Source organism: Hoyosella sp. YIM 151337 (assembly GCF_026041215.1).
In the GTDB taxonomy this organism is placed as follows: domain Bacteria; phylum Actinomycetota; class Actinomycetes; order Mycobacteriales; family Mycobacteriaceae; genus Hoyosella.
In genome coordinates this window covers 1-203021 of the sequence record NZ_JAPEIQ010000022.1, presented here as the reverse complement: position 1 = coordinate 203021, position 203021 = coordinate 1, and the positions used below count along the sequence as shown (strand labels likewise).

Sequence of the window (203021 nt, the reverse complement as noted above, 5' to 3'; positions counted from 1 at the left end):
GAGTGCGGGAGAGTAGGACACCGCCGGACACCAACCACAAAAAAAAGGGGGACCACCACGGTCCCCCTTTTTCGGCGTAAATAAACAAGGAAAGGTTGATCACGTGACTGATCGTGGCGAACGAGAGAATCAATCGAGAGGCCATGCACGTGACGACCGCCCGTTTCGCAAACGCCCGGCGGGTGGTTCCGGGCAGCGGGATGGCCAGCGGCGTTTCTCGCGAGAAGGTCGTTCTGAGCGCCCCGGTACTGATAGTGCGCGACGGGATCGTGGCGGTCAGCCCCGCTTTCAGGACCGCCGGCCACCGCGTGACCGTGATGCAGCAGACGATCGCCCGCGTGATCCGCGGCTTCCCGACGAAGTTGAACCAACCGACCTCCCTGACGAGGCGCGCCGGGACCTGCTAGCGCTCGACAAAACATCCTCAGATCTGGTGGCCCGGCATCTGGTCATGGCGACCCAGCTCCTCGATGAGGACCCGATGCTCGCGCTCGAGCACGCGCGAGCAGCACGCAGGCGCGCGTCACGAATCGCAGTCGTTCGTGAAACAGGGGGAATCGCAGCGTATTACGCCGGTGAATGGGCCGAAGCCCTCAATGAACTGCGCACCGCCCGGCGTATCGGCGGCGGTCCAGGAATGATCGCAGTCATGGCAGACTGCGAACGCGGATTAGGGCGACCCGAAAAGGCGCTTGAAATGGCACGTTCAGCGGAAGCGCGCGCGCTGACAGGTGAAGCAGCCATAGAACTGCGTATCGTCGCTGCGGGCGCACGCATGGACCTCGAGCAGTTCGACGCGGCCGTCGTGACCCTGCAAGGACCAGACCTCGATAATGCACGGGAAGGCGACGCCGCGGCGCGCCTGTGCTACGCGTATGCAGAAGCGCTGTTGGCGGCTGGCCGCCGTGACGAAGCGCTGGAATGGTTCTTCCGGTCTTCACAAGCAGATCCGGAAGCGACAGACGCTGAAGAGCGAGCCATCGAACTTTCCGAGGCACACACGGACTAATGACGGCGCTGCGGGACGAATACGACGGACTGCTTCTCGACCTGGACGGAACGCTATACCGCGGTCGCGATGCGGTGCCGCATGCCGTTGAATCAATCCGCAATGCGCCAAAGACGCGCCCCCTCTACATCACCAACAACGCGAGCCGGAGTGTGAGTGACGTTGCCGAGCACCTCTCCGAACTCGGTTTCCCAGTGTGCCCGGCCAATGTGGTCACGAGCGCTCAAGCCGCGGCCGCACTCGTGGCGGAGTTGGTGCCAGCAGGAGCCCGCGTTCTTGTCGTCGGGACCGAAGCCTTAGCTGCCGAAATTACGGACGCGGGTCTGAAGCCAGTGCGGGAGGTTACCGACGCGCCAGAGGCTGTAGTGCAAGGCCATTCGCCGTATACGGACTGGTCGGTGCTCGCGGAAGCGGCGCTGGCAATTCGTGCTGGCGCGGTCTGGGTAGCGGCGAACTTGGACGCTACACTGCCGACCGAGCGCGGTTTGCTGCCGGGTAACGGCTCAATGGTGGCTGCACTGCGCACGGCAACCGACCGCACACCCCACGTCGCTGGTAAGCCGGGCGCGCAAATCTTTCACAGTGCGGTCACGCGAGCGGGGCTCAGTGCCCCGCTGGTAGTGGGTGACCGCCTCGACACCGATATCGCGGGTGCTCACGCCGCGGGCCTGCCCAGCCTTTACGTGATGACGGGTGTGTCCCAGCCACTGGACGTGCTCCTCGCTGCCCCAGCGCAGCGGCCAGATTTTCTCGCCGAAGACTTGCGCTGTTTGGCGCAGTCAGCGGCCGAACTGCGACCCCGGCCGCAAGCGGACTGGAAAGTGACGCGAACGCTGACGACCGTGACCGTGGAAGCCCTGGCGAACACCGCATGTGAGATTGGCGCGCTGCGCGCTATTGCCGCGGAAGTGTGGATTCAGGCTGAGCCTGACTGGAAGAAGCTCGTCATTCGGGGTACCGCTGCCCACCATGTGTTGCAGACATGGCCTGGGCATGTCGGTGTTTCACGTGGTGAAGGGGCGTCACCGTCAGTTAGCGTTGAGTTCGATGACTAATTCAGTACCGCTTCCAGGCCCGCGCGGGTCAGACGCGACGCTTCAACAGGTACCGAATGAGGTACGCGCGGCCGTGAGCGCGATTATCGGCACTCTTGAGAAGCTGGAGCCGGAAGACCTCGCCTCGCAGACCGCGGTCGGACTCTTCGAGTCCGCCCACGCCGCGCTGCTTAGGGCGCTTGAATCGGTGGATACTGTCTGATGGCGCGCCCTCGCGCCCGCGCAGATGCGGAACTCGTGCGGCGTGGTCTCGCGCGATCGCGCGAACATGCAGTGGAATTGATTGCCGCCGGCCGTGTGCAGTCAGCCGGTGCCACGATCGCGAAACCTGCGACAGCGATCGAACGTGCAGCGCCGCTGCACGTTATCGAGAGCACCGCTGATGACGAATGGGCCTCCCGCGGCGCTCATAAGCTGCTCGGCGCACTGACACGCTTCGGTGCGGATGGCCTTTCTATCGAAGGACGCCGCTGTCTGGACGCGGGTGCGTCAACGGGCGGTTTCACTGACGTGTTGCTGCGTGAAGGTGCACGTGAGGTCGTCGCGGCCGACGTCGGGTATGGCCAGCTGGTCTGGCGATTGCAGAACGACCCCCGCGTGACAGTGCTTGACCGCACGAACGTTAGGCACTTGACGCCTGAGCAAACCGGCGGACCTGTCGACCTCGTGGTATCAGACCTGTCGTTCATCTCGTTGCGGCTGGTCCTGCCTGCCCTTATGGCGTGCACGCACCCGGGTGCCGACATTGTGCCGATGGTGAAGCCGCAATTTGAGGTAGGCAAGGAACGCCTCGGCTCGGGCGGGGTAGTCCGGGATCCAGAACTTCGCGCGGAAGCGGTGCGTGAGGTCGCAGAATTCGCGCACACTCTTGGGTTGCGCACCGTCGGCGCAGTCGCGAGCCCATTGCCAGGGCCGTCGGGCAACGTCGAGTACTTCCTGTGGCTCAAAGCCGATGGTCAGGGGCAGCCGCAGAGTGAGCTTGCTGCGATGATCACCCGTGCGGTTGAAGAGGGGCCACAGTGACGCAAACCCGCCGTCCCGAGCAGCCTGGGGCGCAAGGCCTTCCGTCAGCCCCAACAGGGCAGAACCGCGAGATACTTCTCGTCGCTCATACCGGCCGTGCTGAGATCGTGCGCACGGTCACGCAGGTATCGCATATTCTCCGGCATCACGGGATCGCCCTCCGCGTATTGGCGCACGAAGCCGCGAGCACCCACGCAACCGATGGTGCGCTGTCAACCTACGAAACAGTGATCGAAGCCGGTCCCGACGCGGCGATGGGATGTGAACTCGTACTGGTCCTCGGCGGTGACGGTTCGATGTTGCGCGCCGCAGACTTGGCGCGTGCCGCCGCGATCCCAGTGCTAGGCATCAACTTGGGACGGATCGGGTTCCTCGCTGAAACCGAGGCCGAACACCTTGAGGATGCGCTCGGTCAAGTCGTGAGGCGCGAGTACCGGATCGAAAACCGCATGACCATCGACATGGAAATGTGGTCGGCGGGAGAATCTCTGGCGCGCGGCTGGGCGCTGAACGAAGCCAGCATAGAGAAAGCACCGCGCCTGGGTGTGCTCGAAGTGGTGCTGGAAGTGGACGGTCGTCCCGTGTCGGCGTTCGGTTGCGACGGGGTTCTCGTCGCAACCCCCACTGGCTCAACGGCATACGCGTTTTCGGCGGGCGGGCCGATCGTGTGGCCTGAACTGGAAGCGCTGCTGGTTGTGCCGAGTAATGCGCATGCGCTCTTCGCACGCCCGATGGTGACCAGCCCGGAATCCGTCGTCGCAGTGGAGATAGACCCCGCCGGGCATGACGCGCTGGTGTTCTGTGACGGCCGCCGAATCGTGCCGGTGCCCGCGGGGGGCCGGATCGAATTCCGCCGGGGAGCCACCCCTGTCCTGTGGGCACGCCTCAATTCCGCGCCGTTCACGGACCGGCTTGTGCGGAAATTCGAGCTTCCAGTGCAAGGATGGCGAGGCAGGCCCGTCACTGGAATCGGGGAGGAGTAGCGATGCTAGCCGAGTTGCGCATCAGTGGATTGGGTGTCATCGACGAGGCAAGTGCAGAGCTCGATCCGGGTTTCACGGTGCTCACCGGTGAGACAGGCGCCGGAAAAACGATGGTGGTCACTAGCCTCCATTTGCTTGGTGGCGCGCGCGCGGACGCGAAAAGGGTACGTGCGGGCACGGAACGCGCCACTGTCGAAGGCCGCTTCAGCTTCGACGGTGCGTCAGACAGCCTTCGCAGCGAAGTCACCGAGCTGCTGGAAACCAGTGGCGCCGAGGAAGACTCCGATGGGTCCGTGATCGCCGTGCGCACGGTGGCGCGGGACGGCCGCTCGCGCGCGTATCTGGGCGGGCGAAGTGTGCCAGCCGGCGTGCTCGGGCGCTTCACTGGGTCTTTACTCACCGTTCACGGCCAGAACGATCAGCTTCGTCTACTGAAGTCTGACCAGCAGCGGGCCGCGCTCGACCGTTTCGCAGGTGATTCGATCACGCCGCTCCTGGCCGCATACCGGAACGCGCGGGCGGAGTGGCGCCGCCTGTCGCAAGAACTGTATGAGCGAACAACTCGCTCCCGCGAATTGGCTCAGGAAGTCGACAGGCTGAAGTTCGGGCTCAATGAGATTGACGCCGTCGACCCGCAGCCCGCTGAGGATGAGGCGATCGCGGCGGAGGTTCGCCGTTTGAGCGACCTTGACTCGTTGCGCGGCGCCGCGATCGAGGCTCTTGCGGCGGTGGCGGGTACAGATGAGCTGTCGGGCGGCACGGAAGGTCCGGCGAGCGCGCTAGAACTGCTGGGTCGCGCACGCAACAGTCTTGAAGGTGCCGAAGACCCGGTGTTGCGTGAACTCGGCCCGCGCCTGCGCGATGCGCTCGCGCTTGTGGGGGATCTCGGCGCCGAACTGAGCGCCTATCTGGATGACTTGCCTTCTGATCCGGGCGCGCTTGAAGGCCTGCTGAACCGGCAGGCTGACCTGAAGCTTCTGACCCGCAAGTACGCCGCCGACGTGGACGGTGTCATCGAGTGGGCGCGCAATGCACGTGAGCGGCTTGACAGCATCGATGTTTCCGCGGAGGCACTGACTGAGCTCGGACGCGCGGTGACGACAGCGGCGGGGGAACTCGCGGAACGCTCAGTGAAACTGTCTGCTGCCCGTCGGCGGGCCGCCGTCGCGCTGAGCAAGGCGGTCTCTGCGGAACTCGCGGGACTCGCCATGGGGCGCGCGAAACTCGATGTTTCCGTCGGCGCGGTGGCTGCGGATCCGCAGGCTGAGGGTGCGATCGAGATCGAGAGCGGCTGGTATGTGCCGGGGCCGTACGGTATCGACGACGTCGAGTTCCGGCTCGCAGCGCACCCGGGCGCGGAGCCGATGCCGCTGGCGAAAAGCGCGTCAGGCGGCGAGCTTTCGCGTGTCATGCTTGCCCTCGAGGTTGTCCTGGCAGGCGGCGACGGTGCCGCCACCATGGTGTTTGATGAGGTCGACGCCGGGGTGGGCGGACGCGCCGCGATTGAGATCGGGCGACGGCTGGCGCGGCTCGCCCGCACGCACCAAGTCATAGTGGTCACACATTTGCCGCAGGTCGCAGCCTTCGCGGACACGCATCTTGTGGTTGACAAGACAGATCAACCGGGGGGTTCGATCGTCAGTGGCGTGCGAACGCTCAGTCCGGATGACCGAGTTGCGGAACTTGCCCGCATGCTAGCTGGCATGGGAGATTCGGATACGGGCCGCGCGCACGCGGAGGAACTGCTTGCGGTCGCGGAGCAGGAACGTCAATCGCTCGCTGCCTAGCGCATTCTCAGCATTCCGTAACTATTTGATATCGGCGCGCCTCCCGCGCTTGCGGTGTCAATAGGTTCATCATCGGGACATGAAGATGCCGTCCCTGCTGTCGCGCAATAGCACGTCGCTACCAGGTATCAGTGGCACCGCCCGGATCGATCGGGATACCGCGAAGGTCCTTCGCCGCGCCGGACGGGGCGATGTCGTGATCCTCGACGAGATCGATATCGATCGCAAGACCGCTGATGCGCTGATACGGGCGCAGGTGCTCGCCGTGGTGAACGCCTCGCCGTCGATATCTGGCCGCTATCCGAACCTTGGTCCGCAGCAGCTGGTTGATGCGGGCATCATTCTCGTCGACGAAGTCGGAACCGACGTTTTCAGTGAAGTCAAAGACGGTGCGAAGGTGCGCCTCTACGAGGGCGAAGTATTCCTCGGTGAGAAGCGCGTCGCGCAGGGTCTGCAGCTGTTCGAGGAGGAGATCCGTGACCTCCTCACCACTGCGAAACAGTCGCTGGCCGACCATCTCGAAGCCTTTTCCGGGAACACGGTCGAGTTCATTCGCACCGAGAGCCCGCTCCTGATTGATGGCATCGGCATTCCAGATATCGATGTCGACCTCTCTGACCGTCAGGTGCTCGTGGTCGGTGATGGGCCGGACAACAAAAAGGATCTCAAGCACGTCAAGCCGTTCATCAAGGAGTATCAGCCGATCCTGATCGGTGTGAACGGTGGTGCGGATGCTCTGTTCAAGGCAGGATTCAAGCCTGATCTCATCGTTGGTGACCCCGAAGCGATGAGCTCCGAAACTCTCCGCTGCGGCGCGCAGGTGGTTCTGCCCGCTGATCCGGATGGGCACGCCCGCGGCCTTGAGCGGATTCAGGACCTCGGTGTCGGTGCCATGACATTCCCGGCCGCCGGCACACCTGCCGATCTTGCCCTGCTGCTCGCGTATCACCATGGAGCGTCGCTGATCGCGACAGTGGGTGTGAGCGCGTCGCTCAATGAGTTCTTCGACCGGGACAAGACAGAGTCGGCACCGTCGATGTTCCTCACCCGGCTCCGAGTGGGTGAGCGTCTCGTCGATGGACGTGCCCTCGCCACGCTGTACCGTAGCCGCGTCTCGATCACTGCGATCGCGATGTTCGTACTTGCGCTGATGGCGGCGGCGCTGGTAGTTCTGCTCATCGTGAACGGCGTCGAGGATCCGCTGGGCTGGGCAATTGATACCTGGAACAGGTTTGCGCTCTGGGTACAGGGCCTCATCCAAGATCTCAGGGGCTGATGCGTGATTCCGCTGCGTTACCACGCAGTGTCGCTGGTCGCGGTGTTCCTGGCTCTCGCGTTAGGGCTGGTGCTGGGGTCAACGGCGCTAGCTGATCGAGTGGTCTCCAACCTGCGCTCAGATAGTTCAGAACTCTCCGGCCAGGCCAAGGCGCTTGCCGCCGAGCGTGACAGCGTGCAGCAAGACCTCGACGCACTCGAGGCCCTCGCCGATGTGCATGCAGATCAAATCCTCGCCGGGGAGCTGCGCGAACAGCCCGTGATTGTCATGGCAGCACCCGGTGCGAACCCCGAGATTGTCGCCGGAGTGCGCGACACGCTCGCGCGTGCGGGCGCACCCGTGCACGGAACAGTCAGTCTGACTCCCGCCTTCACCGATGTCAGCGAAGCGGAGCGCCTCCGGGGCCTCATCACCAACTCGCTGCCCGCAGGTGCCGAACTAAACACCGGTGCCACCGATCAGGGCAGCATGACAGGTGACCTGCTGGGCGCTGCGTTCCTACATGCACCGGGCGAAGAGGCTCTCGGCAACGATGATGAGCGCAACGTGATCGTGGACGTGCTGAGCACCGGGGGGTTCCTCTCCGTCGAAGGTAGCCTCAGTCCGGCCGTCTCCGCAGTCGTCGTCACGAGCGTGGTACCAGACAGTGACGGCAACGACGGCGCGTTCGTCGCCCGCTTCGCTGCCGGTCTTGCTGGTCACGGGGCAGTCGTCGCCGCGGGGGAGGCGGGCACCGCCGAAGGAAATAGCGCAGTCGCTGTAATCCGTGCGGAGAACTCGCTTACTAGTGCTGTCAGCACTGTCGATAACGCGGACGCTGCCGCTGGGCGAATCACCGTGGCGCTCGCACTCGCGGAACGTGTGCGCGGGACAGTCGGCCACTACGGGATGGGCCCCAAGGCCTCCGCGCCGACGAGGGGAGCGTGAAACAAGGTGTTTTTCGCTGCATTCCGCTGCGTCGGTGCGTCAGTGCGCGCACAAAAGTGTTACCGTGAAGTCCCGTGGGTCAGCAGGCACCACAGTTGGTCGTAGTTCGTCTGCTCGAGTTGTCACGGGAGTCTCTTTGCCATTCTCACGTCATCACGCGAAGACCGAGACGAAGCACATCTTCGTCAGCGGAGGCGTTGCCTCGTCGCTCGGCAAGGGGTTAACAGCCTCGAGCCTCGGGCAGCTTCTCACCGCACGCGGTTTGCGTGTCACGATGCAGAAGCTCGACCCTTATCTGAACGTTGACCCCGGAACGATGAACCCGTTCCAGCACGGCGAGGTGTTTGTCACCGAGGACGGCGCTGAAACCGACCTTGACATCGGTCATTACGAGCGTTTCCTCGACCGCGACCTCCCCGGCTCCGCCAACGTCACCACCGGCCAGATCTATTCGTCGGTGATCGCGAAGGAACGCCGCGGTGAGTATCTCGGGGATACCGTGCAGGTCATTCCGCACATCACCGACGAAATAAAGGCGCGCATCCTCGCAATGTCTGGCCCTGACCTGCAGGGGCACGTGCCGGACGTGGTGATCACCGAGATCGGCGGCACGGTCGGCGACATCGAGTCGCAGCCGTTCCTTGAGGCGGCCCGCCAGGTTCGTCACGACGTCGGCCGCGAAAACGTCTTCTTCCTGCACGTTTCGCTCGTTCCATTCCTAGCGCCCTCAGGTGAACTGAAAACCAAGCCGACGCAGCACTCCGTGGCGGCGCTGCGTAACATCGGTATCCAGCCGGATGCGCTGATTCTGCGCGCTGACCGTGACGTACCGGAAGGCCTCAAAAACAAGATCGCACTCATGTGCGACGTTGAGGTTGAGGGTGTGATTTCCACCGCGGATGCCCCGTCGATTTACGACATTCCCAAGGTGCTCCACCGGGAGGGACTTGATGCCTACGTGGTGCGCAAACTTGGGCTCCCGTTCCGGGATGTGGATTGGACGGTGTGGGGTGACCTTCTCGAGCGCGTGCACAATTCGCGCGAAACCGTCCGTATCGCACTTGTCGGCAAGTACGTCGATCTGCCCGACGCTTATCTGTCAGTCACCGAAGCGCTGCGCGCTGGCGGCTTTCACCACCGGGCGAAGGTGAAAATCGATTGGGTGCCCTCGGACGAGTGCGCGACCGAACACGGTGCACAGGCGGCGCTCGGTGAGGCTGACGGGATACTCATTCCAGGTGGGTTCGGAATACGCGGCATCGAAGGCAAACTCGGTGCCATCCGCTTCGCCCGCACACGCAAGATACCGCTGCTGGGGTTATGCCTGGGTCTGCAATGTGTCGTCATCGAAGCGGCTCGTTCAGTTGGTCTCGAGGAAGCGAACTCGTCCGAGTTCGAGGCGGATACACCGCACCCTGTCATTTCGACGATGGCTGACCAGCGAGACATCGTCGCGGGCAACGCCGACATGGGCGGCACGATGCGTCTGGGAGCGTATCCGGCAGCCCTGACTAAGGGTTCCGTGGTGGCGTCCGCGTACGGTGCGACGCAAATCTCGGAACGGCACCGCCACCGCTACGAAGTCAACAACGCCTATCGCGACAGGATTGCGAAGAGTGGGCTCCAGTTCAGCGGTACATCACCGGACGGAAGGCTTGTCGAGTTTGTCGAGTACCCGCGCAAGCAGCACCCGTTCTTCGTCGCAACGCAGGCGCACCCAGAGCTGAAGAGCCGGCCCACGCGGCCGCACCCGCTGTTCGCCGCTTTCATTAAGGCGGCAATGCGGTACTCCGCTGAGCAGCGCCTGCCCGTAGATCTCGATGGCACTGCCGACAGCACTGAAAACAGTGACAACAACGGCGGCAAGTCGGGATTAGTCGCGAGTGAGGCTGAATCGAAATGACCGAACCGGGCAGCCACGAGTTCCGAACGTCAGCGTCACGTGTCGCTTACGACGGAGCAGTCATCGCGCTGCGCGTCGACGACGTGGTGATGCCCGGCGGCCGGACCGCAGTGCGCGAGGTGGTCGAGCACTATGGCGCCGTCGCGATCGTTGCTGTCGATGACGACGACCGGATCGTGTTCGTCGAGCAGTACCGGCATCCCGTTGGGGCGCGGCTGCTCGAACTGCCTGCCGGGTTGCTCGACGAGCCCGGCGAATCGCCGCTCGAAGCGGCGCAGCGTGAGCTGGTGGAGGAAGCGGGAGTCACCGCAGCTACATGGCATCTGCTTGTCGATGTCGCCGTGTCACCCGGAATGACGGATGAATCCGTGCGGGTGTTCCTCGCTGAGGGGCTCGAAGTGACTGAGCGCCCCGAAGCGGAGCACGAGGAGGCCGACATGAAGGTCATCCGCATTTCCCTGGCGGAGGCAGTAGTCAAAGCACTCCGCGGTGAGATCACCAACGCCACGGCGGTAGCCGGCGTGCTGGCTTTGTCCGCTGCCCGGTCTGACGGCACCGAACTCCGGCCAGCCGGAGCGCCGTGGCCCAACCAGCCGGCCGCACTAGCGCAGCGGCGGCATGGCGATGGCAGATGATGGCATCGCACCCGAGCCACTGAGCGGGCAAATCACCGCGTACCTCGACCACCTCGCCGTCGAACGCGGCGCATCGCGCAACACGCTGAGTTCTTACCGGCGCGATTTGCGGCGCTACGCTGCTCACTTGCAGAGCCGGTCCGTCGCTGATCTCGCGGAGGTATCCGAGCGGGACGTGGAAGAGTTCGTCCTGACGCTGCGGAAGGGCGAACCGGATAAGAAGCTGCCCGCCCTGTCGGCGAGTTCTGTTGCACGTGCACTCATTGCGGCGCGCGGGCTGCACCGATTCGCACACGCAGAAGGGATGGCGAGCTTTGACGCGGCCCGCAACGTCAAACCGCCGAGCCCCGGAAAAAGACTGCCCAAAGCTCTGCCACTAGATGATGTCCTCGCGATACTTGAAGCCGTCGGGACGGAAGCGGAGGGCCCGCGCGGGCTGCGCGACCGCGCTCTGCTCGAACTTCTCTATTCGAGTGGCGCACGAATCAGCGAGGCTATCAGCCTTGACGTCGACGACATCGATCTCGCAGCGCGAGCGGTGCTGCTGCGCGGTAAGGGCGGCAAGCAGCGGCTCGTCCCGCTGGGCCGGCCGGCGATCGGCGCGCTCGAAGCCTATATGGTGCGGGGACGACCAGCGTTGGTGCGGCGGGCGATGCCGGCGGTGTTCCTCAACAACCGCGGCGGCCGTCTGTCCCGGCAAAGTGCCTGGCAGGTACTCCAAGACGCAGCGAAGCGTGCCGGGGTGACTGCGGCGGTCTCGCCGCACACACTGCGTCACTCATTCGCGACGCATCTGCTCGAAGGCGGTGCCGACGTACGGGTGCTGCAGGAGTTGCTCGGTCATGCGTCAGTGACGACAACCCAGGTGTACACAGCGGTCACGGTGACCGCATTACGCGAAGTTTGGGCGGAAGCGCACCCGCGCGCCCGCTAAATCGTCGAGTGCTTCGTGTCGTGAACACCGATAACAGCAGCAAACGGTAGCGTTAGCACAGTCACAGCACCGTCACGGGAATGTCTGTGGGCGGTAACACCCAGAGAAGGAGTACCAGGAACCGTGAAGACACCGCAGCAATTCGCAGCGGAGTCCGAGCGAGCAGCCGCGCCGAGCGGTGTCGCTGGTGGGGACGACGCGGCAGGTGCTCTCGGGAGTGAACCCGGTGAGCCAATTGGGCCAACGGGGCGCCCCGTCCCGCTGATTCCGGAACCGGAGCCACTGCACAGCCACGGCCCCGCGCGCGTCATATCGATGTGCAACCAGAAAGGCGGCGTTGGCAAGACGACGTCGACCATCAATCTGGGTGCCGCGCTCGCCGAATTCGGCCGCCGGGTGTTGCTCGTTGACCTCGATCCGCAAGGAGCCCTCTCAGCCGGGCTCGGTGTCGCGCATCATGAACTCGACAGCACCGTGTACAACCTCCTCGTTGAGCCACGCGTGTCGATTGAGCAGGTTCTGATGCGCACCCGCGTCGACAACATGGATCTGCTGCCGAGCAACATCGACCTTTCCGCTGCGGAAATTCAGCTCGTCAACGAAGTCGGCCGCGAGCAGACGCTGCACCGCGCGCTTCATCCGGTGCTCGACCGGTATGACTATGTGCTGATCGACTGCCAGCCATCCCTGGGTCTCCTGACGGTTAACGCGCTGGCTTGCTCGGACGGCGTGATGATCCCGATGGAGTGCGAGTACTTCAGTCTGCGCGGCCTGGCGCTGCTCAATGACACGGTGGGGAAGGTGCGGGACCGGCTCAATCCGAAACTCTCAATGGCGGGCATCCTGGTGACGATGTTCGACTCACGCACGCTGCACGCGCGCGACGTGATGACGCGTGTCGTCGAAGTGTTCGGCGACCTTGTCTACCACACGACGATCAATCGGACGGTCCGGTTCCCGGAGACCAGTGTCGCGGGTGAACCGATCACGAGCTGGGCACCTAAATCGGCCGGCGCCGATGCCTATCGTGCGCTCGCGCGGGAAGTCATAGCGGGCTTTGGCCGGGGCCGGTGAGAGAGCAGCGCACCCCAGACGTCCCAGCTAGTAGTCCCCCGGAAGACGCCGGGGACACGTTCAGGGTGACGCTGCGCAACTTCGAAGGCCCATTCGATCTTTTGCTTTCGCTGATCTCACAGCAGCGCCTGGACGTGACGGAAGTGGCGCTGCACAAGGTCACCGATGATTTCATCGCTTACACACGGCGGCTGGGGGATCAGCTCGGCCTCGATGAGACCACCGAATTCCTCGTTGTCGCCGCCACGTTGCTCGACCTCAAAGCAGCCCGGCTGCTCCCCGCCGCGGAAGTGGAGGACAGCGACGACCTCGCGCTGCTCGACGCACGTGACCTGCTGTTCGCTCGGCTGCTGCAGTACCGCGCGTTCATGCAACTCGCGCAAGTGTTCGCCGAAATGGAAGGGCGCGCGCAACACCGCTACGCGCGCGCTGTGTCGCTTGACGAGCGATTTACGAGCCTGCTCCCGGACGTCGTCCTAGGTGTGACGCCGGAGCGTTTCGCTGAAATCGCGGCAGCCGCGTTCCGGCCGCGGCCCGTGCCTGAAGTGAGCGTCGGTCACATGCACGCCGACTACGTGTCAGTGCCTGCCGAGGCGAAAAAGCTGCTCGACGCGTTGCGAACCAAAGGCGCGGGGGAGTGGATGCCCTTCCCAGCGCTGGTTGCTGATTGTGAATCGGTGATGCGGATCGTTGCGCGCTTCCTGAGCATGCTTGAGCTGTACCGGGAGAAGGCGCTGGACATCAGCCAGCCCGAAGCCCTCGGCGCGCTGCACGTGAGCTGGACCGGGATCGAGCCCCAGCTATCCTGGACGGGAGAAGACTATGCAGGATGATCACCCGTTCGACCCTGAAGAGTGGACTGAACAGCGCCTCGAAGCCGCGCTCGAAGCCCTTTTGCTTGTCGTTGACACCCCCGCCAGCCCCGAATCGCTCGCCGCTGCGCTCGAGCTGCCCACCGAGCGGGTCCGGCGCGCGCTGGTGCGTTTAGCCGCCGGGTACGAGTCCCGTCGCAGCGGCATCGACCTCCGTTACGCAGGCGACGGTTGGCGTATGTACACGCGCAGCGAATACTCTGGGTACGTTGAACGTCTGATACGGGACGGCGCGCGGTCAAAGCTCACCAGGGCAGCCCTGGAAACACTGGCCGTGATCGCGTACCGCCAGCCGGTCAGCCGTGCCCGCGTCAGCGCGGTGCGCGGTGTCAACGTCGATGGTGTGGTGCGGACTCTGCTCGCGCGGGGGCTGATCGCCGAAACCGTGCCTGACCCTGAGTCAGGTGCGACACGATATGTGACAACCGAGTTGTTCCTCGAGCGGCTCGGGATCGCGTCACTTGCCGAACTGCCGCCGCTCGCGCCGCTGCTGCCGGACGTGGACATCATCGACGAACTGGGCATGGAATTCGAAGACGACCTCGATGCCCGCGTGGCGAAAAGCCGCGCACGGCCCGTCAGCAGTGCTGGCGGGCGAACAGCTGAACAACAGGAATGAGAAATGAAGAAACCCGCTCGCCGAGATGGCACACCGGACCGAAACAAAAAGCCCGCGCAGAGCGCGCGGCGCGGCCAAGCACCCCGCACGCAGCAGACGCGCTCATCGAAATCGGGATCGCGCACTACCGGCAGCGGCCGTCCCGCGTTCCAGAAGAAAAGCCAATCGTCCGCCCCGCGCATCAGCAACGCCCGCCCCGCCCCAGAAGGCGCGCCGCTTAAAGGCGCAGCGCTGCCCGACACCAGTGCATACGGCACCGAAGGGGTGCGGTTGCAGAAAGTCCTCGCCCAGGCTGGTGTCGCGTCGCGGCGCGTGTGTGAGCAGATGATCGATCAGCGCCGCGTCGAAGTGAACGGGAAAGTCGTCACGACTCAGGGGATGCGCATCGACCCGCGTACCGCAATCGTGAAGGTCGACGGCATGCGCGTCATGATCACCGAAGACCTCGTGCACCTCGCCCTGAACAAACCGCGCGGCTGGCAGTCCACCATGGCCGACGAGCTTGGCAGGCCGTGCGTCGGCGATCTTGTCGCCAACCGCGTGGAAGCGGGCCAGCGCCTCTTTCACGTCGGACGACTCGACGCCGAAACCGAGGGGCTGCTTCTGCTCACCAATGACGGTGAACTCGCGCATCGGCTCATGCACCCGTCATACAGAGTGAAGAAGACCTACCTCGCGGAAGTCGATGGTGTTGTGCGCCGCACCGTCGACCGGAGCCTTCTGAAAGGTGTCGAACTCGACGACGGGCCAGTCGAGGTGGACGAGTTCGCAGTCGTCGATGCGTCGGCGAAAACCACACTGGTCAAGGTTGTTCTGCACGAAGGCCGCAAACACATCGTGCGGCGTTTGCTTGAGCACGTCGGACACCCCGTGACCAAGCTTGTGCGCACCCAGATCGGCTCTGTACACCTTGGCGATCAGCGACCTGGAACAATCAGGGTTTTGAACCGGCAAGAAGTCGGTGCCCTGTACAAGGAGGTCGGGCTGTGAGCACATTTACGATCGCGATCGATGGACCAGCAGGAACTGGAAAATCGAGTGTGTCGCGACGCGTTGCTCAGAAGCTCGCGGCCCGCTACCTCGACACCGGCGCGATGTACCGCATCGCGACCCTGCACGCGCTGCGCAACGGCGTGGACGTAAACGACCCTGTTGCGCTCGCCGCGATCACCGCGAACCTGCCATTCTCCATTGGGTCTGATCCGCAGAGCGAACAGGTTCTTCTCGACGGCGCGGACGTGGCCGACGACATCCGGAGTGCGGATGTGACCGCCAACGTGTCCGCGGTGTCCGCCGTCCCACAAGTTCGCGAACACATGGTGCAACTGCAGCGCAGCCTCGCCGCAGCCGCAGACCGCATCGTCGTGGAAGGACGCGACATCGGCTCCGTGGTTCTTCCTGACGCGACAGTGAAGATCTTCCTCACTGCGACACCTGAAGCCCGCGCGAAACGGCGCAATGACCAAAACATCGCCGAAGGCCGCGGTGACGACTACGAGACCGTACTCGCGGGCGTCATACGGCGCGACGAACTCGACTCGAACCGCCCAGTCTCGCCGCTCCGGCCAGCTGAGGATGCGCTGATCGTGGACACCAGCGACCTGACCCTCGAAGGCGTTGTCGAGCACCTTCTCTCGCTCATAGAAGAGCGGATCGGAGCACTCAAGTGACAGACAGCGAAATCAGCACTGGCTGGTCGGGTGACGGCACCTGGAGCGACGAAACTGACTGGGAACTCAGCGAACTCGAAGGTGACATTGCCGACGAATTCGTCCCCGTGCCCGTCGTTGCCGTGGTCGGCCGTCCCAACGTCGGCAAATCAACGCTCGTCAACCGCATCATCGGTCGGCGCGAGGCTGTCGTCGAAGACGTTCCCGGAGTCACCCGTGACCGCGTCTCGTATGACGCCGAATGGGTCGGGCGCCGCTTCACCATTCAGGACACTGGCGGCTGGGAACCCTCCGCGAAAGGTTTGCAGCAGTCCGTCGCGCGGCAGGCCGAACTTGCCATGCAAACCGCGGACGCCATCGTCGTCGTTGTCGATGCCACAGTAGGTGCCACGGCCACTGACGAAGCAGTCGCGCGTGTGCTGCGGCGATCTAAAACACCCGTGATCCTCGTGGCGAACAAGGTCGATGATCAGAAGATCGAGGCTGAAGCAGCGGCGCTGTGGTCGCTGGGGCTCGGCGAACCGTTCGCTGTCAGCGCCACACATGGCCGCGGCACAGGTGACCTGCTCGACAAAATCCTCGAAGTGCTGCCCGAAACGCCACGCGAGGTGCTCGCTGCGACCGCGGGCGGGCCTCGTCGCGTCGCGCTGGTGGGTAAGCCAAACGTCGGCAAATCGAGCCTGCTCAACAAGCTCGCGGGCGATGAGCGGTCCGTTGTCCACAACGTCGCCGGCACCACTGTCGACCCCGTCGATTCGCTCGTCGAACTCGGCGGCAAAACGTGGCGCTTCGTTGACACCGCGGGCCTGCGTAAACGCGTCATCACCGCAAGCGGAGCCGAATACTACGCCTCCCTGCGCACCCGCTCCGCGATCGAAGCCGCGGAAGTGGTGGTCCTGCTGATCGACGCCTCCGAACCCCTCAGCGAACAAGACCTGCGCATCATCACCTCCGTCGAGGAAGCCGGGCGGGCGCTAGTCATCGCATTCAACAAGTGGGACCTCGTCGACGAAGACCGGCGACTGCAGCTCGACAAGGAAATCGACCGGGAACTCGTTCGGGTGCGGTGGGCGCAGCGCGTCAACATCTCCGCCCACACTGGCCGGGCCGTGCAGAAACTCGTACCCGCAATGGAAACCGCGCTCGAATCGTGGGACACACGCGTGCCCACGGGACGGCTCAACACGTGGCTGCGCGAAACCGTCGCCGCGACGCCACCGCCGATGCGCGGCGGGCGGCTGCCACGCATCCTGTTCGCCACCCAGGCAGCGACCCGGCCGCCGACGTTCATCCTGTTCACCACTGCGTTCCTCGAAGCCGGATACCGGCGCTTCCTCGAACGGCGGCTGCGGGAAACGTTCGGATTCGAAGGCACACCCATCCGCGTCGGCGTGCGAGTCCGCGAGAAGCGCGGCAAACCCCGGCGCTGACCGCGTGGGCGATTGGCAACAGGCGCGGCGCCTGTTGTAATCTAGCTGAGCTGACAACGGCGCCCCGGCGCCCGAGGGCAGCGGCGGGCTGTGGCGCAGCTTGGTAGCGCACTTGACTGGGGGTCAAGTGGTCGCAGGTTCAAATCCTGTCAGCCCGACACAGGAAACCCCAGGTGAGACACTGTTTCACTTGGGGTTTTGTGCTGTTTAGGGGCAGTTGTCAGGGGACGCGAAACGCCAGGTGGGGAAACGTTTGACCGAACGCAAACCGAACAAGTCACGTACGGGCTCCGCAAGCCGATAACGGGCATCTTCAGCGCGGTCGCCGCGCCGCTCGATCTGGACTCGTCCACCGGCTCCGTAGTGTCAGTGGTCGGGATCGAATCGTCCATACGCCTTGGCGAGTTCGGTGGCCACGACTGCGTGCCCCGCCGTGGTGAGGTGCACTCGGTCGGCGCTGAGCCAGTCCGGGCGCAGCCGCGCCGGGTGCTCCCAGAGGTCGACCAGGATGGCGTCATGCCGGGCCGCCAGGGTGCGGACGAGGTCGTTGAACGCGGCGAACTGGTCGCGCAGTGGGGCGAGCCGGCCGGTGAAGGCGTCGGCGAGGGTGAACAGCGACAGTTGTGCGCCGTCGGCGCGGACTTCGGTGAGCAGGGTGTCCAGACGGTGTTCGATGGTGTCCAGGTCCGCCCCGGCGAGCCAGAGGTCGTTGCTGCCACAGCTCACGTGAACCAGGTCGGGATGAAAGGCCTGGATCTTCGGCAGCTGGTTGTCGCGCACCTGCTCGATGGTGGCGTTCGTCCGGCCGGTATTGAGGTACGTCACGTCCGGGTGTGCCGCGCGCAGCCACCCGGCGAGCCGATCGGCCCAGCCGAGGTCAGCGTAGCCGTCGCGCGTATCGCCGTTACCTTCGGCGATCGAATCGCCGACGACGGCGAACCGTCGCCACGGCGTCGCGGCCAGCACGTGCGCGGCCTTCTCGGCGGAAAGGACCATCCGATCGGTGGATTCGGTGGTGTCAATGGGGTGGTGGGTGGTGCTGACATCGGTCATCGGACTGTCTCCCTGGTTGAGGTGGATGCCGCCAGAACAGCGGCAGCGACGGTGGCGATCGCCGCGCAGGCGGCGAAGAGAATGTGGAATGCGGCCGCTGACCACCCGGATGAGCGTGCTGGCCGTGGTGTGGTGAGGTCGCGACCGAGGGCGGGGAAGGCGATATTGACAACGGACAGATCGAGAAAGGCAATGAAGGCTGCACCGCAGGCGATGAGCAGGGTGGGGCGGGTGTTCCGCGACGCCCTTGTTGCGGCCGGCTAAGGGGGCATATCGGTCATGGAAGTGCTTTCTGCAGGGATCGAAACAAAACGAACGATCGGTCGTACACTTTAGACAGTACGATCGGTCGTTCGTTTATGCAAGGATGGATTCCGAGATGATGGACATGCCGGGTGCGAGAGGCACCACCGACCAGCGACTGCTCAAGGGTGCACGGGCGCGTGCCGAGATCGCCCGGCGCGCCGCGGAAGTGGCGTCGATCGAGGGGTTGACCGGGCTCAGTCTCGGCCGACTGGCCGCCGATCTCGGTATCAGCAAGAGCGGTGTGGCCACCCTGTTCGGGAGTAAGGAGAAACTACAACTCGCTGCGGTGTCCAGTGCTCGCGAGGTATTTCTCGAAAGGGTGGTGCGGCCCGCGCTACGCGAACCGGCGGGTATTCCTCGCTTGCGAGCGCTGGTCGACCGGTGGTTCGGCTATATCGCCGAGTCGCCGTTCCCTGGCGGATGTTTCCGGTGTGCCGTGCTCACCGAGTTCGACAGCCGTCCAGGGCCGGTGCGCGATGCACTCTCGAAGGATCGGGCGGATCTGCTCGACCTGCTCTGCACGGTGATCCGGCGGGCGCAGGAACGCGATGGGGCTCTGCCCGGGCGTGATCCGTACGCGGTCGCGTTCGAGTTGGATGCCGTTGTTGGTGCGGCCAATACCGGCCTGCGCCTCGGCGATGATCGAGCACTTCCCGCGGCCCGCGAACTGGTCGACAGTCTTCTCACGGAACAGTTCTGACCTGGTCGGCGGACGAGCGAGCCGCCTGGCTCCGGCAGGGCCGTCTCATTGCGGAGGCCGCGCCGGAGACCGGCCTCACACACTCACAGATCGCGAAGTTCGCGGAGGAGCGCGGCATCTGTAGGTCGCAATCCACAGCGTACAAAGCGATGAAGCGGCTCCGTGAGTGCCCGTGGGGAGCCAAAACTCCGGAGCGGTACACCCAAACTGAGGGTGTGAAACCGAGACGCCGATTCAACTCCAGTTTGGCGCAAAAATAGCCACTGACCTGGTTATGTATCGCAGATGGTGTCCCTTGCGAACACGGTGAACACAAACCGTCTGAGACGTCGGGTATGGCTGGAAAGTCTGTCAACCAGACCGGGAACCTACTCCAGAGAGACGCAAACCATGGCAATCTCCGAGCCTCACGAACACCTTCGCGACTACTGCCCGGGCTGTGGCGACAGGCTGCGCCATCACAGCCCTACTGGGTCACCGAAACGGATCGATGGTGTCTGACCACCCCACGCAGCGATGCCCCTGAAAGTAGGGGCGTGTCGGGATCGATCCTCGCTGCGAGCATCGTGGGTGTGGACGATGATCTCACGGAAATGACCCGCGAAGAACTAATCGCTGAGATCCGGCAGCTGCGTCGGGGAATCCGGGAGCACCGCGATGCGAGCGGCCACGGCCTTTGCTGGCACCATCCGGCGCTGTGGGGCCTGCTCCCAGAAGTCACCGATCCTGTTCCTGTGATCCCGCCATGGCCCGATTTCATGGAAGGGTGCGTGCGGTACCGGCGGTCACTCGACGAGCAATCACCGCACGCGCCGCGCCGTCATGAGCGTTATCAGTAACCATCCACGCGCTGAGCAGTCGACGCTCAGGCATCAACACAGGAGGCCTGGCTGCACATGCGGACACTCATTATTATCTCCGCCGGAATCCTGCTTGCGCTGGTTGCACTCGCAATGGGGAAGCGGAGTCGATTAGGTTCGCGGGGAGCAGCGATTGCTTTCATTGCGCTGTGGACTGTTGCGATGATCGCGAACCTGGGCCTCGGTCTCAGTCATGGCTACAGCCTCGCTGAAGAGTTGCCTATCCTGCTGGTCAACATTCTGCCCGCCGGACTTGTCGCAGTGGGTGGCGCATACCTCGCCAGCCGGCGTTCCTCACCCGTACACCCAGGGCAGGCGCCGCAATGATCGCAGGTTTCGGGGTAGCCTGCCTATTGGGAAGGTCTCATTCGAGACCCGGTGGCAGCTCGGCTGCCGCCGCTGCCGCGGGTTGCGGCAGCGCTGACGCTGGCGTGTCGCGCCAGGCCAGGGTGATTCCTTCAGTTCAACGTCGTTGGAGAGTGAATCTATGAGTGAACTTCCCGCACCTATCCAGTCCCTGGTCGACGCCATCAACAATGGTGACAAAGAGGCATTTGTCGCCGCGTTTACGGCCGACGGTGTGGTCAACGACTGGGGCCGAGTTCTGAATGGCGCCGACGGCGTCGCCAGCTGGGCGGATACGGATGCCATTGGGCAGAACGCCAGTATTCAGATAACGAATGCCACTACAGCGGGCAACGTCACCGAAATCCAATTCGAGTGGCGCAGCAACCGATTCAATGGGTCGAGCCACGCATACGTCACGGTCGCTGACGGCAAGGTCAGCGAGTTTCGGATCCCGAGCGGGTGAGCCACTAGCGCCTCCGCTGTGACACCTCGCCCCGGCTAGGAGGTATAGAACGCCACTCTTCGGGTATTTCCAATGTTGGTTACATACTGTTGCTAAGTGGTGGCCGTGTGCGTCCAACAGAGTGGGGTGGGAGGGGCACAAATGCCGAAGCAGAGAAAAGTCGCTGTGAGCTGGGAGCAGTGCACCACCGAGTCCGGTGAACTCGTCGTTGTGGAAGGTACTGACGTCTCTAATGTGGCAACGCTGCTGCATTTGCTGTCGAGTCAGTTCGGTGTGGAACCGGACACGGTGCGCAACATCACTATTGAGCGGCTCGGTGCGCTCGAGGAGGGCACGTCAGCGAAAGCGCTGAAGCAGGACGCGACAATTGAGCCTAGGGCGCTGCGCGAACCGCGCGTCTTCGGCGGCGTGCAGTCACTGAAAGCCGGGTTGACGGTCGTGTTGTCGTGGGTCGCGGTAGCAACGTCGTTCGCACGCAAACGATAGCCCCGATCGCCTTCAGCGTGAACCACGGGAAAGGTACTCCTCGACGATCACGCCCGACTCGAAGGTGCGTGCCTTCGTCAGAGTGAACGCCCGGGGTTCGTATGGCGCATCACCGAAAAGCGGGATGCCTGAGCCGAAAGCGACCGGATTCCGCTTCAGGACGAGACGGTCGATCTCAGGCAACAACGCACCGGCGAGGTGGCCTCCGCCGCAGAGCCAAATGTCTAAGCCTTTTTGCTTCTTCAAGTCGCGAACGGTGGTCAGGGGGTCGCTGGTGGGTGTGATATCCGGGTCGAGGTCGCGCGGGCGCCGGCTCGCGACGATTTGTCGAAGATGCGGGTAGGGGCTGGTGATGCCGATGTCGAGCGCGGGAGTGAGCGTGTTCCACCCCATGATCACGGTGTCGAATCGAGACTGCGGCCGGTCGATGCCGAGTGCGGTGCGCGCGTGCACGGGGAGCGCGTCAGCGTACTCCCCGAAGACCACAGAGGCGTGGTCGCCTTCGATGAGGAACGCGTCGAATCCGCCATCCGGATCTGCAATGTAGCCGTCGAGACTGACGGCGACGTAGTAGACGAGTTCTCGCATTGCCACCCCGATCACGATACTTGTCGGGTTAGCCGGGTGACACCCTAGCCACGGGCTGCCGCAGGATCGTGCGTTGTTTCTCGGGTGGGACCTTGCGGAAATCACTGAAGTAGATCTCGTGGTGCTTACCGGTCATCCTCAGTCCCTGCGACGGAATGAATTCATTGTGCAGGCGCTCGAGCACCGCTGTTTCGTCGTCAAACGCGCCGACATGGAGTGTCTGCACACAGAGCCCTTCCGACAGGCTCTGGAGGTACACCTCGTCGAAACGTGCTGGCGCATTCTTCACCCGGACCTTGTCCATGGCGTCGGCGACCGCAGCGGGGGTGATCCATTCCGGGACCATCAGCATCAGGGTCCAGTCCCATTGCGACTTGTCTCGGGCAGCCGTGAACGTCTCCATATCCGCTGCCCACCACAGGCCCTCCAGCGGTGGCACCACATAGTCGCGCCCGGCGTCCCGTTTGCTCGCAAACTTCAGCTTGTACGCCACCGGATATAGGGCTTCGATGGCATCAGCGAACTCTGCGGAGGTGTTGGGGTCGCCGTGGCCGTCGGTCATCAGATACCGCATGGTGGGTACGTCGGTGATACGGAACTGGCCACGCGGTGCCTGATACGTGTCGAGCGTCTTCTTGAAGTCGACCTTTTCCATTCGCCCTCACTGTCTTGCGACGATGGCTCGCAAAAGCATTCCTAATTGAACGAGCACCGCTATCGCGCTTCCTGCGACTGCCACGGCGAGCACGCCGTGCGCGATGATGCTCCAGTCGATGGTGCTTTCCCGAAAATCGAAGGGGAAGACCTGCCACATCCGTATTGCCGCGACAAGCCCCACCGCCGTGGTTATTACACCACCAAACGCGGTAATCCAGCGTGGACTGTAGGCGATGTACAGTACGTTCGCGACGAGGGAAGCTGCCAACGTCGTGTTAACCGGTCCCAGCACCTGCGGGGTGGCTTCGGTGAGGAACGGTACTGCCTCCCACCCGGGCCTCACATTGATCAGCACCATCAGAAGCCCGTTGATCAGCGCGGCGACACCATAACCAAATCGGCGCGAAGCCACATGCGTCTGCGCCGGAGCGGTGACGGCAGACATTGCTATGTCCCGCTACTTCTTGCTGGCCCGGGAGCCAATGTAGGTCGTCAGGACGATCATGGCTGAGATGATCGCGGCGATAATCACGAGGGCAGTTGGCCAGTCCATGTCTTTCCTCCCAGCGTTTTGTGTGAACACACGGAACGTATCGAGCTTTGGCGTGCATATCGGGAGGCGTAAGTACACAGGTGAGTAGGCCAAAGTCCCTAAACTGACCTGCGCAAGATCATTTCGTACCATGTACGTATGACCCAACCGGATCGGCGAAGCATGCGCGCGTCGGACAGCGACCGCGAAGTTGCGGTGAAAATTCTCAATCAGGCGCACTCGGAGGGGCGCATCACGCTGAGTGAGCTCGATGAACGCTTGGCGGCGGCGTACGCTGCAGTGACGTATGCGGATCTTGACGTTGTGGTAGCAGACTTGCCGGTGCCGAGGATGCCTGGCGCGGTGCCTGCGCCGTCGTCGGCGCAGCCGCTGCGGCTGAACGCAGGGTTTTCCGACATCAAACGTGATGGGTTCTGGAAGGTGCCGAACCATATTGTCGCGAGCACTGCGATGGGCACCCTCAAACTCGATTTCACCGAGGCTGAGTTTCCCTACGGCCAAGTGCTGGTCGAAGCGTCGGCAAATATGGGTGACATTGTGCTAATCGTCCCGGAAGGTGTCACGGTTAGTACCGATGAGGTGAAAACATCCATGGGCTCGGTCAAAAACAAGCTCGGTTATGCGGCCTCACCGGCCGAGGCGACGATCCGGGTGACGGGGTCTGCAGGGATGGGCAACGTTGTCGCCCGCTACCCGCGCAAGTGGCGCTTCATGCGCTGATGGGAAAATGGCGGGGGTGAGCCTGTCTGGCGTGCCTGGGAGGGCGCTCGCTCTGCAGCCTCACCCCCGCGCCCGAAAATCGACTGTGTGCGCGGTTCCTCGTCGATCTGGGACTTCCCTCGGTGAATCGGGGGTCCCGACTCCCCCTTCCGGTGAGGGTCATCACAATGTATGGCTCGCTGTGACGCGGGTCAACCAATTGAGATATATGTAACTTGCGAGTTTAGACCGGTTCGGGCCGGGTAATTCTCTCTGTTTGCCCGGACGCTGGGAATTCGCCCTCGCCACGGACCGGGCAGATTCTCAACAGGCGGGCAACCCCGACAGTCGCTGCGCCAAAATGATCTTCTCGCACAATTGTGGCAACCTGTGACGTGTGCGAGTGCGCTGGCGCGAGAGTGGATGGGCGAGAGCCCTGTCCATGTCCGGGGCAACCCCGGGCTGTGAATTTCGAGTTGGGCACACCGTCCGGCGCACCACGGCATGCTCCGCGTGCGACAGCGCGCCGCTGACAAAAGGTTCTGGTCGCGCCGCGCCTCGCACCCCACTCGCTGGATCCCGATGAGGAAAGATGCTCGGCCGCCCCGCGCGGTGACACAAGAACAGGCAGACAGCCTCGCCGCCGCCGCTATCGCTGGTTCGTGGACCTTGAGTGGACTTGCCGAGCGGTTCAGTAACGCGGGTGCTGCCGACGCGGAACTGCTCGCGCGCCGCGTTCTTGACCTCATGCCAAGCGAGCCCATAGGTGGGGAAACCTCGGTCCGCAACATGCTCGCGGAGCTTCCGCACCTGCCTAAAGCTGATGTCGACGTCAGCGTCACCGAGTCAACCGTGTGGAGATTCGGAGTTCCGCGCTGGCAGACCCCGGCCGCACTCTGTCACACATTCACTCTCACGATGCCCGAACTCGAATGGTTCGCCGATGTGCAGGGGAGGCTGCGCAATAAGCCAGGACCCTTGCACCACTACCGGTACCGCAACGGCCCGCGACTGATTGAGGCGCCAAAGCAACGGTTGCGGGAGATTCAGCGGCGCATCCTCCACAATGTCCTCGGCAAGGTGCCCGTGCACAGCGCGGCGCATGGTTTCACGCGGGGTCGCAGTGTGTATACGTTCGCGAGTGGGCACGCAGGCGCTGCCATCGTAGTGAAAATGGATTTGCGCTGGTTCTTCAGCACGATCGGCGCCTCGCGTGTTCGTGCGCTTTTCAGTTCGTTCGGGTATCCGCCGACCGTGTCTGCATTGCTCACGGGGTTGTGCACCACGGCTACTCCAGTCGCGGTAGTGCGGGGCATGCCATACGAACAGGCGTCGTTTCTGCGTGCGCGACACTTACCGCAGGGCGCGCCGACCTCGCCTGCACTGGCGAATCTAGCTGCGCGGAACCTGGATCGCCGCCTCGCTGCTCTGTCACGTTCGCGCGGGCTGCACTACTCGCGCTACGCCGACGACCTTGCATTTTCGGGGGACTGGGTAAACGTTGAGCAACTGCTGTGGACGGTGCGTGAGATCGTGCGTGACGAGGGCTTCTTTGTGCATCACTCGAAAACGAAAGTGATGCGGGAGCACCGGCAGCAGCGACTCACCGGGCTGATCGTCAACCAGCAGCCACAAGCGAGCCGCATGGATTTCGACTCCCTCAAAGCGCTGCTATTCAACTGCATCCGTTATGGCGCCGCATCTCAGAACCGTGATGGCCTGCCGCACTTTCGTGAGTACGTTCGCGGCCGCATTGCCTGGGTTGGCGAGTCGAATCCGCGCAGGCTCGGCAAGTTGCGCGCGCTGGAGCGCCGAATCGTGTGGGAATAGGAGCGAAATGCCCTGGTCCCCAGGGACTTTGGTCCCTCGGTAAGGTCTTTGGTCACCCGTTCCGGTGAGCCAGCGCACATAATCCGCATTGTGGATTCCAATTAACTTACGCTCCCCGTATGCAGCTCACGCAGTTCACTGACCTGGGGTTACGCGCGGTCATGCGGCTGGCTGTCGCGGCTGCAGACGAGACGATCACTACCGCTGCGCTAGCGGACCAGGTGGCCGTGTCGTACACGCACATGTCGAAGGTCGTGACCCGCCTTCGCGAACTCGGCGTCGTGGATGCGCGCCGGGGCAAAGGGGGAGGGCTGTCGATCACGGATCGGGGGCGGGGCGTCTCCATTGGGTGGCTGGCCCGGCAACTCGAAGGGGACGGGGAAATAGTCACCTGCGAAGGCGACCATCCGTGTCCGTTGCGGCACAACTGCCGCCTCCGCGGCGCCCTGCGTAAAGCGCAAGACGCGTTCTACAGCTCACTTGACGCGATGACCGTCAGCGACGTTACTACCGCACCCATCAAGACGGTGCTACTCGCGCTGCATTAGCTGGCCACACGGCTAGCGCCTCACCACACTCAGGAGGAACCGTGCTGTCACACAAAGCAACAGAAGTCGTGCGCGCGACGCTGCCGGCCGTTGGCGCCGCGATCGGAGACATCACTCCGCTCTTCTACAAGAAGATGTTCGCAGCCCACCCGGAGCTCGAGCGCGACCTATTCAACCGCGGCAACCAAGCCAGCGGCGAGCAGCAGAAAGCGCTCGCAGGTTCGATCGCCACGTACGCAACGCTGCTCGTCACTCCAGGAGCTCCTCAGCCTCGGGAACTGATCAGCCGGATCGCGCACAAACACGCGTCACTTGGTGTGACGGCGGAGCAGTACCTGATCGTCTACGAGCACCTATTCGCGGCAATCGCTGAAGTCCTTGGTGCTGCCGCGACGCCCGAGGTCGCGCGGGCCTGGACGGAAGTGTATTGGGACATGGCTAATACGCTCATCGAAGCGGAGCGCGGGCTCTATAACGCTGCCGGGGTCGAGGATGGCGATGTGTGGCGCACAGTCGAGGTCGTGGGTCGGCGCCACGAATCAGGGGACGCGGTTTCCTTCGTGCTCGCTGCCGCTGGGGGCGCGGCGCTTCCACAGTTCCGCCCCGGCCAGTACATCTCGGTTGGTGTGCATTTGCCCGACGGTGCGCGGCAAATTCGCCAGTACAGCCTTTCCGCCGCACCGCGCACGGATCGCTGGCGCATCACGGTCAAACGGATCACCGAACTGGCAAACGATGGAGTGAGCCAGCCTGCCGGGGAGGTGTCGAACTATCTGTACGACAACATCTTCGAGGGTGATCGGCTGCAGGTTTCACTGCCATTCGGCGACATCACGCTGCCTGGTGCGGGCACTGATCCGCTCGTCTTCATCACCGCGGGCATCGGCTGCACCCCCGTGATGAGCATGCTGGGACATCTCGTTGAGTCGGGTTCAGAGCGGCAGGTTACCGTCGTGCACGCCGACCGGAACAAGGCTGCGCACGCTTTCCGGAATGAGCTCAAGACCGCTGTTGACCGCATGCCTACAGCGGCTTTGTATCGGTGGTACGAAGACCTCGGACACCGGAACGAAACTGACATGATCCGGGCCGGATTTGTTGATCTCAGTACTGTGGCCATTCCCGCTGACGCACACGTGTATCTGTGCGGACCGCTGCCATTCATGCAGGCAGTTCGTGCTGAGCTGCGTGCACGTCACATTCCTGCGGACCGCGTGCACTACGAAGTTTTTGGTCCTGACGCATGGCTCGCGTCATAGGCTGAATGCTTCCCGTGTGCTGCGGGCGGTCTCGAGATCACGCCATATTCGCATAACGCACACTGCGTGAAAAATGCGTTGCGGAGGTCGCGCACCGGGCGTACTTTTGTGCGGTACACGCCGCCCCGGCACAGTATTTCTGCCGGGGCGATCGCGTGAATCCCGCCATCAACGAAAGGTCGCCGCGTGCGCAATTCGACTGTGGAGACATACGCTCCCCCTGCCGCCGCGCTGACCCGTACGCCGCGAGTACTGCACTGGCTGGTGGCAGCCACATTCATCGTTATCCTCAACGAGACAATCCTGGTTAACGCGCTGCCGACGCTCATGGAGGCCTTCGCCATCACAGAGCGCACCGCACAGTGGCTGTCGACGGCCTTCATGCTCACCATGGCCGTGGTTATTCCGACCACAGGCTGGTTCCTGCAGCGCGTCACGACCCGCGCGGCCTTCGGTGCCTCGATGTCTGTGTTCTGCCTCGGCACACTGGTCGCTGCGGCGGCACCTACCTTCGGAATTCTGCTCGCGGGCCGCATCATTCAGGCTGTTGGTACCGCCGTCATGCTGCCGCTGCTGATGACGACGCTGATGACGCTAGTCGACGAAAGGCACCGCGGACGTGTGATGGGCAACGTGATGCTCGCGATCTCGGTCGCTCCGGCGATGGGGCCCGCGGTGTCCGGCCTTCTCCTCGAACTCGGCTCGTGGCGCCTCGTGTTCATCGCGGTGCTACCCTTCGCGGTGGCGATAACCGGGGTGGGCTTGCGCTTCCTCACCAACGTCGGTGAAACGGGCGGAGCCCCTCTTGACGTACTCAGCGTGGTGCTCGCTGCGCTCGGTTTCGGCGTGCTCGTATATGGGCTTAGCGAGATCGGTGCGCCTGCCCCCATCGTGTCACCGGTCTTCACGATCGCCCTCGGCGCTTTTGGCGTTGCGGCGTTCGTGCTGCGGCAGCGGTGGCTGCAGCGCGGCAAAGGACCGCTGCTTGACCTCCGCACTCTGAGGCATCGGACGTACGCGCTCGCTTTGGTGCTGATGGCTGTGGGATTCATGGCGATGATGGGTGCAATGGTGCTGTTCCCGCTGTACCTGCAGAACGTCCGCGACCTGTCTGCGCTCCAAGCCGGGATGCTGATGATGCCGGGCGGGCTGGCTATGGGCTTGCTCGGTCCGACGGTCGGCAAGTGCTTCGATCGTTACGGCGGCCGATTGCTCGTGATACCGGGTGCTATCGGGGTGCTGGGTGCGCTGATCATTCTGACCCGGGTAAGCCTGATTATGCCCATGTGGGTGTTGCTTGCGGCCCACATTGTGGTCATGGTGGGCCTCGCGTGCGTGTTCACCCCGGTGTTTACGCTCGGCCTCAGCGCCGTGCCGCGCGAGCTCTACTCGCACGGCAGCTCACTGCTGGCGACATTGCAGCAGGTTGCAGCCGCGATGGGGACTGCCATTGTGATAACCGTGCTCGCTGCACGGTCTGCCACACTTACTGATTCCGGAATGGATGCGCACGATGCTGCGGTCGGTGGATATCAGTGGGCGTTCGGCGTCGGTGCAGTTCTTGGTGTGCTGGTCGTCGTTGTTGCAGTGCTGATGCCGAACCGGCCAGACGGCTACCACAGCGAGCCGAGCGATACGCCGCGAAGCCAGTCCGCGCATTAGCCCGCACGAACGCGGCGACATTGAGCACCGTAGGCGGCATCGGACAGCGATGCCGCCTACGGTAGGTTCAAAGTGAGACTGGCGGCAGGCGCACGGCCTAGGGGGTGAACCTAGATCGACAAGGTTCTGATCGCGGCGGCGATCGTCCTACTGCTGAACATCGCTGTCGCGTCACTGCGCATCGGGCTGGGGCCGGACGCCCGAAACCGCCTCACCGGCCTCCTTCTGTTATCGACCTCAGGGACGGCGGTACTCATTCTGCTGGCCCAGGCGACAGCTATGCCCGCGCTGCGGGACGCCGCCCTCGCGCTCGTGGCGCTTGCAGCGCTGATTGTGATCGTCCGCATCGTCGGAGAGCGTGCGCGCACATGATCCTCGACATCGCGTCCGTTCTCCTCATCGGAGCCGGCTGTGTTTTCTTCACAGCAGGGACGATCGGACTCCTGCGCTTTCCTGACTTGCGGACCCGCGTGCATGCCCTAGCGAAAGCAGACAATCTAGGGCTCGGGCTGATTGTTCTCGGGTTAATCGTGCAATCTGATTCCGTCGCGACCGCCCTAAAACTGGTTGTGATCTGGTTTCTCGCGCTTGCGGCTGCAGGCACAAGCGCGTTCCTTCTCGCGCGCCGCAACACCGGCGAGGAGCCGGCTCAATGATGACAGGGTTTGACACCCTGCTCGGGGTGGTGGTGCTCGCGGGTGCGGCCGCGGCGCTCTATGCCGGGCGCCGGGTCGTCGCGATCATGTCATTTCTGGTACTCGGACTCCTGTTGATGCTGCTGTGGGCCCGCCTGGGTGCACCCGACATTGCAATCGCGGAGGCGGCCATCGCATCAGGCGTGACCGGGGCGCTGCTTCTGGCGGCCGCGACCGAGCATTCGGAACCAGCGTCGCGTGGCAGTTCAGGCCGGGCGCGGCTGACCCTGGCCGCGCTCGAAGGGGGGATCGCGCTCACCACATTGGTCCTCGTTGGGTGGGTTGCGGTTGTGGCAGCGCGTACGGTGCCCAGCGAACCGCTGCAATTTCAGGCCGGGGAGGCGCTCAGCGACGCGGTGGTGGAACACCCGATCACTGCGGTGCTGCTCGATTTCCGCGCCTACGACACGTTGCTCGAGATCGCAGTGCTCGCTGCAGCCGTTGTGGCTGCGCTCTCACTACTGACGGACAGCACGCTGCGGAGCGTGGAATGGACGCGCGAAACAAGTCCAGTGGTCATCGGGTTCGCTAAAGTGGTCGCCCCGATCGTTGTCATGCTCGCCGGCTGGATTCTTGTGGCGGGCTCCACACAGCCGGGTGGCGCCTTTCAGGCAGGAGCGGTCCTCACGGGCGGTTTGCTGCTCCTCTATCTTTCCGGGCAGACACGAGCGATGATCACCGGACGCTGGGCCGTGCCAGCCGCACTTGCGGGTCTTGCGCTGTTCATCGCCGCCGGTGCCGCGACATTCGCAGCGGGACGCGAATGGCTGGACTTCGCCCAAGGCTGGGGCGGCAGCGTCGTGGTTGTGATCGAGGGTGCCCTCGCGATCAGCATCGGTGCAGGACTAGCCGCGCTGTTCATCGCCGGCGGGCCAGAGCGGAGGCGAGGTGACTAAGGCTGAATGGTTCATCCTGGTGGGTGCCGCGCTGTTTGTGTTCGGGGCAGCGCGTGTACTTGTCACCGCGGATTTGCTGCGCCGCGTCATCGCCCTCAACGTCGCTGGAGCGGGCGTCCTGCTCATCCTCATGGCGCTGGCGACTGTGCTCGATGAACACAACCCGGACCCAGTAGTCCACGCACTCGTGCTCACTGGGATCGTCATCACGGTGAGCGTCACCGGATTCGCGCTTGTTCTCGTGCGACGCATCGAAAGAGCCGCGGACGCTGATGACGCGGCTACCGACGGGACTCCTGACCCTGCACGGGAGTCCGATGTCTAACCTACTCCCAGCGCTTGTGCTGCTGCCGCTCGCTGGCGCGGTACTGACAGCGCTCACCACGCGCGCGTCCGCCGCCTGGTCAGCGCGGCTGGGCACAGTAGTGACAGCAGTTCTGATGATTGGTGCCGCAGCTGTGGCGTACGGCGTGTGGGCTGGCGGTACCCTCGTGTATCCACTTGGCGGCTGGGAGACTCCCGTAGCAATCGCGCTCGTCAGTGATGGTTTCAGCGCCGTCATGCTTGTGCTGACGGCGGCGGTGGGGTTCGCGGTATGCGTTTACGCCGGTGGTTCCGAGAATGTCACTGGTGGCCCGTGGTTCTGGCCACTCTGGCTGTTTCTGCTCGCCGGGCTGAACGCTGTCTACGTATCAGGGGACCTGTTCAACACGTATGTGGCGCTCGAGTTGCTTACCGTCGCCGCGGTTGCGATGGTAGCGCTTGGGGGGCGTGACGCACTGCTTCCCGCACTGCGGTACTTGCTCATCGCGGTCCTCGGTTCGTTCCTCTTTCTGCTCGGTGTCGCATTCCTGTACGCCGAGACCGGGACTCTAGAAACGGCTGGTGCCGCCCGCGAAACGGCTGGCGGCACGGTGATGCTCATTGCCGTGGGGGCAATGACGCTTGGCCTGGCGATCAAGGCCGCGCTGTTTCCGTTGCACGCGTGGCTGCCGCCAGCCCATGCCGGCGCCCCAGCGGCGGTCAGTCCGTTGATGTCGGCCTTAGTGATCAAAGCCGCGTTTTTCATCCTCGTTCGGATCTGGACGATGCTTTCGGGTGACGCAGCACCAGTTGTGCTCGCGTACGCGCTGGGAATCGTGGGCGCAATCGCAACGGTGTGGGGCGGCGTGCTCGCGTTGCGCCAGAAGAAACTCAAGCGTGTGGTCGCGTATTCGACCGTCGCGCAAGTGGGCTACTTCTTCCTGTTGTTCCCACTGGTTGTCGCGGGCGGAGAGGACGCAGCCGCACTGGCGTGGGAGGGCGCGCTGTTGTTCCTCTTCGCGCACGGCCTGGCGAAAGCTGCGATGTTCATGGCAGCGGGCAGTTTTGCACATGCGCACGGTTCAGACGAGCTCGACCGGCTTCGGGGCACAGCCACGCGGATGCCGGTGGCCTCAACCTCCCTGGCGATCGCGGGAGTGAGCCTGGCCGGTCTGCCCCCGACGCTCGCTTTCGTCGGCAAGTGGCAGCTTCTGCACGCGTCCCTTGCAGCTGGACAATGGTGGTGGCTGCCGGTGCTGCTGCTCGGCGGATTGCTGACCTTCGCCTACACCGCCCGGGTGCTTGCGATTCTGCTCGACAATAGCGACGGAGCTGCGCACCCTGTCCGGGCAGAACAGGGTAAGTTTCCGCGGGTCCGCGGTGATCAGCGCGCGATTCCGCCGCGGATGCAGTACTCGGCCCTCGCGCTCGCTGTGCTGACCATCCTGCTGGGGCTTCGCTCCGTGGAACTCACGGAGCTGCTGCAGATCGTAGCGGTGGTGCACTGACATGAGTGTTGCCTGGATGCCGCTGCTGATCCTCAGCCTGTCGCTCGTGCCCGCTATGGTGATCTTCTTTCTTCGGGACGACCAGCATCGCACTCGGACTACCGTCAACTTGACTGGTGCCGCGCTGAAGGTGGGTGTCGTTCTCGCTTTGATCGCGCCGGTGGTGGCGGGGGACCGGCTGGAGTGGCGCGCTCCGTTTGTCCCGGGCATTGATTTCGTACTACGTGTCGATCCATTCGCACTTTACTTTCTGGCGCTCTCGTCCGTGCTATGGCTGCTGACGACGATCTACGCGATTGGGTATTTGGAGAATGCGCCGCATAACAGCAGATTCTTCGCGTTCTTCAGCTTGTGTGTCACGGCTACCTCAGGAATCGCGCTGTCAGGCAATCTGGTGACATTCCTGGTGTTCTACGAGCTTTTGACGATCGCTACCTATCCGCTCGTGGCGCATCGGCAAACTCCTGACGCGCTTGACGGCGCCCGCACGTACCTGCGTTTCACGCTTGCGGGCGGCGTTGTCCTGCTCCTGGGCACTGTGTGGCTGACTGCCCTCGTCGGGCCCGTGGAGTTCACTGCCGGAGGCAGCGCCGAGGTTGCCGAACTCGCACAAACACGGCCTCGGACCGCCATGGTGATCTTCGGATTGCTGATCGCGGGACTCGCGGTAAAAGCGGCGATCGTTCCGCTGCACACGTGGCTGCCAAAGGCAATGGTGGCGCCCACGCCGGTGAGTGCGCTGCTGCATGCGGTCGCGGTGGTGAAGGCGGGCGTCTTCGGGATCGCGCTGGTTGTCAACGGTGTGTACGGGATCGACATCGCGAGCGAGCTTGGGGTGCTCACTCCGCTGCTGGCTTTAGCGTGCGTCACGATTATCTACGGTTCGGTACAGGCGCTCCGGCAGGACGGTTTGAAAGCCCGGCTCGCGTATTCAACGGTGAGTCAACTCTCATACATCGCGCTCGGGTTGTCGATTCCCGCGGTGCTCGCGGCAACGGGGGCGGTTGCGCATATCGTCAACCAGGGTCTGATGAAGATCACGCTATTCTTCTGCGTCGGTGTGCTCGCAGAAACGCTGGGCATCAAGAAGGTGAGTGAACTCGCCGGGGTGGGACGGCGCCTCCCGCTCACCTGCACAGCTTTCACGATCGGTGCGCTCGGCATGATCGGTATTCCGCCGGTCGCGGGATTCGTATCGAAGTGGTACCTCGGCTTAGGGGCCCTCGACGCGGACCAGGCGTGGATACTCGCGATCCTTGTGACCAGCAGCCTCCTTAACGCCGCCTACTTCCTTCCCGCGGTGTATGCGATGTGGTGGCGGGAACCAGAGCCAGGCACCGAATGGAACGTCCACCCAAGCAAAGTGCGCATCAGAATGGAGGCCCCTCCCGCCCTGCTCGTCCCCACAGTGATCACTGCTGTCCTTGCGCTCGGTGTCGGTGTGTTCGCTGGACTTGACATCTCGACCGTGGAACTGGCGCGTGTCATTGCGGAAGGGTTCTACGGCCCATGACTCTCGCTAACCTGCTGTGGATATCCGCGTTCCTGTTGCCTACGCTGGCGGTGGCTGGCCTCGGTATTACGCATGTCGCCGATTTGGGCGGATGGGCGCTGCGCCTCAGGGACACGATCACCAAATACGCCGCCGCCACACTTATCCCCGGCGGGATTCTCGCAGTGCAAGGCCCCGCGGCTGGAACCGCCGAGTTGCCGTGGCTGCTACTCGGCACCAACGTTGCGGTGGACGACATAGCACGTCCACTTCTGCTCGTCGCTGTGCTCCTCTACGCGGCAGCACTCATCGCAACCTACAGCTCACGAACCGAGCGGGCGCACGTGCTGTCGTCCTTCTTGCTGGTGAGCTTCGTGGGCAATGCGCTGGTGTTCGTCGCCGCGGATGCCGTCACCTTCTATCTCGGCTTCGCTGCGATGAGTCTGGCTGCCTATGGGCTTGTCATTCACGAGCGCACCGGCACGGCAATCCGCGCTGGCCGCGTCTATATCGTCCTGACGCTCGTGGGGGAGATGGCGACGCTCGCCGCACTCCTGATGATCGTCAGCGCAGGCGGATTGATGCTGGCCGACGCGCCAGCGGCGGTCGCCGAGTCCGGCCATGCCGAACCGATCGTCTTGCTTCTGCTCATCGGATTCGGCGTTAAAGCCGGAACCGTTCCGCTGCACGTGTGGCTTCCACTGGCGCACCCCGCGGCTCCACCTCCAGCGAGTGCCGTGCTCAGCGGAACGATGATCAAAGCGGGCCTCGTTGGCTGGCTGCGGTTCCTTCCACTAGGCGAGATTGCTATGCCCGTGTGGGGAACAGTGCTCGTCATCGTCGCGTTAGTGGGAGCGTTTGCCGCATTGATACCGGGCGTCATGCAGGACAATGCAAAGGTGGCGCTCGCGTACAGCAGCATCAGCCAGATGGGATTCCTCACCGTGCTGGTCGGGGCCGCGCTCGCCGAACCAGTCTTGGCGCCGGCATGTGTGCTCGCCGCTGTCGTGTACGCGGTACATCACGGCATGGCGAAGGGCGGACTGTTCCTCGGAGTGACGGTGTGGCGCACCCACGGTGACGGCTGGATCCGATATTGGGTGATCGGCGGACTTTGCCTGCTTGCGCTCGCCGTGGCGGGAGCGCCATTCGGCTCAGGGGCCGTTGCGAAGTACGCCGCGAAAGAAGCCATCGCACCGGCTGGATTCCTCGGAGTGGAACTCGCGGACTTATTGCCGCTCGTAGGCACGATTTCCACGCTGCTGTTACTGCGCGCTGGCTGGCTGCTGCTCAGCGGTCCTCGCGACCACGCGTGGGGCGTTGACGGCGCGATCGTGAGCTGGTCCATTCTGATTATCGGTGGGACTGTCCTGACGTGGCTGCTGGCATTCCAATGGTCTCCGCTCCTCAGCGTTCCAGGTCTAGCGCCTGCGCCGATGTGGGACGCGGCGTGGCCGATTCTCACGGGGCTGTTGCTGGCCGGTGCGGGAGTGCTGCTGTCACGGTCCGAACGAACAAGCAGCATCGTCCGATCCTTCTGGAGTCACACGGTGCCTGCCGGAGACTTGCTGATACCGGAAGAACGCATGGCGCACCGGACCGGGGTCGCGCTTCAGCGCGGAGCGAACGCACTGAGCGACCAGCGTGCGGCGTCGCTGAGCAAAGCTCAGGCGGCGCTGCACCGGACGGCGCGGGGAGCGCGCCGCGTGGAACGTCTCGAGCACCGTCTTGCCGGGTGGGTGGGCTCTGGTGCCGTCACACTTGTGTGTGCCGGCGCGCTGGCGCTGGGCACGCTGATCGCGGTGGTGATCCTCACATGACACGGTGGAGAGCGGTGGCGCTGCGGATAGTGCTGTTCGGTCTTCTGTGGTGGGTGATCACCGAGGGAGAGTGGGGCGTGCTCCACTATGCGCTGCTCGTTGTCCCCATTTCGGCAGCCCTGTCGCTGTGGCTCCTGCCACCACGGGAGCGCCGTGGCGCGGTGATGAGGCGCACGGCATCCGTTATTGGACTGCTCGGCTGGTTTCTGTGGCAGTCCGTCCGCGGTGGTGCTGATGTAGCCGTTCGGGCGTTGCGACGGCCTGTGGATCTGGATCCGTCTGTCTTCACCTACCGTACCGGCCTACCGGATGGGTTAGGCCGGGTTGCGCTCGTGGTTCTCTGCAGTTTGATGCCTGGAACGCTCAGCGTTGGTCTCGACGATGCGGAGGTGCGAATTCACACGCTCGACCAAGAGATGGGTTCGCGGGATCAGCTCGCTGAACTGGAGCAGCGGCTCGGGGCGGTGCTGGGAAAGTCTGGGTAACCAGGGCTCGTTATCGTCCCAGCCCGTATTCGCGTGCATGAACGATCGCAGCTGAGCGGTCCGGCAACCGCAGTTTCGCGAGCACAGTGGAGACGTTGTTGCGGACCGTTTTGGGACTCAGCCCAAGCCGGCGCGAGATGCTGGTGTTGTCGAGTCCTCTTGCGACAAGGTCGAGCACCTCGCGCTCGCGGTCGGTCAGGTCAGGGAAAACCGCGGGCACAGATGGTGCCCGGCTCAGCGTCGAGAGAGCTCGAGCCGCGACCCGTGCGCTAAGGATCAAGTCGCCGTTAGCGACTGTCCGGATCGCACGCTCGATTTCGGCGGGGCTTGCCCCTTTGAGCACGTAGCCGCGCGCACCGGCGCGAACCGCCGCGACGATGGAATCCTCGTCCTCAAGCATCGTGATCACGAGCACGCGCAGGTTCGGATAACGCGTAGTCAAATCGCGTGTGAGCGCGATACCGGACGCGGAACCGAGATGCAGGTCCATGAGCACCACGTCGACAGTGCCGTCGATAATTGTGGCGGACTCGGGGCTGTCAGCTTCACCGACGACGTCGATGTCGTCCATGGTCCGCAACAGTGCCGTCATGCCGAGACGGAAGACCGGGTGGTCATCCACAACGACAATCCGGATCATGCGAACACTCCGATCGGTAAGCGGGCGGTCACCCGCGTGCCGGGTTCAGCCGATTCTATGACCAGCATGCCGCCCTGTTCTTCCGCACGCTCGCGCATTGTGCGGAGCCCGACTCCGCGCGGCTGGTCGCCTGCAATCCCGGCACCGTTATCGGTCACGGTGACGAGCACGTGGCTGCCTGGTCTGTCGTCGAAGGTCACTGCGATTTCACACCGATCAGCACCGCTATGCCGCGACACATTGTGCAGCGCCTCCGCGCAAATCCCGTAAATAGCGCTCGCAGTGGCGTCCGGAAGCTGGTCACCCGCAAGTACGCCGTCGACAACGACAGCGATCGTGAGTCCCGGTTGCTGCTGGCGCTCGGCAAGATCATCGAGCGCAGCGGCGAGTCCAAGGTCCTCCAGGATCGGCGGCAGCAGACTTCTCGACAACGTGCGAGCATCCTCCGCGAGGCGATCAACCTCCTGGACGAGTGAGTTCGCGAGTTCTGCGGCGGCCTCCGGGTTGTTGCTGATGTGGGACCGGAGCGCGTGCAGAGCCAATCGTATACCCGCGAGTGAAGGCCCAAGCCCATCATGGATCTCCCGGCGGATGACGCGGCGCTCGTGGAGCCGGGCTGCTGTCAGCCGATTGCGCGACTGGCTGAGTTCCCGCTGCGCGCGAGCCAGTGCCACCGCTGCGGCAACTACGGCCGACAACTCGTCGAGCAGCGCACGCGATCGGGTGTCGAGCGACTCACCTGGGGGTGGCGCGACCTGTATCTGTCCGATGGTGCTCCCGGCATGGCTGAGCTCGAGAGTGAGCGAATTCAGTTCGCTGCGCACTCCGAAACTCACCGTTGGGAGGCCGTGTGCGGAGACCTCCACGAAGCGAAGCCGCAGCGCTGAAGCAAGCGTCGCGACCAGCCCCCTGAGCGTGTCAATGTGTCCGTCACCTAGCGAGAGCCCGCGCCCGATGGCTCGCGCCGCCAGCCCAGGCTCGCCGGAGTAGCCATACACTAGCCGGTGCACCCGGCGCTGCACCCAGAGGCGTGACGGCTGGACCGCGACCGCTACTACAGCTGCCGCGAGTATTTGTGCGTACCCCTCACCAGGCACAAACCTCGTAACAACTACGGTGACGGCCACGTAGACAAACACCAGAAAAAAGGTGAGCACGGCAGCCACCGTCCCCCGACTGATCGCGAGATTGAGGCCCCACATGCGCTGCCGCAACACCGAGACGAGTATTGCCGCCGGGTAGAACGCCTGGGCGGTGAGATGCAGTGCCGGGATCACCCAGATTGGCAGCTCAGCACCCGCTGGCAAGGCGAGTGGTACGAATGAACCTGTCATGGTCGCGGTTCCGATGGCCAGCCAGCCGAGGCCTGCGCGCTCGGCGATCGGCCCGCGCATCCAGCGGCGGATCACGTCGGCCGTGGTCAGCGCTCCGAAGGCGACAGCGCTTGCTGCGAGTGCCGTCATCCGCATCGGCAGATCGAAAACCGACACAACTGTGAAAACAACAGCGACTGTGCCGCCAATGCCTGCACCAGCGAGCGCAGCTGACGTCAGAGGCGAGTTTCGCACGAGCCACGGCACCACGAGGAAGAGCGCCAGCGTGCCGGGAACCCAGGCCGTCGAGCTCAGCATGACGACCGCGTCGTAAGACGGCAGCGGTCCAGTCCGTTCGCCCAGCGAGCCATAGGCGAACCCCAGGGCGGCGAGGCCGCCGCCAAGTGCGGTGAGTGCGAGGATGACGGGTACTGGGTGCGTTTTGCGCTGGAGTATGACCGCGCTCACCGTTCCGTAGACACACGCGACAGTAATGTCCACCAGGAAGAACCAGAGGTCTTGCGTCACGGCTGGTCGGGCCGCGAGCAAGGTGACGACAGCGACGGCTGACAGCCCCCAGGCCGCGAGTCCAACCCCTGCCGCCCAGCGTCTCCGCGCCGCGTCACCGGCCATTCACAACTCCTGGGTTAAGAGAGTCACGAGGGTCTTGCACTCGTGCGCGTGCCGCTACTGAGCCAGAGTCCGAGCGCGGCGAGCACAAGCCACACCGGGCCAGTGAATCCGGCCATGTACTGCAACGGCGATAGGCCGAACAACAGCGTGACACCGCCCAGCAGCGCGCTGGCCCACCCGATCCAGCGAGGAGCTGCGCCATGTTTCAGCGCAGCGATGGCTAGTGTAATCGCGCTCACGCCAGCGCCGAGCCACAGCCACGGAATTGTGGCGATCCAATGCGCGTAAAAGACACCAGCCTCCGGGACTAGCTGGCCCGCACCCGGATCGGCCGATGCCAAAGCGCCAAAAATGAACTCCGTGTTGAGTCCGCTGCCCAGCAGCAGCGCGGTAGCGACAAGTATGAGCCCGTACGCAGAAACTTGCGGCAGAATGCTGTCGGTCAACCCGCGGCTGCGGAGCCGCTGAGACAGGCCAGCCGCGAACACGATGATCGAGACAGCCGCTATAACCGTCGCGGTATGAAAGGTAAGCAGGGCCGGGATCTGGCTGTGAAGCTGGGCAGCGACGTCTCTCGTGTCATCGGCGGCGTACACGGCATCAATTTTCATGCTGGTGCCGATGCTGACGGTACCCGCCACGCCTGCTGCGAGCCCGGCGAACTGCCAGCCACGACCGCTGGGCCGCGCTGAAATTGTGGTGGCATCGGGGGCGTAAGGGGAACTGAATTCCCGAATAGTCGTCACGGTCGCTCCTGCGTTGTGTGTCGGTTAGGTGGACTGGGCCAAGACTCCGGCTCAGGCGCTGGCGAGAAACTTATGTGTGGGCGTGTCCCGGCCAACAGAGTCGGATGTCCCGGGCCAAGGGGAGTTTGCGGAGGGGACACCGGCCTTGCGGTGGGTTTGCAACGCATGCGACAGACCTGCCGCAGGTTTGGAATACTCTCCCGGGTGACCACCGAACTCTGGATTGTCGTCGCGGTAGTAGCCGCCCTTATTCTCATCGCGCTGGTTGCTGGTGCCATTCTGTACCGGCGCCGGCAGATCACGCTGACGAAGCCGCCGGAGGTCGAGAAGGACAAATCCGGCGGTTATCAGGCGGCAGGAGGGTTCAGCTTCGCGCAAGGGCCCTCCGGATCGACCGCGCTGAAGCCGCCACCTGAGACCCCGGCAGAACCGCCGCGTGACACCACGCCGCCCACTATCGAACGAACCGATACTGAAGGTCAGCCGCACGTCGGTGACGATGCGGCGATTCCTCGAGATGCGCCGAAACGTCCGATACGTGACGTTCCCATTCCGGAAGCGCCGACACCGCGTGTCACCGCCGAACCGTCGGTGGTAGAAGAAGCCGAACCGGTAGCTCCCGAAGCGCCTGCTGAGGCCGAAGCCGAACCGGTAGCTCCCGAAGTGCCTGTCGAGCGCGAGCCGGAAACGGTCCCCCCCGAAACAGCCGCGACCGCCGAAGCACCCGCACCCGTAGAAGCCGTGCCCGAGATCGAGGAAATCGCACCCACCGAGGGACGTCTCAACCGGCTGCGCGGACGGCTTTCGCGATCACAGAACGCCGTCGGCAAGAGCCTGCTCGGCCTGCTCGGCGGAGGCGACCTCGACGAAGATTCGTGGGAAGAAGTCGAAGACACGCTGCTGATCGCTGATTTGGGCGCCGCGACCACCACCGCGATCGTGGATCGCTTGCGCGAAGAGATGGCGAGCCGCACCGTCCGTAACGAAGAGCAGGCGCGTGGGGTCCTCAAAGACGTCCTCGTCGCGGCGCTGCGTCCAGACCTGGATCGCTCGATCCGGGTGCTCCCGCACGGCGACCGGCCCTCGGTCGCACTAGTCGTTGGTGTCAACGGCACAGGCAAGACGACCACCACCGGCAAGCTTGCCCGCGTGCTCGTCGCTGATGGCCGCCGCGTACTGCTCGGTGCTGCAGACACCTTCCGTGCCGCGGCGGCGGATCAGCTGCAGACGTGGGCAGAGCGCGTGGGCGCCGAAGTGGTTCGCGGCCGTGAAGGGGCCGACCCAGCCTCGGTTGCGTTCGACGCCGTCAGCCGGGGCATCGAGACAGGGGTCGATTGCGTCTTGATCGACACCGCTGGCCGCCTCCACACCAAAACCGGCCTGATGGATGAGTTGGGCAAAGTGAAGCGAGTTGTGGAAAAGAAGGCACCAGTGGACGAGGTGCTGCTTGTCCTCGACGCGACGATCGGCCAGAACGGACTAGCGCAAGCGCGCGTGTTCGCAGAAGTGGTCGACATCACCGGCGTCGTGCTGACGAAACTTGATGGCACCGCGAAGGGCGGCATCGTGTTCCAGGTGCAGCACGAACTCGGAGTTCCGGTGAAACTCGTCGGGCTGGGCGAAGGCGCGGACCATTTGGCACCTTTCGAGCCTGGCGCGTTTGTCGACGCCTTGCTGTGAGCGCAGCGTTTTAGATGAAGGACCGATCACAATAAGAGGACGAACCGGATGCGTGCGGCGTCGTGCAATGGCACACGCGGCGGCACCTGGTGCGATAAGAGGCACCGTCAGGAACCTCGACTCGCCCCACCAGGAGGCTGGCCATGCGCATCCGGTTTCGTCGTTTTCTGGTATGCCTCGCAGTAGCGTCGTGTGCGGCGATGAGCCCCGCGCTTGGGCTCGCGGCACCACCTGACGCGCGCGCGTTGTTCGCCGAAGCTCTCGACGCGGCCGGGGGACACGTCGTCGCATATCAGGCGGGCACGGACTACCCCGCGCCAATGCAATCCGTCAGCCTCGAGTGGTACTCGACGCAGCGTGACGTTCGGATCGTGGTGATACCGAACGCCTCACAGTCGATCACGGGACGACTGCTCCTCGACGCACACGGCGGCGCCGCGCGCTGCGCTGACAATCCCAATGCGCGCACGGCAGACGGCACACCGCAACAGTCGGCGCTGTTCAGCGCACGCGAGGCGTGGGAAGCGCTGGAGCGCCCGGCGATTCTCATCAATACCAATTTCTTTGATGTCCGGCCACAACTCGGCGGGTACGGCTGGCGTGACACCAACTGCAGCACGCCGTTCGGGGTGTATTACGACAACTACGGTGATCCGGGACGGGAACGGCTCAGCGAGGGCGTGCGTTCGGACGGGACAGGCCGTTTCTATCAAGGGCCTATGGGGCTCACGGGCGAGCTAGAAAACGGCTGGGGTCGCCTGGCTACCTTCATCATCAGCGGGGATGGTACGGGCGAGAGCACGATCGACATGCTGGTGGCTCCCCGGCCGTTCGAGAACCCCGCTGCGGAACAGCGTCTTGACGAGCTTGAAGAGCAAGGCCGGGCCTTCGTCGCGTTCGCTGGTCTGTCGCTTCTGCACCCGTCAGGGGATGTGGACATCCCCGACGACGCACGCACCGGCCGCAGCGCGATCGGTTACAGCCCGAAGTACGATCGGCTGTACCTCGTGCAGGCGGGCTCGAATATGGACGCCGAGTCCGGGCTAACGCAAGCGGAACTCGGTGATCTGTTCCGGGGACTCGGCGCCACGATGGCTGTCCAGCTCGACAGCGGTGGGTCATCGGCGCTCGTTGTCCACCGTGGCAGCGGTGTTCATTGGGCTGGACAGGGCGTTGCCGACGGTGTCGCGCCTGCGGGCGCGTGCCCAGAGCTTGCGGAGGCCGTGTGCAGCCCGGGAATCAGCCCAGACGGTGAAAGTCGCAGCGTCCCCGCGTGGCTCGGGATCGGTTCGCCGGTATTCACACCGGATCCTGAGGGTGTTCCTGAGGCCGTTCCGGACAACCTGCCCGGGGAGCCCACGTCCGGTGCCGCGGCGGACGACGCGGAAAATGGAGCCGCTGAGAACCCGGCGGGAGATCTGACGATTGACGCGAATCACACAATTCTGAGTGATGTGAGTGTTGACGATGCCCATTAATCCGGACGAATACCCACAGGTGCAATGTCGAAGTAACACATTTCGGGCTTTCGTTCACGCTGTCGAAACACTGGAGCGTCACCACTGAAACATCCGATTAGCAGTCTTTCCTCAAAGCGGCGAGCGGACCGGCGCGCGCCGGGAGGAGGATTTAAGTGGAAGAGGTTAATTACGGCTTGACGGCGTGGATGCTGATGTCCGCGTCTCTTGTCTTGCTGATGACACCTGGCCTCGCGTTGTTCTACGGTGGCATGTCACGGCAGAAGTCAGTGCTGAACATGATGATGATGTCGTTCAGCGCGATGGGCGTCATCGGCGTGACTTACGTGCTGTGGGGCTGGTCGATGTCGTATGCGGACCAGAGCATCGGCGGCATCTTCGGTAACCCGTTCGAGCAGTTCGGCCTCCAAAACGCGATTTACGACGGGAACGGCGAGTTCCTGGTCGCCGATGGTCTGCCGATCATCGTTGACGTCGGCTTCCAGGCAACCTTCGCGATCATCACCGTCGCGCTCATCAGCGGTGCACTCGCAGAACGCGTAAAGTTCGGTACCTGGGTAGCGTTCTCCATCCTGTGGGCAACGTTTGCCTTCTACCCCATGGCGCACATGGTGTGGGGTGGCGGTCTCCTCGGCGACGATGGCCCGTTTGCCGAGATGTTCGACGGTATTGCCCCCATCGACTTCGCTGGTGGCACAGTTGTACACATCAACGCCGGTGTTGCCGCGCTTGTTCTTGCACTGATTATTGGCAAGCGGCAGGGCTTCGGCAAGACAGCGTTCCGGCCGCATAACCTCCCGTTCGTCATGCTCGGTGCCGCGCTGCTGTGGTTCGGCTGGTTCGGCTTCAACGCAGGCTCCGCGTATTCTGCCGATGGCCTCACAGGTCTCGCCTGGGTGAACACAAGCACGGCAACCGCTGCCGCGATCCTGGGCTGGCTCGTGGTTGAACGTATCCGCGACGGCAAAGCCACCAGCCTCGGTGCGGCCTCCGGTATCGTCGCTGGTCTCGTCGCTGTGACCCCCGCAGCGGGCTCGATTAGCCCGGTCGGTGCAATCGCGCTCGGCGCTATCGCCGGTGCGCTCTCCGCGTGGGCTGTGGGCCTCAAGTTCAAGCTCGGTTACGACGACTCACTCGATGTTGTGGGTGTGCACCTCGTCGCTGGTCTCTGGGGCACGGTCGCGATCGGTGCGCTCGCGACGGAAACCGGCTTCCTCTACGGCGGTGGCATCGGACAGCTCGTCGTTCAGACCCTCATCGCGCTTGTGGCAGTAGTGTTCACCGCAGTGGTTACGGTCATCATCGCGCTCATCCTGAAGCCATTCGGCTGGCGTGTCACCACGGAGGAAGAGCACGGTGGCATTGATGAGGCCGAACACGCTGAAACGGCATACGACCTCGTCTGATTGACTATCTGGTGGAATCGAACTATGGCTGACAGGCATCCGGCACATGGCTCCGCGAGTCCGCGGAGCCGGGATGCCTGTCAGTGTCACACGAACTACTCGCCACAAACCGCCCGGAGGAAAAGAACATGAAGCTGGTTACGGCAATTGTTAAGCCGTTCACCTTAGAAGACGTCAAGTCGGGACTCGAGCAGGCGGGCGTGCTCGGCATGACGGTCAGTGAAGTTCAGGGTTATGGCCGCCAGAAGGGCCACACCGAAGTCTACCGGGGAGCGGAGTACTCGGTGGATTTTGTCCCGAAGGTCAAGGTCGAGGTCGTTGTTGACGACGCAGCTGTCGACAAGGTCGTCGAGGTGATCCTCGAGGCGTCCCGCACCGGCAAGATTGGTGATGGAAAGGTCTGGGTAACGGCTGTCGACTCGGTCATCCGGGTGCGGACAGGAGAACGTGGCACGGATGCCATCTGACCCAGCCAGATCGAAGTTCAGGGGTGGCCCTGTACCAGCGGCACCAGCCGCAGGTGCGGGGCCACGCCCTTCCGCAGGCCCTTCAGGGGTATCGACCGGAGCGGCTGACCTCGCACGAGCACGACAGCAGTTGCTCGCGGCAGGCACGAGACTCGACGCGCCCGCGTTACGCGATGTCCTCGTCGATCTATTCGAGGTGTGGCTGCACACTAAAGGCGCCGAACTCGGCATCAAACCGGACAGCGGATTCGCGATCGTCGCGGTCGGCGGACTGGGCCGCCGGGAGATGCTGCCCTACTCTGATCTCGATCTCATCCTGCTTCACGACGACGCGAACCCCAAGATGCTGTCGCACATCGCCGATAGTCTGTGGTATCCGCTGTGGGACGCTCACATCAAGCTTGACCACAGCGTGCGGACAGTGCGACAGGCGCTCGACGTAGCTGCCGGTGATATGACAGCGGCATTGGGCATGCTGGAAGCGCGCCACATCGTCGGTGACAGTGAACTATCAGCGCAGCTGCTGAGCGGTGTCCGGCAAGGATGGCGCGATTCGATCAGAGACCGGTTTACGGAACTGGTGCAGCAGGCGGAGCAGCGCTGGGAACGAAACGGCGAGATCGCGCATCGTTCCGAGCCGGATCTGAAAAACGGTCGCGGCGGTCTCCGCGACATACAGTTGCTCAATGCGCTTGCCGTCGCGCAGCTTACGGATCCGGCCCCGGGTTTCCGAAGCGACGGCAACTCAGGGCGGCTGCAGGCGGCGCACCGCCGGCTCCTCGACATCCGCACTCAGCAGCACCGTGTTGCAGGACGTGCTCGCGACCAGTTGCGCGCTCAGGACGCGGACGAGGTCGCAGCGGCGCTGCATATCGGTGACCGTTTCGACCTGGCGCGCACACTGAGTGACTGCGCACGAACCATCAGCTTTTCGGTTGAAGTCGGTGTTCGGACCGCTCGCAACGCGCTGCCGCGCGGAATCCTCGGCAGCCTTCGCAAGCTGCCTGCGCGCCGTCCCCTCGATGAGGGTGTTGTCGAGCAGGGCGGAGAAGTGGTGCTGGCACGTGACGCGCGTCCGCAGCGTGATCCAGCGCTCGTCGTCCGCGCTGCGGCCGCGGCGGCCGTCAGTGGACTGCCGATGAGCGCGGGGACACTGGGGAAACTTGCCGACACTGCGCCCGAGCTGAAAGCGCCGTGGCCGCGTGAAGCCGTTCACGATCTGCTCGTGTTGCTCGGGTCTGGCAGGCAACTTATACCCGTCGTCGAAGCTCTTGACCGTACCGGGCTGTGGGGCCGCATTCTCCCTGAATGGGGAGCGGTGCGTGACCTGCCGCCGCGGGACGCCATTCATACGTGGACGGTGGATCGGCACCTCGTAGAGACGGTCGCGTATGCGGTCGCGCTGAGCACGCGGGTGTCCCGGCCCGACCTGCTACTACTCGGGGCGCTTCTGCACGACATCGGAAAGGGCCGCGGTGGCGATCACAGCGTCGTCGGCGCCGAACTCGCCGTCCAGATCGGGCGCCGCATGGGACTATCGGCGGAAGATACCGAGACCCTGAGCGATGTTGTACGGCATCATCTTCTGCTGCCGCACACCGCGACGCGGCGGGACATCGAAAACCCTGATGTCGTTCACGATGTGGTCGCCAGGCTCGGCGGCTCGCGGGTACTGCTTGAGCTGTTGCACGCCCTCGCCGAAGCGGATTCCCACGCGACCGGCCCGGGCGTGTGGGGTGAATGGAAAGCCACGTTGATCGCGGAGCTCGTCAGCCGGTGTGAACTCGTCATGGCGGGGGAGGACCTGCCGCAACAGGATCCGGTGCCCGCAGAGCTGCTGCCGCACCTGAAACCCGGCGCCGGGGGTGAGATCCCGGTGCGCGTACGGCTTGTGCCTGCTGATGGCCACCACATGTACGAACTGACTATCAGCGGGCCCGACAAGCCGGGTTTGCTCGCGAAGGCCGCGGGCCTGCTGTCACTGCACTCGCTGCGAGTTCACGCGGCGTCCGTATCCGGGGTCGAGGGCGCGGTCCTCAACGTGTTCATGGTGTCCCCCAGGTTCGGGTCACCGCCTGATCCCGGGTTTCTGCGGCAAGAACTCGTCCGGGCCATCAGCGGAAGCATTGACGTGATCAGGATGCTCGACGAACGCCAGGATCTCGCCGTGCGTGTGCTTGCGGATGAACTTGCGGCAGATCCGGCGGCGTCAGGAGTCACGGTTCCCGGTTCGACGGTCCTGGGCACGTTGCCTGCGGCGGTGCCGATTCAGTATCCGGACGCGCCACCGATTGTCCGGTGGCTTCCAGGCTCGCGCGAGGACGAGGGCATCCTCGAAGTCCGCTCTGCTGACCGGCTGGGTTTGCTGTGCCGGGTGGCGCTGGCGCTGGAGGGCGCCGGGGCCGACATCACATGGGCGAAGGTGGCTACGATGGGGGCGTACGTCGACGACGTGTTCTGCGTGCGGTTCGCACGCGGGGCCGGGAACGAGGGGCGCGCGCGTGCGGACGCAGCGGTGCGGATGGTGCTGCCGAAGCCCGCGCCACCGAAACCGCCCACGCCCGGGGTGGGGGAGAACTAGCCCGAAGTGTGCAGTTCCGGCCTGGCGCGTTGCGGGCCGGGCCGGAACTGCCGCTACCCTGGTACAGGTCGTTGGCATGCTGATGGCACAGCATCGCTGACAGACGTTCGGCGAGAACCGCGTTGAAGGAGTGCACTCGGTGTTCGATTCCCTTTCTGACAGACTGAACAGCGCGCTGAAAGGCCTGCGCGGAAAGGGTCGGCTGACTGATGCGGACATCGACGTCACGTGCCGGGAAATCCGGCTCGCGCTGCTCGAAGCCGACGTCGCGCTGCCGGTGGTTCGCGAGTTTATCAAGCAGATAAAGACGCGGGCGAAGGGTGCCGAGGTCCACGCGGCCCTCAATCCGGCACAGCAGGTCATCAAGATTGTTAATGAGGAGCTTGTCGGGATTCTCGGCGGCGAGACGCGGCGGCTTACGTTTGCTAAGACACCCCCGACCGTGATCATGCTCGCGGGTTTGCAGGGCTCGGGTAAGACCACGCTGGCGGGAAAACTCGCGAAGTACCTGAAAGGGCAGGGCCACACACCGCTGCTCGTAGCGTGTGACTTGCAGCGCCCTGGTGCGGTGACGCAGCTGCAGATCGTCGGCGAGAAAGCTGGCGTGCCGGTCTTCGCGCCGCACCCGGGCACGTCGATCGGTGGCGGCGCGAATCTGCTTGGTATCACCGCCTCTGACCCGGTCAATGTGGCGCGTGACGGTGTGAGCGAAGCACGCGCAAAGCAATACGACGTCGTGATCGTCGATACCGCGGGCCGCCTCGGCATCGACGAAGAGCTGATGCGACAGGCAGCGAACATCCGGGACGCGGTCGTACCGGACGAGACGCTCTTCGTCCTCGACGCGATGGTCGGCCAGGATGCCGTGAGTACCGCGAATGCGTTCGCTGAAGGTGTCGGCTTCACCGGCGTTGTGCTTACCAAGCTCGACGGCGACGCGCGCGGCGGTGCCGCGCTGAGCGTTCGGCAGGTGACTGGCCGCCCGATCATGTTCGCCTCAAACGGCGAAAAGCTCGAAGACTTCGATGTCTTCCATCCTGACCGGATGGCCAGCCGGATTCTCGGGATGGGCGATCTGCTGACCCTCATCGAGCAGGCTGAGCAGGTTTTCGATGCCCAGCAGGCGGAGGCAACTGCACAGAAGATCGGTTCGGGTGAACTCACCCTTGAAGACTTTCTTGATCAGCTGATGGCCATCCGCAAGATGGGTCCGCTCGCCAACCTCATGGGTATGCTGCCGGGCGCCGGTCAGATGAAGGATGCTCTCGAGCAGGTCGACGAGAAGCAGCTCGACCGCATCCAGGCGATCATCCGGGGCATGACGCCAGCGGAACGTGACAATCCGAAGATCATCAACGCGTCACGGCGTCTGCGCATCGCCAACGGTTCGGGCGTCAAAGTGTCAGACGTCAACCAGCTCGTCGACCGATTCTTCGAAGCCCGGAAGATGATGTCCGCGATGGCGGGACGCATGGGCTTGCCGGGCTCGCAGCGCCGTCGCACCAAGAAGGGCAAGAAGGGCAAGGGACGCGGCCGTGGTCCGACACCGCCCAAGGTGCGTGGCGGAATGCCCGCCGGTTTCCCCGACCTCGCGGGCATGCCGAAGGGGCTCGATCAGCTGCCTCCCGGCCTTGAGGGGATCGACTTGTCGCAGCTGAACCTGCCGAAGCAGGGCAAGAACAACTAACGACTGCGGCTGATCAGATGAACGCGAACCAGCCCATCCATGTCCGCGGTGTGCTTCTGCCTTCTGAACAGACCAGGGACCTCTGGGTGAGTGAGGGCGTCTTTCACGACGGTCCGATCGCTGGCGCTGAAACAGTCAGCGTAAACGGCTGGATCTTGCCAGGCCTCGTCGATGCGCACTGCCATGTTGGAATCCGGTATGGCGGCGGGCATGAGGATTCAGACGGCGCGCGCCGCCAAGCGGTCCTGGAGGCCAAGACGGGCGTGCTGCTCGCACGTGACGCTGGCGCCCCCGTGCCCACACGATTCCTGGACAATGAGCGCGGCATGCCCCGCATCATCCGGGCTGGACGCCACATCGCCGCTCCTAAACGGTATATCCGCGACCTCGGTATCGACCTGGACAATGAGGCTGACTTGCCAGCCGAGGTACGCAGGCAAGCGCGTGCGGGGGACGGCTGGGTCAAAATCGTCGCGGACTGGATCGACCGGGATGCTGGTGACCTCACGCCGCTGTGGAGCGACGGAGTGCTGAAAGAAGCCATCACAGCCGCCCACGACGAGGGTGCCCGGGTTACCGCGCATGTCTTCGGAGAAGATGCGCTGCCCGGGCTGCTCGAAGCCGGAATCGATTGCATCGAGCACGGCACGGGGCTCACCGCGGACACCATCGACTGCATGGCACGAAATCAGGTCGCACTAGTTCCGACGCTGATCAATATCGAGAACTTTCCCGGTATCGCGGAAAACGCGACCCGCTTTCCGCGATATGCGCAGCACATGCGCGACCTTCACGCCCGCGGCGACGCGACGGTCCGCTCGGCGATTGAGGCCGGCGTCCCCGTGTACACAGGGACCGATGCGGGCGGAATGATCAAGCATGGCCGGGTCGTCGACGAGATTGTGTCGCTGCTGCGTGTCGGAATGACACCAGCGGACGCGCTGGGCGCTGGTTCGTGGGAGGCGCGTGAGTGGCTGGGCGTTCCGCAGCGCTATGCACCGGGGGACCGTGCGGACTTCACGGTGTACAGCGAGGATCCGCGGCGCAACCTTGACACGCTCCGCGCACCCGCGCGTGTGGTGTGCGACGGCAGGGTGATTGCATGACACCTGCGAGTCCCGGCGGTGGCAGTAGCCGGGACGACGCTGACCCGCCTCCCGATTGGTGGTACCCGACGGGTATTGGCGGGTCACCGCGCGAGGGCGCGCAAACACCGCATATCTCCCCGTACGGGGCTGAGCCGGCCTTCGGAAACGAGCCACCTGAGCGGCGTGACCTCAGCGCCAGCCGAAGCCGGAGCGTCTGGTGGCGCTCCGAGGAGGCCGCCGTGCGGCGTCAGCCCGGACAGCGCTGGGGCATGGGGGCGTTCGCGCTCGTTCTGGCCATCAACTTCTTCGGGTTCGCCGCCGCGGCAGTTCTGGTGGAGGATACGGCCTCGCCGCTGCTCGTGCCGGCCATTATCCTGCCAACACTTCTCGCAGCCACCGCGGCGTTCGCGATCTCGTGGCTGCGAGGCAACGGCCCGGTCATCGACTTCGGTCTGCCAGCCACGATGCGCGAACTCCTGCGCCAGGCCGGGGTCGGGCTAGCCTGTGGCTCCGCCGCGGTCATCGGTGGAATCATCCTGGCGCTCATTCTTTTCCAGATGATTGACGAGATTCCCGACTCGGTGCTGGAAGAGGCGGCCGGACTGTCGCTGAACGCGCGAATCGCGCTAGCGATGTGGGTATGGATCGGGGCGCCGTTCGCGGAGGAGATCATCTTCCGCGGCATGCTTTGGGGCGCCCTCGAGCGCTACCGGTTCTTTCGTCAGCGTGGACGCGTGGTGCGCTACCTCAGCACCAATTGGGCCATCCTCGGCATCACCACAGTGGTCTTCGCCCTCGTGCACGCGGAGTTCTGGCGCCTGCCGATTCTCCTGTTCGCGGGTTCGATGTTCGGCCTCGCACGGCTCTACACCGGGTCGGCGTTCAGCGCCACTGTCGCGCACGTTGTCAACAACACGCTGCCCGCATTGGGTGTGCTGCTCATGCCCGAACTCATTACGTGACGGCTTCCGCGGGGATTTCCCCATGAGCGTAGTTATCTGGCAGAATGATGCGCTGTTCGCCGTAGCGCACTGCGACCCCGTTGGTGCGTCGCTTCGCGCTGCATCGCGAACCACGAAACCGCAAAACCGGGTGCACTAATCCGTGTGCATCGCTGAATTGCACCGTGACCAAGAACAAGGAGCGCTACACCCGTGGCTGTCAAGATTCGCCTTCAGCGGCTCGGCAAGATCCGCAACCCTCAGTACCGTATCGTCGTCGCTGATTCACGCACCCGTCGCGATGGCCGCGCCATCGAAACCATTGGCAAGTACCGCCCGAAGGAAGAGCCGAGCTTCATCGAACTCGACTCGGAGCGTGCTCAGTACTGGCTTGGCGTTGGTGCTCAGCCCACCGAACCTGTGCTCGCGCTCATGAAGATCACCGGTGACTGGCAGAAGTTCAAGGGTCTCCCCGGTGCTGAAGGCACCCTCAAGACCGCACCTCCTAAGCCGACGAAGCTTGAACTGTTCCAGGCTGCTCTCGCAGAAGCTGACGGCGCTGGATCTGCTGCACCGGCGCCCGCGGCGAAGAAGAAAGCTGCCAAGCAGGACGAGGCTGAAGAAGCGCCCGCCACAGCAGCGCAGTCGGATGAGGCTGCACAGCAGTGAGTTCTGTACTCATTGATGCGGTCGAGCACCTCGTCCGCGGCATTGTGTCGAACCCGGATGATGTGCGGGTCGGCATGATCACCACGCGCCGGGGGCGCACAATCGAGGTTCACGTCCACCCCGATGATCTCGGCAAGGTCATCGGGCGTGGCGGCCGCACCGCGACCGCGCTGCGGACACTCGTCTCGGGCATCGGTGGCCGCGGCATTCGTGTTGACGTCGTCGACACTGATCACTGATCACATCGGGGTGTTCGCATGGAACTCGTGATCGGCCGTGTCGCGAAGTCACATGGCGTGCGCGGCGAAATCGTCGTCGAAGTCCGCACCGATGAGCCCGAGGAGCGATTCGCGGCCGGTACCGTGCTGCATGCGCGTGCGCCGCGCTCGTCAGCACTTACTCACCACACAATCGACGCCGCCCGGGAGCACTCCGGGCGGCTCCTTGTGCGTTTGGCCGGAGTAAACACTCGCGAAGCGGCCGATGCGCTGCGCGGAATGCTCTTCGTCGTTGACTCATCGGATCTTCCTGAGAGCGGTGCTGACGAGTTCTACGATCACGAACTCGAAGGCCTCCAGGTGCGCGGCGCGGCAGGAGAGAATCTCGGTGTGGTCCGTGAAGTCCTCCACACCGCCGCCGGTGAAACGCTTTCGATTGCCACCCCAGAAGGCCGGGAAGTACTGATTCCTTTTGTCATGGAGTTCGTACCAGTCGTTGATGTGACGGGCGGCGTCATCGAGGTGACCCTGCCAGACGGTCTGCTGGAGCTCTGAAGACACCGGTGCGGATCGATGTCATCACCATCTTCCCTGAGTACCTCGAGCCGCTGCGGGTCTCGCTGCTAGGCAAAGCCCGCGAACGGAACCTCATCGAAGTGGGGGTCCACGACCTGCGAAACTGGACGCACGACGTCCATCGATCGGTTGACGACACGCCCTACGGGGGTGGACCCGGAATGGTGATGAAACCCGCGGTGTGGGGTCCAGCTCTCGACGACGTGTGTCCCGATGACGCACTGCTGGTCTTTCCGGCGCCAAGTGGCGCGCCATTCACCCAGCGAACTGCTGAGCGCTGGTCCCGGGAGTCGCACCTCGTCTTCGCGTGTGGGCGGTACGAGGGTATCGATCAGCGCGTGATCGATGATGCCAGTCGGCGGGTCCGGGTCGAAGAAGTATCGCTGGGCGACTACGTACTCATCGGCGGTGAGGTCGCCGTGCTCGTCATGGCGGAAGCAGTTGTGCGGCTGTTACCTGGGGTGCTGGGCAACCAGCAGTCCCACCAGGAGGATTCCTTTTCTGACGGTTTGCTGGAGGGCCCGTCTTACACCCGCCCCGCGTCGTGGCGCGGCATCGATGTGCCGCCGGTCCTTCTCTCCGGTGACCACGCCAAGATTGCACGGTGGCGTCGTGATCAGGCTCTGCGCCGCACTGCCAAGCGCAGGCCGGATCTGCTCGCGCGTACGGACCTTTCCAGCGCGGACCGGTCGGTTATCGCAGCCATTTCTGGTGAGGAAGAACTGGACGACTGCGACGCCGGAAATCAATTCGGCGGCTAACGGACGCCGCGCGTGATTGTGTCGGTGGGAGGGAGTACGCTGCCCGCCGTGAGTATCGCTGTGAAGTCCGTAACCGATCGCATCGCTGCAGAGCTGAATGTCGCCCCGTGGCAGGTTGATGCCGCCATAGCGCTGCTCGACGGCGGTGCCACAGTGCCGTTTGTTGCGCGATACCGGAAGGAAGCGACGGGTGGTCTGGATGACACGGCGCTGCGTCAGCTCGAGGAACGCTTGCGGTACTTGCGGGAACTCGACGAGCGGCGCGCGGCGATTATGGACTCGATCCGGCAGCAGGGAAAGCTTGACGAGGCACTCGAAACGCAGCTCCTGAGCGCTGAAACGAAGGCACGCCTCGAAGACATTTATCTGCCGTACAAGCCGCGCCGCCGCACGAAAGCGCAGATCGCGCGGGAAGCTGGGCTCGAGCCGTTGGCGCATCGGTTATTGTCCGATCCCTCGCAAGACCCATCATCTGTCGCTGCCGCATTTGTCGACACGGAAAAGGGCGTCGCTGACGTCGCAGCAGCGCTCGATGGTGCCCGCGCGATCGTGATCGAACGCGTGTCTGAAGACGCGGATCTCGTAGGTGAGGTTCGTGAACTCATGTGGCAGCGCGGGCGTCTCACTGCCGCAGCACGCCCAGGCAAAGACGCTGAGGCAGCGAAGTTCGCCGATTACTTCGGATTCTCGGAGGCATTCACTTCTCTGCCCTCACACCGGATTCTTGCGTTATTGCGTGGCGAGAAAGAAGAATGCCTGTCCCTCACGTTCGATCCGGAGCCAGATCCGGACGGCGGCACGGAGGGGCAGTCGGTGTATGAACAGCGAATCGCTGGCGCACTGGGAGTCCGGAATGAAGGACGGCCGGGTGATAGATGGCTGCTCGATACGGTTCGCTGGGCGTGGAAAACCAAACTGCAGGTCAGTTCGAGCATCGATGTGCGCTCCCGGCTGCGCCACGCTGCCGAAGCCGACGCAGTCGAGGTGTTCGCGCGCAACGTGCGTGACTTGCTGCTTTCCGCGCCAGCGGGGCAGCGGATCACTATGGGCTTAGATCCGGCCTACCGCACTGGCGTAAAGGTCGCCGTCGTTGACGGCACCGGAAAACTACTCGAAACCACCACCGTGTACCCGCACAAACCGCAGTCACGGTGGGATGCGGCTCTGGCTGTGCTTGGCGAACTCGTAGGCCGTCACAGCGTTGATCTCATCGCGATAGGTAACGGGACGGCGTCGCGGGAAACCGATGCCCTCGCGGCGGACCTCATCAAACGCATGCCGGACACGAAGCTGACGAAGCTTGTCGTCTCCGAAGCTGGCGCGTCCGTGTACTCGGCATCGGAATACGCTGCCCGCGAACTGCCTCAGCTTGACGTGTCGCTGCGCGGGGCGGTGTCAATCGCCCGGCGTCTGCAGGACCCCCTTGCGGAACTGGTGAAGATCGACCCGAAATCACTGGGTGTCGGCCAGTATCAGCATGACGTTTCCGAAGGCCTGCTCGCCCGGTCGCTGGACGCGATCGTCGAGGACGCGGTGAACGCGGTAGGTGTCGACGTGAACACTGCCTCAGTGCCGCTGCTAGTGCGGGTGTCCGGCATCTCTCCCTCCATTGCGGAGAACATCGTCAGCCATCGCGACAGCTGTGGCCGTTTCGCGTCACGTTCAGCTCTAAAAGATGTCCCCAGGCTGGGGCCTAAAGCGTACGAGCAGTGCGCCGGGTTCCTCCGGATCACGGACGGGGACGATCCGCTAGACGCCAGCGCGGTACATCCCGAGGCGTACCCCGTTGTGCGTCGGATCGTGAGTACATGTGGAATGCCGGTCCGAGAGCTTATCGGCAATTCTGACGCACTACGCACCCTGCGTCCGAGTGACTTCACCGACGAGAAGTTCGGTGTGCCGACCGTGACAGATATTCTCAACGAACTCGATAAGCCAGGCCGTGACCCGCGCCCCGAGTTCAAAGCCGCAACGTTCGCGGAGGGCGTGGACAGTATCAGTGACCTCAAACCGGGCATGGTGCTCGAGGGTGTGGTCACCAATGTTGCGGCGTTCGGTGCGTTCGTCGACATCGGTGTGCACCAGGACGGGCTCGTGCACGTCTCCGCGATGTCGTCGCGTTTCGTTTCTGACCCGCGTGACGTCGTCAAGAGCGGTGACATTGTCAAAGTGAAGGTGACAAGTGTCGACGCAGACCGGAAACGGATCGGTCTCACGCTGCGCCTAGATGACGACACCACCACTCGTGGCCAAAGCGCGCCGCGGCCCGAGGACCGTAAACCGAAAGGACAGGGGCACGAGCAGCGCGGGGGACGCGGCGGACAAGGTGCTGGCCAAAAAAGCAAGCAGGGCCGGCGAGACCGGCACGGAAAGCAGGGAACGCGCGAAACGACGGGTTCGATTGCGGAAGCATTGCGCCGCGCGGGCTACACGCGCTAGCTCCCCGATTTCTTTCACGCCCTGTGATCTGGCATGATGGCAGGGTTGCCTGCGCCATAATGGGTCGCGGGTGCAGCCAAAGGAGTACGAACCAGACGAGTCCGCGTGACCACTCGGTTCCTCTGCTCGACACGCAAAACGCGAGGAATTAACAGCAATGAACACCCTGGACGCACTTGACGCCAAGTCACTCCGCGACGACATCCCTGAGTTCCGTCCCGGTGACACGGTGAACGTGCACGTGAAGGTTATCGAAGGCCAGAAAGAACGTATCCAGCAGTTCAAAGGCGTGGTTATCCGTCGCCAGAACGGTGGCATCCGCGAGACCTTCACCGTTCGCAAGGTGTCGTTCGGCGTCGGTGTCGAGCGCACCTTCCCCGTCCACAGCCCGAACGTCGCGAAGGTTGAAATTGTGACGCGCGGCGATGTTCGGCGTGCGAAGCTCTACTACCTGCGCGATCTCCGCGGCAAGGCAGCAAAGATCAAAGAAAAGCGCTGAGGGCTACCGCGCTTTGCGTCGCAACGTGACTAACCTAGTCTCGTGACCGATCCGCAAGGGGCAACTGAAAGCCATGGCGACGAGCCCGCAAACACAGATATGACGGATCGGCAGGACGCGGCCGCGAAGGAATCCGGAAAGAAAGACAGTGGTTCCTTCTGGCGCGAACTGCCGATCCTCATTCTTGTTGCGCTAGTTCTCAGTTTCGTCATCCAGACGTTCATTGCCCGCGTCTACCTGATTCCTTCCGAATCCATGCAGCCCACACTTCACGGCTGCCCTGGATGTACCGGGGATCGCATTCTTGTCGAGAAACTGAGCTACCGGTTCACTGATCCGCGGCCAGGTGATGTGCTCGTATTCCGCGGCACCGGTCCGTGGGCTGAAGACTTCGTCTCGACACGCTCGGACAACGTAGTGGTCAGAGGACTCCAGGAATTGGGTTCTGCCGTCGGAATTGTCCCCCCGGATGAGAACGATCTTGTCAAGCGTGTCATTGCGGTGGGCGGGCAGACAGTCGAGTGCTGTGACGAAGAGGGCCAGGTTGTCGTCGACGGGCGCCCGCTCGACGAGCCCTACATCCGATCAGACTTTCCGTTCGTTCCCGGGCAGATTGACTGCGACACCGACGTTCGGTCCGGCCGCTGCTTCGGTCCCGTCCGAATCCCGGAAGAACATTTGTGGATGATGGGGGACAACCGCAATCAGTCGAAGGATTCACGCTGGTACGTTGGTGATGAAAGCGACGGAGCAGTGCCCGTCGAAAACGTTGTCGGGAAAGCGCGATGGATCATTCTTCCGCCGTCACGATGGGGATCGATCCCAGCGCCGGAGATCCAGCAGCAGGCAGCTTCTCGAGAATGATGCAATGGCCGCCGCGAGCGCTAATCCGGCGTGATACTGGATTGCGCGCGCTTGAATCAGCACTTAACCGCCGAGGGCTGGGACCTGTCGCCGGGGTCGACGAGGCGGGTCGTGGCGCATGTGCGGGTCCGCTTGTCGTCGCATCATGTGTTCTCGGGTCTAAACCTCATCGCAGTCTCGCCGGGCTCGACGATTCCAAGCGGTTGACACCGCGTGCCCGCGAAGAGTTGTACGCGCTGATCCTCCAGTACGCAGAGGATTACGCTGTGATTGCGATCCCTGCAGGTGAAGTTGATGCCCGAGGCGTCCACGTCGCGAACATCGAAGGAATGCGGCGGTCGGTTGCCGGGCTGCGTCGCCGCCCGGGATATGTTCTCACGGACGGTTTTCGTGTCCCCGGGATGCCGTGTCCCTCGCTGCCAGTCATCGGCGGGGATGCATCAGCCGCATGTATCGCTGCAGCGAGCATCTTGGCCAAAGTAACGCGTGACCGCTTCATGGTCGAACTCGATGCACAATTACCGGGGTACGGATTTGCTGTTCACAAGGGCTACTCCACGACGGCCCATACGGACGCGCTTGCTGTGCTCGGCCCTTGCGCCGAACATCGCTTTTCGTTTGCGAATGTCGCTTGCGTCGCCGCGAAGCGGGACGCGCGTGATGCGGTTCTGCTCAGCTGAGCCGGATCGCAGATTAGAAAGGAAGGACTTCCCCATGAGTGCCGAGGATCTCGAGAAGTACGACACCGAGATGGAGCTGTCGCTTTATCGGGAATACCGCGACGTTGTGGGGCAGTTCGCGTACGTGGTGGAAACTGAGCGGCGCTTCTATCTGGCCAACGCGGTGGAATTGCTCCCCCGCAACGCGGAAGGCGAAGTCTATTTCGAGGTGCGAATGTCCGACGCCTGGGTGTGGGACATGTACCGCCCCGCCCGGTTTGTCAGTCATGTTCGCGTCTTCACCTTTAAAGACGTGAACATTGAGGAACTCGAGAAACCGGATCTCAACCTGCCGCCCGGCGGCGGACAATTCGGGTGACCTAATGAACTTTCGGCGAAGAATTCTTGGTCTGGTTGATCTGCGAGTGTCTCTGGGTGGCCGACGGGGGCTAAGTACGATCAGCATGAACTGGGCGGCGCCTGCTGTCCCGCAAGCGCCGCGTGCTGCGCAGGAAAAAAGCAGGCAGAACCGTTCGGACAATGGCTGACTTCACGGGTGGCATCTGCCGCAAGCCCAGAGCATAAGTGCGCTTTCCACAGGATGCTCAGTTATCCACATTCGCCGATTTGAGGCTGTTTGATCGCTCTCTGAATCCGCATTGTTGATGGTGTCGACGCGATTAGCGTGATCGCGGCTGTTACATGCGGAGGACGTCATCAGCGTGCGTATTGAGCTCGGCCGGTGTGGTGAACGGGCCGCAGCAGAGTTCCTGTGTGCCAAGGGGTACACCGTGGTTGCCCAGAATTGGCGTTGCCGCCACGGTGAGGTTGATCTGGTATGTCGCGACCCCACGGACGTGATGGTATTCGTGGAAGTGAAGACGCGCCGCGGCCTCGGTTTTGGTGAGCCTGTCGAGGCGGTCACGCGCCGAAAATTGCACCGAATGCGCCTCGTTGCGGCCGAATACCTCAGTCAGTGCTCATATTTCGTCGCGGATGTCCGGTTTGATGTCGTCGGCGTGTTGTGGAAACCGGACGGACCACTCATTGAGCATGTCGAGCGAGTACTGTGATGCCGCTCGGACGCGCGTACGCAGTAGCCGTAACGGGCATCACGGGGGCGATAGTCGAGATCGAGGCGGATGTCGGCCGCGGACTGCCTGGTGTTCATCTTGTCGGGCTGCCCGATACAACGCTGCAGGAAGCACGCGACAGGGTGCGTGCGGCTGTTGTGAATTCGGGTTTTACGTGGCCGACGGGGCGGACGACACTATCGCTGTCACCCGCGAGCCTGCCCAAAGTGGGTTCGCTTTATGACGCTGGGCTGGCCTGTGCCGTACTCAACGCGGGCAGACTCATCCGTGGCGAACGGGTGCGCGAGACTGTACTGCTCGGCGAGCTCGCTCTCGATGGGCGGCTGCGCGCGGTAAACGGCGTGCTTCCCGCAGTGCTTGCGGCGCGCGAACAGGGTTTCACTGACGTCGCGGTCCCGGTCGAGAATCTGGCTGAAGCCGCACTGGTCACTGGCGTATCAGTGCACGGCGCCCGATCTCTGCAAGAGCTCACCGACTGGCTCAATGGGGCAGCAGAACTCGCAGCGCCTGTTGTTTTTCCCACCCCCTCGCCGCGCACGCTGCCGGATCTGCGCGATGTGGAAGGGCAAGAGGAGGCACGCCAGGCGGTTGAAATCGCAGCCGCCGGGGCCCACCATCTGTTGCTGAAGGGGCCGCCGGGTATCGGCAAAACCATGCTCGCACATCGTCTTCCTGGTTTGTTGCCGCCGCTCACCGAACGTGAATCTCTCGAGGTGACAGCGATTCACTCGATCTCCGGGCAACTGCCGCGCGACACACCGCTCATCGTTGATCCGCCTTTCGTTGCGCCGCATCACTCTGCGACTGCGGTGTCCCTCATCGGCGGTGGCTCAGGCTACGCCAAGCCGGGTGCGGTGAGCCTGGCGCATAGGGGAGTGCTGTTCCTCGACGAGTGCACCGAGATGCAGCCGCGCGTACTGAACGCGCTGCGGACGCCGATTGAGGAAGGCGAGGTGAGAATTAGCCGCAAATGCGGCGTGGCGACGTACCCGGCGCGATTCCTGATGGTCCTCGCGACAAACCCCTGCCCCTGCGCTGCACGCCGTGAAGTGGACTGCGAGTGTCTGCCACCGACCCGCCGTCACTACCGCACGAGGTTATCTAGGCCGCTTGTCGATCGAGTCGACCTCAACGTCGAAATGCGGGCAGAGTATGCGGCGATCGGCGCGTCCGGCCGCCGTCCCGAGACCACAAGAATCGTTAGGAAACGTGTTCTGGAAGCGCGGCAGGCAGCCCACGCCCGGTGGGGTGCCCTCGGGTTCGGCACGAACGGTGAGGTACCAGGCCCGGTCATACGCACCACCTTAGGGCCAGGGGCTGCGGCGCTGCAGCCGGTGAATAAGGCGATGGAGCGGGGCTCGATCAGTGCGCGTGGTGCAGATCGAGCACTGCGGGTTGCGTGGACGATCGCAGACCTCGACGGAAAATCCGCGCCCGGACAAACCGAGACAGAGGCGGCGCTCCTGTTTCGCCTGCCGCGCCACTTGTGACCCTGACCCCAGAAGGAACTCAGTCATGACAAATCGACAAGACTCACGAGACCCGCGGCTGCGCGCATGGGCGTACCTGTCGCGTGTCGTCGAGGGGCCGTCGTACGCACTCAGCGCGCTTATCGCTCAAATCGGTCCCGAGGACGCGGCAGCAGCCGTGCGCACCGCTGCCCTGCCGGAGGTCCTCGATCGGCAGACTGCCGCCCGCCGCCAGCACGACAACTCGGCCCGCGATCTCGAAATACTGCGCGAACTAGGCGGAACCCTCGTGACGCCGGATAGCAGTGAGTGGCCACATTGGCGAATGCTGGCCCTGGACCAGCCACAGTGCCGCGAGGTGGCAAGTGCGGCGCCGCCGATAGCGCTGTGGAAGCGAGGCCCGCTACCGCTGGACGAGCTGACATCCACAGCGGTGAGCGTCGTCGGGACAAGAGCACCGAGCAGCTACGGCGAACACAGCGCACTGACACTGTCCGCGGACCTCGCTGCCGCAGGATGCACCATCATCTCGGGAGCCGCACACGGTATCGATGGATGCGCCCACCGCGCCGCGCTCTCAAGGGATGCCCCGACAGTCGCCGTGCTCGCATGCGGAATCGACATGCCCTACCCGAGCACGCACGCCGCCCTGATTAACGAGATCGCACGGCGATCAGCCGTGGTGACGGAGTATCCGCCAGGAACGTCACCAGCACGATTTCGGTTTCTCGCAAGGAATCGCCTTGTGGCCGCATTTTCGGATGCGGTCGTCGTGGTGGAGGCTGGCAAGCGCAGCGGCGCGCGCAACACTGCGAAGTGGGGCAGGCTGTACGGTCGCCGCGTGTTCGCCGTGCCCGGTCCTATCACATCAGTGAGTTCTGTGGGATGCCATCAAATGATCCGCCTCGACGAGGCTGTGATCGCCACCAGCGCTGCTGACGTCCTCACTGATTCGGGGTTGCGCGAACGGGACCTGCAGCGAGCACTTGTGGCGGCTGACGAAACAGACTCGAGCGCCGAGCGCACAACAGACGGACTCACGCCGCCACAACTGCAAGTCTTCGACAGCTTGCCACTGAGCGGAGGAGCGGACGTTTCCTCCATCGCCGGATGCGCGGGCTTGCCGCCGACTACCGTACGAGCGGCGATCGCGGTGCTCGAAATGAGCGGATTCGCGATACGAACGGACGGGGGTTGGAGGCGAAAGAAGCTGCGAGAGTCGCGCGCCGGCCGGTGAACCGTTGCTGTGCGGTCACTGATTGGTGACTTTGCTTGCGCCCCGCGCTGGTCCTGGGCAGTCTGGTCGTGTGGCTGCCCAGGATGAGACCACGCAGCTCCCAGACCAATTCGCGCGGGCGCTGTCCACCTTCACGGACTTCTTACGGCTGCAGCAAGGCCGGTCCGAGCACACTGTGCGGGCGTACCGCACCGACATTGAATCACTGCTCACTCACCTGGCCGAGCACGGCGCACGGCACCTCGATGACTTGGACTTGCGCACTCTGCGCTCGTGGCAAGCGAAACAATCGGCTAACGGACTTGCGCGTTCCACCCTTGCGCGCCGCGCCTCGTCAGTGAAGACATTCACAGCGTGGGCTCAGCGGCGGGGACTTATGGCGAACGACCCTGCGGTTCGGCTGCAAAGCCCGCGTCCGCACAGAAAGCTCCCGGCAGTGTTGCGCCAGGAGCAAGCTGCTCTAGCGCTCGACGGCGCCAAGCAGCGCACCGAAAGCACGGGGCACGGCGATCAGGCCGGGCAGGACCCAATTGAGCTTCGCGATCGGCTGATCGTCGAACTGCTGTACTCGTGCGGCATCCGTGTGAGTGAGCTGTGCGGACTGAACACGTCCCACATCGACCAGCACAACCAGGTGCTCCGGGTGCTCGGTAAAGGAAACAAGGAACGAGTTGTCCCGTATGGAGGGCCCGCTCGGGAAGCGCTGCAACAGTGGCTGCGCTCGGGTCGGCCATCACTCGCAGACTCCGGCTCGGGCGAGGCCCTGCTGCTCGGGAAACGAGGCCGTCGCCTCAACCCGAGGCAGGCCCGCCAGGCTGTGCACCGAGTGCTGCAGGCAGTCGCTGATCTGCCCGACATGGGGCCGCACGGTTTGCGGCACTCCGCCGCGACGCACCTGCTTGAAGGTGGCGCTGATCTGCGCGTGGTCCAGGAACTGCTCGGGCACGCGAGCCTCGCCACAACGCAGCTCTACACCCACGTTTCAATCGGGCGGCTGCGAGCAGTGCACGAACAAGCACACCCACGGGCCTAGCCGGTAACTCAACCGGCTAGGTGCTCCGCGGTCACCGGCTTCAGCACGATCCGCAAAAGGCCCAGCAGTAACCGTGGATCGATGTACTCTTTGCCGCGTCGTGCGCCCCAATGCAGGCAAGCGGCATCGCGGCAGCCTCGGTGCGCTCCGTCGATCACGGCGATCGGCGTGCCCTTGAGGACGCGGTCGCCGCGCATGACGAGTGGCCGCACCGGTTCGTACGTCGTTCGCACGCCATTGGCGTGATCGATCGACATGACCCCCCGGTCCGCTACCTGCCCCGCGAATGCGACGACACCGTCGTGGGACGCCAGAATCTCCGCGCCGGGCGCCGCACCGAGGTCGATACCGCGGTGGCCCGGCCCGTAGGGATGGGGTGGGCGCTCGAAGGTCCGGGTGATCGGGGGCGGTGGCTGCAGCGGCCAATCATGATGGCGGGAGTTTTCGCTCAGTCGCGCTGTGCCACTCTGCGCGCTGGCCGCCTGCAAGCTCAGAGGACCAGCGAATAGCATGAGCACACACAGGACCGCGAGCGTGAGCCGAGTCTGTCGGGTAGCGGGCATACAGCGACAGTGCCGCATGTATGGACTGCGGCGGACGTGCAAGCGTCAATTGTGGAAAACGCGCGGGGCGCGCTGACGCTATCCACAGGGTCGTGCGCGGAGTTTGTTGGTGCGGTATGCCCCGGTTACCCAGTTACGCCGATCTCGGCGTACACTGCTTGGCGGTGTGTTGTGTACACACCAGCAATTCGCGTTCCCGCATGCGGTCATCATTGCGCATAGGGTGCGGTCAGGATCGTGTGCCAAGCTCCCGGTTCTGGCGGTGCTCGAGCCGAGTGTGACGGCCAGGAGCCCTTCGGTCCTTCCGAGTTCGGAGGGTTGGGTCTTCTGGCGGGGACCAGGGCGAGGGCCACGAGGCTCATCGCAGCAACCGGAACACAGAGTGAGGAGCGAAGGCCCCACAGAACGGGCCGACAATCGCTATGGCTGTAGTAACCATGAAGCAGCTGCTTGACAGCGGCGTGCACTTCGGACACCAGACCCGTCGGTGGAACCCCAAGATGAAGCGTTTCATCTTCACCGACCGCAATGGCATCTATATCATCGACCTGCGTCAGACCCTGTCGTACATCGACAAGGCGTACGAGTTCGTCAAGGAGACGGTCGCACACGGCGGCACGATCCTGTTCGTGGGAACCAAGAAGCAGGCTCAGGAATCGATCGCGGCTGAAGCCACGCGCGTGGGTATGCCCTACGTGAATCAGCGCTGGCTCGGCGGCATGCTGACCAACTTCTCGACCGTTCACAAGCGCCTCCAGCGCCTCAAGGAACTCGAGAACATGGAGCAGACCGGCGGCTTCGAGGGACGCACCAAGAAGGAAATCTTGATGCTCACCCGTGAGAAGACCAAGCTCGAGCGCACACTCGGCGGTATCCGCGACATGGCCAAGGTCCCGAGCGCGGTATGGATTGTCGACACCAACAAGGAGCACATCGCCGTTGGTGAGGCGCGGAAACTCAACATTCCCGTTGTGGCGATCCTTGACACCAACTGCGACCCTGACCTCGTCGATTACCCGATTCCGGGCAACGACGACGCAATTCGCTCAGCTGCACTGCTGACCCGCGTCATCGCGGCATCGGTTGCTGACGGCCTTCAGGCGCGTGCCGGGCTGAACACCTCCGGCGACGAGAAGGGCGAAGGGGAGCCGCTCGCCGACTGGGAGAAGGAGCTTCTCGAATCGGCGTCACCCGCTGCAGAAGGCGCGGAAGCCCCTGCTGCCGAAGCGGCTACCGAGAACTGAACGTCACGAAAGCCCCGGATGATCCCCGGGGCTTTCCACTCGCATCAACGTGAGAAGCAACTAGAGGAGGCTCGCCCCACCATGGCGAATTTCACCGCCGCAGATGTCAAGCGGCTGCGGGAGCTCACCGGCTCCGGAATGCTCGACTGCAAGAACGCTCTCGCCGAGACTGACGGTGACTTCGACAAGGCCGTCGAGATCCTTCGCATCAAGGGTGCGAAGGATGTTGGCAAGCGTGCTGAGCGTGCTACCGCTGAAGGACTCGTCGCGGCCCAGGGCGGCGTGATGATCGAGCTCAACAGCGAGACGGACTTCGTGGCGAAGAACGCAGATTTCCAGGCACTCGCCGACGAGATCGCTGCTGCCGCTGCAGCTACACAGCCCGCAGACCTCGAAGGTCTCAAGGCTCTCGACCTAAATGGCCGCACGGTTGACGCTGCGGTTCAGGAACTCGCCGCCCGGATCGGTGAGAAGCTCGAACTGCGCCGCGTCGTGGCGTTCGACGGCCAGGTTGCTACCTACCTGCACAAGCGAAGCGGAGACCTGCCTCCCGGTGTCGGCGTGCTTGTCGAATACACCGGCGAGGGTGAAGCCGCTGCCAATGCCGCACGCGAGGCGGCAATGCAGGTTGCTGCGCTAAAGGCACGATATGTCACGCGTGACGATGTCCCCGCTGACGTCGTCGAAAACGAGCGGCGCATCGCTGAGCAGACCGCGCGTGAAGAAGGTAAGCCTGAGCAGGCGCTCCCCAAGATCACCGAGGGTCGCGTTAACGGCTTCTTCAAGGACACGGTGCTCGTCGAGCAGGCGTACGTGAAAGACAACAAGAAGACAATCAAGTCGCTCCTCGAGGAGGCCGGTGCCACGATCACGCGCTTCGCGCGGTTCGAAGTCGGCCAGTCCTGACCGGAGTGCCTCTTCCGTCTACGAATGAACGATGAGGCAAAATAATGCGGGGTTGTTTGATGGCGAAGCACCATCAGACAGCCCCGCATTTGCCTGTATAGCGCAATAGTGAACGTGGCGACGAGCAAGGAGAGAAATGGCGGAAGACACACCCTCGGATCGGCGCAAATACAAGCGGGTCTTGCTCAAGCTCGGTGGCGAGATGTTTGGTGGCGGCAAGATCGGTGTCGACCCGGATGTCGTCCACATGGTCGCAGAACAGGTCGGTGAGGTCGTTCGCGGCGGTGTCGAGGTTGCCATCGTTATCGGTGGCGGCAACTTCTTTCGCGGTGCTGAACTGCAGCAGCGAGGTCTCGACCGATCGCGTGCCGACTACATGGGCATGCTCGGCACTGTGATGAACTGCCTCGCGCTGCAGGATTTCCTCCAGCAGGTGGGTGTTGACACACGCGTGCAGACGGCTATCACGATGGGCCAGGTGGCAGAGCCGTACATCCCGCTGCGCGCGATCCGGCACCTCGAAAAGGGACGCGTAGTCATCTTTGGCGCCGGCATGGGAATGCCGTACTTCTCTACGGACACGACAGCCGCTCAGCGGGCTCTCGAGATCGGCGCTGAGGTGGTCCTGATGGCGAAAGCGGTTGACGGTGTGTACACAGCGGACCCCAAGCTCGACCCCACTGCCACCATGTTCGACGAGCTGACTCATCGGGAGGCCCTGGAACAGGGCCTCAAAGTCGCTGACGCTACTGCATTCAGTTTGTGCATGGACAACAACATGCCGATCATCGTGTTCAATCTCCTCAAGCACGGCAATATCGCTCGTGCCGTATCGGGTGAGCACGTCGGTACGCTCGTCAGGCCCTAGCAGGCCGCGCCATGATCACGCCGGGTAGGTTAGTAGTTCCGGCGTGATGAGATAGTGGATAGACGCAAAGGACCAGGAGAAGGTGCCGTGATTGATGAAGCGCTCTTCGACGCCGAAGAGAAGATGGAAAAAGCCGTATCGGTAGCGAAGGACGAACTCGGTTCCATTCGCACCGGCCGGGCAAACCCCGGAATGTTCTCGCGCATCGCAATCGAATACTACGGTTCGATGACTCCGATCACGCAGCTCGCAAGTATCAATGTGCCCGAAGCGAGGCTTGTGGTGATCAAGCCATATGAAGCATCACAACTTCCTGCCATCGAAACCGCGATCCGTAATTCGGATCTCGGCGTGAACCCCAACAATGATGGAACTCTGATCCGTATCGCAGTTCCTCAATTGACTGAGGAACGCCGCCGCGAGCTGGCCAAGCAGGCTCGCTCAAAAGGGGAAGACGCGAAAGTCGCGGTGCGCAATGTGCGTCGCAAGGCGATGGACGAACTCTCCCGAATCCAGAAGGACGGTGAAGCGGGCGAGGACGAGGTTGGGCGCGCGGAAAAGGAGATCGACAAGCTCACCGCGAAGTACACGGCACAAGTGGACGAACTGGTGAAACACAAAGAAACGGAACTCATGGAGGTCTAGCCTCATTCGCGAGTAAAGTCCGTTAACAAATGTGTGCTTGAGGGGAGTAACTGTGGCTGAGGACCGGGAACCTAGTCAATCGATGACAGGCTCAGGCCAACCCGGAAATACAGCCCCGGATCAGCCGAAGACTTCCCGCGCTGGCCGCAATCTGCCCGCGGCGATTGGTGTCGGCGTCGGCCTTGGCGCGCTGATTATTGCGATCCTCATCATCGACGCGCGTGGTTGGGTGTTTCTCGTTGCGGCCGCACTTACGCTCGCAATTTGGGAGCTTTACAAGAGGCTTCGTCAAGAAGGCTACTGGCTGCCGCTCATCCCGCTCATAATCGGTGCGCCGCTGACGACGCTGTCGGCGCTGCCCTTTGGTGTACGCGGCGTACTTACCGGCTACGCCGTCACGGCTGTGGTTTCGATGGTGTGGCGCCTCCTTCATAACGGTCTCGGCGGTAAGCCGGAAAACTTTGTTCGCGACATCGCGATCACCATCTTCATAGCCACCTGGGTCATACTGTTCGGCGGCATCGGTGCCTTGCTCGTACTCACTGATCAGGGTGCCGGTCCGCTCTGGGTGCTCATGATCACGGTCGTGTGTTCAGACATCGGTGGATACACCGCTGGCGTCCTTTTCGGGAAGCACCCGATGGTGCCGCAGATCAGCCCGAAGAAGTCGTGGGAAGGCCTGGCGGGCTCGATGCTCGCCGGCATCGTCGGCTGTGTCATCACCGTGTGGATTACACTAGACGCGTCACCAGTCCTCGGTATTTTCATTGGTGCCGCGCTCGTGATCTCGGGAACGCTTGGTGATCTCATTGAATCCCAGTTCAAGCGTGACCTCAGCCTGAAGGACATGGGTACGCTGCTTCCCGGGCACGGTGGCCTGATGGACCGGCTGGACTCGCTGCTGATATCTGCGGTCGTGATGTGGAGCATCATCGCGTTGTTCGGGTATCAGGTGACGGTCTGACAATTGGGCTGGTGGCGCGGTAGGCCTGGTAATCGGGCGCGTGGCGGTCCGGTCATCGCCAGCCCGAACATCTGGAATTGGCCTGACGTCTACGAGATCGAGAATCATGCGCAGGATGCGCACGACGCTGTCTGGCGCGTGATCGAAGGTGTTGCGCCCTGGTCTGGCAGCGACGTTGTGGATGTCGGCTGCGGGGCAGGGTTCCATTTACCGAAGTTCGCCCACGAAGCCCGGTCGGTAATTGGGGTGGAGCCGCACGAACCGCTAGCTGAGCGAGCGCGTGCGCGAGTGACCTCCCTCGACAATGTGATGGTGATGAAAGGTAGCGCCGGCCACTTGCCTTTGGAGGCAGCTTCCGCGGACATCGTCCACGCCCGCACCGCGTACTTCTTCGGTCCTGGCTGCGAGCCTGGGATCCGCGAATCGCTCCGGGTGCTGCGTCCGGGGGGCACACTCGTCATCGTGGATCTCGATGCGACTGCGCACCCTTACGGCGCGTGGATGCGCGCCGACCTGCCGAAATATCGGCCCGACGTGGTTGAGGAGTTCTTCCGCAAACAAGGCTTCGCATTACAGCGGGCTGACACCGAGTGGGTGTTCGAGCGGCGCGAAGATCTTGACGCGGTTCTCGGGATTGAATTCAGTCCGCGCATCGCGGCCCGGGCACGCGGGGAAACCTCCGGATTGAGCATCACTGTGCGCTATCGGATTCACTCGCTGCGCCGCGAAATAGCTGCACTGTGACCCGGCCCCGTGCCAGCTTGCGCAGTTTGTCTACTGCAGGCCTTTGCGTGCGGCTCGGCGCAGTTGCAGAATGCGCACACCCCCGATACAGGCAGCGATCAGGATGCCGAGGATTGCTGCCGCGAGCAGTGCGACACCGAGCGGGATATTCCATTCCCAGAACAACACCAGAATCCGTGTTGTGTCCTGGTTCTGGATGATGAAAATGAGCAGCAGAACGAGGAGCAGCGCCCCGGCAATCAGCGCTGTCCACCACCCTCCAGCGCGGGTATGCGGCAAGCTTGTCGCGGTGGCTTTGCCTTTTCCCGCCGGAGCAGGCGTACTGGAAACAGGGACCTGGGTGGCGCCTGCGGGCTCAAGTGAGCCCTCGGAAGCCGCGTCGTAGTCACCTGTGACTGGTAGGTCGGCTTCCGCCTTCTTCTCCGGCTCGTCCGCTTTCGATGCCATGAAACGATCATGACGCATTCCGCCCGTATGCGCACGGATTCTTGAATGTGGAGTATCCGTGGGAGACTGGTTGCACCATGACTGTCGATCTCCCTCTTGTTTTCACCGCGCCGAAACGCGGGATGCCGCCGCGGCACTTCGCTGATCTCACGCGTGAGGAGCGTCGCGAAGCCGTTGTCGAACTGGGCATTAAGCCGTTTCGAGCCGACCAGATTGCGCGCCACTACTACGGCAGGCTCGAAGCGGATGCCGCAGCAATGACGGACCTCCCCGCAGGTATTCGCGCGCAGGTGGCGGGGGCGCTGTTTCCTGCGCTACTCACTCCCGTCCGGCATCTTGCGTGTGACGCGGGGGAGACGAGAAAGACGCTGTGGAAGGCCCACGACGGGACTCTGCTCGAAAGCGTGCTGATGCGTTATGCCGATCGCGCCACGGTGTGCATTTCGAGCCAGGCTGGCTGCGGTATGGCATGCCCGTTTTGCGCGACCGGTCAGGCTGGTTTGACGCGGAATCTGTCGACCGCAGAAATCGTCGACCAGGTGCGGGCTGCCGCGGCCGCGATGCGTGACGGGGAAGTAGGCGGTGAACCTGGCCGCCTCTCCAACGTTGTATTCATGGGGATGGGGGAGCCGCTCGCGAACTATAAACGCGTCGTTGCTGCTGTGCGAAGGATCACTGATCCAGCCCCGGACGGGCTTGGGCTCTCGCAGCGCAGCGTCACGGTTTCAACCGTGGGCCTCGCGCCAGCCATCCGCAAGCTTGCCGACGAGAAACTGAACGTCACACTCGCAGTGTCGCTGCACACGCCGGACGATGAGCTGCGTGACACGCTAGTTCCGGTCAACAACCGCTGGCCTGTCGCGGAGGTTCTTCAAGCTGCCCGATATTACGCTGACACGTCTGGCCGCAGGGTGTCGATCGAGTACGCGCTGATTCGCGACATCAATGATCAGGGCTGGCGTGCGGATATGCTCGGAAAAAAGCTGCGCAAGGCCCTCGGCCACCTCGTTCACGTCAACGTGATCCCGCTTAATCCCACCCCGGGCAGCAAGTGGGACGCGAGTCCGAAGGCGGTCGAGGCAGAGTTTGTGCGCCGCGTCCAGGAACAAGGAGTGCCGTGCACAGTGCGGGATACCCGCGGCCAGGAGATCGCGGCTGCCTGTGGGCAGCTCGCGGCGGAGAACTAGCAGGTACGTTACGCCGGCGCGGCGAGCCTTGCTCGGCCACGCCGGTAAACGAACGTCAGATCCGGCGTTTACGCTCTTTACGAGTGTCGATGTTGTATCTGACGAGAAGGAAGACCAAGGTCAGTCCGATGCCCAGAATCCAGAGGTTCTCGACATTGCCCTCGTGGTTACCGATCAGATAGGCGAACACCAGGACCGTGAAAAACCAGCCTGCTGCCTGGAAAACAGCGGGGGCCTCACCATGCCAGCCCCATCCCACTGAAGGCTCGTCAGCAGGGTCGACCTTCGAGCGCGCGATAGCACGGTGCAAACCTGGATCCACATTCGTGTCGGCCACTGTGATCCCTCCTGATCAGTTCAAATATGCCTCTGCGCAGGCTGCTGGTGAACCAGATTCCCGCGCCACACGCAGTTCACTGCGCTCATCCTGTCATACTGACCGCCACCGGGCGCACTTGGGTTCGTGTTGAGTGTCGGACGGCCCGTTTGTGTCCGGCGCGCGGTTGTCTGCACCACCCTTGCGTGATGCCGGCCGGGACATCAGTGACAATGTCCCGGTGACGACCACTCCGCAGCGCGTTCTCATACTCGGCAGCACAGGTTCAATCGGGACCCAGGCGCTCGAGGTCATCCGCGCGAACCCAGACAAATTTACCGTTGCTGGGCTCGCAGCCGGCGGAGCGAACGTCAGCCTGCTGGAAGCGCAGATCGCGCAGACGGGCCTATCCGCCGACGCCATCGCGGTCGCTGATCCCAGCGGTGCCGCCCGGTTAAACATGCCCGGTGTCCGAAGCGGCGGGGATGCAGCTAGCGCACTAGTCGAATCGTGCGAAGCTGACGTTGTTCTCAATGCGCTCGTTGGATCGCTCGGCTTGCAGCCGACGCTGGCTGCCTTGAAGACCGGTGCACGGCTGGCGCTGGCCAACAAAGAGTCCCTTGTTGCAGGCGGGCCCCTCGTCACCGCAGCGGCGCAGCCAGGACAGATCGTCCCTGTTGACTCAGAGCACTCAGCGCTCGCGCAATGCTTGCGTTCAGGGCGGGCGAGCGAGGTAGCGCGGCTCGTCCTCACTGCGTCCGGCGGGCCCTTTCGCGGCTGGAAATCAGGCGATCTCGAAGCGGTGACACCCGAGCAGGCGGGTGCTCATCCCACCTGGTCAATGGGACCGATGAACACACTTAACTCCGCGACGCTCGTCAACAAGGGACTTGAACTGATCGAGACACATCTGCTCTTCGGTGTCCCGTACGATCAGATCGACGTGGTGGTGCATCCGCAGTCGATCGTCCATTCGATGGTGACCTTCACCGATGGATCCACGATCGCGCAGGCCAGTCCGCCGGATATGCGACTGCCAATTGCGCTAGCCCTTGACTGGCCCGATCGGGTCGCGGGGGCCGCGCAAGCACTCGACTTCACCCAAGCGATGCGCTGGGACTTCGAACCGCTTGACGACGAAGTGTTTCCCGCAGTCCAGCTAGCCCGTGCCGCCGGCACGGGCGGCGGGTGTCTGCCCGCCGCGTACAACGCAGCGAATGAGGAGGCGGCAGCCGCCTTTCTGCGGCGAGCCATACCTTTCCCTAGCATCGTCCGTATTGTGGAAGCGGTTCTTTCCAGCGCGGACGAATGGTCAGCCGTGCCGGGTACCGTGGACGACGTACTCGCCGCTGAGGGCTGGGCGCGTGCGCGTGCCCGTGAGCTTGTCAAACAGGAGGACGCACCCCGCTCATGATGTTCACCGTTGGTGTGATCCTCTTCGCGCTCGGCATCGGGATCTCTATCGCAATTCACGAATACGGCCACCTCGCGATGGCGAAGGCGTTCGGGATGAAAGTCCGCCGCTATTACATCGGCTTCGGGCCGCGGATCTTCTCCTTCAAACGGGGCGAGACCGAGTACGGGCTCAAAGCGATCCCCGCAGGTGGCTTTTGCGACATTGCCGGCATGACGGCCCTTGATGAACTTGAACCGGACGAGCACGACCGTGCCATGTACAAGCAGGCAACGTGGAAGCGCCTGCTTGTGATGCTTGGTGGGCCGATCAGCCATGCGATCATCGCCCTTGCCCTCGTATTCGTGCTCGCTGTCGGGTGGGGGTTGCCGCGGCTTGCCGCAGACGCGGTTGTGGGGCAAACGACCTGTGTTCCGGCTACCCAGGCGCCCGTCGAGCGCGGTGCAGATGGTCTGCTCACCGGTGGCGAACTTGCTGAATGTTCTGGAGTTGGCCCGGCAGAGGCGGCTGGTGTCCGGGCGGGTGACGTCATCGTTGCCGTCAACGGCGTGGAGACGGAAACGTTCAGCGACGTTGTCCAGGAAGTTCAGCCCGCGACGACCAGCGTCGCGCTTACGCTCGACCGGGCTGGTGAGCGGATTGAAATCACTGTTCCTGTGGAACGCGTTCAGCGGTACGTGGTGCAGTCGCCGGTTGACGATCCGCGAGAAGCGACGGTCGGTGCGATCGGTGTGACGAGCGCCCCGAACGTCACCGAGTACGGGGTTCTTGCTGCAGTTCCAGCCACGTTCGGGTTTATGGGCGATCTGACGGTCCAAACCTGGGAAGCGCTGCTGCGGTTCCCGGAGCGCCTCCCTGCGGTCGCACGTTCGATCGTCGGTGAAGACCGCGACCCGGACACCCCAATCAGCGTGGTGGGGGCCAGCCGGCTCGGTGGTGAGGTCGCCGACATGGGCCTGTGGGAGGTGTTTATTCTCCTGCTTGCGGTCCTCAATCTGTTCGTCGGACTGTTCAATCTGTTGCCACTGCTTCCGCTAGACGGCGGCCACATGGCTGTGACGATTTATGAGGCGATCCGTAACCGTCTGCGCCGTTTGATGGGGAAGCCGAACGGCCCGCCGGTGGATTACACCAAGTTGATGCCCGTCACGTTCGTTGTGATGGTCATTGGCGCCGGGATTATGCTGTTGACTATCACCGCTGACATCGTCAATCCGATTACGTTCCGGTGAGCAGGCGCTCGCCCACGGCGCGTTGACAGCGCATCGTGTGAGTCCGCAACAAGGAAGGTTTCCGTGACTGGCCCAAGCTCCGCCGAGCAGACAACCCCCACTGTCCCGTCAACTGGATCCGTGGGCCTGGGGATGCCGGCAGGTCCAGCGCCGACCCTCGCGCCGCGCCGCAAAACGCGTCAGCTGATGGTCGGCGATGTTGGCGTCGGAAGTGACTATCCGGTGTCCGTCCAGTCGATGACCACAACGAAGACGCACGACGTCAACGCGACCCTGCAGCAGATCGCTGAACTCACAGCTTCCGGTTGCGACATTGTGCGCGTCGCGTGCCCTAGACAGGAAGACGCCGACGCGCTCGCCACGATCGCTAAGAAGAGCCAGATTCCCGTGATCGCGGACATCCATTTCCAGCCGCGTTACATCTTCGCTGCGATCGAGGCTGGCTGTGCTGCGGTGCGCGTGAACCCGGGCAACATCAAAGAATTCGACGGCAGAGTGCAAGAGGTCGCGAAGGCGGCGGCAGACGCGAACACGCCGATCCGCATTGGGGTTAACGCCGGTTCGCTCGACCCCAGGTTGCTCGCCAAATATGGCAAGCCCACCGCCGAGGCGCTCGTCGAGTCAGCGCTGTGGGAAGCCAGTCTCTTCGAGGAACACGGGTTCGGTGACTTCAAGATATCTGTTAAGCACAACGATCCCGTGGTGATGGTCCGAGCCTACGAGATGCTCGCAGAGCAGTGCGACTATCCGCTGCATCTGGGTGTGACCGAGGCAGGCCCGGCGTTTCAGGGCACAATCAAATCAGCCGTCGCGTTTGGTGCGCTGCTGGCGAAGGGAATCGGTGACACAATTCGTGTCTCGCTCTCCGCGCCGCCCGCGGAGGAAGTGAAGGTCGGCCACCAGATACTTCAGTCGCTTAACCTGAGGCCGCGCAAACTTGAGATCGTGTCGTGCCCGTCGTGCGGCCGCGCCCAGGTGGATGTTTACACGCTGGCGAACGAGGTGACCGCAGGTCTCGAAGGCATGGAGGTGCCGTTGCGCGTCGCTGTGATGGGCTGCGTCGTCAATGGCCCAGGTGAGGCGCGCGAGGCAGACCTCGGTGTCGCGTCCGGCAACGGTAAGGGGCAGATTTTCGTGAAGGGCAAGGTCATCAAGACAGTGCCCGAAGCGAAGATTGTGGAAACGCTGATCGAGGAAGCCATGCGCATCGCAGACGAGATGGAGTCGGACGGGGAGGGCGCCGGCGCCCCGGTCGTCACTGTCAGCTGAGGCCGCCTCAGGTTGCTGCGGGTCGGTTTCGCGCCGAATGCAGTATTTCTTCACGGGTTCAGCCGTGAAGAAATTACGTACGGGTTGAGACGTGCAATACGGAGGGCTACCGCTTCTCGGGCGGCGCGTGGCAATCTGGTGTAGTGCTGAAGTTGCTGGGTGCGAGGTCGCTGGGGCTGCGGGATACCCCAGCGGTACTGCGCGCTCTGGACACGGATCCAGTGGCTGCATGCATGGTCGTTTCACGCGTCGAGGAATTCGGTGTGGACCCGCGATTTCTGCGGGGCGAGTTGTGGAGCCGCGGTAAGCCAGCGGAGTCACTGTGTTTTTCCGGGGTCAATCTCATCCCGCTGCGGGGTGGGGACGACGATTTGCGTTCCTTTGCTGACCGGGCGTGTCGCAGCCCACGACTGTGCTCGTCGCTGGTGGGGCGGGCGGAGCTGGTGCTGCCGTTGTGGGACTTGCTGGCGGCTGACTGGGGGCCGCCCCGGGAAGTGCGTGCGGAGCAGCCCATGCTCGTTTTGCGGGGTCCATCGGCGTGCAAACCGGATCCGCTGACGCGTCGCGTGCGGATCGATGAGTTCGAGATGTACGTGGACGCTGCAGTCAAGATGTTCATCGAAGAGGTTGGCGTCGATCCGTGTGCGCACGACGGTGGGCGTTCGTACCGGTACCGGGTGCGCAGTCTTATCGAATCGGGGCGCGCGTGGGCGCGGTTCGAGGATGGAAAGGTTGCGTTCAAAGCTGAGGTCGGCTCGATGTCGAGCCGGGTTGGGCAAATCCACGGAGTTTGGGTGGCTCCTGAGTTTCGGGGCTGCGGCATCGGTGCCGGCGGGACGGCGACGATCGCTGAGTCAATTTCCCGGGCAGGCCGGCTGCCAAGCCTGTACGTCAACAGCTACAACGTTGCAGCGCGCACCATGTACGACAAGGTCGGTTTCAGCCAGGTGGCGACATTCGCGACCGTCCTTGTGGACTGAGGCGTTTTAGCGCTGCGCCTTTCCGCCCATTACTCTCGTATTCATGCCTACGCGTTCGTTGTTGAGTCCCGGTGTCGTGTCGCCTGCGCGCAGTGTTCCTGCATCGATAGAGCATCCCGAATACGCATGGAAGAAGACGGCGAAAGAGGGCAGCGAGCCGTGGGTGCAGACGCCGGAAACCATCGAGGCGATGCGCGTCGCGGGCGGCATCGCCGCGCGGGCCATTCAGGAGGCGGGTAAGGCTGTCGAACCGGGGGTCACAACGGATCACCTCGACGCCATTGTCCATGAGTATCTGCTGGATCACGGCGCTTATCCGTCGACGCTCGGCTACAAGGGCTTCCCAAAGTCGTGCTGCACATCGCTCAACGAAGTGATTTGTCATGGAATTCCGGATTCAACGGTGATCGAGGACGGTGACATCGTCAAGATCGACGTCACCGCCTATATCGGTGGCGTGCACGGTGACACGTGTGTCACGTTCGGTGCTGGCAACGTGTCCGAAGAGCACCAGCTGCTGGTCGAACGCACTAAGGCCGCACTCGACCGCGCAATCAAGGCTGTGCGGCCGGGCAGGCAACTCAACGTGATCGGCCGTGTGATCGAGTCCTACGCCAACCGCTTCGGATACGGCACGGTCCGGGCTTTCACTGGTCACGGCGTGGGTCCGACCTTTCACAACGGGCTGGTCATTCTGCACTATGACGATCCGGATGTTGACACGGTGATCGAGCCCGGCATGACGTTCACGATCGAACCGATGATCAACCTCGGCGGCATCGACTACGAGATTTGGGACGATGGCTGGACGGTAGTGACCAAGGATCGCAGCTGGTCGGCCCAGTTCGAGCACTCCCTCGTTGTCACGGAGACGGGTGCTGAAGTCCTCACCCTGCCCTGACCCGGTACAGGACCGGGGATGAAGGGGGCGTTGCTCGTCGCGGGCACCACATCGGATGCTGGCAAGAGCTTCGTTGTGGCCGGCCTGTGCCGGCTGCTGGCGCGGCAAGGCGTGCGTGTTGCGCCGTTCAAGGCGCAGAACATGTCGAACAACTCGGCGGTCACACTCGACGGCGGTGAGATTGGCCGTGCGCAAGCACTGCAGGCTGAGGCGTGCGGTCTGGCGCCGAGTGTGCGCTTCAACCCGATTCTCTTGAAACCGGGCAGCGACCGCACTTCACAACTTGTTGTGCGCGGCAAGGTTCAGGGCTCACTGCACGCGGGTGATTACCAGACGAATCGGACCGCACTGCGTGACGTAGCTCTGAGCACGCTCAATGAACTCCGCGACGAGTTCGACGTCGTGCTGTGCGAGGGTGCGGGGTCACCGGCTGAAATCAATTTGCGTTCCTCTGACGTCGCTAACCTGGGTCTCGCGTCCGCCGCCCGGCTGCCCGTGGTCGTAGTTGGCGACATCGATCGTGGTGGTGTGCTCGCACACCTTTTTGGCACGCTCGCGGTGCTTTCGCCGGAAGACCAAGGGCTCATCTGTGGTTTTCTCATCAATAAGTTCCGCGGCGACCCCGCCTTGCTCCAGCCGGGTCTCGATGAGATCAGCGCACGCACGGGCAGACCAGTACTGGGCACAATCCCGTACTTGGACAGCCTGTGGATTGACGCCGAAGATTCACTGTCGAGTGCGGTGGGCAGAGTGGTCGGAAAGCCGAAGGCGCCACGCGGTGCTCAGTGGCTCAGGGTGGCTGCGATCCGGTTGCCGCGCGTGTCGAATGCGACGGATGTTGAGGCGCTCGCCTGCGAGCCGGGCGTGATAGTGCGCTGGGTGGATGATCCCGGTTCGGTGCACGACGCCGATCTCGTGGTGCTGCCTGGCTCCAAGTCGACGGTGGCCGACCTTACGTGGTTGCGCCGGACGGGCCTGTCGGACGTGCTGCAGGCGCGCGCCCGGGCGGGCCGCCCGCTTCTAGCGGTGTGTGGCGGGTTTCAGATGCTCGGTAAGTCGATCACTGATGGTGTCGAATCGAAGCAGGGGTGCATCGATGGGCTCGGCGTTTTCGACCTCGACATCGCCTTCTCACCAGCGAAGACCCTGACGGTGCCAGCCGGGACGGGAACGGGGTTCGCTGATGCGATTCCGGTCGGGGGCTACGAGATTCACCATGGGCAGGTTGTCCGCAGCGCGGAGGAGCCACTGCTGTTGTCCGGAGGCCGCCCAGAGGGTGCTTACAAGGCAGGTCTATACGGTACGCACTGGCACGGTTTGCTCGAAAACGACGGGTACCGCCGCGCGTTTCTGGCTGAGGTCGCGCAGTGTGCAGGAGCAAGAGGGTTCGCTGTCGCCGATGATGTCAGCGTCGCGGCTGAGCGCACCGCACAGCTCGACCTGATAGCGGACGCGCTTGAGCACCACCTTGACGTGGACCGCGTGTCCGGGTTGCTCGAAGGTGGCGTCCCGAATGCGCAGCCGCGCCTCGAGTCACACTTGCGCGGCTGAATCCTCGGCGAGTTCGAAAGCACGCGCGGCGGCAGATTCCGCCTCCGATCGGTCCTGCGCAACCAGGCCGATCCGGGTTCGCCGATCAAGGAGGTCGCTCACGTCTAGGGCGCCCTCATGCGTCACCCCGAAGACGAGTTCAGCCATGGTGACGGGCACACTTGTGCTGATGGGCTGCAGAAGTTCCGGGTTGCGGGCTAAGAGCGGTGCTTCCCGCCCGTAACGGCGGACGAGCCGCCGCGGTGCGGTGGATTGAGCGAGCGCATGCCGGGTCGCCGCGCCCACGATGGGCAAATGATGGGTTTCGCAGGGCCCGGCGCTCAGGCTGCCGTGTGCAGCTGCGGCATCGACGGCATCTTCGGCCATCTGCCGGTATGTGGTGAGTTTCCCGCCCACGACGGTGATGATGCCCGCCCGGGAGACAAGGATTGCGTGCCTGCGCGAAAGGTCGGCGGTGCGGCCGCCAGAGGCAAGCAGAGGCCGCAGCCCGGCGAACGCGCCGACGACATCCGCGCGGTCGGGCCGTGCCGCGAACGCGGGGCCGATCACATCAAGAAGGAAATCGATGTCCGCAGCTGGCGCCTCAGGAACGTCCGGCACGGCGCCGTCAGCTGGTTCATCAGTAAGCCCCACGTACACGAGTCCATCCGGCTGTGGCAGGGCGAAGACGAAGCGATTGGTTTCGCCCGGTACGGGCATAGTGATCGCGGCGGTGGGATAACCGAGTGTTTCGCCGCGCAGCACGATGTGGGTTCCGCGGGACGGACGGAGCGAGACGTCCGGGTCGATGGTGCTCGCCCACACGCCGGTCGCGTTGATGACGGTGCGCGCCTTGATGCTGTGCCGCGTGCCTGTGAGTTCGTCACGAACCTCGGCGCCGTCGCCGCTCGCGTTCAGGACACGCGTGCGGGTGAGGATGCGTGCACCCAGTGCTGCCGCAGTGCGGGCCAGCCCCACGACGAGCCGCGCGTCATCCTCAAGCTGGCCATCCCAGGACAGCAGGCCGCCACGCAGGCCGGTTCGCTCGATTCCGGGTGCGAATGCGGCGGTTTGAGCAGGGGAGAGCCGCCGGGGTGGGGGAAGCACGGCCGATGGCGTTCGCGCGGCGCGGCGCAGGACGTCGCCCGCCATGAAGCCGGTTCCGGCAAGAGTGCCCTGTGACCGCGCCACTGTTGGCAGCAAGGGCAGCAGCATGGGTAGCGGCCGCACCAGATGAGGAGCAGTGCGCGTCATGAGAATGCCACGCTCGAGCGCACTTTCGTACGCGACACCGACTTGGCCTTTCGCGAGGTAGCGCAAGCCGCCGTGGATGAGCTTGGAACTCCACCGCGACGTGCCCCACGCGAAATCGAACGCGTCGACTGCTACGACATTCAGGCCTCGCGCTGCTGCGTCGAGAGCGGCGCCTGCCCCGGTCACGCCGAGGCCGATAATGAGAACATCGCAGACGCGGCCGTCGGTGGCCTCTGCGAGTTCCCTTTCTCTCCGGTGCGCGGACAGAGCGCTGTCGAGGATAGTCATGGCGTGAGGTACCTCTCGATGAGTTCTTGGTACTGGGCGCAAAGCTCGTGCGGTGCGAGTGAGTCGGTCATTGTTGTGCCGGAGAAAACGTATCCCTGCATCGCTGTGAGGATTGTGCGAGCGATGACGCGTGGATCGCCGGGGCGAATGCCGCCAGCTTCCTGACCGGTCTTTAGCGCGAGCTCTAGTACGGCCAGCAGTGAATTCTGGGCGCGGCCGCGCCGGCGCAGGATGTAGGGGAGCAGCAGTTCGGGATCGACTTCAACGACCTTCTGGAAGAGAAGGTTGTCGCGCACCGCGGCGGCTACGTCGAGGACCGCGGTGCTGACGGTGCCTGGTGTGATCACGGCTGGATCGCTCGGCGCGAGTGCGTGCATCCCGGCGAGTGACGACCATTCGCGGGCCATGACGTCGCTCATCAGCTTCGTCATGTCTTGCCATTTGCGGTAGATAGACATCCTCGAAATGCCCGCGCGTCGCGCGACGTCGGTGAGGGTGGTGCGGCGCCACCCGACCGCGATGACGCAGTCTCGCGCTGCATCAAGGACGGCATCTTCATCAATTGTCTTGTGACGTTCAGGCGCCATATGTAACACTGTAACACATGGCTGAACAAATGCACTGGGCCCGGTGGGGCAATCCAGACCACCGCGCCGACCTTCCCGAGTCCGCCTGGAAGCTGCTTGAATTCGCGTTTGGGCCACGGCAAGACACACCCGGCGTAGCACTCAGCGAAGTGCGGGTCGCCGCGCCCGCGCTGAATCTTGCGGTGCTCGATGCGTTCCGCGGAGTGCTTGGTCCGGACGGCGTCAGCGTGGACCGTGATGCGCGCATCCAGCACACCCGCGGCAAGTCCACGCCTGACCTGCTTCGAATCCGCAGCGGGGACGTGTCTGACGCGCCGGACGCGGTTCTGCGCCCGCGGAGTCACAGTGACGTTGTAAAGCTCCTCGAACTGTGCTCCGAACATCGCGTCGCAGTGGTGCCGTACGGCGGCGGGACGTCGGTCGTGGGCGGCCTCGCGGCACGGAGGGACGGCTATGCGGGGGTCGTCGCGCTCGATATGGCAGGTCTTAACGCTCTCGCCGACCTCGACACGGTCTCCGGCGTGGCGACGCTCGGTGCTGGACTCTTGGGTCCGCAGGCAGAAGCCCTGCTCGCTGAGCACGGCTACACGCTCGGGCATTTCCCGCAATCCTTCGAGTACGCCAGCATCGGCGGTTTCGCCGCGACTCGCTCGAGCGGTCAGGCGTCATCCGGGTATGGGCGTTTCGACGCGATGGTTGTCGGGCTCACGGTGGCAACACCCGTCGGCACCCTCACCCTCGGTTCGTCGCCGTCGAGCGCGGCGGGCCCGGACTTGCGCGAGCTCGTTCTTGGGTCTGAGGGCGCTTTCGGTGTCATCACTGAAGTTGCGCTCCGGGTGCGGCCGCTGCCGGAGGAACGAATTTATGAAACGTGGCGGTTCCCCACGTTCACTGCGGGGCGTGATGCGATGCGGGCACTCGTTCAGGCAGGACTGCGCCCGACTGTCCTGCGGCTGTCCGACGAAGCGGAAACTGCGATCAACCTGGCTAAGCCGTCGGATGTCGGCGGCAGGTCAGGTGGTGGCTGCCTCATGGTCACCGGCTATGAGGGCGAGGTGGCGCAGAACAGCCGGACACGCACTGCCGTCACAGGCGCCCTGAGCGCCGCCGGAGGCGATTGTCTCGGGGCTGAGGACGGAGAGCAGTGGGCTGAAGGCCGGTTTCACGGTCCCTACCTGCGAGACATCCTTCTTGACCACGGTGTTCTCGTCGAGACGCTGGAGACGGCGACGTTCTGGTCAAACGTCGGCGAACTGTACTCGAGCGTGAAGCACGCCCTTGAGTCCGCACTCGCGGAGCAGGACACACCCGCGATCGTTCTCTGCCACATTTCCCATGTGTACGAGACGGGCGCGTCACTGTATTTCACAGTAGCTGCGCGACAGCTTGAGGATCCGATCGCGCAGTGGGATGCGGCAAAGAAAGCCGCCTCGGATGCGATGATCAGCTCGGGCGCGACGATCACGCATCACCATGCCGTGGGGCGCGACCACAAACCGTGGTTCGCTCAGGAAATCGGTCCGGTTGGGGTCGAGATTCTCCGTGCGGTCAAAGAACGCATAGACCCTAACGGCATCATGAACCCGGGAGTGCTGATCCCATGAGATCATTCCACCTGCTGGTGAACCCTGCTTCTGGCGGTGGAAGCGCGATCGAAGCCGTGAAGCCAGTGGCGCAGCGGCTTCGCGATGCTGGTGCGAACGTCACGATCACCTACAGCACGGGCAAACTTCGGTCGCAGGAAATGATCCCGGATTCAGTAGCCCGAGGCGAGATTATCGTCGCGGTCGGGGGTGACGGGATGGTCGGTTCGGTTGCGGGTGCGGTCGCGAACGCAGGCGGGACGCTTGGCATCGTGCCCACCGGGCGCGGCAACGACTTCGCGCGTCAACTGGGACTGTCAAAGGATGCCGACAGCGTCGCCAAAGTGCTTTTGGACGGTGTGCCGCGTCCAGTCGACGTGATCGAAGCGGCAGGCGTCACCGTCGTCGGCAGCGTGTATGCGGGTGTTGATTCGCTCGCTTCAGCGCTCGTTGACAAGGCGCACTGGCTCCCGAAGGCGTTGCAATACCCATACGCCGCTGTGCGGGCGCTTGCCGCTTTTCCGCCGCAGAACTACGTCGTGACGGTCGACGGCAATCGCCACCGCTTCACGGGCTGTACTGTCGTGGTCGCGAATTCGGGTTTCTACGGCAGCGGCATGCACGTGGCGCCTGAAGCCGATCCGGCTGATGGACTGCTCGACGTGGTGATGATCGCAGCGTCGTCGCGCTGGCGGCTGATCGCTGCGATGCCCACCGTGTACAAAGGCACACATCTGGCGCGTCCCGAGGTCATCTGGGTGCGGGGGAGGGAGGTGACCGTCGAGTGTGCCGGGGAAGTCGACGCGTACGGTGACGGCGACTGGCTCGCTCCGCTTCCCGTGACAGCGACCGTGCGCCCTGGCGCATTGCGTGTCGTTCAGTGAACAGCCTCGCTCATATCGGCCTCGCGCACCTTGGCGATGAGCTGCTCGAGCAGGGGCTCGGGCAATGCTCCTGGCTGCGAGTACAGAACGACACCGTCACGGACGGCCATCAGGGTCGGGATCGAGCGGATCTGGAATGAGCGGGCGAGTTCCTGCTCCGCCTCGGTGTCGACCTTGGCGAAGACGATGTCGGGATGCTTCGCGGAGACCCGCTCGAAAATCGGGCCAAACATTCGGCATGGTCCGCACCATGAGGCCCAGAAGTCGATGAGGACGATGCCTTGCTGGCTGGCTACGTCGCTGAAGTTCTTGCTTGTGAGGCTGACTGTTGCCATGGGTTGCTCCTTGCGGCTGATCGATGGAATATACCCCCCGGGGTAAATAATCCATCGATCAGCCGCATTATTCCCGCCCGGCGGTCAGACGGGGGAGCGGCGCGCCACCACGAACGCGGTGAGGCCCGCGCCGAGCGCGAGCAGCGCAGGCGCACCCAGGATGATCAGTTCGAGCGGGAGTTCGGTAATCGCGTCCCAGATGGCCGGCCACCAGCCCTGCCAGATGTTCACTACTGTGACTGAGCCGAGCACGATGAGCAGCGTGAGAATGACACTCCACACGCCTGTCGTGCCCCAGCGCTGATATACGGCACCGTAGAAAGCGCCGAGGACGCAGCCGGCGAATATCACTAGCGGCCACATCGCCCACTGCGCTACCGGTGCTGCAGGGATCTGGGTGGTCACCCGGAAGAATATGAAATCCACGCCCCAGCCTCCTGTCGCCTCCTCGATCAGCGCGAATACCCCTGCGGCCAGCGAAAGGCCGAACGCCAGCGCTGCCCCGTACAGCATGGTGCTCGCGAAAAAGGCGCGTCGCGTGAGGCCCAGACTGAGGGCAAAGGGCAGCGTCTGGGCGAAGGACTGCACGCCGAATACAAAAAGGAAAATGGCGAGCACGATGGGGGATGAGCTGTTCATCTGCTCACTAGTGCCGGAGATCGCAAGAATGATCGCGAACTGAACGGCGAAGATCGCGGCGAGAATGGCTGCGATCCAGGCCAGCATTTGTGGCAGCGTGGCGGTATGCAGCCGCATCGCGCTCAGAGTGTGCGTGGCGGCCGATGGCCGTGTCATCACCGATGTCATCACTAATTCCTCACGAGAGAACGGGTCGTTCGTACGACTGGCCGGGCCGCCACTCACGCGGCGCCCCTCGTTGTCGTGTGGACGACAAGCTGCTGCAGGGAGACTGGTTCGACAGTCAGGCCGCCGCGCTGCGCGTCAGCCTTGCGGAGTTCGCTATATGGCAGCTCTGCGGTCACACGAGCCTGACTGCCGAGCGTCTCGCGTGCGAGCACGGGTGCGGCCCCGACGAAGCTGTCGACTGTGGCGGCTTCACCCGTAATCACAGACGCGCGAGAGCGGAGACTATCGGCTGAATCGTCGAGCAAGATGCGGCCCTTATCGATCACGAGCACATGCTCGATGAGGTTGCTGACTTCGTCGATAAGGTGGGTCGACAGGACGATCGTGCGGGGATGTTCGCCATAGTCAGCGAGCAGCCGATCGTAGAACATCTGCCTGGCCACCGCGTCAAGGCCCAGGTACGGCTCGTCGAAAAAAGTGAGCGGAGCGCGGGATGCGAGGCCTACGATCACGCCGAGGGCGGACAGCATGCCGCGTGAGAGTTTCTTTACCTTGCGCTTGAGCGGGAGCTGAAAATCGGCGAGGAGTTCCTCGGCGAGATCGGCGTGCCAATGGGGGAGCAGGTGGCCTGCAGTCGACAAGACGTGCTTGACCAGGTAATCGTCGGGATACTTCTGACTTTCCCGGATGAAGCTCACCTGCGAGAGGACTTTCGCATTCTCGAGGGGCGGTTCCCCCAGAATGTTGATCGTGCCGCTCGTTGCGAACTCTTGGCCGGTCATTACGCGCATGAGCGTGGTCTTGCCGGCACCGTTGCGGCCCAGCAGCCCGTGAATCGTGTTGGGCTTGAGCTCGAAACTCACATCGTCGAGCGCGAGCACCGAGCCGAACTTCTTTGTGACGCCCTGGCAGCGCGCGGCAGCGACTGCGGTCATCGTTGTACCTCCTGCTGGTCGAGCATTCTTTTCAAGTCGGTCAGGGAAATGCCGAGTTTGTCTGCCTCGGCGACAAGGGGCTCGATGTACTGACGCGCGAATCGCTCCTGCCGCCGACGGCGCAGCTCCGCACGCGCCCCCGGCGCGACGAACATGCCAATTCCCCGTCTCTTGTAGAGCACTCCGTCAGAAACGAGCTGGTTGAGCCCTTTTGCCGCGGTTGCGGGGTTGATTCGATGAAACGCGGCGAGCTCGTTCGTCGAGGGTGCCTGTGCTTCCTCCTCGAGAGTGCCGTCAATGATCGAGTTCTCGATGATCTCGGCAATCTGGACGAAGAGCGGACGTCCGTCATCCATGCGCCCGCCTCATGCTGGAGAACTGGTTGACCGCTTCAGTGGTTCATTACTCATGTAACTAACCATAGAAGAGATGCGCCCATTCGGCAACCAAACTGGGGCTGTGTGCTGCGTCCTAGCGGCCAATCTTCGTGATATCGCACAACTGCGCAGGTAGAGCGAGGGCAAGTCGCGTAACGTTCACTGCATGGAACTCGTCTCGGTCTCAGTCGGAGATGCGGAGTATGAGGTGCGGTGCGATGGGGATCACCGAAGTGGTGCCGTGCTGATCATCGGATCGGCGGGGACAGCCGCGGAGGAGTATGGCGACCTCTGCGCGCGCCTGCACAACTCAGGCCTTCGCACCATCACTCTTCCGTACCGGCCAGGTATGGACTATAAAGCGGCGCTCGCCGCAGTCGACGCCGCGAAAGCTGCGTGGGTCCACGTAGCTGGCCACAAAGAGGGTGCGGAAGTCGCCTGGCAATTCGCTGCCCGTCACTTCAATCGGGTCTCAAGCCTCGTTGTGCTGGGCGGTGGCCATCCAGCGGCTGCAACCGCGCATGCACCGGCATCTGACACGGATTGCCCTGCCGTCGAGGTGGGGACGACGATTATCGCGACCGATGCCGCGGAACTCACCCAGGCCAAGGCAAGCGGCCCGTTCGTTCGCGGCGATCTCCGGATTGTTTCGGCAAACGCAAATGGTGGCAACGACGCATCTGCGATTGTTGCCACCGAGGTAGTTCTGCGTTCTAACCCGTGGTGAGGTGCAAGTTCTTCGCCGTCGGGGAGGTCTGAACGGACTTCGGGTCGGGAAATGTTCCAAGGACGCGGTCGGCAGTCCCGGATGTTGTCACCGTGAACCAGTAGTGCTCGTTTTTGAAATGATGGTTGCGGTGATTGCGCCAGATGGCCCGGTAGACGCGTGACCGCGGCCGGTAATTGCTGTGAATCAGGTAGTGCATCCACTCGTACACAAGTCCAATGATGCTCATGGTGAGCAGGAACGTCAGTGCGAGTCCCAAGCGAGGGAACGCTAGCAGCGAAAGCACTGCAAGTGCCGGTATGACCATGCTCAGCGTCTGCCATGGGATAAAAATCAGCGCAACGTTTTTCGGGTCCGCGTGATGTGCCCGATGGCTTCGGGCGAGCCGCGAATCAAGCGTCACGCCGCGGACGCTGCGGGGGCGCCAATGCAGTACGCAGACGTGGATCACCCATTCCACGAAGGGAAAAACCGCAAGCACCGCTACCGGGACCAGCGCGTCGCTGAGTCGCCAGTCGCCAGCGAGCAGTCGGGCCGCGGCCGTCACAACGATCATCGCCGCGAGCATCCACGGTGTGGGCTGCCGCCAGAAGGCACGCGCCGCGGCGGGGAGCGAAAGAAGTGAGCGTGCCGGTCCGTTAACCGCATCGAACGGCCGCTGCTGAGGTTTCTGTGCTTTCATCGAGCATCCTTGATCGAATTGAGTACGGCGGTAAGGGATGTGGTGCCAGCCATAAGAAGGCTCCGGGCCCGCTCACGGGCCTGCTCTGCGTCCGCGTTCGCAATTGCTTCGGCAAGATCGAGGTAGGCCTGGCTATTGCTGACCTCCGCCTCGAGTGCAGCGGCGAGGACTGTGATCATCGGCTCATACGCCCGGCGCAGGCTGTTGAAAATGAGCCGGAATGCGATGGAGTCGGCGGTATCGACCACCGCATCCCAGAAGTGCAGTGCGCGGTACTGCAGCTCCACCGCATCTGCCGAATCTGCCGCCAATGCATCGGCTGCGGCGCGTACCCGTGCAGCCTGTTGCCCGGTCGTGCGCGCCGCAGCGAGAGCTGCGACCTCGGTGCCCACGAGTTGCCGTGCCTCAACCACGCTGAGCGCCACGGATACCTGGGGCAATCCGGACTCGCCCGCACCAAGAAGGAGCTGCGGCAACAACTCTGGCCCCGCATGTGCGCGATAGTCACGAACAGACGTCGCATCACCCTGGCGAACTTCGACAAGCCCCGCCTGGGAGAGCTTCTGAATGGCCTCGCGGATTGCCGGGCGAGAGACCCCGAACGCCTCGGCAAGGCGCCGTTCGCTCGGCAGATCATCACCCGGCGCGAGCTCCCCACTCAAGACTCGCGCCGAGATTTGGTCAAACACCGCCGTTGACGCTGAAGTCCGGGAGATTGCCTCAAACATACGGTGAGCTTAGCCATCAGGTGGCTAGGGGTCAAGTGGTCAGACCAATGCTATTTAGATTCCCAGATCTGGACCAAATACGACTCATCGGTGACGTTCTCTGCCCAGCCGCGATTGGCTAAGCGGCCCTTGATGTGGATCCTGACGTGGTACGTACCAGGGCGGGGGCAAAGTGGCTGGGTGATGCCGGGTAGCAAATCTGCGGTTCCTGTCCAGAGGTAAAGCTCACCGGTCACAGAAGAAACATACGTATCAAAGACCTCGTCCCAGCCTTCACTGCAGGGAGCGGGTTCGCCGGTGAGGGTTTCTGCTCGAATCGAAACTAAACCGTTCTGGGCCCCGGTGCAGACAAAGATTATTTTCCCATCGGCAGCGGGCTCGATGCAGTCATCTGGGAGAATAGGAAACAATGGCGGACCGCTGGGTCTGTCCATTATCGTAAAACATCCCCAGGGGTCGCCGGAGTCTTCCTGAACAATACTCTCAGCCATAATCTCTCCACGGAATTAGTCTTCTGAACTGGTCTTACTTGCGCGACGGATCCGCACTCTTACATCTCGCCGAATGTGATCTCGCAGAATTCTGCATCGGCATCGATCGCGTCACCTGAGAAACGTGATCCCCTTCGAATAAAGAAAATCACGCCGAGCTCTGCAGTGTTACCCGCAGTGCGTTCCAGACAATGCCATGTGTGCCCGACGACGGTGGGGCGTCTCTCAGCAGCATCGTCGGACCTTGGTAATCCATGACACTCCATCCCCTCTCAGGCATGGGTGCTTCTATGCGGCGGTACAGCGTCGCGCGCTCGAGTACTAAGGCCCGGCCGACGGGCGTCGAGCGATAGTCCATCCACAAGTACCGATCCCACACCAGGCATCCCGTCAGGGTCGTTTCCCCGATCACATCGACGTATGGCGGGATCATCGTTTGGAATCCATCGGCGAGGTGTGCGATTCGTTCTTGCTGTCCAGCGATCGTTGTTTCCTCGACTCGAGCCCCGATCTCGCACACGATGTCTGCAGGCAGATCCATCATGGTGGGAGTCGCCCAGTACGTCGCTGGTTCGCACACGTCTCCCACACTGGGAACGTCCGGGAACGGCTCGAGATCCTCAAGCATCCACAGCGTCGTCACAGCACCGCCCTCGATTGCTATAGGCGCAGCCCTAGCAGCGCGTTCTCCACGACCTCAGCGATCGCGGGGTGAATCCACAGTTGCTTCCGCGCGATCTCGCGCGGCGGGGTACCAAAAACCATGCCCTGGATCAGTGGCTGAATCGCAGTTGTCGCGTGCGTACCAATGAGGTGCGCACCAACCAGGCGTCCAGTGGCGCGATCAGCGAGCACCTTGCAGAAACCCGGTGCATCCTCTGTCGCCCAGCCGAAAGCCGTGTCCTTGTAATGGAAAACTGATTCAACGACATCGATACCGGCCTCCGAGGCTTGCTCCGTGGTCAGGCCGACAGTTGCGATCTGCGGTCGCGTGAAAACGCCCGAGGGAATGAAGCGGTGTTCCGCCGACATGGGAGAGTCCGGATTGAGCACATTGTGGGACACGACGCGGGCCTCGTAGTTCGCGAGATGTTTCAACTGCAGTGACGCGCACACGTCACCCAGTGCCCAGACGCCGCGCACTGACGTCTGCTGATAGTCATCCACCACGATCCGGCCATCAAGATGGGTCGAGATACCTGCGTCGTCGAGACCAAGGTTGTCCGAGTTCGGCCGGCGGCCGAGTGCGACGAGGACGGCATCCGCCGCGACGGTGTCCCCGCTATCAAGCACGACATCCACCGCGTTACTGTCGTTTTCTGGCGGGCAGACGGCATGGACAGTGGTGTTCAGCCGCACGTCCCAGCTTTTCTGCGCCACCTCGGTAAACAGCTGGGAGATCGCGGAATCGTGATGACGCAGCAGGCGCTCACCCCGCGCGATCATCGTGACTGAACTGCCGAGCGCGGAGAAAATGTGTGCAAACTCGGCGGCGATGAATCCACCACCGACGATGACAAGCCGTTGCGGAAACCGCTCGGCCCGCATGATGGTGTCCGATGTGTAGATGTGATCACCAGCGAACACTTCCGGCACGACGGGCCGCGCGCCCGTGGCGATGACGATCTGATCCGCGGTGATCCGGTGACCGCTGTCCAGTTCGAGCGCCTTCGGTCCGGTGAATCGGGCGCGCTCCGAAAAAACCGTGACGTTGGAGTTGTCGCGGCGAAACTGCTCGGCAGCTTCGGAATTGCTGTCGATACGGGTGAAAACGCGCTTCACGATCGCGGGCCAGTCCGCTCCGCGCATCTCGGCCTCGATACCGAAGCGCGCGGCGTCCTGAATCGCGGCTGCAATGTCAGCCGTGTAAGTGAACATCTTTGTCGGCACGCACCCGACGTTGAGGCATGTCCCGCCAAACTTGCCGGACTCGATGATCGCGACCGACTTGCCGGAGAATTTGCGGTTCGCGATCATGTTTCCCGAGCCAGCGCCGATGATGGCGATATCGAAGTTGCTGCGATGGTGCTCCATGCCAACCTCCTATCTGGGGCCGCGGGGTTCTCGGTGTCAGGACACGGTTACGGCAGCGGGTTCGTCGCTGGAAAGCCATGCCAAGAAAAGGTCGAGTTCCCGCAGGGCTGCATCTCGCGGGGCGGTCTTCGACAAGAAGACGTCGTGCCGGGCCTCAGGAATCGGCACGATCACTGTGCGGTTGCCCAGGCAGCCTGACCACCGCGCGATCTGTTTCACGTCGAGTACGCAGTCGGCCGCGTCGATCTCCGGCACATAATGCGGTGAGAACCACGTTCTGGCGGATCGCAGAACCAGTGACGGCACTCCCGTATCGAGCCCGCGCTGCAGCGTGAAATGACCGCGCCTAATTGCGCGCAGCCACCCGAACCGGGCCGCGTAGCCGCCGAGCGGCTTCCAGTCGAGGTTGTACTCCCACTCGCCGCTGCGGTCAGCATGCAGGCTCGTACCGTATCCGTCGAATTTCGCGTCCTGCGCGATTCGCATTGGCTGCACCCGCCCCACGGCTTCGATCGCGGCCGTGCCGATGCTGCGCAACCACCACGAACCCTGCATATCGAACCAGGGACTGTTGAGCGCCAAGCCGCGCACGCCCGCGCCCACCACCCCGCCCGGCTGCCTGTTGAGCCGGTCGAGCCACAGCGGCACGATCAGACCGCCCGTCGAGTGCGCAGACAACACAATGCGTTCGCCTGCCCGGCCGGGTGACTCCTTGCGAATGATGCGCAGCGCCTCGTTCAGTTCTTCGTCGTAAAACGCGAGATCAGTCACAAAGTGCGGGGTCAGCCCCGCCCGTTGTGACCGACCACACTTGCGCAGATCGAGCGCATAGAATTGATACCCCCGCGCTGCGAATGCTGCGGCGAGGTGGCGCTGGAAGAAATAGTCCGAATAGCCGTGAACATATAGTGCAGCGCCGTGAGGTGCGGGAACGCTCCCGGTGGGCGGTTTGTACCGAACCAGCGTCGCTACGATGTCACCTTCGCCGTCCGGGTCGGACCCAAGGTCGATCGTGTGCTGTTCGAAAGAATCCCCAAGGACATCAGCACGCCATGTCGTCACTCCCACACCCTATCGCGCATACTTCAGGGGAACATCCGGGGCAGGATGGTATGGCTGCGAGGGGTTACTCTGCGGTAGTACACAATGTCAGGGCAGGGGCCGACGGGCACCGAACGACCGGACAAGAAAGTTGAGTCCAGTGGCAAAACATGACGGGCGGAAGCGCGACGACTCTACAGGTCGCGCAGCGAACGGGACCGAGCAATCGGTGGACGTCGCGCTGATCGGTGCTGGAATTATGAGCGCCACGCTAGGCGCTCTTCTGAGCGAGCTCGAACCCAGCTGGTCGATATCTTTGTTTGAGCGACTCAACGCGGCCGCCGCGGAGAGCAGCGATCCCTGGAACAACGCCGGTACCGGACATTCCGCCCTGTGCGAGCTTAACTACACTCCCCAGCAGCCAGACGGCAGTGTATCCGTCGAAAAAGCCATCGATATCAACGAGCGCTTCCAGGTGTCCCGCCAGTACTGGGCGTACGCGGTGGACAAGGGGATCCTGGGCAAGCCGAAAGACTTCATCAACCCGATCCCGCACATGAGCTTTGTGCACGGCGAAGACAACGTGAAGTATCTTCGCGCGCGGTACGACGCGCTGGCGAGCCAGACCCTTTTCGAGGGGATGGAATACACCGAAGACAAGGATGAATTCGCACAGTGGGTGCCGCTGATGGCGAAGGGCCGCGACTACAGCGATCCGGTGGCGCTCAACAGATTTGACCTCGGCACCGACGTCGACTTCGGTGCCCTCACACGCCAGCTCCTTACCTACCTGGGGTCTGCGGGCTGCGACATCCGGTTCGGGCATGAGGTCCGCGATCTGACGAAGGAAAGCGACGGGCGCTGGAAGCTGTCGCTCGTTAATGTCCGCACCGGCGACAAGCGCATCGTGCGAGCCCGCTTCGTCTTCGTAGGAGCTGGTGGCGGTGCCCTTCCGTTGCTGCAGAAGTCTGGGATCAAGGAGATCCGCGGCTTCGGTGGGTTCCCGGTGAGCGGACAATTCCTGCGGTGCGTCAACCCCGACCTGATTGCCGGCCACAATGCGAAGGTGTACGGCAAGGCGCCGGCGGGCGCGCCGCCCATGTCTGTGCCTCACCTTGATACCCGCGTTATCAGCGGCGAGCGCGGCCTGCTGTTCGGCCCATACGCAGGCTGGACCCCGAAGTTCCTGAAGGAGGGTCATCTCACTGACCTCTTCACATCAGTAAAGCCGAACAATGTCTTCCAGATGATGAGTGTGGGTATTCACGAGATGGGACTCACCAAGTACCTCGTGCAGCAGGTCCTGCAATCTGAAGATGCGCGCACCGGTGCACTAGCCGAGTTCCTGCCGCAAGCAGACTCGGATGACTGGGAACTCATCACCGCCGGACAGCGCGTGCAGATGATCCGGCCGGGTAAAGAAACGAAGGGCACCCTCGAACTGGGCACGGCGATCGTTGCGGCTGAGGACGGGACTATCGCAGGTTTGCTCGGCGCTTCACCTGGCGCGTCGACCTGTGTTTCGGCAATGCTCGAGGTTTTGGAGCGGTGCTTCGCTGACCGCTACGCGAAATGGGAGCAAGACCTCCAAGGTGCTATCCCGTCGCTGGGCCGCTCCCTGAATGAACACCCGGACCTGTACAAGGAAGTCTGGGACTACAGCAACAAGGTGCTCAAGCTCACCGTGCAGGAGGACGACATCCCAGAGGCCCCGGAGGAGTCCGAGCCTGCGCTATGAGCAGCGAACCCCTCACTCACACCGCGCTGGCCGAGCCTCCAGGTTTTCCGTTCAGCGCGGTCGTCGGCCAGGATGAGTTGCGGCTCGCTCTCATACTGTGCGCTGTGCATCCCGGTATCGGTGGAGTGCTCGTCCGAGGTGAAAAGGGGACTGCGAAATCGACCGTGGTGCGGGCCCTCGCGAGACTGTTGCCGCCCGTCGCGGGTCCACAGGGAATGCGGCGGGCAACGCTCGTCGAACTGCCGGTGGGTGCCACGGAAGACCGGGTTGTCGGATCGATCGACCTTGAACGGGTTCTGCGTGACGGTGAACGCGCTTTTCAGCCAGGTCTATTAGCGCAGGCCCATGAAGGTGTCCTCTACGTCGATGAAGTGAATCTGCTGCATGATCACCTCGTTGACGTCCTGCTCGACGCGGCTGCGATGGGCCGCGTCCACGTCGAGCGCGACGGCTTCTCGCACACGCACGAGGCGCGCTTCGTCCTCGTGGGAACGATGAATCCGGAAGAAGGCGAACTCCGGCCGCAACTCCTCGACCGATTCGGGCTCACCGTCGACGTCGCTGCGTCCCGTGATGTCGGCGTGCGCGCTGAAGTGATCCGGCGGCGCCTCGACTACGAGCGTGACCCCGATGCGTTCGCTGTGCGTTTCGACTCAGAAGACATCGCGCTCGCAGAACGCATTGCAGCCGCAAAAAACGCACTCCACCAGGTGGAATTGCCCGACCGCGAGGTTCGGCGGATCGCGTCACTGTGCGCGGCGTTCGGTGTCGACGGCATGCGTGCCGACCTGGTTATGGCACGAACCGCCATGGCGCACGCGGCGTGGCGCGGTGATCGTGAGGTCACCGAAGAAGACGTTCGCGCGGCTGCCGAACTGGCGCTGCCGCACCGGCGCCGCCGGGATCCCTTCGATGAACCAGGCCTGGATCAGGAACAGCTCGACGAGGCGATGACGAACGCCGCAGCGGAAGCCGGCGACGACGACCCGGATCCTGACGATCCGCCGCCGGGTGGTAGCCACGACCACGGCACCGAGCCTGGTTTGGAACACACCACTGGCTCGGAAGAGGACAGCGGTGCCACAGATTCTCCCGCCGCGCAGGGGCCGTCCCGTGAGCGCGACGCGGCACCGCCGGCGTCGGCGTTTCGCGCTCGGCTGCTCGAGGTGCCAGGCACAGGTGAGGGCGCCCCGGGCCGCAGATCGCGTGCCCGCGCACAGCGAGGCCGCATCGTCCGGGCAACCCCGTTCGCGGGGAGTTCGCTGCACCTGCCCGCCACCGTCCTCGAGGCGGCGGCGAAACTTCCGGCGCGTGGTGGTTTCGCCGTGCGCCCGTCAGACCTCCGAGGGGCGGAGCATGAGGGGCGCGAAGGCAACCTTGTGATTTTCGCCGTCGACGCATCAGGCTCTATGGCCGCACGTGACCGCCTGGCTGCCGTGACAGGCGCTGTTGTGTCCCTGCTGCGCGACGCGTACCAGCGGCGCGACAAGGTAGCCGTGATCACTCTGCGTGGGCAGGCGGCAGAACTCGTATTGCCGCCGACGTCGTCGGTCGACATCGCCGTGCGCCGCCTAGGATCCTTGCGAACCGGTGGCCGCACCCCCCTCGCGGAAGGCCTGCTCAAGGCATGGGAGGTCGTGCGGCGCGAACGTATCCGTGATCCGCAGCGCCGGGCACTCATCGTGCTGCTCACCGACGGGCGCGCCACAGCCGGGACGGACCCTGTGCGCCGCGCCCAGCAGGCAGCGAGTGTGCTCGCGCGGGCAGGAATCGCGTCGGTGACGGTGGATTGCGAGCATGGCATGATCCGATTGGGGCTCGCGAGCGAACTTGCGGGTCATCTCCGGGGTGGTTACGTGCGACTCACGGAACTTTCTGCCGATGCGGTCACAGGCGTGGTCCGTGCGGCCGCGTAGCGCCCGCAGGTAATCCAGCTGGACGACGCTGATGAAAGGACGCTGATGCCGAAGGGGATGCCTGAAGCCGGCACGATCCCTGACGACGGGCTCACCACTCGCGAACGACGCAACCTGCCCGTGCTCGCCGTCCACACCGGTCCCGGCAAGGGCAAGTCCACCGCTGCTTTCGGGATGGCGCTGCGCGCCTGGAATCAGGGATTCAGCGTGGGCGTCTTCCAGTTCGTCAAAAGTGCGAAATGGCGCGTAGGTGAGGAAGCTGCGTTGCGCGCGCTAGGTGACGTGCACCAGACGACAGGCCAGGGTGGCCCCGTCGAGTGGCACAAAATGGGTGAAGGCTGGTCGTGGATCCGGAAACACGGCGATGAGATCGACCACGCCAGCGCGGCCCAGGAAGGGTGGCGCGAGATCCAGCGCAGGCTCGGCGCCGAAACCCACCGGTTCTACGTACTCGATGAGTTCACCTATCCGCTCAAATGGGGCTGGATCGACACCGCTGAAGTCGTCTCCACACTGCACGACCGCCCCGGCAAACAGCATGTCATCATCACGGGCCGTGACGCGCCGCAAGAACTCATTGACGCCGCCGACCTCGTCACCGAAATGACGAAAATCAAACACCCCATGGATGCCGGGCGCAAAGGCCAGCGGGGCATCGAGTGGTAACTCCTCCCGCAGTCGTTTTTGCTGCCCCCGCCTCCGGGAGCGGCAAGACGACGCTCACAACCGGGATCATGGCCGCGCTGCGCGACAGCGGCTACCAGGTGGCCCCCTTCAAAGTGGGGCCCGACTACATCGATCCTGGGTACCATTCCGCGGCCACCGGCAGGCCTGGGCGGAACCTCGATCCGGTGCTCACCAGCCCGGACCTCATCGGACCTCTCTTTCGGCACGGTGCACACGAGTGTGACATCGCGGTCATTGAGGGTGTGATGGGGCTCTTCGACGGGCGGATCGGGTCGGGTGACCTCGCCGAGGGGTCGACCGCCCAGATCGCAGCGCTGCTCGGTGCGCCGGTCGTGCTGATCGTCGATGTCCGGGGCCACAGTCAGTCTCTCGCGGCGCTGCTGCACGGATTCGCGACATTCGATAACCGCGTCCGAATCGCCGGCGTGATCCTGAACCAAGTCGGAAGCGACCGGCATGAGCAGGTTCTGCGCGAAGCATGTGACCGGGCCGGAATGGTGGTTCTCGGGGTGGTCCCGCGCAGCGACGACGTTTCGCTGCCGTCGCGTCATCTCGGGCTCGTCACAGCCACTGAGCACGGGGGGCGTGCGGACGCGGCGGTAGCTGCCATGAGTGCGCTCGCGCAGCGCTGTATCGATCTGGGTGCAGTGTGTCGGCTCGCCCGGTCCTCGGTGTCCGCTCAGCCGTGGGAGCCTGAGACAGCTCTTGCGGGCGGATACCATACGGGCGGCTTGCGTCCTTTGATCGCGGTCGCGGGCGGTCCAGCTTTCACCTTTCGCTACGCCGAACACGACGAACTGCTCCGCACAGCAGGCGGTGATATCGAGGTTTTCGACCCGCTGACCGACGAGTTGCCCCGCGGCACTGCCGGGATCATCATGCCGGGCGGTTTCCCCGAGTTGTACGCGGACGCACTCGCCGCAAACGCCCCTTTGCTGCGGCAGGTGCGCAGCGCGGCCGCGGCTGGTATTCCGATCATTGCCGAATGCGCGGGATTGCTTTACCTGTCCAGGATGGTCGAGGATTATCAGATGGCGGGCGTCATCGACTGTACGGCTGTGTTCGGAAAGCGGCTGGTACTTGGGTATCGCGATGCCGTCGCGCTGGCTGACTCCCTGATCTTCCGCGCAGGGGAACGCGTCACCGGGCATGAGTTTCACCGCACGTATCTCCGGGAGATCCCGGCAGCGCCCGCGTGGGGCTGGCGCGGTCACGGCGGGGACATGACGCGGGAGGGCTTCCTCAGCGAGTCGATTCACGCGTCGTACCTCCACCTGCATCCGGCGGGATTCCCTGAATCCGTCGGACGTTTCGTGGCTGCCGCACGTGCTGCGGCGGCACGCGCGACCGAATCAGGGAACGCGGCAGCGCGATGAACGTGCCGGCCGTTATCGCAGCGGCAGGCCTCGGGCTGTCGGCGCGGGCGCGAGCGGCGGATATCACAGCGATGCTGCGCGAGCTCGCCGGGCGGTCCGGAGTTGTGACATTCGACGCGGTAGCGACACTCGATCAGAGGCTGCACCTGCATGCGCTCAGCCAAGGAGTCCAGAGCTTCGGGCTGACCGCTGTCCAGGGATTCTCAGCGGCGGAACTCGATGACATCGCACTGCCAGGGGGGAGCGAGCGGATTGCGTCTCTCGTGGGAACCGCGAGCGTAGCTGAGGCCGCCGCGGTGCTCGCTGCGCTGCGCTGCGCCGAAACAGTAGCGCACACGCCGTTTGTTCTTGGCGCTGAATGCCAGCGGGAACGATGCTGGGATTCACCATGGGCGCATGCGGGGCAGCGCACGACCAGCGGTTCTGAGACAGCGGTGCGGACGTCTGAGCGAACCGGTGCACGAGCAGCGGCGCATTTTTGCGTGCACGTACGAGTACCCAAAATTATCGGCAATTTGGTTACCGGAGCCGTCGCGGTCGCGACGTGGCGCGCGGACGGCCCCGGCTAAGGCTTTGAGTGAGGCTGGCCGAGCCTGACGGTGACCGCCCGATTACTGTCTATAGGCGGCCAGTGGGGCGGACATTGAAGGAGCGCACGCATGACCGGAGACAATCCTGTGTATCTAGCGGGCCTTGGGCTCGCCGGTCGGCGGGTCGTTGTCGTAGGTGGTGGCTCCGTCGCCCAGCGCCGGGTGCCGTTGCTCGTGTCAGCTGGGGCCCACGTCGAGGTCATCACGCCGCAGGCGACCGCAGCAGTTGAAGGCATGGCGACGGCAGGTCACCTGAAGCTGACAATGCGCGCGTACGAACCGGGTGACCTTTCGGATGCGTGGTACGCGATTGCCTGTACGAACGACCCGGAAGTCAACGCCGCAGTCGTCGCGGAGGCGGACCGCAACAGAATCTTCTGCGTCCGTGCGGACAGCGCGCGCGACGGCACGGCTGTCACACCTGCCTCCACAACATACGAAGGGCTCACCGTCGGTGTCGTCGCGGGCGGTGACCACCGGCGGTCCGCGAACGTGCGCTCGGCGATTCTCGAAGCCCTGCAGTCGGGGGCGGTCCGCGACGACGACCCGGACCAGCGTCCGATCGGGGTCGCGCTGGTGGGCGGCGGACCGGGGGATCCTGACCTCATCACGGTGCGGGGCCGCAGGCTGCTCGCGCACGCAGACGTTGTAGTCGCTGACCGACTCGCACCCCCAGAACTCCTCGCTGAGCTCGGGCCGCACGTCGAGGTAATTGACGCGTCAAAGATCCCGTACGGGCGGGCGATGGCGCAGGAAGCGATCAACGAAACACTCATTTCCCGGGCACAAGCGGGGAAGTTCGTGGTGCGCCTGAAGGGTGGAGACCCCTATGTGTTCGGCCGCGGCTTCGAAGAGCTTCTCGCCTGCGCCGAAGCAGGGATCCCCGTCACCGTAGTGCCGGGGGTCACCAGCGCCATCGCGGTGCCCGCCGCTGCTGGTGTGCCGGTGACGCACCGCGGGGTTTCACATGAGTTCATCGTCGTCAGCGGCCACGTCCCGCCGGGCCATCCCCAATCGCTGACGGACTGGGACGCTCTCGGACGGCTGAAAGGCACCATCGTGCTCCTGATGGGGGTGGAGCGTATCGAGCAGTTCGCGGCCGCCCTGATGGCAGGGGGGCGTGCCCAGGACACCCCGGTAACTGTTGTGCAGGAGGGCACGACCCGCGGCCAGCGAGTTGTGCGAACGGTGCTTGATCGTGTCGCCGATGCGGTCAAACACGCGGATATACGGCCGCCCGCGATCACGGTGATCGGTCCTGTGGCGGGCCTCGCACCCGAAAACTGAAACGAATTACGGTTCAATGAACGATTGGTCAAGGAGAAGCCGTTTACCAACACGAAGGAGCCCGAAGCGTGGATGCTTCCACCGAAGCGAAGTATCGGCATGACGGGCGTGATGGGTCGGGTCCCGCGGATCGCTCCGGGCCTTCGGGTTCGGCTACTCTGGGGACTGATCCGGCGGAGGCCAGCGTGGGCGGAGGCAGTGACCTAGTGGTTCAGAAGGCTGCTGCGACTCAAGTCTTGGGCTGGGCAATCATCGTGCTCAGCGCATTGCAGCTGATGGTTGTCCTCGATGGCACTGTCGTGAATCTCGCACTCGCCCGGCTTCAGGACGACCTCGGGCTTTCGGACAGTGGCCGTACCTGGGTAGTAACGAGCTATGCCCTGGCCTTCGGCGGCCTGATGCTCCTCGGCGGCCGCCTCGGCGACACCTTCGGCCGCAAACGGATGTTCATCTTCGGCGTCGCGGTCTTCACATTCGCCTCGCTCATCGCCGGCCTCGCGACGACTGACCTCACGCTGATCGCCGCTCGTGTTCTGCAAGGCGCTGGCGCAGCAGTCGCCTCACCGACGGCTTTCGCACTCGTGGCAACGTCATTCGCGCCCGGGCCGGTCCGCAACCAGGCGTTCGCGATTTTCGCCATGATGACCGGTCTGGGGTCGGTATCAGGATTGCTGCTCGGCGGGGCGCTTACTGAGATCTCCTGGCGCTGGATCTTCCTTGTCAATATCCCGGTTGGCCTGCTCATTGTGTACAAGGCGCGGACCGCGCTGCCGGAATCACAGGGGCCGCGGCGCAGCCTCGATGTGCCGGGCGCGATTCTGGCGACGGCGGGCTGCACGGCAGTGGTGTACGGACTGCAGCACGGCGCCGAGTCGGGCTGGGATTCCGTCGCGGTCACTGTGGCTCTCGCACTGGGTGCCGTGTTGCTCGTCGCGTTCTTGTTTGCGGAACGAAATGCCAAGAATCCGCTGCTCCCGTTCATCTTGTTCCGCAACCGTGACCGGGTGGCGACCTTTGCCGCGATCATGATTGCCGGTGCGATCACGATGTGCATGGCTGTGTTCATTGCGCTGTTCGTGCAAGATGTGCTTCTGTTCAGCCCGCTGCAGGCAGGGCTGTCTTTTGTGCCGTTCGCGTTTGCGCTGGGGATCAGTGCGCAGATCGCGTCGAAACTTGCCGTGCGCTATCAGCCCCGCTGGCTCATCGCAACGGGCGGTCTGCTCGTCGCCGCCGGCCTCGGCTATGCCTCGACGATGACGGAATCGTCCACGTACTTCCCGGATCTGTTTATCCCGATTCTCGTCGTCGGGTCCGGCATCGGCATGAGCGTCGTCCCACTGACGCTTTGCGCGGTTGCGGGCGTGCGATCAAGCGAAATCGGCCCGCTCACCGCGATTGCACTTGTGGCGCAAACGCTTGGCGGTGCGCTCGGCCTCGGTGCGGTGGGCGCGCTGGCGACAGCACGCACGCTGTCACTGGGTGGGTCGACAGGCCCCGCGAGTGCGATGAACAGCGCCGAGCTGCAGGCCCTCGGACAGGGATACATGTTCGCGCTGTTCGTTGCCGCGATGCTTGCCGTGTTGCTTGCCGTCATTGTCGCGGTCTGGATGCGCTTTACGCCGGCGCAAGTGGCGCAAGGACGCGTCGCGCAAGATTCCGCACACAACGACGCAGCCGCCTAAGCCTCACCCCGTGAGGATGAGCAGTTCCCGGTCGCTAGCGATTTCCACTTTGAGCCCGGCGCGTGACGCGACCCGAGCCACCGCTGTGAGGTTCTGCGGTTCTGCGCGGGTAGTCGCGAGCGCGCGGGCGAGCAAGCCCTTGTGATGTTTGTTGAAGTGACTGACAACCTTGCGCGTACCATCGGCTTGCTCGGTCAGGACGGTGGCTGTGATCGCTCCGTCGACTGGGCCGAGTGCGGAGTACCCGCCTGAGCGCAGATCAACGACAAGTCCGGAATCCGCGCCGTGCAGCGCGTCGCTGAGAAGCGGTCGCCACATCGAGCGCAGAGATCCGAGCCCAGGTAGCTTCGACCCCGCTGACAGGCGATAGCAGGGGATGAGGTCGTCGGCACCAACAACCCCAAACAGTGCTGAGCCGATTGCGATGCGCTCGTCCGCGCGTCCGCGCTGGGAGAGCGTCATAGCTCCCGCGTCGAGCGCGTCATACAACACGCCGGTGTAGCGGTCTAGCGCGGGCATGGTGGGGGCAGTGCGCAGAACGACGTTGCGTTCCGCCTCGCCGAGCTGCTTCGGGCCTAGCTTGAGAGCGGCAGCCGCAGCCTGGGGCGATGCGGACACTGACATCAGCGCGTCGAGCACCATCTCACGCACTCTCGTAAGGGACGGCAGGAACAGATGGTCGAGCCGAAGGGGTGGACCATCACCACCAGTTGCTTTGGTTTCGGAGGGAGGCAGCAGGATCAGCACGGCGAACCAGCTTAGCGTTCTTTGCGCTGCAGTCGTGGCCAGTCGTGTTTCAACGGGCAAACACGATAGTCTTGCTCCCCGTGATCACCCGTTTGTCTCAGCTGTTCCTCCGCACGCTCCGCGACGACCCTGCCGACGCCGAGGTGCCAAGTCACAAGTTGCTCGTACGCGCCGGGTATATCCGGCGCGTCGCGCCGGGTGTGTATTCGTGGCTCCCGCTTGGCTTGCGCGTGCTGCGCGAAGTCGAGCGTGTGGTGCGTGAGGAAATGGACGCGATGGGCGGGCAGGAAATCTCGCTGCCCGCACTGCTGCCGCGCGAGCCGTATGAGGCGACGAACCGGTGGACCGAGTACGGTGACGCACTGTTTAGGCTCAAGGACCGGAAAAAGACCGATTATCTGCTCGGCCCGACGCACGAAGAGATTTTCGCTCTCACGGTCAAAGGGGAGTACTCGTCGTACAAGGATTTGCCTGTCATCCTCTACCAGATCCAGACGAAGTACCGCGACGAAGAACGTCCCCGCGCCGGCATCCTTCGCGGCCGGGAATTCGTGATGAAGGATTCGTACTCGTTCGATGTGACCGATGCGGGCCTCGCTGAGTCCTATGCGCGGCATCGCGCCGCCTACCAGCGGATCTTCGACCGGCTCGGGCTGAAGTACGTTATCGTCGCGGCAACGTCAGGTGCGATGGGCGGGAGCGCTTCCGAGGAGTTTCTCGCGGAGAGTCCAGTGGGCGAAGACACTTTTGTGCGCTGTTTGGAATCCGGCTACGCGGCCAACGTGGAAGCCGTCACCACACCGCCACCATCGGCGCAGCCTTTTGGCGATGTTCCGGCGGCGAAGGTATTCGATACGCCCGGCACGCCGACTATCGCCACGCTCGTTGAGTGGGCTAACGGCCAGCCCGAGGTGACGGAGCGGCTCGGTCGTGCCGCCACTGCCGCCGATACGCTGAAGAACGTCATGGTGCGCGTGCGGGAGCCGGGCGGTAAGTGGGAGTTGCTCGCGATCGGTGTCCCGGGTGACCGCGCGGTTGACGAGAAACGACTCGAGGCTGCGATCGCACCGGCAGAATTCGAGGTCCTCGATGATTTCGCCGCCTACCCCTTCTTGGTAAAGGGGTACATCGGGCCGAGGGCTCTGATCGCGAACAAGGTGCGGTATCTCGTCGACCCGCGCATCGTGACAGGCACGCGCTGGATCACGGGCGCGGACGAGCACGGCAAACACATCGTCGATCTCGTCATGGGGCGTGATTTCACCGCTGACGGCACGATCGAGGCCGCAGAGGTCCGCGACGGTGATCCATCCCCGGATGGCAAGGGCGAGCTCGTGTCGGCGCGCGGAATTGAGATCGGCCATATCTTCCAGCTCGGGCGTAAGTACACCAACGCGTTCGATCTCGATGTCCTCGACGAGAACGGGAAACCCGCAAGGGTCACCATGGGGTCGTACGGCATCGGCGTGTCTCGCCTCGTCGCGGTGCTAGCTGAGCAAATGCATGACGACAAAGGTCTTCGGTGGCCACGGGAAGCGGCGCCTGCGGACGTGCACGTTGTGATCGCGAACAAAGACGCCGCGGCGTGGGAGGGCGCTGAGAAAATCGCTGCCGAACTCGATTCGGCGGGGTTGCGCGTAATCCTGGATGACCGCAAAGCCTCACCGGGCGTGAAGTTCAAAGACGCCGAACTGCTCGGTATTCCCCGCATCGCAGTCGTCGGCCGAGGATGGGCGAACGGTGTGGTCGAGTTGCGGGACCGAAACGCCGGCGAGAGCCGCGAAGTGTCGGCAGACGACGTGGTGTCTGCGCTGACGCAGAGCCGCTGAGCCAGAGAGCCCACCGCCCACCGCCGATTCGGGGCATGATCGGTATATGGCCAGAAACGATCATCCCCCGGGCACGCCAGCGGAGTTCGACGCAGTCGAGGAGTTTCTTACCGCCACGCTCGTGCCGGGGTGCCGACATGCGGGGCGTCATCGAGCGAGCTGATGCGGCGGGTCTCCCCAGGATCGAGGTGATGCCGAATCACGGCAAATTCCTGCAATTGCTCGCTCAGCTCAAGGGCGCGCGCCGGGTTCTCGAAATCGGAACTCTCGGTGGCTACAGCACGATCTGGCTGGCGCGCGGCATCGAAGCGGGCGGGAAGGTGGTTTCACTCGAACTCGATCCAAGGCACGCGGAAGTGGCACGCGAGAGCATTGCCGCAGCGGGTGTAGCGAATCGGGTCGAAGTGTGTGTCGGCCCCGCGAGTGAACTCCTCGCAGAGTTGACGGAATCGGGAGTTGAACCCTTCGACCTCGTGTTCATCGATGCGGACAAGGAGAACATCGGCGTATACGTTGACGCGGCGGTCACGCTGGCCCGGCCGGGCACGGTAATTGTCCTGGACAACGCCGTGTGGCACGGCGCGATCCTCGATCCCCAGGATGACGCTGCGCGCGGGGTGCGGAGCGGACTGGAAGCGATTGGAGCGCATCCGCGGCTGCAGGCGACAGCGCTGCAAACTGTCGGGTCTAAAGGGTGGGACGGGTTCGCGCTTGCGGTGGTCACCGAATAACCGATGTCCGGCTCAGTCGGGCTGACCCGGGAACACGTCGACACGTGGCGTAATGCTCAACACGTCGCGCCACCCGGCGATTCGGAGCGTGCACTCAGCGAGCGCGGCTACCGCGAGTTCACGCAGTGCTGGCGACTCGGCGCGTTCAGCGACTGACCTCCATGCTGCCGAGCATTCGCCCTCCGCAACCAGGGCGAGCTCAGCTGCAGTGGCTGGCGAATCGACAGTGAGCGGCAGCGTGTATGCCGCAGCGGCGACTGGCGCCGGGCCGCCCGCCGCGGTGAGAAGCGTGATTAGCAGGTCGCGACGGAAACGGTGCTCCTCCGCTCCAGCCGCGGCGAACGCGCGGCGTTCAGGCAGGCTGAAGGCGGTGGTAACGCCGTAGCTGAAGATGGCGGCGTGCTCGCGTTCAAGTGCTGCGGCCAGCGCGGCGACGTCTGCGTCGCTGGTTTCGGCGGCGCCGGCCGGTGCGCGAACCGGCGGCGGTGGAGTCTCGGTGAGGAGCGCGACGTGGGTGGCGCAATTCGCGCTGATTGCGGCGAGGAGTCCGGCGCGGTAGCCGGACAGGACGGCAGTGGCGCTGGCGCTCGCTTCTGCGCTTTCGCTGAGTTCGGATGCCAGAACGGTGACGCTCACCGGGGCTGGCTGTAGCGTGCCGCGAGGGTCGCTGGTGTCTGCAGCCGGTTCTTCGGCCGTCGCCGTTGCGTCGGGGCCGGCTACTCGCTGAACTTCCGCGTCGAGGGCACGCGCATGCGCGCCGCGCTGAGCTGCGATGGCAGTAAGCAGCGCAGCGTCTTCCGGGTGTCCCGGAATCGCCGCGAGCGCGCTTTGCGCGTCACGCGCGGCGAGGTCGCGAAGCTTGATCAGTGGGTCCGGAGTGGACTCCTCGGTCCTGGCCACCGTGCATCCCGATATTCCTGGCAGCGCTGTGCTCAGGGCGGTCAGCGCCGCGAGCTGGAAAACCCGGCGCCGAGAGACGGCGGGGGATTGATTCGGGACACGCACACGATCATCCTGCCATCAGTGGCACGTTAAGCTTGTTCACCAACGGTACGACGGGTCGCTGTTAGTGACATAGCGAACACAAGGAACACGAAAACAGACGCGAAGGGTGCATTCATGCCAGTGCCGTCCCGGGAAGACCTGGCCGGAATCGTGGCGCCATACGTGGAGCGGCGCGGGTTCGATCTTGAAGAGGTGCGAGTCGCTCCGGCTGGGAAGCGAAGCCTGATCGCGGTGGTTGTGGACGCGGACCCGGCGCCGGATATTGATGCGCTTGCGACTCTCAGCCACGAGCTCTCCGAAGTGCTGGACTCGGCGAACACGTTCGGCCAGGCCCCGTACGTTCTGGAGGTGACGTCGCCGGGCGTCGATCGGCCGCTGACCGCACCGCGCCACTGGCGGCGTGCCAGGGGCCGGAAGGTGTTGATGACAGTCGGCGGCGAGGCGATGCGCGGACGTGTCGGTGCTCTCATTCCTGACGCTGATCCGCACGCCGTTGAGGTTGTTGTGCCTGGTAAACCCGGCCCGGAAGTCAAGCAGATCCCGCTGGCGGACATTGCGAAAGCCGTGGTGCAGGTAGAGTTCTCGGAGCCAGATCCCAGGGAAGTCGCTCTCGCGCGCGGGACGCGGGACGCAGGCGGGGCTGGCGGCGGACATAAGGAGCAGTACAAGTGAACATTGATATCTCGGCTCTGCGCGCGATCGAGGACGACAAGGGCATCCCTGTTGACACAGTGATCGAGGCAATCCAGTCGGCGCTGCTGACGGCCTATCGGCACACTGCAGGGCACCAGCCGCACGCGCGCATCGACATCGACCGAAAAACCGGTGTCGTCACTGTGGTCGCATGCGAATTTGACGACGATGGCAACCTGGTCGCCGAGTGGGATGACACTCCAGAGGGTTTCGGGCGGATCGCGGCGACCACGGCTCGCCAGGTCATCTTGCAGCGCTTGCGGGACGCTGAAAATGACCGTACCTACGGCGAGGTTGCCACGCATGAGGGCGAAATTGTGGGCGGTGTTGTGCAGCGCGACGCGCGCGCTAACGCACGCGGTCTCGTGGTGGTGCGAATCGGAAGCGAAGTGAGCACCACCGAAGGGGTGATTCCCTCTGCCGAGCAGGTGCCGGGCGAAAGCTACGAGCACGGCGACCGCCTCAAGTGCTATGTGGTGGGGGTTTCGCGGACGCCGCGGGGCACGCAAATCACGCTGTCTCGCACCCATCCCAACCTGGTACGCAAGCTTTTCGCTCTTGAGGTGCCGGAGATCGCGGACGGTTCGGTGGAGATAGTGGCGGTGGCTCGGGAGGCCGGTCACCGGTCGAAGATCGCAGTTCGCTCCCATGTTTCGGGGCTCAATGCGAAGGGGGCGTGTATTGGGCCGATGGGACAGCGCGTCCGCAACGTGATGAGTGAGCTTGCGGGTGAGAAGATCGACATCATTGATTACGACGAGGACCCGGCCAAGTTTGTGGCGAATGCGCTGTCGCCGTCGCGCGTGGTATCGGTGTCAATCGTCGATCTTGCGGCTCGCGCGGCCCGGGTAGTCGTTCCGGACTTTCAGCTTTCGCTCGCTATTGGCAAGGAAGGCCAGAACGCGCGACTCGCGGCACGGCTTACCGGGTGGCGAATCGATATTCGCAGCGACGCGAGCGATTCCTCGACCTCAGCGGGGGCGCAGCGGTAACCGGGACGCGGCACGCCATCGCAGTTCAGAGTTTCCCTGGCGCGCCGCGACCAGGCCAGTTAACGCCAGGTGTGAATTCGCGGTAGAGTGTTTGGTGGTTCAACGTGAGTTTCCGCTCGATTTCCAAATCGAATCCGCAGCCGGCTGCGCCGGTCCGGACTTGTGTGGGGTGTCGGCGCCGAGCGTTAGCCGCTGATCTGCTAAGGGTCGTGGCGCAGCAGAGCGATTCGTCGCGCATCACTCTCCTTCCCGATCCGCGCCGGCGGATGCCGGGCCGGGGTGCGTGGCTGCACCGTGATCCAGCCTGTTTGGCTCAAGCAGAGAAACGGCGAGCGTTCGCGAGGGCACTGCGGGTGTCGGGTGAGGTAGATGCGAGTGCGGTAGCTAGCATCGTCTCGGCTGGTGGCGATAAGGCACGAGCGGGAATGCCCACGGGGTGCGCATGAGTTAGGCTGTCTGGGCTATCAGTGCAGCCGGGCTGTCGCGCGAAACCACTGTAAGCATGACCTGCGAGAAGGGTAGGCACGAGCACTTATGAGCAGACCATGAAGTACCCGCGATGAGCATCCATCCGCGATAACCCGAGGTCGTGCGGGCCTGACGCCGCTCGACCTCACTAGTGAGGAGAGCAGTGCCAGGCAAGATCCGCGTGCACGAGCTTGCAAAAGAGCTCAGCACATCAGGACGAACGGTCACAAGCAAAGAACTTCTGGCCAAACTTAAAGAGCAAGGCGAATTCGTCAAGTCCGCGTCGTCAACCGTCGAAGCCCCAGTAGCGCGCCGGTTGCGTGAAGCGTACTCAACGGGCGGTGCCGCGAAAGACAGCGGCGCACCATCTGCTGCGCCAAGCCGCGCTGCAAAGCCGGCTGCGCCGTCTGCCCGGCCTGGGCCACGGCCCGGCGACGCGCCCAGCGCTCCCGCAGCGCCACCCTCGCCCCGGCCGGCCGCGCCGCGACCTGCCCCGGAGGCGGCAGAAACAGCCAAGCCCGCAGCAGATCGACCCGCACCGAAGCCGGGAGCTCCCCGGCCAGCTCAGCGCCGTCCGGCAGCACCGGGCCCCGTCGCGCCAGCCGCGAGCGCTGATGCCGGTACCCCAGCCGCTCCCGCAGCTGACGCGCCGCGTCCAGCAGCGCCGAAGCCTGGCGGTCAGCGGTCGCCCCGCGTCGGCAACAATCCATTCAGTGCACCAAGTGAGGCACCAGCTCCGCGTCCGGCACCCCGGCCTGGCCGGCCTGCGCCAGGCACTGAGCGCCCAGGTGGCGGTGCTCACGGTGCCCCTCGGCCCGCGCCCGGACAGGGCGGCCCACGGCCCACGCCCGGCCAGATGCCGCCGCGTCCAGGTTCCCGTCCTGCGCCCGGCGGTCCCCGCCAGGGCGGTGGCGCCGGAACTGGCCGTGCACCGGCCGGACAGGGCGGACCGCGTCCGTCGCCCGGCCAGATGTCTTCACGCCCAAGCCCAGGATCGATGCCACCCCGCCCGACGCCGGGCCAGATGCCTTCCCGTGCGCCGCGCCCCGGTGGCGGGCCGGGCGGCGGGGCCCGTCCCGGACGTCCGGGCGGCGGCAGTGGCGGTGGCGGTGGCCGCGGCGGTTTCCGTGGCGGCGGCGCACCAGCTGGAGCACCGGGTGGTGCACCCGGTGGTGCTCCAGGCGGCGCTCCCGGTGGTGGCTTCCGGGGACGCCCCGGCGGTGGTGGCCGCGGTCGCGGCGGCGCTGCTGGCGCGTTCGGGCGTCCAGGCGGAGCTCCCCGTAAGGGCCGTAAGTCGAAGCGCCAGAAGCGCCAAGAATACGATTCGATGCAGGCCCCTTCGGTTGGCGGTGTTCGCCTGCCGCGCGGCGGCGGCGAGACCATTCGCCTGGCGCGTGGCGCATCGCTCGCCGACTTCGCCGAGAAGATCGACGCGAACCCGTCAGCACTGGTTCAGGCGCTCTTCCACCTCGGTGAGATGGTGACTGCCACGCAGTCAGTGAGCGACGAGATCCTCGAGCTGCTCGGCAGCGAAATGAACTACAACGTTCAGGTCGTCAGCCCGGAAGACGAGGACCGTGAACTCCTCGAGTCGTTCGACCTCTCCTACGGCGAGGACGAAGGCGAGGAGGAAGACCTCGAGCAGCGTCCACCGGTGGTCACCGTCATGGGTCACGTCGACCACGGTAAGACGCGGTTGCTGGACACGATTCGCAAGACGAACGTCCGGGAGGGCGAGGCCGGCGGCATCACCCAGCACATCGGTGCGTATCAGGTGCCGACCGAGCTCGAGGGTGTTGAACGACTCATCACCTTCATCGATACCCCTGGTCACGAAGCGTTTACCGCGATGCGTGCCCGTGGTGCGAAGGCGACCGACATCGCGATTCTGGTCGTCGCTGCGGACGATGGCGTGATGCCCCAGACTGTCGAGGCCATTAACCACGCGCAAGCAGCGGACGTGCCGATTGTCGTGGCAGTCAACAAGATTGACGTCGAAGGTGCCAATCCGGACAAGATTCGTCAGCAGCTGACCGAATACAATCTGGTGGCTGAGGAGTACGGCGGCGAGACGATGTTCGTTGAGATCTCTGCGAAGCAGGGCATCAACATCGAATCGTTGCTTGAGGCCGTCCTGTTGACCGCGGACGCGACGCTGGACCTCCGCGCGAATCCCGACATGCCTGCGCAGGGTGTCGCTATCGAGGCACACCTCGACCGGGGCCGCGGCCCCGTGGCAACTGTGCTCATTCAGCGCGGTACCCTCCGCGTCGGCGACTCGATCGTCGCTGGGGACGCGTATGGCCGTGTGCGCCGGATGCTCGATGAGAACGGGCACGATGTCGATGAGGCACTGCCGTCGCGGCCCGTCCAGGTCATCGGGTTCACCTCGGTGCCTGGTGCTGGTGACAACTTGCTGGTTGTTGACGAAGACCGGATCGCACGTCAGATCGCGGACCGGCGCAACGCGCGTAAACGCAATGCGCTCGCAGCGAAGACCCGCAAGCGGATCAGCCTGGAAGATCTCGACTCGGCTCTGAAAGAGACCCACCAGCTCAACCTCATCCTCAAGGGCGACAACTCGGGAACAGTGGAGGCGCTGGAAGAGGCGCTGCTGGGCATCGATGTCGGTGACGAAGTCGAACTGCGGGTGATTGACCGTGGTGTCGGTGGTGTGACCGAAACGAACGTGAACCTCGCTTCGGCGTCGAACGCGATCATCATCGGGTTCAACGTTCGCGCGGAAGGCAAAGCGACCGAACTCGCCAACCGCGAAGGCGTGGAGATCCGGTACTACTCGGTTATCTACCAGGCGATCGACGAGATCGAGAAGGCCCTCAAGGGCATGCTCAAGCCGGTCTACGAGGAAGTCGAGCTCGGCCGCGCAGAGATCCGGGCGATCTTCAAGTCCTCGAAGGTTGGTCTCATCGCGGGCTGTATGGTCCAGTCGGGCATCGTGCGCCGCAATGCCAAGGCGCGTTTGCTGCGTGACAACGCGGTGGTTACCGAGTCGATGACCGTCCAGACGCTGCGCCGGGAGAAGGACGATGTCACTGAAGTCCGTGAGGGCTTCGAGTGCGGTCTTACCGTTTCCTACGCGGACATCAAAGTCGACGATGTCATCGAGGTCTACGAGATGCGGGAGAAGCCGCGCGATTGATGCACACCGTTGAGGGGGCGCCGCTGGCGCCCCCTCTCGCACCTCACGGAGAGTGTGATAGGGGACATATGTACGTCGGTGCATTGGAGATCGATGTGCTTTTCGGCGACATCCGATCCCTCAAAGAGAAGCGCTCTTACGTCAAACCCATTGTCGCCGAGCTGAAGAAGTTTGGCGTAGCGGTGAGCGAGGTCGGCGATGCCGACCGGCTGCGCCGTGCGCTGTTCGGGGTCGCTGCGGTGAGCGGCGAAATCGGCCATGTACACGAAGTGCTGAACCGTTGCGAGCGTCACGTTGCAGGCAAACCCGAACTTGAACTGTTGTCGGTCCGTCGTCGTATCCTCGGACCGGAGGACTGAACCACATCTCGCGCCGATGCTCACCAGCAGTGGCGCGTCAGGTCCCGATGAAGCAAGGAAGGATGGACGCCATGGCTGACCCAGCCCGTGCGCGCCGTCTCGCGAAGCGGATTATGGCCATCGTCGCCACCGCTATCGAGCACGAAGTCAAAGATCCACGTTTAGAGTTCGTCACCATCACTGATGCGCGAGTGACGAACGATTTGCGCGAGGCGACGGTGTACTACACGGTGCGCGGTCCGCGTATCGACGCTGAACCTGACCTTGAAGGCGCAGCAATAGCGCTTGAGCGAGCACGCGGGCAGCTCCGGACCCGAGTAGGTGCGGGAACGGGTGTGCGCTTCACCCCGTCTCTCGCCTTCGAACTCGACTCGATCCCGGATGCCGCGCGGCACATGGAGGACCTGCTCGCGAAGGCGCGTGCCGCGGACGCGGAACTCGCCCGCGTCCGGGAGAACGCCACTTACGCCGGCGATCCCGATCCCTACAAGACGCTTGAAGACGGCTCCGGGGATGACGAAGCAGAAGAGTATGGTGACGACTCACCAGGCGATGGCGCCGGTGGAGAACGGCAGGCTTAAGTGGCAGAGGCGGCGGTCGGAAGCCATGCCCAGTGCATAACGGACGGGCAGGAGGAACTGGAACACGTCGCCGCACTGCTTCGCAGTGCGGAATCGGCGACGGTTCTGTGCCATGTTTTCCCGGATGCTGACACATTGGGCAGTGGCCTCGCGGTGGCAATAGCGCTCTCGAGATGGGGCGTTCCTGTCCAGGTTTCGTTTGCTGAACCGCTGACGCTTCCCGATGTGTTCGCGGGACTGCCGCACTCCAGCATGATCGTCTCGCCGGATGAGGTAGCCGCGGACACGGACATCGTGATCGCCGTGGATTGCGGCAGTGCGGACAGGCTTGGCGCCCTCGCCGACCGGCTGGCCGCTGCTCGCGCGTCGATCGTTATCGACCACCATCGTTCGAACACACGCTTCGGCACCGTCAACTACATTGACCCGTCGGCGGATTCGACCAGCATGCTCATCGCCAGGCTTTATGACTGTCTCGGCGAAACCATCGACGAAGATGTCGCGCATTGCCTGTACGCGGGCCTCGTCACCGACACGGGCTCGTTCCGCTGGTGCGGGCCCGCTGCGCATCTGCTCGCCGCGCGGCTGATCGGCACCGGCATAAACGCGCCCGTAATCACGCGGGACCTTCTCGATACGCATCCATTCGGCCGGCTAGCGATGCTTTCGGCAGTCCTGGGGGACGCACAGTTGCTGCCTGACGCCGCTGGCGGTCAGGGCCTTGTGTACACGACTGTCCGCGTCGAGGACATGGACGGCCTCCCTGAAGATGAGCGTGAGACTGTCGTCGACATTGTGCGAACCACCGGGGAGGCCGAGGTGGCCGCGGTGCTGAAACAGCTGGGGCCTGGCCGCTGGTCGGTTTCGCTGCGGTCAAAGCAATCTGTCGACGTCGCTCGCGTCGCGAAAGCGCTCGGTGGTGGCGGCCATGCCCGGTCCGCCGGTTTCACTGCCGACGACTCCGCCGATGCGATCGTCGCCGCTATCGTCCGTGAACTCGGATAGCGCCGCGCTGGAGGCATCGCCGCGCGCGGTGATGCGACTCGCGCTCCCGGCCCTTCCAGTACTCGCTGCTGAACCGTTGTACCTTTTGTACGACTTCGCGGTGGTTGGCAGACTTGGTGGGCTGGCGCTCGCGGGGCTCGCAGTCGGAGGACTCATCCTGGCCCAGGTGACCACACAGCTCACCTTTCTCACGTACGGAACGACGGCGCGGGCAGCGCGCCATCACGGAGCGGGGGACCGGCCGGCAGCAGTCAGGGAAGGTATTCAAGCGACGTGGCTTGCGATTGTGGCGGGCACTGTTGTTGTCGCGCTCACGTACCTGCTCGCGCGTCCCGTCCTCGGCGTGCTCACCGGTGACTCTGATATCGCTGCGGCCGCTGCCTCGTGGCTGTACATCGCGATATTCGGCGCACCCCTCATTCTGATCGCGATGGCGGGCAACGGCTGGCTCCGCGGCATCCACGACACTATGCGTCCGCTGCGTTTCGTTCTTGCAGGTCTCGTCACATCCGCTGTTTTGTGCCCCGCACTCGTGTACGGCCTTGCGGGTTTCCCCGAATTGGGCTTACCAGGCTCGGCGCTCGCGAACGTGATCGGACAATCCGTGACGGCGATGTTCTTCGTCGCAGCGCTGGCCAGTGAACGCCGCCGGGCGCCAGCGGCGACCTCAGTTCGGCCGGATGCTCGCGTGATTCGCGCCCAGGCCGTACTCGGCAGGGATCTCATTCTGCGCAGCCTTGCTTTCCAGGCATGCTTCCTCTCCGCGGCCGCGGTCGCTGCCCGCTTCGGTGCTGCGGCAGTCGGTGCTCATCAGGCTGTCCTGCATCTGTGGAACCTGGTTGCCCTGACGCTCGACTCACTTGCGATCGCCGCTCAAGCCATTATCGGCGCACTGCTGGGGTCTGGGCTGCGCGCCGCCGCGACAGCAGGCGCGTGGCGCATCATGCGCTGGTCGATCGGTTTCGCGGTGGCGCTCGCAGCACTGTTCGCGGGTGGCGCGGCGGTGATACCGGGGATCCTCACCACTGACGTTGCCGTACTGGGGCACATGCGTGAAATCTGGTGGTTCTTTGTGCTGATGATTCCGATTGCAGGTGTTGTGTTTGCCCTTGATGGTGTGCTGCTCGGCTCCGGTGATGCCGCGTTTCTGCGGACCGCAACGCTGCTCGCTGCACTGGTCGGCTTTCTGCCGCTGATCTGGCTCTCCCTGCTGGCTGGCTGGGGACTGCCGGGAATCTGGTCGGGGCTCGCCGCGTTCATAGTGCTGCGCGCGGGTGCGGTCGTCTGGCGGACACGGTCGGCGAAGTGGGCGCTTGTGGGTGCGGAGCGCCGCGCCGCATGATCGCGCCACCAGCGCGTGGCGCAAGCAAACAGTGTGTGGCCGGACGAGGCCGGTTAGGGTCACCCCAGGCTCGGGGCAGTCATCGAGAGGAGGGCAGCTGGTGGCGAAGGTCTTCGCGGTGAGCGACATCCATGTCGGCCATCGCGGTAACACGCATGTGCTGGACGAGATCAGGCCGGAAACCAGTGCGGACTGGATTATCGTCGCCGGGGACGTCGCAGAGCGCACCGACGACATCCGGCAAGCGCTAGCTACGATCCGGAAGCGCTTCGCTCACGTGATTTGGGTGCCCGGCAACCACGAACTGTGGACGACCGCCCGTGACCCAAGCCAGCTGAAAGGCGTTGCCCGATACAACTATCTGGTGCGCATGTGTCGCGAACTCGGCGTCCTCACCCCGGAAGACCCTTTTCCAGTGTGGGAAGGCGACGGTGGACCGATCACCATCGCCCCTATGTTCCTGCTCTACGACTACACGTGGCGCCCCGAAGGAACGTTCACCCGCAGCGCTGCGCTCAGCGTCGCCCGAGACCGGGGCGTCATGGCGACCGACGAGTTCCTCCTAAGCCCGGAACCGTACCTGACGCGTGACGCGTGGTGCGCGGCACGCGTCGCGTACACGCAGCGCCGGCTCGACGACATCCCCCGGGATATGCCGACGGTGCTCGTCAACCACTGGCCACTGCTGCGTGCTGCCACCCGCCTGCTGATGTACCCAGAGTTCGCGCTCTGGTGCGGGACCGACCTCACCGCGGACTGGCACATACGGTACAACGCTGCGTGCGTGGTATACGGGCACCTGCATATTCCGCGCCGGACGTTCTACGATGGTGTTCGCTTCGAGGAGGTTTCTGTGGGTTATCCACCGGAGTGGAAGCGACGCGGCATGCCGAAACCGCTTCTCCGCCAGATTCTGCCAGCACCGCAGAACCCGCCTCCGCCCTTGATGCTGCCCGCGACTTTCCGGCGTGAGGAGACCCTGTGATCGACCAGATCGTTGCCGCTCCACTTGTCACTGCTGAGGCGTTCACCGATCATGACAGCGCGTTCATCCCCGAATCAGAGCGGGCCGCAGTGGCTCGAGCGGTGCCGACCCGTCAGAGAGAGTTTTTCACCGTTCGTCACCTCGCGCGGCGAGCGATGGTGCAGCTGGGGGTACCGGGCGCGGCTCGGGTCCCGATTCTGAAGGGGGATCGCGGAGCCCCAGTGTGGCCGGGCGGCGTTATCGGCAGCTTGACGCATTGCAGCGGATATCGCGGTGCGGTCGTCGGGTACACCTCGGAGGTCCGTTCCGCGGGTATCGATGCGGAACCGCACAGCGAGTTGCCCTCCGGTGTGCTGCCGAGCGTCAGTCTTGCGGAGGAACGGAACTGGCTTGCCTCCGCTGTGCGTGAGTACGGGCCGGGTCTGCACTTAGACAAGCTGCTTTTCTGCGCGAAAGAGACCACCTACAAAGCGTGGTTCCCCATTACGAAGCGCTGGCTCGGCTTCGAGGACGCGCACATTACGTTCGGTGTCAGTGACGCACAGACCGGCTGTGCTTCAGGTGACTTCACCGCGACCATCCTTATCGACGGGGCCGCTATCTCCGGCACACCCGTCACGCAACTGCATGGCAAGTGGCTGATTAGTGAGGGACTCGTTCTCGCGTCGATTGTGGTTCCGCGTGAGTGAGGACACGGACGCCCTGGGCGGTCTGGTGGTCGTCGACAAGCCCGGCGGTGTGACGAGCCATGACGTTGTTGGCCGATGCCGGCGCATATTCCGCACCCGGCGGATAGGTCATGCCGGAACCCTCGATCCAATGGCTACGGGCGTGCTCGTCCTCGGCGTCAACCGTGCGACGAAGATGCTGGGTTTGCTCAGTCTCACAACGAAGGCCTATGCGGCGACCATCCGGCTGGGCGCGTCGACCACGACCGACGATGCTGAGGGTGACATCACCGCGACGTCGGACGCGTCGCAAGTCGGTGCACGGGAGTACGCTCCGGCACTGGAGGCACTGACGGGGACGATCAGCCAGGTGCCATCGTCGGTGAGCGCGATCAAGGTGGCGGGCAAACGCGCCTACGAAATCGTGCGTTCCGGCGCCGAGGTGCAGCTCGCTGCCCGCGAAGTGACGGTCAGTTCGTTCACCGTCGAGGGCGAACGGCGCGAAGGCCAGTTTCTGGACCTCGATGTGTCGGTGGAATGCTCAAGTGGGACATATGTCCGCGCGCTCGCGCGTGATCTCGGATCGGCGCTGGGGACAGGCGGACATCTGACGCGACTGCGCCGCACCCGCGTGGGGGAGTTGACGCTCGCGGACGCGGTGACGCTAGAGAGTCTCGCTGAGGCTGCGCATCTCAGTCTCTCGCTCGATGAGGCTGCCGCACGGCTGTTCCCGGTTCGCAACGTGACGGGGCCGGAAGCAGCAATCCTCACCAACGGCCGATGGCTCGAACCTGTGGGTTTGACGGGACCGTATGCCGCGATCGACCCCGACGGGCGCGCGATAGCACTGCTTGAGGAGAAAGGGCGCCGGGCAAGTCCCGTTTTCGTGATCCGTCCCGCCGGGTTGCTGTGACTAGGAGGCGGTCGCCTCACGGGTTGTGGTGTCGTGGTGTGGTGCAGTGAGCCAGATCGCGTCGGTTGCGATGCTCCCCAGTTCAAGCGTCGAACTTGCCTGATTGACGCGAACAGCGACTGTGCCCGCGTAGTCCCGGCGCTCGACGATTTCGATGAAGCTGTCCAGACTGATGCCTACCGAATCGAAGTAACGGAGCATCTGCGGATCGTCGTCCGAGATGCGTGCGACTCTGCCGCCTTCCCCGTTTTGGTACATGCTGAGCGGGCGCGCGTCCGGAGCGAGCAGTGCGCCGTCAGCGGTCGGAATCGGATCGCCGTGCGGATCGCGCTCCGGGTGCCCCAGCTTGGCGTCCATGCGTGAAACGAGCCGTTCCGAAACCGCGTGTTCGAGCACCTCGGCCTCGTCGTGGACCTCATCCCAGCTGTAGCCGAGTTCCCGCACCAAATACGTTTCGATCAGCCGGTGGCGGCGAACCATGGAGAGCGCAACCGCTTTGCCCTTCTCGGTCAGCGCAATTGACCCGTATCGGGCGTGGTCGACGAGCCCCTGTTCGGCGAGTTTCTTGATCGCTTCGGACACGGTGGATGCGGAGACACCGATTTTTTCCGCAAGCATCTTGGTACTGACACGTTCATCCGACCATTCGCAGAATGACCAGATTGTCTTCAAATAGTCCTGTGCCACGGGAGTCAGTGAGGGCAGGGCACTGGAGATCGCATGGCCGGGCGAGCCCGATCTGGCGATTCGCGTTCTGTCTTGGGGCACGCCTTCGAGCTTAGGCAATCCAACTCTGTACGTCATGCGTGCCGCCAGGGTGTTGACCTAGCTGCTGCCAGTCGACCGGTGTTCCGGAATGCGGCATTCGAAACGCTGTGCTGAGTGCAGCTACTGTGGTCATGGGCACAGTGAGGACAGGATTCACGGATGGCACACACGAACACGCCGGTACACCTAGGCAACGACGTTTATCTCATTGACACGCTGATGGCGGGACTTCCGGGCATCAACGCGGCTTACGCGATCCTGAGTGAGGCGCCCTGCCTGGTGGAAACGGGAACCAGCCTCACCGCCGATACGGTGCGCGACGGGCTAGCAGCGCTCGGTGTTGGCCGTGCTGATCTTGCGGCAATTGTTGTCACGCACATTCATCTCGACCATGCGGGTGCGGTGGGCCATCTGGCTGAGCAGTTCCCGAACGCCCAGATCTGGGTGCACGAGCGCGGGGCACGGCACCTTGCGGACCCCAGCAGGCTGATGGTGGGGGCGCAGCACGTGTACGGCGACGTGCTTGCGCGGGTCTTCGGATTTATGCGCCCGGCCGATCACACCCGTGTCCATGTGCTCGGAGACGGTGAGAAGGTGGATCTTGGCGGTGGTCGGTATCTCACGGGGCACCACACGCCTGGCCATGCGAAGCATCACCTCGGCTTGCAGGATTCGCTGACCGGTGACGTGTTCGCCGGCGACGCGGCGGGAATCTACATTCCCGAGATCGACCTGCTGAAGCCGGCCACTCCGCCATCGGATTTCGATCTCGACAGCGCGCTGGAGTCGCTCCGCCTGCTCGTTTCGCTCCGTCCGCAGCGGCTTCTGTACACGCATTTCGGTCCGGCTGACGGTGTGGCGGACAAGCTCGCTGTCGCCGCAGAGGAGCTGCAGATTTGGGTGGAGGTCGCGCGCCGTGCGCACGCCGAGCAGCAGAGCGTCGACCACGCGGTGGCGATGGTGATGGAGGCGACCAGGCAGCGGTACGCGCGGCTCCACGCCGCACCGAGTGTCGAGGAGAAGTTTGACCGCCTGTTGCCGCCCGCTATGAACGTCGAGGGTATATATCAATGGCTCGATAAAGCCGAGCGCGGTTAGGGCCCGGCCAGCCACTCAACAATTCTGCCCCTCGACCAGCAGCGGCCCACCGCCTCGGCGCTGAAGTCCGAGTTCTCGGCGAATGCTACGCCGATGATGCTATGCCCAGAAGCGCGACGGTCACCGAGCGTTGGCACTGTGGGCGCGACTCCAACACCTTCCGCCGATACCCACGCCACCGGCCGGTCGCGGGCCGCGTCGCGGAGTTGGTGCACAAAACGCAGGCGGCTTTCGTGCGGCAGTTGAGAGAGCGACCAGGTGGTGAGCACGACGGGCAAGGCACCCGCTGGCACGTGGGCGAAAGCGCTGGCGAGCACGCTGACAGGGTCGCCCCGGAGGTGCTCCGCGTGCGCCGCTGCCGCAAGCGTTCGCATCGCTTCGAGCTGAGCCGCCCGCTCCGGCTGATCCGGTGGGATGCAGGCTCGCAACCATCGGGCATCGTCCGCATCGGTCACGTCAATCGGATCAGGCACAATGCCGATCCGGACGGTGACCGCAGGCGCGGATCGCGCGGGTACCGGGTGCGCGCCCTTAATCGATGATCGGACCTTTAGCGGTGATGCTGGGTCTCCCAGTGATAGCACGCCACTGTAGGTAATTTCGGCGAGATCTGCAGTGAGATTGACGCCGGCGGAGCACCCGGCGTCGATCAAGCCTATCGAGTCGGCACCCGCCCACTGTGCTGCAGCGGTGATAGCCGGATACAGCACGGCACAGTGCTCGAACGCAATTGTTTGCATGCGCCTGCGCGCGGCGATGGCGGCGACTGAGTCGCCCATGTGCAGCAGCGTGGCGATCGCCGCGGCCGCGGCGGCTTCGCTGTCCGCGTTGGCGTAGGCTTCGGCCAGCGCGGGCGCATGACCTGCGAGAGCAAGGTCATGCAGTGCGGCGAGTATCAGAGCGGGCTGCCGCCTGCGGGCTGGTGCTGCTTCGATGGCCCGCAGCGCCGCACTGGATTCGCTGAATGCAATGCTGACGTGCTCGTAGAGCGGCGACGCCGCGGCGCCAGTCTGAGCGAAGTACCGGTACTGCTGAGATGGAGTTCTGCCCCTGCTCATGGGTGCGGCTGCCTCTCGAGACCGGCTTCGGCGTCGCTTTGATTTTAGGTGGTGTGCTGGCTGCTGCTGGGTACTGCAGCGGTGTTGTCGCGGTGTGGTGCGGCGTTGCGGTGCTGGAACAGGCCTGTCACAAGGCCCTGGCTCGGGCTGAACAGGTAGGCGAGCGCGAAGGCGGCGGATTGCGCAAGCACGATCATGCCGCCTGTCGATGCGTCGTAGTAGTACGACGCGTAAATGCCGATGACTGAACAGGTGACCGCTATTGACGGTGCGAGCACGAGCATCCGGGAAAACCGGTCGGTCAGCAAGTACGCCGTCGCGCCGGGGGTGATTAGCAGCGCGACCACCAGGATGACACCAACCGCCTGCAGGGCGACGACGATGGTCACAGCGAGTAGCGCAAGCAGCAGCGCGCCAAGTCGGCTCGCTGAGATACCTATGGCCTGAGCGTGGGTCTTGTCGAATGCGTACAGCGTCAGGTCTCGGCGTTTTGCGATGAGAACCAACACGGTCACCGCACCGAGGATCACGACCTGCCACAGATCGGCGGACGGAATGCCGAGGAGATTCCCGAACAAAATGTGCATGAGGTCGACTTGCGCGGGATTGCGGGAGATCAGCACGAGACCTAGCGCGAAAAGCGCCGTGAAAACGATGCCCATCGCGGCGTCTTCCTTGACCCGGCTGGTGTTGCGGATCGTGCCGATCAGTGCGACCGCACCCATGGCGAAGACCAGTGCGCCGATTGCGAACGGCACGCCGAAGAGGTACGCGAGCGCGACCCCCGGGAGGACCGCATGTGATATCGCGTCACCCATCAGCGACCAGCCGATGAGTACCAACCAGCAGCTGAGCAGCGCGCACACCACCGAGGCGACAGTCGCGACGATGATGGCGCGGCGCATGAATTCGAAGTTCAGCGGGTCGAGGATGAGGTCGAGCACGCTCATGGCAGACCCACAACGGAGAGAGACGGCTTCTGCGGGCGTGCTAGGGGGGCGGGCGCCGAACCGAAAGCCAGCGCAAGGTTCTCAGGCTCGAGCACGTCGGCAGGCGTGCCTTCGAGCAGCACCGTCCTGTTGATCAGCGCGGCCGCGTCGCACAGCTGGGGCAGGGAGTTGAGATCGTGTGTGGAAACGAGGACGGTGTTCCCCTCACGCGCGAGGTCGCGAAGCAATGCGGAAATGGTCGCTTCACTGTTCTTGTCGACCCCGGTGAAGGGTTCGTCGAGCAGGATGATGGAAGCCTGCTGCGCGAGCGCGCGTGCGAGAAAGACGCGCTTGCGCTGCCCACCAGAGAGCTGACCAATCTGCCTGTCAGCGAATTCGGCCATGCCAACTTGGGCAAGCGCCTTGTCAACGAGAGTCCGGTCCCTGCGGCGCGGTATGCGAAGCCAGTTCATTGCGCCGTATCTGCCCATGGTGACGACGTCACGGACACTCAGCGGAAATGACCAGTCAACGTCTTCGCTCTGCGGAACATAACTGATCACACTGCGCCGCCGTGCCGTGGCCGCGGAGCCGCCATCGATGCAAATGGACCCGCTGCGTGGGCGCAGCATGCCCATAATGGCTTTGAAGAGCGTTGATTTGCCCGATCCGTTGGTGCCGATCAGCCCATATACCTGACCCCAGGGCACTATGAGTGACGCTGACTGCAGAGCGATCAGTGAGCGGTAGGCGACCGTAAGGTCACGGACCTCGATGGCAGGAGGCCGGTCGGTGTGTGCAGTCATCCCGTCAGTCCTTCCACGATGACGTCAGCGGTGTGACGCAGCAGATCCAGATAGGTCGGTACGGGTCCGTCCGCGTCAGACAGCGAGTCCACGTACAAGACGCCGGCGAACTGTGCACCTGTCTCGCGCGCAACCTGGCGTTGTGCACGGTCCGAGACAGTCGACTCGCAGAACAGTGCGGGGACGTTGTGTTCGCGGACGAATGCCACGAGGTCAGCGACCTGCCGTGGAGTGCCTTCTTGCTCCTGGTTCACTGCCCAGAGATACCCCTCGCGGAGTCCGGTATCACGCGTCAGGTAGGAAAATGCTCCCTCGCAGGTGGCGAGCACGCGCTGGCCTTCTGGCAACTGTGCGAGCGCGGTGGTCAGTTCGTCACCGATCGCGGCGATTTCCTGCTTGTACGCCTCCGCGTTGCTGAGATACTCGCCGCTGTTGGCAGGGTCCAGGTCGGCGAACGCGGCTGCAATGTTGTCGACATAAACCTGCGCCTCGACCGGGGACATCCAGGCGTGCGGGTTAGCGCGACCAGTGTATTCACCGCCGCGGATAGCGATCGGCTCGATTCCTTCGGAGACGACCGCGTGCGGGGCGTTGATTGTGGTAACGAACCGTTCGAACCAGCTCTCCAGCCCGAGACCGTTGTCGAGGATAAGCGCGGCGCCTTCGGCGGTGCGCAGGTCGGACGGGGTTGGTTCGTATCCATGGATCTCCGCACCAGGCTTGGTGATCGACTCGACGCGCAGATGGTCGCCAGCGACGTTCTGGGCCATGTCAGCTAGCACCGTGAAGGTCGTGAGCACGAGAGGGCGATCGTCTTCACTTCCCGAGGCGGTGGGGGAACTGCAGGCGGTGAGCGCTACTGCCAGAGCGATAAGCACGCTCAAAACTCCTGGTTTCCATACACGAAGAGAAGAGTTCGCCATACCGAAACTTATACTCCTCGATCCGGACAATGTCCAGCACTAGGGTGCTTTTTCGCAACTCTTGCCGAGCGTGGCGTGACGCCGGATTGTGCGAGCTGCGGACCGCGTGTGCTTGTGAGCCGCTGCCGTCGTAGGCTTTTCACCGTGCAGCAGAAGTGGTCTTCGGATGCTCAGGGTGGACAGCGCTGGCGGGGCTTGGCCTCTATCCCCGCGGACTGGGGGCGATGCGTGCTCACCATCGGCGTATTCGATGGAGTGCACCGGGGGCACGCCAGGCTCATCACCAAAGCCGTGCAGGAGGCGAAGCGTCTCGGCGTGCCCAGCGTCCTGATGACGTTCGACCCGCACCCCTCGGAAGTGGTGCGCCCCGGCTCACATCCCGCTCAGCTATCGACTCTCACGCGCCGCGCTGAACTCGTCGAGGAACTCGGCATCGATGTTTTTTGTGTGATGCCTTTTACGGTCGAGCTATCGCGACTCTCCCCGGAAGCATTCGTGCACGAGGTTCTGGTGGAGCGTTTGCACGTCGCCGAAGTTGTCGTCGGCGACAACTTCACCTTCGGCAGGAAGGCGGCCGGCACAGTCGAAACCCTAGAGGCGCTGGGCCACAGATTCGGGTTCAACGTGCATGGCGTGGGACTGCTCACCGAGCACGACGTCACCTACTCCTCGACCTATATCCGTGCTTGCGTAGACGCAGGTGACATGGATGCGGCAACCGAGGCGCTCGGCCGCCCGCACCGAATTGAGGGCGTCGTCGTTCGGGGTGATGGACGCGGCAAAACACTTGGTTTTCCCACGGCCAACGTCGCCCCGCCGATGTACACTGCGATACCCGCTGACGGCGTGTATGCAGGCTGGTTCACTGTTGTCGGGCCAGGCGCGGTAAGCGGCTCGATCGCGCCGGGCGAGCGCGGCATGGCTGCTATCTCGGTGGGTACCAACCCCACCTTCTCTGGCACCGCCAGGACAGTCGAGGCATATGCGCTCGGTGTCGACGCCGATCTCTACGGGCAGCATGTCGCTGTAGATTTCGTCAAGCGACTCCGGGGCATGCGCCGGTTCGGCTCAGTCGAGGAACTTATTCAGGCAATGAATAACGACGTAGCCGAAACAGAATCCGTGCTCAGGACTGTCTGACGCGCATCTTCATCTCTGCGAGGAAGCCGTCGCGGAGCGCGATCCGCGCCTCCTCAGGGACGAACTCAACGTCCATCGCGGCGCAGGCCAGGTGGAGCATATCTGAATCAACTCGTTGCGGGACTTGCGGCGTTCCGGCAAGGAACTGGATGATTCGGGCGCGCTGCTCTTTCGATGACGCGTCCCACCAGCGCTGCGCGTACCGTTCGCCGATCCGGCGTGCCTCACCCTGCGTATCGACCACGAGTTGAGCACCCACCCGGCTCAGCACCGACAGCGGAATGAGATCCGTCTCTTTAACGGCGCGTTTGCGGGGAATGAAGCGTGGCATTGCCACCGGTGACGGGATAGGGCTCGAAACAGCTTCCGCTTCGGCATCGGCCGGTGCCTGGCCCGGCGGCGAGGCGGGTGCTGTGTGATGCGCCGCGGAGTTTGCTTCTTCCGGCTGCACCTCCGGTGCTGGTTCGGCGGATTCCACGGTCTCATCAGGCCGTTCCGTGGCAGCTGCTGCGTGGTGCACGGCGCGAGTGGCGTTCGGGGCCGGGGTGTGCTCGGCATGATCACCCGGGGGGTGCTCGCTTACCGAGAAGTCGATCGCTGCGCCTTCCGCGGGACGCCCGCGGTACTGCAGGTCCAGGAAGATCTGTGGGTCGAGCGCGAGGACGTGGTCGGCGGCGCCTTTGAGTCTTCGCGACACAGTGTCGCCGCCATCGAGGTACCACAGTCCGGTCCGTACCCCTTCTGTACCTGCCGCTTCGAGGGCAGGTATGAGGTCCGCATCTCCGGCGAAGAGGATCACCTCTGCCGCGGCACCTTTGAGGGCCGCGGTCACAATGTCGGCGACGAGTCGCGTATCAACGCCTTTCTGCCGCGGCAAGCCGTCTACGAAATACAGTGTCCCCGTGCGCAGACATGCGCCAGGCGTGTCCCGGATGAGCTGGTGGTGCATGATGGGTGTGCCGTTGTCCGGCTCCGCGTCGTACCACATTTGGCGAAGGACACGAACTTCCGGGTGGTGGCGCTGAGCAAGCTCACCGATCAGCCTGATCAGCGCGACCTGGTCGATGCCGAGTTGCTGCCGGTTGGCTTTTCCGGTCAATTCCTGCAGCGTAAGCCACAGGTATCCCGCATCGATGTACATGATGGCGTTGGCTGGGCGGAACGCAGGCATCAGGTGGTTCACCCTCACTGTCAGTGCTGACGATTACTGATTCGCACTCCATCATCCACGGCCATCCCGCCGCTGGTGCGCGACTATTAGAATCGCTTCGAAACCACCCGGGGTCGCTGTGAGTCAGCCCGGTGCAGCAACCAGCTGCCCAGCGCGGCGCTCACTGCACCTGCGAGCGTAAGAACCACGAGCGGCACGGCGGCGGCGAGGCTTAGTGTCTTCCGCGGGGGGAATGACCGCGCAGGTAATTGCCCGAATCGGTCCGCCGCTCATGTCTGTTATGCTAATGCGCTGGTGCGGCTGCGGTTCGCGGTGGCTGCACCAATGCGGTGCATGAGCACCGCAAAATGATCATCACGCGGACGTGACCCAGGAGATTTTCCGTGGCACTGGATACCCAGACCAAAAAGGACGTTCTCAAGGAGTATGGCCTCCACGAGACGGACACCGGATCGCCCGAAGCGCAGGTCGCTCTGCTGACCACGCGCATCATCGGCCTTACGGAGCACCTCAAGCAGCACAAGCATGATCACCACTCGCGTCGCGGTCTGCTTCTGCTCGTCGGCCGTCGCCGTCGTCTGCTGAAGTACCTTCAGCAGGTCGACATTCAGCGCTATCGTTCGCTGATCGAGCGCCTTGGCCTGCGCCGCTGATCTGGTTTCTGTCGCGACGACGGAATCTGATGGGCCCGGTCACTTGCCCTACGGGGCTGTGACCGGGCCCATTGCGGTTACTGCCAGCACCACGCTGGCGATCTTGCCCGACAGTGCCGGTACTGACTGGTACTCTGCGGGTGGTTCACTGCCAGCAGTGAACGACGCTCTGCCTGGCGGAGTTACCTCCACACGTCGGTCCTCGGTAGTGGCCGCCGGATGACGATCATCCGGCTGCTTCGATCGATGGCCGCGGTAGCGGAGGTGAGCTGCACGACCTTCGTGCGCAGCACACATTGCTGTGCTCTCTTGTCTGGCTGAGGCGGATGAGCGCGCCGTACCGCGTATGGCTGCGCCAGGCCGGCGCCCTGCTGGGCGCGAAAGACAAATCGAGAGTGAGAAACACTGAATGACTGAACAAAACGATCACGAACCGCGCATTTTCGAGAGCTCGGTTGTGCTCGATAACGGCAGTTTCGGCAAGCGCACGATCCGGTTCGAGACCGGTCACCTCGCGCGCCAGGCCGCCGGTGCCGTGGTCGCGTACCTCGACGAAGAAACGATGGTGCTCTCCGCAACAACCTCGTCGAAGCAGCCGAAGGAGCACTTTGACTTCTTCCCGCTGACAGTTGATGTCGAGGAGCGTATGTACGCTGCGGGCCGCATCCCGGGATCGTTCTTCCGGCGCGAAGGCCGGCCGTCCACCGACGCCATCCTCACCTGCCGGCTGATTGACCGGCCACTGCGCCCCTCCTTCGTGGACGGGCTCCGCAATGAGGTGCAGGTCGTCGTCACCGTAATGAGCTTGGACCCAGACCACCTTTACGACGTGGTCGCAATCAATGGTGCGTCGGCATCGACGCAGCTTGCTGGGCTACCGTTCTCAGGTCCGGTGGGCGCAGTGCGGGTCGCGCTTATCGAAGGGCAGTGGGTGGCCTTCCCAACTGTCAAGCAGCTCGAAGATGCAGTCTTCGACATGGTGGTGGCGGGCCGCATCGTGTCGGGAAGCGGCGAGAACGCTGACGTCGCGATCATGATGGTGGAAGCAGAGGCCACCGAGAATGTCATTGCGCTGATTGATGGTGGTGCACAGGCTCCCACTGAAGAGATCGTGGCGGAGGGTCTTGAGGCGGCGAAGCCGTCTATCGCGAAACTGTGTGAGGCGCAGCAGGCGCTCGCACGCGGTGCTGCGAAGGCCACCGGTGACTTCCCGCTGTACCCGCCGTACGAGCCCGACGTTTTCGAAGCAGTCGACAAGATCGCTGGGACGCCACTCGCTGACGCGCTGAGCATTGCGGGCAAGCAGGAGCGCGAGAACCGGCTCGACGAAATCAAGGGCGAAGTTCTCGAGCAGCTTGCTCCCACTTTCGAGGGTCGCGAGAAGGAAATCGGGGCCGCTTTCCGTTCGCTGACCAAGCAGCAGGTTCGCCGCCGGATCATCTCAGACCACTTCCGTATCGACGGTCGCGGCATCACAGATATCCGCTCGCTGGCCGCGGAGGTCGCGGTGGTCCCGCGTGCGCATGGCAGCGCGCTGTTCGAGCGCGGGGAAACTCAAATTCTTGGTGTCACCACGCTTGACATGGTCAAGATGGCGCAGCAAGTCGACTCGCTCGGGCCCGAGACGTCCAAGCGGTACATGCATCACTACAACTTCCCGCCTTACTCCACCGGCGAAACCGGCCGCGTGGGTACGCCGAAGCGCCGCGAGATCGGTCACGGTGCGCTCGCAGAGCGTGCTCTCGTTCCGGTCTTGCCCACTGTCGAAGAGTTCCCTTATGCGATCCGTCAGGTATCGGAAGCGCTCGGGTCCAATGGTTCGACATCAATGGGTTCGGTCTGTGCGTCGACACTGTCGATGCTCAACGCCGGTGTTCCGCTGAAGGCTCCCGTCGCGGGCATCGCAATGGGCCTCGTGTCCGAAGAGGTCGACGGCGAGATGAAGTACGTCGCGCTGACCGACATCCTCGGGGCAGAGGACGCGTTCGGTGACATGGACTTCAAGGTGGCCGGGACGAAGGACTTCGTTACCGCGCTGCAGCTCGACACCAAACTTGATGGCATCCCGTCGAAGGTTCTCGCGGGCGCGCTGAGCCAGGCCCGTGACGCGCGACTGACAATTCTCGACGTGATGGCTGAGGCGATCGACCGTCCCGATGAGATGAGTCCATATGCGCCGCGGATTACGACCATCAAGGTGCCGGTCGACAAGATCGGTGAGGTGATCGGACCCAAGGGCAAGGTCATCAACCAGATCACCGAGGAAACTGGCGCCTCCATCTCCATCGAGGACGACGGCACGATCTTCATCGGCGCCACCGATGGGCCGTCCGCGCAGGCCGCGATTGACCGCATCAATGAAATCGCGAACCCGCAGCAGCCGCAGATAGGCGACAGATTCCTCGGCACCGTGGTCAAGACCACCGCCTTCGGCGCTTTCGTATCGCTTCTGCCAGGTCGCGATGGCCTCGTCCACATCTCGAAGCTCGGCGGGGGCAAACGCATCGCTAAAGTGGAGGACGTGGTGAACGTCGGCACGAAGCTGCGTGTCGAGATCACCGACATCGACAACCGCGGCAAGATCAGTCTGGTACCCGTCGACGATGAGTCCGACGCTCAGGCTGGAGAGACGGCAGAATCCACCACTGATGGTCAGAGTGAATCAGGTGGCAGCGAATCCGGTACTTCCGAGTAGCGGAACGCCACTGAATAACAGTTCCCGGGGTACCAGTTTCCGGGGTAACGATTATCGGGTGCAGGCGGCACAGGACTCAGGAGAGGGTCCTGGCCACCTGCTTTTCCCGGACGGGGAGCCCGGGCCGGTCGAGCGATCCGTCCTTCCCGGCGGGTTGCGCGTTGTATCCCAGTACCTGCCAGGGGTCCGCTCCGCATCGGTAGGGCTCTGGATCGGCGTAGGCTCCCGTGACGAGCATCCAGGCCACGCCGGCGCGGCGCATTTTCTCGAACACTTACTGTTCAAAGCGACGCCGACACGTTCCGCGCTCGATATCGCGGAGTCGATGGACGCAGTTGGCGGCGAGTTCAACGCGTTCACCGCGCGTGAGCACACCTGCTTCTATGCGCACGTCCTTGACGACGACTTGCCGCTCGCTCTTGACCTCGTCTCGGACGTCGTGCTGCGGGGGCGCTGCCGTGGTGACGATGTCGAAATCGAGCGCAGCGTCGTGCTCGAAGAAATCGCGATGCGTGACGACGATCCGGAGGATCTGCTGGGGGATGCGTTTCTGCACGCCCTTTACGCGGGTCATCCGATCGGGCGGCCTATCATCGGCTCGCCAGAGTCTGTGGAGGCGATGACGCGTCGACAACTGCACAGCTTCCACATCCGGCGCTACCGCCCCGAGCGAATGGTTGTCGCGGCCGCGGGTAACATTCGTCACGCGGAGGTGGTGGGGCTCGTCGGTAAATTCTTTGGTGACGCGCTCGCGGATGGGCAGCAGCCGGTGCAGCGCAGAGAAGGTCATCTCGAGCTGCGGCGGGCACCGAGGGTGGCCTTCCTCGACCGTGACAGCGAACAGGCGCACGTCTCGCTCGGGGTTCGGGCTTATGGACGACACGATCCGCGCCGCTGGGCGCTGTCAGTGCTCAACACCGCAATCGGCGGCGGCATGAGTTCTAGGCTGTTCCAGGAGATACGGGAAAAACGGGGCCTCGCATACTCTGTCTATTCAGGGGTCGACACATTCGCTGACACTGGAGCGTTCTCCGTGTATGCAGGGTGCCAGCCGGAATGCCTCAGCGACGTAATCACGCTCGTGGGAGAGGTGCTTGGCGATGTTGCCGAGCGCGGGATCAGCGAAGCTGAGTGCCGGCGCGCCCAGGGCAACCTGCGCGGGCAACTGGTGCTCGGGCTGGAAGACTCGTCGTCCCGGATGCACCGGATCGGCCGCAGCGAGCTGAGCTACGGCAATCACTTGTCGGTCACCGATACGGTCGACAGAATCGTCCGCGTGACTCCGAGTGACGTGGCCGCGGTGGCGAATGATCTGCTGCGGCGGCCGTTCGGTGCGGCAGTGGTCGGCCCATACGGCGCTGTGGGGGAGTTGCCGCCGCAGCTGAAAAAGCTATGCCGAAACGCCCGCGTACGCTAGGCGTGTTGAGTTCGACGAGTGAGGAGCGCGATGACTAACGCGGGTGCGATCCGGGTCGGTGTCTTGGGTGCCAAAGGAAAAGTGGGCAAGGCCATCTGTGACGCAGTGGAGACCGCTACAGACCTGGCACTTGCCGCACGGGTCGATCGTGACGATTCGCTGGCCGACCTCACAGCCAGCAAAGCCGACGTTGTCGTCGATTTCACCCATCCGGATGTGGTCATGGGAAATCTCGAGTTTCTGATCGAGAATGGCATCCACGCGGTCGTCGGGACCACCGGCTTCGACGAGGCACGGCTGGCCCAAGTCCGCGAGTGGCTATCGCAGAAGCCTGACGTGGGCGTTCTCATCGCGCCCAACTTCGCGATTGGTGCTGTGCTGTGCATGAAGTTTGCGGAGCAGGCCGCGCGGTTCTTCGACTCCGTCGAGATCGTGGAGCTGCACCATCCCAACAAAGCAGACGCTCCGTCGGGTACCGCAGCCCGGACCGCGGAGCTTGTCGGGGCGGCGCGCGACCGGGCAGGTTGCGCACCCATGCCTGATGCGACATCTACCGCGCTGTACGGCGCGCGCGGAGCATCGGTGGCGGGTGTGCATGTGCATTCTGTTCGCCTCGCCGGATTGGTTGCGCACCAGGAGGTCCTGCTCGGGACGCAGGGCGAGACACTGACGATCCGGCACGACTCGATCGACCGATCGTCGTTCGCGCCTGGAGTGTTGCTCGGCGTTCGCGGGATCGCTCAGCGCCCGGGCCTGACTATCGGTATCGACCCCCTGATGGACCTGTGAAAACTAAACTCGCGATCGTATTCATCACTGTCGGGCTTGGGTTTTATCTGATCCTGATGGGCCGTCAAGCGATCATGCTGATCGGTAATGGCACCACCGAAACCGTGGTGCTGGGAGTTGCCATCCTCGTGCTGCCGTTTTTGGGAGCGTACGTGGGATTCACTACGCTGCGCGCCGGATTCCAGCATTCCCGGCTTTCCCAGCTTATCGCTGCCGACGGCCTTGAACTGGACACTTCAGGACTGCCCAGGCGTCCTTCCGGGCGATTCGAGCGTGAGGCGGCGGACGCGTTCTTCCTCACGGTGAAGGCGGACCTCGATCAGCACCCTGATGACTGGCGGCACTGGTATCGCGTCGCACGTGCGTATGACATAGCAGGGGACCGCAGACGGGCACGTGAAGCGATGAGCCGGGCGGTGGAACTCGAACGAGAGAAGCGGCGCCAGAACGTGAACGAATGACGCACGTGGCGGTACGCTCAGGCGCGTGCCGAGATTGCTGATCGTCCATCACACGCCGTCCCCGCACATGCAGGCCATGTTCGAGGCGGTGGTTTCTGGTGCGACGGATCCAGAGATCGAGGGCGTTGACGTCGTGCGTCGCCCCGCATTGACTGTTGCACCTGCGGAGATGCTCGAAGCTGATGGGTACCTGCTCGGCACCCCTGCCAACTTGGGGTACATGTCGGGCGCGCTCAAGCACGCGTTCGACGTGTGCTATTACCTCTGCCTCGACTCGACGCGCGGACGGCCATACGGCCTCTTCATCCATGGAAACGAGGGCACTGAGGGTGCGGAGCACAGCGTCGAGCGCGTAACGACGGGGCTGGGCTGGGTCAAGGCCGCTGAGTCGGTCGTGGTGATGGGCAAACCAGCCAAGACCGATCTCGAGACCTGCTGGGAATTGGGCGCTTCAGTGGCCGCTCAGCTGATGGCGTGACCACGGACACGCTCGACGCACAATTGCCTACTGTTCGTTGCGCGGTGCGTCGCTTGAAGTATCGCTCTCGCTGGCCGGTGCCGTTTCCTCAGGAGTGGCCGCTGAGTGGCTCGCATCCGGTGCGGCGTCGTCCTGGACGGGCGCGGACGACGTGCGCGTCCGGGAGTGTGGCGGCTCCCACGACCATTTGCCCTGGTCGCGCAGCGCACCACGGACTGCCTGCGACACCCAGGAGTTGAGCGAAACCCCGTTGGCGCTAGCGGCTTCCTCGGCACGCGCTTTGATACCGTCAACCAAGCGCAGCGTGACGCGAGAGATGTTGCCGCCAAGTTCGTCGAGAGCCTGTTCGAAGTCGGATAAAGCATCTTGCGCCGATGCCCCGAGCTCCGGGCCACCGACCGTTTCGGCATCGTGAATTACGACGACGCTGATGTTGTCTCCCGCGACACGGACGTCAACCGTTCGGTCTTCGAGTTCCTGGGAGATCTGCGCAGCGAGCTCGCTGAGAGCGGACATCAAAACGAGACGCAGCGCGGGGTCTGCCGCCTTCGCGAGTGCTGAGGCAAGCTGCTGAGTCCGCTCATCGCCGAGTGCTGCCGCAGCCACGAGGTCGTCATGGAATCGCTGGGTGTATTGGGAAAGATCCATGACACCACAATGACGCCACAATCTGCTGCCGTCAAGGAAAAGTGGCGCCATTGTGATGTCAGCTTGGTGTCATGATGGCGTCACTCTTCGTTTCCCTTGCGGCACCGCGGTGGTTCAGTTGGCGTCTTCGATGAACTTCTTCAGCCCTTTGGACGCTGTTTCCAGCGCCATCTTTTGGCCGCGCTTCACCAGGAAACCAGGCATCGGAATTTTCAGATCCACCGCAAGATCGAAGGTGACGGAGGTGCCCTTCGCGGAAGGCTTGAGGACGTACGACCCCGTCTGTGTCTTCTGCTGGTTGCTCGGCTCGACGAGTTCCCAGCGCACTACGTTGTCCTCGAATGTGTAATCGACGAGCTGCTCATCGCTCACGCCCATGGTGGAGATCGCCATCCAGACTCGGGCCGGACGGCCGTCGTCGTGACGAGACCGCACCTCGACTTTGCGATGCGATGACGACCACAGTGGGAGCGATTCGACATCCGCGATCACCTCCATCACCTTCTCGGGTGGTGCCTGGACGTCAAACTCGATCGATCCGCTAACTGCCATATGCCCGCACTCCTGACTCGTCACCTAGTGAGAGATAATCGATGTGCTTCACCGCATCCGCGAGTGAAGCCACGTGTAGGAGGATATCTGTGCCGGAGATCGTGCCGCTGAAGGTACAGCTCATCGCGAAGACGGAGTTTGTGCCGCCGAGTGATGTCCCGTGGGAGACCGACGCTGACGGTGGGGAAGCGCTTGCCGAATTCGCGGGTCGTGCGTGCTATCAGAGCTGGAGTAAACCGAATCCGCGCACCGCATCGAACGCGGGTTATCTTCGCCACATCCTCGAGGTCGGTCACCTCTCACTGCTTGAACACGGGTCGGTCAGTTTCTATATCTCGGGAATTTCACGGTCCTGCACCCATGAACTCATCCGGCACCGGCATTTCTCGTACTCTCAGCTGTCGCAGCGTTTCGTGCCTGAGCACGATGCGAACATTGTGGCGCCGCCGGCGATCGCCGGAGATCCGGAGCTCGAGGCGCTGCTCAGCAAGGCGGCGGAAGTGACGCGCGAGGCGTACACCGAACTGCTCGAAGCATTGCAGCACAAGTTCGCGGACATGCCTAACGCGCTTCTGCGCCGCAAACAGGCGCGCCAGGCGGCGCGTTCCGTGCTCCCGAATGCAACTGAGACACGGATTGTCGTCACCGGCAACTATCGCGCGTGGCGGCATTTCATCGCCATGCGGGCGACAGAGCACGCGGATGTGGAAATCCGGGAACTCGCGATCGAATGCCTCCGTCAGCTACAAAAGGTAGCCCCCAACGTTTTTGGAGATTTCGATATCGGAACACTGTCCGACGGCAGCGAAGTTGCGACGAGCCCGTTCGTCACCGAAGGATAAGCGAGACAAGCAGCACTTACCGATGCCACGGCCTCGGCTATTCGGTAACTGGCGAACTGAAAGGTAGCGTAAGCACCATGACCACTGGTGTTCCGTCGTCGAACGCAGCACGTGCGTTCGGCACCGTTGTGACCGCGATGGTCACGCCGTTCACCCCTGACGGGAAACTCGATGTGGACGCAGGTGTGAAGCTCGCTGACCACCTCGTCACTGAGGGCTGTGACGGCCTTGTCCTCGGGGGCACCACCGGTGAGTCGCCGACGACAACGGACGACGAGAAAGCGGTACTGCTGCGTGCCGTGGTCGACGCGGTCGGTGATCGGGCCCGCATCATTGCCGGCGCGGGCAGCTACGACACCTCGCACAGCATTGAGTTGGCCCGTGCCTCGGCGCAGGCGGGCGCACACGGCTTGCTTGTGGTCACCCCCTACTACTCGCGTCCGCCGCAGCCTGGCCTGCTGGCGCATTTCCGCGCTGTCGCAGACGCGACCGATCTGCCAGTGATGCTGTACGACATTCCGCCGCGCTCAATCGTCCCGATCGCGCGGGACACGCTTTTCGCGCTCTCCGAGCACCCGCGCATTATCGCGGTCAAGGATGCGAAGGGGGATCTCAATCTTGGCGCCGAGATCATTGCGACGACCGGACTGGAATACTACTCAGGTGACGATCCGCTGAATTTGCCCTGGCTTTCTGTGGGAGCGGTTGGATTCGTCAGTGTCGCCGGACACTTCGTCGCGGGGCGTCTGCGTAAGATGCTTGATGCAGCGACCATCGGCGATTACGCGCGGGCCCGCCGCCTCAATGCATCGATGTTCCCGCTATTCCGCGCAATCGCGGCGCTGGGCGGTGTATCCGCCTGCAAAGCCGGCCTGCGCCTGCTTAAAGTCGAAGCGGGCGATCCGCGGCTTCCGCAGGTTGCACCGACAGTCGAACAGGTTCAGGCGCTCGCCGCGGAACTGCGTGCGGCTGGGGTACTGCAATGAGCGATTCCCGGCAGCAGCGCGGACGTCGCGCCACACGGTCCTCAGGGCCACCACAGCCTGCAGCGGCGCCGGAAAGGAACACCAGCGTGCCAGCAACTGTCGCACCCGCATTCGATCCGACGGCCAAGCTTGGCGCTCCACCTCCCGCACCGGATGACGGACTGCGGATCTACGCCCTCGGCGGCATCAGCGAAATCGGCCGCAATATGACGGTGTTCGAACACGCCGGCCAGATGCTCATCATCGATTGCGGTGTCCTCTTTCCCGAGGATCAGCAGCCGGGAGTCGACCTGATCCTTCCGGACTTCCGTCCGATCGAGGACCGCATCGACGACGTCGTGGCCGTGGTCCTGACGCATGGCCATGAAGACCACATCGGTGCGGTTCCGTTCTTACTCCGGCTGCGCCCAGACATCCCCGTGGTCGGTTCGCGCTTCACTCTCGCGCTCGTGTCCGCGAAGGCACGCGAGCACCACCTCAAACCAAACCTCATCGAGGTCACCGAAGGTGAGCGTGCGGAGTACGGCCCGTTTGACCTTGAGTTCTTCGCGGTCAACCACTCCATTCCCGACGCGCTCGCGATCGCTGTGCGTACGTCCGCGGGCACTGTCCTCCACACCGGCGACATCAAGCTCGACCAGCTCCCGCTCGACGGCCGGCTCACGGACCTCGCCGGGTTCTCCCGGCTCGGTGATGAAGGCGTGGATATCCTCCTCGTCGATTCGACCAACGCCGAAGTCCCTGGCTTTGTGATGCCGGAACGCCAGATCGGGACGGCGCTCGACACCGTCATCGGTAAGGCCAGTCAGCGCGTGATCGTGGCGTCCTTTGCTAGCCATGTGCACCGGATCCAGCAGGTGGTTGACGTCGCTCAGCGATACGGCCGCAAAGTGACCTTCGTCGGCCGGTCGATGGTGCGCAACATGAAAATCGCGCAGGACCTCGGCTACCTCACGATGCCCGAGGGTGTGGAAGTCGATCTCGATACGGCCGCGAAGCTCCCTGACGACAAATTAGTACTCGTATCGACCGGCTCGCAGGGCGAGCCGCTTTCCGCGCTCTCGCGAATGGCGCGCGGCGAACACAACCAGATCAACATTCGCGCCAACGATCTCGTCGTGCTCGCGTCCTCGCTGATTCCCGGAAATGAGAACTCTGTCTTCGCCGTGGTGAACGGTCTGGCGAAGCGTGGGGCCACGGTCGTGACGCAGGCGCACGCGAAGATCCATGTCTCAGGGCATGCGTCGGCGGGGGAGTTGCTTTTCATCTACAACGCGGTCCGTCCGCGCAACGTGATGCCCGTGCACGGAGAGTGGCGGCACCTGCGAGCCAATGCTGCGCTCGCCGAGGCCACCGGGGTGCCGCCGGAGCGCATCATGCTGGCCGAGGACGGCGTCGTCGTCGACATGGTGGAGGGAACGGCGCGCATCACCGGCCGTTACCCCGTCGGTCACGTGTACGTCGACGGGCTTTCCGTTGGCGACGTGGGAGACTCGACCCTGTCGGACCGGCTCATCCTCGGCGAAGGCGGCTTCATCGCTATCACGGTCGCGATCGACGTGGAGACGGGCAAGGCGGTGAGTACCCCAGAGGTTGCTGGACGCGGCTTCTCCGATGATCCAGCGGCGCTCAAGAGCGCGGTCGAGCGTGTGGAAGACGAGCTTGCACGCCTTGAGGCTGAGGGTGTAACTGATTCGCACCGCATCGCCCAGGCCGTTCGGCGGACAGTGGGCAGATGGGTTGCGGAAACGTACCGCCGCCGGCCGATGATCGTCCCGACCATTCTCGAGGTCAGCGGCAAGTAACAACCCGGCGGTGACGACCGCTGTCGTGGCACTCGTCGAGCGCGTGGTTAGCGAAGTGCTAAATGTCTCGGCAGGACGATGGGTCCGCGACGGTCACGTCAGGTAAGCGAGGAACTCGCTGTAGGCATGCTCGAGGGCGCGGATCTTCTCGACATATGGCTGGGTCTGGGTGGAGTATTCGCCGCCCGCAGGCATCCCGCCGAAACGCAGAACTGCACCGAAGCCCGCGTTATAAGCGGCCAGGGCGAGCTCGATCGGGTCCCCCGCTACCCTGCCGCTGGCGATCGCGTCATGGGTCATCTCGAGGTTGTGACACATGTACCGGGCTTGCGCGGTCAGCGCGTCGGGAATGCTGAAGGGATCGCGAGTCCCGTCGCCGTCGGCGTCGACTCCCCAGGTCTCCCATGTCCCCGGCGTGAACTGGGCGGGCCCCTGGGCATTCGCGTAACTCACCGCATTGACGTTAAAACCGCTTTCCGCGTAAATCTGGGCCGCAAGGTGGCCCGGGGTCACTTCACCACATTCGGCGCTGGCCTTGAAGATCCACTCGGTGAACTCAGCGGGAACGGGTTTCGGCACGGGCGGGGGTGCGGGGGGTTCATCAGGCTCTGCGATTTCGTCAGCGGCGGCGCTTGCGACCGCTTCGGCGGCTCGGTCCACTTCGGCAGTGGCGGCGGGCTCGGTGGGAACCGCGTTGCTGATTGTGATAGCGGCGGCGATAGCAGTGATGGCGGACGTCAGGACTAGAGCTGGTGAGTTCATAACGAAAACGACTCTCCAATGCTCAGCCCGGCATTTCCACAAGTTGTGGCCCGTTTCATAACGGTTGCGTAACGGACCGGGTGGTGCGCTGTTGCGGTCTTCAGTGCGGGAACCGCACGTCAGCGCCGCGATGCACTGGTATGAACCTCAAGTTCGCGATGTCCAGAGATATGCCAGAGATCACACCGCAATCCTTTGGTTCACACCGTCAGATCGTGCGAGGCAGCAAAGGCTGGGTTGTGTCAGCCGAAGCGGTGCTGGTGATCACAACGTGGGCCCGGCTTGCGGGAGGTTGGCGGATGTCGCCTAGATGGGGTGTTGAAGGCGCTCAGATGATTTCAGTCGTGCTGTCACAATCTGCACCCAACGGCCCATGTGCGCCAAGACTGCTACCGCCATGATCGTTTGTCGGCTAGCGTGGAGGGTATGACGTAAGTCACAAAGTACGAGTGCTTAGGTCGGTGTTAGGGGGTTGTGATGGGTGGGGGACCGGGCGCAGACGACTCCCGGGCAAGCTCAGGCACAGAGCAGCCCGCTGCGCCCACGCTGGCTCGGGTGCTTTCCGTGGCGACGCTCACGCCTGGTCAGGCCGCGCTCCTCATTAGTGATCTCCTAGCAGAAGCCGGTAATGGCCACGCAGAAAAGGAGCCGAGCCTACGTTCGATCCGCCTGTCGCTTGACGGTTCGCTTATCGGGCCGTTCGCGCGTCCGGAGCAGGGGAACCGTGATGCCGCAGGGAACCGCCAGCCACAGCTTGAGCCAGCGAGCGCACAAGCTTCCGCTGGTCAGCGCGGCGTCAACGGCGTGAACGGCGTGAACGGTGCAGCCCGCACCGTTCGGGGGCTGGTGTACGCGCCCGCGGACTCGCAGGGTAACGGCCACCGCGAAGTTCCTCCCGCGGTGGCTGGGATCGCGCGGCGCCTCGTCGATAGCACCCGCGACTCGCCGAGTTACGCGGCCGCCGCAGACGCGCTCGATGCAGAACTTGGTAGCGTCCTCCAGTCAGCTCCGGGTGCCGGGGACCGTATTCTTACGCTGGCGCACACGAAACTCGGTGTCACTGATCCGCGTGCGGTCCGTGCTGAACTCGCAACGATAGCCCAGGCCGCTCACCGTGCCTTTCCCGTGGCGCCGGCTGAGCTGCCAGCTAACGATGTACACGAGACGCACGAAGCTGCCGTGAGCACTGTGAGCCGGACGCCAGGGCCGCAAGAGGCCGAACAGAGCGGGCTGGTTTACAAACCCCAGCGAGTTCCGTTCTGGCGCAGAGACAAAGTGTGGCACCGAAAGTTCCGTGTTCCCTCACGCCGACTGATCGTGCTCACAGTGCTGGTGGTCGCGCTTGCGGGCGCTGGAGTCGTCACGATCCCGCGTGTCGTGGCCGACCTGCAGGGTACATGGGACACCCTGATGAACCCGCAACCGCCCGACCAGCAGCTCGCGCCGGTCTCCCCGCCGGAGGAGCAAGATGCCGGGCTGCCATTGGAACCAATCCCTGAGCTAGCGCCAGCGTCGGCCGGTGAGGTCGCGCGGATCTCAGCGTCGCTCGCTGACGGCCAGTGCGTGCCAGGACGCCCGTGCAACGTGCGGGTAGACGTACAGTTTGCGGCGGGGGCCGTCCCCGAGGTCAGCAGCTGGACCTTGCACGTCGCTGACCGTTGCACCGGCGAGGTAGTGGAGCACCCGGGACTCGCCATGCCCGTCCAAGAAGGCAGCAGACAGTCGTACGGAGTCAGCGAGATCCCACTGGAGAGCAGCCCCGCGATGGCGATAATCGCGATGACAATCGCGCCAGCGCAAGCCGCGTCCGAACCCATCCTTGTCCCCGCCGATGGTGGCGCATGCTGAAGGGGTGAGGGGCCGGGATGATGAGCGACGAGCACAAGCCCACCACTGATTTCCTGCTGATCGGTGCGGCTCTCGTCCTTGTCCTTTTCGGGCTGCTCAACCTTCTGACACTCAATATGACAGGCGCGGCGCTGCGGCACGCGGCCTTCGCGGTTGCTGGGTTCGCGCTGCTTTTCGTCCTGTCGCGGCTCAAGCTCTCTGATCTTCGCCCACTAGCCTGGCTGGTGTACGCCGTGGCAATGGCGCTGCTGCTCGCGGTACCGATTGCGGGTGTCACCGTGAAAGGAGCGCAGCGCTGGCTCGCGCTCGGGCCCATCAGTATTCAGCCCGCGGACCTTGGCAAGCTCGCGATTGTGCTGGCCATGGCTTCAGTGCTCGGCAGCGGATACCGTCCGTTGCGACTGCTAGCGGCGCTGGCGCTTGCCGCGCTGCCGATTGGACTTGTCGCCCTGCAGCCGGACCTGTCCACTGCCCTGGTGCTGACAGCCACTGCGGTGATGCTATTGATCCTGGGCAGGGTCCCGCTGCTGCCACTGCTCCCGCTCTTCGGGGCAGCGCTTGCCGCGGTCCCGATCGCTGTGCTCGCGTTGCGCCCCTACCAGCTCGAGCGGATTCAGGTCTTTCTCTCGGGTGACCACGACCCCGCCGGGTCGGGCTGGGCAGCCGTACAAGCGGAGATCGCGGTTGGCGCGGGCGGGCTGTTCGGGATTGCGACCGATCCGCTGTATCCGTTGCGTGCGAGTTATGTTCCGGAACGCGAGCATGACCTGGCTTTCGTCAGTCTGGTGTACGCCTGGGGGCTGCTCGCGGGTCTCGCGGTTGTGATCGCGCTGCTCATCATCGTATGGCGGTGCACGCTGGCGGCACGCATAGCGCGTACACCGCAGGGCGCGCTGATCGCTTCAGGTGTGGCGGTGTTGTTCGCGGTGCATGGCGTCGTCTCGATCGCTGCCAACTTGTCGCTGCTCCCACATACTGGTTTACCGATCCCGCTGTTCAGTTACGGCGGTACCGTCATGACGGTCCATCTGGCCGCGCTGGGACTTGTTCTCGCCGTCCGGCGCGACGGCGAAAACCGGCCATTGTGGACGGTGCCTGGTTCAGTCCATCAGAGACCGCGCGGTGCTCGTGTGGGCGCACTCGCGGTGAGCGCGCTCCTTGTCGCGATGTCCGGCTTCATTTGGGAGGTGCAGAACAACCGCGGCGAGGAATTGCTGGCGCTGAGCGACGCACAGATGACGCGCTGCATCCGGATTCCCGCGGAGCGCGGGAACATTGTCGACCGTCACGGGGTGCCGCTCGCGGCCAACTCAACCGAGTATGCAATCGAATTGGTCCCTGGCATGTTCCGTGCAAGCGACACTGCCGCACTCGCGCAGCTGCTCGGCCGCGACGAGCATGAGCTCGCCGCCCGCATCGATCGGCGCGGCGAAGAGATCAGCGTGCGACTCGGCGACGTCGAAGCTGACCAGGCGCGTGCGGTTGTCGGAGCTGCACTTCCCGGCGTCTTGGTGTTGCCTTCCGGGCATCGGCACTATCCGCACGGGGACGTGCTAGGACACATCCTCGGCTTTGTGAGGGTCGGCAGCACCGACGATATGCAGAGGTGGCCCGGCCTCGCTCTCGGCTCAGTGGTGGGGGCCACGGGGATTGAGCGTCAGTACGACGCTGTGCTGCGTGGCATCGACGGGAAGCAGTGTGTCTTTGTCAGTCCCGCGGGACACCCCGTGGCCGCAGGCGAGCGCATCGACCCAGTGCACGGCCACGACCTTCGTTTAAGCGTGGACCTCGAGATGCAGCGCCGGGCAACATCATCGCTGACCGACACACTCCACGAGAGTGGTGGGGATCTGGGCGCGGCCTTTGTCATGGACGCGAGGACGGGTGCCGTGCTGGCGATGGCGAGTGTCCCCGGCTACGACAACAACATTTATAGTCCGCCAGCGAATGTCGACGCGATCCAGCAGCTCGCCCAGGCACCCGGGCACCCCCTGCTCAACAAAGTCACTCAGATTGCGGGTCCGCCCGGGTCCACCTTCAAGATCGTGGTGGCCGCCGCGAACGCGCAGTTTCAGACCTTGTCCCCTGCATACGTGATGCCCACTGGCGCGGCATTCTCTTACGGCGGGCACACCTTCCGCAACTGGCAGCCAATGGGGCCCCACAACATGGTGCAGGCTCTTCAATGGTCAGACAACGTTTACTTCTATCGGCTGGGTCTGTTGCTGGGTCCTGAACGTATGGCAGAGGTGGCTCAGGCGCTTGGAGTGGGCAAACTTTCCGGGATCGACCTCCCCGGCGAGATTCCGGGCTTCCTGGGAACGCCTGAGACCGTAGCGAACATCGGCGGGACCTGGTACGGCGGCTCCACAGTTCTCATGGGCATCGGGCAGGGCACCGTTAACGTCACACCGCTGCAGGTGGCGCGCTGGACAGCGGGCATCGCAACGGGACGGGTAGTCACACCTCAGCTCGGCGACGCGTACGGGACGGAAGAGTTCGTGCAACTCAACCGTGAACCGGCAGCGCCACTGCCGTTCGCTGACCAGCTCGGACCGGTGCGCGAAGGAATGCGGGCCGCTGTTACGGGCGGTACGGGAGGTCAACTCGCCGACCTGCGAATTTCGTCCGCTGCGAAAACCGGAACAGCGGAAGACCCGTCAGCACCGGGGAAGGGCACCAATGCGTGGTTCTCGGCAGTGGCTCCCTACGAAGACCCGGAGATTGTTGTTGCCGTGTACGTCCGCGGCGGCGGTTTCGGTTCCGCTGCAGCGGGCCCGGTTGTAAAGGATCTCCTCGAGTACTACACCGATCACCGTCTCGGTCCGGTTCCGGGCACGCCATAGCAGGTATCAGGCCGCAAACGCTGACAGCACCTCCTGGTGCGAGAGGCAACTTGTCGCCCCTTCAGCAACGCACGTGAGTGGTCGTTCCGCAACTTTGACGGGAAAACCCGACGCTTCCTCGAGCAGTTGTGTAAGTCCACCAAGAAGCGCACCACCCCCGATGACGATGAGTCCTTCAGCGAGTACATCGCACACTGCCTGGGCGGGGAGTTCTTCCTGACACGCGGCAAGCGCATGAACGATCTCGGTCGTTGTCGGGCGCAGCGCATCTGCTACCTCTTCCGGCGCAAGGGTGACGATGCGCGCGCGGCCGGTAGAGGCGTCCCGGCCTTCAATCACCAGCGAGTGGCCACCGCTGTCGTGCATGTGGATCTTAGCGTTCTCGGCGGTCAACTCTCCGACGACGACGCTGTGCTCAGCTCTCAGATAGTGGTAGAGCGCGCTGGTGAGTTCGTCACCTGCGAGCTTGCAGCTTTGGTGGGCGAGGATTCCACCGAAGCAGAATGCCGTCATCTCAGCGGTGCCGCCACCGATGTCGACGACGAGGTGAACACGTGGCTCCAGCGGGTTCACGCCGGCGCCGAATGCGCCCGCCACTGGCTCAGGGATCAGCGCCACCTTCCGAAGCCCGGCCTCCTGGCCGACTTCGAGCAGCGCGCGCCGCTCCAGCGGCGTGGCGCCTGCTGGAACTGCGATCACTCCGCGCGGCCGCACCGCCAGTTGCCACCGCGGCACGACCTTGCGGATAATCGCCTTTAAATACGCACGCGCGGAGTCGAGGTCGACGATGACACCATCGCGCATCGGTCGCACCGTCGACATGCCATCAGGTGTGCGGCCCACCAGCTGGCGCGCTTCAGAGCCGACAAGAATCGCACGGTGCGGATCCTTGTTGCGTACGAGCATCACTGATGGCTCATTGAGGATGATTCCCTGCGAGGGGCTTCCGACGACCGTGTTAGCGGTCCCAAGGTCGATGCCTAATCCGTCCACAGCGCCTCCCAATGTGATCGTGATCACAAACTTATCGCGGATGGGCCTTCGCTGGAAGGTTCTTTGACGAGTTCAGTGCGACCAACTTCCGCCCGCCCGCCGCATCTCGTTGCGCGAGTACCTAAGGGCGGGTTTTCGCAACGGCCCGGAACTTCACCCCCTAGTTGGCCAACCAGCAAACACGGGCAGTTTCCATCTGGCAGGGATGGAAGCTGCACTGGGTATTCCTACTGGGGGCCTGGTTGAGCCAGTTCGGGCACCAGGCCAATTTGCTGCAGGGCTTCGAGCATGTCGTAACTATTCCAGTCTTCGACGACTCGGCCCTCGTCCCACTTCGCGATGGTGATTCCGGGCATTACGTAGGACTTGCAGGTCCCGGGCAGTCCCCTGAACTCACCGCGCGCGGTGCCGGCCATTGTGTATCGGATCGCCGTCATGTCACCTTCGACGAGGATGTCGTGGACGTCGTGGACGTCGTGGATGTCGTGGACGTCGATGTGTAAGTCGGGCTGAGCGGTCCGGAGGTCGGAAACAAGGTCGCGGAGCCCGCCAACACCGTTGATTGGGAAGGAAGGCCGGTGGAACGAGCAATGCTCGGCATACAGCTGGTCACAGACGTCGAGGTTGCCCTTGTTCCCGAGTTCGTCCATTGTTCTGCGGATCAGATCTCTGCACTCGTCAGGCGTCATGATCTGCCTCCTTAGCGGAGCAAAACAACGGCCGTGGGCCCCAGGCCGCTCCTGAAGACTTCGCTGCGGCCGCCGTGCTCAGCCTGCGCCGACTGGGTTCCGTACGAAACGCGACCGCGGTACTGGCGGCGGTGTTCGCTCCTGCGGTTCCGAGTCCCTTACGTGTTGCAGGTGGTTGCTGCCACTTCGGGCGCCTGCCGCGGCGCGGTGTGTGATGATCGGGGAGCCAGCTGAAGCTTCCAGCCCGCCGATAGGGGTGCACGTGAAAACAGCGTCTGTTGCGGAACTCGCCCGGGAACTGATCGATCGCGCGGCGGAGTCGCCGCATGGCCGCACCACTGAAATCTTGCACGGTGGCAGCGGCCACACGCTGCGCCAGATGGTCATTGCGCTCACCGCGGGGCAGGAGTTGAGCGAACACGAAAACCCTGGGGAGGCAACACTCTTCGTCATCATCGGCAAGGTGCAGCTGAATACTGAAGGCGCCGCGGCGGAGATGGGTGAAGGCGACTTCCTCATCGTGCCGCACGAGCGGCACAGCCTCGATGCACTGGAGGACTCCGCGGTGTTACTCACGACCGCGATTAACCAGTACTAACTGTTCGGGCTGGTGCGCGCTTGATGGAGGTGCCGCTGCAGGCGGTCGCGCACGTCCGCCATGATGTCCTCCCAGTCGGTGCTGTCCACTGCGGTTACTCCCGAATCACCCGCGAATGCGCTTGAGACCACAATGTCGGGCGCGAGGGTGCCAAGTAGAGACAGTGTCGTGAGCAACGAGTCCGCGTCGCTGTAGCCGGCGATGTAACCGGCCAACCAGCGCCCGCTTGCGCTGCGGTACACCGTGTCGCCGGTGAAAAGATACTTTCCGCTGGTGCCGGCAGCAAGGTAGCAGCTACTGCCTGGGGTGTGGCCCGGGGCAGGTATCACCTCGAGCCCATCTACGGTGTGCCGCTCAGCGAATGCATCCCCGACTGGCGCCTGCTCGCTCGCGAGATGCGCTTCGGACGCGTGAATGTGTAACTGAGCGCCGAAACGCTCGCGAACGTCCCCCAATGAAGGCGCGATCTCGTCCTGGTGACTCAAATAGTGGTGCGCGACGCCGCCGAGGTCGGCGATGTGATCGAGTTCGTGCGCGTGTGTGGTGTTGTAGAAGAGAACATTGCCGGATGGCGGCGTCCATAGGTACGCATGCGTGCTCAGGCCGGGCGCCGGGAACTCTGGTTCGGTCTCCCAGAGGTCGGGCTGGATCTGGCGCATCGTGCTCCTCCTTCCTCTAGGCGGTACCACCAGTAACATCAAGGGTCACAGGGGTATTCCAGCTCACAGAAAGTGCTCGGACAGATCTCTTTGCGTTGGCATAGTGTCGGCATGGGTCTGAAGTGTGCTGCTGTCGCGGGTGCGACGCTCAGTGTGATGGCTGCAGGCGCGTGGTTCCTTCCGGCGGCGGACGCCGGACCACGACTGTCGCCGCCAATCATCCTTGCAGCCAGTGACAGCACTGCTGGTTTAGACCCGGCGCTCGCTGCCGCGTTCCGGCAAGCCCAAACGGACGCACGCCGCGATGGCGTCGACATGTGGATCACCTCAGGGAAGCGCAGCCACGCGGAGCAGCAGCAGATGTGGGAGAACGGAATCCGCACCCACGGCAGCCCTGAAGCAGCACGCAGATGGGTGCTGCCACCGCACGAATCCGCGCACGTAAGTGGGCATGCTATCGATGTCGGCCCGGCTGCAGGCGCACAGTGGCTCGCACGGAATGGCAATCGGTACGGGCTGTGCCGCACGTACGAAAATGAATGGTGGCATTTCGAGCTCGCAGCACTGCCAGGACAGCCGTGTCCGCCGATGGTGCCCGATGCGAGCTGGCCGCTGCCGCCTCGCCAGTTACCGAGCGGACCCGGTGCCTCGTCGATCGAACTCCCCGTCATACCGGGCATTGATCTGTCCGGGCTTGAGACGCTCGTGGTGACAGTAGAGACGGAACTCCGGAAAATGGGCCTGTAGCGCGCAATTGCGGGGCTGCAATTGCGGGCGTCAGAAACTAATCCCCATCGCCCACGATCCCAGTGCGAAAACAGCGACGGTAATCAGCATGACGCCCACGATATTGAGCCAGATACCCGCACGGATCATCTGGCCGATCGTGACTTGGCCAGAACCGAAGACAATGGCGTTGGGTGGAGTGGCGACCGGGAGCATGAAGGCACATGACGCGGCGAGCACAGCGGGCAGCAGGAGCAACATCGGATCCATCCCAAGGCCGAGAGCAACGCCGCCGAGGACAGGGAGGAATGTTGCCGCCGTCGCGGTGTTGGATGTCAACTCAGTCAGAAGGAGCACAATCGCACACGTTCCGGCGACCAGGAAGACGATCGGCAGTGCGCCGAGCCCGCCGACCTGCGTGCCGATGTACTCATCGAGACCTGTGTCTTGCACGGCCCCAGCGAGACTCAGCCCGCCTCCGAACAAAATGAGGACACCCCAAGGCAGGCCGCTCTGCACAGTGTGCCAATCAAGCGTGCCGTGGTGGAATTTTCGCCTGTCGTCACCGCCATCCGCGGTGGCCGAATCCGCTGCGCTGTTTTCGGGCGTACGGGTATCACGTGCAGGCAGCAGGAACAGAACCACCGCTGCAGCGATTGCGATGCCAGCATCGGAGAGGTTTGCCATAAATGGCAACACCGTGGTGAGTGCGTCGAAGTCAGCGAGAAGATCACGGAACACCCAGAGCAGCGCCGTCACCACGAAAACGACGAGAACGTTCCACTCACCGCGGGACATGGGGCCGAGTTCGTGGATCCTGTCGTGGATCATCTCCTTGCCGCCCATGATCTGCTTGATCTTGGTGGGATAGATGACGTACGTCAGCAGCAGCCAGACGATAATCAGGAAGACCACCGCAATGGGAACACCGATCCGCATCCATTCAGCGAAACTGATCGTGATGCCGTAGTTTTCGTCGACGAACCCCACCATGATCGCGTTAGGCGGACTGCCGATGATGGTCGCGAGGCCACCGACAGACGCGGCGTAGGCGATCGCGAGCATGAGGCACACCGCGAAGTTGCGGACGTTCTTTTCCTCGCCTGGATCGGTGCCGCTCGTGACGAGCGCGAGCACGCTTATCGCGATCGGCAGCATCATGAGGGTCGTGGCCGTGTTGCTCACCCACATGCTGAGGAACGCGGTCGCGATCATCATTCCGAGCACGATCTGTTTCGGATGCGTGCCGACGATGCGGACGGTGTGCAGAGCAATTCGCTTATGCAGACCCCACTTCTGCATGGCGAGGGCGATCATGAAACCGCCCATGAACAGGAAGATTGTGGGGGAAGCGTACGGCGCGGTCGCGTCGGCGATCGGAACGACATCAAGCAGGGGGAAAGCGACGATCGGGAGGAGCGCCGTGGCGGCTAGCGGGATAGCCTCGGTCATCCACCACACCGCCATCACGATCGCGATGGCGGCTGCGGTGCGCCCCTCGATGGTCAGCTGCTCGTGGGCAGGGAGAGCGAAATACGCGAGGACGCCGAGAACGGGCCCGAGAACTCGGCCTGTCCATAGCCGCCCGGGCGAAGCCGGTGCTTGCGGCACGGCTGAGCCGAATCCTACTTTGGAGGATTCGGCTTCAGACATCGTGTGTGCGGTCCGGGAGGGCTGCGGCGCGTCCTGTGGGGGCATGACACTCCAATCACTTCTGGTGAACTGGTGCCCATCTGTCCGGCAGTGAAACAGGCACCACTTCAGTCTCACCAATTACATCGTGATGTGCGCCACTATGCCCCATATTCACCTGTGCCCGCCGAGAATTTTGTCCGGCGAGTGTGTCAGAGAAGGCCCTCGGTAAGGTGATTCGGTGTGCCGTACCGGTGCGCGGTGATCGAAACCGCCTGTTCATGCAGGAACGGCAGCAGTTCGACGCGGCCGGCGGCCACCACCGGCGACCCGTAGATTGCCACATCCGGCTTGCCGTCCGCGGCGAGCGCGGTCGCCGAGTAGTCGCCGCCGACGAGGCGAATACGGGTGCCTGAGTGCGGTCCCGTCCGCGCGGCAAGCCGTGCGACATGCGCCTTCCACTGTTCCGCATCCTCGCGGAGCACCTTGACACCGCACGCGACCAAAGCATTCGAGATGGTCTCGGGCAACGAGACACTGGTGCTTACAGTCACTGACGCCGCGGCACGCAGCCCCGCCGCTGCCACGCGCACTACCTCGGCTGTGCCGTGGCCGGACGTGGGGGCTTCGAATCGCACGGTGACCGGTACCGGCCGGTAGCGCAGCACATTTCGTTCACCCTGCAATCCGGTGCGATCCTGAGCGATTCCAAATTCTGTCGCCCACATGTGGCCGTCACTGCTTAGCGCGCCGCGCAGCCAATGGGCATCCTCCGGTGCGAGTTCCGGCTCTACGGCGGCAATCAGCTGAGCTGGCTTTTCCTCGATCGGGTGCGACTCCGCCACTGGGGCGTCGAGCCAGCTCCCCATCCCGACCAGATAGTTCGGCCCGCCCGCCTTGGTGCCGGCGCCGATGGCCGACTTCTTCCAGCCGCCGAACGGCTGCCGTTGCACGATCGCGCCGGTGATGCCGCGATTGACGTACAGGTTTCCCGCCTGCACGCGATCGAGCCAGAACGCGACCTCGTCGCGGTTCAGTGAATGCAGGCCCGAAGTGAGGCCGTACTCGATCTCGTTGACAACGCTGATCGCCTCGGCGAGCGTCTCAGCTGTCATGATGCCGAGGATCGGGCCGAAGTACTCCGTCATATGGTACTCGGAGCCGCGTTTAACCCCTTCGCGCACACCCGGGCGCCAAAGCTTGCCGCTCTCGTCAAGTTGCTGCGGCTCAACGACCCACGACTCGCCCGGTCCGAGGGTTGTGAGTCCGCGGCGCAGTTTGCCAGCGGCAGGCTCGATGAGCGGCCCGATCTGGGTTGTCGGGTCCCACGGGTAACCAGCCTTCATGGATCGCACGGCATCGAGAAGCTGGTTGCGGAACCGCTTTGAGGATGCGACTGTACCGACGAGAATGACCAGCGATGCCGCCGAGCATTTCTGTCCAGCATGGCCAAATGCCGAGTAAGCGACGTCTTTGGCGGCGAGGTCGTAATCAGCGGATGGCGTGACGATAATCGCGTTCTTCCCTGAGGTTTCCGCGAGCAACGGCAGGTCCGGGCGGAACGAGCGAAAGAGCTTCGCAGTGTCGTAGGCGCCAGTCAGGATGAGCCGATCCACGGAAGGATGCGCGACGAACTCCGCGCCAAGTTCTTTCTCGCCTAACTGCACGTATTGGAGGACATCGCGCGGCACGCCTGCTTCCCACAAGGCTTCCACCATAACTGCACCGGTGCGCTTGGCCTGATGCGCAGGCTTGATGACCACAGCGGAACCGGCGGCAAGTGCCGACAGGGTTGACCCGGCGGGAATGGCCGTGGGGAAGTTCCATGGCGGCGTGACAACGGTCAGCGACGACGGCACGAAGGTGGCCCCGTCCACGTACTCGAGTGCTTTGCCGAGTTCCGCATAGTAATGCGCGAAGTCAATCGCTTCGGACACCTCAGGGTCGCCCTGGTCGAGCGTTTTACCGCACTCCGACCCCATGACTTCGAGCAGTTGGGCACGGTTGGCTTCGAGGACATCTCCGGCGCGGTGCAGAATCGCGGCTCTTTCCGCAGCGCTCAATGCCTGCCACCGCCCTGCGGCCGCAACACCGCGGGCCATGACGTCGTCGAGCTGCTCGGCTGTCTCGATCCAACTGTCCGCCACTGTCTCATTGCCGAGTTGGGACGACTGCATCTGCTGGACGATTGCACGGCCCCAGGCCCGGTTGCCAGGCAGATCGGGGTCGGTATCAGGGGTATTGCGGAAACCTTCCCGCAGCCCGGGTGCTTGCGGCTGCCGCCGGTCCTGGACGCGGTGGGGCGCTGGAACCGCGTCTGTGAGAGTGTCGACTGAGGCGAGGAAACGCTGCTTCTCTCGCTCGAAGAGTGCCTCGTTCTTGTCGAGTTCGAAGAGTGCCGACATGAAGTTTTCTTTCGATGCGCCTTCCTCGAGCCTGCGAATCAGGTAGGCGATCGCGACGTCGAACTCCTGCGGATGTACGACGGGTGTGTACAGCAGCAGGGTGCCGACATCTTTGCGGACGGCTTCAGCCTGACCGGTGGCCATGCCAAGAAGCATCTCGAAATCGATTCCGGCAGTGACATTTCGCTTCTGGGCGAGCAGCCACGCGAGGGCGATGTCGAACAAGTTGTGGCCTGCCACGCCGATGCGGACGTTCTGAATGTGCTCTGGCCGCAGCGCGTAGTCCAGCACCGCCTTGTAGGAGGTGTCGCTCTGCTGTTTGCTGTGCCACGTGGCGAGCGGCCATCCGTGCAGTTCCGCGTCAACGATCTCCATGGGCAGGTTTGCGCCTTTAACCACACGGACCTTGACCGGGGCCCCGCCGCGGGCGGTGCGCTGTGCAGCCCAGTCCTGCAGGTGCATCATTGCAGCGAGCGCGTCTGGGAGATACGCCTGCAGCACGATTCCTGCTTCGAGGCTGTGGAACTCGGGTTTGTTGAGAATCTCGGTAAAGACCGCAATCGTCAGGTCGAGATCCTTGTATTCCTCCATGTCGAGGTTGATGAACTTACGTTTGGGTGAGGCGCTCGCGGCCTGACGGTAGAGGGGTGTGAGGTTCTCGACGACGTGCGCTACAGCTTCATCGAACGCCCAGTGGTTGTGCGGCGCAACGGTTGACGACACTTTGATCGACACATAGTCGACGTCGTCGCGGGCCAGCAGCCGACGCGTTCCTTCGAGGCGGCGCGTCGCCTCAGCCTCACCGAGGATCGCTTCCCCGAGCAGGTTGATGTTGAGGTTGATGCCCTCCTTTTTGATCTTTTTGATTGTCTTGCCGAGCTTTGCGTCCGTGGCGTCGACAATGAGGTGACCCACCATGTGGCGCAATACTCGCCGCGTTACGGGAATCACGAGCCGCGGCATCAAGACGGCGAGGATGCCGCCGAGAGTCACGGCCAGTTTCATGTACCAGGGCAAGAACGCCGGTGTCTTCGGCGCGAGTGCCCGCAGGTTCTGGGCCGCAACGCGCGTGTCCTCAGGGCGAATCACGCCATCGACGAAGCCAACGGTGAACTCCAGACCGTTTTGGTCGTTCAGCACGCCAGCGAGTTGAGCGGCTGAACGGTCGACGGGGTAGGTCGCCCCTTCGATAAGCCAGCGTCTGACCAGCTCTATCGCCTCGCCGGTAAGTTCCTGCGGCTGAACTGGGGTATGGGTGTTGTCCTTGATGGTGCTCACCGCGGAACCTCCTCCTCGCGGTCGACCGGCTAGCCGGTTGATGCATATAAACGCACCCCTGACCCGTGCGGGGTGCCTGACGAATCTGCGCGTTTCAGTTGTGTCTTCTGAGTATGGCGCTGGCCATACCTTCGGGTATAGCGACGTTTTCCGAAGGGTATCGTTAAGGAAAACCGAACGAATTCGGAACGTTGAGGAGGCCGGCGTGCTGGACGTGCATCGACTGCGCCTGTTGCGTGAACTCAGCCTGCGCGGCACCATTTCCGAGGTCGCCGCGGCCCTCAGCTACAGCCCGTCATCGATATCGCAACAGCTCTCGATACTGGAACGCGAGGCAGGGGTGACTCTGCTGCGGAAGACTGGCCGAACGCTGCAGCTAACACCGCAGGCGTTGCTGCTCGTGGCACACGCGACGGAATTGCTCGATACGCTTGAGCGCGCCGAAGCGGCGCTTGCTGCGTCAAATACCGCGGTCACCGGTACCTTTCGGCTCGCTGTCTTCCAAACCGCCGCGCTCGCCCTTATCCCGCAGGCGCTTCGCGCCCTGCGGGACCGGCATCCCGATGTCCGCGTCGAGATGGTGCAGCATGAGCCGGAAACCGCCCTTCACGAGACGTGGGCCCGGGACTTCGACCTCGTAGTAGCCGAGCAGTATCCGGGGCATGCGGCACCGCACTATGCTGGGCTTGACCGGCAGTTTCTCGCCGGCGATGCGATTAGGCTCGCGCTGCCGCCGTTCGATGCCGCGCCGGGGGAATTTGGCGCCGCAGACGCACTCTCCGCTGCAGCGAACCTGCCCTGGGTGATGGAACCCGCGGGCGCGGCGTCCCGCCACTGGGCCGAACAAGCTTGCCGACAGGCCGGATTCGAGCCGGATGTACGATTCGAGACTGCAGATCTGCAGGCCCACGTGCGGTTGGTCGAATCCGGCAACGCGGTCGCCTTTCTGCCTGATCTCGTGTGGGTCGGGCGCACCGCGAACGCTCGCCTCATCGAACTCGAAGGACTGCCCAGACGGACGATCTTCACGGCGATCCGGTCATCGAGTGGCGGGCACCCGGCGGTACGCGCAATTCGGCATGCTTTGGAAGAAACCGCGCACGATCTTGCAAGTCTCTGGTAATTTCTACGCAATCTGCGCGCGACGACCCGATGAGCGTGTTCTGCCTCTCTGCCGATAGGCCTCGACTGGCAACTTCAGCGAGGCCACTCAGAAATCGAGGATTCATGTCTGATCAAACGTTCCAATTGATCGCGATCGGGATTTACTTCGCCGCGATGCTTGCCATCGGTTATTACGCCTACCGGCAGACAACCGATATCAACGATTACATGCTTGCTGGGCGCAAGCTGAAACCCGGCGTCGCGGCCCTCTCCGCGGGCGCCTCGGATATGTCGGGCTGGCTGCTGATGGGTCTGCCCGGCGCGATCTATGTCGCGGGTCTCGTGGAGGCCTGGATCGCGATTGGCCTGACAATCGGTGCTTACCTGAACTGGAAATTCGTCGCACCACGGCTGCGGTCGTATACCGAGGTCGCGAACAATTCCATCACCATTCCGAGCTTTCTGGAAAACCGGTTCAAAGACCGCACGCGTCTGCTTCGCATAGTCGCTGGCCTGATCATTCTCGTGTTCTTCACGTTTTACGTCTCGTCGGGAATGGTTGCCGGTGGAATCTTCTTTGAATCCTCCTTTGATTCCACTTACCTCTTTGGCATGTTCCTCGTCGCCGGGATCACGCTCACGTACACCCTTTTCGGCGGCTTCTTGGGCGCATCGCTCACGGATGTGGCCCAAGGTCTGCTGATGCTCGCTGCACTCATCGCCGTCCCGGTCACAACGTTCATCGTGATGGGCGGCTGGGGTGATGTTATCGGCGCGATCGACGCCGCGGACGCCGCACACAACGCGGTGAATCCGGATGATGAACTGAACCGCACCTCATTGCTTTTCGGCGGGAGTGTGCTCGCGATAATCTCGGCCGCTGCGTGGGGGCTCGGCTATTTTGGCCAGCCGCACATTATTGTCCGTTTTATGGCGCTGCGGTCATCCGCTGACGCGAAGGCCGGGCGCCGAATCGGGATCAGCTGGATGGTGATCACCTCAATCGGGGCGATCGTGACCGGGCTGATCGGTGTTGGTTACTTCTTCACGGAAGATGCGACACTCGCGAATCCGGAAACAGTGTTCCTGCGCCTGTCGCAGATTCTCTTCCACCCGTTCATCGCGGGCCTAGTGCTTGCCGCAGTGCTGGCCGCGATCATGTCGACGATTTCGTCGCAGCTGATTGTGTGTTCGTCCGCTCTTGTCGAGGATATCTACCGCGTCTTTGGCAAAGAGGTGAGCAGTAAGCGGCTTGTTCTGCTCGGCCGTCTCGCGGTTCTTACCGTGGCCGTCATAGCGATGCTGATCGCTATTGATCCGGGCGGCACGATCCTTGAACTAGTCGGATTCGCCTGGGCGGGATTCGGCGCCGCATTCGGGCCGATCATTCTGCTGTCGCTGTTCTGGCGCAAGCTCACAGCCGCTGGGGCTCTCGCGGGAATGGTCACCGGTGCTGCAGTGGTGGGAATCTGGGGCAACGTAGGAGACCTTTCAGCCACGATGTACGAGATCGTCCCAGGGTTCGTCGCCTGTGCCATCGCCGCGGTTGCAGTGTCACTGATGAAGCCCGCACATGACGACGAAATACAGGAGGAGTACTCCCAGATGGAAGCCGCCGTTCGCTGACGAGGCGCCCCCATCACCCGAATCCATCAGCGCTGGTCAACAAAAACCCCCGAAAATCGATGGTTTCTGTTGACCAGCGCGTATGGATTTGGAGGCGGGACCGAAGCAAGTAGGCTCAAGGCGTGACGGAACCGGCTCGTCGTGTCTACGCCAACCGAACGCTCAACCTCCGTTCTGTGGAGGCAATCGGCTACGACATGGATTACACCCTCCTGCATTACCGCACCGCTGAGTGGGAGGGGGCTGCGTTCGAACACGCAAAGCGGGTTCTCGCGAGCCGCGGTTATCCCGTGCAGGATCTCGTCTTCGAGCCAGACAAGTACCTGCAGGGGCTGGTTATCGACCTCGAACTGGGCAACCTCGTTAAAGCGACCCGGTTCGGGTACGTGATCCAGGCCCAGCATGGCACCCAGCGGCTCACTTTCAGCGAACTCCGGCGCTCGTATAACGGGGTGTTTATCGACTTGGCGGAGCCGCGCTTCCGGTTCCTCAACACCCTGTTCTCCATGTCGGAAGCGGCCCTTTACGCGCATCTCGTTGACCTGCTCGATGCCGAGGAAATAAAAGGCCCCGTGGGCTACGACGAGCTGTACGGCCTGGTGTCTTCGGCCCTGGACATGTCCCACACCATGGGTGAGCTCAAAGCTGAGATCACCGCCGACCCGGATCGGTTCTGTGATCTCGACCCGGAGACCGCGGAAACGCTAATGGACCAGAGACTCGCGGGAAAGAAACTGCTCCTCATCACCAACAGCGAATGGACGTACACCCGTGCGATGATGAGCTACGCCTTCGACCGGCACATGCCGAGCGGCAACTGGCGCGACCTCTTTGACATTGTGGTGGTCGCTGCCGCCAAGCCGCGTTTCTTTTCCGAAAGTCCGCCGGCGTTTCGCGTTGTCGATCAGCAGCGCAATCTGCTCGAGCCGCACATCGGACTGCTCGAGCCGGGCGGCGTGTATTACGGGGGCTGCGCCAGACTTGTCGAACGCAGTCTGCAGCTCGATGGTGCGCAGATTCTGTACGTCGGCGACCACCTATTCGGTGACGTTCACGTGTCGAAATCAGTGCTGCGGTGGCGGACAGCGCTGATTATGAGCGAGCTCGAAGCCGAAATAGCGGACGCAGCGAAGTTCGCGGACGACGAGATGCGTTTGCGCACGCTGATGACGAACAAGGAACGAATCGAAGATCAGCTCTCTCGCGCTCGGCTGCGCCGTGCCCAGGCTGCCGCGCGGGGGAACGCCACCGATTCCGATGACACGGACATCAATGCGCTCTACGAGAACATCCGTGAACTCGACCAAGAAATCGCACCCCTGGCGCAGGCTGCAGGCACGCTCGGTAATCCAGTGTGGGGACCGTTGATGCGGGCGGGCAACGACAAGAGCTTGTTTGCGCGGCAGGTGGAGAAGTTCGCGGACGTCTACACGTCGCGCGTGTCGAATTTCGGCAAACACACTCCGTACGCGTTTCTTCGCGCCACCCGCACCAGCCTGCCGCACGACGTTCCGGGTACGCGCAGCTAAACGCGTGCGCTCTCTGTCACGCCTTTCGCGTCAGCCACGCGGCCGAATCCGGCGGCAGCACAACGTCAATGTCCGGTATCGAGCCGAGCACTACTTTCCATCCGTACGGCAGTCGCACCGGGTTCCGCCCCGCGTTGACCCAGCACTGGAAGCCGTCACGCGCGAACGCGACAACGTCCTTGGGGATCCCTGTAACCCACTGCAGTGGCGTAGCCGGTGGCAGCAATGCCTTGCGCAGGCCGACTGCTGATCGGTAAAGCTGCAGACACGATGCCGCATCTGCCTGCTGAGCGGCGGCGGTCAGGTCACCCCAATGCGCGGGCTGCGGCAGCCACGGCTGTTCCTCACCGGGGGAGAACCCGAAGGGCGGACTTGTGCCCGACCAGGGCAGCGGTACCCGGCACCCGTCCCGGCCGACATCGGTGTACCCGGATTGCTGCCATGTTGGGTCTTGGCGAGAATCGGCGGGCAGATCCTCGACCTCTTCGAGACCAAGCTCATCGCCCTGGTAGATGTACGCAGTACCGGGGAGGGCGAGCTGCAGGAGCGCGGCAGCGCGGGCACGACGGCGGCCGGTCACGTGGTCGGGCTGTTCTGCCGCCCAGCGCGCCCGGTCCCATTCCGGCTGGACGTCGAAGCTCGGTTGCGTGCGCGCGTAACGCGTGACGGGTCGCGGAATATCGTGGCTCGCGAGTACCCAGGTTGCGGGCGCTTCCACGATGTCGGCCTGAATGAGTGCGTCGTCAATGACGTTGCGCAGCGCTTCAGCGCGCCACGGCGCTCGGGTGAAGTCGAACTGGAATGCGGTGTGCAGTTCGTCGGGCCTGAGGTACCGGGCTAGGCGGTTGTTTGTGGGAACCACCGCTTCTGCGACGAAAATACGTTCGGGTGAGTAGGATTGCGCGATCTTGCGCCAGGCCCGATAGATCTCGTGCACGCCGTCTTGGTCCCGAGCCGGGTGCGGCTGTGTCCGCCAATCGTCGGGCCGCGGGCCTGCATCGGGCAGATCAGGGTGTTTGATGAGGCCGTGCGCGACGTCGATCCGGAATCCGTCGATCCCGCGGTCGAACCAGAACCGAAGGATGTCTTCGAATTCGGCGCGCACTTCGGGGTTGTCCCAGTTCAGATCGGGCTGCTCAGGTGCGTAGAGATGCAGGTACCACTCACCGGTTGGCAGTTGGGACCATGCTGGGCCACCGAAAGCACTGGTCCAGTCGTTGGGCGGCGATTCCCCGCGTGGTCCGCTGCCGGTGCGCACGACGAACTTCTTCCGGGCTGCCGGATCGCCGCTCAGTAGTGCCTTAAACCACGGATGCTCGGAAGACGTGTGGTTAGGCACGATGTCGATAATGACCTTGAGGTCGCGCTCATGTGCCTCGGCTATTAGCGCGTCAGCGTCACTGAGCGTGCCGTACGCGGGTTCGATGTCGCGGAAGTCGGCAACGTCATAGCCGCCGTCGGCCATCGGGGACGGGTACCAGGGCGTAATCCAGATTGCGTCCACGCCGAGGCTGGAAAGGTAGGGCAGCTTCGATCGCAGACCGTTGAGGTCGCCTGCGCCATCCCCGTTGGCGTCAGCAAAGCTGCGGATGTACACCTGATAGACGACCGCGGATTTCCACCAGTTTTGCATTCTGCTCCTCGAAGGTCGATTAGACCGCGAGCCGATCGCCCGCGTCAGTGGTGTCGAAGAGGTGTGCGTGAGTCTCATCGATCCGGACATGGATCATCTCGCCCTTCGCGGGGGGATTGCGCCAATCCACCCGCGCGACGAGTTGTTGCTGTGCTCCGTTGATGTATGCCCGGCCGAAAATAAAAGCCTCAGAACCGAGTTCTTCGACGACGTCGACCTCGAGCGGTAATCCCGAATCGCTGAGTTCGACATGTTCCGGACGGATGCCGAAGGTGACTTCCGAGCTGTCAACGGACGACAGTGTGGCGCGCGGCACGGGGACGATCTGCTCGCCCAGCACTACTCCCCGGTCGCTGAGCGGCAGGGTCATCAGGTTCATCGCGGGTGAGCCCATGAATCCCGCGACGAACACGTTCTTGGGTGAGCGGTACAGCTCACGCGGTGGCGCGCACTGCTGCAGCACACCTCCTTTGAGGACAGCGACGCGATCGCCCATGGTCATCGCCTCTACCTGGTCGTGCGTCACGTACACGGTGGTTGTTCCGAGCCGGCGCTGCAATTGGGCAATCTGGGTGCGAGTCTGCACGCGCAGTTTCGCGTCGAGGTTCGATAGTGGTTCGTCCATCAAGAAGACCTGTGGATCGCGGACGATCGCGCGTCCCATCGCGACGCGCTGACGCTGCCCGCCCGAGAGGGCTTTGGGTCTGCGGTCGAGGTAGGTAGTGAGATCGAGAAGCGCCGCCGCTTCCTTAACCCGCTTGGCGATCTCTGCTTTGGGTGTCTTCGCGAGCTTCAGCGCGAACCCCATGTTCTCGGCAACCGACATGTGTGGGTAGAGCGCGTAGTTCTGAAAAACCATCGCGATGTCGCGGTCCTTCGGGTCGACGTGGGTGACGTCGCGCCCGCCGACCAGGATGCGGCCAGCGTTGACTTCCTCGAGTCCGGCGAGCATGCGCAGCGATGTTGATTTGCCGCATCCCGATGGGCCGACGAGCACGAGGAACTCGCCGTCCTCGATGTGCAAGTTGAGCCGGTCGACTGCGGGCTGTTCTGTCCCGGGATAGAGCCGAGTGGTGTTGTCGAAGGTGATGGGTGCCATGATGAGTGATCCTTTGTCGTGAATGAACGAGGTGAGCTAGCCCTTGACAGCGCCGCCGGTGAGACCGGACACGATGTAGCGCTGCAGGAACAGGAACAGCAGGACGACGGGGATGGCGGAAAGCACCGCACCGGCGGTGAATACACCCCACTTCTCACCGAATTCGACAGAAACGAACTGGTAGAGGCCGACGGCGACGGTCCACCGGTCAGGGTCCTGCAGGACGATCCGGGCGAGCAGGAAGTCGGAGAAGGACGCGATGAACGCAAGAAGTCCAACGACTACGAGGATCGGTGTGATCAGGCGCAGGATGATCGTCCAGTAGATCTGTGCGTGGGTCGCGCCGTCGATGCGTGCAGCCTCGTCGAGTTCCTTTGGCACCGTGTTGAAGACGCCGTACATGAGGAACGTGTTGGCGCCGAGCGCGCCACCGAGATACACCATGATCAAGCCGAGCTGGGTATTAAGGCCGAGGAACGGGTACACCTCAGAAAGGGAGGCAAGCAGCAGGAAGATCGCGACGAAAGCGAGTAGCTGGGGGAACATCTGAATGATGAGCAGGCTCATCAGCCCAGTTTTCCGGCCACGGAAACGGAAGCGCGAGAAAGCGTATGCCGCTGCCGCGCCCATCAGTACGGTACCGACGGCGGTCACCGAGGAGATGAACATTGAATTCAGGAACCAGGTGACAAACGGATTCTGCGGGTCGGAGAGCAGCTCGCGGAAGTTGTTCAGCGATAGCGTCGAGAACAGCCGGTTCGAGCCGAGCAGCGTGCCGCCTTCTCCGAAGGCCGCGGAGAATGCATAGAGCAGCGGGAACACCGCGTAGATTACGATGAGTGCGGCTACCGCGTGACGCCAGCCGCTCTGCCGGAACATCTGCAGCGCTGAACGTTTGCGTGGTGCCACCGGAAGCTCGGAGCGAGTGAGTGTGGACATGTCAGCTGATCTCCTCGAGTGCTTTGCTCCGCCGGAAGGCGATCGCGGACACCACCGCGACCATGATGAAAATGAGGATCGACATGGCGCTCGCGAGTCCGTATTGGTTTGCGCCGCTTTCGAACGCAATCTTGTACACGAATGTGATGAGAATGTCGGTGGCGCCGACGCCCGTTGCGGAATCCAGATTCCGCGGTCCGCCCTGAGTGAGCAGATAGATGATGTTGAAGTTGTTGAAGTTCATCGCGAAGCTCGCGATCAGCAGCGGTCCCACCGCAACGAGGAGCAGCGGTAATGTGACGAACTTGAACGCGCGCCAGCGGCCGGCTCCGTCCATGCGGGCTGACTCATACAGTTCACCCGGAATTGACTGCAGCGCACCGGTTGCGATGAGGAACATGTAGGGGAACCCAAGCCAGAGATTCACCAGGATGATGCTGAGTTTCGCGAGCCACGGATCGCTGAGCCATGGAACCACCGCCCCCCGCAAAAGCACCTCGTTGATGAAGCCGAAATCGCGGTTCAGCAAGCCAGCCCAGATAAGAATTGCGAGGAAGCCCGGAAATGCGTAGGGCAGGATGATGATTGCGCGGTAAATACTCCGTCCGCGCATGGAGGCGTCATTGAACAGCATCGCGATGAACAGGCCCAGAAAGAAGGTTGTCGCCACCGAGAGCGCTGCGAACGCGAAGGTCCACAGTGTCACTGAGAGGAACGGGCCGCCGAGCACGTCTTTGTCGAAGATTGCGGCAAAGTTGGCGAAACCGACACCCGCAGTCCAGCCGGGCGCAAGGGCAGTCCCGTCAGCGGCGACGAAGAGTCCGTCTTCCGTTGCGGTGTAGACGGTTCCGTCCGCGGCTGTCATCGTGTCACTGGCTTCGTCGTAGACAAGTCCCGGCTCATAGGTGAAGGCAACGCGGCCGTCATTGGTGCGCAGGAAGCCCCCGCCGTCGACCGGCACCCGAAGGTTCAGTACGGATTCTTGCCGGGCGATCACTGTGGAAAAGTCGAGGATCTCGTAACCAGGGAGCGATACAACGGTGTTATTGGCACCAACCTCGGCGTCACGCACCGGTGCGGAAGGTTCGTCGCCGGTGCCCGCGAATACTGTGCCCGTCGCGTCGACCGTCGCGAAACCGAGAGCGCCATCGGGTGATTGCACCACCGTCAGCGGTAACGCCGGAGTGCCCGGCACCCGCTGCTCATGCTGCTGCGTGAGCGCACGGATCGCGTCTTCTTTCGACGAATTGTGGCCGTCACCGTAATTGGTGAACGCGACGCTCGCTGTGTAGAGCACCACGAAGATCTGGAAGATAAGAAGGAAGACCAGCCCCGGTGCGAAGTATTTCGCGGGCAGTAAACGCCGGGTTGGTGTGAAGTATACGGCGTTGACGGCGACAAGCGTGACGAGCAGGAAGACGAGTATTCCGGTATTGCCGACAGCCCAGGACGCGAGAACCCCATAAAGCCCGAAGGCATTGATGAGAGCCATCAGCACAAGCTTCACGACGAAGCCGCCGCTGAAGCCATGGCTGTGGGCGCGCCGGCGCCGTCGCACCCCTGAGTTCGCCTCCGACACTTGCGGTTCCGGTGGGGGCGCGGTGATCTGTGACGTCATGGTGAGTCCTTAGTTCTCAATGCTGGTGATCATGCGGCGCCAGAGCGTGACGGGGTCGGGGTGTCCGTCGACGATGCCGTTTTGTGTGGTGCCCCAGAACATCCACACTGTTCGCATCTCCGGGATGGCGGGCATGGGCGCGCCGTCGGCGGCGACATCGGCGTACGCGGCAAGGAGCGGTCTGTCGTTAATAGAATCGATGGCGGCTTCGATCGCGGGCGGTCTGCCCATGGCTTCGAACAGGGAGAGCTGCACATCCGGGCGAGTGACGTAATTGAGCAAGAAGTCGTTGGCGGGCAGCGAGTTCTGCGAGTTGGCGTTCACGAAGAATGCCTGAATTCCCACGAAAGGCTGGGCGGGGTGCTCCCCAGCCGGAGGCACAGGAAGCAGCGTGAGATCGAGTCCGGCTTCCTCGAAGTCGTTGACATTCCAGGGCCCCGACAAGATGTATGGCGAGCGGCCGTTGATGAACGCTTCTTTGCCGATATCGGGTGTCATCGAGGTGTTGAGGACACCCGATCGGCCCAGTTCGCTGAGGTATTGCGCGAACGCTTCACCCTCTGGTCCGGACATACCGAGGTCAGCGGTATACGCACCATCTTCATCGGTTTCGAAAACCGGTGCGCCGAAGGAGGTTTGAAGGGGGTATAGGTGATAGGGGTCGCCAGCATCTGGGGATTGAGGAATCGACACTGGGAAACTGGCTTCACCCGCGTCTACGAGCCGCTGGCCGTCAGCGATGAGTTCGCCGAAGGTACCGGGTTCGTGGGTGGTCAGCGCGTTGTTGCGGAGCACCGCGATGTTCTCGACCGCGAACGGCACCCCGTAGACAACGCCGTCATAGGTGAGTGCCTGGACTGCCACCTCAAGAAATTCATCCTCGTAATCGCCGAGTTCGATCGGTGCGAGCAAGCCATTCGCCACGAGCTGTCCGAGGTTGTCGTGTGGCGACACGATGATGTCGGGGCCCTGGCCCATGGGGGATTGCGTGATGAACTCGCTCATTGTGCGGGCGCTGGCGTCACGCTGGACGAAGCGGATGGGAATCCCTGTGTCGGACTCGTACTCCTCGACAATGTCACTCAAGCCGCGGATAGTGTCCTCGCCCGCCCAGATCGTGATAGCACCTCCGGTCTGGCCGAGTAGCTGCTGGACCGCCTCGCCCTGCCCGTCGCTGGATGCGCACGATGCGAGCAGTGCCGTCGATACCGTCAGTGCCGCAGCCGCTGACGCGGCGTGGCGGGTACGTCTTTTCATCAAAAACTCCGTGTGATCGGATACGCGCGAACTCGAAGAGGTGAAGTGAATCACAAGAGTAAGCGATTCCAGAAGCATTGTCTAGAACATCATGGAAAAGCACATAACGCCTTGTAAACATCTATGCAAGCGATTCCACACGGCGTATCATCGATCTCATGTCAGCGCTTCCTTCCGATATTCAGTCAGATCCGGTCGCACCCGCCGAGCTGACCGCAATCCACCCCGCGGACACCGCGGAGGGCGTCGCGCAATGGTGGCGTTCCTCGGTGATTTACCAGGTGTATCCGCGCTCGTTTCGTGACTTCGACGGCGACGGAAACGGCGACCTCGCGGGTGTTGCCGCGGAACTGGATCAGCTCGCCGAGCTAGGTGTGGACGCCGTGTGGCTGTCGCCGTTCTATCCCTCACCTCAGCGTGACGGTGGCTATGACGTCAGTGACTATTGCGATGTCGACCCGATATTCGGAACCCTGAACACCTTCGACCACGTGGTGGAACGTGCTCGTGAGCTGGGCATCCGGGTGATTGTCGATCTCGTGCCCAACCACTGTTCGGAGGAGCACTCGCTGTTCCGGGCGGCGCTGGCGGCGGGCCCGGGCAGCCCTGAACGCGCGCTGTTTGTCTTTCGGGATGGGAAAGGCGCGGACGGCGCCGAGCCCCCGAATAACTGGCAATCACATTTCGGCGGACCCGCTTGGACCAGGGTGGTGGAGCCGGATGGTACGCCGGGGCAGTGGTACCTGCACCTATTCGATTCGTCGCAGCCCGACTTCAACTGGGATAATCCGGCGGTCCACGAGGAGTTTGAGCGAATCCTCCGGTTCTGGCTGGACCGCGGTGTCGCTGGCTTCCGCGTCGATGTCGCGCACTCGCTGGTGAAGAAGGATGGGCTTCCAGACTGGCATGGCCGCCCGGACGGCGTTGGCACCGAGGACTATCCAGGTCATCTCGCCCCCATGTTCGGGCAGCCCGCCCTTCACGACATCTATCGCAGATGGCGTGAAGTGCTCGCTGAGTACGGTGAGGACCGCGTCCTGTGCGCGGAGGCCAGTATCGATCCGCTGGACCGGCTCGTGAACTGGGTGCGTCCGGACCAGATGCATCAGACCTTCAACTTCGCGTTTCTTTCCTGCCCGTGGGACGCGGCGAAATACCGCACCGTGATTGAGGAGTCGCTGCGCGCATTCGATTCGGTGGGGGCACCAACCACGTGGGTGCTCTCCAACCATGACGTTCCGCGCCATGCAACACGACTCGGCGTAGAAGGCGTGCCAGCGCGGCCCGGTGACGGCCTCGGGCCGGAAGACCAGCAGCCAAATCTGCAACTCGGCCAGGTGCGAGCACGCGCGGCCTCGCTGATGATGCTCGGGCTGCCGGGCGTCGTGTACCTGTACCAGGGTGAGGAACTCGGCCTCCCGGACCACACGATGATGCCGCATTCGTTCCGCCAGGACCCGACGTACCGGCGCACGGCCGGCGCCCGGCTCGGGCGTGACGGCAGCAGAGTGCCGCTGCCGTGGAATAGCGCCGCTGCCGCGGCAGGATTCAGCCGGAGCGGAACCACATGGCTGCCCCAGCCTGCTGGCTGGGACGAGTTCGCGCGGGACCGTCAGCGCCACGACGCATCCTCAACCCTGTCGTTGTATACCGCTGCGCTGGAACTGCGGCGAAAGAAGGACCTCGGACATGGGTCGCTAAGCTGGCTTTCCGATTACGATGACACGGCGTGCCTCGCGTTTGTGAACCGCGATGTCCTGGTAATGGTGAACATGGGTGACACGGACGTGCGCTTGCCGCGCTCGGAGGTGTTGCTCACCAGCGCGGCGGGTGCGGTGGCGGATGGCTGCCTGCGGCCAGGACACGGTGTCTGGGTAAGACTCATGTGACAGCGAACCGAAGAGGGGCAGTGGCCGGGATCAAGGACGTCGCGGAACGAGCCGGGGTTTCCACGGCCACCGCCTCACGCGCGCTCAGCGGCCGCGGGCATGTGTCGCCCGCAGCGCGCGACCGCGTCCTTGCTGCCGCAAAGGAGCTTGGCTACGTGATGTCCTATGCGGCATCGAGTCTCGCGTCCGGGCGCAGCCGGACAATCGGCGTCATCATGCCCTACATCAACAGGTGGTTCTTTGCTGAACTGCTCGATGGCGCAACCGCCCAGCTAATGAGTGCGGGATATGATCTCTCGCTCTACAGTTTTGAGCAGGAGGGGCAGCGGGAGCGGGTACTTGCCGACTTCTTGCTCAGAAAACGTCTCGATGCCGTGGTGGCGGTCGCGCTGCGGCTCGACGAGTCAGAGCTCCAGCAACTTCTGGATGTAGACAAACCGATCGTCGAAATCGGCGGCTTGGTGCCGGGCGTGCCGAGTCTGCATCTCGACGAGCACAAGATTGCCCGGTTTGCCACTGAGCACCTCATCGGGCTGGGACACCGCGAGATCGCGCACCTCGGTGGTTTGGACGAAACGAGCCGGGATTACTTTCCCATGTCATCGGATCGTCGCGAGGGTTACCGATTGGCGCTGCGTGAGGCGGGTGTTGAACCGGTCCCGCAATGGGACATCGCGGCCGACTACACGGTTGGCGATGGTTACAAGAAAGCGAAGCAGTTGCTGGCCAGCCCAGGCAGGCGGCCGACGGCGCTGTTCTGTTCATCCGACGAGATGGCGGTCGGTGCGATCCTCGCGGCGCGTGACTTGGGCTTCAGGGTGCCCGCGGATCTCTCTGTTATCGGCGTCGACGGGAACCCACTGGGCGAGACGGTGGGTCTCACTACAGTCGCGCAATTCCCTGCGCGACAGGGCATGCAGGCCGTGCGGATGCTGCTGGATCACCTTGCGTCCGGCGCGGGATCGATGCCCGCGGACAGCATCACAGTCGAAACGCAGTTCGTCGTGCGGTCGAGCACCTCGGTGCCCGGCGCGTGACCAGCGCCATACGTGTGCAGATACGCGCCGCCTCCCGCGCCTGAGGGTGCGCTTTTGTGCACACGTATCGCGGGTGCCCTCGCGGTGCAACCCTCCGCAACCCTTGCCGCACACCTCCCGTTGGAGGTGTGCTCTAGGTCACAGGCCCGTTTATGAAGGAGTCCCGATGACCGACATGCTTGTCCCCCACGAAGAGTTAGCGCAGTTGCCCGAGCTGGAACTCACGCCGCAGCAGCGCGTCGATGCGTGGCTAGCGGAGTTTGAGTACGCACTTGCCGAGCGCGATATCGAGAGGGCTGCAGGATTCTTCGCCACCGACAGCTTCTGGCGTGATCTTGTCGCGTTTACCTGGAATCTGAAGACTGTCGAGGGACGCGCCGGCATCGCGGAACTCCTCACCGCGCAACTGGAGATGACCGATCCTTCGGGCTTCCGCACCACCGAACCGCCAACTGAAGCCGACGGGGTGATCAGCGCGTGGATCAGCTTCGACACCGCTACCGGGCGCGGATCCGGCCACCTCCGCCTGAAGGAGGAGGGCGCATGGACGTTGCTCACCGCCCTGCAGGAATTGAAGGGCCACGAGGAGAATCGGGGCGAGCGCCGCCCCAAGGGCGTAGTGCACGGCGCGAACAAGAAACGCGTCACCTGGGCTGATCATCGTGCTCGCGAAGCGCAGGAACTGGGCTACACGCGCCAGCCCTACGTACTGATCATCGGCGGGGGACAGGGCGGTATCGCACTCGGCGCGCGTATGCGGCAACTCGGCGTGCCTGCAATCGTCATCGACAAGCACGAACGACCCGGGGATCAGTGGCGAAAGCGATACAAGTCGCTCTGCCTGCACGACCCGGTGTGGTACGACCACCTCCCGTACCTGCCTTTCCCGGACAACTGGCCGGTGTTCACGCCGAAGGACAAGATCGGTGATTGGCTCGAGATGTACACGAAGGTCATGGAGGTGCCTTACTGGAGTTCGACGACGTGCACGTCCGCGTCGTTCGACGAAGCGTCGGGGGAGTGGAAGGTCCGAGTCAACCGTGACGGTGAGGATCTCATCCTTCGGCCGAAGCAGCTCGTGCTCGCGACCGGCATGTCAGGGAAACCGAACATCCCCGTCTTCCCCGGGCAAGACAAGTTTGCGGGAGATCAGCACCATTCCAGCCAGCATCCGGGGCCGGACCGGTACAGCGGGAAGAAGGCTGTGGTGATCGGCGCCAACAACTCGGCGCACGACATCTGCGCCGCTCTGTGGGAGGCGGATGCTGACGTCACAATGGTGCAGCGCTCCTCAACGCACATCGTCAAATCCGACTCGCTGATGGAACTCGGCCTCGGAGATCTTTACTCCGAGCGCGCGCTCAAAGCGGGGATGACGACACAAAAGGCGGACCTCACGTTTGCGTCCATCCCGTACCGCATCATGCACGAGTTCCAGATTCCCATCTACGAAAAGATCCGGGAGCGGGACGCTGACTTCTACGATCGGCTCGAGAAGGCCGGGTTCCGGCACGATTGGGGCGATGACGGGTCAGGTCTCTTTATGAAATACCTGCGGCGCGGTTCCGGCTATTACATCGACGTCGGTGCCGCAGAACTCGTTGCGGACGGTGAGATCAAGCTCGCACACGGCAACGTCCGGGAACTCACGAAGAACAGCGTGATCCTCGACGACGACACCGAGCTGGAGGCCGACGTGGTTGTGTACGCCACCGGATATGGGTCGATGAACGGCTGGGCAGCTGACCTCATCGGACAGGACGTCGCGGACAAAGTGGGGAAAGTGTGGGGCCTCGGTTCTGACACGACCAAAGATCCGGGTCCGTGGGAGGGCGAGCAGCGCAACATGTGGAAGCCGACTCAGCAAAAAGGGCTGTGGTTCCACGGCGGCAATCTGCATCAGTCACGTCACTATTCGCTGTATCTTGCCTTGCAGCTCAAGGCGCGTTACGAGGGCATCCCCACGCCGGTGTACGGACTTCAGGACGTGCACCACCTGAGTTGACGCCGTCAGCTACCGCCAGGAGGCCGTGGCTGCAGTCGTGCGACGGTTTGCACGGTGAAGACCACGAGAACACAGCCAAGCGGGAAGACGAGTTCGTTCACCATGAGGCCAGCCAGACCAGATGTGGTGACGGGTGTGCCAGCGCTGCGCGCAATCATAGCGGTGACAACGACGATGACACCGCCAAATGTCGCAGCGGTGGCGACCCCGAGGACCACGTAAGGTCGCAGCCGCTCGGTCCCATGCTGAACGAGGCGGGCAAGCATGAAGCCCAGGAACCCGTACTGAAGTGCTTTGAGAGCTGCTACTGCGACAAGCGTTGTGGTAATGCCCTCGGCCGGCAGGCCAAGGAGTTCGCTCACGCCCCGCTGCGTCCCGCGAGCCACGCCAAGTGCGACGGGGGCGCACACGAAGCCGATGACACCGGCGAACGTGACGGATGCACGCATGAGGATGGTTCCCGCTGCAATCCCGATGCAGACAATCACGGACCAGGAAACGCCCTGGGTGACCGCCGCGAGAAATCTTGGGCCCGAGAACGTGGCACCGCCCGCAAGCTGGGCCGCGAGCACGAGTATTTGGACTGTCAGTCCCAGGGCGATCGCCAGCCACGCGACAGTCGCAATGCGGTGCGCCACGTGGTGAACCTCAGCGGGACCTGCCGAGTGCCCGCTGTTGTGGGCCTCACCGTCACGGCGAATCATCATCTTCCCCCGACGTGCCGAGCTGATACCGAATCGATGTCTGATTAAACCACCAGAAATGTGATGCTTGACACATAGTGGGGGTGAGGGCAGATTCGAACGTACGCCCGTCGGGCAGCCGGTTTGGCGGGCACTTAGGTAGCGCTCAGCGCTGAGCGGGCATGGAGGTGCCGACATGGTGACAGAGACATCTGAACTGCGCAGGGGCATTGGGCAGCTACGTCAGTCCGTGCGGACGCTGATGATGAAGTACGGAGATGCACCCAGCGTGCGCCGCCTCGTCAACGATCTTGAGCGTATGAGTATCGATATCGACGATTTCGAACAATCACGGCCTGCCCCGGTCACCCAGCCTGCTCCCCAAGCGGAGCGGATCGTGGTGCCTGACACTCCGTACGACGACTCACTCTGGGACGGGGTCGACGACGAGGGTGTTGGTGGCTACCACGGCGACCGGTCGTAGCGGTTGCGGAGTTTCCGCACAAAACGCCGGATGGGCGGTGATCCCCAACACAGCCAGGATTACGACTTGGTTGTGACGCCTGAGGTGGATGGTCAGGATGGTGTCATTGCGACTAACCTGACACACATGCCAGCCAGGACTCAGACACGCACCACGCGCTCGCAATCCGCGTCACGCGGATCGTCGGCGCGTGCGTCAGGAAGCCCTGCCCGTAGGTCTGCATCATCAGGGGGCCAGCGATCCACAGCGAAGAAAACGCAGCGCGCAAACCGTCAGTCCCCCCGCAAGCCAGCGGTGCGGGGTTCACAACGCCGCAATAGCCGGCCCCGCGGAGGTGGCGGTATGTCAGCGATACGCGTCGTGGGCCGCGGAATAGGATCCGGCTGGACGGTGCTCGCACGCGGAGTTGGAGCCACGGCCCGCACCGTGGGGCGGGCGGGCGATATTGAAGCCGGTCACCGCCGTGACGGAGCCGGTCTCGCGCTGATGGCGCTAGGACTCATTATTGCAACGAGCGTGTGGCTCTCAGCGGGCGGACCGGTGGGGGAGTGGGTCAACCTCGGCCTGAGATCCCTCTTCGGCTCACCGACATGGCTGCTTCCGATCGTGCTCCTGGGCATCGGTGTCACCGTGATGCGCACCGAACCGCACCCCGAGACGCGCCCGCGACTTGTGCTGGGAGCGGTAATGCTCGGCGCCGGGATGCTCGGCCTATGGCACGTCCTTTCCGGACTGCCTGAGGACGCTGACCTGCGGCGCGGTGCCGGAGGCTTCCTCGGCTTCATCGCCGGCGGTCCGCTGAGCGAGGGTCTCACCGTGTGGCTCTCGACGCCGATACTCATCCTGGCTGTCGTCTTCGGAACGCTGCTGCTAACCGGCACGACAATGCGTGAAATCCCCGCCTTACTCGGCCGCCTGAAAGAGCGAGTGTTCCCCGGGCACGAGGGACACGAACACGACGACTACGGGCCGGACGCTATCGGCGATGATGCCCCGGTTCAGCGGCTGCGCCGCCCATCGCGCCGCCGTCAGGGTGCCGGTGCTGACGATGACGGTGGAACCGTCCACCAGCCCACCCTCGACGATGCGATGGCCGATCCGCCCACCGGCAATTCGGGTGGTGCGGCGGGAGTTCTGCCGCCGCCGGTCCCGGAACCCAAGCGCCGCCCGCTGAAGCTGCCAATCCCGATGAAGGGCTCGGCCGAGGGCGAGGCAGAACCGGCACCAAAAGATTCGGCGAAGAATAAAGGCTTCGGGAAGATCGTCGACCGCAAGCCTGAGGGCGACTACAAGCTCCCTCCTGGGAAGCTGCTTATCAAGGGCGATCCGCCGAAGCTTCGCAGCACCGCAAACGATGCGATGATCGAAGCTATCACTGGGGTGCTCGAGCAGTTCAAGATCGATGCTGCCGTTACCGGATACACCCGCGGCCCGACAGTTACCCGGTACGAAGTCGAGCTCGGCCCGGGGGTCAAGGTCGAGAAGATCACGCAGCTCGCACGCAACATCGCCTACGCTGTCGCCACCGACAACGTCCGGCTGCTCGCGCCGATCCCGGGCAAATCCGCGGTGGGCATCGAGGTGCCGAATACTGATCGTGAGATGGTGCGCCTCGCAGACGTCCTTGCCGCGCCGTCCACGCGCAAGGACCACCATCCGCTCGTCATTGGCCTCGGCAAGGACATCGAGGGTGAATTCGTGTCTGCGAATCTCTCGAAGATGCCGCACTTGCTCGTAGCGGGCTCGACCGGGTCTGGTAAGTCGAGCTTCGTCAACTCCATGCTCGTCTCGCTGCTCGCCCGCGCGACGCCGGACGAGGTACGGATGATCCTGATCGACCCCAAGATGGTGGAGCTCACTCCGTACGAGGGTATTCCGCATCTCATCACGCCGATCATCACGCAGCCCAAGAAAGCCGCTGCGGCGCTGGCTTGGCTGGTCGAGGAGATGGAACAGCGGTATCAGGATATGCAGGCCAGCCGGGTGCGGCATATTGACGACTTCAACGCAAAGGTTCGCTCGGGCGAAATCACGACACCACTCGGCAGCGAACGCGAGTACCGTCCATACCCGTACATCCTCGCGATCGTCGACGAGCTTGCCGACCTCATGATGACCGCGCCGCGCGATGTCGAGGATGCGATTGTCCGGATCACACAGAAGGCACGTGCGGCGGGCATCCACCTCGTTCTTGCGACGCAGCGGCCGTCTGTCGACGTTGTTACGGGGCTGATCAAGACAAACGTGCCGTCGCGGCTGGCATTTGCGACGTCATCACTGACCGACTCCCGCGTCATCCTGGACCAGCCAGGGGCGGAGAAACTGATCGGTATGGGTGACGGCCTCTTCCTGCCAATGGGCGCAGGGAAGCCAGTTCGCCTGCAGGGCGCGTTTGTCACCGACGAAGAGATCCACGCGCTCGTTGACTTCTCGAAAACCCAGGCGGATCCGGATTACCAAGAGGGCGTCACGACCGCAAAGCCCGGCGACAAAAAAGACATCGATTCCGACATCGGGGATGACCTCGACCACCTGCTGCAGGCCGTTGAGCTCGTCGTCTCGAGCCAGTTCGGATCTACCTCGATGCTGCAGCGAAAACTTCGAGTTGGCTTCGCCAAAGCGGGCCGCTTGATGGACTTGATGGAAACCCGCGGCATCGTGGGGCCAAGCGAGGGGTCAAAAGCGCGAGAAGTGCTCGTGAAACCGGACGAGCTGGACTCTGTGCTAGCCGCGCTGAGCGGTGGCGGTGACGTAGGAGACGAGGCACAGGCGTGATTTGTTTCATCCCCGGCGGCAAAACTCCGCCGGGGATGGTTCAATAGAGCAACCGAAGGGGAGTATCCCTCACGCGATGGTGTCGTCATCACGATCGAAAGATCCGGCGCCATCGGTCAGCCCAACTGGCGGGAGAGACCTCCGGAGTTCAGTTGTGTGCACCGGAGGGCTCCGTAGATGAATGTGCCATTGTGGGCATGGGCTGTGACCATCGCCGCCATTGTTGGATTTTTTGTTTTCGACTTTTACGCGCACGTCAAGACCCCTCACGCGCCTTCGCTGCGGGAATCGGGCCTATGGTCGGCGTTCTACATCACTCTCGCCATACTCTTTGGGTTCGTCGTGATGGGGATCTGGGGCACTCGGTACGGCGGCGAGTACTTTGCGGGCTACATCACCGAAAAAGCCCTCTCCGTAGACAACCTTTTTGTCTTCGTCATCATCATGGCGACGTTCGCAATACCGCGTGAGTATCAGCAGAAGGTGCTCCTCATCGGTATCGGGATGGCGCTGGTGATGCGTGCCGGGTTCATCGCGGTAGGTGCCGCGGCGATCAACAGCTTCAGCTGGGTTTTCTACATCTTTGGTGCGTTCCTGCTCTACACGGCGTTCAAGCTGATGAAGGAAGCGGGCCACGAAGAAGAAGTTACCGAAGAGCGTGATTCGAAAGTCGTGCGGTTCGCCCGGCGTTTCCTGCCAACCACCGAAGAGTACGACGGCGACAAACTCGTCACGAAAGTAGACGGGAAGCGACTCTTCACGCCACTGGCGCTCGCCCTCGTGGTGATTGGCTTCACAGACTTGCTGTTTGCCCTTGACTCCATCCCGGCTATCTACGGGCTGACACGCGAGCCGTACATCGTCTTTACCGCCAATGCTTTCGCGCTGCTCGGCTTGCGCCAGTTGTACTTCCTGATCGGTGGCTTGCTCGAACGCCTTGTGTACCTCTCACACGGATTGTCGATCATTCTCGGCTTCATCGGAGTAAAGCTGGTGCTGCATGCGCTTCACGAAAACGACCTTCCCTTCATTAACAGCGGTCAGCCAGTCCACGTACCCGAAGTCACTACTGGTGTGTCGATGGTCTTCATCGTGGCGGTGCTCGCCACAGTCACGATTGCGAGTCTGGTGAAGACTCGTCACGAGAAGGTGCGCGAGCTCAGCTGATTTTCGACGAAAATTGGTGCGGAGGTTGTCGAAATCCTGTCTTCTCGTCCGTCGCATAGGTGACCGAGAAAGATCGATGAAGGAGATCTCATGCGCTACCTTGCTGTACTTATCGGTGCTGAGAACGAATACGAGGTTCCGGGCACACCGGAATTTGACGCGGCGATCGCAGGTTACGACGAGTTCGATCGCTTTGCTGGTGATGCGGTGGCATGGGGCGCCGCACTGCATCCCGTCAAGCAAGGATTCGCCGTACGGGGCGGTGTCATCACGGACGGCCCTTTCACGGAAGCTGCCGAAGTCACTGGCGGACTGTATGTCCTCACCGCGGAGGATCTCGACGCTGCCACCGAGCTTGCCCGGCGGATACCCGCGGCCAGCGATGGCGCGATCGAGCTGTGGCCACTGGCTGAATGGCAACTTCAGGACCCCAGTTACACGGAGAACTGGGTCGCGCTTCTCCGAGAGCCTGCGCGAGACACGCCGACTCCCGGCACGCCGGACTGGGCGGACGGTGCGAAGGCACATTCAGAGTTTGGGGCCGCATATGGCTCCGTTATCCGTGGCGGTGGTGCACTGCACCCGGCATCGGCTGCCACGACGGTACGAGTCCGCGGCGGTCAGTTGCTGCTGACTGATGGGCCATACGCGGAGGCAGCCGAAGTGGTGAATGGACTGTACCTGTTCGAGTGCGACGAGGATACGGCGCGTGAGGTAGCTCTCCACCTGCCCGTTGGCGCGGAAGGCGGCGTCGAAATGCGCCCAATTGTGTCAATGTGATCTTGTGACTACACCGGCTGACACCGCGCGCATCCCGGATCCTGCCCTGATCGAATCGCTTTTCCGGATCGAGGGGGGCCGGGCGCGCGCGGCGGTTGCAGCAATGACACAAAGCCTGGACCTCGCTGAGGAGGCCGTTCAGGAGGCGTTCGCGGATGCGCTGCGCGCATGGCCGCGCAGCGGCGTTCCCGACCGCCCGGGCGCCTGGATCACGACGGCGGCGAAGAACCGGGCGATCGACAAACTGCGGCGAGAGGCGCAACGGCCCGAACGCGAAAGACAGTCGGAGGTAGTCGCCGTCTCACAAGTGGCTTCGCACGGGCCGTCTGGCGGCGTTGATGAAGAACTGCAGCTTCTCTTCACCTGCTGCCATCCGGCACTCTCTGAGACCGCTCGCATCGCCCTGAGCCTGCGTTTCGTTTTCGGCCTGAGCGCGCGCGAAATCGCACGGCTCTTCCTTGAACCCGAGCCAACCGTTGCGCAGCGGCTCACGCGGGCGAAGGCGAAGATCCGTACCGCCCGGATTCCGCTGCGCGTCCCGCCGCCCGAACTGTTCGGAGAACGCGTGCCGACGGTGCTGTCGTGTCTCTATCTCACGTTCACCGAAGGGTACGCGCCGGTGGCTGGGGACGACGCCATACGCGGCGATCTGTGCACCGAAGCAATTCGCCTCACGCAGCTGGTGCACGGACTAGTTCCTGAGGCAGGTGAGGTGCAGTCGCTGTTGGCGCTGTTTCTCTTCCAGCACAGCAGGCGTGACGCGCGGCTAGCCTTCGCCCGCGACGGTGCCGACGGCATTGAGACCAGAGGTGGTGCGGTACCGCTGGAAGAGCAAGACCGATGCCTGTGGGATCGGCAGATGATTGATGCTGGCCTCACTCATCTATCCGCAGCCGCAGCGCACGACCGCGATACGCGCGGCCCCTACTTCTATCAAGCCGTCATCGCTGGTGCACACGCAGTCGCCCCCACATTCGCAGCGACGGCATGGACGACAATTGTCGCCGCGTACGACCGGCTGGCCGGGCTGCACGACTCACCGGTAGTACACCTGAACCGCGCGATTGCGCTGGGTTTCCGGGATGGGCCAGACGCGGGACTGCGCGAGCTCGCGACCTTGCGCGATGACAAGCGTCTCGCGAGGCTGCCAAGCTTCGCCGTCGCCCAAGCGGACCTGCTTCGGCGTGCGGCCCGCTATCCGGAAGCGGTGCGGGCATATGAAGAGGCGCTCAGCAGCGTGTCGAATGAGGCTGTGTGTGTGCTTCTCCGGCGTCGCCTGCGCGAGGTGCAATCCGCAGCGCAACTACTCAGCTAGTGTGCCGAGTACGGGCGACCACTCCCTGATTCGCATCTTCTGGATGAAGCCACCAGTCTCATAAGGATCATCAGCGAGCAGTTTGCGCACGGATTCTTTGTCGCCGACCTTGTCGGCAGCTACGAGTATCAGTGCTCCGGTGCCGTCCGCGAACGCTCCAGCCGATACAACAACGCCCGCCGAAACGAGTCCGGAGAGCCACGATCGGTGCGCTGGCCGGGCTCGCAAGCGGGCCTCGGCATCTTCGCTTGAATAGGTGTACTCCACCGCGAACATCCGCATGGGTGCCTCCGATCAGAGTTTGAGCAACATTCGGGTGTTTCCGAGAGTATTCGGCTTCACGTAACTCAAATCCAGGAACTCGGCGACGCCCGTGTCATACGAGCGCCGCATCTCGGCGAAGACGTCCGCGGTTACAGGCGTGCCATCGATCTCTGCGAAGCCGAGTTGTGAGAAGAACGTGACTTCGAAAGTCAGCACGAAGACCCGACTGAGTCCGAGTTCGCGTGCGGTATCAATCAGCTGGGACACGACTGCCCGTCCTGCGCCACAGCCTTTGTACGCGGGATCAACAGCGACGGTGCGAACCTCTCCCAGGTCAGCCCACAAGACGTGCAGCGCGCCACACGAGATGATGGACTCGCCGGCCTCTGCAACCCAGAATTCCTGTACCGATTCATACAGCGTGACGAGGTTCTTCTCGAGCAGGATTTTAGGGGCGTAGATGTCAATAAGCTGCTTTATTTTCGGCACATCAGCGGTGCGGGCGCGGCGGACTGCGTATCTCGCCGGCCGAGGCGACTCGGGCCTCCCGCCGCCGTAATTTTCCATGTCGGCAAGACTAGCCGCAAACGTGCCAGATACGCTGAGCAGGTGGCCATCAGTGACGATTCGGGACCTTCTGTGCAGCCCGGCATGAGGCATGCAAGCGGCGGCGGAACCCACAGCCTGCCGCATCCGCCCGCCGAACATGACGTCGTGCCCGTGCTGAATGCTGCGAACGTCCTGACAGTCATCAGGATTCTCATCGTCCCGCTGTTTCTCGTCGCCCTACTCGCCGCTGACGGAGAATCAACCATCTGGCGGGTCACTGCTGGGATGCTCTTCGTCATCGCTGCAGTGACGGACCGCATCGATGGGCAGGTGGCGCGCAAGTACGGCCTCGTGACCGACTTCGGCAAGCTTGCCGACCCAATTGCAGACAAAGCCCTGATCGGTGGTGCGCTCATCGGCCTGTCCCTGCTCGGTGAACTGAGCTGGTGGATTACGGGCATCATTTTGTTCCGTGAACTCGGGATCACGCTGCTCAGGTTCTGGGTCATTCGTCATGGCGTGATTCCGGCCAGTCGCGGCGGCAAGCTCAAAACTTTGGTGCAGACAGTCGCGATAGGTTTCTACCTGTTCCCGCTGCCAGACTGGGTCTCACCGGTCAGTTTGACGCTGATGGGGCTGGCAGTCATCATCACCGTTGTGACCGGACTCGACTACGTGGTTCAGGCCATTCGATTGCGCCGTCACGGGCGGAGGCATGCACTCCGATGATTGCTTACGACGTGCTCGTCGAGGCGACCGGGGCGGACAAAGTGGTTGCTGCGCTACTTCGCCGCGAGGAGACCATTGCGTGCGCTGAGTCGCTCACGGCGGGGCTTGCTAGCGCGGCTCTCGGCGGGGTGCCTGGCGTCAGCGCGGCACTGCGCGGCGGGATTGTCGTCTATGCAACGGACGTCAAGCGACTGCTTGGCGATGTCCCAGGCGATGTATTAGAGAATGACGGCGCAGTCTCGGGCCCCACTGCGGAGTTGCTCGCATCCGGCGTTCGGGAGAAGCTCGGGACCACGTGGGGGCTGTCGTTGACTGGCGTTGCCGGGCCTGATCCGCAGGAAGGCGTGCTTCCCGGCACGGTGTATGTCGGAATCTGCGGGCCGGACGGACCGCGCTGCGCGAAGATCGCACTGTCCGGCAGCCGTTGGGACATACGGATCCGGGCTGTCGCCCGCGCGTTCGGAGAGGTGCTCGTCGATCTCAATCGCGGTGCCGACTAGAGTCAGTACCAAGCGCGCCGGACGTGCTTCGGGCCCACAGCGTGGTTGACACTTTGGCCTGAAATGATCGTGGCTGGGAACCAAAGGTGATTCTGGGACGTTGTATGGCAAGAAGCGCGCAGTCTGGTGACGGATGTCTGGGCTGGGTGTGCAGGGACTGGATGGAGGAGCGACATGGCGCTGCTGCTGCGTGAGGCACTAGGTGACAGCTTGCGGCGCGTCCGTGTGTCTCAAAGCCGGACGCTACGTGAGGTGTCGAGCCTGGCACGGGTGAGCCTTGGTTATTTATCAGAGGTCGAGCGCGGGCGGAAGGAAGCGTCTAGCGAACTGCTCGCCTCTATCTGCGGTGCACTCGACGTCGAACTCGCCGATGTGCTGTTCGACGTAAGTTCGCTGCTGGCCGACGAAGTTGCGGGGCGAAGCAACGGGCCGCGCCACTCCGGTGATGCGGCGGAAGCAGGCGTGCGAAATGACACGCGCTCCCGAGTTGTCATCCCGCAGGATTCCAGCACTTCTGACCGTGCTGGCTCGGGCTCGGAAGAAACGGCACCGGCGGGCGCTCTCGTTGCGGCGTGAGGAAACAGAACTTCACGCGGTCTTACGGGCGATCCCTGATGCGCCGGGCCGAATAAGCGGATAGATTCACAGACATGGCCTTCGGGTCTGCATTGACATGCCCGCAGGGGTCTGGGCCGACATGACGTCGCGATGGCCGCGACGAAAAGCGACACGGAGGTAGGGGAGATGGCGAATCCTTTTGTCAAATGGTGGAACTACATGAAAGCCAAGATGAATGCTTCCATCGACGAAAACGCCGATCCCAAAATCCAGATTCAGCAGGCTATCGAAGAGGCACAGCGTCAGCACCAGGCCCTTTCACAGCAGGCCGCAGCCGTGATTGGCAACCAGCGTCAGTTGGAGATGCGGCTCAACCGTCAGATCGCTGAAGTCGAGAAGCTCCAGGCCAGTACCCGGCAGGCTCTGCAGATGTCGGAGCAGGCAGCTGCTAATGGTGACGCGGCGAAGGCGCAGGAGTACGAGAACGCTGCCGAAGCATTTGCGGCGCAACTTGTTACTGCGGAAGCCAATATCGAAGATCTGAAAGCTCTGCACGACCAGTCCGTCGAGGCCGCGAAACAGGCGAAGCGCGCCGTTGAGCAAAACGCGATGATGCTGCAACAGAAGATCGCGGAGCGCACCAAGCTGCTCAGCCAACTTGAACAAGCGAAGATGCAGGAACAGGTCAGTAACTCGCTGCGGTCGATGACGGAGCTGGCGGCACCGACGAACACACCGAGTCTCGACTCGGTTCGCGAGAAGATCGAGCGCCGTTACGCCAACGCGCTTGGCGCCTCAGAGCTGGCGAAGAACTCTGTGCAGGGCCGCATGATGGAGGTCCAGCAGGCCACCGTACAGATGGCTGGGCACAGCAGGCTCGAACAGATCCGCGCATCTATGAAGGGCAGTCAGCTCGGGGCTGGAGCACCAGCTGAGAAGCCACAAGTCGCCGAGAAACCAGCGTCGGCTCAGGGCGAAACCGAACAGAACCCGAACTGACGTTCGTAGTGGAAGCTAAGGATCCGTGGTCCTGTGATGTCTCCGATTCCGCTGCCGGGGGATGCTCGGCAATGGTGGTCTGACATCCAGGGCCGCGTCAGTGACGTCGCCCGGAAATGGACTGACCCGCGCGAAAAGCAGCTTCGCAAGGTGCGGCGGGCCCGGCGCCGGACAACGCGGTACGGCGGAATATCACTGGTATCGGGCGCAGGGACGGGCGCGCTCGCGCTGGCGTCTGCGCCCGAATGGACAGTCGTCGTGGGCGGCAGCATGACTGCATTGTTCGCGATGCCCGCTGTCGCAGCATGGGGCAAGTTCCGGAAGTATCGCTCAGAACCGCTCCCGCCGCCGCAGCCCGCACGCCGCTTTCAGCCGCACCATGCGTCGGCCGTGCACGCACCAATGACTCGGCTTGGTGCGGCGGAACACAGTCTCTACCGCCTGGTCCTTGTGCTCGACCGGTCGCAGGCGCTCCCGCCCGGCGAAGCTGAGGGGATTTTGCGTGCGGCGATGATTGCCGGGGACTCGCTTGAAGGTGCTGCGAAAGACGTTGTCGGCATGGAATTGGCGCGCGCAAAGATGCGCCAGGCACGTTCGCACACCGGCACCAGCACGGAGCTGATCGAGCCAATCCGGGTGCTGACGGACTATGTCACCGCCGGTGTCGAGGAAATCGAAGACCTCGCGTCAGTCGCCGCGCAAATGACCGATGCGGCACTCGGCGTGCCTCGCCCTACCGCGTACACCGTGATAGATCAGCAGCGCGAACAACTGCGCGACGTCACCGACCGGGTGGCGGGGCTTACCATCGCGCTGCACGAGCTTCGCCGCCTCCCACATGGCGGCACGGCCACAGATCACGGTTCAGCGCAGTCCGTGGCCTGGCCGAGAATCGCAGATGGGGGAGGTCCCCGAACTTCCCCTGATCTTCGCGCTTCAGGGCTGACATAGCCCGCGCCGCGGTGAAAGCTAGAGGTATGCCGCACAGCGCGCGCAACCAACGCTGAACATACCGGAGGTAGTAATGGTTCTGAAGATCATCGGTGCGATCGTCGTCATCTGGCTAGGGCTCGCCCTGCTCGGATGGCTTGTCGGAGCCTTCTTCTCGACGCTGTCGACGATCGCAACAGTCGCGGTGGTTGGCGCGATCGTGTATTTCTTGTACAAGGCGTTCTCAAAGGACGAGAAGAAGAACGACGTCGTCGGGCCGTACTGATCCGCCGGGGTATCGCTGACAGTACCGGTTCTGCTACATGTTCGACGAAAGCGGAAGTAGGCCGAGCATAGAATGCACGTCGCTGTCGTCGCGGGCCCTGATCCCGGTCATGCGTTCCCGGCGATGGCATTGTGCCGCCGCTTGCAGGCCGCTGGTGACAGCGCGGCGTTGATAACTGGGTCAAGGTGGCTGGAGCACGCGGCCGATCGCGGTATCGAAGCACATGAGCTGCCCGGCCTGCTGATGCAACCGGGCACCCGCGACGACGATGTGGGCCGCCGGATCCACGAACGGGCGGCCGTTATGTCCACCTTGATGCTGCAAGACCTCAACCAGATGATGCCGGATCTCGTTGTGTCCGATGTCATCACAGTTGCCGGGGCGTTCGCCGCGGAGCGGCTGGGAATTCCCTGGGCAGAACTCTCGCCGCACCCGCTTTATCTGCCGTCACGGGGGCTGCCGCCGATCGGCAGCGGCCTGGAGCCTGGCAAAGGTGTGCTGGGCCGTGCGAGAGACACGGTCTTGCGGGCCGCAGTCGCGCGCGACTTGCGCAAGGGGCAGCGCCAGCGCGCGCGGGTGCGGTCGACCATCGGCCTTCCGGTACGCGAACCGGGGCCGCGGGCACGGCTTATAGCCACGCTGCCCGGGCTTGAGGTGCCTCGTCCCGACTGGCCAGCGGAAGCCTTCATCATCGGGCCGCTCATATGGGAACCGGGCAGCGCGGAGCTTCCGCTTCCGGTGGGTGATGCCCCCGTTGTTGCGGTGTCACCGTCAACGGCGTCGCAAGGCGGCGCGGAGGGCGTGCTCGAAGCTGTGGTAGCCGGCCTCGGCCGCGGTGGCCCGCCGAGTTTCCGTGTTGCAGCAACGATGCTGAAGGAGCCGCCTGCGAATCTTCCCTCGTGGGCAGCCGCAGGACCCGGCCGCCAAGACATTCTGCTTCAGCAGGCCAGCGTACTTGTGTGCGGTGCTGGACACGGCATCATCGCGCGCGGACTGCTCGCCGGCCTGCCACTGGTGCTGGTGCCCGGCGGTGGGGACCAGCGAGAGCTCGCCGGCCGCGTGACCCGGCTAGGCGCTGGTGTCGCAGTGTGGCCACAGGCCGACGGTACTCCCGACCCCACACAGATTGCCGCAGCGATTGATCTCGTCACCAGTGATCCGGCATATGCGAGAGCCGCTAGCCGGGCAGCACAATCGGCTTCCCGTGCGGACGACGTCGTGCGCTTGTGTCGCGATGTGGTGTCGAAACTGCGGGGCTGAACAGCCTTTAGCGGATGGACCTGAAGAAGTCCTGGATGTCCGCTGTCAGGAGGTCTGGAGCTTCCATCGCCGCAAAGTGCCCGCCCCGGTCGTAGCGTGTCCACCACGTGAGGTTGTTTTCCTTCTCGAGCACGCTCCGGAGCGTGAAGTCTCCTGGAAAAACCGCCGCCCCCGTGGGCACACCAGAACTTTCCTTTGGAGCTCCCCAGTCCGCGGACTCCTTGTAAATGCGTGCTGATGACCCCGCCGTCCGGGTGAACCAATAGATCCCGATATTCGTGAGCATCTGATCGAGATCAACTGCGTCTTCCGGAAGTTCTTTCGCGGGATCTGTCAGGCCCTTGAAGTGTTCGACAATCCACGCGAGCTGAGCGACAGGTGAATCCGTCAAGCCGTAGGCGATGTTCTGCGGCCGATCGCCTTGGATAGCGGCGTAACCCGTACCTTCGCCCTCTGACCAATTCGCCAGCTGCTGGAGCACCTCCTGTTCGTCGTCCGGGAATGACGCCGGATCGGCGTCCCACGGCGGGATCGTAATCGGGCCGTTCATATGCACTCCGACTACATGGCGGGCGTCGGCGCGACCAAGTTCGGGGGCCACTAGCGAGCCCAGGTCTCCGCCGTGCACACCGTATGCGCGGTAGCCGAGTCTGCTCATGAGTTCTGCCAGTACAGCTGCGTAATTCTGTACGGATGCGGCGCCACGCTGCTGTGTAGGGCCGGAGAAGCCAAAGCCGGGCAGCGAGGGAATGACCAGATCGAAAGCGTCACTCGGGTCACCGCCGTATGATCCGGGATCATTAAGGGGACCGATCATCTCGATGAAGTCGACAACAGAACTGGGCCAGCCATGGATGAGCAGCAGCGGCTGAGCGCCCTTGCGCGGGGAACGGATATGGAGGAAGTGCAGTGTCTGGCCGTCGATAACGGTGACATAGTGCGGATATGCGTTGAGCTTCGCCTCCCAGCCGCGCCAGTCGTATGAGGTGCGCCAGTAATCGGCGAGCTTTTTTGCGTAGCTGACCGGTACCCCGTACTCCCAGCCAGCCTCGGGCAAGTCATCTGGCCAGCGCGTACGTGCAATGCGGTCGTGAAGCTCATCAATTTCATGCTGTGGGATGGCGATCTGATACGGCGCAATTGCGTTGCTGTCTGTCATAGCTGTGAGAGTAAAAAACCTTTAGGTCACTTTATGGCCGCTATAGCGGTGGTGCCGAGACTTGCTGAGGCGCTAGCTTGGTGGAGTGCGGTTGACGGAGTTTCACGAGCGTGTGCACGCAGAGTTTGGCCCAGTGTTTGGACAATCGGTGCTGCGCGATCACGTTCTCACTGCGATGGGGGGCGTGACTGCATCGGCGGCTGTGGCGCGGGGTTCGAACCTTCGCGACATTTGGCGAGCGATTTGCGAGGACTTTGACGTCCCGTGTGAACGGTGGTAGCCCACGTCGGCGTGTTTTGCGTGTTGCGTTCCCTCATCGAACAAACGTTCGGTATAGTGGCTGTGTGAGTTGCGCACGTTGTCCACAGGACGGGCCGCGGAAGCGACTTATCCACAACGCGGGCGCGGGAGACAAAAATTGTCAGTGCCCGGTCGTACTGTAGCGGTAACTCCGGCAAGACCACGTGGCGCTGAGGCAGCGGAATCGGCGCGAGAAAGGGAGAGCAGCAACTATGGCACCTGCATATGACCGGGATAAGGCACTTGAACTCGCGCTCGCGCAGGTGGAGAAGTCCTTCGGCAAAGGGTCGGTTATGCGTTTGGGGGATGAGGTCCGGCCCCCGATTTCAGTGATACCGACGGGGTCAGTGGCTCTTGATGTTGCGCTAGGAATCGGTGGTTTGCCCAAGGGCAGGGTCATTGAGATCTACGGCCCCGAATCATCGGGCAAGACGACTGTCGCTCTTCATGCGGTTGCGAATGCGCAGCGCGCCGGTGGTATCGCCGCCTTCATTGATGCCGAGCATGCGCTCGATCCTGAGTACGCAAAGGCACTCGGAGTGGATACCGATGCACTGCTTGTTTCACAGCCAGACACGGGCGAGCAGGCACTCGAGATTGCCGACATGCTGATTCGATCGGGGGCGCTCGACATCATCGTCATCGACTCTGTTGCCGCGCTCGTGCCGCGAGCCGAGATCGAAGGTGAAATGGGCGATAGCCACGTCGGCCTGCAGGCACGTTTGATGAGCCAAGCATTGCGGAAAATGACATCAGCACTGAACAGTGCGGGGACAACCGCGATCTTCATCAACCAGCTGCGAGAGAAGATCGGTGTCATGTTCGGCTCGCCGGAAACCACCACCGGTGGCAAGGCGCTGAAGTTTTATGCATCAGTGCGCCTCGACGTTCGCCGGATCGAAACGCTCAAAGATGGTGGTGACGCGGTCGGTAACCGCACCCGCGTGAAGGTTGTCAAGAACAAGGTGTCACCGCCCTTCAAACAGGCCGAGTTCGACATTCTTTACGGCAAAGGCATCAGTCGTGAAGGTTCGCTCATCGATATGGGAGTGGAGCATGGCTTCATCCGGAAGTCGGGCTCCTGGTTCACCTATGACGGTGACCAGCTCGGCCAGGGCAAGGAGAATGCTCGCCGGTACCTGCTGGAAAATCCAGACATCGCAAACGAGGTCGAAAAGAAAATCCTCGAAAAGCTCGGCATCGGTGCATCCGTTGCAGCCGAGGCGGAAGCCACTCCGGTGGAGTTCTAACCGGTGACAGACGACGACAATCCGGGGAGCGGCAGGCCTGCTCGCTCCCCGGAAGAATGGCATAACCATGCGCGAACCCTGAGTCTGCGCTGGCTAGGAGCCCGGTCTCACACCAGAGCAGAACTGCGCGAAAAACTCATCCGCAAAGGCATACCCGAGACCGTCGCGAACAGCGTCCTCGAGCGACTCGTAAACGCCAAACTTATCGACGACGCGGAGTTCGCGGCGACGTGGGTGCGCTCCCGTCACACCCATAATGGGCGCGGCCGAAAAGCGCTTGCCATGGAACTTCGCCGCAAGGGAGTATCCGATCCCGACGCGGCTCAAGCTCTCTCGTCCATCACCGATGATGATGAACGGTCACGTGCATACGCACTCACGGCGCAAAAACTCGAACGTTCCGGTCGCACCAACTGGGCGGTCCCGGCGGAGAGACAGAGCGCAACACGCAAGCTCGTCGGGATGCTAGCCCGGCGAGGATACGCGCCCAGCCTCGCATATAGCGTCGTAAAGCAGGTGGTAGCTGAATCTGCCGGAGCTGACATCGAATTGCCCGGCGAAGAAACCAGCGAGTCAGACATCTGACGTGCCCGCAGCCACTGGGATCCCCGCGACCTTCGCTGCCTCGCGTGCCTTACCAATCCGGTAATGCAGAAGGGTAATGACGAGACCGACCACCAGACCGATCACATCTGTGAGCACACCAAAGTGGAGGAGCAGAACACCCGCAACCGCCAGCGCAATTCGTTCAGGCCAGGAGATGCGCGACTGGAAGAACCCCACCATGGCGATACCCAGGAAAAATACCCCAGCTAGCGACGTCACCGCTGCATGGATGCCCTCCAGCCACGTGACATTCTGCAACAGCAACTGCGGGCTGATAACGAACATGAACGGCACGACAAACCCAGAAATCGCGATGCGCACAGCATGCCCACCGGTGCGGATGGGATCGCCACCCGATATGCCGCATGCGGCGTACGCTGCAAGGCACACCGGCGGGGTGATGTCCGCCATCACTCCGAAGTAGTACACGAACAAGTGTGCCGAAAGCACCATCGCGACCGTAGGTGCCGCCAGATCGCCCTGCAGCAAAACAATGATTGCGGGTGCGGCGAGCGTTGCCGTAACGACGTAGTTCGCAGTTGTGGGCAGACCGATGCCCAAGATCAGGCAAGCCAGCATCGAAAGCGCGAGCACAGGAATCAAATGCCCGCCGCCGAGGCTAATCAATCCGTCAGCCAGTTTGTGACCGAGTCCTGTGAGCGTGATCATCCCGGCAAGGATTCCGGCAGTCGCACACGCCACGATGATCGGCAGTGCGATGCGAGTGGCGCTGACCAGGCCATCCGTGAGCGACGCGAGCGACAGTTTATCGTCGGAAAACGTTCGCCACTTTGAGAACGTAACGACTAGCAGTGTCGTCGCGGCGGCATACGCGAAGGCGAGCGCGACGACCGACCACGCGCGTCCAGCATCAGGGAACGCTGTTTCGACGAGCCAGCGAACCCCCCACAGTGCAGCAATAGTCGCCACGAACGGCACCATCACCTGAATCGTGCGGACAGCGACCGCTCTGAGCGGCTCTGTCAGGTCCGTGTCGCCCTCAAACCCGCGCCACCGTGCAATGAGCTGCGCGATCACAGCGACGAGCACACCGAGCACGAGCGCCACAACCGTCATACGGTTCAGGCGTGTCATTCCCGGCGCCACGGCAGCCACACCGAGGTACAGCACCCACGCCACACCGAACGCGAGCGCGGTGAAGGCAAGAAGCTGCGCACTTCCCACAAGCCGACTCGACACTGGCGGTGGCGGCGGTTTCAACTCTCCGCGTGCTGGACTGAGCGCGACCACGGCGGGAGCGAACAGCTGAATCAGAATGTTAATCCCGATCGCGATACCTATCGACGCCATCGCCGCAAACCCGGGACTGAACCCCATCGACAGCAGAATGAATATCGCCACGATGGGGATCAACAAATAGCCGCGCGCCGCCATAAGCTGCCGAACGCTGGGTAGCAGCGCCTTCGGTATGCCACCAATATGAAGCCGCTTCGAATCAAAGTGAATCACCACGAATTGGGCGGTGAAGAAGAGAATGGCAGGAATGATCGCAGCTTTCAGAATCTCCGCGTAGGGGATACGCGTGATTTCCATCATGATGAAAGCACCGGCACCCATGATGGGCGGCGCGATCTGTCCGCCCGTCGACGATGCTGCCTCCACAGCGCCGGAGTAATTCGGCTTGTATCCAGACTTCTTCATCATCGGGATTGTGAATGCACCGTTGCTCACCGTGTTCGCGACCGACGAGCCAGTGATCGTGCCTGAGAAGGCGCTCGTTGCGACCGCGACCTTTGCGGTGCCGCCAGTCGACCAGCCGGTTGCACCGAGTGCGGCGTCGGTGAAAAACCGTTCCATGCCCGTGCGCTGCAGCATCGCGGCGAAGATAAGAAAAAGGAATATTACGGTAGCCGAAACCCTGATCGGTGTGCCGAATACTGCCTCGTCCGTGAAGAAAGACGTATTCACAATGCGGTCCACGCTGTAACCCGGGTGGCGGAGAAAGCCGGGCAGCACGGGCCCGTAATAGGCGTACGCGAGCATGATCGTGGCGAGAATAACGAGCGCGCTACCGAGAACACGCTGTGCGGCGACAAGAATCAGCAGCAGCGCGACCGTGCCGACTGCCACGTTCGCCGGGGTAAGGATGCCAGCGGTGCGGATGATCGTCTCGTAGTTCGAGAAGACGTAGTAACCGGTGAAGACGCTGAGTCCCGCGAGTACGAGGTCCGCGAACGGAATGCCTCCCAGCCGCAGCGGTACGTACCGCGCCGCCTGCACCAGCGCGAGAACCCCGAGCGCAGGCAGGACCACGTACCAGCCGGCAATCCCCTGAACCGCGATAGCTACGAGCACTATGAGCCCGGACGCGGTGAGGAACCATCCAAAGTACTGCTGGCGTTTGGTAAGGCGCGGCTTGACGGGATACAGGAGAAAGATCAGGCACAGGCCGAGTGAGAGATGGAAGGGCCCCTGCTGACGTGCGGGCAGCGAGCCTTCGAACACTGGTGAGGTGATGATATGGAACAGCGCGAACGCCAGGGCGATGAAGAACACCACCCAGCGCCACACGGGCTGTCGGTCTACCCGCGTCGCCGCGCCGGTCTCAGTGAAACTGTGCTCCTCAAGCTCAATCAGGTCGTGCTCGAGTTCCTTGACAGTCGCAGGAGACGGTGCAGTGCCGTCCGCAGGTGATGGTGCCGGAGTGGTTGACATTTCCCCACCTCTCGTTGACGGAGAAGTCTTACGCTGACCCGTGTGTTCGCAGCGCGACGCGGGCCTGCGGACGAGTCAGATCGAGCAGCCGGACGACGGTGCCGTCCGGCATCGTGAGTATGTGGTTGACTGCGGGACCACCGGTAATCAACTCCACGACACCGAGAGGGCGACTGTGATGCACTACCCGATAGTGCCCATCTTCCTCGATAAACGTCGTGGTGACACCGTTCACCGTCTCCGGGCCAAAAGGCAGGTTGGCGCCCATGCGGTCGAAGATCATCTCTTCCATCGTGAGTTGCCCGTCAGGGCTCACGGAGAACACCTCACGCACCGGCCGTTTGTGCACTGAATGCACATGTTCCATCGTTACGAGCTCGCCAGGCTCGATCGGGTAAGAGTACAGAACAACACCCTGCGCGTCCGCTATCTGGAATTCGAGAGCATCGGTGTGCTGCACACAGCCCGTTGCCAGCACTACGGCGAGGACTGTTGCGCGCGAGCAGCGGGGCGTCCGAAGTTTCCGGACGCCCCGCTGCTTTCGGGGGTTTGCGACGTGCGGGTACGTCACGGAATAGTGACGCCCTGTTCTTCGTAGTAGCGCACCGCGCCAGGGTGCATTTCGATCGGCCCGAGACCATCTACCGCGTTCTCGAGAACCATGTCCTCCGCTGCGGAGTGCTGGACCCGATCGCCATGCTCATACATCACGCGGACCAGTTCATAGGCGGTTTCTTCGTCGAGATCCGCGGTGGTGTACAGCGTTGCCCACGAGGTGATCGTTGCGTTGGGTTCGTCGACACCGGAATAAGTGCCCGCCGGGATTTCATGAGCACTCAGCAACTCATTCTCCGCCAGTATCGCCTCGAGTTCCGGGCCGGAGATATCAAGCAGCACCACATCGTGCGACGTCGCGAGTTGTTCGATGCTGCCGGTGGGCGCAGCGAGGATGCCGAAGGCGGCGTCGACGACACCGTCGCCGAGGTTCGTCGCTGCGTCGCCGAATCCGCTGTCGAGTGTCGCGGCGAGGTCCGTCTGCGGATCGATGCCGTAGGCTCGCAGGATTTGCTCCGCCATGACGTAGGTTGCGCTACCCGGGGGCCCCATCTCGACACGCTTACCGCGGAGGTCTTCTATCGATTCGATGCCAGACTGAGCGGTGGTCACAATCTGCACGATTTCGGGGTAAATATTGCCGAGTACGCGGATGTTCTGCGGGTTTGCGAGCGGCTGATCGGCGAAATCGCCGGTGCCGTCGACCGCATCAGCAGCGGTGGCGTTAACGGACATGATGAGGTCGACTTCACCCTGGTCGAGCGCGCGAAGGTTCTCGACCGAAGCGCCGCCCACGGTGGCCGTGACGCTGATCCCCTCGATTTCGCTGCTCCATACGCTCGCGATCTCACCACCGAGCGGATAGTAGGTGCCGCCGGTCGATCCTGTCGCCAGTGTCAGATCGCCGGGGCTGTCGGCAGCACACGCCGACAGTGCGAGAGCACCTGCAGCCAGTATTGCTGCGGCTGCGCGGCCACGGAATCGCCCGCCTTTACGGTGCGGAGTTCTCATTGTCTTACCCTCTCCGGATCGGCAGTTCGTCACACGCCCACGCAGATGAAGTGCGCCGGGCACGCCAGGGGCTCGGTCCTGTGTGTTCTAAGTCATAAACTTAGCGCAGGCCCTGGGGAGGCTGGCCAGCATGTGATGTCCGGATTGCGTAACAAACTGATGACGCTCCCTGTTACGTGCTCTCGGCGCGTCATCCGAGGAACTGCGCGGCTGTGTAGATCAGCGGGATTCCAACAATCAGATTGAAGGGGAATGTGACACCAAGCGAAAGCCCAAGCGAGAGTGCCGGGTTCGCCTCCGGTACGGCATCGCGGATGGCTGCAGGCGCGGCGACGTAGGAAGCGCTCGCAGCGAGCACCCCGAGCAGAGTGGCGCCGCCGACAGAGAGCCCGATTGCGGTGCCGGTGAGCACACCGAGGGACCCGCCGATGAGCGGCATAAGAATGCCGAACGCGAGGAGCCGGAACCCGGCCTTCTTCAGCTCACCGATGCGGCGTGCTGCGACGATTCCCATATCGAGCAGGAAGATCGCGAGCACACCGAGAAATGGAGCGACAAGGAAGCCTTCGAGCTGGGCCATTCCTGTTTCACCGGTGGCGGCCCCCACGACGGCTGCGCCGATGAGGAGCACTACGGGCCCGTGCGTGAAGCTGTCGATGAACCGGTGGTTGCCGGTCGCGGCGCCGCCTCGGCGGGCGAGATAGATCCCGATGAGAATGGCCGGAATTTCCATGATCGCGAGCAGGGTGATCATGAAGCCTTCGCTCGATTCGCCCATCGCGCTGAGGAATGCGGTGGCGGCAACGAAGGTCACGACGCTGACGGAACCGTAGTGTGCAGCCACGGCCGCGGCATCAATCCGGTTGACGGGTGTGAACCAGCGCAAGAGACCGTACGCCACGAGTGGGAGCGTGATCGCAAGAAAAAGGCCGGCGGTGACTCCGAGAAGGAGTTCGGTGCTCAGTCCCTCGGCTCGAAGCTTCACGCCACCTTTGAAGCCGATAGCAATGAGCAGGTAAATCGACATCGCTTTCGCGGCCTGCTCAGGGAAGGAGAGGTCAGATCGGATTCGCGTGGCGATCACCCCGAGGGCGAAAAAGCCCAGCGCAGGTGACGCGAGGTTCGCGGAGAGTACTTCGACCGGCACGGCGTTTTCCTGTCGTCCAATACGTGAATGCAACTTCCGGTAATATAGTTCGCTCGTTTCGTTTTGTCACGCGGAAAGTCGGATAGGTTACGTTCGAGCGAGACCAGAGTGGAGGTAGACATGGCGGAAGTGCCGCGACAATGGACGTTCCTCACGAACCACGCCCATGTCCTTGTCTGCATCGCTCGGGACTCCGGTATGCGGATGCGGGACATCGCCCAGGCTGTCGGGATCACCGAGAGAGCGGCGCAAAGTATCCTCGCGGATCTGATCAACGAGGGTTACGTCACCCGCACGCGCGTCGGCCGGCGGAACAATTACCTCATCAACCCTGACAAGCCTTTGCGGCACGAACTCGAGCATGAACGGCTCGTTGGTGAGCTCCTTGAGGTACTGGCCAACGATTCGCCGCGTGAGTAGCACCTCGCCGCACCGGTAGACTCAGGAGCCGTGAGCAGTACGCACCACCGTTCAAAGACGTTCCAGATCCGTACCTACGGGTGCCAGATGAATGTCCACGATTCCGAGCGCCTTGCCGGGCTGCTGGAGGACGCAGGATACGTCCGGGCTGATCGCGATGACGCGCCTGACCTCGTCGTTTTCAATACCTGTGCGGTCCGTGAGAATGCCGATAACAAGCTATACGGCAACCTCGGGCATCTCCGTCCATGGAAGGACGCCAACCCCGACATGCAGATAGCGGTCGGTGGCTGCCTGGCCCAGAAGGACCGTGACGTTGTCGTCAAGAAAGCGCCCTGGGTCGATGTGGTGTTCGGCACTCACAATTTGGGCTCCCTGCCTGCACTGCTCGAACGCGCCCGTCACAACGCTCAGGCTGAGATCGAGATCCTCGACTCGCTGGAGGTTTTTCCGTCAGCGCTGCCCGCGAAACGGGATTCAGCCTATTCAGGGTGGGTTTCGATCTCGGTCGGCTGCAATAACACGTGCACGTTCTGTATCGTCCCCGCGCTGCGCGGCAAAGAAGTCGATCGCCGCCCCGGAGATATCCTGGCCGAGGTGCAGGCGCTCGTCGCTGAAGGAGTGCTTGAAGTCACACTCCTCGGGCAGAACGTCAACTCGTATGGGCGTTCGTTCGCGGATCCGTCGATTCCGCGGGACCGCGGTGCGTTCGCACAGTTGCTGCGCGCATGCGGTGACATCGAGGGCCTCGAACGCGTGCGTTTTACGTCACCGCATCCTGCTGAGTTCACCGACGACGTGATCGCGGCGATGGCCGAGACCCCCAACGTGTGCCCACAACTGCACATGCCGCTGCAATCCGGATCTGACCGCGTACTGCGGGCGATGCGGCGTTCCTATCGTAAAGACCGGTTCCTCGGCATTATCGACCGTGTTCGGGCAGCCATGCCGCACGCCGCCATCACCACGGACATAATTGTGGGATTTCCCGGTGAGACCGACGAAGACTTTGAGCACACCCTTGACGTGGTACGGCGAGCGAGGTTCTCAAGTGCCTTTACCTTCCAATACTCAAAGCGTCCAGGTACGCCCGCGGCGGAAATGGAATCCCAGATTCCCAAAGCCGTGGTGCGCGAGCGGTACGACCGTTTGATCGCAGTGCAGGAGAAGATCAGCTTGGAGGAGAACGAGAAGCTGATCGGATCCCAGGCTGAGCTGCTCGTGGCCGTCGGTGAGGGCCGCAAGGATTCCGCCACCCAACGGATGTCTGGCCGGGCGCGGGATGGCCGTCTTGTGCATTTCCGGCCTGAAGGTGCGGCAGACGGCGACATCCGTCCCGGCGATATCGTGACCACGGTGATCACGTCAGCAGCTCCGCATCACCTGATCGCGGATGACTCCCTCCTCGCTCACCGCCGCACACGAGCCGGGGACGCCGCCGCGCAAGGCTTGACACCCAAAACAGCCCCGGTTGACTCCGGAAGCCTGGGCGGCGCAGGTGTCGGACTTGGAATGCCCCGGCTTGGTGTACCCGCCCCACAACCGCAAACCTCAGGATGCTGCTGAATATGTCCTCGTACGAACCTCGAATTCCTGACCCTGCCGACGCTTTCCGGCGTGACTTCGAAGCGGCTGAGCGCCGGATTGCTGGCGAGATAGACCCCGGGAAGAAGGCCGTTTTCGCGGCGGTTCTCGTGCTGGCGCTGCTGCTGTCCTTTACGTTGCCGCACACCGGCGGGGCGAACGGCTGGGATGTGCTTGTTCGCTCCGACGCCGCGATCGGCGAATCAATCAAGGTGACATCGCAGTTGTTCGTGTGGTTCGCAGCGGTGTTCGGCATTGGTTTTTCTGTGCTCGCGCTGACCACCCGGCGCTGGGTGTTTTCGCTGTTCGCCGCGGGCGGGTGCTTTGTTGGCTCAGTGCTCGGTGTGCTGGCAGTCTGGTCGCGTCAGACGCTCGGCGCGCTTGAGGCCGGGGGAGGGCCCGGGCCGGGCCTGGTTCTGGGTCTCATCACGGTCATCGTGCTGTTCTTGACCTGGCTGGGAATTGCGCTGAGCCACAGCCCACTGGAATCACCCGGTAGGCGATAGTGATGAATGTCGAGCGGGGCGGTGCCTGATGGCGCCGCCCCGCTCTGTTTGTCGTTGCAACACCACGTCAGCGTGACGAAAGCGCGCCTTCCGCAGCCGCCGCCCACTCGGCCCATTGACGAGCCTGCTCACGCGCCTTCTGCGCGTCCTTGGTCCTGCCTGCGGCTTCCGCTTTCGCTGCCTGCTCTTCGAACTGGTGTACACGCTCGCGGAACTGTGCGGCGCGCGCCTCAGCTTCGGGGTCGGTGCGGCGCCACTGCGAATCGACAGCGTCGCGTATCCGGTTCTCGATTGAACGGAAACGACCCTCAAGTTCCTGCACGCGCTCACGAGGAACACGACCTATAGCTTCCCAGCGTTCCTGGAGTGTGCGCAGTTCGGCGCGTGCAGCCTCCAGGTCTTTCGCGGGGTCGAGCGCCTCCGCGGCGGTGAGAAGGGCCTCTTTTGCTGCCGCATTCTCGACGTATTCCGCGTCCCGTTCTGAGGCGGCTGCGTTGCGGGCTGCGAAAAACGTGTCCTGCGCGCCCTTGAAGCGCTTCCACAGCGCATCGTCGGCCTCTTTGGGAGCCCGGCCACTGGCTTTCCACTCACTCATCAGGTCGCGGAAAGTCCCCGCGGTGGGGCCCCAGTCAGTGGAGGTGGCGAGTTCTTCCGCGCGCGCAACGAGTTCTTCTTTGCGTGATTTAGCGGCGGCGCGTTCGCGGTCGAGTTCAGCGAAGTGTGAGCCGCGGCGGCGATTGAAAGCGTCGCGCGCCTTCGAGAAACGCTTCCACAGGGCGTCATCTGTCTTGCGGTCGACACCTCGAATGGTCTTCCATTCGTCGAAGATTTCCCGCAGCCGATCACCAGCGGCCTTCCATTGCGTCGACTCCGCGGAGATTTGCTCCGCCTCGGCGCAGAGAGCTTCCTTGCGCTGGATCTGCTTCGCGCGTTCGGCCTCTTTTGCGTGCCGGGCATGTGCTGCCGCGGCGTCCGCGCCAGTGATCACCGCGCCAATTCGCTGTGCGAGAGAGGCGACATCACCAATGACCGCTGCAGTCGCAAGAGTCTCAGCGAGGTGTTCGGCCGCTTCGCGTGTCTTTCTGGGATCGCCGGCGCCGGTTTGAAGCCGCGCCTCGAGCAGCTCGGCTTCGGTGACCAGATCATCGAATCTGCGTCCGAAATGCGCAAGACCTTCTTCGCGATCTCCTGCATGCCACGAGCCAATCGAGCGCTCGCCGTCGGAGGTGATCAGCCAGACCGTGCCGTCATCGTCGATACGGCCGAACTTGTGAGGATCGTTGGAGGTGTGGGCGACCGGGTGGACTGGGTGCGGGTGGTGAGCACTATGCGCGCTCGCGGCGTCTCCGGGGGTGATGGACTTCGACGTGGAAGCCTGGTGGGCGTGCGGTTGTGGCGTGCTGTCGGTCATCGTTCCTCATCTCTGCCGCGCGTCACGGCTGCCGTGCTCGCACAGGCGCGGAACCTGTCCAAGCGTGCGTACGGTGCCGAACGTGAATCCCGGCACACGCTCCATTCAACCGCGCGGAACGCGATATGGCTACGAAAACCTTCTGAAGTGTTCACTTAGTGTGTTCGAGCTGAAACCCTCAACGCACGCCCTTCGAGCGGCTCACCCCGCTCCGGTGTGGCTCGTTTCTCGTGCACGGGTACCGTTTTCTGTTGTGTTCACTGCTGCCGCGTTCATTCCGGGCCCGCCGCTGCTCGTTCCTGAGCTGGCCAATGCGGCTGCCGCCGAGTCAGCTGATCTCAGGCGGGCCGTGCTCGACGTGGCGGGAGAACTGGGGCTGCGCAGCGAGCGCTGGGTCGTCATCGGCGTCGACGAGCGGCCGGGCCAGGTGCCGGTCCACACCGGTGCGGACGCGATCGGGACTTTCCGAGGGTTCGGCGTGGATGTGCGGGTGACGCTCGCGCCGCCGGCAGTTTCGGCCAGTAACCCGAAACTGCCAGCCCCGGACCGAAACATGCCCCTGCCCGCGTTGATTGCTGGCTGGGTGCGGGGCGCTGCGGCACCCGAGTGCCGCTGCGAGGTCGAATACGTGCCAGCCGACGCGTCAGCCGAAGTGGCGGCCGCGATCGGACGCCGGCTGCGTACGCAACTCGACGCGGCCGGTGAACGCGTCGGTGTGCTCATCGTTGCCGACGGAGCCAGTGCCCTTACTGAGCGCGCGCCGAAAGCGTACGACGAACGAGCGGCCGATTTCGAGGACGCGCTCGCACAAGCTCTCGACACTGGCGATGTCAAGTGGTTGGCTGCTCTGGATGAACGGCTGTGCACCGCACTCGGTGCCTGTACGCGAGCCGCATGGCAGGTGCTCGGGGCTCTGTTCCACGATGGTGTGGCAGCCGTTGAACGCCGGTTCGACTGTGCGCCGTACGGGGTGGGGTACCACACCGGGGTGTGGCTGCCGTGACACGCCCAATCGCTATCATCGGGCCGACAGCGTCGGGGAAATCAGCCCTCGGTCTCGAAATCGCGGAACGGCTCGGAGGGGAAGTCGTCAACATCGACGCCATGCAGCAGTACGTCGGCATGGACATCGGCACCGCCAAGCTGACTGTGGAAGAACGCCGGGGTATTCCTCATCACCAGATCGATACGCTGCGCGTCACTGAACTGGCTACCGTCGCCAACTACAAGGCAGCGGCGACTTTCGACATCGAGCGTCTCCTTGATCGCGGAACCATCCCAGTGATCGTTGGCGGCTCAATGATGTACATCCAGGCGCTGATCGACGATTGGCAGTTTCCGGCGACAGACCCCGCCGTGCGCGCCAGGTGGGAAGCTCGCCTGGAGGAAATCGGAGTGCAAGCTCTGCACACCGAACTTGCCCGCCAAGACCCTGACGCCGCGAGAATCATCCTGCCTACTGATCCCCGGCGCACCGTCCGCGCGCTCGAGGTCATTGAACTCACCGGGAAGCCATTCGCCGCGTCACAGCCACACCGTGGGAAACCGCAATGGGACACAGTGATTCTCGGTGTCGACCGGGACACCGCAGAACTCGACGATCGCATCGTCATGCGGACCGAATTAATGTTTCGGACTGGGCTTGTTGACGAAGTCACGCGGCTCATCGGTCAGGGTCTGCGTGACGGTGTAACAGCCTCCCGGGCAATCGGTTACGCCCAGACGCTTGCGGCCCTTGACGGCGAGCACAGCCTGGAGCAGGCGTACGAACTCACCCTTCAGGGCACGAAAAGGTATGTGCGGCGCCAGCGTTCCTGGTTCAGGCGTGACGATCGCATTCACTGGATCGACGGATCTGACCCTGCGATGGTCACAACGGCGCTGCGGATCGCTCGCAGATAGGTTCCTGCGTCACCCGGCGGGGCAAGGGCAGCACTCATGTTGACACGCTTCCAGCATCGTGTAAGCATCAATGTGCTATTACATTAGTGAAATGAGGTAGGTCGTCGTGGTCCTCTACCGAATCGACCGAGGGTCAGGGGTCCCCGCGTACGTGCAGCTTGTGATGCAAACCAAGCGGGCTCTCAGGCTTGGCTATCTGGTTCCGGGCGACCGGCTGCCGACGGCAAAAGAGGTGGTCAACGAACTGGCGATCAACCCGAACACGGTGTTGAAGGCGTACCGCGAACTTGAATCTGAAGGGCTTGTGGAGCCGCGGGCGGGTCTCGGAACCTTTGTCACGAAGTCGCTCGCGAAGCCGGGGATGGCGGAGACGGAAACCCTCCGGATCCAGCTGGATGGCTGGATCCGTGAGGGCCAGGATGCGGGGCTTGGGCGAGAAGATCTGGAGGCGCTCGTGTCGGATGTACTCGACATCTACTTCGATAAGGCAGGAGATTCCGAATGACATCTACGGCCACTGACGTCGCTCTGGCCTTGCGTGATGTGCGTAAGAAGTTCGGGAAGCGTCACGCGCTCACTGGGTGCACCGCAGATGTCGCGACTGGGTCGATCACAGCTCTGATTGGCGCTAATGGTGCCGGCAAGACGACCCTGATGTCGATGGTGGCTGGTTTGCTCCGGCCTGACTCCGGAACAATTAGTGTGCTGGGGCAAGCGCCGCGATACGACCACATTCTCGATGGTGTTTCTTACCTTGCCCAGCACAAGCCGCTGTACCCGTCGCTGAGCGTTGCTGAGATGCTTGATTTCGGTGCCGACACCAACCCGGATTGGGATGCGGACTATGCCCGGGAAATCGCGACTAGCACCGGGATTGGTCTTCGTGCGAGGGTCAAGCATCTGTCTCCGGGGCAGCGCACGATTGTCGCGGTCGCGCTTGTTCTCGGGCGCCGGCCCGACTTGCTGATGCTTGACGAGCCAATGGCAGATCTTGACCCGCTTGCGCGCCGAACGGTCGCGCAGATCCTGATGGCGGATGTTGCTGAGCGCGGGACCACGTTGTTGTTGTCCTCACACGTCCTTAGTGAGGTCGCCGACCTTGCTGACGCAATGATTCTGCTCGGGAATGGTCAGGTGCGGCTTGAAGGGCCGATAGACGAGGTGCTGAGCCAGCATTTCGTTCTCACGGGTGCGGGGACGCGTTCAGAGGCGCAGAACTTCGGAGTGATTGTCGAGGAACGGGGGACACGCGGGATGCACAGCTATCTGATTTGCGGTCACGCACCATCCTCATCGGAGCGGTGGAATGTTGGCGCGGCGACTCTCGACGACGTCGTCATTGGGTACTTGCGGGCCGAGGAAGTCGCCCCATGATTGCCACTGTGTGGCGGCAGCACCGCCGGATGCTGATGCTGCTGTTCACAGCGTACGCCCTCGTGACGGCAGCAGTGGTGGCCAGCGGCGTCATTTTGCGGGCTTATCGCGCTGAAAACCCGGGGCCGGACCCGCAGTACACACCCGGGGTCTGTACCTCCATCGAGTGCTACGCGGGGTCCGCGATCGGCTGGATCAGTGGGATCGTGGTGCTGAGCATCGTTGTTGTCGGTGCGGTGATCGGTGCTGTCGTGACAGTGCGTGAACTCGAAACCCGGACGTATGTGCTGGCCTTCACCCAGTCGGCGAGCAGATTTTCCTGGTACGGCGCACGAGTGCTCGTCATTTTCGTGCCCGTGTCGGCTGCCGCGGGTGTTCTCGGTGCCGCCCTCGCCTCGATCCGGGTGCCCGCTGGCAATCTTTTTCAAGGCAGGTTCACCCAAATCGTCTACCTGACGTGGGGTCCGGTGACGGCGGCTTGGATGTTTGCCGCTCTGATGCTGGGCAGTGTGCTCGGTTTGCTCGTAAAGAACAGTTTTGCGGTCCCGATCGCCGTCGTACTGGCGTTTTTGGGGATCGTCGTTCTGGGCAGTGCGATGCGCCCGCACCTCGCTGAGGCTCACGTGCGAGAAGAACCGCTGGGCACGGTGTGGACGGGGGTCGGCACACCCGACGGCCCGGAAGTGTTTGCGCGCTATCACGACTGGCTGCTCTCGAGTGGCCCAGTTGACGCGACCGGGCAGCCAGTAAACCAGCATGAGCTCTGCCCGCGCTGGTGGACGGTCGAACGCGGTGACCGGGAGCCCGTGACGAAGCGTATGACCAGCGAGCAGGAAATGGTTGGCTGTCTGCGCCAGCACGGCGCGGTCACCACCGTCGTCTACTTCCATCCAGATGAGAGTTTCTGGGCCATCCAGCTGCGCGAGACAGGTCTTCTGGTCTTGACCGGATTGATCCTTCTGCTGCCAGCACGCTGGCAGCTCAAGCGAGTGTAAACGAGGTGCAGTTGTGCCCACCGTAAAAAGCGAGACCGCTAGCGGAAGCCAGCAGCGCTGCCGCACACGGGTTTTGCGTGTGACGTGGCGTCAGCACAGGACGCTGATCGCAGTCGTTGTTGTCGTGATGCTAGCGGCTGCGGTGACACTCACCGTCTTAGAACAGCTGTATGCGCATTCGCCGGGGCCTGTTGGGTCAGGCCGTGAACCTTGGTGGGTGCGCATCACCGGGCTGGCTTTGCAGGCCGCGCAGCTGGGCGCCGGGCTGCTTCCGCTCCTGCTCGGCGCGTTCGTCGGCGCCGGCGTTGTCGCGCGTGAGAGTGAACACGGGACAACCACGCTCGCGTTTACCCAAAGCGTGCCGAGGCGGAAGTGGTGCGGCGCCAAGATCGTTGTCGTTTTTATACCGGTCACCGCAGCATCCGTCCTGCTGGCTCTGGCGGCGCGGGAACAGCCAGCATATGTGGGAGCGAGGGAAGGGCGTTTCGCCTTCGAGCATTTCACTACGACTCCGCTGATCGCGTCCCTTACCACGTTCACGGCCCTGCTTGCTGGGGCAACGATAGCGCTCTGGGTGCGAAGCCAGCTTGCCGCCAGCGCGGTCACGATGATCGTGCTCCTCGTGTTCGGTACTGCGATTGCCTCGTACCTGCGGCCGCACTACGCTGCGCCTTCCGTGCACGTCATGAGTGTAGAAGCCGCCGTGAGGGATGGGCAGTATCCGTTGGGAGATGCTGACAGAGGCACTCACGATGCTTGGACGCTCAGCTACGACTACGTGACAGCCGAGGGGCGAGCACTGCCCAGCCTTTGGGCCGCGTGTCCATGGCACGGGGACTGGCCGATGCCGCCCGAGCCACGGGCCGGGGAGCCGAGTGCACAGTTCGCGACGCGGCAAGCGGAATACGAAGAGCTTCACCGCATCACCCAGAATGACTACCACGAGTACCTGGCTGCATGCTTCCGCGGGCACGGCGCGGACCGCTACGAGATCCGCTACCACGCGAATTCACAGTTCTGGCGCTTCCAGCTCACCGAGGCAGGACTGCTGGTGCTAGTCATAACCGGGCTGCTCGCACCCATGCGGACCGGACTACGACGACTCACCTGACTCAGAAGGTAAGGGCACTCGCCGCCCGCCACACCGCGAGCGTTTGTAGCGATCTCCGCGCAGAGAACCTAACAAACGCTCGCGGGGCGGTCGGCGGTCTCGCGAGGTCTTCGCGCCAGCGGTCAGGCTGCGCGCACACGAATTTCCGGCGACCCCCTTGACATCACGTGTTGCGGATCACATACTTGGTTAAACGTTTTGCCAAACCGATTAACCAGGAGTGTTCGATGGCCCGGAAAGTGCGGATCAAAGATGTCGCCGAGCGCGCCGGCGTTTCCGTGGCCTCTGTCTCCTTTGTGCTAAACAACGTCGAAGGTGCCCGCGTTGCGCCCGAAACGAGAGAGCGCATTAAGGCTGCGGCGCGGGAACTCGGCTACCAGCCGAACACCGTGGCACGCGGCCTGCGCACGCAGCGGACTCACATGATCGGTTTCATCAGCGATGAGATTGCCACGACGCCGTTCGCAGGCCAGATGATTCAGGGAGCACACGACGCGGCCCACAAGGTCGGGTATCTCCTGCTGATGCTGAACACGGGCGGTGATGTTGAAGAGCAGCACCTCGCTGCGCGAGCGCTGGTGCAGCGGCAGATTGACGGCGCCATCGTCGCCACGATGTACCACCAGCGTATCGAGATTCCAGAGGAGCTAGCAGGCATTCCGCACGTGGCGCTAGATGCCGAACCGGTGAGCGGTGCGGTGTCGTCCGTCGTGCCGGACGAGTTCGGCGGGGCTGTGGCGGTGGTCAGCGAACTGATCACCGCAGGACACCGCCGAATTGGGCACATTACTGATCGGGACTGGCCAATCGCCAAAGGCCTCAGGCTCGATGCGTATCGGCATTGCCTGCTCAGCAACGATCTTCCTGCCGGTGACAGTCTTGTTGCAGCAGACGAACCGAGTTCGCACGGTGGGTATCGCGCCGCCCAAGTGCTGCTAAACGCTGCAAACCCGCCGACTGCGATCTTCTGTTACAACGACCGGATGGCGATGGGGGCGTACCGGGCCGCCGCCGAGCACGGGTTGCGGATACCGCAGGACCTCTCCATCGCGGGATACGACGATCAGCAGCTCATATCCGACGCGATCGCGCCCGGGCTGACCACCGCAGCACTGCCGCATTACGACATGGGCGTGTGGGCGGTTGAGACGTTGCTGCACCAGATCACATCAACTGCACCCGTTGTGCCACAACGTCATTTGATGCCATGTCCGTTGATACGGCGTCACTCCATAGCGCCGCCGCGCGGCTAGCGCGGTCGGCTTCATACACACCAACACCCTCGTTTACAGGGTGAGGAAAGGAACCGTGATGCGTCACCGCTTTCGGCGGCGCAGTCCTTCGGGCACCTCACGGCGAGTACCTCGTGCGTTGAGGTTGCTGGCTGTCTCTGCCGCATCTGCGCTGGTTCTCAGCGGATGCTCCACCGCAAACGCGGCGGAGGATCGTATCGAGATCCACATGTGGAACCATGCCGCGGGTAACCCCGAAGAGCTCGCCACGATCACTGCAGTGATCGATGCTTTCAATGCGTCCCAGGACACGTACGTCGTGCGTCAAGAAGCGTTCCCGCAGCTCGTGTACGGCGATGCCATCACTGCGGCCGCCCTCACCAACGATCTGCCGTGCATCGTTGATATTGACGGCCCAATCGTGCCGAACTGGGCGTGGGCTGGACTGCTCCGGCCGCTAGACCTCCCCGAAGACCTGCTGGGGCAACTGCTTCCCTCCGCAGTGGGCGAATATCAGGGTGAGACCTACTCGGTCGGGTACTACGACGTTGCGCTGGGTATTCACGCCCGCAAGTCGGTCCTCGAGCAGTACGGCATCCGAATCCCGACTCTGGAGCAGCCATGGTCGGGTGAGGAGTTCGATGCGGCGCTCGAAACACTCGCCGCGAGCGGTGATTTCAGGTATCCGCTGGACCTCGGGACCGGTATAGCCGATGGCGAATGGTGGTCGTATGCGTATTCGCCCTTCCTGCAGAGCTTCGGTGGGGACCAGATCGACCGCAGTACCTTCCGCTCTGCAGAGGGAGCTCTCAACGGTCCTGAAGCGGTCGCGTTCGGCGAGTGGTTTCAGTCCCTCTTTGATCGCGGTCTCGTGAGCCGGGAAGGTAATCCGGCGCGGCCCGAGTTTCTGCAGGGCACCGTCGCGCTGAGCTGGCAGGGCAGTTGGGAAGCGCTCAACGCGTACGACGAATGGGGCGATGACATGCTTCTACTGCCGCCCCCGGATTTCGGTAGTGGACCCGTCGTCGGCGGTGCGAGTTGGCAGTGGGGAGTGTCCACGTCCTGCGAACACCCCGAAGGTGCGTTTGAGTACCTCGAGTTCAGCCTTCAGCCGGAGTTCATTGCTCAATTCAGCAACGCACTCGGTGTTATCCCGGCGAGCGAGGCTGCGACCGAGCTGTCGGAGGAATTCGGCGATGACGGACTCCTGCGGCCGACAGTCGATTTCGCCCGCGAGCTGGCGGTCGTGCGGCCAGAAACACCTGCATACCAGGTGGTTTCAAGTGTCTTTGAGAAAACACTGAAGGACATCATGCATGGTGCCGACGTGCAAACCGCGCTCGATCGGGCGGTACGCGACATCGACGCCAACATCAGGTCCAACGACGGTTACGGATTCTGACATGGCTACAACGGATTTCGCGCCCGCTCCGGGCGCCCACGACAAACAACCCGAATCGAAGCCCAGGCGCCGCGCAGGGCGGCATCCGGACCAGCGGGCGGCCTTGGGACTGGCTGCACCGGCCATGGTCTTGCTCAGTCTCTTCCTGATCATCCCGGTGATTCTGGCGTTCACAATTGCCTTCACGAATATGCGCCTGATTTCGCCCAACCCGCCCAGGTTCGTCGGGCTAGACAATTTCATCCGCGCCTTGATCGAAGACGAGGTCTTTCGGGCGTCGCTGCTGAACACCTTTTACTTCGCGGCGGTGGTCGTCCCCGTGCAGGCTGGCCTGGGGCTCATTCTTGCGCTGCTGGTGAACCAGAAGCTTAAGGGCCGCAATATCTTCCGGACCATTTATTTCATCCCGGTCGTGACGTCGATGGTGGTGGTTTCCATCCTGTGGCGCTTCATGTACCAGGAAGACGGGCTGATCAACTCGATGCTCAGCACGCTTACCGGCGGAGCTGTCGAAGGTACAGCCTGGCTGAGCAACCCCGCGACCGCGATGCCCGCGATCATGGTGCTCTCGGTGTGGCAGGGCGTGGGTTTCCACATGGTCATCTGGCTGGCAGGCCTGCAGACGATTCCCCAATACCTCTATGAGGCTGCCGAACTCGACGGCACCAACCGATGGCAGCGCTTCCGCTACGTCACGATGCCGGGCCTCAAACCCACCATGGTCTTCGTCCTGGTGACAATCACCATCGCGGCGTTCGCGCTATTCGTGCAGATCGACGTCATGACGCAGGGCGGGCCCCTTGACTCTACGAGCACCCTCGTCTTCTACGCGGTCCGCAAGGGCTACCGCGAGCAGGAAATGGGTTACGGCGCTGCGATTTCGCTGATCTTTTTCGTGCTGGTTCTCGCGGTCTCACTGATCCAGCGCTATATGACTCGAGACGAGGACTGACCGATGACAATCGCAATCAAACCCGACACTGACGAGAAGCGTCTGGTCCGCCGCACATGGCCGCGTTACATACCAATGGCTCTGCTCGCGCTGTTCTTCATGTTCCCGATCGTGTTCATGTTTGTGTCGGCTTTCAAAACCGACGCTGCAATCTTCGCGGATCTGCGTTCGCTGCGCGCCTTCCTCCCCATCGGTGAACTCACATTCGCCAACTTCGCAGGCGTCTTCGACCGCGTGCCGGTGATCCGGTTCCTCTTCAACTCGATCTTCATCACGACGGCCATTGTCGGACTCGGTCTAATCGTCAACAGCATGTGCGGGTTCGCCCTCTCCCGAATGAAGTGGCGCGGACAGAAGATCGTGTTCTCCATCATCATCGCCACGCTGATTGTGCCGTTCGAAACGGTCGCCATCCCACTCGTGTATTGGGTCGCGAAGCTCCCGTCTGTCGAGTTCAACGGGCTCATGCCGACCTATAGTCAGGGCTGGCTCAACACGTATCATGTGCAGATTCTGCCGTTCGTCGCGAACGCGTTCTTCATCTTCCTTTTTGCGCAGTACTTCAAATCCATACCGCGCGAGCTCGATGAAGCTGCCCGGGTTGACGGCGCAAGCTGGTTCCAGATTTATTGGAAGCTCATCGTGCCGCTGTCCGGTCCGGTATTCGCCACCGCCGCCATTCTCACCTTCGTTAGCTCGCCCGGCGCCTGGAACGCATATCTCTGGCCGCTGATGGTGGCACAGCAAGAGGAACTGCGCCCAGTGATGGTGGGGATGCAGTACTTCTTCCAGCTTGACACCGCGTGGGGCGAAATCATGGCGTATACCTCGCTCATCACACTTCCGGTGCTGATTCTCTTCCTTTGCTTCCAGCGCGCGTTCGTCAACTCGATCGCCTCCACAGGCATGAAAGGCTGACCATGCTTCGACTACCTGACCACTGGGTGTGGGACAGCTGGTACGCCCACGATGGCAACCAGCACCATGCGTTCTTTCTCCGTGCCTCACGGGCGCTTATCGATCCGGAACGTCGCCATTTGCGTGCCAGTATCGGTCACGCGACATCAGCAGATCTTCACACGTGGACGCTCCAGCCCGACGCGCTCGTCCATGCCGATGCGCCAGCGTGGGACGACATGGCGACATGGACCGGCTCGGTCATCAAAGCGGCCAACGGGACCTGGCACATGTTCTACACGGGAATTAGCCGTGCCGAGAATGGGCTCATTCAGCGGATCGGCCTCGCCACTTCTGACGACCTCATAACGTGGCACCGGCAGGGTGACACGCCGCTCGTTGAGGCCGACGCCCGCTGGTACGAAAAATATGACGGCACAGCATGGTTCGACGAAGCATGGCGTGACCCGTTTGTTTTCGCAGACCCCGATGGCGACGGCTGGCACATGCTTATCACCGCTCGTGCGCGGGAGGGTGCCCCGGAAGAACGCGGCGTGATAGGCCACGCGCGCAGTGCCGATCTGCGCACATGGGAAGTGCAGCCGCCACTCAGCAAACCTGACGGTTTCGGACAGCTTGAAGTGCCGCAAGTGGCGGTCATCGACGGCCAGCCCCTGCTGATCTTTTGCTGCCACCCACCACAGCTCGCGCCTCGCTTGCGCGAACCGAAGCCAGCCGGATCCATGTGGGCGGTGCCGGCAGACAGCATCACCGGACCGTTCGACATCGGTTTGGCAACGCCGTTCAAGCACAACAGTCTGTACGCAGCCCGGCTTGTCGAGACCGGCAGCGGATGGCAGCTTATCGGATTCCGCGACACCGAGAACGACAGGTTCATCGGCGAACTCACCGACCCTATTCCTGTGATTATCCGCGACGGTGGACTCGTCTCCACCGCTAACAACCCAAACCAGCACTGAGGATCAGCAATGGCAACTGTGACCTACAACCAGACAACTCTGTTCTACCCCGGTGCGGAGCGCCCCTCGGTCAACGACCTCGATCTTGAGATCAACGATGGCGAGTTCCTTGTGCTCGTCGGCCCGTCAGGCTGCGGGAAGTCGACGACATTACGCATGCTGGCTGGGTTGGAGGAAGCGACCTCGGGGTCGATCCACATCGGTGACCGCGACGTCACGCACATCGCTCCAAAAGAGCGTGACATCGCCATGGTCTTCCAGAACTACGCGCTCTACCCGCACATGACCGTTGCGGACAACATGGGCTTTGCGCTGAAGATCGCGAAGAAGCCGAAGGACGAGATCCGCCGCCGCGTGGCAGAGGCGGCCAAGTTGCTTGATCTCGAGCAATTCCTCGAGCGCAAGCCCAAAGCGCTGTCTGGCGGCCAGCGGCAGCGGGTGGCGATGGGCCGGGCGATTGTGCGCGAGCCGAAGGTGTTCCTCATGGACGAGCCATTGTCGAACCTTGATGCCAAACTGCGTGTGTCGACGCGCACGCAGATCGCCGCGCTACAGCGGCGCCTCGGCGTCACAACGGTGTACGTCACTCACGATCAGGTGGAAGCGATGACCATGGGTGACCGTGTTGCGGTCCTGAAAGATGGGGTCCTGCAACAATGTGACACGCCGCGGGCGCTCTACGATCGGCCCAAGAACGCGTTCGTCGCGGGGTTCATCGGCTCGCCCGCGATGAATCTGAAAACGCTGCCTATAGAGGGAGACGGCGTGCGTCTGGGTTCTGAGTTGCTCCCTTTGACACCTGCGGTGCGTGCGGCGGCCGTGGCGGAAGGGGCAGACTCGGTGACAGTCGGCTTCCGGCCAGAATCATTCGAACGAGCAGGTGCGAGCGACGGCGGTTTCGACGTGCAGGTCAATGTTGTCGAGGAACTTGGTTCGGAGGCGTTCTGCTACGCATCCCTACTCAGTCATGGCGATGCTGATGGGGACATCATCGCGCGAGTCGACGCGCGGACACCACCTGCAAAAGGGGACCGGCTGCGTATGCGGATCCGGCCAGACGAGATCCACACGTTCTCGGCGGAGACAGGTCGCCGTCTGGGCTAAGTCTGGGCTGGGCAATGCGCATGGCCCGGGAATAATGCGTGGCACACCACTGTTCGATTGAGCGGTGCCGCGGATGGTTCCCGGGCAACGGCATAACATTGCATGGCGGAGTCTAACGAAGAGGTGTTTTCCGGAAGGACGAGGATGAGCGAAGTGAGCGGCGGTATTCCCTTCAGCAAGGGGCACGGTACCGAAAATGATTTCCTCATCTTCGCTGACACGGACAGCGCGCTTGAGCTCACGGAAAGCCGCGTTGCTGCACTGTGTGACCGGCAGCGGGGAATCGGTGCCGATGGTGTTCTGCGGGTGGCGAAAGCGGCCGCGCTGATGGCCGCTGGCGTCCTGCAGACACTTCCGGAAGGTGTCGCGGCCGGCGATTGGTTCATGGACTATCGCAATGCGGACGGTTCGATCGCCGAGATGTGCGGCAACGGGGTGCGGGTCTTCGCGCACTATTTGCACGCCGCTGGACTC

General features: G+C 63.2%; 195 protein-coding genes, 1 tRNA gene and 1 pseudogene. 144 read left to right on the top strand and 53 right to left on the bottom strand.

The genetic code is table 11. The annotated features are described in order from the left end of the window. Positions 1–103: 103 nt before the first annotated feature. The 18 genes from ONR57_RS11885 (at position 104) to ONR57_RS11800 (ending at position 17355) form a co-directional block, all read left to right on the top strand. On the top strand, positions 104–1009 hold the full coding sequence (locus ONR57_RS11885) for a hypothetical protein (RefSeq protein ID WP_265123616.1): 906 nt from the start codon (positions 104–106) through the stop codon (positions 1007–1009). Next, the gene (locus tag ONR57_RS11880; protein WP_265123615.1) at positions 1009–2064 is read left to right on the top strand and encodes an HAD-IIA family hydrolase; all 1056 of its coding nucleotides are present in this window, start codon (positions 1009–1011) and stop codon (positions 2062–2064) included. Before ONR57_RS11885 ends, ONR57_RS11880 begins: the two co-directional genes overlap by 1 nt. Then, entirely contained in the window at positions 2057–2266 is a 210-nt protein-coding gene (locus ONR57_RS11875; RefSeq protein ID WP_265123613.1) for a hypothetical protein, read from the top strand. Before ONR57_RS11880 ends, ONR57_RS11875 begins: the two co-directional genes overlap by 8 nt. Further along, positions 2266–3087: a TlyA family RNA methyltransferase gene (locus ONR57_RS11870; protein WP_265123611.1), complete on the top strand. Its 822-nt coding sequence runs from the start codon at positions 2266–2268 to the stop codon at positions 3085–3087. The genes ONR57_RS11875 and ONR57_RS11870 overlap by 1 nt, the downstream gene beginning before the upstream one ends. Positions 3088–3158: 71 nt before the next feature. Further along, positions 3159–4070: an NAD kinase gene (locus ONR57_RS11865; RefSeq protein WP_265123639.1), complete on the top strand. Its 912-nt coding sequence runs from the start codon at positions 3159–3161 to the stop codon at positions 4068–4070. A gap of 2 nt (positions 4071–4072) precedes the next feature. Further along, positions 4073–5857 carry a DNA repair protein RecN gene (gene recN, locus ONR57_RS11860; protein WP_265123609.1) on the top strand — a complete coding sequence of 595 codons (1785 nt, stop codon included), beginning with the start codon at positions 4073–4075 and terminating at the stop codon, positions 5855–5857. 79 nt (positions 5858–5936) lie between these two features. Further along, positions 5937–7133, top strand: a complete 1197-nt coding sequence (gene steA / locus ONR57_RS11855) for a putative cytokinetic ring protein SteA (protein WP_265123607.1) — start codon at positions 5937–5939, stop codon at positions 7131–7133. Positions 7134–7136: 3 nt separating this feature from the next. After that, complete coding sequence (locus ONR57_RS11850) at positions 7137–8060, top strand: copper transporter (protein WP_265123605.1); 924 nt, start codon at positions 7137–7139, stop codon at positions 8058–8060. Between the two features lie 136 nt (positions 8061–8196). Continuing rightward, a complete protein-coding gene (locus tag ONR57_RS11845; RefSeq protein ID WP_265123603.1) occupies positions 8197–9963 on the top strand; it encodes a CTP synthase in 1767 nt (588 codons plus the stop codon). Further along, positions 9960–10598 carry an NUDIX hydrolase gene (locus ONR57_RS11840; RefSeq protein ID WP_265123602.1) on the top strand — a complete coding sequence of 213 codons (639 nt, stop codon included), beginning with the start codon at positions 9960–9962 and terminating at the stop codon, positions 10596–10598. Before ONR57_RS11845 ends, ONR57_RS11840 begins: the two co-directional genes overlap by 4 nt. After that, positions 10588–11532 carry a site-specific tyrosine recombinase XerD gene (gene xerD / locus ONR57_RS11835; protein ID WP_265123638.1) on the top strand — a complete coding sequence of 315 codons (945 nt, stop codon included), beginning with the start codon at positions 10588–10590 and terminating at the stop codon, positions 11530–11532. Before ONR57_RS11840 ends, xerD begins: the two co-directional genes overlap by 11 nt. 123 nt (positions 11533–11655) lie before the next feature. Next, the gene (locus ONR57_RS11830; RefSeq protein WP_265123601.1) at positions 11656–12606 is read left to right on the top strand and encodes a ParA family protein; all 951 of its coding nucleotides are present in this window, start codon (positions 11656–11658) and stop codon (positions 12604–12606) included. After that, positions 12603–13439 (top strand): ScpA family protein, encoded by an 837-nt coding sequence (locus tag ONR57_RS11825; protein ID WP_374116435.1) that lies wholly within the window; start codon positions 12603–12605, stop codon positions 13437–13439. Before ONR57_RS11830 ends, ONR57_RS11825 begins: the two co-directional genes overlap by 4 nt. After that, positions 13429–14097: an SMC-Scp complex subunit ScpB gene (scpB, locus tag ONR57_RS11820; RefSeq protein WP_265123599.1), complete on the top strand. Its 669-nt coding sequence runs from the start codon at positions 13429–13431 to the stop codon at positions 14095–14097. Before ONR57_RS11825 ends, scpB begins: the two co-directional genes overlap by 11 nt. 3 nt (positions 14098–14100) lie before the next feature. Beyond that, positions 14101–15087, top strand: coding sequence for a pseudouridine synthase (locus ONR57_RS11815; RefSeq protein WP_265123597.1), 987 nt, complete (start codon positions 14101–14103; stop codon positions 15085–15087). Further along, on the top strand, positions 15084–15767 hold the full coding sequence (cmk, locus tag ONR57_RS11810) for a (d)CMP kinase (RefSeq protein ID WP_265123596.1): 684 nt from the start codon (positions 15084–15086) through the stop codon (positions 15765–15767). The genes ONR57_RS11815 and cmk overlap by 4 nt, the downstream gene beginning before the upstream one ends. Next, a complete protein-coding gene (gene der, locus ONR57_RS11805) occupies positions 15764–17197 on the top strand; it encodes a ribosome biogenesis GTPase Der (protein ID WP_265123595.1) in 1434 nt (477 codons plus the stop codon). The genes cmk and der overlap by 4 nt, the downstream gene beginning before the upstream one ends. An 84-nt stretch (positions 17198–17281) precedes the next feature. Further along, a tRNA-Pro gene (locus ONR57_RS11800) sits at positions 17282–17355 on the top strand. Between the two features lie 208 nt (positions 17356–17563). Here ONR57_RS11800 and ONR57_RS11795 read toward each other — a convergent pair. Further along, positions 17564–18250: an SGNH/GDSL hydrolase family protein gene (locus ONR57_RS11795; protein ID WP_265123593.1), complete on the bottom strand. Its 687-nt coding sequence runs from the start codon at positions 18248–18250 to the stop codon at positions 17564–17566. Between the two features lie 388 nt (positions 18251–18638). Here ONR57_RS11795 and ONR57_RS11790 point away from each other — a divergent pair, with 388 nt between their 5' ends. The 5 genes from ONR57_RS11790 to ONR57_RS11770 all read left to right on the top strand — a co-directional run bounded on the left by ONR57_RS11790 (position 18639) and on the right by ONR57_RS11770 (position 21413). Then, on the top strand, positions 18639–19256 hold the full coding sequence (locus ONR57_RS11790; protein ID WP_374116437.1) for a TetR/AcrR family transcriptional regulator: 618 nt from the start codon (positions 18639–18641) through the stop codon (positions 19254–19256). Between the two features lie 536 nt (positions 19257–19792). Then, the gene (locus ONR57_RS11785) at positions 19793–20095 is read left to right on the top strand and encodes a hypothetical protein (protein ID WP_265123589.1); all 303 of its coding nucleotides are present in this window, start codon (positions 19793–19795) and stop codon (positions 20093–20095) included. Positions 20096–20152: 57 nt separating this feature from the next. Next, positions 20153–20443 (top strand): hypothetical protein, encoded by a 291-nt coding sequence (locus ONR57_RS11780; RefSeq protein WP_265123586.1) that lies wholly within the window; start codon positions 20153–20155, stop codon positions 20441–20443. Between the two features lie 160 nt (positions 20444–20603). Next, positions 20604–20927, top strand: coding sequence for a nuclear transport factor 2 family protein (locus ONR57_RS11775; RefSeq protein ID WP_265123584.1), 324 nt, complete (start codon positions 20604–20606; stop codon positions 20925–20927). A 141-nt stretch (positions 20928–21068) separates the two neighbouring features. Continuing rightward, the gene (locus ONR57_RS11770; RefSeq protein WP_265123582.1) at positions 21069–21413 is read left to right on the top strand and encodes a hypothetical protein; all 345 of its coding nucleotides are present in this window, start codon (positions 21069–21071) and stop codon (positions 21411–21413) included. A 12-nt stretch (positions 21414–21425) separates the two neighbouring features. Here ONR57_RS11770 and ONR57_RS11765 read toward each other — a convergent pair whose 3' ends face one another. Genes ONR57_RS11765 through ONR57_RS11755 form a run of 3 tightly spaced genes read right to left on the bottom strand, consistent with a single transcriptional unit; the run spans position 21426 to position 23103 of the window. Then, entirely contained in the window at positions 21426–22001 is a 576-nt protein-coding gene (locus ONR57_RS11765; RefSeq protein ID WP_265123636.1) for a dihydrofolate reductase family protein, read from the bottom strand. A 28-nt stretch (positions 22002–22029) separates the two neighbouring features. Continuing rightward, a complete protein-coding gene (locus ONR57_RS11760; protein WP_265123580.1) occupies positions 22030–22656 on the bottom strand; it encodes a GyrI-like domain-containing protein in 627 nt (208 codons plus the stop codon). Between the two features lie 6 nt (positions 22657–22662). Then, a complete protein-coding gene (locus ONR57_RS11755; RefSeq protein WP_265123578.1) occupies positions 22663–23103 on the bottom strand; it encodes a hypothetical protein in 441 nt (146 codons plus the stop codon). A 246-nt stretch (positions 23104–23349) separates the two neighbouring features. Between ONR57_RS11755 and ONR57_RS11750 the strand changes: the two genes are divergently transcribed. The 12 genes from ONR57_RS11750 (at position 23350) to ONR57_RS11695 (ending at position 36408) form a co-directional block, all read left to right on the top strand. Further along, positions 23350–23931, top strand: a complete 582-nt coding sequence (locus ONR57_RS11750) for a DUF1707 domain-containing protein (protein WP_265123576.1) — start codon at positions 23350–23352, stop codon at positions 23929–23931. A 561-nt stretch (positions 23932–24492) separates the two neighbouring features. Beyond that, positions 24493–25740: a reverse transcriptase family protein gene (locus tag ONR57_RS11745; RefSeq protein WP_265123575.1), complete on the top strand. Its 1248-nt coding sequence runs from the start codon at positions 24493–24495 to the stop codon at positions 25738–25740. A 119-nt stretch (positions 25741–25859) separates the two neighbouring features. Next, positions 25860–26288, top strand: coding sequence for an Rrf2 family transcriptional regulator (locus tag ONR57_RS11740; protein WP_265123573.1), 429 nt, complete (start codon positions 25860–25862; stop codon positions 26286–26288). Positions 26289–26329: 41 nt separating this feature from the next. Continuing rightward, complete coding sequence (locus ONR57_RS11735; RefSeq protein ID WP_265123572.1) at positions 26330–27547, top strand: globin domain-containing protein; 1218 nt, start codon at positions 26330–26332, stop codon at positions 27545–27547. A gap of 186 nt (positions 27548–27733) precedes the next feature. Further along, positions 27734–29209: an MDR family MFS transporter gene (locus tag ONR57_RS11730; protein ID WP_265123571.1), complete on the top strand. Its 1476-nt coding sequence runs from the start codon at positions 27734–27736 to the stop codon at positions 29207–29209. 368 nt (positions 29210–29577) lie between these two features. Further along, positions 29578–29865, top strand: coding sequence for a monovalent cation/H(+) antiporter subunit G (locus tag ONR57_RS11725; RefSeq protein WP_265123570.1), 288 nt, complete (start codon positions 29578–29580; stop codon positions 29863–29865). Then, positions 29862–30800 (top strand): hydrogenase subunit MbhD domain-containing protein, encoded by a 939-nt coding sequence (locus tag ONR57_RS11720; protein ID WP_265123569.1) that lies wholly within the window; start codon positions 29862–29864, stop codon positions 30798–30800. The genes ONR57_RS11725 and ONR57_RS11720 overlap by 4 nt, the downstream gene beginning before the upstream one ends. Further along, positions 30793–31125: an NADH-quinone oxidoreductase subunit K gene (locus tag ONR57_RS11715; protein WP_265123568.1), complete on the top strand. Its 333-nt coding sequence runs from the start codon at positions 30793–30795 to the stop codon at positions 31123–31125. The genes ONR57_RS11720 and ONR57_RS11715 overlap by 8 nt, the downstream gene beginning before the upstream one ends. Further along, the gene (locus tag ONR57_RS11710) at positions 31118–32611 is read left to right on the top strand and encodes a complex I subunit 5 family protein (RefSeq protein WP_265123567.1); all 1494 of its coding nucleotides are present in this window, start codon (positions 31118–31120) and stop codon (positions 32609–32611) included. Before ONR57_RS11715 ends, ONR57_RS11710 begins: the two co-directional genes overlap by 8 nt. 1 nt (position 32612) lies before the next feature. Further along, positions 32613–34124, top strand: a complete 1512-nt coding sequence (locus ONR57_RS11705; protein ID WP_265123566.1) for a proton-conducting transporter membrane subunit — start codon at positions 32613–32615, stop codon at positions 34122–34124. Beyond that, the gene (locus tag ONR57_RS11700) at positions 34121–35923 is read left to right on the top strand and encodes a proton-conducting transporter membrane subunit (RefSeq protein WP_265123565.1); all 1803 of its coding nucleotides are present in this window, start codon (positions 34121–34123) and stop codon (positions 35921–35923) included. The genes ONR57_RS11705 and ONR57_RS11700 overlap by 4 nt, the downstream gene beginning before the upstream one ends. Next, positions 35920–36408 carry a Na+/H+ antiporter subunit E gene (locus ONR57_RS11695; RefSeq protein WP_265123564.1) on the top strand — a complete coding sequence of 163 codons (489 nt, stop codon included), beginning with the start codon at positions 35920–35922 and terminating at the stop codon, positions 36406–36408. The genes ONR57_RS11700 and ONR57_RS11695 overlap by 4 nt, the downstream gene beginning before the upstream one ends. Before the next feature lie 10 nt (positions 36409–36418). On the opposite strand, the gene ONR57_RS11690 is transcribed toward ONR57_RS11695, so the two are convergent. From ONR57_RS11690 to ONR57_RS11680, 3 genes are read right to left on the bottom strand one after another with little or no spacing between them, the layout of a single operon-like run. After that, positions 36419–37048 (bottom strand): response regulator transcription factor, encoded by a 630-nt coding sequence (locus ONR57_RS11690; protein ID WP_265123563.1) that lies wholly within the window; start codon positions 37046–37048, stop codon positions 36419–36421. Further along, a complete protein-coding gene (locus ONR57_RS11685; protein ID WP_265123562.1) occupies positions 37045–38994 on the bottom strand; it encodes a sensor histidine kinase in 1950 nt (649 codons plus the stop codon). Before ONR57_RS11685 ends, ONR57_RS11690 begins: the two co-directional genes overlap by 4 nt. A gap of 23 nt (positions 38995–39017) precedes the next feature. Next, complete coding sequence (locus tag ONR57_RS11680) at positions 39018–39740, bottom strand: hypothetical protein (RefSeq protein WP_265123561.1); 723 nt, start codon at positions 39738–39740, stop codon at positions 39018–39020. A gap of 204 nt (positions 39741–39944) precedes the next feature. Here ONR57_RS11680 and ftsY point away from each other — a divergent pair, with 204 nt between their 5' ends. From ftsY to ONR57_RS11575, 21 genes are all read left to right on the top strand, one after another. Beyond that, positions 39945–41420: a signal recognition particle-docking protein FtsY gene (ftsY, locus tag ONR57_RS11675; RefSeq protein WP_265123560.1), complete on the top strand. Its 1476-nt coding sequence runs from the start codon at positions 39945–39947 to the stop codon at positions 41418–41420. Between the two features lie 143 nt (positions 41421–41563). Continuing rightward, positions 41564–42898, top strand: coding sequence for a phosphodiester glycosidase family protein (locus ONR57_RS11670; RefSeq protein WP_265123559.1), 1335 nt, complete (start codon positions 41564–41566; stop codon positions 42896–42898). A 188-nt stretch (positions 42899–43086) separates the two neighbouring features. Beyond that, a complete protein-coding gene (locus ONR57_RS11665; protein WP_279347741.1) occupies positions 43087–44304 on the top strand; it encodes an ammonium transporter in 1218 nt (405 codons plus the stop codon). A gap of 128 nt (positions 44305–44432) precedes the next feature. After that, entirely contained in the window at positions 44433–44771 is a 339-nt protein-coding gene (locus tag ONR57_RS11660) for a P-II family nitrogen regulator (RefSeq protein WP_265123556.1), read from the top strand. Continuing rightward, positions 44761–47352 carry a [protein-PII] uridylyltransferase gene (locus tag ONR57_RS11655; RefSeq protein ID WP_265123554.1) on the top strand — a complete coding sequence of 864 codons (2592 nt, stop codon included), beginning with the start codon at positions 44761–44763 and terminating at the stop codon, positions 47350–47352. Before ONR57_RS11660 ends, ONR57_RS11655 begins: the two co-directional genes overlap by 11 nt. Positions 47353–47491: 139 nt before the next feature. Beyond that, positions 47492–49039 carry a signal recognition particle protein gene (ffh, locus tag ONR57_RS11650; RefSeq protein ID WP_265123552.1) on the top strand — a complete coding sequence of 516 codons (1548 nt, stop codon included), beginning with the start codon at positions 47492–47494 and terminating at the stop codon, positions 49037–49039. Between the two features lie 17 nt (positions 49040–49056). Continuing rightward, positions 49057–50145, top strand: a complete 1089-nt coding sequence (locus ONR57_RS11645; protein ID WP_265123549.1) for an amidohydrolase family protein — start codon at positions 49057–49059, stop codon at positions 50143–50145. Continuing rightward, positions 50142–51089, top strand: coding sequence for a CPBP family intramembrane glutamic endopeptidase (locus ONR57_RS11640; RefSeq protein WP_265123548.1), 948 nt, complete (start codon positions 50142–50144; stop codon positions 51087–51089). The genes ONR57_RS11645 and ONR57_RS11640 overlap by 4 nt, the downstream gene beginning before the upstream one ends. A 192-nt stretch (positions 51090–51281) precedes the next feature. Beyond that, a complete protein-coding gene (gene rpsP / locus ONR57_RS11635) occupies positions 51282–51737 on the top strand; it encodes a 30S ribosomal protein S16 (protein ID WP_265123547.1) in 456 nt (151 codons plus the stop codon). Further along, the gene (locus ONR57_RS11630) at positions 51734–51976 is read left to right on the top strand and encodes an RNA-binding protein (RefSeq protein ID WP_265123546.1); all 243 of its coding nucleotides are present in this window, start codon (positions 51734–51736) and stop codon (positions 51974–51976) included. Before rpsP ends, ONR57_RS11630 begins: the two co-directional genes overlap by 4 nt. 18 nt (positions 51977–51994) lie before the next feature. Continuing rightward, entirely contained in the window at positions 51995–52510 is a 516-nt protein-coding gene (gene rimM / locus ONR57_RS11625) for a ribosome maturation factor RimM (RefSeq protein WP_265123544.1), read from the top strand. Between the two features lie 8 nt (positions 52511–52518). Continuing rightward, positions 52519–53292, top strand: a complete 774-nt coding sequence (gene trmD / locus ONR57_RS11620; protein ID WP_265123542.1) for a tRNA (guanosine(37)-N1)-methyltransferase TrmD — start codon at positions 52519–52521, stop codon at positions 53290–53292. 48 nt (positions 53293–53340) lie between these two features. Continuing rightward, entirely contained in the window at positions 53341–55731 is a 2391-nt protein-coding gene (locus tag ONR57_RS11615) for a Tex family protein (protein ID WP_265123541.1), read from the top strand. 157 nt (positions 55732–55888) lie between these two features. Next, entirely contained in the window at positions 55889–56230 is a 342-nt protein-coding gene (gene rplS, locus ONR57_RS11610) for a 50S ribosomal protein L19 (RefSeq protein ID WP_265123539.1), read from the top strand. 99 nt (positions 56231–56329) lie between these two features. Then, entirely contained in the window at positions 56330–57094 is a 765-nt protein-coding gene (gene lepB / locus ONR57_RS11605; protein ID WP_265123634.1) for a signal peptidase I, read from the top strand. Next, complete coding sequence (locus ONR57_RS11600; RefSeq protein ID WP_265123538.1) at positions 57091–57774, top strand: ribonuclease HII; 684 nt, start codon at positions 57091–57093, stop codon at positions 57772–57774. The genes lepB and ONR57_RS11600 overlap by 4 nt, the downstream gene beginning before the upstream one ends. 34 nt (positions 57775–57808) lie before the next feature. Further along, positions 57809–58132: a DUF2469 domain-containing protein gene (locus ONR57_RS11595; protein ID WP_265123537.1), complete on the top strand. Its 324-nt coding sequence runs from the start codon at positions 57809–57811 to the stop codon at positions 58130–58132. A 343-nt stretch (positions 58133–58475) separates the two neighbouring features. Then, positions 58476–58826, top strand: coding sequence for a YraN family protein (locus ONR57_RS11590; RefSeq protein WP_265123536.1), 351 nt, complete (start codon positions 58476–58478; stop codon positions 58824–58826). Beyond that, positions 58826–60337: a YifB family Mg chelatase-like AAA ATPase gene (locus tag ONR57_RS11585; RefSeq protein WP_265123535.1), complete on the top strand. Its 1512-nt coding sequence runs from the start codon at positions 58826–58828 to the stop codon at positions 60335–60337. Before ONR57_RS11590 ends, ONR57_RS11585 begins: the two co-directional genes overlap by 1 nt. Positions 60338–60362: 25 nt before the next feature. After that, entirely contained in the window at positions 60363–61553 is a 1191-nt protein-coding gene (gene dprA, locus ONR57_RS11580) for a DNA-processing protein DprA (protein WP_265123534.1), read from the top strand. A gap of 70 nt (positions 61554–61623) precedes the next feature. Continuing rightward, positions 61624–62586: a tyrosine recombinase XerC gene (locus ONR57_RS11575; protein ID WP_265123533.1), complete on the top strand. Its 963-nt coding sequence runs from the start codon at positions 61624–61626 to the stop codon at positions 62584–62586. 8 nt (positions 62587–62594) lie between these two features. Here ONR57_RS11575 and ONR57_RS11570 read toward each other — a convergent pair whose 3' ends face one another. Continuing rightward, on the bottom strand, positions 62595–63149 hold the full coding sequence (locus tag ONR57_RS11570) for a M23 family metallopeptidase (RefSeq protein WP_265123532.1): 555 nt from the start codon (positions 63147–63149) through the stop codon (positions 62595–62597). 422 nt (positions 63150–63571) lie between these two features. Between ONR57_RS11570 and rpsB the strand changes: the two genes are divergently transcribed. The 6 genes from rpsB to ONR57_RS11540 all read left to right on the top strand — a co-directional run bounded on the left by rpsB (position 63572) and on the right by ONR57_RS11540 (position 68520). After that, positions 63572–64393 (top strand): 30S ribosomal protein S2, encoded by an 822-nt coding sequence (rpsB, locus tag ONR57_RS11565; RefSeq protein ID WP_265123531.1) that lies wholly within the window; start codon positions 63572–63574, stop codon positions 64391–64393. A gap of 81 nt (positions 64394–64474) precedes the next feature. Beyond that, on the top strand, positions 64475–65299 hold the full coding sequence (tsf, locus tag ONR57_RS11560; RefSeq protein ID WP_265123529.1) for a translation elongation factor Ts: 825 nt from the start codon (positions 64475–64477) through the stop codon (positions 65297–65299). A 136-nt stretch (positions 65300–65435) separates the two neighbouring features. Continuing rightward, positions 65436–66167: a UMP kinase gene (gene pyrH / locus ONR57_RS11555; RefSeq protein ID WP_265123528.1), complete on the top strand. Its 732-nt coding sequence runs from the start codon at positions 65436–65438 to the stop codon at positions 66165–66167. Between the two features lie 87 nt (positions 66168–66254). Further along, positions 66255–66812 carry a ribosome recycling factor gene (frr, locus tag ONR57_RS11550; protein WP_265123527.1) on the top strand — a complete coding sequence of 186 codons (558 nt, stop codon included), beginning with the start codon at positions 66255–66257 and terminating at the stop codon, positions 66810–66812. Between the two features lie 82 nt (positions 66813–66894). Next, positions 66895–67776 (top strand): phosphatidate cytidylyltransferase, encoded by an 882-nt coding sequence (locus ONR57_RS11545; RefSeq protein ID WP_265123632.1) that lies wholly within the window; start codon positions 66895–66897, stop codon positions 67774–67776. A gap of 3 nt (positions 67777–67779) precedes the next feature. Further along, complete coding sequence (locus ONR57_RS11540) at positions 67780–68520, top strand: class I SAM-dependent methyltransferase (protein ID WP_265123526.1); 741 nt, start codon at positions 67780–67782, stop codon at positions 68518–68520. Positions 68521–68550: 30 nt separating this feature from the next. Here the strand turns inward: ONR57_RS11540 and ONR57_RS11535 are convergent, their stop codons facing one another. Next, positions 68551–68967 (bottom strand): lipopolysaccharide assembly LapA domain-containing protein, encoded by a 417-nt coding sequence (locus ONR57_RS11535; RefSeq protein ID WP_265123525.1) that lies wholly within the window; start codon positions 68965–68967, stop codon positions 68551–68553. A 77-nt stretch (positions 68968–69044) separates the two neighbouring features. Here ONR57_RS11535 and rlmN point away from each other — a divergent pair, with 77 nt between their 5' ends. Continuing rightward, complete coding sequence (gene rlmN, locus ONR57_RS11530) at positions 69045–70154, top strand: 23S rRNA (adenine(2503)-C(2))-methyltransferase RlmN (protein ID WP_265123523.1); 1110 nt, start codon at positions 69045–69047, stop codon at positions 70152–70154. A 55-nt stretch (positions 70155–70209) separates the two neighbouring features. Here the strand turns inward: rlmN and ONR57_RS11525 are convergent, their stop codons facing one another. Next, positions 70210–70491: a DUF2631 domain-containing protein gene (locus tag ONR57_RS11525; protein ID WP_265123522.1), complete on the bottom strand. Its 282-nt coding sequence runs from the start codon at positions 70489–70491 to the stop codon at positions 70210–70212. Positions 70492–70711: 220 nt separating this feature from the next. Between ONR57_RS11525 and dxr the strand changes: the two genes are divergently transcribed. From dxr to ONR57_RS11495, 6 genes are all read left to right on the top strand, one after another. Then, on the top strand, positions 70712–71884 hold the full coding sequence (gene dxr, locus ONR57_RS11520) for a 1-deoxy-D-xylulose-5-phosphate reductoisomerase (RefSeq protein WP_265123520.1): 1173 nt from the start codon (positions 70712–70714) through the stop codon (positions 71882–71884). Next, the gene (locus tag ONR57_RS11515; protein ID WP_265123519.1) at positions 71881–73116 is read left to right on the top strand and encodes an RIP metalloprotease; all 1236 of its coding nucleotides are present in this window, start codon (positions 71881–71883) and stop codon (positions 73114–73116) included. Before dxr ends, ONR57_RS11515 begins: the two co-directional genes overlap by 4 nt. 132 nt (positions 73117–73248) lie before the next feature. Then, a complete protein-coding gene (ispG, locus tag ONR57_RS11510) occupies positions 73249–74385 on the top strand; it encodes a flavodoxin-dependent (E)-4-hydroxy-3-methylbut-2-enyl-diphosphate synthase (protein WP_265123631.1) in 1137 nt (378 codons plus the stop codon). A 143-nt stretch (positions 74386–74528) separates the two neighbouring features. Then, positions 74529–75365: a GNAT family N-acetyltransferase gene (locus ONR57_RS11505; RefSeq protein WP_265123518.1), complete on the top strand. Its 837-nt coding sequence runs from the start codon at positions 74529–74531 to the stop codon at positions 75363–75365. 43 nt (positions 75366–75408) lie between these two features. Continuing rightward, positions 75409–76266, top strand: coding sequence for a type I methionyl aminopeptidase (gene map, locus ONR57_RS11500; RefSeq protein WP_265123517.1), 858 nt, complete (start codon positions 75409–75411; stop codon positions 76264–76266). Between the two features lie 18 nt (positions 76267–76284). Next, a complete protein-coding gene (locus ONR57_RS11495) occupies positions 76285–77817 on the top strand; it encodes a cobyric acid synthase (protein WP_265123516.1) in 1533 nt (510 codons plus the stop codon). Here the strand turns inward: ONR57_RS11495 and ONR57_RS11490 are convergent. Together ONR57_RS11490 and ONR57_RS11485 are read right to left on the bottom strand one after the other, a co-directional pair. Beyond that, positions 77800–79338, bottom strand: coding sequence for a glycerol-3-phosphate dehydrogenase/oxidase (locus ONR57_RS11490; protein ID WP_265123515.1), 1539 nt, complete (start codon positions 79336–79338; stop codon positions 77800–77802). The two genes, ONR57_RS11495 and ONR57_RS11490, sit on opposite strands and share 18 nt — an antisense overlap. Continuing rightward, on the bottom strand, positions 79335–79925 hold the full coding sequence (locus ONR57_RS11485; protein ID WP_265123513.1) for a TetR/AcrR family transcriptional regulator: 591 nt from the start codon (positions 79923–79925) through the stop codon (positions 79335–79337). Before ONR57_RS11485 ends, ONR57_RS11490 begins: the two co-directional genes overlap by 4 nt. A 17-nt stretch (positions 79926–79942) precedes the next feature. Between ONR57_RS11485 and ONR57_RS11480 the strand changes: the two genes are divergently transcribed. After that, the gene (locus tag ONR57_RS11480; protein ID WP_265123511.1) at positions 79943–81529 is read left to right on the top strand and encodes an FAD-binding oxidoreductase; all 1587 of its coding nucleotides are present in this window, start codon (positions 79943–79945) and stop codon (positions 81527–81529) included. Further along, entirely contained in the window at positions 81526–82392 is an 867-nt protein-coding gene (locus tag ONR57_RS11475; RefSeq protein ID WP_265123510.1) for a diacylglycerol kinase family protein, read from the top strand. The genes ONR57_RS11480 and ONR57_RS11475 overlap by 4 nt, the downstream gene beginning before the upstream one ends. Here the strand turns inward: ONR57_RS11475 and trxA are convergent. The 4 genes from trxA to ONR57_RS11455 all read right to left on the bottom strand — a co-directional run bounded on the left by trxA (position 82386) and on the right by ONR57_RS11455 (position 84825). After that, positions 82386–82727 carry a thioredoxin gene (trxA, locus tag ONR57_RS11470; protein ID WP_265123508.1) on the bottom strand — a complete coding sequence of 114 codons (342 nt, stop codon included), beginning with the start codon at positions 82725–82727 and terminating at the stop codon, positions 82386–82388. The two genes, ONR57_RS11475 and trxA, sit on opposite strands and share 7 nt — an antisense overlap. 84 nt (positions 82728–82811) lie before the next feature. Further along, on the bottom strand, positions 82812–83534 hold the full coding sequence (locus ONR57_RS11465) for a hypothetical protein (protein WP_265123506.1): 723 nt from the start codon (positions 83532–83534) through the stop codon (positions 82812–82814). 53 nt (positions 83535–83587) lie between these two features. Continuing rightward, a complete protein-coding gene (locus ONR57_RS11460) occupies positions 83588–84469 on the bottom strand; it encodes an ABC transporter ATP-binding protein (RefSeq protein WP_265123505.1) in 882 nt (293 codons plus the stop codon). Further along, a complete protein-coding gene (locus ONR57_RS11455) occupies positions 84466–84825 on the bottom strand; it encodes a GntR family transcriptional regulator (RefSeq protein WP_265123504.1) in 360 nt (119 codons plus the stop codon). The genes ONR57_RS11460 and ONR57_RS11455 overlap by 4 nt, the downstream gene beginning before the upstream one ends. Before the next feature lie 187 nt (positions 84826–85012). Here ONR57_RS11455 and ONR57_RS11450 point away from each other — a divergent pair, with 187 nt between their 5' ends. Next, positions 85013–85573, top strand: a complete 561-nt coding sequence (locus ONR57_RS11450) for an alpha/beta hydrolase (protein WP_265123503.1) — start codon at positions 85013–85015, stop codon at positions 85571–85573. Here the strand turns inward: ONR57_RS11450 and ONR57_RS11445 are convergent. The 6 genes from ONR57_RS11445 to ONR57_RS11420 form a co-directional block, all read right to left on the bottom strand. Then, the gene (locus tag ONR57_RS11445; RefSeq protein ID WP_265123502.1) at positions 85560–86255 is read right to left on the bottom strand and encodes a sterol desaturase family protein; all 696 of its coding nucleotides are present in this window, start codon (positions 86253–86255) and stop codon (positions 85560–85562) included. The two genes, ONR57_RS11450 and ONR57_RS11445, sit on opposite strands and share 14 nt — an antisense overlap. Next, on the bottom strand, positions 86252–86983 hold the full coding sequence (locus ONR57_RS11440; protein WP_265123501.1) for a FadR/GntR family transcriptional regulator: 732 nt from the start codon (positions 86981–86983) through the stop codon (positions 86252–86254). The genes ONR57_RS11445 and ONR57_RS11440 overlap by 4 nt, the downstream gene beginning before the upstream one ends. A 50-nt stretch (positions 86984–87033) precedes the next feature. Next, positions 87034–87474 (bottom strand): hypothetical protein, encoded by a 441-nt coding sequence (locus ONR57_RS11435; RefSeq protein ID WP_265123500.1) that lies wholly within the window; start codon positions 87472–87474, stop codon positions 87034–87036. Positions 87475–87622: 148 nt separating this feature from the next. After that, a complete protein-coding gene (locus ONR57_RS11430) occupies positions 87623–88117 on the bottom strand; it encodes a hypothetical protein (RefSeq protein WP_265123499.1) in 495 nt (164 codons plus the stop codon). A 17-nt stretch (positions 88118–88134) separates the two neighbouring features. After that, positions 88135–89508, bottom strand: coding sequence for a mycothione reductase (locus tag ONR57_RS11425; RefSeq protein WP_265123498.1), 1374 nt, complete (start codon positions 89506–89508; stop codon positions 88135–88137). Between the two features lie 36 nt (positions 89509–89544). After that, the gene (locus ONR57_RS11420; RefSeq protein WP_265123496.1) at positions 89545–90570 is read right to left on the bottom strand and encodes an alpha/beta hydrolase; all 1026 of its coding nucleotides are present in this window, start codon (positions 90568–90570) and stop codon (positions 89545–89547) included. A 139-nt stretch (positions 90571–90709) separates the two neighbouring features. Between ONR57_RS11420 and mqo the strand changes: the two genes are divergently transcribed. From mqo to ONR57_RS11385, 7 genes are all read left to right on the top strand, one after another. Beyond that, on the top strand, positions 90710–92287 hold the full coding sequence (gene mqo / locus ONR57_RS11415) for a malate dehydrogenase (quinone) (protein ID WP_265123494.1): 1578 nt from the start codon (positions 90710–90712) through the stop codon (positions 92285–92287). Continuing rightward, entirely contained in the window at positions 92284–94203 is a 1920-nt protein-coding gene (locus tag ONR57_RS11410; protein WP_265123492.1) for a magnesium chelatase subunit D family protein, read from the top strand. The genes mqo and ONR57_RS11410 overlap by 4 nt, the downstream gene beginning before the upstream one ends. Positions 94204–94248: 45 nt before the next feature. Next, a complete protein-coding gene (gene cobO / locus ONR57_RS11405; RefSeq protein ID WP_265123490.1) occupies positions 94249–94869 on the top strand; it encodes a cob(I)yrinic acid a,c-diamide adenosyltransferase in 621 nt (206 codons plus the stop codon). Then, complete coding sequence (locus tag ONR57_RS11400) at positions 94863–96266, top strand: cobyrinate a,c-diamide synthase (RefSeq protein ID WP_265123489.1); 1404 nt, start codon at positions 94863–94865, stop codon at positions 96264–96266. The genes cobO and ONR57_RS11400 overlap by 7 nt, the downstream gene beginning before the upstream one ends. Beyond that, positions 96263–96835, top strand: coding sequence for a cobalamin biosynthesis protein (locus tag ONR57_RS11395; protein WP_265123487.1), 573 nt, complete (start codon positions 96263–96265; stop codon positions 96833–96835). Before ONR57_RS11400 ends, ONR57_RS11395 begins: the two co-directional genes overlap by 4 nt. Before the next feature lie 90 nt (positions 96836–96925). Beyond that, positions 96926–98143 carry a uroporphyrinogen-III C-methyltransferase gene (gene cobA, locus ONR57_RS11390; RefSeq protein WP_265123486.1) on the top strand — a complete coding sequence of 406 codons (1218 nt, stop codon included), beginning with the start codon at positions 96926–96928 and terminating at the stop codon, positions 98141–98143. A gap of 185 nt (positions 98144–98328) precedes the next feature. Then, the gene (locus tag ONR57_RS11385; RefSeq protein WP_374116436.1) at positions 98329–99825 is read left to right on the top strand and encodes an MFS transporter; all 1497 of its coding nucleotides are present in this window, start codon (positions 98329–98331) and stop codon (positions 99823–99825) included. A 3-nt stretch (positions 99826–99828) separates the two neighbouring features. Here the strand turns inward: ONR57_RS11385 and yaaA are convergent, their stop codons facing one another. Then, positions 99829–100572, bottom strand: a complete 744-nt coding sequence (gene yaaA, locus ONR57_RS11380) for a peroxide stress protein YaaA (protein ID WP_265123485.1) — start codon at positions 100570–100572, stop codon at positions 99829–99831. An 80-nt stretch (positions 100573–100652) separates the two neighbouring features. On the opposite strand from yaaA, the gene ONR57_RS11375 reads away from it, so the two are divergent. Both ONR57_RS11375 and ONR57_RS11370 read left to right on the top strand, forming a co-directional pair. Next, a complete protein-coding gene (locus ONR57_RS11375; protein WP_265123484.1) occupies positions 100653–102401 on the top strand; it encodes a proline--tRNA ligase in 1749 nt (582 codons plus the stop codon). Between the two features lie 137 nt (positions 102402–102538). Next, a complete protein-coding gene (locus ONR57_RS11370; RefSeq protein WP_308198683.1) occupies positions 102539–103132 on the top strand; it encodes an O-methyltransferase in 594 nt (197 codons plus the stop codon). A 12-nt stretch (positions 103133–103144) separates the two neighbouring features. Here the strand turns inward: ONR57_RS11370 and ONR57_RS23320 are convergent, their stop codons facing one another. After that, positions 103145–104137: a ferritin-like domain-containing protein gene (locus tag ONR57_RS23320; RefSeq protein WP_265123483.1), complete on the bottom strand. Its 993-nt coding sequence runs from the start codon at positions 104135–104137 to the stop codon at positions 103145–103147. A 114-nt stretch (positions 104138–104251) separates the two neighbouring features. On the opposite strand from ONR57_RS23320, the gene rimP reads away from it, so the two are divergent. The 11 genes from rimP (at position 104252) to truB (ending at position 115303) form a co-directional block, all read left to right on the top strand. After that, complete coding sequence (rimP, locus tag ONR57_RS11360; protein ID WP_265123481.1) at positions 104252–104809, top strand: ribosome maturation factor RimP; 558 nt, start codon at positions 104252–104254, stop codon at positions 104807–104809. Beyond that, positions 104806–105822, top strand: a complete 1017-nt coding sequence (gene nusA / locus ONR57_RS11355; RefSeq protein ID WP_265123478.1) for a transcription termination factor NusA — start codon at positions 104806–104808, stop codon at positions 105820–105822. Before rimP ends, nusA begins: the two co-directional genes overlap by 4 nt. Positions 105823–105926: 104 nt before the next feature. Then, entirely contained in the window at positions 105927–106268 is a 342-nt protein-coding gene (locus ONR57_RS11350) for a YlxR family protein (protein ID WP_308198682.1), read from the top strand. Positions 106269–106453: 185 nt separating this feature from the next. Beyond that, a complete protein-coding gene (gene infB, locus ONR57_RS11345; protein ID WP_265123476.1) occupies positions 106454–109450 on the top strand; it encodes a translation initiation factor IF-2 in 2997 nt (998 codons plus the stop codon). Between the two features lie 68 nt (positions 109451–109518). Next, entirely contained in the window at positions 109519–109809 is a 291-nt protein-coding gene (locus ONR57_RS11340; protein ID WP_265123475.1) for a DUF503 domain-containing protein, read from the top strand. Positions 109810–109880: 71 nt separating this feature from the next. Continuing rightward, positions 109881–110390 (top strand): 30S ribosome-binding factor RbfA, encoded by a 510-nt coding sequence (rbfA, locus tag ONR57_RS11335; RefSeq protein ID WP_265123474.1) that lies wholly within the window; start codon positions 109881–109883, stop codon positions 110388–110390. Beyond that, on the top strand, positions 110391–111395 hold the full coding sequence (locus ONR57_RS11330; protein WP_308198681.1) for a bifunctional oligoribonuclease/PAP phosphatase NrnA: 1005 nt from the start codon (positions 110391–110393) through the stop codon (positions 111393–111395). Beyond that, a complete protein-coding gene (locus ONR57_RS11325; protein ID WP_374116434.1) occupies positions 111358–112737 on the top strand; it encodes an MATE family efflux transporter in 1380 nt (459 codons plus the stop codon). Before ONR57_RS11330 ends, ONR57_RS11325 begins: the two co-directional genes overlap by 38 nt. A 97-nt stretch (positions 112738–112834) precedes the next feature. Beyond that, positions 112835–113722: a metallophosphoesterase gene (locus tag ONR57_RS11320; RefSeq protein ID WP_265123624.1), complete on the top strand. Its 888-nt coding sequence runs from the start codon at positions 112835–112837 to the stop codon at positions 113720–113722. Next, positions 113719–114411: a 4'-phosphopantetheinyl transferase superfamily protein gene (locus ONR57_RS11315; RefSeq protein WP_265123473.1), complete on the top strand. Its 693-nt coding sequence runs from the start codon at positions 113719–113721 to the stop codon at positions 114409–114411. The genes ONR57_RS11320 and ONR57_RS11315 overlap by 4 nt, the downstream gene beginning before the upstream one ends. Continuing rightward, positions 114404–115303, top strand: a complete 900-nt coding sequence (gene truB / locus ONR57_RS11310) for a tRNA pseudouridine(55) synthase TruB (RefSeq protein WP_265123472.1) — start codon at positions 114404–114406, stop codon at positions 115301–115303. Before ONR57_RS11315 ends, truB begins: the two co-directional genes overlap by 8 nt. Here truB and ONR57_RS11305 read toward each other — a convergent pair whose 3' ends face one another. Next, complete coding sequence (locus ONR57_RS11305) at positions 115304–116107, bottom strand: metal-dependent transcriptional regulator (protein WP_265123471.1); 804 nt, start codon at positions 116105–116107, stop codon at positions 115304–115306. Between the two features lie 123 nt (positions 116108–116230). Here ONR57_RS11305 and ONR57_RS11300 point away from each other — a divergent pair, with 123 nt between their 5' ends. Further along, complete coding sequence (locus ONR57_RS11300; RefSeq protein ID WP_265123470.1) at positions 116231–117169, top strand: MBL fold metallo-hydrolase; 939 nt, start codon at positions 116231–116233, stop codon at positions 117167–117169. Here ONR57_RS11300 and ONR57_RS11295 read toward each other — a convergent pair. The 4 genes from ONR57_RS11295 to ONR57_RS11280 are packed head-to-tail and all read right to left on the bottom strand — an operon-like array spanning position 117166 to position 120885. Then, the gene (locus tag ONR57_RS11295; protein WP_265123469.1) at positions 117166–118227 is read right to left on the bottom strand and encodes a DUF2332 domain-containing protein; all 1062 of its coding nucleotides are present in this window, start codon (positions 118225–118227) and stop codon (positions 117166–117168) included. The genes ONR57_RS11300 and ONR57_RS11295 overlap by 4 nt on opposite strands. A gap of 44 nt (positions 118228–118271) precedes the next feature. Then, on the bottom strand, positions 118272–119177 hold the full coding sequence (locus tag ONR57_RS11290) for a metal ABC transporter permease (RefSeq protein WP_265123468.1): 906 nt from the start codon (positions 119175–119177) through the stop codon (positions 118272–118274). Next, complete coding sequence (locus tag ONR57_RS11285; RefSeq protein WP_265123467.1) at positions 119174–119962, bottom strand: metal ABC transporter ATP-binding protein; 789 nt, start codon at positions 119960–119962, stop codon at positions 119174–119176. The genes ONR57_RS11290 and ONR57_RS11285 overlap by 4 nt, the downstream gene beginning before the upstream one ends. Next, positions 119959–120885, bottom strand: coding sequence for a metal ABC transporter substrate-binding protein (locus ONR57_RS11280; protein WP_265123466.1), 927 nt, complete (start codon positions 120883–120885; stop codon positions 119959–119961). The genes ONR57_RS11285 and ONR57_RS11280 overlap by 4 nt, the downstream gene beginning before the upstream one ends. A 144-nt stretch (positions 120886–121029) precedes the next feature. Between ONR57_RS11280 and ONR57_RS11275 the strand changes: the two genes are divergently transcribed. After that, complete coding sequence (locus ONR57_RS11275) at positions 121030–122025, top strand: bifunctional riboflavin kinase/FAD synthetase (protein WP_265123465.1); 996 nt, start codon at positions 121030–121032, stop codon at positions 122023–122025. Here ONR57_RS11275 and ONR57_RS11270 read toward each other — a convergent pair. Further along, positions 122012–123196, bottom strand: a complete 1185-nt coding sequence (locus ONR57_RS11270) for an NYN domain-containing protein (protein WP_265123464.1) — start codon at positions 123194–123196, stop codon at positions 122012–122014. The two genes, ONR57_RS11275 and ONR57_RS11270, sit on opposite strands and share 14 nt — an antisense overlap. Before the next feature lie 383 nt (positions 123197–123579). Between ONR57_RS11270 and rpsO the strand changes: the two genes are divergently transcribed. Beyond that, on the top strand, positions 123580–123849 hold the full coding sequence (rpsO, locus tag ONR57_RS11265) for a 30S ribosomal protein S15 (RefSeq protein ID WP_265123463.1): 270 nt from the start codon (positions 123580–123582) through the stop codon (positions 123847–123849). Positions 123850–123897: 48 nt separating this feature from the next. Here rpsO and ONR57_RS11260 read toward each other — a convergent pair whose 3' ends face one another. Beyond that, entirely contained in the window at positions 123898–124041 is a 144-nt protein-coding gene (locus ONR57_RS11260) for a hypothetical protein (protein WP_265123462.1), read from the bottom strand. Positions 124042–124258: 217 nt separating this feature from the next. Between ONR57_RS11260 and ONR57_RS11255 the strand changes: the two genes are divergently transcribed. The 5 genes from ONR57_RS11255 to ONR57_RS11235 all read left to right on the top strand — a co-directional run bounded on the left by ONR57_RS11255 (position 124259) and on the right by ONR57_RS11235 (position 129689). Further along, a complete protein-coding gene (locus ONR57_RS11255) occupies positions 124259–126544 on the top strand; it encodes a polyribonucleotide nucleotidyltransferase (RefSeq protein ID WP_265123461.1) in 2286 nt (761 codons plus the stop codon). Positions 126545–126641: 97 nt separating this feature from the next. Further along, positions 126642–127961 carry a pitrilysin family protein gene (locus ONR57_RS11250; RefSeq protein WP_265123622.1) on the top strand — a complete coding sequence of 440 codons (1320 nt, stop codon included), beginning with the start codon at positions 126642–126644 and terminating at the stop codon, positions 127959–127961. Between the two features lie 30 nt (positions 127962–127991). Further along, entirely contained in the window at positions 127992–128750 is a 759-nt protein-coding gene (dapB, locus tag ONR57_RS11245) for a 4-hydroxy-tetrahydrodipicolinate reductase (RefSeq protein ID WP_265123460.1), read from the top strand. 56 nt (positions 128751–128806) lie between these two features. Continuing rightward, a complete protein-coding gene (locus ONR57_RS11240) occupies positions 128807–129211 on the top strand; it encodes a hypothetical protein (protein ID WP_265123619.1) in 405 nt (134 codons plus the stop codon). Between the two features lie 25 nt (positions 129212–129236). Next, entirely contained in the window at positions 129237–129689 is a 453-nt protein-coding gene (locus ONR57_RS11235; protein ID WP_265123459.1) for an NAD(P)H-dependent oxidoreductase, read from the top strand. Positions 129690–129716: 27 nt separating this feature from the next. Here ONR57_RS11235 and ONR57_RS11230 read toward each other — a convergent pair whose 3' ends face one another. Beyond that, positions 129717–130337 (bottom strand): toxin-antitoxin system HicB family antitoxin, encoded by a 621-nt coding sequence (locus ONR57_RS11230; RefSeq protein WP_265123458.1) that lies wholly within the window; start codon positions 130335–130337, stop codon positions 129717–129719. Positions 130338–130451: 114 nt separating this feature from the next. Continuing rightward, complete coding sequence (locus ONR57_RS11225) at positions 130452–130889, bottom strand: SRPBCC family protein (RefSeq protein ID WP_265123457.1); 438 nt, start codon at positions 130887–130889, stop codon at positions 130452–130454. An 89-nt stretch (positions 130890–130978) separates the two neighbouring features. On the opposite strand from ONR57_RS11225, the gene thyX reads away from it, so the two are divergent. The 3 genes from thyX to ONR57_RS11210 all read left to right on the top strand — a co-directional run bounded on the left by thyX (position 130979) and on the right by ONR57_RS11210 (position 134522). Continuing rightward, a complete protein-coding gene (thyX, locus tag ONR57_RS11220) occupies positions 130979–131731 on the top strand; it encodes an FAD-dependent thymidylate synthase (protein WP_265123456.1) in 753 nt (250 codons plus the stop codon). Between the two features lie 77 nt (positions 131732–131808). Next, on the top strand, positions 131809–132717 hold the full coding sequence (gene dapA / locus ONR57_RS11215; RefSeq protein WP_265123455.1) for a 4-hydroxy-tetrahydrodipicolinate synthase: 909 nt from the start codon (positions 131809–131811) through the stop codon (positions 132715–132717). Next, the gene (locus tag ONR57_RS11210) at positions 132714–134522 is read left to right on the top strand and encodes a ribonuclease J (RefSeq protein ID WP_265123453.1); all 1809 of its coding nucleotides are present in this window, start codon (positions 132714–132716) and stop codon (positions 134520–134522) included. Before dapA ends, ONR57_RS11210 begins: the two co-directional genes overlap by 4 nt. A gap of 93 nt (positions 134523–134615) precedes the next feature. On the opposite strand, the gene ONR57_RS11205 is transcribed toward ONR57_RS11210, so the two are convergent. Next, positions 134616–135284, bottom strand: a complete 669-nt coding sequence (locus ONR57_RS11205) for a lytic transglycosylase domain-containing protein (RefSeq protein WP_265123452.1) — start codon at positions 135282–135284, stop codon at positions 134616–134618. A gap of 477 nt (positions 135285–135761) precedes the next feature. Here ONR57_RS11205 and ONR57_RS11200 point away from each other — a divergent pair, with 477 nt between their 5' ends. Next, a complete protein-coding gene (locus tag ONR57_RS11200) occupies positions 135762–137132 on the top strand; it encodes a hypothetical protein (RefSeq protein WP_265123451.1) in 1371 nt (456 codons plus the stop codon). 17 nt (positions 137133–137149) lie between these two features. After that, complete coding sequence (locus ONR57_RS11195) at positions 137150–139978, top strand: FtsW/RodA/SpoVE family cell cycle protein (protein WP_265123450.1); 2829 nt, start codon at positions 137150–137152, stop codon at positions 139976–139978. 6 nt (positions 139979–139984) lie between these two features. On the opposite strand, the gene ONR57_RS11190 is transcribed toward ONR57_RS11195, so the two are convergent. Beyond that, the gene (locus ONR57_RS11190) at positions 139985–140971 is read right to left on the bottom strand and encodes a rod shape-determining protein (protein WP_265123449.1); all 987 of its coding nucleotides are present in this window, start codon (positions 140969–140971) and stop codon (positions 139985–139987) included. A gap of 227 nt (positions 140972–141198) precedes the next feature. Further along, positions 141199–141660 (bottom strand): ester cyclase, encoded by a 462-nt coding sequence (locus tag ONR57_RS11185; protein WP_265123448.1) that lies wholly within the window; start codon positions 141658–141660, stop codon positions 141199–141201. 262 nt (positions 141661–141922) lie between these two features. On the opposite strand from ONR57_RS11185, the gene ONR57_RS11180 reads away from it, so the two are divergent. Continuing rightward, positions 141923–142258, top strand: coding sequence for a cupin domain-containing protein (locus ONR57_RS11180; RefSeq protein WP_265123447.1), 336 nt, complete (start codon positions 141923–141925; stop codon positions 142256–142258). Here the strand turns inward: ONR57_RS11180 and ONR57_RS11175 are convergent. After that, on the bottom strand, positions 142255–142917 hold the full coding sequence (locus tag ONR57_RS11175; protein WP_265123446.1) for an MBL fold metallo-hydrolase: 663 nt from the start codon (positions 142915–142917) through the stop codon (positions 142255–142257). The genes ONR57_RS11180 and ONR57_RS11175 overlap by 4 nt on opposite strands. 111 nt (positions 142918–143028) lie before the next feature. Here ONR57_RS11175 and ONR57_RS11170 point away from each other — a divergent pair, with 111 nt between their 5' ends. After that, complete coding sequence (locus tag ONR57_RS11170) at positions 143029–143664, top strand: M15 family metallopeptidase (protein WP_308198680.1); 636 nt, start codon at positions 143029–143031, stop codon at positions 143662–143664. 30 nt (positions 143665–143694) lie between these two features. Here ONR57_RS11170 and ONR57_RS11165 read toward each other — a convergent pair whose 3' ends face one another. Both ONR57_RS11165 and ONR57_RS11160 read right to left on the bottom strand, forming a co-directional pair. After that, the gene (locus ONR57_RS11165; protein WP_265123445.1) at positions 143695–145341 is read right to left on the bottom strand and encodes a DASS family sodium-coupled anion symporter; all 1647 of its coding nucleotides are present in this window, start codon (positions 145339–145341) and stop codon (positions 143695–143697) included. A gap of 146 nt (positions 145342–145487) precedes the next feature. Beyond that, a complete protein-coding gene (locus ONR57_RS11160; RefSeq protein WP_265123444.1) occupies positions 145488–148958 on the bottom strand; it encodes a bifunctional proline dehydrogenase/L-glutamate gamma-semialdehyde dehydrogenase in 3471 nt (1156 codons plus the stop codon). A 205-nt stretch (positions 148959–149163) separates the two neighbouring features. Here ONR57_RS11160 and ONR57_RS11155 point away from each other — a divergent pair, with 205 nt between their 5' ends. The 3 genes from ONR57_RS11155 to ONR57_RS11145 all read left to right on the top strand — a co-directional run bounded on the left by ONR57_RS11155 (position 149164) and on the right by ONR57_RS11145 (position 153217). Then, positions 149164–150081, top strand: a complete 918-nt coding sequence (locus ONR57_RS11155; RefSeq protein WP_265123443.1) for a LysR family transcriptional regulator — start codon at positions 149164–149166, stop codon at positions 150079–150081. A 104-nt stretch (positions 150082–150185) separates the two neighbouring features. Further along, positions 150186–151688 carry a sodium/proline symporter PutP gene (gene putP / locus ONR57_RS11150; protein WP_265123442.1) on the top strand — a complete coding sequence of 501 codons (1503 nt, stop codon included), beginning with the start codon at positions 150186–150188 and terminating at the stop codon, positions 151686–151688. 122 nt (positions 151689–151810) lie between these two features. Beyond that, on the top strand, positions 151811–153217 hold the full coding sequence (locus tag ONR57_RS11145) for an HAD-IG family 5'-nucleotidase (protein ID WP_265123441.1): 1407 nt from the start codon (positions 151811–151813) through the stop codon (positions 153215–153217). 16 nt (positions 153218–153233) lie between these two features. Here the strand turns inward: ONR57_RS11145 and ONR57_RS11140 are convergent, their stop codons facing one another. Genes ONR57_RS11140 through ONR57_RS11120 form a run of 5 tightly spaced genes read right to left on the bottom strand, consistent with a single transcriptional unit; the run spans position 153234 to position 159763 of the window. After that, a complete protein-coding gene (locus tag ONR57_RS11140) occupies positions 153234–154850 on the bottom strand; it encodes a glycoside hydrolase family 13 protein (protein ID WP_265123440.1) in 1617 nt (538 codons plus the stop codon). A 19-nt stretch (positions 154851–154869) separates the two neighbouring features. After that, positions 154870–155949, bottom strand: coding sequence for an ABC transporter ATP-binding protein (locus ONR57_RS11135; protein ID WP_265123439.1), 1080 nt, complete (start codon positions 155947–155949; stop codon positions 154870–154872). Positions 155950–155985: 36 nt separating this feature from the next. Continuing rightward, positions 155986–156888: a sugar ABC transporter permease gene (locus ONR57_RS11130; RefSeq protein WP_265123438.1), complete on the bottom strand. Its 903-nt coding sequence runs from the start codon at positions 156886–156888 to the stop codon at positions 155986–155988. Between the two features lies 1 nt (position 156889). Continuing rightward, positions 156890–158506, bottom strand: a complete 1617-nt coding sequence (locus ONR57_RS11125; protein WP_265123436.1) for an ABC transporter permease subunit — start codon at positions 158504–158506, stop codon at positions 156890–156892. Between the two features lie 9 nt (positions 158507–158515). Continuing rightward, positions 158516–159763 (bottom strand): maltose ABC transporter substrate-binding protein, encoded by a 1248-nt coding sequence (locus ONR57_RS11120; RefSeq protein WP_265123434.1) that lies wholly within the window; start codon positions 159761–159763, stop codon positions 158516–158518. Positions 159764–159921: 158 nt separating this feature from the next. Here ONR57_RS11120 and ONR57_RS11115 point away from each other — a divergent pair, with 158 nt between their 5' ends. The 3 genes from ONR57_RS11115 to ONR57_RS11105 all read left to right on the top strand — a co-directional run bounded on the left by ONR57_RS11115 (position 159922) and on the right by ONR57_RS11105 (position 164694). Next, the gene (locus ONR57_RS11115) at positions 159922–161652 is read left to right on the top strand and encodes a glycoside hydrolase family 13 protein (protein WP_265123433.1); all 1731 of its coding nucleotides are present in this window, start codon (positions 159922–159924) and stop codon (positions 161650–161652) included. 20 nt (positions 161653–161672) lie between these two features. Further along, positions 161673–162689, top strand: a complete 1017-nt coding sequence (locus ONR57_RS11110) for a LacI family DNA-binding transcriptional regulator (RefSeq protein ID WP_265123432.1) — start codon at positions 161673–161675, stop codon at positions 162687–162689. A gap of 166 nt (positions 162690–162855) precedes the next feature. Continuing rightward, positions 162856–164694, top strand: coding sequence for an NAD(P)/FAD-dependent oxidoreductase (locus ONR57_RS11105; RefSeq protein ID WP_265123431.1), 1839 nt, complete (start codon positions 162856–162858; stop codon positions 164692–164694). A 5-nt stretch (positions 164695–164699) separates the two neighbouring features. Here the strand turns inward: ONR57_RS11105 and ONR57_RS11100 are convergent, their stop codons facing one another. Further along, a complete protein-coding gene (locus tag ONR57_RS11100) occupies positions 164700–165401 on the bottom strand; it encodes a hypothetical protein (RefSeq protein WP_265123430.1) in 702 nt (233 codons plus the stop codon). Positions 165402–165573: 172 nt separating this feature from the next. Here ONR57_RS11100 and ONR57_RS11095 point away from each other — a divergent pair, with 172 nt between their 5' ends. The 5 genes from ONR57_RS11095 to ONR57_RS11075 all read left to right on the top strand — a co-directional run bounded on the left by ONR57_RS11095 (position 165574) and on the right by ONR57_RS11075 (position 171898). After that, positions 165574–165861 carry a hypothetical protein gene (locus ONR57_RS11095; protein ID WP_265123429.1) on the top strand — a complete coding sequence of 96 codons (288 nt, stop codon included), beginning with the start codon at positions 165574–165576 and terminating at the stop codon, positions 165859–165861. 126 nt (positions 165862–165987) lie between these two features. Continuing rightward, a complete protein-coding gene (locus ONR57_RS11090; protein ID WP_374116433.1) occupies positions 165988–168636 on the top strand; it encodes a DNA translocase FtsK 4TM domain-containing protein in 2649 nt (882 codons plus the stop codon). A 177-nt stretch (positions 168637–168813) separates the two neighbouring features. Continuing rightward, on the top strand, positions 168814–169803 hold the full coding sequence (locus ONR57_RS11085; protein ID WP_265123426.1) for a TerC family protein: 990 nt from the start codon (positions 168814–168816) through the stop codon (positions 169801–169803). Positions 169804–169893: 90 nt separating this feature from the next. Further along, entirely contained in the window at positions 169894–170583 is a 690-nt protein-coding gene (locus ONR57_RS11080) for a YciI family protein (RefSeq protein ID WP_265123425.1), read from the top strand. A 4-nt stretch (positions 170584–170587) separates the two neighbouring features. Continuing rightward, positions 170588–171898, top strand: coding sequence for an RNA polymerase sigma factor (locus ONR57_RS11075; RefSeq protein WP_265123424.1), 1311 nt, complete (start codon positions 170588–170590; stop codon positions 171896–171898). Here ONR57_RS11075 and ONR57_RS11070 read toward each other — a convergent pair. Further along, positions 171887–172180: a YciI family protein gene (locus tag ONR57_RS11070; RefSeq protein ID WP_265123422.1), complete on the bottom strand. Its 294-nt coding sequence runs from the start codon at positions 172178–172180 to the stop codon at positions 171887–171889. The genes ONR57_RS11075 and ONR57_RS11070 overlap by 12 nt on opposite strands. A 12-nt stretch (positions 172181–172192) precedes the next feature. Further along, positions 172193–172729, bottom strand: coding sequence for an amino-acid N-acetyltransferase (locus tag ONR57_RS11065; RefSeq protein ID WP_265123421.1), 537 nt, complete (start codon positions 172727–172729; stop codon positions 172193–172195). An 84-nt stretch (positions 172730–172813) separates the two neighbouring features. Between ONR57_RS11065 and pgsA the strand changes: the two genes are divergently transcribed. From pgsA to ONR57_RS11030, 7 genes are all read left to right on the top strand, one after another. Then, entirely contained in the window at positions 172814–173440 is a 627-nt protein-coding gene (pgsA, locus tag ONR57_RS11060) for a CDP-diacylglycerol--glycerol-3-phosphate 3-phosphatidyltransferase (protein WP_265123618.1), read from the top strand. Next, complete coding sequence (locus ONR57_RS11055) at positions 173437–173940, top strand: CinA family protein (protein ID WP_265123419.1); 504 nt, start codon at positions 173437–173439, stop codon at positions 173938–173940. The genes pgsA and ONR57_RS11055 overlap by 4 nt, the downstream gene beginning before the upstream one ends. Positions 173941–174114: 174 nt before the next feature. Continuing rightward, a complete protein-coding gene (locus tag ONR57_RS11050; protein ID WP_265123417.1) occupies positions 174115–174516 on the top strand; it encodes a helix-turn-helix domain-containing protein in 402 nt (133 codons plus the stop codon). 168 nt (positions 174517–174684) lie between these two features. Beyond that, complete coding sequence (locus ONR57_RS11045; RefSeq protein ID WP_265123415.1) at positions 174685–175497, top strand: PspA/IM30 family protein; 813 nt, start codon at positions 174685–174687, stop codon at positions 175495–175497. 33 nt (positions 175498–175530) lie between these two features. Beyond that, positions 175531–176448: a hypothetical protein gene (locus ONR57_RS11040; protein ID WP_265123413.1), complete on the top strand. Its 918-nt coding sequence runs from the start codon at positions 175531–175533 to the stop codon at positions 176446–176448. A 73-nt stretch (positions 176449–176521) separates the two neighbouring features. Beyond that, complete coding sequence (locus ONR57_RS11035; protein ID WP_265123412.1) at positions 176522–176713, top strand: hypothetical protein; 192 nt, start codon at positions 176522–176524, stop codon at positions 176711–176713. 72 nt (positions 176714–176785) lie between these two features. Next, entirely contained in the window at positions 176786–177973 is a 1188-nt protein-coding gene (locus ONR57_RS11030) for a glycosyltransferase (RefSeq protein WP_265123411.1), read from the top strand. 7 nt (positions 177974–177980) lie between these two features. On the opposite strand, the gene ONR57_RS11025 is transcribed toward ONR57_RS11030, so the two are convergent. Then, positions 177981–179132 carry an epoxide hydrolase family protein gene (locus ONR57_RS11025; RefSeq protein WP_265123410.1) on the bottom strand — a complete coding sequence of 384 codons (1152 nt, stop codon included), beginning with the start codon at positions 179130–179132 and terminating at the stop codon, positions 177981–177983. 85 nt (positions 179133–179217) lie between these two features. On the opposite strand from ONR57_RS11025, the gene ONR57_RS11020 reads away from it, so the two are divergent. The 3 genes from ONR57_RS11020 (at position 179218) to ONR57_RS11010 (ending at position 181267) form a co-directional block, all read left to right on the top strand. After that, positions 179218–179412 (top strand): DUF3046 domain-containing protein, encoded by a 195-nt coding sequence (locus ONR57_RS11020; protein WP_265123409.1) that lies wholly within the window; start codon positions 179218–179220, stop codon positions 179410–179412. A 232-nt stretch (positions 179413–179644) separates the two neighbouring features. Beyond that, positions 179645–180682, top strand: a complete 1038-nt coding sequence (gene recA / locus ONR57_RS11015; protein WP_265123408.1) for a recombinase RecA — start codon at positions 179645–179647, stop codon at positions 180680–180682. Between the two features lie 3 nt (positions 180683–180685). After that, the gene (locus ONR57_RS11010; RefSeq protein ID WP_265123407.1) at positions 180686–181267 is read left to right on the top strand and encodes a regulatory protein RecX; all 582 of its coding nucleotides are present in this window, start codon (positions 180686–180688) and stop codon (positions 181265–181267) included. On the opposite strand, the gene ONR57_RS11005 is transcribed toward ONR57_RS11010, so the two are convergent. The 4 genes from ONR57_RS11005 to ONR57_RS10990 form a co-directional block, all read right to left on the bottom strand. Next, positions 181256–183964 (bottom strand): TRAP transporter fused permease subunit, encoded by a 2709-nt coding sequence (locus tag ONR57_RS11005; protein ID WP_265123406.1) that lies wholly within the window; start codon positions 183962–183964, stop codon positions 181256–181258. The two genes, ONR57_RS11010 and ONR57_RS11005, sit on opposite strands and share 12 nt — an antisense overlap. A gap of 28 nt (positions 183965–183992) precedes the next feature. After that, a complete protein-coding gene (locus ONR57_RS23315; RefSeq protein ID WP_265123405.1) occupies positions 183993–184535 on the bottom strand; it encodes a DUF1850 domain-containing protein in 543 nt (180 codons plus the stop codon). After that, positions 184532–185530 carry a TAXI family TRAP transporter solute-binding subunit gene (locus ONR57_RS10995; protein WP_265123404.1) on the bottom strand — a complete coding sequence of 333 codons (999 nt, stop codon included), beginning with the start codon at positions 185528–185530 and terminating at the stop codon, positions 184532–184534. Before ONR57_RS10995 ends, ONR57_RS23315 begins: the two co-directional genes overlap by 4 nt. Before the next feature lie 190 nt (positions 185531–185720). Further along, positions 185721–186677, bottom strand: a complete 957-nt coding sequence (locus ONR57_RS10990; RefSeq protein ID WP_265123403.1) for a sodium-dependent bicarbonate transport family permease — start codon at positions 186675–186677, stop codon at positions 185721–185723. A gap of 120 nt (positions 186678–186797) precedes the next feature. On the opposite strand from ONR57_RS10990, the gene ONR57_RS10985 reads away from it, so the two are divergent. Genes ONR57_RS10985 through ONR57_RS10975 form a run of 3 tightly spaced genes read left to right on the top strand, consistent with a single transcriptional unit; the run spans position 186798 to position 189187 of the window. Further along, positions 186798–187097 (top strand): winged helix-turn-helix domain-containing protein, encoded by a 300-nt coding sequence (locus ONR57_RS10985; RefSeq protein ID WP_265123402.1) that lies wholly within the window; start codon positions 186798–186800, stop codon positions 187095–187097. Between the two features lie 30 nt (positions 187098–187127). Continuing rightward, on the top strand, positions 187128–188663 hold the full coding sequence (gene miaB, locus ONR57_RS10980; RefSeq protein ID WP_265123401.1) for a tRNA (N6-isopentenyl adenosine(37)-C2)-methylthiotransferase MiaB: 1536 nt from the start codon (positions 187128–187130) through the stop codon (positions 188661–188663). 2 nt (positions 188664–188665) lie between these two features. Beyond that, on the top strand, positions 188666–189187 hold the full coding sequence (locus tag ONR57_RS10975) for a hypothetical protein (protein WP_265123400.1): 522 nt from the start codon (positions 188666–188668) through the stop codon (positions 189185–189187). 67 nt (positions 189188–189254) lie between these two features. Here ONR57_RS10975 and ONR57_RS10970 read toward each other — a convergent pair whose 3' ends face one another. Beyond that, positions 189255–190598: a DUF349 domain-containing protein gene (locus ONR57_RS10970; RefSeq protein ID WP_265123399.1), complete on the bottom strand. Its 1344-nt coding sequence runs from the start codon at positions 190596–190598 to the stop codon at positions 189255–189257. A 253-nt stretch (positions 190599–190851) separates the two neighbouring features. Here ONR57_RS10970 and ONR57_RS10965 point away from each other — a divergent pair, with 253 nt between their 5' ends. The 13 genes and pseudogenes from ONR57_RS10965 to ONR57_RS10905 all read left to right on the top strand — a co-directional run. Next, positions 190852–191601: a hypothetical protein gene (locus ONR57_RS10965; protein ID WP_265123398.1), complete on the top strand. Its 750-nt coding sequence runs from the start codon at positions 190852–190854 to the stop codon at positions 191599–191601. Further along, positions 191589–192500: a tRNA (adenosine(37)-N6)-dimethylallyltransferase MiaA gene (gene miaA, locus ONR57_RS10960; protein ID WP_265123397.1), complete on the top strand. Its 912-nt coding sequence runs from the start codon at positions 191589–191591 to the stop codon at positions 192498–192500. Before ONR57_RS10965 ends, miaA begins: the two co-directional genes overlap by 13 nt. Before the next feature lie 106 nt (positions 192501–192606). After that, positions 192607–193005, top strand: coding sequence for a GntR family transcriptional regulator (locus ONR57_RS10955; protein WP_265123396.1), 399 nt, complete (start codon positions 192607–192609; stop codon positions 193003–193005). Further along, positions 193002–193874 (top strand): ABC transporter ATP-binding protein, encoded by an 873-nt coding sequence (locus ONR57_RS10950; protein ID WP_265123395.1) that lies wholly within the window; start codon positions 193002–193004, stop codon positions 193872–193874. Before ONR57_RS10955 ends, ONR57_RS10950 begins: the two co-directional genes overlap by 4 nt. Then, positions 193871–194869, top strand: a complete 999-nt coding sequence (locus tag ONR57_RS10945; RefSeq protein WP_265123394.1) for a hypothetical protein — start codon at positions 193871–193873, stop codon at positions 194867–194869. The genes ONR57_RS10950 and ONR57_RS10945 overlap by 4 nt, the downstream gene beginning before the upstream one ends. Before the next feature lie 13 nt (positions 194870–194882). Next, on the top strand, positions 194883–195980 hold the full coding sequence (locus ONR57_RS10940) for a hypothetical protein (protein ID WP_265123393.1): 1098 nt from the start codon (positions 194883–194885) through the stop codon (positions 195978–195980). Between the two features lie 227 nt (positions 195981–196207). Beyond that, positions 196208–197233 (top strand): LacI family DNA-binding transcriptional regulator, encoded by a 1026-nt coding sequence (locus ONR57_RS10935; RefSeq protein WP_265123392.1) that lies wholly within the window; start codon positions 196208–196210, stop codon positions 197231–197233. A gap of 58 nt (positions 197234–197291) precedes the next feature. Then, positions 197292–198614, top strand: coding sequence for a sugar ABC transporter substrate-binding protein (locus ONR57_RS10930; protein WP_265123391.1), 1323 nt, complete (start codon positions 197292–197294; stop codon positions 198612–198614). Between the two features lies 1 nt (position 198615). Beyond that, positions 198616–199566, top strand: a complete 951-nt coding sequence (locus ONR57_RS10925) for a carbohydrate ABC transporter permease (RefSeq protein WP_265123390.1) — start codon at positions 198616–198618, stop codon at positions 199564–199566. 3 nt (positions 199567–199569) lie between these two features. Then, a complete protein-coding gene (locus ONR57_RS10920; protein ID WP_265123389.1) occupies positions 199570–200484 on the top strand; it encodes a carbohydrate ABC transporter permease in 915 nt (304 codons plus the stop codon). 2 nt (positions 200485–200486) lie between these two features. Then, entirely contained in the window at positions 200487–201443 is a 957-nt protein-coding gene (locus ONR57_RS10915) for a glycoside hydrolase family 68 protein (protein WP_265123388.1), read from the top strand. A gap of 9 nt (positions 201444–201452) precedes the next feature. Beyond that, positions 201453–202547 (top strand): ABC transporter ATP-binding protein, encoded by a 1095-nt coding sequence (locus ONR57_RS10910; RefSeq protein ID WP_265123387.1) that lies wholly within the window; start codon positions 201453–201455, stop codon positions 202545–202547. 165 nt (positions 202548–202712) lie between these two features. Further along, a pseudogene (locus ONR57_RS10905) lies at positions 202713–203021 on the top strand (diaminopimelate epimerase); the annotation flags it as partial.

Bases quoted from the DNA above. Each gene is read 5' to 3' on its own strand.
- ONR57_RS11880 (WP_265123615.1), top strand. From the start codon at position 1,009: ATGACGGCGCTGCGGGACGAATACGACGGACTGCTTCTCGACCTGGAC.
- ONR57_RS11875 (WP_265123613.1), top strand. From the start codon at position 2,057: ATGACTAATTCAGTACCGCTTCCAGGCCCGCGCGGGTCAGACGCGACG.
- ONR57_RS11870 (WP_265123611.1), top strand. From the start codon at position 2,266: ATGGCGCGCCCTCGCGCCCGCGCAGATGCGGAACTCGTGCGGCGTGGT.
- recN (WP_265123609.1), top strand. From the start codon at position 4,073: ATGCTAGCCGAGTTGCGCATCAGTGGATTGGGTGTCATCGACGAGGCA.
- steA (WP_265123607.1), top strand. From the start codon at position 5,937: ATGAAGATGCCGTCCCTGCTGTCGCGCAATAGCACGTCGCTACCAGGT.
- ONR57_RS11840 (WP_265123602.1), top strand. From the start codon at position 9,960: ATGACCGAACCGGGCAGCCACGAGTTCCGAACGTCAGCGTCACGTGTC.
- xerD (WP_265123638.1), top strand. From the start codon at position 10,588: ATGGCAGATGATGGCATCGCACCCGAGCCACTGAGCGGGCAAATCACC.
- scpB (WP_265123599.1), top strand. From the start codon at position 13,429: ATGCAGGATGATCACCCGTTCGACCCTGAAGAGTGGACTGAACAGCGC.
- ONR57_RS11815 (WP_265123597.1), top strand. From the start codon at position 14,101: ATGAAGAAACCCGCTCGCCGAGATGGCACACCGGACCGAAACAAAAAG.
- ONR57_RS11795 (WP_265123593.1), bottom strand. From the start codon at position 18,250: ATGACCGATGTCAGCACCACCCACCACCCCATTGACACCACCGAATCC.
- ONR57_RS11790 (WP_374116437.1), top strand. From the start codon at position 18,639: ATGCCGGGTGCGAGAGGCACCACCGACCAGCGACTGCTCAAGGGTGCA.
- ONR57_RS11780 (WP_265123586.1), top strand. From the start codon at position 20,153: ATGCGGACACTCATTATTATCTCCGCCGGAATCCTGCTTGCGCTGGTT.
- ONR57_RS11775 (WP_265123584.1), top strand. From the start codon at position 20,604: ATGAGTGAACTTCCCGCACCTATCCAGTCCCTGGTCGACGCCATCAAC.
- ONR57_RS11770 (WP_265123582.1), top strand. From the start codon at position 21,069: ATGCCGAAGCAGAGAAAAGTCGCTGTGAGCTGGGAGCAGTGCACCACC.
- ONR57_RS11765 (WP_265123636.1), bottom strand. From the start codon at position 22,001: ATGCGAGAACTCGTCTACTACGTCGCCGTCAGTCTCGACGGCTACATT.
- ONR57_RS11760 (WP_265123580.1), bottom strand. From the start codon at position 22,656: ATGGAAAAGGTCGACTTCAAGAAGACGCTCGACACGTATCAGGCACCG.
- ONR57_RS11755 (WP_265123578.1), bottom strand. From the start codon at position 23,103: ATGTCTGCCGTCACCGCTCCGGCGCAGACGCATGTGGCTTCGCGCCGA.
- ONR57_RS11750 (WP_265123576.1), top strand. From the start codon at position 23,350: ATGACCCAACCGGATCGGCGAAGCATGCGCGCGTCGGACAGCGACCGC.
- ONR57_RS11745 (WP_265123575.1), top strand. From the start codon at position 24,493: ATGAGGAAAGATGCTCGGCCGCCCCGCGCGGTGACACAAGAACAGGCA.
- ONR57_RS11740 (WP_265123573.1), top strand. From the start codon at position 25,860: ATGCAGCTCACGCAGTTCACTGACCTGGGGTTACGCGCGGTCATGCGG.
- ONR57_RS11725 (WP_265123570.1), top strand. From the start codon at position 29,578: ATGATCCTCGACATCGCGTCCGTTCTCCTCATCGGAGCCGGCTGTGTT.
- ONR57_RS11720 (WP_265123569.1), top strand. From the start codon at position 29,862: ATGATGACAGGGTTTGACACCCTGCTCGGGGTGGTGGTGCTCGCGGGT.
- ONR57_RS11710 (WP_265123567.1), top strand. From the start codon at position 31,118: ATGTCTAACCTACTCCCAGCGCTTGTGCTGCTGCCGCTCGCTGGCGCG.
- ONR57_RS11705 (WP_265123566.1), top strand. From the start codon at position 32,613: ATGAGTGTTGCCTGGATGCCGCTGCTGATCCTCAGCCTGTCGCTCGTG.
- ONR57_RS11700 (WP_265123565.1), top strand. From the start codon at position 34,121: ATGACTCTCGCTAACCTGCTGTGGATATCCGCGTTCCTGTTGCCTACG.
- ONR57_RS11695 (WP_265123564.1), top strand. From the start codon at position 35,920: ATGACACGGTGGAGAGCGGTGGCGCTGCGGATAGTGCTGTTCGGTCTT.
- ONR57_RS11690 (WP_265123563.1), bottom strand. From the start codon at position 37,048: ATGATCCGGATTGTCGTTGTGGATGACCACCCGGTCTTCCGTCTCGGC.
- ONR57_RS11685 (WP_265123562.1), bottom strand. From the start codon at position 38,994: ATGGCCGGTGACGCGGCGCGGAGACGCTGGGCGGCAGGGGTTGGACTC.
- ONR57_RS11670 (WP_265123559.1), top strand. From the start codon at position 41,564: ATGCGCATCCGGTTTCGTCGTTTTCTGGTATGCCTCGCAGTAGCGTCG.
- ONR57_RS11665 (WP_279347741.1), top strand. From the start codon at position 43,087: ATGCTGATGTCCGCGTCTCTTGTCTTGCTGATGACACCTGGCCTCGCG.
- ONR57_RS11660 (WP_265123556.1), top strand. From the start codon at position 44,433: ATGAAGCTGGTTACGGCAATTGTTAAGCCGTTCACCTTAGAAGACGTC.
- ONR57_RS11655 (WP_265123554.1), top strand. From the start codon at position 44,761: ATGCCATCTGACCCAGCCAGATCGAAGTTCAGGGGTGGCCCTGTACCA.
- ONR57_RS11645 (WP_265123549.1), top strand. From the start codon at position 49,057: ATGAACGCGAACCAGCCCATCCATGTCCGCGGTGTGCTTCTGCCTTCT.
- ONR57_RS11640 (WP_265123548.1), top strand. From the start codon at position 50,142: ATGACACCTGCGAGTCCCGGCGGTGGCAGTAGCCGGGACGACGCTGAC.
- rimM (WP_265123544.1), top strand. From the start codon at position 51,995: ATGGAACTCGTGATCGGCCGTGTCGCGAAGTCACATGGCGTGCGCGGC.
- rplS (WP_265123539.1), top strand. From the start codon at position 55,889: ATGAACACCCTGGACGCACTTGACGCCAAGTCACTCCGCGACGACATC.
- lepB (WP_265123634.1), top strand. From the start codon at position 56,330: ATGACGGATCGGCAGGACGCGGCCGCGAAGGAATCCGGAAAGAAAGAC.
- ONR57_RS11600 (WP_265123538.1), top strand. From the start codon at position 57,091: ATGATGCAATGGCCGCCGCGAGCGCTAATCCGGCGTGATACTGGATTG.
- ONR57_RS11595 (WP_265123537.1), top strand. From the start codon at position 57,809: ATGAGTGCCGAGGATCTCGAGAAGTACGACACCGAGATGGAGCTGTCG.
- ONR57_RS11585 (WP_265123535.1), top strand. From the start codon at position 58,826: ATGCCGCTCGGACGCGCGTACGCAGTAGCCGTAACGGGCATCACGGGG.
- dprA (WP_265123534.1), top strand. From the start codon at position 60,363: ATGACAAATCGACAAGACTCACGAGACCCGCGGCTGCGCGCATGGGCG.
- ONR57_RS11570 (WP_265123532.1), bottom strand. From the start codon at position 63,149: ATGCCCGCTACCCGACAGACTCGGCTCACGCTCGCGGTCCTGTGTGTG.
- rpsB (WP_265123531.1), top strand. From the start codon at position 63,572: ATGGCTGTAGTAACCATGAAGCAGCTGCTTGACAGCGGCGTGCACTTC.
- tsf (WP_265123529.1), top strand. From the start codon at position 64,475: ATGGCGAATTTCACCGCCGCAGATGTCAAGCGGCTGCGGGAGCTCACC.
- pyrH (WP_265123528.1), top strand. From the start codon at position 65,436: ATGGCGGAAGACACACCCTCGGATCGGCGCAAATACAAGCGGGTCTTG.
- ONR57_RS11545 (WP_265123632.1), top strand. From the start codon at position 66,895: ATGACAGGCTCAGGCCAACCCGGAAATACAGCCCCGGATCAGCCGAAG.
- ONR57_RS11535 (WP_265123525.1), bottom strand. From the start codon at position 68,967: ATGGCATCGAAAGCGGACGAGCCGGAGAAGAAGGCGGAAGCCGACCTA.
- rlmN (WP_265123523.1), top strand. From the start codon at position 69,045: ATGACTGTCGATCTCCCTCTTGTTTTCACCGCGCCGAAACGCGGGATG.
- ONR57_RS11515 (WP_265123519.1), top strand. From the start codon at position 71,881: ATGATGTTCACCGTTGGTGTGATCCTCTTCGCGCTCGGCATCGGGATC.
- ispG (WP_265123631.1), top strand. From the start codon at position 73,249: ATGCCGGCAGGTCCAGCGCCGACCCTCGCGCCGCGCCGCAAAACGCGT.
- map (WP_265123517.1), top strand. From the start codon at position 75,409: ATGCCTACGCGTTCGTTGTTGAGTCCCGGTGTCGTGTCGCCTGCGCGC.
- ONR57_RS11495 (WP_265123516.1), top strand. From the start codon at position 76,285: ATGAAGGGGGCGTTGCTCGTCGCGGGCACCACATCGGATGCTGGCAAG.
- ONR57_RS11490 (WP_265123515.1), bottom strand. From the start codon at position 79,338: ATGACTATCCTCGACAGCGCTCTGTCCGCGCACCGGAGAGAAAGGGAA.
- ONR57_RS11485 (WP_265123513.1), bottom strand. From the start codon at position 79,925: ATGGCGCCTGAACGTCACAAGACAATTGATGAAGATGCCGTCCTTGAT.
- ONR57_RS11480 (WP_265123511.1), top strand. From the start codon at position 79,943: ATGGCTGAACAAATGCACTGGGCCCGGTGGGGCAATCCAGACCACCGC.
- ONR57_RS11475 (WP_265123510.1), top strand. From the start codon at position 81,526: ATGAGATCATTCCACCTGCTGGTGAACCCTGCTTCTGGCGGTGGAAGC.
- trxA (WP_265123508.1), bottom strand. From the start codon at position 82,727: ATGGCAACAGTCAGCCTCACAAGCAAGAACTTCAGCGACGTAGCCAGC.
- ONR57_RS11465 (WP_265123506.1), bottom strand. From the start codon at position 83,534: ATGACATCGGTGATGACACGGCCATCGGCCGCCACGCACACTCTGAGC.
- ONR57_RS11460 (WP_265123505.1), bottom strand. From the start codon at position 84,469: ATGACCGCAGTCGCTGCCGCGCGCTGCCAGGGCGTCACAAAGAAGTTC.
- ONR57_RS11455 (WP_265123504.1), bottom strand. From the start codon at position 84,825: ATGGATGACGGACGTCCGCTCTTCGTCCAGATTGCCGAGATCATCGAG.
- ONR57_RS11450 (WP_265123503.1), top strand. From the start codon at position 85,013: ATGGAACTCGTCTCGGTCTCAGTCGGAGATGCGGAGTATGAGGTGCGG.
- ONR57_RS11445 (WP_265123502.1), bottom strand. From the start codon at position 86,255: ATGAAAGCACAGAAACCTCAGCAGCGGCCGTTCGATGCGGTTAACGGA.
- ONR57_RS11440 (WP_265123501.1), bottom strand. From the start codon at position 86,983: ATGTTTGAGGCAATCTCCCGGACTTCAGCGTCAACGGCGGTGTTTGAC.
- ONR57_RS11435 (WP_265123500.1), bottom strand. From the start codon at position 87,474: ATGGCTGAGAGTATTGTTCAGGAAGACTCCGGCGACCCCTGGGGATGT.
- ONR57_RS11425 (WP_265123498.1), bottom strand. From the start codon at position 89,508: ATGGAGCACCATCGCAGCAACTTCGATATCGCCATCATCGGCGCTGGC.
- ONR57_RS11410 (WP_265123492.1), top strand. From the start codon at position 92,284: ATGAGCAGCGAACCCCTCACTCACACCGCGCTGGCCGAGCCTCCAGGT.
- cobO (WP_265123490.1), top strand. From the start codon at position 94,249: ATGCCGAAGGGGATGCCTGAAGCCGGCACGATCCCTGACGACGGGCTC.
- ONR57_RS11395 (WP_265123487.1), top strand. From the start codon at position 96,263: ATGAACGTGCCGGCCGTTATCGCAGCGGCAGGCCTCGGGCTGTCGGCG.
- cobA (WP_265123486.1), top strand. From the start codon at position 96,926: ATGACCGGAGACAATCCTGTGTATCTAGCGGGCCTTGGGCTCGCCGGT.
- ONR57_RS11370 (WP_308198683.1), top strand. From the start codon at position 102,539: ATGCGGGGCGTCATCGAGCGAGCTGATGCGGCGGGTCTCCCCAGGATC.
- rimP (WP_265123481.1), top strand. From the start codon at position 104,252: ATGCCAGTGCCGTCCCGGGAAGACCTGGCCGGAATCGTGGCGCCATAC.
- ONR57_RS11340 (WP_265123475.1), top strand. From the start codon at position 109,519: ATGTACGTCGGTGCATTGGAGATCGATGTGCTTTTCGGCGACATCCGA.
- rbfA (WP_265123474.1), top strand. From the start codon at position 109,881: ATGGCTGACCCAGCCCGTGCGCGCCGTCTCGCGAAGCGGATTATGGCC.
- ONR57_RS11325 (WP_374116434.1), top strand. From the start codon at position 111,358: ATGCGATCGTCGCCGCTATCGTCCGTGAACTCGGATAGCGCCGCGCTG.
- ONR57_RS11305 (WP_265123471.1), bottom strand. From the start codon at position 116,107: ATGACGTACAGAGTTGGATTGCCTAAGCTCGAAGGCGTGCCCCAAGAC.
- ONR57_RS11300 (WP_265123470.1), top strand. From the start codon at position 116,231: ATGGCACACACGAACACGCCGGTACACCTAGGCAACGACGTTTATCTC.
- ONR57_RS11295 (WP_265123469.1), bottom strand. From the start codon at position 118,227: ATGAGCAGGGGCAGAACTCCATCTCAGCAGTACCGGTACTTCGCTCAG.
- ONR57_RS11290 (WP_265123468.1), bottom strand. From the start codon at position 119,177: ATGAGCGTGCTCGACCTCATCCTCGACCCGCTGAACTTCGAATTCATG.
- ONR57_RS11285 (WP_265123467.1), bottom strand. From the start codon at position 119,962: ATGACTGCACACACCGACCGGCCTCCTGCCATCGAGGTCCGTGACCTT.
- ONR57_RS11280 (WP_265123466.1), bottom strand. From the start codon at position 120,885: ATGGCGAACTCTTCTCTTCGTGTATGGAAACCAGGAGTTTTGAGCGTG.
- ONR57_RS11270 (WP_265123464.1), bottom strand. From the start codon at position 123,196: ATGCCTGCGTTCCGCCCAGCCAACGCCATCATGTACATCGATGCGGGA.
- ONR57_RS11255 (WP_265123461.1), top strand. From the start codon at position 124,259: ATGACTGAACAAAACGATCACGAACCGCGCATTTTCGAGAGCTCGGTT.
- dapB (WP_265123460.1), top strand. From the start codon at position 127,992: ATGACTAACGCGGGTGCGATCCGGGTCGGTGTCTTGGGTGCCAAAGGA.
- ONR57_RS11240 (WP_265123619.1), top strand. From the start codon at position 128,807: ATGGGCCGTCAAGCGATCATGCTGATCGGTAATGGCACCACCGAAACC.
- ONR57_RS11230 (WP_265123458.1), bottom strand. From the start codon at position 130,337: ATGGATCTTTCCCAATACACCCAGCGATTCCATGACGACCTCGTGGCT.
- ONR57_RS11225 (WP_265123457.1), bottom strand. From the start codon at position 130,889: ATGGCAGTTAGCGGATCGATCGAGTTTGACGTCCAGGCACCACCCGAG.
- dapA (WP_265123455.1), top strand. From the start codon at position 131,809: ATGACCACTGGTGTTCCGTCGTCGAACGCAGCACGTGCGTTCGGCACC.
- ONR57_RS11210 (WP_265123453.1), top strand. From the start codon at position 132,714: ATGAGCGATTCCCGGCAGCAGCGCGGACGTCGCGCCACACGGTCCTCA.
- ONR57_RS11205 (WP_265123452.1), bottom strand. From the start codon at position 135,284: ATGAACTCACCAGCTCTAGTCCTGACGTCCGCCATCACTGCTATCGCC.
- ONR57_RS11200 (WP_265123451.1), top strand. From the start codon at position 135,762: ATGGGTGGGGGACCGGGCGCAGACGACTCCCGGGCAAGCTCAGGCACA.
- ONR57_RS11195 (WP_265123450.1), top strand. From the start codon at position 137,150: ATGATGAGCGACGAGCACAAGCCCACCACTGATTTCCTGCTGATCGGT.
- ONR57_RS11185 (WP_265123448.1), bottom strand. From the start codon at position 141,660: ATGACGCCTGACGAGTGCAGAGATCTGATCCGCAGAACAATGGACGAA.
- ONR57_RS11175 (WP_265123446.1), bottom strand. From the start codon at position 142,917: ATGCGCCAGATCCAGCCCGACCTCTGGGAGACCGAACCAGAGTTCCCG.
- ONR57_RS11170 (WP_308198680.1), top strand. From the start codon at position 143,029: ATGGGTCTGAAGTGTGCTGCTGTCGCGGGTGCGACGCTCAGTGTGATG.
- ONR57_RS11165 (WP_265123445.1), bottom strand. From the start codon at position 145,341: ATGCCCCCACAGGACGCGCCGCAGCCCTCCCGGACCGCACACACGATG.
- putP (WP_265123442.1), top strand. From the start codon at position 150,186: ATGTCTGATCAAACGTTCCAATTGATCGCGATCGGGATTTACTTCGCC.
- ONR57_RS11140 (WP_265123440.1), bottom strand. From the start codon at position 154,850: ATGCAAAACTGGTGGAAATCCGCGGTCGTCTATCAGGTGTACATCCGC.
- ONR57_RS11135 (WP_265123439.1), bottom strand. From the start codon at position 155,949: ATGGCACCCATCACCTTCGACAACACCACTCGGCTCTATCCCGGGACA.
- ONR57_RS11130 (WP_265123438.1), bottom strand. From the start codon at position 156,888: ATGTCCACACTCACTCGCTCCGAGCTTCCGGTGGCACCACGCAAACGT.
- ONR57_RS11125 (WP_265123436.1), bottom strand. From the start codon at position 158,506: ATGACGTCACAGATCACCGCGCCCCCACCGGAACCGCAAGTGTCGGAG.
- ONR57_RS11120 (WP_265123434.1), bottom strand. From the start codon at position 159,763: ATGAAAAGACGTACCCGCCACGCCGCGTCAGCGGCTGCGGCACTGACG.
- ONR57_RS11115 (WP_265123433.1), top strand. From the start codon at position 159,922: ATGTCAGCGCTTCCTTCCGATATTCAGTCAGATCCGGTCGCACCCGCC.
- ONR57_RS11105 (WP_265123431.1), top strand. From the start codon at position 162,856: ATGACCGACATGCTTGTCCCCCACGAAGAGTTAGCGCAGTTGCCCGAG.
- ONR57_RS11100 (WP_265123430.1), bottom strand. From the start codon at position 165,401: ATGATGATTCGCCGTGACGGTGAGGCCCACAACAGCGGGCACTCGGCA.
- ONR57_RS11095 (WP_265123429.1), top strand. From the start codon at position 165,574: ATGGTGACAGAGACATCTGAACTGCGCAGGGGCATTGGGCAGCTACGT.
- ONR57_RS11090 (WP_374116433.1), top strand. From the start codon at position 165,988: ATGCCAGCCAGGACTCAGACACGCACCACGCGCTCGCAATCCGCGTCA.
- ONR57_RS11085 (WP_265123426.1), top strand. From the start codon at position 168,814: ATGAATGTGCCATTGTGGGCATGGGCTGTGACCATCGCCGCCATTGTT.
- ONR57_RS11080 (WP_265123425.1), top strand. From the start codon at position 169,894: ATGCGCTACCTTGCTGTACTTATCGGTGCTGAGAACGAATACGAGGTT.
- ONR57_RS11070 (WP_265123422.1), bottom strand. From the start codon at position 172,180: ATGCGGATGTTCGCGGTGGAGTACACCTATTCAAGCGAAGATGCCGAG.
- ONR57_RS11065 (WP_265123421.1), bottom strand. From the start codon at position 172,729: ATGGAAAATTACGGCGGCGGGAGGCCCGAGTCGCCTCGGCCGGCGAGA.
- pgsA (WP_265123618.1), top strand. From the start codon at position 172,814: ATGAGGCATGCAAGCGGCGGCGGAACCCACAGCCTGCCGCATCCGCCC.
- ONR57_RS11055 (WP_265123419.1), top strand. From the start codon at position 173,437: ATGATTGCTTACGACGTGCTCGTCGAGGCGACCGGGGCGGACAAAGTG.
- ONR57_RS11050 (WP_265123417.1), top strand. From the start codon at position 174,115: ATGGCGCTGCTGCTGCGTGAGGCACTAGGTGACAGCTTGCGGCGCGTC.
- ONR57_RS11045 (WP_265123415.1), top strand. From the start codon at position 174,685: ATGGCGAATCCTTTTGTCAAATGGTGGAACTACATGAAAGCCAAGATG.
- ONR57_RS11035 (WP_265123412.1), top strand. From the start codon at position 176,522: ATGGTTCTGAAGATCATCGGTGCGATCGTCGTCATCTGGCTAGGGCTC.
- ONR57_RS11030 (WP_265123411.1), top strand. From the start codon at position 176,786: ATGCACGTCGCTGTCGTCGCGGGCCCTGATCCCGGTCATGCGTTCCCG.
- ONR57_RS11025 (WP_265123410.1), bottom strand. From the start codon at position 179,132: ATGACAGACAGCAACGCAATTGCGCCGTATCAGATCGCCATCCCACAG.
- recA (WP_265123408.1), top strand. From the start codon at position 179,645: ATGGCACCTGCATATGACCGGGATAAGGCACTTGAACTCGCGCTCGCG.
- ONR57_RS11005 (WP_265123406.1), bottom strand. From the start codon at position 183,964: ATGTCAACCACTCCGGCACCATCACCTGCGGACGGCACTGCACCGTCT.
- ONR57_RS10995 (WP_265123404.1), bottom strand. From the start codon at position 185,530: ATGAGAACTCCGCACCGTAAAGGCGGGCGATTCCGTGGCCGCGCAGCC.
- ONR57_RS10985 (WP_265123402.1), top strand. From the start codon at position 186,798: ATGGCGGAAGTGCCGCGACAATGGACGTTCCTCACGAACCACGCCCAT.
- ONR57_RS10975 (WP_265123400.1), top strand. From the start codon at position 188,666: ATGTCCTCGTACGAACCTCGAATTCCTGACCCTGCCGACGCTTTCCGG.
- ONR57_RS10970 (WP_265123399.1), bottom strand. From the start codon at position 190,598: ATGACCGACAGCACGCCACAACCGCACGCCCACCAGGCTTCCACGTCG.
- ONR57_RS10950 (WP_265123395.1), top strand. From the start codon at position 193,002: ATGACATCTACGGCCACTGACGTCGCTCTGGCCTTGCGTGATGTGCGT.
- ONR57_RS10945 (WP_265123394.1), top strand. From the start codon at position 193,871: ATGATTGCCACTGTGTGGCGGCAGCACCGCCGGATGCTGATGCTGCTG.
- ONR57_RS10935 (WP_265123392.1), top strand. From the start codon at position 196,208: ATGGCCCGGAAAGTGCGGATCAAAGATGTCGCCGAGCGCGCCGGCGTT.
- ONR57_RS10930 (WP_265123391.1), top strand. From the start codon at position 197,292: ATGCGTCACCGCTTTCGGCGGCGCAGTCCTTCGGGCACCTCACGGCGA.
- ONR57_RS10925 (WP_265123390.1), top strand. From the start codon at position 198,616: ATGGCTACAACGGATTTCGCGCCCGCTCCGGGCGCCCACGACAAACAA.
- ONR57_RS10920 (WP_265123389.1), top strand. From the start codon at position 199,570: ATGACAATCGCAATCAAACCCGACACTGACGAGAAGCGTCTGGTCCGC.
- ONR57_RS10915 (WP_265123388.1), top strand. From the start codon at position 200,487: ATGCTTCGACTACCTGACCACTGGGTGTGGGACAGCTGGTACGCCCAC.
- ONR57_RS10910 (WP_265123387.1), top strand. From the start codon at position 201,453: ATGGCAACTGTGACCTACAACCAGACAACTCTGTTCTACCCCGGTGCG.